This is a genomic window from Metabacillus mangrovi, assembly GCF_009711125.1.
In the GTDB taxonomy this organism is placed as follows: domain Bacteria; phylum Bacillota; class Bacilli; order Bacillales; family Bacillaceae; genus Metabacillus_B; species Metabacillus_B mangrovi.
On sequence record NZ_WMIB01000001.1, the window covers coordinates 451,080 to 676,837 of the forward strand.

Annotated in this window: 244 protein-coding genes, 1 pseudogene, 3 riboswitches and 1 other annotated feature (2 of these 249 cut by a window edge); of the genes and pseudogenes, 51 read left to right on the forward strand and 194 right to left on the reverse strand. The window is 47.5% G+C overall.

The features are described 5' to 3' along the window. The 21 genes from spoVAEA to GKZ89_RS02510 form a co-directional block, all read right to left on the reverse strand. Positions 1–457 carry the 5' portion of a stage V sporulation protein SpoVABEA gene (gene spoVAEA / locus GKZ89_RS02410; RefSeq protein WP_155110765.1) on the reverse strand. It extends 122 nt beyond the left edge of the window, so the window shows 457 of its 579 coding nt (coding positions 1–457); the start codon lies at positions 455–457; the stop codon falls past the left edge of the window. A 6-nt stretch (positions 458–463) separates the two neighbouring features. Beyond that, a complete protein-coding gene (gene spoVAE / locus GKZ89_RS02415; protein ID WP_155110766.1) occupies positions 464–814 on the reverse strand; it encodes a stage V sporulation protein AE in 351 nt (116 codons plus the stop codon). Next, positions 814–1,830: a stage V sporulation protein AD gene (gene spoVAD, locus GKZ89_RS02420; RefSeq protein ID WP_155110767.1), complete on the reverse strand. Its 1,017-nt coding sequence runs from the start codon at positions 1,828–1,830 to the stop codon at positions 814–816. The genes spoVAE and spoVAD overlap by 1 nt, the downstream gene beginning before the upstream one ends. A gap of 12 nt (positions 1,831–1,842) precedes the next feature. Then, a complete protein-coding gene (spoVAC, locus tag GKZ89_RS02425) occupies positions 1,843–2,298 on the reverse strand; it encodes a stage V sporulation protein AC (protein ID WP_155110768.1) in 456 nt (151 codons plus the stop codon). Positions 2,299–2,313: 15 nt separating this feature from the next. After that, positions 2,314–2,736, reverse strand: coding sequence for a stage V sporulation protein AB (locus tag GKZ89_RS02430; RefSeq protein WP_155110769.1), 423 nt, complete (start codon positions 2,734–2,736; stop codon positions 2,314–2,316). Further along, entirely contained in the window at positions 2,726–3,343 is a 618-nt protein-coding gene (locus tag GKZ89_RS02435) for a stage V sporulation protein AA (RefSeq protein WP_155110770.1), read from the reverse strand. The genes GKZ89_RS02430 and GKZ89_RS02435 overlap by 11 nt, the downstream gene beginning before the upstream one ends. Before the next feature lie 139 nt (positions 3,344–3,482). Continuing rightward, entirely contained in the window at positions 3,483–4,241 is a 759-nt protein-coding gene (gene sigF, locus GKZ89_RS02440; RefSeq protein WP_155110771.1) for an RNA polymerase sporulation sigma factor SigF, read from the reverse strand. 11 nt (positions 4,242–4,252) lie between these two features. Further along, complete coding sequence (spoIIAB, locus tag GKZ89_RS02445) at positions 4,253–4,693, reverse strand: anti-sigma F factor (RefSeq protein WP_155110772.1); 441 nt, start codon at positions 4,691–4,693, stop codon at positions 4,253–4,255. Further along, positions 4,693–5,046, reverse strand: a complete 354-nt coding sequence (gene spoIIAA / locus GKZ89_RS02450; protein WP_155110773.1) for an anti-sigma F factor antagonist — start codon at positions 5,044–5,046, stop codon at positions 4,693–4,695. The genes spoIIAB and spoIIAA overlap by 1 nt, the downstream gene beginning before the upstream one ends. 95 nt (positions 5,047–5,141) lie before the next feature. Next, positions 5,142–6,302, reverse strand: a complete 1,161-nt coding sequence (locus GKZ89_RS02455; RefSeq protein ID WP_155110774.1) for a D-alanyl-D-alanine carboxypeptidase family protein — start codon at positions 6,300–6,302, stop codon at positions 5,142–5,144. A gap of 887 nt (positions 6,303–7,189) precedes the next feature. After that, complete coding sequence (locus GKZ89_RS02460) at positions 7,190–7,675, reverse strand: DinB family protein (protein ID WP_155110775.1); 486 nt, start codon at positions 7,673–7,675, stop codon at positions 7,190–7,192. Between the two features lie 147 nt (positions 7,676–7,822). Beyond that, positions 7,823–8,218 carry a DUF1801 domain-containing protein gene (locus tag GKZ89_RS02465; RefSeq protein WP_155110776.1) on the reverse strand — a complete coding sequence of 132 codons (396 nt, stop codon included), beginning with the start codon at positions 8,216–8,218 and terminating at the stop codon, positions 7,823–7,825. A gap of 120 nt (positions 8,219–8,338) precedes the next feature. Next, entirely contained in the window at positions 8,339–9,643 is a 1,305-nt protein-coding gene (locus tag GKZ89_RS02470) for a pyrimidine-nucleoside phosphorylase (RefSeq protein ID WP_155110777.1), read from the reverse strand. After that, on the reverse strand, positions 9,640–10,476 hold the full coding sequence (locus GKZ89_RS02475) for a purine-nucleoside phosphorylase (protein ID WP_155110778.1): 837 nt from the start codon (positions 10,474–10,476) through the stop codon (positions 9,640–9,642). The genes GKZ89_RS02470 and GKZ89_RS02475 overlap by 4 nt, the downstream gene beginning before the upstream one ends. A 7-nt stretch (positions 10,477–10,483) precedes the next feature. After that, positions 10,484–11,677: a phosphopentomutase gene (gene deoB, locus GKZ89_RS02480; protein WP_155110779.1), complete on the reverse strand. Its 1,194-nt coding sequence runs from the start codon at positions 11,675–11,677 to the stop codon at positions 10,484–10,486. Between the two features lie 197 nt (positions 11,678–11,874). Then, entirely contained in the window at positions 11,875–12,765 is an 891-nt protein-coding gene (xerD, locus tag GKZ89_RS02485; RefSeq protein WP_162356380.1) for a site-specific tyrosine recombinase XerD, read from the reverse strand. 6 nt (positions 12,766–12,771) lie between these two features. Further along, positions 12,772–12,999: a YqzK family protein gene (locus GKZ89_RS02490; RefSeq protein WP_155110780.1), complete on the reverse strand. Its 228-nt coding sequence runs from the start codon at positions 12,997–12,999 to the stop codon at positions 12,772–12,774. A 121-nt stretch (positions 13,000–13,120) separates the two neighbouring features. Next, a complete protein-coding gene (fur, locus tag GKZ89_RS02495) occupies positions 13,121–13,582 on the reverse strand; it encodes a ferric iron uptake transcriptional regulator (protein ID WP_155110781.1) in 462 nt (153 codons plus the stop codon). A 112-nt stretch (positions 13,583–13,694) separates the two neighbouring features. Further along, entirely contained in the window at positions 13,695–14,345 is a 651-nt protein-coding gene (spoIIM, locus tag GKZ89_RS02500; protein ID WP_155110782.1) for a stage II sporulation protein M, read from the reverse strand. Between the two features lie 106 nt (positions 14,346–14,451). Then, complete coding sequence (locus tag GKZ89_RS02505; protein WP_155110783.1) at positions 14,452–15,615, reverse strand: endonuclease Q family protein; 1,164 nt, start codon at positions 15,613–15,615, stop codon at positions 14,452–14,454. Next, positions 15,612–16,166, reverse strand: a complete 555-nt coding sequence (locus GKZ89_RS02510) for an NUDIX hydrolase (protein WP_155110784.1) — start codon at positions 16,164–16,166, stop codon at positions 15,612–15,614. Before GKZ89_RS02510 ends, GKZ89_RS02505 begins: the two co-directional genes overlap by 4 nt. A gap of 84 nt (positions 16,167–16,250) precedes the next feature. Here GKZ89_RS02510 and mciZ point away from each other — a divergent pair, with 84 nt between their 5' ends. The 3 genes from mciZ (at position 16,251) to GKZ89_RS02525 (ending at position 18,304) form a co-directional block, all read left to right on the forward strand. Then, positions 16,251–16,373, forward strand: coding sequence for a Z-ring formation inhibitor MciZ (gene mciZ / locus GKZ89_RS02515; protein WP_155110785.1), 123 nt, complete (start codon positions 16,251–16,253; stop codon positions 16,371–16,373). 60 nt (positions 16,374–16,433) lie between these two features. Then, positions 16,434–17,354 carry an aldo/keto reductase gene (locus GKZ89_RS02520; protein WP_155110786.1) on the forward strand — a complete coding sequence of 307 codons (921 nt, stop codon included), beginning with the start codon at positions 16,434–16,436 and terminating at the stop codon, positions 17,352–17,354. 161 nt (positions 17,355–17,515) lie between these two features. Next, positions 17,516–18,304: an SDR family oxidoreductase gene (locus GKZ89_RS02525; RefSeq protein ID WP_155110787.1), complete on the forward strand. Its 789-nt coding sequence runs from the start codon at positions 17,516–17,518 to the stop codon at positions 18,302–18,304. Between the two features lie 24 nt (positions 18,305–18,328). Here the strand turns inward: GKZ89_RS02525 and GKZ89_RS02530 are convergent, their stop codons facing one another. From GKZ89_RS02530 to GKZ89_RS02545, 4 genes are all read right to left on the reverse strand, one after another. Then, complete coding sequence (locus tag GKZ89_RS02530) at positions 18,329–18,721, reverse strand: hypothetical protein (protein WP_155110788.1); 393 nt, start codon at positions 18,719–18,721, stop codon at positions 18,329–18,331. 61 nt (positions 18,722–18,782) lie between these two features. Then, positions 18,783–19,451 (reverse strand): CoA transferase subunit B, encoded by a 669-nt coding sequence (locus tag GKZ89_RS02535; protein WP_155110789.1) that lies wholly within the window; start codon positions 19,449–19,451, stop codon positions 18,783–18,785. 12 nt (positions 19,452–19,463) lie between these two features. Continuing rightward, the gene (locus GKZ89_RS02540; protein WP_155110790.1) at positions 19,464–20,159 is read right to left on the reverse strand and encodes a CoA transferase subunit A; all 696 of its coding nucleotides are present in this window, start codon (positions 20,157–20,159) and stop codon (positions 19,464–19,466) included. Positions 20,160–20,171: 12 nt separating this feature from the next. Next, entirely contained in the window at positions 20,172–21,362 is a 1,191-nt protein-coding gene (locus GKZ89_RS02545; RefSeq protein ID WP_155110791.1) for an acetyl-CoA C-acetyltransferase, read from the reverse strand. A gap of 118 nt (positions 21,363–21,480) precedes the next feature. On the opposite strand from GKZ89_RS02545, the gene GKZ89_RS02550 reads away from it, so the two are divergent. The 5 genes from GKZ89_RS02550 to GKZ89_RS02570 all read left to right on the forward strand — a co-directional run bounded on the left by GKZ89_RS02550 (position 21,481) and on the right by GKZ89_RS02570 (position 26,019). After that, positions 21,481–22,386, forward strand: a complete 906-nt coding sequence (locus GKZ89_RS02550; protein WP_155110792.1) for a hydroxymethylglutaryl-CoA lyase — start codon at positions 21,481–21,483, stop codon at positions 22,384–22,386. Between the two features lie 83 nt (positions 22,387–22,469). Beyond that, complete coding sequence (locus GKZ89_RS02555) at positions 22,470–23,429, forward strand: alpha/beta hydrolase (RefSeq protein ID WP_155110793.1); 960 nt, start codon at positions 22,470–22,472, stop codon at positions 23,427–23,429. A gap of 68 nt (positions 23,430–23,497) precedes the next feature. After that, on the forward strand, positions 23,498–24,436 hold the full coding sequence (locus tag GKZ89_RS02560; protein ID WP_241680098.1) for an alpha/beta hydrolase: 939 nt from the start codon (positions 23,498–23,500) through the stop codon (positions 24,434–24,436). Between the two features lie 111 nt (positions 24,437–24,547). After that, entirely contained in the window at positions 24,548–25,102 is a 555-nt protein-coding gene (locus tag GKZ89_RS21370; RefSeq protein WP_155110794.1) for a peptidoglycan-binding domain-containing protein, read from the forward strand. A gap of 83 nt (positions 25,103–25,185) precedes the next feature. After that, complete coding sequence (locus GKZ89_RS02570; protein ID WP_155110795.1) at positions 25,186–26,019, forward strand: SDR family oxidoreductase; 834 nt, start codon at positions 25,186–25,188, stop codon at positions 26,017–26,019. A gap of 51 nt (positions 26,020–26,070) precedes the next feature. Here GKZ89_RS02570 and GKZ89_RS02575 read toward each other — a convergent pair whose 3' ends face one another. Beyond that, on the reverse strand, positions 26,071–26,490 hold the full coding sequence (locus GKZ89_RS02575) for a DUF4395 domain-containing protein (RefSeq protein WP_155110796.1): 420 nt from the start codon (positions 26,488–26,490) through the stop codon (positions 26,071–26,073). 75 nt (positions 26,491–26,565) lie between these two features. Between GKZ89_RS02575 and GKZ89_RS02580 the strand changes: the two are divergent. Continuing rightward, positions 26,566–26,834: pseudogene (locus tag GKZ89_RS02580) on the forward strand (IS1595 family transposase); the annotation flags it as partial. 17 nt (positions 26,835–26,851) lie between these two features. Further along, positions 26,852–27,310, forward strand: coding sequence for a hypothetical protein (locus GKZ89_RS02585; RefSeq protein WP_155110797.1), 459 nt, complete (start codon positions 26,852–26,854; stop codon positions 27,308–27,310). A gap of 92 nt (positions 27,311–27,402) precedes the next feature. Here GKZ89_RS02585 and GKZ89_RS02590 read toward each other — a convergent pair whose 3' ends face one another. Next, positions 27,403–28,617 carry an MFS transporter gene (locus GKZ89_RS02590; RefSeq protein WP_155110798.1) on the reverse strand — a complete coding sequence of 405 codons (1,215 nt, stop codon included), beginning with the start codon at positions 28,615–28,617 and terminating at the stop codon, positions 27,403–27,405. 3 nt (positions 28,618–28,620) lie between these two features. Beyond that, positions 28,621–29,664 (reverse strand): ArsR/SmtB family transcription factor, encoded by a 1,044-nt coding sequence (locus GKZ89_RS02595; RefSeq protein ID WP_155110799.1) that lies wholly within the window; start codon positions 29,662–29,664, stop codon positions 28,621–28,623. Positions 29,665–29,817: 153 nt separating this feature from the next. Here GKZ89_RS02595 and GKZ89_RS02600 point away from each other — a divergent pair, with 153 nt between their 5' ends. From GKZ89_RS02600 to GKZ89_RS02615, 4 genes are read left to right on the forward strand one after another with little or no spacing between them, the layout of a single operon-like run. Continuing rightward, positions 29,818–30,189: a GntR family transcriptional regulator gene (locus GKZ89_RS02600; protein ID WP_162356444.1), complete on the forward strand. Its 372-nt coding sequence runs from the start codon at positions 29,818–29,820 to the stop codon at positions 30,187–30,189. Next, positions 30,186–31,082, forward strand: coding sequence for an ABC transporter ATP-binding protein (locus GKZ89_RS02605; RefSeq protein WP_155110801.1), 897 nt, complete (start codon positions 30,186–30,188; stop codon positions 31,080–31,082). The genes GKZ89_RS02600 and GKZ89_RS02605 overlap by 4 nt, the downstream gene beginning before the upstream one ends. Then, entirely contained in the window at positions 31,079–31,756 is a 678-nt protein-coding gene (locus GKZ89_RS02610) for a hypothetical protein (RefSeq protein ID WP_155110802.1), read from the forward strand. Before GKZ89_RS02605 ends, GKZ89_RS02610 begins: the two co-directional genes overlap by 4 nt. A 47-nt stretch (positions 31,757–31,803) precedes the next feature. Then, positions 31,804–32,568, forward strand: a complete 765-nt coding sequence (locus tag GKZ89_RS02615; protein ID WP_155110803.1) for an alpha/beta hydrolase — start codon at positions 31,804–31,806, stop codon at positions 32,566–32,568. A gap of 28 nt (positions 32,569–32,596) precedes the next feature. Here GKZ89_RS02615 and GKZ89_RS02620 read toward each other — a convergent pair whose 3' ends face one another. Next, entirely contained in the window at positions 32,597–32,839 is a 243-nt protein-coding gene (locus GKZ89_RS02620) for a DUF2552 family protein (RefSeq protein WP_338324881.1), read from the reverse strand. 10 nt (positions 32,840–32,849) lie between these two features. After that, positions 32,850–33,173, reverse strand: a complete 324-nt coding sequence (locus GKZ89_RS02625; RefSeq protein ID WP_155110804.1) for an iron-sulfur cluster biosynthesis family protein — start codon at positions 33,171–33,173, stop codon at positions 32,850–32,852. Between the two features lie 144 nt (positions 33,174–33,317). On the opposite strand from GKZ89_RS02625, the gene GKZ89_RS02630 reads away from it, so the two are divergent. After that, positions 33,318–33,527 (forward strand): CDGSH iron-sulfur domain-containing protein, encoded by a 210-nt coding sequence (locus tag GKZ89_RS02630; protein ID WP_123917494.1) that lies wholly within the window; start codon positions 33,318–33,320, stop codon positions 33,525–33,527. Between the two features lie 21 nt (positions 33,528–33,548). Continuing rightward, positions 33,549–33,785: an HPr family phosphocarrier protein gene (locus GKZ89_RS02635; protein WP_155110805.1), complete on the forward strand. Its 237-nt coding sequence runs from the start codon at positions 33,549–33,551 to the stop codon at positions 33,783–33,785. Between the two features lie 41 nt (positions 33,786–33,826). Here GKZ89_RS02635 and GKZ89_RS02640 read toward each other — a convergent pair whose 3' ends face one another. Both GKZ89_RS02640 and GKZ89_RS02645 read right to left on the reverse strand, forming a co-directional pair. After that, a complete protein-coding gene (locus GKZ89_RS02640) occupies positions 33,827–34,162 on the reverse strand; it encodes a YolD-like family protein (protein WP_162356382.1) in 336 nt (111 codons plus the stop codon). Positions 34,163–34,179: 17 nt separating this feature from the next. Further along, the gene (locus GKZ89_RS02645; RefSeq protein WP_155110806.1) at positions 34,180–35,436 is read right to left on the reverse strand and encodes a Y-family DNA polymerase; all 1,257 of its coding nucleotides are present in this window, start codon (positions 35,434–35,436) and stop codon (positions 34,180–34,182) included. Between the two features lie 1,304 nt (positions 35,437–36,740). Here GKZ89_RS02645 and GKZ89_RS02650 point away from each other — a divergent pair. Continuing rightward, positions 36,741–37,157: a hypothetical protein gene (locus GKZ89_RS02650; RefSeq protein WP_155110807.1), complete on the forward strand. Its 417-nt coding sequence runs from the start codon at positions 36,741–36,743 to the stop codon at positions 37,155–37,157. Between the two features lie 11 nt (positions 37,158–37,168). Here GKZ89_RS02650 and GKZ89_RS02655 read toward each other — a convergent pair whose 3' ends face one another. The 6 genes from GKZ89_RS02655 to GKZ89_RS02680 all read right to left on the reverse strand — a co-directional run bounded on the left by GKZ89_RS02655 (position 37,169) and on the right by GKZ89_RS02680 (position 46,846). After that, complete coding sequence (locus GKZ89_RS02655; RefSeq protein WP_430696674.1) at positions 37,169–40,300, reverse strand: bifunctional cytochrome P450/NADPH--P450 reductase; 3,132 nt, start codon at positions 40,298–40,300, stop codon at positions 37,169–37,171. 259 nt (positions 40,301–40,559) lie between these two features. Continuing rightward, entirely contained in the window at positions 40,560–41,024 is a 465-nt protein-coding gene (locus GKZ89_RS21025) for a hypothetical protein (RefSeq protein WP_162356385.1), read from the reverse strand. A 118-nt stretch (positions 41,025–41,142) separates the two neighbouring features. After that, complete coding sequence (locus GKZ89_RS02665; RefSeq protein WP_155110808.1) at positions 41,143–44,313, reverse strand: bifunctional cytochrome P450/NADPH--P450 reductase; 3,171 nt, start codon at positions 44,311–44,313, stop codon at positions 41,143–41,145. 21 nt (positions 44,314–44,334) lie between these two features. Beyond that, the gene (locus GKZ89_RS02670) at positions 44,335–44,916 is read right to left on the reverse strand and encodes a TetR/AcrR family transcriptional regulator (protein ID WP_338324882.1); all 582 of its coding nucleotides are present in this window, start codon (positions 44,914–44,916) and stop codon (positions 44,335–44,337) included. A 185-nt stretch (positions 44,917–45,101) separates the two neighbouring features. After that, positions 45,102–45,890 (reverse strand): SDR family NAD(P)-dependent oxidoreductase, encoded by a 789-nt coding sequence (locus tag GKZ89_RS02675; RefSeq protein WP_155110810.1) that lies wholly within the window; start codon positions 45,888–45,890, stop codon positions 45,102–45,104. 11 nt (positions 45,891–45,901) lie between these two features. After that, entirely contained in the window at positions 45,902–46,846 is a 945-nt protein-coding gene (locus GKZ89_RS02680) for an MBL fold metallo-hydrolase (RefSeq protein WP_155110811.1), read from the reverse strand. A gap of 612 nt (positions 46,847–47,458) precedes the next feature. On the opposite strand from GKZ89_RS02680, the gene proC reads away from it, so the two are divergent. After that, entirely contained in the window at positions 47,459–48,295 is an 837-nt protein-coding gene (gene proC, locus GKZ89_RS02685) for a pyrroline-5-carboxylate reductase (RefSeq protein WP_155110812.1), read from the forward strand. Between the two features lie 24 nt (positions 48,296–48,319). Here proC and GKZ89_RS02690 read toward each other — a convergent pair whose 3' ends face one another. Then, positions 48,320–49,297 carry a zinc-binding dehydrogenase gene (locus GKZ89_RS02690; protein WP_162356388.1) on the reverse strand — a complete coding sequence of 326 codons (978 nt, stop codon included), beginning with the start codon at positions 49,295–49,297 and terminating at the stop codon, positions 48,320–48,322. Positions 49,298–49,410: 113 nt separating this feature from the next. Here GKZ89_RS02690 and GKZ89_RS02695 point away from each other — a divergent pair, with 113 nt between their 5' ends. Beyond that, positions 49,411–49,962 carry a hypothetical protein gene (locus tag GKZ89_RS02695; protein ID WP_155110813.1) on the forward strand — a complete coding sequence of 184 codons (552 nt, stop codon included), beginning with the start codon at positions 49,411–49,413 and terminating at the stop codon, positions 49,960–49,962. Here the strand turns inward: GKZ89_RS02695 and GKZ89_RS02700 are convergent. Next, entirely contained in the window at positions 49,937–51,574 is a 1,638-nt protein-coding gene (locus tag GKZ89_RS02700; RefSeq protein WP_241680100.1) for a M20/M25/M40 family metallo-hydrolase, read from the reverse strand. The genes GKZ89_RS02695 and GKZ89_RS02700 overlap by 26 nt on opposite strands. A 149-nt stretch (positions 51,575–51,723) precedes the next feature. Between GKZ89_RS02700 and namA the strand changes: the two genes are divergently transcribed. The 3 genes from namA to GKZ89_RS21055 all read left to right on the forward strand — a co-directional run bounded on the left by namA (position 51,724) and on the right by GKZ89_RS21055 (position 57,416). Then, a complete protein-coding gene (gene namA, locus GKZ89_RS02705; RefSeq protein ID WP_155110815.1) occupies positions 51,724–52,743 on the forward strand; it encodes an NADPH dehydrogenase NamA in 1,020 nt (339 codons plus the stop codon). A 170-nt stretch (positions 52,744–52,913) separates the two neighbouring features. Continuing rightward, on the forward strand, positions 52,914–54,497 hold the full coding sequence (locus GKZ89_RS21375) for a beta-propeller fold lactonase family protein (RefSeq protein WP_155110816.1): 1,584 nt from the start codon (positions 52,914–52,916) through the stop codon (positions 54,495–54,497). 201 nt (positions 54,498–54,698) lie between these two features. Further along, a complete protein-coding gene (locus tag GKZ89_RS21055) occupies positions 54,699–57,416 on the forward strand; it encodes a collagen-like protein (protein WP_194201620.1) in 2,718 nt (905 codons plus the stop codon). Between the two features lie 83 nt (positions 57,417–57,499). On the opposite strand, the gene GKZ89_RS02720 is transcribed toward GKZ89_RS21055, so the two are convergent. The 3 genes from GKZ89_RS02720 to rnz form a co-directional block, all read right to left on the reverse strand. Then, positions 57,500–58,192, reverse strand: coding sequence for a glucosaminidase domain-containing protein (locus GKZ89_RS02720; protein WP_155110817.1), 693 nt, complete (start codon positions 58,190–58,192; stop codon positions 57,500–57,502). Positions 58,193–58,322: 130 nt separating this feature from the next. Then, complete coding sequence (gene rpmG / locus GKZ89_RS02725) at positions 58,323–58,472, reverse strand: 50S ribosomal protein L33 (protein ID WP_155110818.1); 150 nt, start codon at positions 58,470–58,472, stop codon at positions 58,323–58,325. Between the two features lie 54 nt (positions 58,473–58,526). Next, positions 58,527–59,462, reverse strand: a complete 936-nt coding sequence (rnz, locus tag GKZ89_RS02730) for a ribonuclease Z (protein ID WP_162356391.1) — start codon at positions 59,460–59,462, stop codon at positions 58,527–58,529. Between the two features lie 297 nt (positions 59,463–59,759). On the opposite strand from rnz, the gene zwf reads away from it, so the two are divergent. Next, on the forward strand, positions 59,760–61,247 hold the full coding sequence (zwf, locus tag GKZ89_RS02735) for a glucose-6-phosphate dehydrogenase (protein WP_338324883.1): 1,488 nt from the start codon (positions 59,760–59,762) through the stop codon (positions 61,245–61,247). Positions 61,248–61,307: 60 nt separating this feature from the next. Beyond that, positions 61,308–61,931, forward strand: coding sequence for a cyclase family protein (locus tag GKZ89_RS02740; RefSeq protein WP_155110819.1), 624 nt, complete (start codon positions 61,308–61,310; stop codon positions 61,929–61,931). Between the two features lie 94 nt (positions 61,932–62,025). Here the strand turns inward: GKZ89_RS02740 and GKZ89_RS02745 are convergent, their stop codons facing one another. From GKZ89_RS02745 to GKZ89_RS02765, 5 genes are all read right to left on the reverse strand, one after another. Further along, positions 62,026–62,811, reverse strand: coding sequence for a glucose-1-dehydrogenase (locus tag GKZ89_RS02745; RefSeq protein WP_155110820.1), 786 nt, complete (start codon positions 62,809–62,811; stop codon positions 62,026–62,028). A gap of 16 nt (positions 62,812–62,827) precedes the next feature. Then, complete coding sequence (locus GKZ89_RS02750) at positions 62,828–63,685, reverse strand: GRP family sugar transporter (RefSeq protein WP_155110821.1); 858 nt, start codon at positions 63,683–63,685, stop codon at positions 62,828–62,830. A 613-nt stretch (positions 63,686–64,298) separates the two neighbouring features. Further along, positions 64,299–65,711, reverse strand: coding sequence for an NADP-dependent phosphogluconate dehydrogenase (gene gndA, locus GKZ89_RS02755; RefSeq protein WP_155110822.1), 1,413 nt, complete (start codon positions 65,709–65,711; stop codon positions 64,299–64,301). Positions 65,712–65,802: 91 nt separating this feature from the next. Next, positions 65,803–67,053, reverse strand: coding sequence for a DNA polymerase IV (locus tag GKZ89_RS02760; RefSeq protein WP_155110823.1), 1,251 nt, complete (start codon positions 67,051–67,053; stop codon positions 65,803–65,805). Positions 67,054–67,168: 115 nt separating this feature from the next. Then, complete coding sequence (locus tag GKZ89_RS02765; protein ID WP_155110824.1) at positions 67,169–67,651, reverse strand: chemotaxis protein CheW; 483 nt, start codon at positions 67,649–67,651, stop codon at positions 67,169–67,171. Between the two features lie 100 nt (positions 67,652–67,751). Between GKZ89_RS02765 and GKZ89_RS02770 the strand changes: the two genes are divergently transcribed. Then, on the forward strand, positions 67,752–68,486 hold the full coding sequence (locus GKZ89_RS02770; RefSeq protein ID WP_155110825.1) for a nucleotidyltransferase domain-containing protein: 735 nt from the start codon (positions 67,752–67,754) through the stop codon (positions 68,484–68,486). Next, positions 68,483–69,310, forward strand: a complete 828-nt coding sequence (locus tag GKZ89_RS02775) for a GNAT family N-acetyltransferase (RefSeq protein ID WP_155110826.1) — start codon at positions 68,483–68,485, stop codon at positions 69,308–69,310. Before GKZ89_RS02770 ends, GKZ89_RS02775 begins: the two co-directional genes overlap by 4 nt. 234 nt (positions 69,311–69,544) lie before the next feature. Here GKZ89_RS02775 and GKZ89_RS02780 read toward each other — a convergent pair whose 3' ends face one another. The 3 genes from GKZ89_RS02780 to mce are packed head-to-tail and all read right to left on the reverse strand — an operon-like array spanning position 69,545 to position 72,650. After that, positions 69,545–70,663, reverse strand: a complete 1,119-nt coding sequence (locus GKZ89_RS02780) for a M20/M25/M40 family metallo-hydrolase (protein ID WP_155110827.1) — start codon at positions 70,661–70,663, stop codon at positions 69,545–69,547. A 20-nt stretch (positions 70,664–70,683) separates the two neighbouring features. Then, on the reverse strand, positions 70,684–72,231 hold the full coding sequence (locus GKZ89_RS02785; RefSeq protein WP_155111100.1) for an acyl-CoA carboxylase subunit beta: 1,548 nt from the start codon (positions 72,229–72,231) through the stop codon (positions 70,684–70,686). Between the two features lie 2 nt (positions 72,232–72,233). Further along, on the reverse strand, positions 72,234–72,650 hold the full coding sequence (gene mce, locus GKZ89_RS02790; protein ID WP_155110828.1) for a methylmalonyl-CoA epimerase: 417 nt from the start codon (positions 72,648–72,650) through the stop codon (positions 72,234–72,236). A 159-nt stretch (positions 72,651–72,809) separates the two neighbouring features. On the opposite strand from mce, the gene prli42 reads away from it, so the two are divergent. Continuing rightward, positions 72,810–72,908: a stressosome-associated protein Prli42 gene (gene prli42, locus GKZ89_RS02795; protein ID WP_155110829.1), complete on the forward strand. Its 99-nt coding sequence runs from the start codon at positions 72,810–72,812 to the stop codon at positions 72,906–72,908. Positions 72,909–72,988: 80 nt separating this feature from the next. On the opposite strand, the gene GKZ89_RS02800 is transcribed toward prli42, so the two are convergent. From GKZ89_RS02800 to GKZ89_RS02840, 9 genes are all read right to left on the reverse strand, one after another. Further along, entirely contained in the window at positions 72,989–73,534 is a 546-nt protein-coding gene (locus tag GKZ89_RS02800) for a L,D-transpeptidase (protein ID WP_430696573.1), read from the reverse strand. A 53-nt stretch (positions 73,535–73,587) separates the two neighbouring features. Then, entirely contained in the window at positions 73,588–74,544 is a 957-nt protein-coding gene (locus GKZ89_RS02805; RefSeq protein WP_155110831.1) for an aromatic acid exporter family protein, read from the reverse strand. Between the two features lie 97 nt (positions 74,545–74,641). After that, entirely contained in the window at positions 74,642–75,361 is a 720-nt protein-coding gene (locus tag GKZ89_RS02810) for an ATP-binding cassette domain-containing protein (protein ID WP_162356393.1), read from the reverse strand. Beyond that, positions 75,354–76,010: an amino acid ABC transporter permease gene (locus tag GKZ89_RS02815; RefSeq protein ID WP_155110832.1), complete on the reverse strand. Its 657-nt coding sequence runs from the start codon at positions 76,008–76,010 to the stop codon at positions 75,354–75,356. Before GKZ89_RS02815 ends, GKZ89_RS02810 begins: the two co-directional genes overlap by 8 nt. A gap of 64 nt (positions 76,011–76,074) precedes the next feature. Then, positions 76,075–76,866, reverse strand: a complete 792-nt coding sequence (locus GKZ89_RS02820; protein WP_155110833.1) for a transporter substrate-binding domain-containing protein — start codon at positions 76,864–76,866, stop codon at positions 76,075–76,077. A gap of 271 nt (positions 76,867–77,137) precedes the next feature. Then, positions 77,138–77,575, reverse strand: coding sequence for a BrxA/BrxB family bacilliredoxin (locus GKZ89_RS02825; RefSeq protein ID WP_155110834.1), 438 nt, complete (start codon positions 77,573–77,575; stop codon positions 77,138–77,140). 93 nt (positions 77,576–77,668) lie between these two features. Then, positions 77,669–78,679, reverse strand: coding sequence for a methylmalonyl Co-A mutase-associated GTPase MeaB (gene meaB / locus GKZ89_RS02830; RefSeq protein WP_155110835.1), 1,011 nt, complete (start codon positions 78,677–78,679; stop codon positions 77,669–77,671). Then, positions 78,676–80,826 (reverse strand): methylmalonyl-CoA mutase, encoded by a 2,151-nt coding sequence (gene scpA, locus GKZ89_RS02835; protein WP_155110836.1) that lies wholly within the window; start codon positions 80,824–80,826, stop codon positions 78,676–78,678. The genes meaB and scpA overlap by 4 nt, the downstream gene beginning before the upstream one ends. Beyond that, entirely contained in the window at positions 80,826–82,655 is a 1,830-nt protein-coding gene (locus tag GKZ89_RS02840) for a methylmalonyl-CoA mutase family protein (RefSeq protein WP_155110837.1), read from the reverse strand. The genes scpA and GKZ89_RS02840 overlap by 1 nt, the downstream gene beginning before the upstream one ends. A 169-nt stretch (positions 82,656–82,824) precedes the next feature. Here GKZ89_RS02840 and GKZ89_RS02845 point away from each other — a divergent pair, with 169 nt between their 5' ends. Continuing rightward, on the forward strand, positions 82,825–83,721 hold the full coding sequence (locus GKZ89_RS02845; RefSeq protein ID WP_162356447.1) for a YegS/Rv2252/BmrU family lipid kinase: 897 nt from the start codon (positions 82,825–82,827) through the stop codon (positions 83,719–83,721). A 37-nt stretch (positions 83,722–83,758) separates the two neighbouring features. Further along, positions 83,759–83,932 (forward strand): hypothetical protein, encoded by a 174-nt coding sequence (locus tag GKZ89_RS02850; RefSeq protein ID WP_155110839.1) that lies wholly within the window; start codon positions 83,759–83,761, stop codon positions 83,930–83,932. 69 nt (positions 83,933–84,001) lie between these two features. On the opposite strand, the gene GKZ89_RS02855 is transcribed toward GKZ89_RS02850, so the two are convergent. The 8 genes from GKZ89_RS02855 to GKZ89_RS02890 form a co-directional block, all read right to left on the reverse strand. Beyond that, positions 84,002–85,297 (reverse strand): dihydrolipoamide acetyltransferase family protein, encoded by a 1,296-nt coding sequence (locus GKZ89_RS02855; RefSeq protein ID WP_155110840.1) that lies wholly within the window; start codon positions 85,295–85,297, stop codon positions 84,002–84,004. A gap of 30 nt (positions 85,298–85,327) precedes the next feature. Beyond that, a complete protein-coding gene (locus GKZ89_RS02860) occupies positions 85,328–86,311 on the reverse strand; it encodes an alpha-ketoacid dehydrogenase subunit beta (RefSeq protein ID WP_155110841.1) in 984 nt (327 codons plus the stop codon). A 12-nt stretch (positions 86,312–86,323) separates the two neighbouring features. Then, on the reverse strand, positions 86,324–87,316 hold the full coding sequence (locus GKZ89_RS02865; RefSeq protein ID WP_155110842.1) for a thiamine pyrophosphate-dependent dehydrogenase E1 component subunit alpha: 993 nt from the start codon (positions 87,314–87,316) through the stop codon (positions 86,324–86,326). A 19-nt stretch (positions 87,317–87,335) separates the two neighbouring features. Continuing rightward, the gene (gene lpdA, locus GKZ89_RS02870) at positions 87,336–88,757 is read right to left on the reverse strand and encodes a dihydrolipoyl dehydrogenase (RefSeq protein ID WP_155110843.1); all 1,422 of its coding nucleotides are present in this window, start codon (positions 88,755–88,757) and stop codon (positions 87,336–87,338) included. 17 nt (positions 88,758–88,774) lie between these two features. Continuing rightward, a complete protein-coding gene (buk, locus tag GKZ89_RS02875; RefSeq protein WP_155110844.1) occupies positions 88,775–89,884 on the reverse strand; it encodes a butyrate kinase in 1,110 nt (369 codons plus the stop codon). A gap of 42 nt (positions 89,885–89,926) precedes the next feature. Next, the gene (gene bcd / locus GKZ89_RS02880) at positions 89,927–91,021 is read right to left on the reverse strand and encodes a branched-chain amino acid dehydrogenase (protein ID WP_155110845.1); all 1,095 of its coding nucleotides are present in this window, start codon (positions 91,019–91,021) and stop codon (positions 89,927–89,929) included. Between the two features lie 29 nt (positions 91,022–91,050). Continuing rightward, positions 91,051–91,941, reverse strand: coding sequence for a phosphate butyryltransferase (gene yqiS / locus GKZ89_RS02885; RefSeq protein ID WP_155110846.1), 891 nt, complete (start codon positions 91,939–91,941; stop codon positions 91,051–91,053). Between the two features lie 129 nt (positions 91,942–92,070). Continuing rightward, positions 92,071–94,137, reverse strand: coding sequence for a sigma-54 interaction domain-containing protein (locus GKZ89_RS02890; protein ID WP_155110847.1), 2,067 nt, complete (start codon positions 94,135–94,137; stop codon positions 92,071–92,073). A gap of 154 nt (positions 94,138–94,291) precedes the next feature. Between GKZ89_RS02890 and GKZ89_RS02895 the strand changes: the two genes are divergently transcribed. Continuing rightward, positions 94,292–94,528 (forward strand): DUF2627 domain-containing protein, encoded by a 237-nt coding sequence (locus GKZ89_RS02895; protein ID WP_155110848.1) that lies wholly within the window; start codon positions 94,292–94,294, stop codon positions 94,526–94,528. Positions 94,529–94,589: 61 nt separating this feature from the next. Here the strand turns inward: GKZ89_RS02895 and GKZ89_RS02900 are convergent, their stop codons facing one another. The 30 genes from GKZ89_RS02900 to GKZ89_RS03045 all read right to left on the reverse strand — a co-directional run bounded on the left by GKZ89_RS02900 (position 94,590) and on the right by GKZ89_RS03045 (position 120,262). Beyond that, on the reverse strand, positions 94,590–95,324 hold the full coding sequence (locus tag GKZ89_RS02900; RefSeq protein WP_155110849.1) for a glycerophosphodiester phosphodiesterase: 735 nt from the start codon (positions 95,322–95,324) through the stop codon (positions 94,590–94,592). A gap of 337 nt (positions 95,325–95,661) precedes the next feature. Then, positions 95,662–96,453: a sporulation transcription factor Spo0A gene (gene spo0A, locus GKZ89_RS02905; protein WP_162356395.1), complete on the reverse strand. Its 792-nt coding sequence runs from the start codon at positions 96,451–96,453 to the stop codon at positions 95,662–95,664. Positions 96,454–96,845: 392 nt separating this feature from the next. Then, entirely contained in the window at positions 96,846–97,085 is a 240-nt protein-coding gene (locus GKZ89_RS02910; protein ID WP_155110851.1) for a hypothetical protein, read from the reverse strand. Further along, positions 97,082–97,666 carry a hypothetical protein gene (locus GKZ89_RS02915; RefSeq protein WP_155110852.1) on the reverse strand — a complete coding sequence of 195 codons (585 nt, stop codon included), beginning with the start codon at positions 97,664–97,666 and terminating at the stop codon, positions 97,082–97,084. Before GKZ89_RS02915 ends, GKZ89_RS02910 begins: the two co-directional genes overlap by 4 nt. Before the next feature lie 275 nt (positions 97,667–97,941). Then, the gene (gene spoIVB / locus GKZ89_RS02920) at positions 97,942–99,234 is read right to left on the reverse strand and encodes a SpoIVB peptidase (protein WP_162356397.1); all 1,293 of its coding nucleotides are present in this window, start codon (positions 99,232–99,234) and stop codon (positions 97,942–97,944) included. Positions 99,235–99,702: 468 nt separating this feature from the next. Next, a complete protein-coding gene (recN, locus tag GKZ89_RS02925) occupies positions 99,703–101,424 on the reverse strand; it encodes a DNA repair protein RecN (protein ID WP_155110854.1) in 1,722 nt (573 codons plus the stop codon). A gap of 33 nt (positions 101,425–101,457) precedes the next feature. Beyond that, positions 101,458–101,907: a transcriptional regulator AhrC/ArgR gene (gene ahrC, locus GKZ89_RS02930; protein WP_155110855.1), complete on the reverse strand. Its 450-nt coding sequence runs from the start codon at positions 101,905–101,907 to the stop codon at positions 101,458–101,460. A 121-nt stretch (positions 101,908–102,028) separates the two neighbouring features. Beyond that, on the reverse strand, positions 102,029–102,871 hold the full coding sequence (locus GKZ89_RS02935) for a TlyA family RNA methyltransferase (RefSeq protein ID WP_155110856.1): 843 nt from the start codon (positions 102,869–102,871) through the stop codon (positions 102,029–102,031). 3 nt (positions 102,872–102,874) lie between these two features. Beyond that, positions 102,875–104,767 (reverse strand): 1-deoxy-D-xylulose-5-phosphate synthase, encoded by a 1,893-nt coding sequence (gene dxs, locus GKZ89_RS02940; protein ID WP_155110857.1) that lies wholly within the window; start codon positions 104,765–104,767, stop codon positions 102,875–102,877. Positions 104,768–105,099: 332 nt separating this feature from the next. Continuing rightward, a complete protein-coding gene (locus GKZ89_RS02945; protein ID WP_430696585.1) occupies positions 105,100–105,984 on the reverse strand; it encodes a polyprenyl synthetase family protein in 885 nt (294 codons plus the stop codon). A 1-nt stretch (position 105,985) separates the two neighbouring features. Next, positions 105,986–106,231 (reverse strand): exodeoxyribonuclease VII small subunit, encoded by a 246-nt coding sequence (locus tag GKZ89_RS02950; RefSeq protein WP_155110858.1) that lies wholly within the window; start codon positions 106,229–106,231, stop codon positions 105,986–105,988. Further along, a complete protein-coding gene (xseA, locus tag GKZ89_RS02955; RefSeq protein ID WP_155110859.1) occupies positions 106,221–107,573 on the reverse strand; it encodes an exodeoxyribonuclease VII large subunit in 1,353 nt (450 codons plus the stop codon). The genes GKZ89_RS02950 and xseA overlap by 11 nt, the downstream gene beginning before the upstream one ends. 20 nt (positions 107,574–107,593) lie before the next feature. Further along, positions 107,594–108,463 carry a bifunctional methylenetetrahydrofolate dehydrogenase/methenyltetrahydrofolate cyclohydrolase FolD gene (gene folD, locus GKZ89_RS02960; protein WP_162356399.1) on the reverse strand — a complete coding sequence of 290 codons (870 nt, stop codon included), beginning with the start codon at positions 108,461–108,463 and terminating at the stop codon, positions 107,594–107,596. A 20-nt stretch (positions 108,464–108,483) separates the two neighbouring features. Continuing rightward, positions 108,484–108,879 carry a transcription antitermination factor NusB gene (gene nusB / locus GKZ89_RS02965; RefSeq protein WP_155110861.1) on the reverse strand — a complete coding sequence of 132 codons (396 nt, stop codon included), beginning with the start codon at positions 108,877–108,879 and terminating at the stop codon, positions 108,484–108,486. 347 nt (positions 108,880–109,226) lie between these two features. Further along, positions 109,227–109,634, reverse strand: coding sequence for an Asp23/Gls24 family envelope stress response protein (locus GKZ89_RS02970; RefSeq protein ID WP_155110862.1), 408 nt, complete (start codon positions 109,632–109,634; stop codon positions 109,227–109,229). Between the two features lie 21 nt (positions 109,635–109,655). Next, complete coding sequence (gene accC, locus GKZ89_RS02975) at positions 109,656–111,008, reverse strand: acetyl-CoA carboxylase biotin carboxylase subunit (RefSeq protein ID WP_155110863.1); 1,353 nt, start codon at positions 111,006–111,008, stop codon at positions 109,656–109,658. Between the two features lie 13 nt (positions 111,009–111,021). Next, positions 111,022–111,522, reverse strand: coding sequence for an acetyl-CoA carboxylase biotin carboxyl carrier protein (accB, locus tag GKZ89_RS02980; protein ID WP_155110864.1), 501 nt, complete (start codon positions 111,520–111,522; stop codon positions 111,022–111,024). A 268-nt stretch (positions 111,523–111,790) separates the two neighbouring features. Further along, on the reverse strand, positions 111,791–112,390 hold the full coding sequence (locus tag GKZ89_RS02985) for a SpoIIIAH-like family protein (RefSeq protein WP_155111103.1): 600 nt from the start codon (positions 112,388–112,390) through the stop codon (positions 111,791–111,793). Positions 112,391–112,394: 4 nt separating this feature from the next. Further along, a complete protein-coding gene (spoIIIAG, locus tag GKZ89_RS02990; protein WP_155110865.1) occupies positions 112,395–113,054 on the reverse strand; it encodes a stage III sporulation protein AG in 660 nt (219 codons plus the stop codon). Continuing rightward, positions 113,051–113,704, reverse strand: a complete 654-nt coding sequence (gene spoIIIAF / locus GKZ89_RS02995; RefSeq protein ID WP_155110866.1) for a stage III sporulation protein AF — start codon at positions 113,702–113,704, stop codon at positions 113,051–113,053. The genes spoIIIAG and spoIIIAF overlap by 4 nt, the downstream gene beginning before the upstream one ends. 10 nt (positions 113,705–113,714) lie before the next feature. Then, positions 113,715–114,950: a stage III sporulation protein AE gene (gene spoIIIAE, locus GKZ89_RS03000; RefSeq protein ID WP_155110867.1), complete on the reverse strand. Its 1,236-nt coding sequence runs from the start codon at positions 114,948–114,950 to the stop codon at positions 113,715–113,717. A gap of 17 nt (positions 114,951–114,967) precedes the next feature. Further along, positions 114,968–115,360 (reverse strand): stage III sporulation protein AD, encoded by a 393-nt coding sequence (gene spoIIIAD / locus GKZ89_RS03005; RefSeq protein WP_155110868.1) that lies wholly within the window; start codon positions 115,358–115,360, stop codon positions 114,968–114,970. A 5-nt stretch (positions 115,361–115,365) separates the two neighbouring features. After that, entirely contained in the window at positions 115,366–115,572 is a 207-nt protein-coding gene (gene spoIIIAC / locus GKZ89_RS03010) for a stage III sporulation protein AC (RefSeq protein WP_035404031.1), read from the reverse strand. Positions 115,573–115,592: 20 nt separating this feature from the next. Continuing rightward, positions 115,593–116,108, reverse strand: coding sequence for a stage III sporulation protein SpoIIIAB (gene spoIIIAB, locus GKZ89_RS03015; RefSeq protein ID WP_155110869.1), 516 nt, complete (start codon positions 116,106–116,108; stop codon positions 115,593–115,595). Next, positions 116,096–117,016, reverse strand: coding sequence for a stage III sporulation protein AA (gene spoIIIAA / locus GKZ89_RS03020; protein ID WP_338324884.1), 921 nt, complete (start codon positions 117,014–117,016; stop codon positions 116,096–116,098). The genes spoIIIAB and spoIIIAA overlap by 13 nt, the downstream gene beginning before the upstream one ends. Before the next feature lie 67 nt (positions 117,017–117,083). Continuing rightward, positions 117,084–117,365, reverse strand: a complete 282-nt coding sequence (locus GKZ89_RS03025) for a YqhV family protein (protein ID WP_430696592.1) — start codon at positions 117,363–117,365, stop codon at positions 117,084–117,086. Between the two features lie 140 nt (positions 117,366–117,505). Then, a complete protein-coding gene (efp, locus tag GKZ89_RS03030; RefSeq protein WP_155110870.1) occupies positions 117,506–118,063 on the reverse strand; it encodes an elongation factor P in 558 nt (185 codons plus the stop codon). 124 nt (positions 118,064–118,187) lie between these two features. After that, complete coding sequence (locus GKZ89_RS03035; protein ID WP_155110871.1) at positions 118,188–119,246, reverse strand: M24 family metallopeptidase; 1,059 nt, start codon at positions 119,244–119,246, stop codon at positions 118,188–118,190. Then, positions 119,239–119,688: a type II 3-dehydroquinate dehydratase gene (gene aroQ / locus GKZ89_RS03040; RefSeq protein ID WP_155110872.1), complete on the reverse strand. Its 450-nt coding sequence runs from the start codon at positions 119,686–119,688 to the stop codon at positions 119,239–119,241. The genes GKZ89_RS03035 and aroQ overlap by 8 nt, the downstream gene beginning before the upstream one ends. A 52-nt stretch (positions 119,689–119,740) precedes the next feature. Continuing rightward, a complete protein-coding gene (locus GKZ89_RS03045; protein WP_155110873.1) occupies positions 119,741–120,262 on the reverse strand; it encodes a YqhR family membrane protein in 522 nt (173 codons plus the stop codon). Between the two features lie 239 nt (positions 120,263–120,501). Between GKZ89_RS03045 and GKZ89_RS03050 the strand changes: the two genes are divergently transcribed. Continuing rightward, positions 120,502–121,443, forward strand: coding sequence for a DUF1385 domain-containing protein (locus tag GKZ89_RS03050; RefSeq protein ID WP_155110874.1), 942 nt, complete (start codon positions 120,502–120,504; stop codon positions 121,441–121,443). A 29-nt stretch (positions 121,444–121,472) separates the two neighbouring features. Beyond that, complete coding sequence (locus GKZ89_RS03055; protein WP_155110875.1) at positions 121,473–121,847, forward strand: SA1362 family protein; 375 nt, start codon at positions 121,473–121,475, stop codon at positions 121,845–121,847. On the opposite strand, the gene GKZ89_RS03060 is transcribed toward GKZ89_RS03055, so the two are convergent. The 4 genes from GKZ89_RS03060 to GKZ89_RS03075 form a co-directional block, all read right to left on the reverse strand. Beyond that, a complete protein-coding gene (locus GKZ89_RS03060; protein WP_162356401.1) occupies positions 121,844–122,725 on the reverse strand; it encodes a patatin-like phospholipase family protein in 882 nt (293 codons plus the stop codon). The genes GKZ89_RS03055 and GKZ89_RS03060 overlap by 4 nt on opposite strands. A gap of 328 nt (positions 122,726–123,053) precedes the next feature. Continuing rightward, positions 123,054–123,482 carry a transcriptional regulator MntR gene (mntR, locus tag GKZ89_RS03065; RefSeq protein WP_155110876.1) on the reverse strand — a complete coding sequence of 143 codons (429 nt, stop codon included), beginning with the start codon at positions 123,480–123,482 and terminating at the stop codon, positions 123,054–123,056. A 300-nt stretch (positions 123,483–123,782) separates the two neighbouring features. Further along, positions 123,783–126,338 carry a vitamin B12-dependent ribonucleotide reductase gene (locus tag GKZ89_RS03070; protein WP_155111107.1) on the reverse strand — a complete coding sequence of 852 codons (2,556 nt, stop codon included), beginning with the start codon at positions 126,336–126,338 and terminating at the stop codon, positions 123,783–123,785. A 390-nt stretch (positions 126,339–126,728) separates the two neighbouring features. Further along, a complete protein-coding gene (locus GKZ89_RS03075) occupies positions 126,729–127,565 on the reverse strand; it encodes a lipoate--protein ligase family protein (RefSeq protein WP_155110877.1) in 837 nt (278 codons plus the stop codon). Between the two features lie 171 nt (positions 127,566–127,736). On the opposite strand from GKZ89_RS03075, the gene GKZ89_RS03080 reads away from it, so the two are divergent. Together GKZ89_RS03080 and GKZ89_RS03085 are read left to right on the forward strand one after the other, a co-directional pair. Further along, positions 127,737–128,114 carry a rhodanese-like domain-containing protein gene (locus tag GKZ89_RS03080; RefSeq protein ID WP_430696598.1) on the forward strand — a complete coding sequence of 126 codons (378 nt, stop codon included), beginning with the start codon at positions 127,737–127,739 and terminating at the stop codon, positions 128,112–128,114. A gap of 92 nt (positions 128,115–128,206) precedes the next feature. Beyond that, a complete protein-coding gene (locus GKZ89_RS03085) occupies positions 128,207–128,653 on the forward strand; it encodes a DUF4385 domain-containing protein (RefSeq protein ID WP_155110879.1) in 447 nt (148 codons plus the stop codon). 371 nt (positions 128,654–129,024) lie between these two features. Here GKZ89_RS03085 and gcvPB read toward each other — a convergent pair whose 3' ends face one another. From gcvPB to gcvT, 3 genes are read right to left on the reverse strand one after another with little or no spacing between them, the layout of a single operon-like run. After that, positions 129,025–130,500, reverse strand: a complete 1,476-nt coding sequence (gene gcvPB / locus GKZ89_RS03090) for an aminomethyl-transferring glycine dehydrogenase subunit GcvPB (RefSeq protein ID WP_155110880.1) — start codon at positions 130,498–130,500, stop codon at positions 129,025–129,027. Beyond that, a complete protein-coding gene (gene gcvPA, locus GKZ89_RS03095) occupies positions 130,493–131,839 on the reverse strand; it encodes an aminomethyl-transferring glycine dehydrogenase subunit GcvPA (RefSeq protein WP_155110881.1) in 1,347 nt (448 codons plus the stop codon). Before gcvPA ends, gcvPB begins: the two co-directional genes overlap by 8 nt. An 18-nt stretch (positions 131,840–131,857) precedes the next feature. Beyond that, positions 131,858–132,961 (reverse strand): glycine cleavage system aminomethyltransferase GcvT, encoded by a 1,104-nt coding sequence (gene gcvT / locus GKZ89_RS03100; protein ID WP_155110882.1) that lies wholly within the window; start codon positions 132,959–132,961, stop codon positions 131,858–131,860. A 59-nt stretch (positions 132,962–133,020) separates the two neighbouring features. Beyond that, a riboswitch (glycine riboswitch) is annotated at positions 133,021–133,106 on the reverse strand. 3 nt (positions 133,107–133,109) lie between these two features. Further along, positions 133,110–133,207, reverse strand: a riboswitch (glycine riboswitch). Positions 133,208–133,522: 315 nt separating this feature from the next. Here gcvT and GKZ89_RS03105 point away from each other — a divergent pair. The 4 genes from GKZ89_RS03105 (at position 133,523) to GKZ89_RS03120 (ending at position 136,844) form a co-directional block, all read left to right on the forward strand. After that, positions 133,523–135,196 carry an SNF2-related protein gene (locus GKZ89_RS03105; protein WP_162356449.1) on the forward strand — a complete coding sequence of 558 codons (1,674 nt, stop codon included), beginning with the start codon at positions 133,523–133,525 and terminating at the stop codon, positions 135,194–135,196. Between the two features lie 12 nt (positions 135,197–135,208). After that, positions 135,209–136,009, forward strand: a complete 801-nt coding sequence (locus GKZ89_RS03110; protein WP_155110884.1) for a YqhG family protein — start codon at positions 135,209–135,211, stop codon at positions 136,007–136,009. Between the two features lie 156 nt (positions 136,010–136,165). Beyond that, positions 136,166–136,256: riboswitch (cyclic di-GMP riboswitch) on the forward strand. A 30-nt stretch (positions 136,257–136,286) separates the two neighbouring features. Beyond that, positions 136,287–136,415 carry an anti-repressor SinI family protein gene (locus tag GKZ89_RS03115; protein ID WP_155110885.1) on the forward strand — a complete coding sequence of 43 codons (129 nt, stop codon included), beginning with the start codon at positions 136,287–136,289 and terminating at the stop codon, positions 136,413–136,415. Between the two features lie 93 nt (positions 136,416–136,508). Then, positions 136,509–136,844 carry a helix-turn-helix domain-containing protein gene (locus GKZ89_RS03120; protein WP_155110886.1) on the forward strand — a complete coding sequence of 112 codons (336 nt, stop codon included), beginning with the start codon at positions 136,509–136,511 and terminating at the stop codon, positions 136,842–136,844. A gap of 44 nt (positions 136,845–136,888) precedes the next feature. Here GKZ89_RS03120 and sipW (GKZ89_RS03125) read toward each other — a convergent pair whose 3' ends face one another. The 9 genes from sipW (GKZ89_RS03125) to GKZ89_RS03165 all read right to left on the reverse strand — a co-directional run bounded on the left by sipW (GKZ89_RS03125) (position 136,889) and on the right by GKZ89_RS03165 (position 142,242). Then, positions 136,889–137,449 carry a signal peptidase I SipW gene (gene sipW, locus GKZ89_RS03125; RefSeq protein WP_155110887.1) on the reverse strand — a complete coding sequence of 187 codons (561 nt, stop codon included), beginning with the start codon at positions 137,447–137,449 and terminating at the stop codon, positions 136,889–136,891. Then, a complete protein-coding gene (locus tag GKZ89_RS03130; protein WP_155110888.1) occupies positions 137,446–138,141 on the reverse strand; it encodes a hypothetical protein in 696 nt (231 codons plus the stop codon). The genes sipW (GKZ89_RS03125) and GKZ89_RS03130 overlap by 4 nt, the downstream gene beginning before the upstream one ends. A gap of 84 nt (positions 138,142–138,225) precedes the next feature. Beyond that, positions 138,226–138,822: a CalY family protein gene (locus tag GKZ89_RS03135; protein WP_155110889.1), complete on the reverse strand. Its 597-nt coding sequence runs from the start codon at positions 138,820–138,822 to the stop codon at positions 138,226–138,228. Between the two features lie 387 nt (positions 138,823–139,209). Then, positions 139,210–139,413 (reverse strand): hypothetical protein, encoded by a 204-nt coding sequence (locus GKZ89_RS03140; protein WP_155110890.1) that lies wholly within the window; start codon positions 139,411–139,413, stop codon positions 139,210–139,212. Positions 139,414–139,424: 11 nt separating this feature from the next. Beyond that, positions 139,425–139,724 (reverse strand): DUF5658 family protein, encoded by a 300-nt coding sequence (locus GKZ89_RS03145; protein ID WP_155110891.1) that lies wholly within the window; start codon positions 139,722–139,724, stop codon positions 139,425–139,427. A gap of 29 nt (positions 139,725–139,753) precedes the next feature. Continuing rightward, entirely contained in the window at positions 139,754–140,314 is a 561-nt protein-coding gene (gene sipW, locus GKZ89_RS03150) for a signal peptidase I SipW (protein WP_338324886.1), read from the reverse strand. A 1-nt stretch (position 140,315) separates the two neighbouring features. Beyond that, positions 140,316–140,978, reverse strand: a complete 663-nt coding sequence (tapA, locus tag GKZ89_RS03155) for an amyloid fiber anchoring/assembly protein TapA (RefSeq protein WP_155110893.1) — start codon at positions 140,976–140,978, stop codon at positions 140,316–140,318. A 75-nt stretch (positions 140,979–141,053) separates the two neighbouring features. Further along, positions 141,054–141,644, reverse strand: a complete 591-nt coding sequence (locus tag GKZ89_RS03160) for a TasA family protein (RefSeq protein ID WP_155110894.1) — start codon at positions 141,642–141,644, stop codon at positions 141,054–141,056. Positions 141,645–141,738: 94 nt separating this feature from the next. Then, a complete protein-coding gene (locus GKZ89_RS03165; RefSeq protein ID WP_155110895.1) occupies positions 141,739–142,242 on the reverse strand; it encodes a signal peptidase I in 504 nt (167 codons plus the stop codon). Between the two features lie 227 nt (positions 142,243–142,469). Between GKZ89_RS03165 and GKZ89_RS03170 the strand changes: the two genes are divergently transcribed. Further along, entirely contained in the window at positions 142,470–142,820 is a 351-nt protein-coding gene (locus GKZ89_RS03170; RefSeq protein WP_155110896.1) for a helix-turn-helix domain-containing protein, read from the forward strand. Next, positions 142,813–142,941: an anti-repressor SinI family protein gene (locus tag GKZ89_RS03175; RefSeq protein ID WP_155110897.1), complete on the forward strand. Its 129-nt coding sequence runs from the start codon at positions 142,813–142,815 to the stop codon at positions 142,939–142,941. Before GKZ89_RS03170 ends, GKZ89_RS03175 begins: the two co-directional genes overlap by 8 nt. A gap of 90 nt (positions 142,942–143,031) precedes the next feature. Here GKZ89_RS03175 and GKZ89_RS03180 read toward each other — a convergent pair whose 3' ends face one another. The 11 genes from GKZ89_RS03180 to GKZ89_RS03225 form a co-directional block, all read right to left on the reverse strand. Beyond that, on the reverse strand, positions 143,032–143,217 hold the full coding sequence (locus GKZ89_RS03180) for a YqzE family protein (RefSeq protein WP_155110898.1): 186 nt from the start codon (positions 143,215–143,217) through the stop codon (positions 143,032–143,034). A 43-nt stretch (positions 143,218–143,260) separates the two neighbouring features. Next, positions 143,261–143,755 (reverse strand): shikimate kinase, encoded by a 495-nt coding sequence (locus tag GKZ89_RS03185; RefSeq protein WP_155110899.1) that lies wholly within the window; start codon positions 143,753–143,755, stop codon positions 143,261–143,263. 56 nt (positions 143,756–143,811) lie between these two features. Beyond that, on the reverse strand, positions 143,812–144,183 hold the full coding sequence (gene comGG / locus GKZ89_RS03190) for a competence type IV pilus minor pilin ComGG (RefSeq protein WP_155110900.1): 372 nt from the start codon (positions 144,181–144,183) through the stop codon (positions 143,812–143,814). Continuing rightward, positions 144,173–144,679: a competence type IV pilus minor pilin ComGF gene (gene comGF / locus GKZ89_RS03195; RefSeq protein WP_155110901.1), complete on the reverse strand. Its 507-nt coding sequence runs from the start codon at positions 144,677–144,679 to the stop codon at positions 144,173–144,175. The genes comGG and comGF overlap by 11 nt, the downstream gene beginning before the upstream one ends. After that, positions 144,591–144,908 carry a competence type IV pilus minor pilin ComGE gene (comGE, locus tag GKZ89_RS20875; RefSeq protein WP_162356406.1) on the reverse strand — a complete coding sequence of 106 codons (318 nt, stop codon included), beginning with the start codon at positions 144,906–144,908 and terminating at the stop codon, positions 144,591–144,593. Before comGE ends, comGF begins: the two co-directional genes overlap by 89 nt. Beyond that, complete coding sequence (comGD, locus tag GKZ89_RS03200) at positions 144,892–145,365, reverse strand: competence type IV pilus minor pilin ComGD (RefSeq protein WP_155110902.1); 474 nt, start codon at positions 145,363–145,365, stop codon at positions 144,892–144,894. The genes comGE and comGD overlap by 17 nt, the downstream gene beginning before the upstream one ends. After that, positions 145,362–145,637 (reverse strand): competence type IV pilus major pilin ComGC, encoded by a 276-nt coding sequence (gene comGC / locus GKZ89_RS03205; protein ID WP_155110903.1) that lies wholly within the window; start codon positions 145,635–145,637, stop codon positions 145,362–145,364. The genes comGD and comGC overlap by 4 nt, the downstream gene beginning before the upstream one ends. Positions 145,638–145,649: 12 nt before the next feature. Continuing rightward, positions 145,650–146,675 carry a competence type IV pilus assembly protein ComGB gene (gene comGB, locus GKZ89_RS03210; protein ID WP_155110904.1) on the reverse strand — a complete coding sequence of 342 codons (1,026 nt, stop codon included), beginning with the start codon at positions 146,673–146,675 and terminating at the stop codon, positions 145,650–145,652. Further along, a complete protein-coding gene (comGA, locus tag GKZ89_RS03215) occupies positions 146,665–147,732 on the reverse strand; it encodes a competence type IV pilus ATPase ComGA (RefSeq protein WP_155110905.1) in 1,068 nt (355 codons plus the stop codon). The genes comGB and comGA overlap by 11 nt, the downstream gene beginning before the upstream one ends. Before the next feature lie 160 nt (positions 147,733–147,892). Beyond that, positions 147,893–148,135, reverse strand: a complete 243-nt coding sequence (locus tag GKZ89_RS03220; protein WP_155110906.1) for a hypothetical protein — start codon at positions 148,133–148,135, stop codon at positions 147,893–147,895. A gap of 162 nt (positions 148,136–148,297) precedes the next feature. After that, positions 148,298–148,678 (reverse strand): Spx/MgsR family RNA polymerase-binding regulatory protein, encoded by a 381-nt coding sequence (locus tag GKZ89_RS03225; protein WP_155110907.1) that lies wholly within the window; start codon positions 148,676–148,678, stop codon positions 148,298–148,300. A 245-nt stretch (positions 148,679–148,923) separates the two neighbouring features. Here GKZ89_RS03225 and GKZ89_RS03230 point away from each other — a divergent pair, with 245 nt between their 5' ends. After that, complete coding sequence (locus GKZ89_RS03230) at positions 148,924–149,169, forward strand: DUF2626 domain-containing protein (protein ID WP_155110908.1); 246 nt, start codon at positions 148,924–148,926, stop codon at positions 149,167–149,169. A gap of 29 nt (positions 149,170–149,198) precedes the next feature. Here GKZ89_RS03230 and GKZ89_RS03235 read toward each other — a convergent pair whose 3' ends face one another. Then, on the reverse strand, positions 149,199–150,242 hold the full coding sequence (locus GKZ89_RS03235) for an SAM-dependent methyltransferase (RefSeq protein ID WP_155110909.1): 1,044 nt from the start codon (positions 150,240–150,242) through the stop codon (positions 149,199–149,201). A 3-nt stretch (positions 150,243–150,245) separates the two neighbouring features. Next, positions 150,246–150,878, reverse strand: coding sequence for an MBL fold metallo-hydrolase (locus tag GKZ89_RS03240; protein WP_155110910.1), 633 nt, complete (start codon positions 150,876–150,878; stop codon positions 150,246–150,248). A gap of 177 nt (positions 150,879–151,055) precedes the next feature. Between GKZ89_RS03240 and GKZ89_RS03245 the strand changes: the two genes are divergently transcribed. After that, positions 151,056–151,232, forward strand: coding sequence for a DUF2759 domain-containing protein (locus tag GKZ89_RS03245; RefSeq protein ID WP_155110911.1), 177 nt, complete (start codon positions 151,056–151,058; stop codon positions 151,230–151,232). 32 nt (positions 151,233–151,264) lie between these two features. Here the strand turns inward: GKZ89_RS03245 and GKZ89_RS03250 are convergent, their stop codons facing one another. The 14 genes from GKZ89_RS03250 to GKZ89_RS03310 form a co-directional block, all read right to left on the reverse strand. Then, positions 151,265–151,579, reverse strand: coding sequence for an MTH1187 family thiamine-binding protein (locus GKZ89_RS03250; RefSeq protein WP_155110912.1), 315 nt, complete (start codon positions 151,577–151,579; stop codon positions 151,265–151,267). A 36-nt stretch (positions 151,580–151,615) separates the two neighbouring features. Continuing rightward, a complete protein-coding gene (locus GKZ89_RS03255; RefSeq protein ID WP_155110913.1) occupies positions 151,616–152,683 on the reverse strand; it encodes a YqgU-like beta propeller domain-containing protein in 1,068 nt (355 codons plus the stop codon). Positions 152,684–152,719: 36 nt separating this feature from the next. Further along, a complete protein-coding gene (locus GKZ89_RS03260; protein WP_155110914.1) occupies positions 152,720–153,844 on the reverse strand; it encodes a M14 family metallopeptidase in 1,125 nt (374 codons plus the stop codon). Positions 153,845–153,954: 110 nt separating this feature from the next. After that, positions 153,955–155,844 carry an LTA synthase family protein gene (locus GKZ89_RS03265; protein ID WP_155110915.1) on the reverse strand — a complete coding sequence of 630 codons (1,890 nt, stop codon included), beginning with the start codon at positions 155,842–155,844 and terminating at the stop codon, positions 153,955–153,957. A 396-nt stretch (positions 155,845–156,240) separates the two neighbouring features. After that, on the reverse strand, positions 156,241–157,209 hold the full coding sequence (locus GKZ89_RS03270) for an ROK family glucokinase (RefSeq protein ID WP_155110916.1): 969 nt from the start codon (positions 157,207–157,209) through the stop codon (positions 156,241–156,243). Between the two features lie 62 nt (positions 157,210–157,271). Continuing rightward, complete coding sequence (locus tag GKZ89_RS03275; protein ID WP_155110917.1) at positions 157,272–157,472, reverse strand: YqgQ family protein; 201 nt, start codon at positions 157,470–157,472, stop codon at positions 157,272–157,274. 104 nt (positions 157,473–157,576) lie between these two features. Next, the gene (locus tag GKZ89_RS03280) at positions 157,577–158,743 is read right to left on the reverse strand and encodes a rhomboid family intramembrane serine protease (protein ID WP_155110918.1); all 1,167 of its coding nucleotides are present in this window, start codon (positions 158,741–158,743) and stop codon (positions 157,577–157,579) included. 242 nt (positions 158,744–158,985) lie between these two features. Next, a complete protein-coding gene (locus GKZ89_RS20965; protein ID WP_164502874.1) occupies positions 158,986–159,162 on the reverse strand; it encodes a hypothetical protein in 177 nt (58 codons plus the stop codon). 70 nt (positions 159,163–159,232) lie between these two features. Beyond that, positions 159,233–160,024, reverse strand: coding sequence for a DUF92 domain-containing protein (locus GKZ89_RS03285; RefSeq protein ID WP_162356409.1), 792 nt, complete (start codon positions 160,022–160,024; stop codon positions 159,233–159,235). Continuing rightward, positions 160,017–160,583 carry a 5-formyltetrahydrofolate cyclo-ligase gene (locus tag GKZ89_RS03290; protein ID WP_155110920.1) on the reverse strand — a complete coding sequence of 189 codons (567 nt, stop codon included), beginning with the start codon at positions 160,581–160,583 and terminating at the stop codon, positions 160,017–160,019. Before GKZ89_RS03290 ends, GKZ89_RS03285 begins: the two co-directional genes overlap by 8 nt. Before the next feature lie 106 nt (positions 160,584–160,689). Beyond that, entirely contained in the window at positions 160,690–160,839 is a 150-nt protein-coding gene (rpmG, locus tag GKZ89_RS03295; protein ID WP_155110921.1) for a 50S ribosomal protein L33, read from the reverse strand. A 79-nt stretch (positions 160,840–160,918) separates the two neighbouring features. Then, positions 160,919–163,117, reverse strand: a complete 2,199-nt coding sequence (locus GKZ89_RS03300) for a nucleotidyltransferase family protein (protein ID WP_155110922.1) — start codon at positions 163,115–163,117, stop codon at positions 160,919–160,921. An 18-nt stretch (positions 163,118–163,135) separates the two neighbouring features. Further along, positions 163,136–164,281 (reverse strand): glycosyltransferase family 4 protein, encoded by a 1,146-nt coding sequence (locus tag GKZ89_RS03305; protein WP_155110923.1) that lies wholly within the window; start codon positions 164,279–164,281, stop codon positions 163,136–163,138. Continuing rightward, entirely contained in the window at positions 164,278–164,685 is a 408-nt protein-coding gene (locus GKZ89_RS03310) for a hypothetical protein (protein ID WP_155110924.1), read from the reverse strand. The genes GKZ89_RS03305 and GKZ89_RS03310 overlap by 4 nt, the downstream gene beginning before the upstream one ends. A gap of 181 nt (positions 164,686–164,866) precedes the next feature. Here GKZ89_RS03310 and GKZ89_RS03315 point away from each other — a divergent pair, with 181 nt between their 5' ends. Next, entirely contained in the window at positions 164,867–165,217 is a 351-nt protein-coding gene (locus GKZ89_RS03315; RefSeq protein WP_155110925.1) for a hypothetical protein, read from the forward strand. Then, a complete protein-coding gene (locus tag GKZ89_RS03320) occupies positions 165,214–165,687 on the forward strand; it encodes an MltG/YceG/YrrL family protein (RefSeq protein ID WP_155110926.1) in 474 nt (157 codons plus the stop codon). The genes GKZ89_RS03315 and GKZ89_RS03320 overlap by 4 nt, the downstream gene beginning before the upstream one ends. Before the next feature lie 190 nt (positions 165,688–165,877). Here GKZ89_RS03320 and phoU read toward each other — a convergent pair whose 3' ends face one another. The 10 genes from phoU to GKZ89_RS03370 all read right to left on the reverse strand — a co-directional run bounded on the left by phoU (position 165,878) and on the right by GKZ89_RS03370 (position 177,225). Next, positions 165,878–166,537, reverse strand: coding sequence for a phosphate signaling complex protein PhoU (gene phoU / locus GKZ89_RS03325; RefSeq protein WP_155110927.1), 660 nt, complete (start codon positions 166,535–166,537; stop codon positions 165,878–165,880). Between the two features lie 111 nt (positions 166,538–166,648). Next, complete coding sequence (gene pstB / locus GKZ89_RS03330; RefSeq protein WP_430696679.1) at positions 166,649–167,440, reverse strand: phosphate ABC transporter ATP-binding protein PstB; 792 nt, start codon at positions 167,438–167,440, stop codon at positions 166,649–166,651. Between the two features lie 66 nt (positions 167,441–167,506). Continuing rightward, entirely contained in the window at positions 167,507–168,385 is an 879-nt protein-coding gene (pstA, locus tag GKZ89_RS03335; RefSeq protein ID WP_155110929.1) for a phosphate ABC transporter permease PstA, read from the reverse strand. 1 nt (position 168,386) lies between these two features. Then, on the reverse strand, positions 168,387–169,325 hold the full coding sequence (pstC, locus tag GKZ89_RS03340; RefSeq protein ID WP_155110930.1) for a phosphate ABC transporter permease subunit PstC: 939 nt from the start codon (positions 169,323–169,325) through the stop codon (positions 168,387–168,389). 76 nt (positions 169,326–169,401) lie between these two features. Further along, positions 169,402–170,391 carry a PstS family phosphate ABC transporter substrate-binding protein gene (locus GKZ89_RS03345; RefSeq protein ID WP_155110931.1) on the reverse strand — a complete coding sequence of 330 codons (990 nt, stop codon included), beginning with the start codon at positions 170,389–170,391 and terminating at the stop codon, positions 169,402–169,404. A 214-nt stretch (positions 170,392–170,605) separates the two neighbouring features. Further along, the gene (locus GKZ89_RS03350; protein ID WP_155110932.1) at positions 170,606–172,741 is read right to left on the reverse strand and encodes a peptidoglycan D,D-transpeptidase FtsI family protein; all 2,136 of its coding nucleotides are present in this window, start codon (positions 172,739–172,741) and stop codon (positions 170,606–170,608) included. A gap of 135 nt (positions 172,742–172,876) precedes the next feature. Further along, a complete protein-coding gene (locus tag GKZ89_RS03355) occupies positions 172,877–174,169 on the reverse strand; it encodes an MFS transporter (protein ID WP_155110933.1) in 1,293 nt (430 codons plus the stop codon). A gap of 115 nt (positions 174,170–174,284) precedes the next feature. Further along, positions 174,285–174,893, reverse strand: a complete 609-nt coding sequence (locus tag GKZ89_RS03360) for a superoxide dismutase (protein WP_155110934.1) — start codon at positions 174,891–174,893, stop codon at positions 174,285–174,287. A 140-nt stretch (positions 174,894–175,033) separates the two neighbouring features. Continuing rightward, a complete protein-coding gene (locus tag GKZ89_RS03365; protein WP_155110935.1) occupies positions 175,034–175,516 on the reverse strand; it encodes a DUF456 domain-containing protein in 483 nt (160 codons plus the stop codon). 77 nt (positions 175,517–175,593) lie between these two features. Continuing rightward, the gene (locus GKZ89_RS03370; protein WP_155110936.1) at positions 175,594–177,225 is read right to left on the reverse strand and encodes a Na/Pi cotransporter family protein; all 1,632 of its coding nucleotides are present in this window, start codon (positions 177,223–177,225) and stop codon (positions 175,594–175,596) included. Positions 177,226–177,385: 160 nt separating this feature from the next. On the opposite strand from GKZ89_RS03370, the gene GKZ89_RS03375 reads away from it, so the two are divergent. Beyond that, positions 177,386–178,201: a DUF1189 domain-containing protein gene (locus GKZ89_RS03375; RefSeq protein WP_155110937.1), complete on the forward strand. Its 816-nt coding sequence runs from the start codon at positions 177,386–177,388 to the stop codon at positions 178,199–178,201. 256 nt (positions 178,202–178,457) lie between these two features. Here GKZ89_RS03375 and GKZ89_RS03380 read toward each other — a convergent pair whose 3' ends face one another. Then, positions 178,458–180,209, reverse strand: a complete 1,752-nt coding sequence (locus tag GKZ89_RS03380) for a methyl-accepting chemotaxis protein (protein WP_155110938.1) — start codon at positions 180,207–180,209, stop codon at positions 178,458–178,460. Positions 180,210–180,525: 316 nt separating this feature from the next. Here GKZ89_RS03380 and GKZ89_RS03385 point away from each other — a divergent pair, with 316 nt between their 5' ends. Then, positions 180,526–180,846, forward strand: coding sequence for a hypothetical protein (locus tag GKZ89_RS03385; protein ID WP_155110939.1), 321 nt, complete (start codon positions 180,526–180,528; stop codon positions 180,844–180,846). Positions 180,847–180,962: 116 nt separating this feature from the next. Then, the gene (gene ispG / locus GKZ89_RS03390; protein WP_338324893.1) at positions 180,963–182,081 is read left to right on the forward strand and encodes a flavodoxin-dependent (E)-4-hydroxy-3-methylbut-2-enyl-diphosphate synthase; all 1,119 of its coding nucleotides are present in this window, start codon (positions 180,963–180,965) and stop codon (positions 182,079–182,081) included. Between the two features lie 36 nt (positions 182,082–182,117). Here ispG and GKZ89_RS03395 read toward each other — a convergent pair whose 3' ends face one another. Next, complete coding sequence (locus tag GKZ89_RS03395; RefSeq protein ID WP_430696681.1) at positions 182,118–182,465, reverse strand: DUF4190 domain-containing protein; 348 nt, start codon at positions 182,463–182,465, stop codon at positions 182,118–182,120. Between the two features lie 163 nt (positions 182,466–182,628). On the opposite strand from GKZ89_RS03395, the gene GKZ89_RS03400 reads away from it, so the two are divergent. Next, a complete protein-coding gene (locus GKZ89_RS03400) occupies positions 182,629–183,201 on the forward strand; it encodes a 5' nucleotidase, NT5C type (protein ID WP_155110941.1) in 573 nt (190 codons plus the stop codon). Between the two features lie 36 nt (positions 183,202–183,237). On the opposite strand, the gene zur is transcribed toward GKZ89_RS03400, so the two are convergent. From zur to GKZ89_RS03420, 4 genes are all read right to left on the reverse strand, one after another. Continuing rightward, entirely contained in the window at positions 183,238–183,645 is a 408-nt protein-coding gene (gene zur, locus GKZ89_RS03405; RefSeq protein ID WP_155110942.1) for a zinc uptake transcriptional repressor Zur, read from the reverse strand. Continuing rightward, the gene (locus tag GKZ89_RS03410) at positions 183,642–184,484 is read right to left on the reverse strand and encodes a metal ABC transporter permease (protein ID WP_155110943.1); all 843 of its coding nucleotides are present in this window, start codon (positions 184,482–184,484) and stop codon (positions 183,642–183,644) included. Before GKZ89_RS03410 ends, zur begins: the two co-directional genes overlap by 4 nt. Then, the gene (locus tag GKZ89_RS03415; protein ID WP_155110944.1) at positions 184,477–185,247 is read right to left on the reverse strand and encodes a metal ABC transporter ATP-binding protein; all 771 of its coding nucleotides are present in this window, start codon (positions 185,245–185,247) and stop codon (positions 184,477–184,479) included. The genes GKZ89_RS03410 and GKZ89_RS03415 overlap by 8 nt, the downstream gene beginning before the upstream one ends. A gap of 134 nt (positions 185,248–185,381) precedes the next feature. Continuing rightward, positions 185,382–186,263 carry a YitT family protein gene (locus GKZ89_RS03420; RefSeq protein ID WP_155111108.1) on the reverse strand — a complete coding sequence of 294 codons (882 nt, stop codon included), beginning with the start codon at positions 186,261–186,263 and terminating at the stop codon, positions 185,382–185,384. A 152-nt stretch (positions 186,264–186,415) separates the two neighbouring features. Between GKZ89_RS03420 and GKZ89_RS03425 the strand changes: the two genes are divergently transcribed. Continuing rightward, positions 186,416–186,670, forward strand: coding sequence for a DUF2624 domain-containing protein (locus GKZ89_RS03425; protein ID WP_155110945.1), 255 nt, complete (start codon positions 186,416–186,418; stop codon positions 186,668–186,670). A gap of 135 nt (positions 186,671–186,805) precedes the next feature. On the opposite strand, the gene GKZ89_RS03430 is transcribed toward GKZ89_RS03425, so the two are convergent. Next, positions 186,806–187,708: a deoxyribonuclease IV gene (locus tag GKZ89_RS03430; protein WP_155110946.1), complete on the reverse strand. Its 903-nt coding sequence runs from the start codon at positions 187,706–187,708 to the stop codon at positions 186,806–186,808. Between the two features lie 11 nt (positions 187,709–187,719). Next, a complete protein-coding gene (locus GKZ89_RS03435) occupies positions 187,720–189,024 on the reverse strand; it encodes a DEAD/DEAH box helicase (RefSeq protein WP_155110947.1) in 1,305 nt (434 codons plus the stop codon). A gap of 202 nt (positions 189,025–189,226) precedes the next feature. Here GKZ89_RS03435 and vrrA point away from each other — a divergent pair, with 202 nt between their 5' ends. Continuing rightward, positions 189,227–189,901 (forward strand): VrrA/YqfQ family protein, encoded by a 675-nt coding sequence (gene vrrA, locus GKZ89_RS03440; protein WP_155110948.1) that lies wholly within the window; start codon positions 189,227–189,229, stop codon positions 189,899–189,901. 148 nt (positions 189,902–190,049) lie between these two features. Next, positions 190,050–190,997 (forward strand): 4-hydroxy-3-methylbut-2-enyl diphosphate reductase, encoded by a 948-nt coding sequence (locus tag GKZ89_RS03445; RefSeq protein WP_155110949.1) that lies wholly within the window; start codon positions 190,050–190,052, stop codon positions 190,995–190,997. A gap of 57 nt (positions 190,998–191,054) precedes the next feature. On the opposite strand, the gene GKZ89_RS03450 is transcribed toward GKZ89_RS03445, so the two are convergent. The 35 genes from GKZ89_RS03450 to hrcA all read right to left on the reverse strand — a co-directional run. Further along, positions 191,055–192,176 (reverse strand): Nif3-like dinuclear metal center hexameric protein, encoded by a 1,122-nt coding sequence (locus GKZ89_RS03450; RefSeq protein WP_155110950.1) that lies wholly within the window; start codon positions 192,174–192,176, stop codon positions 191,055–191,057. Then, positions 192,173–192,883: a tRNA (adenine(22)-N(1))-methyltransferase gene (locus GKZ89_RS03455; protein WP_155110951.1), complete on the reverse strand. Its 711-nt coding sequence runs from the start codon at positions 192,881–192,883 to the stop codon at positions 192,173–192,175. The genes GKZ89_RS03450 and GKZ89_RS03455 overlap by 4 nt, the downstream gene beginning before the upstream one ends. Before the next feature lie 227 nt (positions 192,884–193,110). Next, a complete protein-coding gene (cccA, locus tag GKZ89_RS03460) occupies positions 193,111–193,470 on the reverse strand; it encodes a cytochrome c550 (protein WP_155110952.1) in 360 nt (119 codons plus the stop codon). 125 nt (positions 193,471–193,595) lie between these two features. Next, positions 193,596–194,735: an acyl-CoA dehydrogenase family protein gene (locus GKZ89_RS03465; protein WP_155110953.1), complete on the reverse strand. Its 1,140-nt coding sequence runs from the start codon at positions 194,733–194,735 to the stop codon at positions 193,596–193,598. A gap of 91 nt (positions 194,736–194,826) precedes the next feature. After that, a complete protein-coding gene (locus GKZ89_RS03470; RefSeq protein WP_155110954.1) occupies positions 194,827–195,336 on the reverse strand; it encodes a hypothetical protein in 510 nt (169 codons plus the stop codon). Positions 195,337–195,472: 136 nt separating this feature from the next. Next, positions 195,473–196,585: an RNA polymerase sigma factor RpoD gene (gene rpoD, locus GKZ89_RS03475; RefSeq protein WP_155110955.1), complete on the reverse strand. Its 1,113-nt coding sequence runs from the start codon at positions 196,583–196,585 to the stop codon at positions 195,473–195,475. Positions 196,586–196,667: 82 nt separating this feature from the next. Beyond that, the gene (gene dnaG / locus GKZ89_RS03480; protein ID WP_155110956.1) at positions 196,668–198,491 is read right to left on the reverse strand and encodes a DNA primase; all 1,824 of its coding nucleotides are present in this window, start codon (positions 198,489–198,491) and stop codon (positions 196,668–196,670) included. Between the two features lie 32 nt (positions 198,492–198,523). Beyond that, positions 198,524–199,015, reverse strand: a complete 492-nt coding sequence (locus GKZ89_RS03485) for a YaiI/YqxD family protein (RefSeq protein WP_155110957.1) — start codon at positions 199,013–199,015, stop codon at positions 198,524–198,526. 362 nt (positions 199,016–199,377) lie between these two features. Then, positions 199,378–200,184, reverse strand: a complete 807-nt coding sequence (locus tag GKZ89_RS03490) for a pyruvate, water dikinase regulatory protein (protein WP_155110958.1) — start codon at positions 200,182–200,184, stop codon at positions 199,378–199,380. A 22-nt stretch (positions 200,185–200,206) separates the two neighbouring features. Continuing rightward, positions 200,207–200,845: a transcriptional regulator CcpN gene (gene ccpN / locus GKZ89_RS03495; RefSeq protein WP_162356451.1), complete on the reverse strand. Its 639-nt coding sequence runs from the start codon at positions 200,843–200,845 to the stop codon at positions 200,207–200,209. A 142-nt stretch (positions 200,846–200,987) separates the two neighbouring features. Beyond that, positions 200,988–203,054, reverse strand: coding sequence for a glycine--tRNA ligase subunit beta (gene glyS, locus GKZ89_RS03500; protein WP_155110960.1), 2,067 nt, complete (start codon positions 203,052–203,054; stop codon positions 200,988–200,990). After that, positions 203,051–203,938, reverse strand: coding sequence for a glycine--tRNA ligase subunit alpha (glyQ, locus tag GKZ89_RS03505; protein WP_155110961.1), 888 nt, complete (start codon positions 203,936–203,938; stop codon positions 203,051–203,053). Before glyQ ends, glyS begins: the two co-directional genes overlap by 4 nt. Before the next feature lie 75 nt (positions 203,939–204,013). Next, positions 204,014–204,190 (reverse strand) — a binding site (T-box leader). 58 nt (positions 204,191–204,248) lie between these two features. Further along, the gene (recO, locus tag GKZ89_RS03510) at positions 204,249–205,001 is read right to left on the reverse strand and encodes a DNA repair protein RecO (protein WP_162356414.1); all 753 of its coding nucleotides are present in this window, start codon (positions 204,999–205,001) and stop codon (positions 204,249–204,251) included. 33 nt (positions 205,002–205,034) lie between these two features. Continuing rightward, positions 205,035–205,178, reverse strand: coding sequence for a YqzL family protein (locus tag GKZ89_RS03515; RefSeq protein ID WP_155110963.1), 144 nt, complete (start codon positions 205,176–205,178; stop codon positions 205,035–205,037). Between the two features lie 118 nt (positions 205,179–205,296). Next, on the reverse strand, positions 205,297–206,205 hold the full coding sequence (gene era, locus GKZ89_RS03520) for a GTPase Era (RefSeq protein ID WP_155110964.1): 909 nt from the start codon (positions 206,203–206,205) through the stop codon (positions 205,297–205,299). Beyond that, complete coding sequence (locus GKZ89_RS03525) at positions 206,198–206,596, reverse strand: cytidine deaminase (protein WP_155110965.1); 399 nt, start codon at positions 206,594–206,596, stop codon at positions 206,198–206,200. The genes era and GKZ89_RS03525 overlap by 8 nt, the downstream gene beginning before the upstream one ends. A gap of 102 nt (positions 206,597–206,698) precedes the next feature. Continuing rightward, positions 206,699–207,091 carry a diacylglycerol kinase gene (locus GKZ89_RS03530; protein ID WP_155110966.1) on the reverse strand — a complete coding sequence of 131 codons (393 nt, stop codon included), beginning with the start codon at positions 207,089–207,091 and terminating at the stop codon, positions 206,699–206,701. Next, positions 207,063–207,551, reverse strand: coding sequence for an rRNA maturation RNase YbeY (gene ybeY / locus GKZ89_RS03535; RefSeq protein WP_155110967.1), 489 nt, complete (start codon positions 207,549–207,551; stop codon positions 207,063–207,065). Before ybeY ends, GKZ89_RS03530 begins: the two co-directional genes overlap by 29 nt. Next, complete coding sequence (locus GKZ89_RS03540; RefSeq protein ID WP_155110968.1) at positions 207,548–209,737, reverse strand: HD family phosphohydrolase; 2,190 nt, start codon at positions 209,735–209,737, stop codon at positions 207,548–207,550. The genes ybeY and GKZ89_RS03540 overlap by 4 nt, the downstream gene beginning before the upstream one ends. Positions 209,738–209,820: 83 nt before the next feature. Further along, positions 209,821–210,783 (reverse strand): PhoH family protein, encoded by a 963-nt coding sequence (locus GKZ89_RS03545; protein WP_155110969.1) that lies wholly within the window; start codon positions 210,781–210,783, stop codon positions 209,821–209,823. A 3-nt stretch (positions 210,784–210,786) separates the two neighbouring features. Beyond that, positions 210,787–211,974, reverse strand: a complete 1,188-nt coding sequence (yqfD, locus tag GKZ89_RS03550; protein ID WP_155110970.1) for a sporulation protein YqfD — start codon at positions 211,972–211,974, stop codon at positions 210,787–210,789. Positions 211,975–211,988: 14 nt separating this feature from the next. Next, positions 211,989–212,273 carry a sporulation protein YqfC gene (gene yqfC, locus GKZ89_RS03555; RefSeq protein ID WP_155110971.1) on the reverse strand — a complete coding sequence of 95 codons (285 nt, stop codon included), beginning with the start codon at positions 212,271–212,273 and terminating at the stop codon, positions 211,989–211,991. Between the two features lie 60 nt (positions 212,274–212,333). After that, the gene (locus GKZ89_RS03560) at positions 212,334–212,750 is read right to left on the reverse strand and encodes a hypothetical protein (protein WP_155110972.1); all 417 of its coding nucleotides are present in this window, start codon (positions 212,748–212,750) and stop codon (positions 212,334–212,336) included. 12 nt (positions 212,751–212,762) lie between these two features. Further along, on the reverse strand, positions 212,763–213,752 hold the full coding sequence (gene floA / locus GKZ89_RS03565; protein WP_155110973.1) for a flotillin-like protein FloA: 990 nt from the start codon (positions 213,750–213,752) through the stop codon (positions 212,763–212,765). Positions 213,753–213,764: 12 nt separating this feature from the next. Then, positions 213,765–215,081 carry an NfeD family protein gene (locus tag GKZ89_RS03570; protein ID WP_162356456.1) on the reverse strand — a complete coding sequence of 439 codons (1,317 nt, stop codon included), beginning with the start codon at positions 215,079–215,081 and terminating at the stop codon, positions 213,765–213,767. 1,551 nt (positions 215,082–216,632) lie between these two features. Next, on the reverse strand, positions 216,633–217,082 hold the full coding sequence (locus GKZ89_RS03575) for a GatB/YqeY domain-containing protein (RefSeq protein WP_155110974.1): 450 nt from the start codon (positions 217,080–217,082) through the stop codon (positions 216,633–216,635). A gap of 15 nt (positions 217,083–217,097) precedes the next feature. Next, on the reverse strand, positions 217,098–217,271 hold the full coding sequence (gene rpsU, locus GKZ89_RS03580; protein ID WP_009791389.1) for a 30S ribosomal protein S21: 174 nt from the start codon (positions 217,269–217,271) through the stop codon (positions 217,098–217,100). 160 nt (positions 217,272–217,431) lie between these two features. After that, complete coding sequence (deoC, locus tag GKZ89_RS03585; RefSeq protein ID WP_155110975.1) at positions 217,432–218,103, reverse strand: deoxyribose-phosphate aldolase; 672 nt, start codon at positions 218,101–218,103, stop codon at positions 217,432–217,434. A gap of 325 nt (positions 218,104–218,428) precedes the next feature. Then, on the reverse strand, positions 218,429–219,781 hold the full coding sequence (mtaB, locus tag GKZ89_RS03590) for a tRNA (N(6)-L-threonylcarbamoyladenosine(37)-C(2))-methylthiotransferase MtaB (RefSeq protein ID WP_155110976.1): 1,353 nt from the start codon (positions 219,779–219,781) through the stop codon (positions 218,429–218,431). 6 nt (positions 219,782–219,787) lie between these two features. Beyond that, positions 219,788–220,543, reverse strand: coding sequence for a 16S rRNA (uracil(1498)-N(3))-methyltransferase (locus GKZ89_RS03595; RefSeq protein ID WP_155110977.1), 756 nt, complete (start codon positions 220,541–220,543; stop codon positions 219,788–219,790). A 69-nt stretch (positions 220,544–220,612) separates the two neighbouring features. Beyond that, positions 220,613–221,548: a 50S ribosomal protein L11 methyltransferase gene (gene prmA / locus GKZ89_RS03600; RefSeq protein WP_155110978.1), complete on the reverse strand. Its 936-nt coding sequence runs from the start codon at positions 221,546–221,548 to the stop codon at positions 220,613–220,615. A 21-nt stretch (positions 221,549–221,569) separates the two neighbouring features. Continuing rightward, on the reverse strand, positions 221,570–222,694 hold the full coding sequence (gene dnaJ, locus GKZ89_RS03605; protein WP_155110979.1) for a molecular chaperone DnaJ: 1,125 nt from the start codon (positions 222,692–222,694) through the stop codon (positions 221,570–221,572). 204 nt (positions 222,695–222,898) lie between these two features. Continuing rightward, positions 222,899–224,725 carry a molecular chaperone DnaK gene (dnaK, locus tag GKZ89_RS03610; RefSeq protein ID WP_155110980.1) on the reverse strand — a complete coding sequence of 609 codons (1,827 nt, stop codon included), beginning with the start codon at positions 224,723–224,725 and terminating at the stop codon, positions 222,899–222,901. A gap of 28 nt (positions 224,726–224,753) precedes the next feature. Further along, on the reverse strand, positions 224,754–225,326 hold the full coding sequence (grpE, locus tag GKZ89_RS03615; RefSeq protein ID WP_430696633.1) for a nucleotide exchange factor GrpE: 573 nt from the start codon (positions 225,324–225,326) through the stop codon (positions 224,754–224,756). A gap of 81 nt (positions 225,327–225,407) precedes the next feature. After that, on the reverse strand, positions 225,408–225,758 hold the 3' end of the coding sequence (gene hrcA, locus GKZ89_RS03620) for a heat-inducible transcriptional repressor HrcA (RefSeq protein ID WP_155110981.1). 681 nt of this gene lie beyond the right edge of the window; only the last 351 of its 1,032 coding nucleotides appear in the window; its start codon lies off the right edge, out of view — the gene reads right to left on this strand; its stop codon occupies positions 225,408–225,410.

Consider the following 225,758-nt stretch of genomic DNA (forward strand, 5'->3'; position numbering starts at 1 on the left):
TTCCTACGATGACAGGCACGTCCAGCAGATCCAGGCTGTATACCGTATCACCGGTAATTCTTCCATCCTCAAGCTCTTCTACCCCGCCTTTATCGACGCCATGACCGGTCAGCTGCCCTTCACGGTCGATGCAAACGTCAACCTTTGCCCAGTCCGGCTGCTTCGTTTTAGCTGCGACCGCGATAACACCCAGAACTTCAATGGAAGGGTGGCGCGCGACATGAAGCATCGCTTTTTCACCAGGACCTTCACCGGGCATTCCGCAATCATCGAATAAAACAAATACCGGATCATGCGGAGTTTGTAAGATCAGCCGGACAAGCTCCGCTCCGCTCAGCTTTGTCGGATTTCCCTGCGATTGGGAGATCCAGCGTCCGCCGATTTTTTCAGCCGTATACGCCACCGCTTTTGCAGCGTACACATCCCCATCCGTCACCAGTATGACCTTTCTTTTCATTTGCTTTTATCCTTTCGGTTTAAATAGAACTGCGATGATAAAAGCAAACAGGATGGCGGATGAAATACCTGCTGAGGTCAGGTTGAAAATTCCGATCGCAATTCCGATAAAGCCATGCTCGTCTGCCTGCTCCATCGCCCCGTGCAGCAGGGAGTGGCCGAATGAGGTAATCGGCACAGTGGCACCGGCACCCGCAAACTCGATAAATTTATCGTAAATTCCAAAGCCATCCAGAATGGCACCTGTTACGACAAATGAACTCATTACATGGGCAGGGGTGAGTTTAAATACATCCAGCAGAATCTGCCCGATCACACAAATCAGTCCGCCGCATACAAAGGCCAGAATATATTCCATCAGTGCACCCCTCCTGTTCTTTCAAAGACGACACCGTGGGCAATCGTCGGAATGGATTCTTTTTGCTGGATCATGGTCGGGCTCAGCAGCGCTCCCGTCGCGACCACGAGAATCCGGTTTAAGTTCCCGGCTTTCAGTTCATTGAACAGATGGCCGTAAGTGACGACTGCAGAACATCCGCATCCGCTGCCTCCGGCAAAGACCCCCTGGTCCGGCCGGTAAATCAGAAGCCCGCAATCCTGGTGCTGTGAAGCAATATGAATGCCTTCTTCCTTTAAAAGATCGATCAGGATCGGGCTGCCGACACCCGACAAATCTCCGGTTACAATCATGTCATAGTCCTCCGGAGACCGGCCCATATCTTCCAGATGAATCTGAATGGTATCAGCCGCTGCCGGTGCCATTGCAGACCCCATATCGTTGGCATCCTTGATCCCATAGTCCTGAACCTTACCGATTGTCGCTGCTGTAATCCGGATTTCACTCGGCTCATTCGTGATGAGCACAGCGCCTGATCCAGTTACAGTGGATGTAGCCGTACCGGGCTTCTGGCCGCCATATTCAGTCGGATTCCGGAATTGACGTTCAGCTGTTGCATTGTGGCTGCTTGTAGCGGCAATGACCTTGCCGGCGTAGCCGCCATCAACCAGCAGGGAACCGAGGGCGGTTGTTTCCATCGATGTGGAGCAGGCCCCGAACATACAGAGAAACGGGATGCCAAGGTGCCTTGCGGTATAGTTGGATGTAACATTTTGATTAAGCAAATCCCCGGCCAGAAGGAAATCGATCTGGTCTTCCTGCAGCCCTGCTTTGTTTAATGAATGGGCAATGGCTTTTTCCATGAGCTTCCGTTCTGCCAGCTCCCAGTTATCTTCACCGCAATGAAGATCATCGTATTTTTCATCAAAAAGGGGGCCGAGCGGACCTTTTGCCTCTTTTGGCCCAACTGCCGTTCCCGCCGACTTTACATACACATTGTTATGGAACACCCATGTTTGTTTTCCAGTAAGCTTCATTTTTTCCCCTCCTTATGAACCCATCATCATCTTAAAGAAGAAGCGGATCATTCCTACGACGTAAGCGGAAACAGCACCAAAGACGATGACGCTTCCGGCAAGCTTAAACATATTGGTCGCTACACCGAGAACGAGCCCCTCGCTTTTATGTTCCAGAGCAGCGCTGGTCATCGAGTTGGCAAAGCCGGTGACCGGTACAGCAGAACCCGCACCTGCAAATTGCCCGATCCGGTCGTAAATGCCGATTCCGGTAAGAATGGCAGAAATGAGAATCAGTGTGGCTACTGTCGGGTTGCCTGCCGATTCTTTTGTAAAATCAAACACATTGATATAAAAGTTGCTGATCAGCTGGCCGATGACGCAAATCAGGCCGCCGACTGCAAAGGCCTTTAAACAGTTTAAAAAATAATTCGGTTTGGGCTGATAGGCTTTAATCTGATCTGAATACTGATCCTTAAGCTTTGACATCCGTGTTTCCTCCTTTTATAAATGGACGAAGACCAGCCAATGATACAGCGATCCGCATACCTTGCCTAAAACAATGGCCATGAGCATGATAATGATTTGCTCAGCGATTCCGATGCGCTTTGCGAGAATGGGCAGCACGTTAAGCACTTCTGTCAGGGCAGCGGCCAGGAGGCCGATAAACATTCCGTCCATCAGCCCGATCGGTACAGCGGCGATTTTTGGAAGGTGAAGAACGGTGTTCCTCAAACTCATCCAGCCGCCCGCTGCTGCACCGGCCACAACACTCCATTCGTATCCCTGAATGTAGGCCATCGTCTTTGTAAGCTGGCTGAGGCGGGGAATGATGCCAAGCACCGCTAAAAAGGCAACAAACCCTGCCCCGACAGCAAATCCCCATGCCAGACCGAGAAACAGAATGAAAAGGATGCTAATGATCATCCAGTTTTTTCACACTCTCTTTGTTTTCATTCATGGCGGCATACTGATCAAGGTCCATTTGATATTTGAACATTTCAACCTCAAGCGGGCTCGGCTCTTCATTGATCCGCTTTTTAAATACGTGATTGAAAAACAGAATCATCCCCAAGCCAAGCCCAATCGAATAGGGAATCTGCAGCAGGAGCGGATCACTGTCTTTTTTGCCGGTAAGCATATAAAAGAGCTTCTGGTGGACAGCCTGCATGCTGACATCTTCATGAAAGTTGATGATAGCCATGGCGGCACCTATAAACAGAAGAAACCAGACCGCAACCAGGTAGACCAGCTTCCTTTTCTTTCTCTCATACACAATTTCCACTACTGTCTGGGAAGGGCCGATGGTCTGAATCTCTGCACCGGGCATCACCTGCTGAATCCTTCGTATGACCTCCATCACATCAATGACCACTACGGTCCTGTCACTGGCGGTCACGTCATGAATTTTGAGATTCCCTAGATCCGGATGGTTTTCTGCCCCGGCAATCTGGGCAAGATCGGCTAAAACAAGAGATGTTTCCGGGACGGACTGAATTCGGTGCCTCAGCCTTATGTAAACCGTTTTAGACATACATTCACATCCCATTATGAAACTAACGTGTATATGTAGTATGCTAAGGACGTCTTTTAAACATGCAAACGCAGCCGATATACACTTATTACCATTTAAGACAACAGAAAAAGCGAACCCATTTGGATTCGCTTTTTTGTCAGCCGCCCATCAGACTTTTCATCTGACCAAGAATCTTCTTTTCAAGTCTTGACACCTGAACCTGCGAGATGCCAAGCCGTTCGGCAACTTCAGATTGAGTGTGGTCCTTATAATATCTTAAATAGACGATGAGCTTTTCCCTCTCCTCAAGGCCCTCGATCGCTTCCTTCAGCACGATTTTATCAAACCATTTGGAATCGGCATGATCGGCAATCTGGTCGAGCAGGGTAATCGGATCTCCGTCATTTTCATAAACCGTTTCATGTATGGAGGATGGAGCCCTTACGGCTTCCTGCGCTAAAACTACCTCTTCAGGTGAAATGTCTAGGTGGCTGGCAATTTCCGCAACAGTGGGCACTTTCCCGAGGGTTTTGGACAATTCATCTTTAGCCCTTCTGATTTTGTTCCCCAGTTCTTTAAGCGATCTGCTCACCTTCACAGTCCCATCATCCCGGATAAACCGCTGGATCTCTCCGATAATCATGGGTACAGCGTAGGTCGAAAACCGGACATCATAGGATAAATCAAATTTATCCACAGACTTCAGAAGGCCGATGCATCCGATTTGAAACAGATCATCCGGTTCGTAGCCCCGGTTTAAAAACCTTTGGACAACCGACCAGACGAGCCTCATGTTGCGCTGCACAATCGTATCTCTTGCCAGCTGGTCTCCCTGCTGGCTCTTTAAGATCAGCTCTTTCACTTCGTGGTCTTTTAACTGAACGTTCTTTTGGCCGTTCTTAACCTCCACATCCATGGCTCGTCTCCTTAATTAACCAAAGCTTTGCTTTTAGATAAATGCTTTGTCAATTTCACCGCAGTTCCAAGGGAAGGGGCTGATTCAACGTGAATATCATCCATAAAATTCTCCATGATGGTAAAGCCCATCCCGGAACGCTCAAGCTCCGGTTTCGTAGTGAATAGAGGGGTTCTCGCTTCTTCCAGATCATGAATCCCCATGCCTTCATCCCGGATAGTCAAGTAGACAGTATCTTCATCAAGGGTCACTGCGATGTAAACGATGCCATCAGGATCGTTGTTATAACCGTGAATGATCGCGTTCGTGACCGCTTCAGAGACCACTGTTTTAATCTCAGTGAGTTCGTCCAGGGTCGGATCAAGCTGGGCAATAAAAGCGGCAACTGTCACTCTCGCGAAGGATTCGTTCTGACTAAGGGCGGAAAACTGGATTTCCATCTGATTTTTCATCAGGAAGCCACCCCCAAAGTCTGAAGGGCCTCATCTTCGTTTTCTGCAAGACGGACAATTTTAAAGAGACCTGACATATCGAAAAGACGCTGAATGGCCGGGGAAATGGAGCAAACCACCATCTCTCCGCCAAGCTGCTTGATTTGCTTATACCGCCCAAGGATCACACCAAGACCGGAGCTATCCATAAACATCAGATTTCCAAGGTTCAATATAATATGTTTGACCTTGCCTTCTTCCAGGATTTCATTCACTCTTGCCCTTAATTCATCTGTGCTGTGGTGGTCCAGTTCACCGGATAGACGGATGCAAAGGACGGATTCACGTACGGTCAGTTCAACCGATAGACTCATCTGCCATTCCTCCTTGATCATTGCTTGTATGAGTCTTTCGGTTTTCCGGTTCCGTTTTCCTGCACAGTGACAAAACTAGTGGACATTCGGCACAATCAGCCAGCTTTTGTAAAGTCGCTCATGACCCGCTTGAAAAGGGACCACCAGCCCGCGGCCTGAATATCCTTTTCCGCTGCAAGCGGACTTTTCGCAACAACCTCTCCGTCTTTCTTAATGACCAGAATGCCAAGGACCTCGCCCTTTTTCAGAGGCGCGGACAGGTTTTTCTTCGGGATGACTTCTTTCGTCACATTTTTTGTACTCTCGCCTTTTTTGGTTAAAAGGGAAATCGGTTCAGACGTCACAAGGTTCACTTTTTTATCGCTTCCCTTGCTTACCTTTTGATTGCTGATGACCTCGCTTCTCTTATACAATGGGTGCGTTTCATACTGGCTGAATGCATAGTCCAGCATTTTCGTCACCTGATTGTTCCGGTCTTTCGGCGTTTCAGCCCCCATGACTACAGCGATCACCCTCATGTTTCCTTTTTTAGCTGTAGCAGTCAGACAGTATTTTGCTTCATTTGTAAATCCTGTTTTCACGCCATCCACACCCGGATAAAACTTCACAAGCCTGTTCGTGTTTACAAGCCAGAATTTCTTTTCGGTATCCGTTCTCAAATAATCTTCATATTTGCCGGTATACTTCGTGATCCTCTCATACTTCAGAAGCTCTTTCCCCATAACCGCCATATCATGTGCCGTGCTGTAATGGCCTTTCTCAGGAAGTCCGGTCGTGTTTTCAAAATGAGTGTTCTTCAGCCCCAGCTCCTGCGCTTTTTTATTCATCAGCTCTACAAATCCATCCTCAGATCCCCCGAGATGCTCGGCCATCGCCACTGACGCATCATTACCAGAACCAATGGCAATACCACGCAGCATCTCATCAGCCGTCATCTCTTCACCCGGCTCTAGGAAAATCTGCGATCCCCCCATAGAAGCAGCATATTCACTCGTGCGGACCTTATCCGTCAGCTTCAGCTTCCCTTTATCAAAAGCATCCATAATCAAAATCATCGTCATAATTTTTGTCATGCTTGCAGGCGGAAGCTGCTCATCACTGTTCTTTTCATAAAGGATCTTGCCCGTATCCCGCTCAATCAGTACAGCTGACTTCGCATTCGGCGCCAATTCCAAGCGGTTCTCTTTTGCTAAAGCTCCCTGAGCAAACGTGCAAAGAAAGCAAACTGTTAAAAGAATGGAAAAAACTTTTTTCATTTCCAAACCCTCCCAAATAAGATACACTCCAGTTTTTCCAATTCCAGCGGGATTATACATGGGTAGCAGGAGGTGGAATTGGGATGAGTTTGTGCATTGGGAGTTAGAGTCACAATTTGGAGATGCTGATGGGGCTGGGGGGAGTTGAAAAGATTGGGTTTTTGGGAGAAGAAGGAAACGAGGGATGTGAGCGGATTTGGCTTTTTTTGATAGCGGCCGTGGAGACCGGTATTACGGCGATCGGTCTCAGGAGACGCTATTATGGTGATTTTAGGCCGTTTTTGCCGTGTTTGGTCTCAGGAGACGCTATTTGCGGGAAATCCGACGGTTTTGTGCTGCTGAGCGGGAAATAGCTGCATCTGAGACCAAAAGGAACAGTGAGAGCGGTCTTTTAGAAAAATAGCGGCCCTGGAGACTGGTACCCCCGCGATCGGTCTCAGGAGACGCTATTTTGATGATTTTAGGCCGTTTTTGCGATGTTCGGTCTCAGGAGACGTTATTTACAGGAAATCCGATGGTTTTGTGCTCCCGGTCGGAAAATAGCTGCATCTGAGACCGAAACTAACGGTGTAAGCGGTTTCTTTAAAAAACAATAGCCCTGGAGACCGGTATCTCGGCTATCGGTCTCAGGAGACGCTATTTTGTTTTGCGATGTTCGGTCTCAGGAGACGCTATTTGCGGGAAATCGGACGGTTTTGTGCTGCTAATCCGAAAATAGCTGCATTTGAAACCGAAACTAATAATGTAAACGGTTTTTTAGCAAAATAGCGGCCGTGGAGACCGGTATTGCGGCTATCGGTCTCAAACGACGTTATTTCTGTGACTTCAGCACGTCTTTGCGGTGTTCGGTCTTAGAAGACCATATACACAGAATGCAGTGTAGCTCCTCACTCAAAATCGCGCTGCGCCGGCCAGCTTCCTTGCATTTTGCGGATTAGTACAATTTGGCCGGTATGGTAGGCGTCGTGCATCATGATTTCGGGCAGCCGGATGTCCCATTCCCCTTCTGCCACATTTTCCTCGGATAGCTTTTCTATGGTTTCAATGAGGCTGGTCATGAGTTGCTCTGTTTTAGAAACGGCTGACTTCCATTTTTCTTCGTCGTTCACGGAACCGGCGGCACCGAACGTTTCTTCATTTGTGGCAACAGTGTGATCCGGAGTTTTGCCGAGCAGCTTTTCAAGGGTGCGCGCGTTGAAATAGTTGAGGTGGTTTACTGTCTCCCAGATGGTGTTGCCTCCGCCCGGGGGCTTCCAGGCTGCATCGGCAGCGGTTACATTTTCCAGTGCCTGGGACAGGGAGGCGTTCCAGCCGTTTTTCTTCCAGCTGTAATTTCTTAACGTTAACAGGGTTTCTTTCCGGCTATTTTCCATTATCACTTCTCCTCCTTAGTTTGTATCACTGCATGTATTCTTGAAAAACATGCAGAATCCTTCAAGGTGTCCGAAAGGTAATGCATATAGGCGAATTGCGTCAAAATGGTGCCGGTTAATGGATTTATTCAATCCTTCCCCAAGCGTTTAAATAGCTTTGATCCACTTTGCTATGACCACGCTAAGGTTTTCTTCTTTTGCTTTCACGTCATTTAAATCCGTAAATTTCACCATCGCTCTGTCAGCTGTTTTCCACTCTAATATACCGCTTGGATCTTCAATCAGGGGAGCCTTCGTCTTTCGGTCTTTTCCCTTTGCACCACAGTGAAAGATGAGCCGGACCGCTCCTTTTTCGTGAAGGTTGAACGTAATCCGGTCTTCACCTTCATAGCAAAAGCTTGGGGCATTCCACTTAATCTGCTCAGTCATTTTGCTGTCAGCAGTTAAAATAAGTCGAATTTCTTCTATTTCTGCTTTATGCAGGTGTTCAAGGCTGTTCATAAATTCGGTTACCTGTTCGGTGCCATTCCGTTTTTCACCCAATCCACCGCCTCCTGTATTTTTCATTTTCCTTCTGTATTTTACCGGATATGAGTTTTTTCAAACGGCGGTAATTCGGTTCGCTGCATATAAAAAACGGAGCCATTGGGCTCCGTTCTCCACTTACTTCGAAATAATCTCGTATACGTATGGCCGTTTTTCAGGCTGCTGCTCTGCATAAGAGAAAGCGCCGTGCAGGGTATCCATCGCCTGCTTTGTGTCTTCTTTGTTTGTGTGGAGAATGGCGATTACTTCTCCTTCCTCCACTTTGTCTCCTGCCTTTTTCTTTAACGTAACACCGGCGGAGTAGTCAATTTTGTCTTCTTTTGTCTGTCTTCCTGCTCCAAGAAGGAGAGCTGCCACACCAATGTCTTCTGCATCGATGTCGCTTATATAGCCGGATTGTGCTGCTTTTGCTTCAACGTGATATTCCGCCTGCGGAAGCTTGCTGACGTCTTCAATCTGGCTGCCGTCTCCGTTTTGAGTTTGAATGAACTCTTTGAACTTCTCGAGCGCGGCTCCTGATTCAATTGCGCGGTTCAGGCCTTCCCGTGCTTCCTCCTCGGTTTGGTAGATTCCGCCGAGTATGGACATTTGAGTGGCAATCGCCATGGAGATTTCAACAAGGTCCTCAGATCCGTTCCCTTTCAGCACTTCCACTACTTCTTTCATTTCGTTGGCGTTGCCGACTTCATAGCCTAAAGGCTGGTTCATATCGGTGATGACAGCAATCGTGTTCCGGTTTAAGTGGCTGCCGATCTCCACCATTGTAGAAGCGAGGTCTTTCGCGCGATCCAATGTTTTCATAAAGGCTCCGGAGCCCGTTTTTACGTCCAGAACGATGGCATCGGCACCCATTGCGATTTTCTTACTCATAATGCTGCTGGCGATAAGCGGGATGGAATCAACTGTGGCTGTCACATCGCGCAGTGCATAGATTTTCTTATCTGCCGGCACCAGGTCTCCGGACTGGCCGATAATGGAAATGCCATGTTTGTTGACGTTATCGATAAATTGCTGGCCGGTCAACTCAACACTGAAGCCTTCCACGGCTTCAAGCTTGTCGATCGTTCCGCCGGTATGGCCGAGGCCCCGGCCGGACATCTTAGCGACAGGAACGCCGACGGAAGCTACAAGCGGGCCGACGATCAGGCTGATTTTATCGCCCACGCCCCCTGTTGAGTGCTTATCTACTTTCGTGCCTTTGATCCCGGATAAATCAACTGTTTCACCGGAATGGACCATCGCGTCGGTCAGCCATGACACTTCTTCTTTCGTCATCCCTTTGAAAAAGACGCTCATTAAAAAGGAGCTCATTTGATAATCGGGAATGCTGTCATTTTTATAGCCGTTTACCACAAATTCGATTTCTTCCTTTGCGAGCAGTTTACCGTCCCGCTTTTTCTGGATTATGTCTACCATTCTCATGATGCAGCACCCGCCTTCGCTATTTTTGCTATGGTCTCTTTTACAAGACTAAGGAAGCTTGATTTTACCTTCTCCGTCGTCTCAATCACTTCGTCGTGAGAAAGCGGCTGATCGAGGATTCCGGCTGCCATGTTGCTGATGCAGGAGATGCCGAGGACATCCAGTCCGGCGTGTCTCGCGGTTACAACTTCCGGTACAGTGGACATGCCGACAGCGTCTCCGCCCCATGTCCGGAGCATGCGGATTTCAGCCGGTGTTTCATAAACTGGACCGGTGTTCGCCACATAGACGCCTTCCCTGACAGGAACGCCAATTTCAGCGGCTGTTTCGCGGGCAAGCTCTAGCAGCTTGCGGCTGTAGGCCTGGGAAAGATCCGGGAAGCGCACACCGAACTGTTCTTCATTCGGTCCGATCAGCGGATTGGTGCCCATGTTGTTTATATGATCCGTGATGAGCATCAGATCACCCGGCTGGAATTGTTCATTGATTCCGCCGGCGGCATTTGTGACAATCAGTGTTTTGATTCCGATCTGCTGCAGCACCCGTACCGGGAAGACGACCTTCTGCATATCATAGCCTTCATAAAAATGGAACCTGCCCTGCATCGCGATAACGCGGGCTCCTTTCAGCGTTCCGTAAACCAGCTGACCGGCGTGCCCTTCAACCGTTGAAACCGGAAATCCGGGAATTTCTTCATATGGCATCTTAACAGCATTTTCTATTTCATCTGCCAGCACCCCGAGACCGGAGCCAAGAATCAGCCCGATTTCAGGCGCTTCTCCGATCTTATTCTGGATGTACCGGGCTGCCTGGCTGTAGTGATTTTCATTCATTGAAACATCAGCCCTCCTCATTTATATCGTGTAAAAAGCTTGTACCGTACTCCGGCATTTTCACCTTGAAATTGTCTGCGATGGTTGCTCCGACATCTGCGAATGTTTTTCTGACCGGCAGTTCTTTTCCTGTGATCATCCTAGGGCTGAAGGCGATTAAAGGGACATACTCCCGTGTATGATCCGTTCCGTGGTGAATGGGATCATTTCCGTGGTCGGCTGTTATGATCAGCAGATCGTCCGTTCTCAGGTTATTGAGTACTTCCGGGAGTCTTGCATCGAATTCCTGAAGCGCCTGTCCGTATCCCTCTGCGTTGCGGCGGTGTCCGTAAAGCGCATCAAAATCAACCAGGTTTAAGAAGCTGATGCCGTTAAAAGAACGGTCCATTACTTTTACAATCTGGTCCATGCCGTCCATGTTCGATTTCGTACGGATGGAATCGGTAATTCCTTCCCCGTCGTAAATATCAGAAATTTTCCCGATGGCGATCACATCATAGCCGCTGTCCTTCAATTCGTCCATGACGGTCCGGCCGAACGGCTTCAGTGCATAATCATGGCGGTTGGACGTTCTTATCCAATTTCCTGCTTCGCCGGTAAACGGTCTCGCAATGACCCTGCCGAGCTTATACGGCTCAGTCATCGTCATTTTGCGTGCTTTTTCGCAAATGTCATAAAGTTCTTCGATCGGGATAATTTCCTCATGGGCCGCGATCTGCAGAACGGAATCAGCGGATGTATAAACAATGAGCGCACCCGTTTTGATATGCTCTTCTCCAAGCTCTTCTAAAATTTCTGTACCGGAAGCAGGCTTGTTTCCAATTACCTTTCTTCCTGTTTCTTTTTCAAGCTGATCGATGAGTTCCTTTGGAAAGCCTTCGGGGAAAACCTGGAATGGCTCCTGTATATTCAGGCCCATAATCTCCCAATGGCCGGTCATCGTATCTTTACCGCTTGAAGCCTCCTGCATTTTTGTGAAGTACCCTTTAGGAAGCTCGGTCGCGGGGATTCCTTTTATGCTTTTGATATTGCCAAGGCCCAGTTCGGACATGTTCGGCATCATCAGTCCGTTCATTTTTTCAGCAATATGCCCGAGTGTATCTGCCCCTTTGTCGTTAAATTCGGCAGCATCCGGGGCCTCCCCTATGCCGACTGAATCCATAACGATGACAAATATCCTTTTATATGTATGCTCGCTCATTCTAACCCTCCTCATCAATCGGGATTACTTCGTTTGAAGCGATCCTGTCAGAAGTCTGACAACCTCATTATAAACCGGTTACAAACAATCTGCCAGCGAATTTCCCGTACAGTTGAAGTATTCCTCCAAAGGGGGAGCCGGAAACACATTTTCGGCGGATAAAAGATAAGAGGCCGCTCCTCAAGGAACGGCCTCTGCTATGCTCTTGGATGAAATTGCTGATAGACATCCTTCAATCTTGTTTTCGTCACATGGGTATAGATTTGGGTTGTTGAAATGTCGGCATGTCCGAGCATTTCCTGCACGGCGCGCAGATCTGCTCCGTTTTCCAGGAGATGAGTAGCGAAGGAATGCCTTAATGTATGAGGAGTCAGTTCCTTTTGAATTCCGGCTTCCAGGGCAATTTTTTTCAGATTTTTCCAGAATCCCTGCCTTGTGATTCTTTTTCCGTGGTGATTCAGAAATAGGGCGTCTGTCGCTTCTTTTCTGTTATGCAGCCTGGACCTGCCTTTATCCAGGTAATCGGTGATCGCCGCGGCGGCCGTTCTGCCAATCGGGACAATTCTTTCCTTGTTCCCCTTGCCAAGGCAGCGGATAAATCCCATTTCCAAATGGACATCCGGCAAGTTTAATTCTGTCATTTCGCTTACACGGATTCCAGTCGCATAAAGAAGCTCCAGCATCGCTCTGTCACGGTAGCCGAAAGGAGAATTCATCAGCGGTGTTTCCATCAGCTTTTCCACTTCCTGCAGGGAGAGCACTTTAGGCAGGGTCCGTTCGATTTGCGGTGTTTCAATGTGTACAGAAGGGTCCTGGTCAACTGCCTTTTCGCGCAGCAGGAATTGATGAAAGGCTCTTACTGAGGCAACATGGCGGGCTATGGTTTTGCTTGATTTGCTGCTGTCTTTCAGCATTTTCAAAAATTGGATGATGTTCGCTCTGGAAACCTTGTTCAGGCTGTCGAGTTCCTGCTCTTGTAAAAAGCGGATATAATTTTTCAAATCTCTTTCATAAGATACGACCGTGTTTTGTGACAGACCCCGTTCTACAATCATGTAGTGAGTGAAATCTTTCAGCTGATCATTCACATGCCTCTACTCCCCATCTGAATAAAAGAAGATAAGACGGTTCAGCCACTGATCGGGCTCGTTTTCTACCATCTTGGTTACCTTCAGTGCTGACCCTTCAGGAGGATCATACCGATGGTAGTCCTGATACTCTAAGTTAATCCAAATAATAGCATAGTAGAAGAGAATCGTAAATCCGGTAAAGACGACAAATACTTTCATCATATCCAATCCGGTTTGAACATAGCGCTTCATAAGTACCTCCGGGCAATGTCTGGCTTTTAGGCTAGTACATTATATGCCCCTGCTGCTCTGTTTTATACAGGATTCCATCACGAAAAAGACCCTTCATTGGATGAAGGGTCTATGTATGCGCTTATGCCTGCTCCTGGTCTGTTTCTTTCTCCTGGCACTTTGCGCAGATGCCATGGAATGTCAGTCTGTGGTCTTTTATCTTAAACTTCCAGTCTCTCTCGACAATCTCTTCAACGTCTTCGAGCAAATCCTCTTCTATTTCCGCTACTGCACCGCATTCAATACACACTAAGTGATGATGGAAATGGGCTGCACCCTCTTTTCTCAAGTCATAGCGGGATACACCGTCTCCAAAATTTATTTTATCGATTATTTTCAGTTCAGTCAGCAATTCAAGCGTCCTATAGACCGTAGCCAAGCCAATTTCCGGAGATTTTTCCTTAACGAGGAGGTAAACATCTTCGGCACTCAGGTGGTCTTCTTCATGTTCGAGCAAAACCCGAACGGTTGCTTCGCGCTGCGGCGTGAGCTTATAGCTAGAAGAATGGAGCTGCTTTTTAATCCGGTCAATTCGGTTTTCCATGAACGATTTCCTCCCTCGCTCTTCCTTACTCATTATAGCAGAAGAGTTCAAGGGTTCCAACTAAAATCATTATAATTAAATCTTTAGAATTATTATTAAGTAGAATTGATTATCATTTACTGAAAATCGGAACGACCGCCTTCATCAGCTGCGGTGATGCGTACGCCTCCAGGCAGGAAGCAGCGGCGATCAAGATCAATATCCCTGCAAAAATGGCTGCGTACCTTGAAAAAGACTGCAAAGGAGAATCGGAAAGGGTTCTTTTTTTATTGAGAAGATGCATGGCGAGCTTGAGAGAAAACGAGACAGCTGCCGCACTGAGAATGATGAAGGCCGGAATGATCAGAATGTTCTGCGGCAGAACAGAGACGAATGACAGCAAAAATCCGTTCCACTCCATTTGATTGACAAGAAACCCCACCGTAAAGCCTACGACCATTCCTTTTAAAAATAGCATAACCAGGATTGCCGGAAGGCCGATTATGGAAATTCCAAGGATCCAGATCAGACCCAGATATTTTAGATTGTGCATAAAGCTCTGTTGAAACATTTCGCCTGGGTCTGCCGTTTTTCCGTCCGTAATCTGGCCAAAAAACCGGCTGAGATAGAAAAACAGATCCTCTTTCTGTGTAAATGTCATGCTGTTGACAATGATTGCTCCAAAGATCACGCCCATCATAAACAGCACACAAACAAATAAATAAATCGAAGAGTGCTGCTTGATATGATTGGAAATGAACGTTTTCACCGGCTGCTTTTTCATCAGCATGTCCCCCCAGACTCTAATTACTAGATTGTATGCAGATGAAAGAGCGATATGCCAAAAAGAGCCGCATAGGCGGCTCTTTGCTCTGTCTATTCTATTATCCCTATTGATCGATTTTCCCGTAGATGCCTCCCCCGCCGCCCTTCGCAGCAAGCCTGCCGCTTCTCGCCAGACCAATCCGTACTGCGGTCTTTTCCGGGATCACTTTGCTGATTTCTTCTATTGGAACCCGATGCAGAATCGCCATCTCCGTTCCGAAATAATTTTTCAGCTTCAGCAGAGTTTTCGGACCGGCACCAGGGATAAATTCGAGCGGCACCTGATGAATGTACGGAGGTCTTCCTTCAACGATCGGTTTTGAATCAGCTAGCTCTTGAAGCCTGTCGCTTACCCCCTTAATGATTTTCCCGGAACGGCAATGATGGCAGAAAGTGTCCGGCCTTGCCAGGACGGTTCCGCAATCCGCGCACACGGTGTGATGGTATTTGCCGAGCAGCGGGTTCAGCCCGTAATTGGCAGTGATCTCCCTGCCATGTTCTCTCTTCAAAGCCATCACAAGCTCTTTAAATGAAGGCTCCTGTATCCGCAGTTTTTGATATTCCCTTGCAATTTTCGCATTGGAATGAGCATCCGAATTGGTGACAAACGGGATGCCCTCAAGCTCAGAAATGACCGAGGCCATTTCCGTATCTGCACTCAACCCAAGCTCGACGGCATCAATCATAGCCGGATCAAAAACCTCGGAAAGAGATCTCTTTACCCCCCTCCCGTAAAGGCTTTTGAAGGGTGTAAAAATGTGTGCGGGGATAAAGATCCCCCCCAGCTCTTTCACCTTTCTCTGAAAAGCCTTCCCGTCAGTATAAACCCGCTGGGAGCTTAAGGTATTATTTTTCATATACTGCGAGATCCAGTCCGAGAACTCCTTCATCGTTTCCAGAAAAGGAAAATAGGCGAGGACGTGTATCGGTCCCGAGCAGCTGGAATCATAGATTTCAAGCTCTGTTCCGAGGATGAGGACAGTATTTTTAAAACGGATCCCGCCGCCCGGCAGTTCATCGCATTCTCCAGCCTGCATCAGTTCCCGCGCTTCCAGCAGCACCTCCGGAACATGCGCGTCAATGATGCCGATCATGTCCATCCCCTTCTCTTCACTCGATGCCTGGAGGATGGAGGAGAGGGTCATGCTACAGGAGGCGGTGATTTTAACCGGTTTCCCTGATTTGGTGGAACCGATGTGAACATGCAGGTCTGCAAAGCACTCCATCATGTATTTTGAAGGGCTCTCCTCAGCTGAAGATACTGAACGGCATAGGCTGTTTTGGCATCATAAATCTGTCCGTTTGCAAGCATCCCCTCCGCTTCTTCAAGCGTCACTTCCATTAACTCTACAAATTCATCTTCATCCAGGTGGGCTTCTGTTTTCAGCGGTTCCAATTCTTCCGTTATGTACAAATGAACCAACTCATCTGCAAAACCCGGCGATGTATAGAACGATACAAGATGGCTGATACTTTTTGCTGTATAGCCTGTTTCCTCTTCAAGTTCTCTCACTGCTGTCGTTTCGGGCTCTTCTCCCGGTTCAAGCTTGCCTGCCGGAATCTCGGCGAGCGTCCGCTCGAGTGCCTTTCTGAACTGTTCCACGAGCAGCAGCTTCCCATCTTTCGTCAGTGCGATGACAGCAACCGCGCCTGGATGTTTAATCACCTCGCGCATAGAAGTTTTCCCATTTGGGAGTTCGACTTCCTGAACATATAAATCAATGATTTTTCCGGCATATATCTGCTTCGACGAGCGCTCCGTCTCTTTTAAGTGATCCATGGCATCCCAGCTCCTGTCTTAAAAATGTACGTCTCTTCATACATTCTATCATAACCTTCTTCTATCGAAAGGAACGGTGCAGCAATGAAAATTTACAAGCTTGAAAAAGGAATTATACTTACAGGAAAAGCATGGGAGATCCGGATGAAGCTCAAAGAATACGGAAAAAAATATAAAACAGTGAAAGAGTGGATCGACCACTCGTAAAAGTTGCATTTTCTGCAGCTGTATACTACTGTCAGGATAGTTGAACAGGAGGGATAGCTGTTGGAAAAAAGACAGATTGGACGATCCGATTTAGTTGTCAGCAAGATGGGGCTCGGCTGCATGTCGCTCGGGAAAGAAGAAAGTCATGCAAAATCGGTCATTGATGAGGCAATCGAACTTGGCATTAATTATTTTGATACAGCCGATCTCTACGATTTTGGATTAAACGAGGAATTTGTCGGCAGAGCGATAAAAAACCGCCGTCAAGAGCTTATTATTGCCACGAAAGCGGGAAATCGCTGGGAAGATGGGAAGGAAGGCTGGAGCTGGGATCCTTCGAAGGCATATATCCAGGAAGCCGTTAAGAAAAGCCTTCACCGTCTCGGAACGGATTATATTGACCTGTACCAGCTTCACGGCGGCACGATGGAGGATCCTATTGATGAGACGATTGAAGCGTTTGAGGAGCTGAAAAAGCAAGGCTTAATCCGCGAGTATGGCATCTCTTCAATCAGACCGAATGTCATCAAGCAATATCTTGAGAAGTCCTCGATCGTTTCGATTATGATGCAGTATAGTTTAACGGACCGAAGACCGGAGGAATGGTTTCCGCTGATTCAGGAATACGGGGTAAGCGTGATTGCCCGCGGCCCTCTCGCAAAAGGCATCCTGTCTGACCGAGAATTGGATAGGGCGGATTCATCCATTAAAGAAAACGGCTATCTGGACTATTCGTTCGCTGAACTTGCCGAACTCCGCAAAGCAATGAAGCAAGCCGCCCCCGGACACAGCTATACAGAGACCGCTCTGCAATATTGCCTTGCTTCACCGGCAGTGGCAGCGGTCATCCCGGGAGCCAGCAAATCAGCCCAGCTAAAGCAAAATGCAGCTGCGGCAGCAGCAGAACCGCTCACACCAGAAGAGCTCGCACATCTTCAGAGCTCAGCCAGACAAGCAAAGTATGAGCAGCATCGCGAGTAAGTCAACTGAACCTCCGGGAATGCCTTTCAGGCACACCGGGGGTTTTCATCTTTATTAGGATTTAAACAGGAACAGCTGATTTTTATCTTTCGCTGGTTTACGCTTTGCTCCGGTCAGGGTATTCCATAGATAAATCATTCTTTATGGGGGTACATAAAAACATGCCAAACAGTTCAGTTAAAAATCCGAAGGTTGCAGCGATTTCAGGAGGAGGATCCGGTATTGGAAGGGCGGCGGCTCTGAAGTTTGCCAAAGAAGGAATCCGCGTCTGCATATTGGATATGGATAAAGAGCGCGCGGTTGAAGTAAGAGATGAAATCAATCAGTTTGGCGGAGAAGCGATCGCCATAGAAACGGATATGTCAGATGAAGGAATGGTCAAAGAAGCCATCGAAGAAATCCGCCAGCACTGGGGAAACCTGGACGTTATCTTTAACAATGCAGGTGTGAACGGTGTGTTTTCATCACTTGAGGAAATGGAGGTTTCCGATTGGGATCATACGATTAAGACCAATTTGAGAAGCACGTTCCTGTTCGTCAAATACAGCATTCCCCTGCTGAAGGAAAACGGGGGCAGCATCGTGATTACGAGCTCAATCAACGGAAACCGCATTTTTAAAAACTTCGGGATGTCAGCGTACAGTACGACGAAAGCCGCTCAGATCGCCTTCATGAAAATGGCCGCTCTTGAATTGGCACAGTTCAAGATCCGCGTGAATGCCATCTGCCCTGGCGCCATCGATACGAATATCGATGATACGACGAAGAAACAGGAGAACCTTCAGGAAGTGGAAATCCCTGTTGAATACCCGGAAGGAAATCAGCCGCTTGCAGAGGGCTCAGGCCAGCCTGAACAGGTTGCGGACCTTGTTTATTTCCTCGCCTCCGAACAGTCGGCCCACATAACCGGAACCGAAATTTATATCGACGGGGCAGAGTCCCTGCTATAAACCTGTTACAGCGGGGCGGATTTCTTAATCCGCTCTTTTTTCTGCTGTTTTCCCCTCCTCATACTCTCTTATTTTCCTGCGGATTTCGGCAGCGGCTTCTGTCGGCTTCTCCACTTCAATGACAGCAAGAGTATATTTATCGTGGCCCCGGAGCCGGATGTTCAAAAGCGGAATACGATGTGCAAAGGACAGGAAATACCACTCTCCTCTGTATTTGTAGCTTCCTTCTTTTAAATAGCCGATCGAAGTGCCGGGCATCCGCAGCATAAATTGCGGAGGAGTGAAAGGCGTTACGATCACTTCCTCGATCGTTTCATACGGCAGTTCCAGCGAAAATTTCAAGGCGAATAGGCCATTGATCCACGGCAGGCGAATGACAGCCTTATCCTTGTACAGTTCGACTTTTCTTCCTGTCATCGTGACCCTCCTTTACCATAAAAAAGGCAGAACAGCAGCCTGCCGTCCTGCCTTCAGCTAATCAATAAGCATCCAATAAAACATCTTCTGTAATTATCAGATCCGGTTCAGTCGATTCGATGATCTGTTCAACGGTATACCCGCTTGCCACTTCTGCAAGCTTAAGACCAAGCTCAGTCACATCAAGCACTGCCCGGTCTGTAATAATCCGGTTTACGACCCCTTTGCCTGTCAAGGGGAGTGAGCAGTTTTTTAATAGTTTCGGAGAACCATTTTTGCTGACGTGCTCCATAATGACGATGATCCGGCGTGCTCCATGGACAAGGTCCATTGCTCCGCCCATCCCTTTAATCATTTTACCGGGAATCATCCAGTTCGCCAAATCCCCGGTCTCTGAGACCTCCATTCCACCCAGAATGGCGAGGTTTACATGCCCTCCCCGTATCATCGCAAACGACTCGGCACTGTCAAAATACGAAGCGCCTGCAATCGCGGTTACAGTCTCTTTTCCGGCATTGATCAGGTCCGGGTCCACCTCTTCCTCAGACGGGTAAGGTCCGATTCCAAGCAGTCCGTTCTCAGACTGGAGAACGACCTGCTTATTCTCCTGAATATAATTAGCAACAAGGGTCGGCATGCCGATTCCAAGATTCACATAGTAGCCGTCCTGTATTTCCCGTTCTGCTCTTCTGGCAATTTTCTCTCTCACAAGCACCTTGTTTTCAATCATCCCGCTTCCCCCTTATCCTGTTTTTTTTACGGTGAGACGCTCGATTTTCTTTTGCTGTTTCCCCACTGTCAGCCGCTGCACATAGATGCCTGGCGTATGTACCGTGTCAGGTTCCATGCTTCCCGTTTCCAGTAATTCTTCGGTCTCAGCAATGGTAACGCGGCCGGCTGCTGCGATCATCGGATTAAAGTTCCGGGCTGTTTTCCGGTACATCAGGTTTCCCATTTTGTCAGCCTTAAAGGCTCGCACAAGACTGAAATCAGCTGTCAGCGCTTCTTCCAGGACGTACTCTTTCCCGTTAAAGGTTCTCGTTTCTTTTCCTTCTGCCACCTGCGTTCCGTATCCTGCCGGAGTAAAAAATGCCGGGATGCCTGCTCCGCCGGCCCTGATTTTCTCAGCAAGCGTACCCTGCGGAGTCAGCTCGACCTCAAGCTCCCCTGCCAGCACCTGCCGTTCAAATTCTTTGTTTTCCCCTACATAGGAGCTGATCATCTTTTTGATTTGTTTATTTCGCAAAAGCAGCCCAAGACCCCAGTCATCCACTCCGCAGTTATTGGAGATCACGGTCAGGTCCTTTACTCCTGATTCAGCGAGAGCCATAATCAGATTCTCCGGAATGCCGCACAACCCGAAGCCGCCTACCATCAAAACAGCCCCGTCCTGTATATCTTCCACTGCTTTTTCATAAGAACTGTATACCGGTTTCATTTGTCTGCCTCCTTATCTGATATTCTCTACAATGGTCGCAACGCCCTGGCCGCCGCCGATGCACAATGTGGCAAGGCCTTTCTGCGAATCTCTTCTTTTCATTTCATGAATCAGCGTCACCAGAATGCGTGCCCCGCTCGCACCGATCGGATGCCCCAGTGCGATCGCCCCGCCGTTCACATTGAGGATTTCACGGTTAAATGAAAGCTCTTCTCCCACTGCGAGCGTCTGGGCTGCAAAAGCTTCATTCGCCTCGATCAGATCGATATCCGAGAGCTCAAGGTTTGCACGGCTGAGTGCTTTTTGCACTGCTTTAACAGGACCGATCCCCATGATGGACGGGTCTACACCCGCGTTTCCATTCGCTGTGATCTTTACGAGCGGCTTGATGCCAAGCTCCTCTGCCTTCTTCCTGCTCATGACTACTACTGCAGCAGCTCCGTCATTGATGCCTGAAGCGTTTCCGGCTGTTACAGTGCCGTCTTTTTTGAAGGCGGGGCGCAGTTTCCCAAGGGATTCTGCCGTTGTCCCTTCTCTTGGAAATTCATCCGTTTTAAACAGGACTGGATCCCCTTTGCGCTGCGGAACGGAAACCGGAACGATCTCCTCTTGGAATGTCCCTTCTTTTATCGCCCGGATTGCTCTTGACTGGCTTTCCGCTGCGTATTGATCCTGAGCTTCTCTCGAAATGCTGTATTGCTCAGCCAGATTTTCTGCTGTTACGCCCATATGGTAGTTATTGAAAACACAGGTCAGACCATCAGAAGTTAAGCTGTCGACCAGCTTCTGATCGCCCATTCGGAAACCGTCCCTCGCCCCCTTCATCAAATAAGGTGCCTGGCTCATGTTTTCCATCCCGCCGGCTACTACAATATCCGCCTCCCCGGCAGCGATTGCCTGGAACGCCAAATGGACGGCTTTGAGACCGGATCCGCATACTTTGTTGATGGTCATGGACGGGATTTCTGCCGGCAGACCAGCTTTCATTGCCGCCTGCCTCGCCGGATTCTGGCCCACTCCTGCCTGCAGGACATTGCCCATGATCACTTCACCAACCTGCTCAGGCCGAACTCCCGCCCGCTGGAGCACTTCCTTTATCACAATCCCTCCGAGCTCCGGCGCCGAAACGCCCTTCAATGATCCCCCAAAGCTCCCCATTGCGGTTCTGGCCGCGCTTACGATTACGATTTCATTTGCATTCATTCTGACTCCATCCCCTTTGAAAAATTCGTCCACGCTGAATAAAGCGTTTGCATTCCCTTTTATTTTCCTACTAAAATAGCAATATGTAAACCCTTACAATTAGAAAGGCGGAGGTCATATGAATTTCCCGGAAAAAGCAGTGTTAATCGAGGTCGGCCCGAGAGACGGCCTTCAAAACGAGAAGAATGTCCTGCCAACGGATGTGAAACTTGCATTCATTAAAATGCTTGGAGAAGCAGGGTTCACAGAAATGGAGATTGCGTCTTTCGTCTCCCCAAAATGGGTCCCGCAAATGGCTGATGCCGCAGAGGTCGTCCGCCATGCCTCCCCCGCCCTCAGAAACATCGTTCTCACCCCAAATGAAAAGGGACTTTTCAATGCTCTCGATTGCGGATGCGGAGCCGCCGCTTTTTTTGTCGGTGTCAGCACGGCGTTTAACCAGAAAAACATTAACCGGACGACAGAGGAAAGCATGCAGTCCATTCTTCCTCTTGTAACGAAAATGAAGGACAGGGGTCTGTTTGTACGCGTCTGCATCTCGACTGCTTTTTACTGCCCCTATGAAGGAAAAATGGCAGAAGAGGATGTCATGGAAATCTGCAGGCGCTTTGTACTGGCGGGAGCAGATGACTTAAGTGTGGCCGATACAATCGGAATGGCAAATCCGCACGAGGTGTATTCCCTTTTTTCGAAATTGAAGCATACGTTTCCGGAGACACTCATTACCGCTCATTTTCATGACACGAGGGGAATGGGACTTGCTAATGTATTTGCAGCCCTTCAGGCGGGCGTCGACCGGTTTGATACCTCTGCAGGCGGTCTTGGAGGATGCCCGTTTGCTCCCGGCGCGACCGGCAATGTCGCAACGGAGGATGTTTTGTACATGTTGGAGATGATGAAGATTGAAACGGGGCTGTCTCTTGAAAAAGTACTGGAGGCTGTCCGTGATATTGAAACCCATCTTGAAAAGCCCCCGGCGAGCAAGCAATACGCATTGTGGAAAGCAAAAGCGGCACAGTTATAAGCACATCGCATGAGCGGATTATTTTTCTCATTCTTCCTGCACCGGTAGAATATGATTCAACTAGGTGAAGGGAGGAACGGCTTATGAAAAAACGGACGATCGGACTTGGCGCTGTACTTTCCGCTGCAGCAGCAAGCGGCTTTGCATTCAGCCAGTTCCTCATGTACTCCAGGCTGAAAACGGATGAGGAAATCATTGAGAAAGAAACGAAGAACGGCCACTTCAACAAAGAGGAGTTCGAAGCATTGGACAAACGGGAGGTCAGCATCCCTTCCAGGTTCGGATACACTCTTAACGGATTCATCGCATTCTCAGGGAACAACAGGGAGCGGTTTGTGATTGTCTCACACGGTGTCACAATGAACACGTACAGTTCCATTAAATATATGAATCTCTTCCTGGAGCTCGGCTACAATGTACTCGTTTATGACCACCGCCGCCATGGAAAGTCCGGAGGGAAATCAACGAGTTTTGGATACTATGAAAAATATGACTTGCAGTCTGCCGTCCACTGGCTCAAAAGAGAATACGGCCGGGACATTACCTTGGGAATCCACGGTGAATCGCTCGGTGCAGCCTCTATGCTGCTGTATGCAGGTGCCGTTGAAGACGGAGCGGATTTTTACATAGCGGACTGCCCGTTCGAAGACCTGGAAGAGCTGCTCGTCTGGCGCATGAACAATGAAATGAAAAAATTCCCGAGATGGCCGTTCATGCCTATTGCAAGCCTGTTCCTGAAGCTTCGCGGCGGATACTGGATGAAAGAAGTCTCTCCGGTCCGCGCCGTCAGCAAAATAAAAAAACCGGTCCTTTTTATTCACGGCAGACAGGATGAAACGATTCCCTTCTCCTGTTCCGAGAATCTTTATAACCGCAAGAAGGGTTCAAAGCAGATTTACCTGCCCGGTAATACCGGACATGCGATGAGCTATACGGAGAACCGCCGGGAATACACGCAGATCGTTGATTCCTTTTTAGATGAAGCAGCAGCGGGGCACTATCAGAGGAGAAGGATTGAATCAGGCCGTAGACTGTATCTATAGCCTCCTCCCTTTCCTTTCGCTGCAGCGGCATATACAATAGAAACAGAATACGATGGGAGGAATCGCAGTTGAAGAAAATCTGGGTTGGACTTGCCTTAACTTTTTCCTATATTCTTGCGGTCGGCCTCTTTTTCACGAATATGATGATGTACATAAAAAAACGGACCGATGAAGAAATACTGGAGCGCGAAACGCTGGACGGCCATTTTATCCAGAAGGATTTTGATGAACTCGAGAAGCTCGAGGTCACGATTCCGTCCGAATACGGCTATGATGTGAAGGGATATCTTGTTGCTCCTTATGAGAACCGGAAATTTGTGATCATCTGCCACGGCGTCACCGTGAACCGCTACAATTCAGTAAAGTACATGAATCTGTTTTTGAATAGAGGCTTCAACGTCCTGATCTACGATCACCGGCGCCACGGGGAATCCGGAGGCAAAACGACGAGCTACGGCCACTACGAAAAATATGATCTCCGTTCCGCTGTTCATTGGCTGAAGGAAAAATACGGACAGGACATCACCCTTGGCATCCATGGGGAATCCATGGGATCGGTCACGATGCTGCTATATGCAGGAATGCTTGAAGACGGAGCTGATTTTTATGTGGCCGACTGTCCTTTTCACAGCCTGGAAGATCAGCTTCTCTACAGGCTGAAAGTGGACTACCGTCTCCCTGGGTTCTTCGTGATGCCAGTTGCCCGCCCGTTTCTGAAATGGCGTGACGGATACTCATTAAGAGATGTATCTCCGATTGCTGTCGTTGATCAGATCAAAAAGCCTTTACTCTTTATCCACAGCAAAAAGGACGCCTATATTCCTGCTGATTCATCAAGGCAGCTGTTTGAGAAAAAAACGGGCCCGAAAAAAATCTACTTTGCAGAAAACGGCGACCATGCGATGTCCTTTACAGAAAACCGCGCGGAATACGAGCGGGTGCTGGATGAGTTTCTAGAGGAGATCGGACTTGCTGAAAAACAAGAGGCATATAAAGAGAAACGTTAAGGCGGCCAGCTGTTCCGGCCGCCTTTTTTTGTGTTTTTGAATAAAGCTGCAACAAAAAAGGAGGCGGGTGCGTTAAACAAGTGAGACTTGAACAAAGGGGAGAAATTTAAAATGAAAACATGGAAAAAGGTAACAGCATCTGCATTCGCCGCAGCCGTTTTAGCCGGGTATATGCCTCACGGAGAAAGCGCATCAGCAAAGCCGCTATACACATTTGAACTTCCTCCTTCCGGATTCTACAAAGAAGGCGACAGAGGCAAAAATGTAGAGTTTATCCAGCATTCCTTAAACCGGGTAATTGGAGCCAATCTGACAGCAGACGGCATTTATGGGCCTGCTACAAAAAAGTCGGTAATGACCTATCAAAAATCAAAAGGACTGACAGCAGACGGGATTTACGGACCTGTTACTCATAAGACCCTTACGTATGATATCAATATTGTTCTGCCGGACAAAGTGCTGAAGCTTGGAAACAAGGGGAACGATGTAAAAACGGTTCAAGTCGCACTTAATGAATTAGGCGCCTCCCTCTCGGCAGATGGAGTGTACGGACCGAAAACCAAGGCTGCAGTTCTTGCTTTTCAAAAGCGTTTCCCAGAGCTTGCAGATGACGGCATTTACGGACCGAAAACAAGAGACCTGATGGAAAAAGTTCTACATGATTAAGCAGATGGCAAAGGACAGCGTTCAAGCGCTGTCCTTTTCGTTTTTGTGCTATTCTGGACATATTCGTATTTCTGGAGGGCATTATGCAAAAAAAGACCATTCTGATTACAGGTTCATCTAGCGGATTCGGAAAACTGGCAGCGCTGGCGCTCGCGGAAAGAGGACACCGCGTTCTTGCTGCTGTAAGAAACCCCGTCAAAGGAGAAGCGCTCCTGTCTGCTGCCGGGGAAAGCGCCGGGAATATTCAGCTCATCCATCTCGATGTCACCTCCTCCCCTTCTGTTGCTGCGCTTTCGGCCATTCTTACAGAGCATGACCGGATTGATGCATTAATCAACAATGCCGGCTTCGCCTATGGCGGATTTGCTGAAGAAGTGACAGCAGATGGTTTCCGCGAGCAGTTTGAAACCAATTTTTTCGGAGTGCTGGCGGTTACAGATACCGTCCTCCCTTTTATGAGAAAACAAAAAAGCGGCAAAATCCTTAACATGAGCAGCATCAGCGGACTGATCGGTTTCCCCGGCCTCTCCCCTTATGTATCCTCCAAACATGCTCTCGAAGGCTACAGCGAAAGCCTCCGCCTCGAACTGAATCCGTTCGGAATAGACGTCGCCTTGATTGAGCCGGGCTCTTTTTCCACAGGTATATGGACAACCGGCCGCAAGGTATCCTTTCTTGAGGAATCCCCCTACTCGGACTATATGCAAGCGATCGAGAATGAACTGAACCGCAGCAGCCAACAGCATGGTGACCCGCAGGAAGTGGCAAGGCTTCTTGTTCATTTATGTGAAAAAGATAAGCTTCATAAACTCAGGTACCCGATCGGAAGAGGAGTGAAAATGACGGCTGCTTTAAAAAGAGTGCTTCCGTGGCGGGTTTGGGAGCGGATCGTTTTGAAGAAGCTGGGCATGCAGTGAAATAAAGGAGGGCTGCACGATGCTTCTCAGCACATGCAGCCCTTTTTCCATTTAGATCTGTCCGGTATTTCTCCGGTGCTGGTACTGCTGCCATTGAAAACGGATATAGCATCCGATGCAAAATCCGAGGATCGCAATAAACGCAGCCAGAAATACCATGGCAGTAAAGACAAAGTTGAGAATCTGCCATTTCAGTACAAAACCGATGAAGCCCAGAAGCAGGCAGATTACCGCAATTTTCTGGTTAAACTGCTGCTGATCAAAATCTTCAGGCTGATATTGAGAGTAAGGTTTGGATAAAAACAGGCCGGCTATTTTCATGACCGGATTAAATCGGAACAAAAGCCCCGTCATCCCGGCGATGAGAGGAACAAGCAAGATCCATCCCCATCCGGTCAGCCATGAACTCAGCACCGATAGCACGATAACCCATTGGTTCGCTAAAACAAGCGGCTTTGGGATCGACTTCATGTAACCACACCTTATTGATTGGAATACTCTTATTTTACTTTAAGTATCGAGTTCTGACAAAGAAGTTCCCTTCAATCCTTCAAATCAGATAGGAAGGAACGAGTCAAAGGGCTTTAGCCTATCCAAAATTCTAATCACTACCATAGCTGTCTGAAAGGATGAGTAGACCGCTTTAATGGTGTGGCAACAAAAACCTCGACCATTATTTAAGTTGGTTTCATTTCCTGGATGTCATCGGATTCCATAATGATTCTATAACGGTAAGCAAAATGATGATTGATAGCCGTTTGTTCCCGACTGAAGCGGCTTATGATAGCCTTAGATTATCAAGTTATGACCATTAATTAAGGGAGTGGATGGTTTGTCGCAGGATATTTTGATTGAAGTTGATACAGATACATTAGAAAACAGAACAAACATTACTGGAAATATATATTTTATGATTGATTATCATAGGTACTTTCCAGACCAAGATTGGTCGGATTTTATTTTGATAATCCTGTCTTGGTGGATTAAATCGTGTAAAGGGATTATTGTATCTGAAGTTGGCAGAACCTATGAATTTGATTTTATGGACGGTACACCAATTGTCTTAGCCAAAAAGATGAATGAAAGACAAGTAGAACTTTTATTTTTTGAGGATGGCTTACAAAAAGGTAAAGTTCATTTTTCAGGCGTATTTTCTATTCAACAAATTAGGGATTCTTTACTTTCTGTCTCCCAAAAGGTAATCAGGGCGATCGACAGAAAACAGTGGTCTAGTGTGGAAATTGATGAGTTAAAAGTTTTGACGATTTCCTTAGAGAAATACCCATTGTAATAGTTTAGAAGGGACCTCCGCAGTCCCTCCTGATTATAAAATCAACAATAATCTGTAACAGAGTCATTCTAAAACACGGCAAGTCCCCCTTTTTAAACTCCTTTTATTTTCAAGTAAAAAAACGAACCGAGGATTGAAAAACAGCCTCCTGCCATAATGACAGCGGATGTACCGGCCGTTTCCGCCAGGATGCCTGCCATAAACGCCGATGCAGGCATGAGCGCCCAAGTCATCAGCCGGCTCGTCGCCTGCACTCTTCCCATTAGCTCATCCGGCGTGACCTGCTGGCGGATTGCGGCGATACAGGGGTTCATGATGGCTGCGGCCGCTGTTCCTATTGTATTGAGGACCAGCAGCCAAACAAAATCCTCCGCTAAACCAAGCAAAACAATGCTCAGTCCTCCTGTTAAACAGGATCCAAACAGAAGGTTTCGATAGGAAAACCGTTTTTTTAATACACCTGCAAGCAAAGAACCCCCTATAGCCCCTGCTCCTCCGCATGAAAGAATCAAGCCGATTTCCCTTACTGCCAATCCGTTCTCCGCCTTCAAATGAAAAATAAGAATGGTCAGAAACAGAGTCGTTCCTGTCACTGACAGCAGCAGTGCGAGATTCGTATATAAAATAGGCCCGTTCCGAACTACGAAAACAAAGCCTTCTGCAGCGTCCTTCCAAAAAGATTGCTTTTTCCTCGCCGCTGGAATAGAACGGACAGAAATGCTCCATACGGCTAAAAAAGCCAAGAAAAAACTGGCACTGTTGATCAGCAGTCCGGCTGCCGGGGAATACAGACTGATAATTAAGCCTCCTGTTGCAGGTGCCATCAGCGAGGCGGAGTTCATGATCGCCGAATTCACCGAATTGACAGCAGGAAGGTCTTCCTTCCGGACAAGACCCGGGATGTAGGCAAACTGGGCGGTCTGGTAAAGCTGGCTCATACAGCCGGTTAAAAAAGCGCCGAGAAACAGCATCCACAGCTCCAACAGCCCGAACACAGAAAGCACGCCAAGCAGACCTGTCACCGCGGCTCTTCCCAAATCACACAGCAACAGGATCCTCCTGCGCTCGATCCGGTCCGCGAGTACGCCTGCCGCTGGCTGCAGCAGCACCGGAAGCCTTTCAGCGGCCGCGGCCGCTCCCATATACAGCGGAGAGCCGGTGAGCGACAGCACGAGAAGTGGAATTGCGATCACATAGATTTGATCGCCGATAAAAGAAATCGAATTACCGGCCAATATTTTATGGGCAGCCTGGTTTTTCTTAAGTACCGGAAGATCTTTAGCCTCGATTACAGCCCGTTCCCCCATCGATTACAGCCCCCCATCCAAAAAATGCTTCAGCTCTTCCGGAAGCACATCAAGCGCGCCGCGGTTCAAATAATAGTTTGATCCGGTGTTCCCGGCGATTCGTGCAGCCTTCAGTGTTTTTAAATGATGGTGAAGGGTCGTCTTGCCAATGCCGAGCTCCTCTGCCATGTCCTGCAGCGTCCAGTCTTTTGCAGCCAGCATTTTTACAAGCTTCAGCCTGACCTCATCTCCCAGCGCTTTATGCTTTTGGACGAGCGATGCACTCGGCATATACGGATCCTCCGGATGGATGCTGTCATTCGCCGCCGGATAATAAAACACCTTCGTCCCTTCCAGATCGGCTTCTATATTCCACGGCCTGTATGTAAGATGCGGGATGAGCAGCACCGTATGCACACCGGGCTCTGGCTGATAGCGGATGCCGCCGGTCGCCCACTCGATGAACGGCTCGGGCTCCATCTTCGTGCACATGGACTGTTTGGCCGAAGCATCTCTCTTTAAAATAGCTGACAGGCTTTCCTGTTCAGGCTCAATAACAGCCTGATGCCAGCCTGCCATTACAGCAGCCAGATGACTTTTCAGCACTTCCGGGTCTTCTGTACAGATGTGCCTGATATAGTCCGGATAAAAAGGATTCCATCCTGATTTTGCAATCAGCTCGTCCATCGCCGCTTTCTCCCCCGCTGCTGCGGCCCGTCTTTTATTCTGCAGCTCTTCTCCGAGATACGGCAGACTTACATAGAGCAGCTCCTCATCAGGCAGTTCTGTCAGGTACGCTGTAAATTCGTCCAGCGTTTCAGCATTTTTTTCGTGCAGCAGCTGAAGGAGCGCTTTCCATGTATTGTTCTTTTCAATCGTGTCGAGCTCCTTTAACAACCTTTCCGGCATCCCTTTTTTGAGGTGCTTCCAATCCTTTTTCTCAAGCGTGCCGATCAGCCGTGAATTGGTCACAGCTGCAATCCCCAACGCAGCTTCCCATAGCAGGGACTGGCGGATTTGTGCCGTGTACGTCCCTCTTTTTTTTCCAGTTTCCAAAATGTATTCCATATCTCCATCCCCCTTTATCTATATTCTATATTTTCTGAATTTATAATTCAATAATTTTCGAACGCCTATTTTCTTTTTACCCATTGACATTCTTTACCACGAGTCATATAGTTAGTTGCATAAGTAATTAACCAACAAACTAAGGAAGGGGGCATCATTCAATTGATCGATGACAGCCGGCCCATCTATGTACAAATCGCAGAAAGAATCGAAAATGACATCATCGAAGGCGGTCTGCCTGAAGAATCGCAGGTTCCCTCCACCAATCAGTTCGCAGCCTTTTACCAAATCAATCCGGCTACTGCCGGGAAAGGAGTCAATCTTCTGGTCGATCAAGGCATTTTATATAAAAAAAGGGGTGTCGGCATGTTTGTTGCTTCTGGGGCTCTTGAAAAGCTGATGGAAAAAAGAAGAGAACAGTTCTTCGAGCAATATATTAAAACCATGCTTCACGAAGCGGAGAAAATCGGCATCACAGCTGACCAGCTGAATGAAATGATTCAAAAAGGGGCCAATAAACGATGAACCGTATAGCAGAAGTAAACGGGCTTACGAAATCCTATGGAAAGAACACAGCCGTCGCAGGAATCGATTTTTCATTAGAGCCGAATAAAATTTACGGCCTTCTCGGAAGGAACGGGGCCGGTAAAACGACGGTCATGAATATGATCACCTCACGGATCTTCCCTTCAAGCGGAGACGTACGGATCTTCGGGGAGGATCCCTTTGAAAACCGAAGTGTCCTCAGCCAGATCTGTTTTATTAAAGAAAGCCAGAAGTACCCCGATACGTTCAACATCGCTGATTTATTTGATATTTGCTCTTCTGCGTTTCCGAACTGGGATCAGGAATATGCCGACACATTAATTAAAGACTTTAATCTCCCGCTCAACCGCAAGATGAAAAAACTTTCCCGCGGGATGCTTTCTGCCGCCGGCATCATTATCGGCCTTGCCAGCAGAGCGCCGCTGACGATTTTTGATGAACCTTACCTTGGGCTTGATGCAGTAGCGAGAAACATCTTTTATGACCGCCTGATCGAAGACTACAGCAGCCATCCCCGCACGATCATCCTGTCGACACACTTGATTGATGAAGTCAGTAAAATCCTCGAGCACGTCCTTGTCATTGACCAGGGAAAACTGATCATGAACCAAGAGGCAGATGCCATTCGCGGCAAAGCCTTTACGATTGTCGGACCTGCCGCAAAAGCCGCAGCTTTCACACACGGAAGAGAGATCCTGAAGCATGAAGCAATAGGCGGATTTGTTTCCGTAACGGTGATGGGCAGCCTGAGCCTGGAAGAAAAACAGGAAGCAGCCCAAGCTGGACTGGAACTTGCGCCCGTGTCTCTTCAGCAGCTGATCATCCATTTAACGACCGCTTCTGCAGAAACAAAGGAGGAAAACGCGCGATGAACCCCACTGCTGCCGTAATGAAAATTCACCTCAGGTATGTCCTTACTCTGCTGTATCTGCCATGGATTATCACTCTGTCAAGTCTGCTTATCAACCTCTTCGTTGCGTATATCGTCAAAGAGGGGTTTTATACTGGGGGGATCATGACAATCTTTGTATTCATGTTTGTGTCCGGCATCGTCATCCCTGCCCAAACCTTTCCGTTCGCTCTCGACTTGAGCCTGCGCAGAAAAGACTACTTTAAAGGAACCCTTTCCATTTTTCTTCTCACAAGCATATTGACTGCTGTTTTGCTTACTCTCTTTTCCTTTCTGGAAAACATAACAGGAGGATTTGGCGCAGGCATTCACTTCTTCAGCCTTCTTGATGCGTTCAGCCAAAACCCATTCTGGCAATTTTGGATCTTTTTCATTCTATTACTCTTTAACTTTATGTTCGGACTGCTGATCGCGAGCCTATTCCAGCGTTTTGGAAAAAACGGTATGTACGTTTTCTTCTCTGTTCTCGTGCTTCTGCTGACCGTCCTAAGTCTGCTCTTCACTTATTTTCAATGGTGGGTTCCGTTCTTTAGCTACTTGGCAGGCAACCTGAACACCACTGCTGTAGGCATCTTTATCATCAGTCTGCTGCTTCCTGTGTTCTCTTACGGGCTGCTTCGGAGAGCTTCAATCTGATTTGTTCAAATCATCTATTCCCATTTTAAGGAAAGAAGGAAAACTCAATGATCGATCTATTCCCAATGAAGATGTTCGGGCAGAACCGGATGATCCGTGTCTATCTTCCCCCCGCCTATGCCCGTTCTGAAAAATCATATCCGGTTTTATATGTGCACGACGGGCAGAATGTCTTTTCGGATTCTACAGCTGTTGGAGGAGGTGTTTCTTTAAACCTCGAAGAATTCCTTGATCGCAATGAGTATGGATTGATTGTCGCTGCTATTGATTTGAATACGGCAGGAGAAGAACGGATCCATGAGCTTTGTCCATGGAAGTGCGGGCATTTTTGTGCAGAGGTGCTGGGGCAGCCGAGCTCTGCCGGCGGCAAGGGAGAAGCTTATCTCGATTTTATCGTGAATGAACTGAAGCCCGCCTTGGACCGTCTTTACCGGACTGATTCAGAGCGCAGTTACATGGCCGGGATTTCTTTAGGCGGATCATTCACGGTGTATGCAGCTTGCCGTTACCCGGACATTTTCAAGAGAGCTGCCGGCCTGTCTTCCGGATTTTACCGGAATCAGGAGGAGCTTGAGAATCTCATTGAATCGGCAGATTTATCCGGTATGGAACGGCTTTATTTGGACTGCGGAACCAATGAAAACCCCGACATTCGCATCCGTGAAAGCTTTTTGGAATCCAATAAGCGCATTTTTCAAAAACTTGATGGAAAAGTTCAAAATCAGCGCTTCTCCATTATTCCAGACGGCATTCATCATTATTCCAGCTTCAGGTCCCGTTTCCCTGAAGTTCTGGATTATTTGCTGAAATGAAAAAGGAGGCGCCACTGCGCCTCCTTTTTCACAACACGTCCGTTACATCTTCCATGTTCTCCCGCATCCAGCTGATCGCGTCATCGATCGTCGGGAATTCCTGGGCCTGGAACGTCATTTCGTCCTGCAGGAGCCAGACGTTTTTCTGTTCGTCATGGATTCCGCCGATGGACCAGTGCATCAGGCTGTATGGATGATTGTTGTTTAAAAACGATACCCACGTTTTATCCTGGGCAATGTTTTTCATGGATTGAAATTTGTCTTTTTTCACATTCTTGTCCTCACTTAACCGTTAAACTCATACGCGGATTGAGCATCTGTGAAGGGCTTTTCAGCGCGAACGTATTGGCGGATTCCAGGAAATCAACCGTCATCTCTTCATCAAGAAAGACGAGCTTCGTCTTTTCCAGAAGAACCGGCTTATAGTTCGTGTTCACCTCTATGTCATCCTCTTCGGTTTCCCTTACAATCCATAGTGCTGCAACACCGGATACTACACAGCCGCAGCCCTCTGTATCATATTTCAGTTTCAGATGTGCGTCCGGATGTCCGTCAAGCACTGGGGCGATCCGGTCGATGGCCCGTTGGGTAAATGTAAATTTCATACTCTGCACCTTCTTTTGGATGATGTATGGACAGTGTACCATAAACTTTGCCGCGGCGCCTGATTAAAGCCGCAAGGCCGTTGCTTTTTCAGCCCGTTCCGATTACCATTAGAGTATCTTTTTTCCGGGAAAGGAGGACTTGCGATGTCTAAAGTGCAAATTAAAATACTGGATAACGGCCCTTTTCGTGTCACCGGTGATGTAGAGCTGGTCGACGCGGATGGCAATGTGTATCCTGCCAAGCCTGCCTTTTCCCTTTGCCGGTGCGGCCAGTCAAAGAAAATGCCGTATTGCGATGCAACCCATAAGGGAACATTTGATTCGTGCGTACGTGCTGAAAAAGAATTGGACTAATTTGATCAGGGGGATGGGAAAATGAAGGTTCGCGTACTAAAGCCTGTATTTGCGGATTCGGCAAGCCAGCTTGTTCACACAGCCAATCAGTTTGAAGAAAGAATTCTGATCAAAAAAGCGCATTGGGTCATCGATGCGAAAAGCCTGCTTGGCGTTCTCGCACTCTCTCTGCAGCCAGGTGAAGAAGTGGAGATCGACGCAGAAGGAAATGCTTCAGCTGAAGAATCCTTTTTAAATATCGGCCTTTTTGAAAAATAAGGAAAAGACCAATTGGATTCTCTCCAGTTGGTCTTTTTTCGTCAATCCCCGTGCAGTTTGATTTTAACGACCCGGGTGAGCGGAATCATCTTCCGTTTTCCTGCTTCGTCTACAATTCTCAGCGCCTGCTGGATCTGGTCAAAAAAGTGGATCCGCCCTGTGTGAAGAATGAGCTGCTCATGCTCATGCACGGTAAACTGCAGCAGCTGGTTGTCTTCCATCGCCTGGCAGATGATCTCGTTGAACTCCTCCAGCTGCTGGTCATCCACCTCCGGCTTCACCGTATAGCGCTCTTCCTCTTTCCATTGCCGCAGCAGCTTCACATGCTCCGGCAGCATCATCGAGGTCCACTTGATATTGCCGCGGTCGCGTATCACTCCGCTCCCCTCCTTCCTTATGCTTTATGCCCGCCGACGAGTGTCGCCCGGTGCTTCGCCGTTCCCGCTTTTGTATAGGAAACCGCTCTGAGAAGCGAATCAGAGCCATATTTGCTCCGGATCGAATCCATCACATATCCAAGAGTCCGGTGCTTCTCCCGGTCCGGCTGAAACAGATTCAGCTGGCTTTCTGCATCTTCTTCAATATTGGAGAGGGCGATGGAAATCTTCCGGACGGTTCTTCCTTCATAAAACTCCTCAAACAGCTCAAGGCATGTGCGGTAAAGGTCCATCGTAATGTTCGTCGGCTCTTCCATCGTCCGCGACCGGTAAAAGCCGCCGCCAAGCTCATCCTTGCTGTAGCCGACCCCGAAGCTGATCGTCCGTCCGGCCCTGTAGTGGTGGCGCGCCCTTCTCGCCACCTCCTCGCACATTTCCAGGATGACATGCTTCACTTCTTCAGGATCCGTGTAATCACGCATTAAAATCTGGCTTTTGCCAAAGCTGATCTGCCCCTGCATAATCGGTTCGCCGATGTCTGACAGATCGACGCCCCATGCATGGTAGTAAAGCTGGTTGCCCATGATGCCGAATTTTTTCTCCAGCCTCTCAAGCGGATACGCGGCCAGCTGTCCGATACTGAAAATGCCCATCCGGTTCAGGTTCTTTTCCATCCTGCCGCCAATGCCCCACATCTGGCTCAAAGGCTTCAGGCTCCACAGCTTTTCCTCTACATCGTCATACGTCCACTCGGCTACACCTGTCTTCTTCGCATCAATATCAAGGCACACCTTGGACAAAAGCATATTCGGCCCGATTCCAATCGCACACGGCAGCTGAAATTCACGCTCCATCTCATTTTTAATCTTCCAGGCGATTGTATGGGCGTCGCCCCACAGGTGCTCCACTCCATCGACCTGGATAAAACTTTCGTCAACACTGTAAATATGAATGGCTTCTCTTGGCACATAGCGGTGAAACATCTTGGAAAGTTCAGTGGAAATGCGGATAAACAGCGCCATTTTCGGGTTTACCACGTGGATCCGGGGATCATCCGGAATTTCAAATTTTCTTGATCCTGTTTTAATGTTAAAATCCTTTTTTAACCGGGGAGATGCGGCCAGTACCACACTTCCCTGCCGTTCGGTGTCCCCGACGACAGCGAGGTAGCACGTATGTGGATCAAGCCCCATCAGGACCGCCGCACAGCTCGCATAAAAACTTTTCATATCAATACAGAGAATCTTCTTTTTGGGAAGCTGGTCATAATCCATTCCTTACCCCTCCGCTAAGAATATATGTTCGTAGTCCTATTATACCGCTAATCATAATCGAATAAACGTTCGTATTCAATGGTAGTTTTTGGCGAAGTGTGAAAAAATGCATGACAGCAGGCTTCAGGAAATCGTTTCCTCTTTGAAAATTCTTTTTTGGGCATATGGGATTACTTTGAATCGAGGAGAATTGGCCAAGCAGCTCAGCACGGCTCTGGAGCCCGTTATATCTGCGAGACCGATACCTGCCGAAAACCTCCTTTCCAGCACAAATAGCGGCTGTGGAGACCGATCCCGCACGAACCGGTCTCAGGAGACGCTATCTCATATGAGACGGGGTATTTTCCATCGTTTCGGTCTCAGAAGACGCTATTTTTGTAAAATGAGCCTGTTTTCGCCCCAAAACCCACAAATAACGGCTCTGGAGACCGATCCCGTACGAACCGGTATCAGGAGACGCTATCTCATATGAGACGGGGCATTTTCCATCGTTTCGGTCTCAGAAGACGCTATTTTTGTAAAATGATCCTTTTTCGCCCTAAATTCCATAAATAACGGCCCTGGAGACCGATAACTTCCGAAAACCACCTTTCCAGCACAAATAGCGGCTCTGGAGACCGATCACGCACGAACCGGTCTCAGGAGACGCTATCTCATATGAGACGGGGCATTTTCCATCGTTTCGGTCTCAGAAGACGCTATTTTTGTAAAATGAACCTGTTTTCGCCCCAAATTCCATAAATAACGGCTCTGGAGACCGATACCTGCCGAAAACCGCTTTTCCAACACAAATAGCGGCTCTGGAGACCGATCCCGCACAAACCGGTCTCAAAAGACGCTATCTCATATGAGACAGGGCATTTTCCATCGTTTCGGTCTCAGGAGACGCTATCTCATATGAGACGGGGCATTTTCCATCGTTTCGGTCTCAGGAGACGCTATTTTTGTAAAATGATCCTGTTTTCGCCCCAAATTCCATAAATAACGGCCCTGGAGACCGATACTTGCCGAAAACCGCTTTTCCAGCCCAAATAGCGGCTCTGGAGACCGATCCCGTACGAACCGATCTCAGGAGACGCTATGGGCATTCACCACCGTTTCAGCCTCAAAAGCCTTTTATTCATATAAAACGAGGCATTTATCCCTGAAACCGATAACTGCCAGTACCGGCCGCACGTTTTTCCTATCCATCCCGCACAGCAGCCAACCCCGCCCCACCTTCTTAAATAAACACAAGCTGCCCAAAAATCCTGTATGAAAAACGCCACTGGTTGGAATATACTGTTAAAAAGGGGTGGAGTTTGATGAACGTTTGGGTGAGGCAGGGTATTCTTTATTTGGCTTTCCTTTTGCTTGGCATCTGGCTGCTGTTTGAAGGAAGCATGTTTGAGTTGAGGCTGCAGGAGGAGGGAAAGGAAATTTATGATTTACGGACTTTGCTTGCATTTCAGGGTCTTTTTCCAGTAGCTTTGGGTATGCTTTTTGCGGTGCCGGATCTCGTTTTGGATTTTTGGCGGGAGGGACGCTGGAGGATACAGTGGATGAGGTTGATTTTCTTTGGACTGCCTCTTTTGTATGCTTTGTTTGTGAATCTTCAGTTTCTGTCAGGAGGGAATCTCCTGCCGGTTCCGCCTTTCTTTCCGGGTGGTTCGTACGTGGCTTTATATGGGGCAGGCTTTGGTTTTCTGCTCATTTCAAGCATAAGAAAGCAGCCCGTTTAGAGCTGCTTTTTTTATCCCCATACGTCTTTTGAATAGCGGCCCTGGTTTACTAAGGCCTCAAGCCAGGCAGCGGCTTCTTCCGGGGCTGCGCTTTTTACGTTCCGGCAGCTGTCCAAAAGTGCCTGTTCTGCAGCAATGCTCATTCCCCGTCTGCCGCATATATACAGGCAGCTTGCATCCTCGTCGAGCAGACGGATGATTTTAGCGGCATGCTGCTTGAGTACATCCTGAACATAGACCCGGTCTTTGCCTGGCTCGCGGGATAACGCCGGGTACAGGGTGACAAGTCCGTTCCGCTCTGCTTCTTCGAGTTTCTCCTTATAAAGAAATTCCTCTAGGCTCCTGCAGCCGAAAAACAAGTGTGCCTCTCCAAGCTGAACCCCTTTTTTCTGCAGGATGCTTCTTCCCTGCAGAAATCCAAGAAAAGGGGCAATACCTGATCCGCCTGCGACCATGATTAAGGGAAGAGACGGGTCTTCCGGTTTTTGAAAGCCTTGTTCTTTTATGAAGCAGGCGACAGGATCGCCAGGCTGCAGGCCGGCCAGGTAATGGGAGGCAGTCCCTTCATAGAATCCGCTGCCGTTCCACGCCTTTTCCTTTACTACCCTGACTGTCAGACTGATTCTCCCCGGGTCCGCTTCAGGGGAGCTGGCGATGGAATAAAAGCGGGGCTTGAGAGGCGGGAGCATCCGGAAGAACCGTTCGAAAGGCAGCTCGCAAGCGTTATACGCTTCCAGGATTTCCAGAAGGGAAACCCGCTTCTTTACAACTTCTTCCTCATAGTTCTGCAGCTTTTTTTCCAGTTCGATCCGATGGGGAGGACACTCCGTATAGCGGATTGCTGTCAGGAGGTGAGACTTTGCGGCCGGTTCCTGCAATTCAGGATAATCCGCAAGGAGCCTGCGGATTTCAATCGGTTCGTTAAGTGGAAGGTGGCTTGATTTCCCTTTAAAAATTACACGCTCGTTCCCTGTCAGCCGGAAACGGCTCAGAACACGGTCAATCAATTCCGGGCGGTTTTGAGGGAAAATTCCGATGTGACCCCCTTCCCGGAAGGAAACTCCGGGCGGGAGAAGCAGCTCAAGGTGCCGGGTGCTGCGCGGGCTTCCTGCCTGATGCAATTCGCGGTTCACAGCGGTTTCGGCCGGAAATGCCCGGTATTTCTCAGCAAGGCGGCTCAGCGGAGCGGCGGCTGCAAATTCCATCTCCACAGATGCTTCCATCTCTGCCGGCTCCCAATCGAGGGAATAGCTGACGGCCAGGGCGCGCCACATCTCTTCCTCCCATTGCTCAAAGCTGCCCAGCAAATCCTCGTCGGCATCCCCTGCCCCAAGTCTGCAGATTTGCTCGGCCCCTTTTTCGGACATCTTCTTGTCAATCAGAGCCGGAATCCGCTGGAAGGTGGCCGACCAGGTCCGGTCTCCGCATCCGAATACAGCAAATCGAACCCCCTGCAGGCTCTCGTTCGTCTCCTCAAGCCACTTAACAAATGTCTTAGCGTTGTCTGGCGGCGCTCCGTTGTAGGTGGAAGAAAGCAGAAGAACGGCCCCTTCCCGGGGAAGCCCGCCAGAGTATGCGTCGAGTGGCGCTGCTTTTGCGGTATACCCGAGCGCTGATCCCTTTTCGGCAAGGCGCAGCGCCAGCTCTTCGGAGGTACCCATATTGGACCCATATAAGATTAAAAGAGGAGTGTGATGGCCTTTTTCTGCAGCTTCGGCAGGCTCAGGCTGAGCGGTATCAGATTGAGGCGGGACGTCCGGGGAAGCGGTCCATTTCCGCCTTGGTTTCACTTTCATCTTAAATCCGTAAGGCTTCCAGCTGAGCGTTTCCTTGATCTTCAGCTCGTAATCCGGAAAATGCTCAAAATCAAAATACTTGAGCAGCAGACTGAGGGCCATCGCCGCCTCATGGAGGGCAAACTGCTGGCCGATGCAGGCCCGCTGCCCATTGCCAAATGGCTTGAAAGCATGCGGTGGAATAGCCGTCATATCCTCGAAACGCTCAGGGATAAATTCTTCTGCCTTCTCTCCCCACACTGTCCGGTCCCGGTGCAGGTGAGGCAGAAGGACGGTTAATTCCTGCCCTTCCCTGATGGCGTACTCTCCCCCTACTATTTCGCTTTCCTTTGCGTAGAGGGAGATCACCGGCACAGTCGGCCACAGACGGAGTGTCTCAAAAAGAACCATCGGGATGTATTTTAGTTTTTTCACTTCCTGGAAAGACGGAACCCGCGACGTCAGTATACGGTCTGCCTCTTCCCGCGCTGCCTTGAGACTGCGGCGGTTTTTGCAAAGAAGATAAAGAGCGAAGGACAGCATCCCCCCTGTCGTCTCGTGACCGGCTATTAAAAAGGTCATGATTTGATAGCGGATGTTCTCATCATCGAGACGCTCACCTGTTTCAGGGTCCTTACTTTTCAGCATGTGGGAGAGAAGATCATCCGGCCATTCCTTTTGTTCCAGCTGCTTTCGGTCCTGAATCAGCCGGTCCACGAGATTGAACATCGACTGAATGTGCGCACCGAACTCCGCCTCCTGTTCCCTGCTGCCCTTCTCATTTTTACGGGGCCTGACGAGACGGGCCATCGCCTCGGTGAGCACAGCATTCATACTGTCAATAAACGGGTGAAAGCCTGTCCTGTAAAAACTGTTGAAGCGATACCCAAATCCGCATAACCCGATTGTATCCAGAGTCAGTCTTGTCATGTCCTCTGAAACATCAACTGTCTCGCCGGCATTCAGCCTCTCCCACTTCTGAACGAGCTGGCCGGCAATATCACTCATCATGGAATGATAGTTTTTCATAGCTTTTAGACTGAAAGCCGGCAAAAGAATATGATGCGCCTTTTTCCAGTTCGGTTCATGTGTCCAGCTCGTAAAAAGCCCGTCTCCTGAAAATGGCCTTAGATTCTGCAGGGCGGGACTTACACTTTTATCAAACCTGTTTTCATCACAAATCTCGGAAACGAGCCTGTGGCTTGATAGAAAGATGGCCGCATTCCGGGGCCTGTCAAACTGAAAAATCGGACCGGCATGCTTTGACACCTTTAAAAGCGACTGAACCAGACCGTCCGGATTGTTGAGCGGTCCCTGCGCATCCCCGTTTTTCAGCTCTACCCGGGGAATCGGCTTAAGATGGTCCATATGCATTCCCTCTTTCGTATTGAATGTCCTAGTCCCTATTTTATGAAAATACCGGCGGATGGCTTGGACATTCTGCGAAAATCGGAACAGGACCGGAGTTTTATGCAGGCAGTTTTCATCAGGAACAGGCGGACGGCTTACTGGCATTGTTCCGACCTGCATCGCCCGATTCGGAAACTCCCGCTGCACTTGGACGGATGATCTGTCCATCAGGCTGAAAAACCCTCCTAAATGCAATCCGGAGGGTTTTATTAATTTTCTAGGCCTTTATTTTCCTGATTTTAATCGTTGAACAATGGATGATGATTTTCGTTTGTGAGAATAAAAAAATTTCATGCTGTACTTTCTTTTTACTCAACGGCAGAATTTCATCATAGCCCCACTCGTCCAATCCTCTTCTGCCGCCAAAAACAATTTCCTTTGGTTTGTTTGCATAGACATTTCTGGTGATGTCATAATCCATTAAGAATTTACGGACATTGACCCATTGAATTTCATAAATGCCGCCTTCTTGGTATTGCTCAACAACCATATTGATGGAGGTGGGGTCTTTTGTTTTGCCGTTCTCCTGATTGAGAACAGTTAAGGAAATCACCTTGCCATCATGAAAGGAATTTGTTTTTAAAAAAATCGCCGTCTCTTTATTGAATCTTGGTAAAAGTTTTTGCAGCTCTTGTCTGTAACCCGCTGGATCCCACGTGTCATCGTCTATAAAATACTTCACTCAAATGATCTCCTTATCCCTATTAACCTCCTGTTTATTTTAAAATAAAATGTTCTTCCGGACCAACCTATTTTCCACATTTTAGCGAATAAGCCTTCCAGTCAGCTTCTGTCCGCCCCTATTTCCCCGCCCAGACATCCTTTGCGAAGCGGCCCTCTTTCTCAAGGCGGCGGAGCCAAGCGTCTGCTTCCACTGCAGAGGCCTGTTTTTCAGACTGATAGCTTTCTTTAATGGCAGCTTCGACATCCGGTGCCATCTGGCTGCCGTCTCCGCAGATGTACAGGTGTCCGCCCTTTTCAAGGAGAGAAAGCAGCGCGGAGGCATCCTCTCTGATCATATGCTGCACATAGGTTTTGGCCTTGCCCTCTTGTCGTGAAAAAGCGGTGCGGAGTGTAATCAGATCTAGCCGTTCTGCTTCAAGAAGTTCCTCTTCATACAGATAATCATGAAGGCGTTCCCTGCAGCCGAAGTAGAGATACGCTTCACCGAGCTGTGCACCCTCTTCTTTTATAGCTCGGCGTCCTTGCAGGAATCCTCTGAACGGGGCGATCCCGGTCCCCGGGCCTACCATGATGAGCGGGGTTTCCGGATTCTCCGGCCGTTCGAATGCTCCTTGCGGCTCCCCGACAAAGCAGAGAACTTCATCCCCGGGCTTCACCTGTGCAAGATAGCCGGAAGCGACGCCATTGTATTCTCCCGCTCCGCTCCAGGCCGGATCCTTCAGTACACTCACGGTCAGGCTCGCTTTCCGCGGGGATAACAGCGGAGAGCTTGAGATCGAATAATAGCGCGGCTTAAGTGCAGGCAGCAGACTCAGAAAGCGGCTGAAAGAAAGCTCACAAGCCATATACTTTTCCAGCAGCTCAAGCATCGTGATGCGCTTTGGAAGGATTTCATACTGGTATCTTTCAAGCATCGCCTCAAGCTCCATCCTGTGGGGAGGGCAGACGTTGACCTCTGCCAGGACCTTCAGCTGGGCGCGGGTGACTGGCTCCTGCAGCTCAACCGCATCAGAAAGCACGTCAATGACCCTTACCGGCTGCCCCTGTGGCAGATGAGAATGCTTTGAACCTTCACTTTCGAGCACCATTTGTTCATCACCGGACAGCTGAAGACGGCGGAGCACTCTGTTGACGAGCACACGGCTGTTTTTAGGAAACACACCAATGTGGCCGCCTTCTTTATAGCTGGTGCCTTCCGGCAGAAGCAGCTCCACATGGCGCGTACTGCGGCCGCTTGCAGCGGACTGAAGCTCTCTGGAGGCTGCCACCTCTGCCTTGAACGCCTGATGTGCTTTTGCAAGCGGTGCAGCCGGTTCATTTTTAACGATGGTCACTGAAAGGCTGCTTCCTGTCCCGTGTTCTTCTTCGGGAAGTTCTACGTTAAAATGGGAGGCAGCAGCAGGCCAGAATGCCTCGTTCCATGCGTCAAAACTCCCTTCAAAATCGGCGTCGGCATCCCCTTCGCCTCTTCCGACAAAGCGGATTGCACCCTTGGAGTGCATGGTTTCATCGATTACATGCGGAATCCGCTGATACGTGCTTGCCCAGTTCCGGTCCCCGCAGCCAAAAACGGTATAAGATACTCCCGCCAGTTCTTCTGGATCAGCCTGCTCCAGCCAATCGATAAACCCCCGGGCGTTATCAGGCGGATTGCCGTTATAGGAGGAGGAGAAAATCACCACAGCTCCTTCTTGGGGCAATTTCCCCGCATATTCATCAAGCGGTGCAGTTTCCGCTCTAAATCCGAGGCTTATCCCCTCATCGGCAAACTCTTCCGCCAGTCCTTCGGCTGTTCCCATATTGGATCCGTATAAAACAAGAAGCGGTGTCTGATGGGCGTCCTTTTTTGGAGCCCTGGAAGGTGCCGGCTTCTCTTTTCGCACAGCCTCTTCCGGCCGGGCAGCGGATCCCATCCATTTTTTCCGCGATTTCACCTTCATCGTAAACTGATTTGGCTTGAGAGTAAGCGCTTCTTTCACGTCGAGTTCATAATTTGTATGATCCGTAAAATCAAAATGCTTCAGCAGCAGCCCCATGACAAGAATAGCTTCATGAAGGGCGAACTGCTGCCCGATGCACGCACGCTGGCCGTTGCCGAACGGCTTGAAGGCATGAGCGGGGATGCTGCTCATATCCTCAAAGCGCTCCGGCTTGAATTCTTCAGCATCGGCCCCCCATACAGAAGGATCCCGGTGCAAAGCCGGCAGCAGGACGGTTACTTCTTCCCCTTTGCCAATCCTATACCGGCCGCCCAGTACTTCGTCTTGCTTGGCATACAGGGAGAAAGCCGGGGCAGTCGGCCAGAGTCTGAGCGTTTCGTTGAGGATCATCTGAATGTATTTCAGCTTTTTGACCTCTTTATACTCAGGCACCGCATCGGGAAGAACACGGTCTGCCTCTTCCTGCGCTTTTTTTAGGATCTCAGGATTTTTCAGCAAATAATAAAAGGTAAAGGAGAGAAGACCGCTTGTCGTTTCATGCCCGGCAATCAGAAAGGTAATGATCTGGAAGCGGATGTTCTCATCGCTGAGCCCTTCCCCTGTCTCAGGATCCTTGCTCCTCAGCATGTGGGAGAGCAGATCATCGGCCCATTCTTCTTCATGCTGCTCCTTGCGCTCTGCGATAAGCTGGTCAACAAGGCTGAACATATCCTGAATGTTTTTTTGGTACTGCTCCTCTTTTTGCTGCAGAAAGCTTTCGTCTGTTTCGGTTCTCTGAAGCTTGTTCATGGCTTCGCCGAGAGCGCCGGACATGCTTTTGATAAACGGGTGAAAGTTCTCGCGGTAATAGCTGTTAAACCGGAAATTAAATCCGCACAGCCCGATCGTATCAAGGGTTAGCCGCGTCATATCCTCTGACACATCGACAGAATCCCCGGCGTTGAGACGTTCCCATTTCAGAACAAGCTGGGAGGCGATATCCGCCATCATATGGTGGTAGCCCTTCATCGCCTTCTGGCTGAAGCTCGGCAGAAGGATATTGTGCGCTTTCTTCCAGTTCGGCTCATCTGTCCAGCTCGTAAACAGGCCATCTCCCGAAAAGGCCCGGACGTTTTTCAGCGCCTGGCTGATGCTTTTATCAAACCGGGATTCATCTGAAACTTCGGCTGTTAATTCCCTGCAAGAAAGATAAACCGTGGACCGGGAAGGGTTTTCAAGCTTGAATACAGGCCCCATTTCTTTAGCCAATTTCATCAGTGACTGAACGGGCTTTTCCGGACTGAGAAGCGGTAAATATTTCGATTCTCCGTTAAGCTCAGGGCTTGGAATTTTGCTCATCGTCTTCATTCTGTATTCCTTCTTTCCGTTTTAATGATGGATGCGGACTGCATCCCAGCAGCATTCTTCGATTCCTTTAAGCAGCTCCGGTGTTTCTTCAAGCTGGCCGGCACGGATCAGCCTGTGAAGCTCCAGGAAAGCCCCGAACAAAATCGCAATCAAGCCTTCAGAGGGAAGATTCCGGATAAACTTTTCCTTTTTTCCATTCTCAAAAAAATCATAAATACCCGAAAGTGACTTCGTAAATTGGGCATGGCTGTCCTCCGTTAAAAAATGGGCATGGAAATGATTCCGGATGTAGCATAGAGCATGCTCATGGTTGTTTGTAAAGGAAACCATTCCATAGAAAAAATTTCTAAACCGGCCGCGCGGACCATCCTTTTTTTCTGGAGTCTTTTCATGCACAGACTGTTCAAATTGCTCCAGACATTGCTGAAAAAGGACATTTCCAAGCATCTCTTTGTTTTCGAAATAACGGTAGATCGTACCTGAACCTACACCTGCTTTTTCTGCGATGGCAGGAACTGAGGCTGCATCAAATCCCCGCTCTGCAAACAGCGCGAGCGCTGCCTGCAGGATTTGCTTCTTTTTGCCTGTAGCAGCAAACGCCACCCGAATTCCTCCTCGTGCGGAATGAACGTTCATTCCGTTTGTGGTAAAGTCTACTCTTCTCTATATCTTTTATAAATAGAACAGAAGACTGAATTTTCATTGAGGAAAAAAACCCCGTATCCAGCAAATTTCCGGATTTCCGCCTAAAAAAACCCACAAAAAAATCCGGACAGAATCCGGATTTTTCACTTCTTATTAAAGGCATTTCCAGCCAGCTTTTCAATGAGCCCCGGCGCAAGCTGATAAACAGTGCTTCCGGCATTCATCCAGCGGGGCAGGTTGATCTCCCTTTTGTAATGCACGATGGACTGGACAACTTTTTCAGCAACAAATTCCGGGGTAAGCATCCACCGCTCCACATTTTTCGTATACTCCCCGCTCTCGTCCGCTGTATCAAAAAAATCGGTCCGGATCGGGCCTGGGTTGACCGTCGTTACCTGAATCCCGGTCCCCTTGCATTCCATGCGGAGGCTGTTTGAAAAACCCAGCACCGCATGTTTCGTGGCCGAATACAGGCTCGATTTTGGTGTTGCGATTTTCCCAGCCTGGGAGGCAATATTGATCACATGGCCGCTCCCCTGTGCTCTCATCGCCGGCAGCACCGCTTTCGTGCAGCCGATCAAACCGAAAACGTTCACTTTAAACATTTTTTCCATTTCCTTAAGTGCAGAATCCTCGACCGTCTTAAAAACTCCGAATCCAGCATTATTGATCAGAACATCGATCCGTCCTGTTTTTGCGAGCAGCTCCCGGAAGACCGGTTCGATTGCCCCTGTGTCTGACACATCCAGCACCGAATAAAGCGCTTCTGTCCCATACGTGTCCCTTAGTTCTGCTGCCAGCGTTTTCAGCTTTTCCTCCCGCCTCGCAAGCAGCACGACTGAGGCGCCGGCTGCGGCTGTCTTTCTGGCCATCGCTTCGCCGATGCCTCCTGAAGCCCCCGTAATATACACCACTTTATTTTTCAGTTTCATAAGCCACCATCCTAAGCAGAATACATGCGGTTTTCAATAGACCCGTCTGATGTTATTTTACCCAGGTTCTCCAGATAATCCAATTGTGCGATCGTCTCAGACATGGTGAGCATCAATTCTTTATGGAAAACGGTCGGAAAAAGCTCTGAACACACCTGGAAGGCCGTCATATCCTTGCGCTCCAGCATCTTCCGCACCTCTTCAGCCCTGTCCGCCTGCCTCTTCTGTCTGTAGCGGATGAGTTCATGAGGCGAATCGATCATTTCTCCATGGCCGGCAAAAATGCGCGAGAGCGGCAGATTGTGCAGTTTTTCAAAAGTCTGATTGAACTGAAGCTGCGGCTTGGGCCGCTCTGTTCCGGACATCGGCGGCTCCAGGAGAGGGTTGGCAGAGATTTTTTTCAGCAGGACATCGCCCCCAAACAATGACCCTTCTACTTCGTTGTACAACGCAATGTGAGATTGGGCATGGCCCGGGGTATAAAGGACCCGGTAGCCCTCCATTCCCGGAACCGCATCCCCTTCTGTCAGCGTCTGATCGAGTGAGGCTGTACAGGAGTAAACCAGGTTCCGCTCCAGGTTTTTAATGTATTTCAAGAACACCGGATCCACTCCTGTCTCCAGCAAAAGCTTCTGAAAAAACTGTTTCTGTTCTTCAATAAACAGCGGATCGCGTGAAATCCACCGTTCATTATAAGGATGGCCGATCACCCGGGCTCCCTGCAGCTCATCGAGCAGCCCGACGTGGTCCGGATGATGATGGGTGATGATGACCTGTTCAATCTCTTCCAGCTCATAGCCTGTTTCTTTAAGCTGATGTTTCAATGCAGCCAAAGCTTCTTCGGTTTTCGGCCCTGCATCGATTAACGTCAATGACTCTCCTTTATACAAATATACATTTATATCCCCGACCGGAAACGGAGTAGGGATCTGCAGCTGCTGAATGGATGGGTTCATCTTATCGCCTCATTTACTATTTTTCTATAAGTTTGATTGTACTTGACTGCTGATTGCAGCTTGGAGGTATTCTCTTGATTCTTGTGCGGGCAGTGAGCCAGCTTCCCGCTGCACTGCTTTGTTCCGCACCTCTTTAACACCTTTCTACTGCGATCAGCAGGTGTAAAAGATTCGCACGGTGCTTTTACAGAGCATTTCTAAGAAAAATTGTATATGTATAGACCTAGTTTACCTCTCAAGTTTCCGTTTGTCATTATATTCAAATAATTCAGTAAAAGTTTTTTTCTTTGCCTATTGACTTACGCTTGTCCACGCTTGCATAATGGAGTACAAATAATACAAGATATCGGAACCCGGCGATGACCAGGACCAGTACATCCGCTAATGGCAAAAGAGAGCACAGTTCACCGGCTGAAAGACTGTGCAGCCCTCTTGCGGATCGAACCTACCCTGCCAGCCAGTTAGGAAAACCTAAACGCGGCCCGCGTTACAGGCGAGTTGAGCTGGGTGCAGACTGTTTGCGCCAACAAAGGTGGTACCGCGGAAAACCCTTCCGTCCTTACGAATGTAGAGGATGGAAGGGTTTTTTATTTTGAAAAGGAGGAGAAAGGAATGAAAATCGGGGTCATTGGTGCAGGTTCGATGGCAGAAGCGCTGATTTCAGGTTTGATAAACGGGAATGTTGTCCGTCCAGAGCAGATCGCGGTATGCAACAGGAGCGACCGCAGCAAACTGATGTATTTGCAGGAGCACTATCATGTGACAGTCACAGAAGACAAAAAAGAACTGGCAGACCGGTCCGAAATCCTGATTCTAGCCATGAAGCCGAAGGATGTGGAGGAAGCCGTCCTCACACTCCGCCCATATGTAAAAAAACAGCTGATCCTTTCCGTCCTCGCCGGTGTGACGATTGAAACGATCCAGCACCTGCTCGGGAAAAAAGCGCCGGTCATCCGGGCGATGCCCAACACATCAGCCGCAATCCGCATGTCCGCGACCGCCATTTCAGCTAGCGGTGAGGCCACGATGCACCAGGTAAAAATGGCAAAGCATCTGTTTGAGACAATCGGAATGGTGGCCGTGGTGGAAGAGGACCAGCTTGATGCGGTAACCGCCCTGTCCGGAAGCGGACCTGCCTATGTGTATTACTTTATCGAAGCGATGGAAGAAGCTGCCGCTGAAGTCGGCCTTGATCAGGAAATAGCCAAAAGCCTGATTCTGCAGACCCTCGCCGGAGCATCTGAAATGCTGATGCAATCGGAGAAACAAGCCGGACAGCTGCGGAAAGACGTGACAAGCCCCGGCGGTACGACAGAAGCAGGTCTTGAAAAGCTGAAGGATTTCCAGTTCAGCGAAGCCATCATCGCCTGTGTAAAGCGGGCAGCCGAACGATCCAGGGAAATGCAGTCTGGCGGACAGGCGGCTATGGAAAAAGTCCGCAAAGCATAAAAGGCAGGCCGCGGCCTGCCTTTCTCAATGATTTACGTCTAATAAAACTTTTCCGGTACTCATCCGGCTTTCCACCAGATCATGTGCCTCTGCAGCCTGTTCTAAAGGATACCTGCCGCCTATCTCAATGTTCAGCAGACCTTTTTCATACAAAGAAAACACATGCTCCGCGGTTTTCTCCAGCAGATGCGGCCGTTTTTTCCTGGTCGTACCAAAACTGAAGCCAAGAACAGCACGGCAGCTGGAATGCAGATCGGCTGTCTGGAAGCTTCCCGCTTCCCCTCCGGCATTGCCAAAGTGAACGAGCCGGCCGTAAGGAGCGAGACAGGTTAAGCTCTGCTCGGCCACCGCACCGGAAATGGAATCAAGGATCACGTCCGCTCCCTCTCCTTCCGTTGCATCCAGCACAGCAGGAGGAAAATCTTCGCTTTCAAGGCAGATCACGTAATCTGCTCCTGCCCGGTAAGCAGCCGGAATTTTATCCACCTTTCCGACTGTCCCGATCACCTGCCCTGCACCCATTGCTTTTGCAAGCTGGATGGCTGTCGTCCCAATGCCGCCGGCTGCCGCATGAATCAATACAGATTCCCCGGGCTGCACCCGCCCGACATCAGCAAGAAGCTGATACGCGGTAAAAGAAACAACCGGAAATGCAGCAGCCGCACTCCAATCCATATTGTCAGGGATGGCAAAAACGAGCCGCTCATCCGCTACAGCAAATTGTGCATACGAACCCTTAGAAGGAAACGCAACCACCCGCTGGCCCGGAAAAAACTTCGTCACACCCTCGCCGGACCCGATGACCGTTCCGGCCAGGTCCAGTCCGGGAACATACGGCACCTTCCCGCCCTTTTTACCGTATCTCCCTTTAATATCAGCAAAATTCACACTCGTTTTCTCCACCTGAATCAGCACTTCCCCAGGCCCCGGATCCGGTGTCTCCCAATCTATGTACTTCATCTTGTCTGAACCGCCAAACTCCTCCACAACAATCGCCTTCACTAAACAGCACCCCCTCCCTCCATTTTATTTCCTTTTTCTGCAGTTGAATAGAGGAAGTTGCTATTTTTTGGGGATAAAAGCAAAAGGGGAATCGCCAAGGCAATTCCCCTTTTTTGTCCGATGCATCCCTTTTTCTGTCCGTTCTCTCTGTTAATTTGGCCGTCAAATTCTCAATTTTGTCCGTTCCACCCTTTTATTTGGCCGATCCGATTTATCTGGCCGTTGCACCGCTTTTTCTGTCCGTTCTCTCTGTTAACCTGGCCGTCTCGCATTACATTTTGTCCGTCCCGCCCTTTTATTTGGCCGATCCGATTAATCTGGCCATTGCACCGCTTTTTCTGGCCGTTCTCTCTCTTAATTTGGCCGAAACGCGCTGCATTTTGTCCGTTCCGACCTTTTATTTGGCCGTTCCGGTTAATCTGGCCGTTGCACCGCTTTTTCTGGCCGTTCTCTCTCTTAATCTGGCCGTCTCGCGCTCATTTTTGTCCGTTCCACCCTTTTATTTGGCCGATCCGATTCATCTGGCCGTTGCACCGCTATTTCTGGCCGTTCTCTCTGTTAACCTGGCCGTCTCGCGCTACATTTTGTCCGTCCCACCCTTTTATTTGGCCGATCCGAATTATCTGGCCGTTGCACCGCTTATTCCGTCCCGACTCCGTATTTAAAGAATTCTTTGACAGCGGATTCGAGCAATTCCGGGAGCTGCTCAAAGGAGTACGGCAGGAAGAGACGCTCTGTCCACTGATGAGCGTCCCGTCCCATCGGTCCGATATTGATGACCGGCATGTTGAGCTCCTTAATTTCTTTAGCGGGTAGTGAATAGCCCCTGTTGTAGACCGGCATGCTTTCCGTCAGTTTTGCGAGCGATTCTTTTGAATCGTTGAGCTGCAGGAAGCTGAGATCGGACAGTCCTTGAAAGTAAACTTGTCTTTTTAAACTGATTCCGTGCTTGTCCATGGCCAGGCCGGATACGTGATTTGCGATATGGCGGATCAGCGGATCTTCATTTGATGAAACAGCCGGGTAAAAGGGCGGTCCGTAAAACAGGACAATCATCGGAGCCTGTTCTTTGCATAGGCCTGCAAGCTCTGCTGCGATGCGGATGGAATGCTGCCTTCCATCTGTATCCCCTGCAGCCTCCGTTTCGAGATTGGCAATTCTTCGTTCTACTTCCTGTTCTCCTGCTTTTTCCACAGCCAGTTTGAACAGCTCTTCAAAACTCAGTACATTAATGGAAAAAGGCTCGGGAATATAGGGAACTTTTTCCGAAAAAGATTCAGCCCGTTTTATGTAATGATTTTCCGCCTCCTTGGCAGCGGCTTTTGCCGAGTTAAGGAGCAGTTGATGCAGGCTGCTGATCGGGCGCTGCATCGTCAATACGTTAAAGAGCGATACTGAGATATGAGGAATCTGTACAGAGTACTCTTCCTTCAAGTCTTTTTGATACAGACTGGTTGGCGGAGGGGTCACTTCGCCTTCTGCGATTTCACAGAATTCTCCGTTCAGCTCTAGCTGTTCATTCAGTTTGGAAACCATTAAATTGGCGTTGAGTCCGGAGAAAGGCTCGCCGACATGCGTTTCTTTTCCGTAGCAAAGAAACCCTGCAAGAACCTTTCCTATGGACCCCGTATATAAGTAGTAATCCGGATCGTTCGGATACTTTGTAAACATCGGTTCGCAATTTATACACGCCGTGTACTCAAGCCCGTAGCTCTTTTTCAGATCACTGAGGACATGAACAGCGCCAAGCATCCCTTCCGAATTTGCTTCTTCGTCCGGAACGGCAAGCAGCAGGAGGTTTCCGTCAAACGTTTCCTCCATCGCTTTGGAAAGAAGGCCGATTTGTACAGCGAGCCCCGCTTTCATGTCCATCGTTCCCCTGCCGAACAGCCAGTCGCCGCTTTCCAGGTCCTGCTTAGCCTGATCCGGCAGCCATTCTTTCTTCTCCTGCAGCAGATCCGTCAGCTCATGGGGACGGAAGGCAAGATGCCTGAGCTCTCCATAATCTCTGACATCCACCGTGTCAAAATGGCTCAGGAGGACAAGGGTTTTATTTGAATTCCCTTTAACAAAAGCAGTTAAAAAGCGTCTCCCATCACTGATCGGATGAAGAGACAGATACTCAGGATGTTCTTTAAAATAATCTGTCTGGTTCAGTACATACTGTATATATTCGGGAAATGCCGCTTCTCCTGGCGAGCCTGTGATGCTCTCAAATTCCACAAGCTTTGAAAGCAGATCTGTCAGCTCTTTTTTTGTCTGCCAATTTGTATTCAATGATTCCCACCGTCCTTCTGACTCCATTGTATAGAATCGTCAGAAAGTTTCAATATTCCCTGTCAGAAAATCTCCAAATGCAAATGATGTGACGAAGGCAGAACCCGCTGGTATACTACTTTTGAAATTAGTTTCTGGAGGCGAAAATCTTGAATCGAAAGTTATTTGAACCGTATCGCATAAAAGATGTGGAATTAAAAAACCGGATTGTCATGTCTCCCATGTGCATGTATTCCAGCATGGATGAAGATGGAAAGCTGACACCTTTCCATTTTACGCACTATATCAGCCGGGCTGCAGGCCAGACCGGACTGATTATGCTGGAGGCATCCGCTGTAACGCCTCAGGGCCGCATCTCTCCACAGGATCTTGGCATCTGGAGTGATGAGCATACCCCTGAGCTTGCGAGACTTGTAAAAGAAATCAAAAGCTACGGTTCTGCTGCCGCTATCCAGCTCGCCCACGCCGGCCGTAAAGCTGTTCTTGAAGAAGAAATCGCTTCTTCCTCAGCTTTAGCTTTTAACGATAATTCCAAAAGACCAGTCGCGATGACGATTGAAAAAATTCAGGAAACGATTCAGGCTTTCCGGGACGGAGCACGCCGTTCAAGAGAAGCCGGTTTTGACATCATTGAGATTCACGGAGCCCATGGCTATCTCATCAATCAATTTTTGTCCCCGCTCTCCAATCACCGTGATGATGAATACGGCGGGTCTGCTGAAAACAGATACCGTTTCCTGAAAGAAGTAATCGACGCGGTAAAAACAGAATGGTCCGGCCCTCTTTTCGTAAGAGTGTCTGCTACCGACTATCATCCAGAAGGACTCACCCCGGATGACCATGTCCTTTTTGCAAAATGGATGAAGGAACAGGGTGTCGATCTGATCGATGTCAGCTCAGGCGCACTCGTCCCTGCTGATATTCCGGTCTACCCCGGCTATCAGGTTCCTTTCGCAGATAAAATCCGCCGCGAAGCCGGTATTGCCACTGGTGCAGTCGGAATGATCACGCACGGGCTTCAAGCAGAAGAAATTCTGAGAAGTGAACGTGCCGATTTGATCTTTGTCGCCCGCGAACTGCTCCGTGATCCGTACTGGCCGCGGACCGCAGCGAGCCAGCTTGGAACATCCATTGAACCGCCCGTTCAATATGAACGCGGGTGGAAATAAAACGGAAGGCTTCCCTCTGAGGGAGGCCTTTTTTTCGTTTCCTCTTTAAAAGAAGAGCACTTGACCAAGCCTTTTGATGGTTGTCCGAATAGAATATGGTGCATTTTACTTTAAGCTTCAGCAGGTTTTACCTTGAATCTGCTGCTTTTTCATTGAGGAGGGAAAAAAAGATGGCTATTTTAAGAACTGGGCCTATAGAAAATAACCCGGTTAATGGAATCCGCCCCAGTACACTAGTGACCGTAAAGATTGGCAACGAAAGTTCAACTGGTGCTTCCAGTGTTCTAATCGAGGGTTATGCTCTGAATGGAGCACGATCTTTATATGTTCAGGAGCTTCTCTTCATTCATCCAAATACTGTAGTCACAAGAACGTACTTTGCTAACGTTAATGGCTTCGAGTTTGTATTTACTGTAAATGGAGCCGGAGAAAGTCAAACAAACCTCTCTGTCTGGGGGAAAAATTCAGCGGGAGAGCTGGTTACAGCCCATCGTCTCGTATCAGGTGAGTTGGCAGGGACCTTAATTGAAGTCCTTGGCGAGACAGGAGCCACCGGGCCTGCCGGGGCTACCGGACCACCTGGTGTCGGGACAACGGGAGCAACTGGAGCTACCGGCACAACGGGACCGGTCGGATTGACCGGACCAACGGGCTCGGCCGGAACACCTGGGACTACTGGTGCTACTGGACCAACGGGAGCAACTGGTGAAGGAACAACAGGCGCAGCCGGACCTGCCGGGACCACTGGACCGACCGGAGCGACGGGGGCTGGAGCAACCGGATCTACTGGCCCAACCGGTAGTACCGGACAGATCGGGGTGACAGGTGCGACCGGAGCTCCGGGTTCTATATTTCCTCCTTCCCTTAATCGCATCTACACCGCAGACACAGGAAGTAACGATGTAACTGTGATAGATGGAAACAGCGGAAGCATTATTACTCGGATAAGAGTCGGGATAGAGCCGAGATTTATAGCTGTAAATCCCTATACGAATCGCATCTATGTAACCAATACAGGAGACAATTCAGTTGCGGTTATTGATGGAACAGCCAATACGGTTATAAACCGGATTCCAACAGGAGCGAATCCTGAGGGGATAGCAGTTAATACAACGACCAATCTCATTTACGTTGCAAATAGAGGAAGTAACAATGTTACCGTAATTGACGGATCTACAGAAACAGTCAGAACCGTAATCCCGGTCGGTGTTTTACCGGAAGGTGTAGGTGTAAATACCGTAACTAACCGGATTTACGTCGCAAATTCAGGAAGCAACAGTCTCTCCGTAATTAATGGAAATCCCAATACTGTAATCGCGACAATCCCGGTCGGAGCACAGCCAAGAGATGTTGAAGTAAACTTTTTAAACAACCAAGTTTACGTTTCTAATTATGGGGTCAGCACAATAATTAGCACTGTCACTATAATTAGCGGTTTCTCCAACACTGTCAAAACTGTTGTACCAGTGGGGTTTAATCCATTAGGGATTGGTGTGAACAGTTATACAGGCCGAGTATATGTAGCTAATGAAGGCAGCGGAACTGTATCTGTTATTCAAGACGGTTCAGACTCTGTCACTGCTACAATACCAGTCGGGCAATTTCCGACGGGAGTCGGAGTGGACCTTCTTACAAACGGGGTTTATGTCTCAAACTATGTGAGTTCCACTGTTTCAGTAATTGATGGGATCCTTAATACCGTTACAGCAACCATCCCTGTTGGAGGTAAGCCTTCTGGAATAGGCGTGTATTAAATTTTAAAAATAAGGGATGTATAGAGGATTTCAAGGCTTTTTATTTGTAATAGAGAGCCTTTTTTCATTTTTCTTCTGCTTTGCAAAGCAGATGACCAAGCCGTCTCAAACCTGTTGAATATACTATGGTGCATTTTACTCTTTCCTGCAGCAGATATGGAGTTAGAATTTGCTGCTGAAGATTGGAGGAACTTATTAAGTATGGCTATTTTAAGAACCGGGCCCATTGAAAACAGTCCGGTCAATGGCGTACGTCCGAGCACACAGGTAACTGTCAAAATTGCCAACGAAAGTGCAGCGGACGCATCAACGGTATTGGTAGAGGGATATTTTCTGAATGGAGTCAGGACCTTATACGTTCAAGAACTATTATCTCTTAGTCCGAATGAAGTCATTACGAGAACGTATTTTGCCAACCTGGACGGCTTCGAATTCGTATTCACAGTCACTGGACCGGGAGAAGCCACTACGGAGATTTCTGTTTGGGGTAAAAATGCAGCTGGACAGCTGGTCACAGCCCACCGGCTCGTAACTGATGAACTTGTCGGGAATGAAGGCAGCACTGGCGCGACCGGGTCTACCGGTGTTACTGGACCTACCGGACCGGCTGGCGCGACGGGTTCCACTGGACCGACTGGCGCTGGCGAGACTGGGGCAACTGGCCTTACCGGACCAACTGGACCGGCTGGCGCGACGGGTTCCACTGGACCGACTGGCGCTGGAGCCACTGGAGCGACCGGTATTACTGGACCTACCGGACAGGCTGGCGCTACAGGTTCCACTGGACCGACTGGCGCTGGAGCCACTGGAGCGACCGGACAGGCTGGCGCTACAGGTTCCACTGGACCGACTGGCGCTGGCGAGACAGGAGCGACCGGTATTACTGGACCGACCGGACCGGCTGGGGCTACAGGTACTACAGGACCGACTGGCGCTGGCGAGACAGGAGCGACCGGTGTTACGGGACCAGCTGGCGCTACGGGTACAACGGGTACGACCGGTGCTGGCGAAACTGGAGCGACCGGCGTTACTGGACCGACCGGACCGGCTGGGGCTACGGGGACTACTGGACCGACTGGCGCTGGCGAAACTGGAGCGACCGGAATTACTGGACCGACCGGACCAGCTGGGGCTACGGGGACTACTGGACCGACTGGCGCTGGCGAAACTGGAGCCACTGGCGTTACTGGACCGACCGGACCGGCTGGGGCTACGGGTACTACTGGACCTACGGGTGTTGGCATCACAGGACCTACGGGCGGATCCAACATCGCGGAGTACGCCTATATTTACAATACGACCAATCAGCTTGTTCAATCTGCAGAAGCAATCACCTTTAATACGAACGGCACGATCAGGGGCAGCATTGGCCACGGAATTGGTGAAGCCGCCATTTCACTGACGAATCCGGGAGATTATGAAGTCACGTTCTCTGTTTCCGGAGCAGAGGCAAATCAATTCGGCCTGTTCCTGAACGGCACCACTCAGGTGGTTGGCGGAAATTATGGTTCCGGCAGTACAGATCAGCAAAATACAGGGCAGGCTATTGTCAGCATCACAGGACCCACAGATCTGACGATCGAAAACCTGACGGGTACTCCTGTCGCTTTGCAAACCATACCGGATGTGACGGAGAACAGCATTACGGCTTCTGTATATATTGAACTTCTGAATACAAGAACGAGTACAACAGTTACGACAGCAGCTGAGCTAAACACCGCCCTGAACGATAACACATTTGATATTATCAATCTTTCTCCGGGAGTTTATGATATTTCCGGCTTCCCTGCTGCAACCCGTACGAGAGCGGTTACCCTCGTGAGTACAGCACCTGGCGCTCAAATTCAATTCAATTCGAGCCAATCCTTTGAATTTATTACTTTTGGCCAAAATGTTACCCTGATCACGAATACGATTTACAACGAATCACAGAATCAGTTTTTTGCCGATATCCCAACAGCCATAACCGGGGCAAATCCTGGTGATGTGATCATCGTTTTCCCTGGAACCTACAATCAGGTTGCCCAGTTAGTCATCAACAAATCATTGACGATCAAGGGAATCGCCAAGAATACAGCCAACATTGTATTCCCGGATTTAGGTGACGTTCCAAGTGTGGTTATCTCCGCAGATTCCGTTACACTTGATGCATTGAATATCACAGCACCGACTCCGTCAACAGGGAGCAACAATTCTCTGATCAACATTCCGTTGCAGGCTTTTCCAAACGATTTTTATTCAAATATCACCATCAGCAGCTCCTTCCTTCAGGGCGGTCGGCGAAATGCCTTTATCAATGCCGATAATCTATCACTTTTAGACAATACGATTGTTAACCCTGGTTCCACTTTATCTGGATCCCGCAACTCCATTCAATTCCAGGGAGTAAGCGGTCAGACCCTAATCGCCGGGAACACTTTTCAGGGCGGAACGTTTGCCCGCGGCACACTGACATTCGAAGGGACTCCAACCTCCAGCGGCTCTATTATTATCCGGAATAATATTGATACCGGCTTCTCCCAATTTGCTTTATTCAACACACCTTTTAATGACGCATCTATCCTGATTGATTCAAACACTGTTGTAAATCCGGTCAAAGACCTCTCCATCGATTCCAGCTCAATCATCTTCCTGCCAATTGACTTTACTGAGGTTGATTTAATCAAAATCCAAAATAACAAAATCACAAATGAATCGCCGAATAACTTCGCGGTTTATCTCGATTATAATTTCGGCGGAACAAATGTCCCGAGGTTTGAACAGATCAAGTTATTCAACAACCTGCTGAATATCGCCCTTCCATGGGGAGGTGCGGGCGACACGTCCGATCCGAACTATCCTGTCGGCTTCTCGGCGGGCGCCCCAATAGGACTCACCACTGATGTGTTCGAGCTTCTTTTAAATACCGTATTTGTCTGATGGCGCCCTTGTACCTCTTGGTACAGGGGTTTTTTTGTTTCAATAAAAAAACACCAGCAGCGCCAGTGCTTTCTTAACCGATATTATGCTTTAAAAAGCTCACTCCACGTCCTGGGACCTACAACTCCATCCGCAATCAGGCCTTTCATCTGCTGAAACGTCCGGACACTTCTCTCCGTTTTAAGGCCGAAAATTCCGTCTTCAATAAGTTTGAATTTCTGCTTATTCAGCTGCTTCTGCACTTGAAGAACAGGATTCCCTTTAGAGCCCTTTTTGATAAGTGCTCCCGGATAGGGATTGCTTACAGGTGTAACCGGAAAAGGAGGCTCGGTCATTTCGTCGTACTTCTGAAGCCCGTAGCGCTCAATGATGCCAATCAGTTTCTCCGCGTATCTCGGATCTGTTGCATAGCCTGCCCTTTGAAGGGCGTAACAGGCTTCTTTGTAGTCCTCTTGTCCGAAAATAGGTGCATACCTCGTCCCCCGCTTATAAAATTCGACGAGATCCTTGAAGGATTCATACCATGTCGGATACCTTTTAAATGCAGAAGAAACGACGACTTCTTCCCCATCCACGAATTCAATGGTTCTGATGGTAACGGATTGTCCCTTATAAGAGCCTTTTATACCGAATAAATTCAAAGCATTCTTTGCCAGGAAGCTTTCTCCCCAGCCCGTTTCAAGTATGGATTGTGCCAGCAGCATCGAAGCGGGTATGTTTTCTTCCTTTTGCACTTTGACAGCATAAGGTACAGCCAAATCAATAAAATTTTCCACAAACGGCTCTCCTTTCAAACATTTTCATAGGATACTACATCATAAGCACGTTTGCGGATTTGGTATGGATACTTGTACGTAAAAATAAAAAAGAGGCCATGCCCTTGTGCGGGCATGGCCTCTCATCAAATTATTTTGTTTCGCGGTGCAGGGTAACCCGCTTTAAACGCGGACAGTATTTCTTTAATTCAATCCGGTCTGGATTGTTTCTTTTATTCTTTTTCGTGATGTAATTTCGGTCTCCTGTTTCTGTGCAGGCCAATGTAATGTTTACTCGCATCTATAATCCTCCTTGTAAATCGTAACTGTTACGATTTTTAATTATTTTACCGTTTCATTCTTCTTCCGTCAATCCTTCTATTTCAATTCGCAGCAAATCTTCGGCAATCCGCGTGTTTTGGAAAATCCTGCACGCCTCTTCCAGAAGCCTGCCGATCTGCTCCCCCTGATATCGAGCACTGATGTGAGTCAGGACAAGTTGCTTTACATGGCTCTTTTTTGCAAGCAGCGCAGCTTCTTCAGTTGTTGAATGATAATATTCATAAGCCAGCTCCCTGTCCTCCTGCGCGAAGGTGGCTTCATGTATAAGAAGGTCCGCATTCTCAGCCAGCTCCTCAAGAGCCGGGCAGCTCCTTGTATCGCCTGCAATCGCAATGATCTTTCCTTTCTTAGGAGGCCCTATGTAATCCGAGCCTTTAATCATGGTACCGTCTTCCAGAAAGACAGTTCCTCCCTCTTTCAGCTTTTGATAGTCGGGGCCCGGTTTTACCCCTGCAGCTTTGAGCTCTGAGGCCATAAGTGTTCCAGGCTTGTCTTTTTCCACCACTCTGTATCCATAGCTCGGTAGCCCATGTTCGAGCAGCAGCGCTTCGACTCTGAACTGCTCGTCTTCAAAAACCATTCCGCCTTCCCCTTCAACCACATGGATCGGGTATCGCAGATGCGTTTTGCTGCAGGCGAGCGCAGCCTTGATAAAGTCCGCTAATCCTTTTGGGCCGTAGATTGTCAGAGGATCTCCGGCGCCCTGAAAGGAACGGCTCCCCAAAAGACCGGGAAGGCCGAAGATATGATCACCGTGAAGGTGGGTGATAAAAATCTTTTCAATTTTCCCCGGTTTAAGAGTCGTGTGAAGGATTTGATGCTGTGTACCCTCCCCGCAGTCAAACAGCCAAACCGCCCCTCTTTCACTGAGCAGCTCCAGTGCCACGGATGACACATTCCGCTGTTTGGACGGAACACCGGCCCCGGTTCCTAAAAATAATACGTTCACCTTAAAAATCCTCCTGTATGCGATTCTTTTCTATAGAATACCTGAAATGAACGAAAGATGCACCGCCGATCTCAAACATGATCCCGGCTGAACGGATTGGAAATGGATAAATGTTTTTCGATTATACGCTTATACTAAAGAATGGAAATTGGTTCAAATGTTTGCTTTACGCCTGCGGAAGCTTTAAAATTAAGAACCTGTACGGGACCTTTTTTGTTAGAGCATCTCTTACTAAGCTGAAATCAGCAGACAACCAGGGAAATGGCCCTTGATTATATGAAAAGTGAGGTCTTAATTGTGAACACTGAACATCATCCAAAAGCAGTCATTGTTATATTCGGAGCTACCGGGGATTTGGCAAAACGGAAGCTGTACCCCTCTATTTACCAGCTTCTTCAAAATAATCGGATCGGCAGGGAGTTTGCTGTAGTAGGTGTTGGCCGCAGACCATGGACGAATGAAGAATTCCGCCAAAACGTGAATACTTCAATTGAAAATGCTGTACCGGATCATGGGGATACAGAAGAATTCCTTTCTCATTTCCACTATCACCCTTTTGATGTCACCAATCCCGGTTCTTACCAGGAATTGAAAGGCTTGCTTGAAGAGCTTGACCATACATATGAAATCCCGGGCAACCGGATGTTTTACATGGCAATGGCCCCTGAATTTTTCGGGACAATCGCCATCAATCTTAAAAATGAAGGTCTAACCTCTACTGAAGGCTGGAGCAGGCTTGTGATTGAAAAACCATTCGGAACGGATCTTCCGAGTGCACAGAAACTGAATGACGAAATCCGGGCTGCTTTCTCAGAAGATCAAATCTACCGGATTGACCATTATCTCGGCAAAGCGATGGTTCAGAATATCGAAGTCATTCGTTTCGCGAATGCCATTTTCGAACCGCTTTGGAACAACCGCTATATCGCAAATATCCAGATCACTTCTAGCGAGTGGCTTGGTGTGGAAGACCGCGGACGGTATTACGAATCTTCCGGCGCACTAAAGGATATGGTTCAAAATCATATTCTTCAAATGGTTGCGCTGCTGGCTATGGAACCGCCGATTAAACTGACCGATGAGGAGATCCGCAGTGAAAAGGTAAAAGTCCTGCGTGCCTTAAGGCCTCTTAAAGAAAATGAGGTTTCTGACTATTTTGTCCGCGGACAATACGGAAAAGGCAGCATCCGGAACGAAGATGTGGCCGGCTACAGAGAAGAAAACAATGTAGACCCGCAATCCAATACCGAAACGTTCGTGGCCGGAAAACTGACAATTGATAACTTCCGCTGGGCGGGAACTCCTATTTACATCAGAACCGGGAAGCGTATGCCGGCAAAATCAACAAAGATTGTCGTGCAGTTCAAGGACATCCCGATGAACCTTTACTATAATAACGGTCAGAGCATGCATCCGAATCTGCTTGTAATCAACATTCAGCCGGATGAGGGGATCACCCTTCACCTGAATGCGAAGAAAACGAGTGAGCGTTCCTATGCAGCGCCGATCAAGCTGGATTACAACAACAATTGCATTGACGGGATCAACACACCTGAAGCATATGAAAAGCTGATTGATGATTGCCTCCGCGGCGACGCCACGAACTTTACCCATTGGGATGAAGTCGCACTCACTTGGAGCTATGTTGATACGATTGCAAAAGCTTGGTCAAGCGTCCCTGCAGCGTTCCCTAACTATCAGTCCGGCACGATGGGACCTGATGCATCAGATGAGCTTCTTGCAAAGGACGGCTTCCACTGGTGGCCTGTAACAGATACGGAATAAAGACTTAACCAGCGTCCTGCCTTGCAGGGCGCTTTACCAAAATAAGGGGGAAATCCAATTATGAAGATGTATGACGTATCCGCACCGATTTTTGAAGGAATGCCCGTTTACAAAAACAAAGAGGAAAAACAGCCGGTTCTCAATACGTCAACCAATGGCTACGTAACTGAAACAAGGATTGCAATGGACCTCCACACAGGCACACATGTTGACTCCCCTCTCCATATGATCGTGGAGGGAGATACGATGGAAGCGATCGCACTTGACGATCTGGTCGGTGAAGCAAAAGTTTTTGACCTGACAAATGTAGAAGATCGGATCCGGAAGGAAGATATCGAAGGTTTTGATATTCAAAAAGGCGACTTCGTTCTTTTTAAGACAAAGAACTCCCTTGAAGATGCATTCAATTTTGAATTCATTTTTGTAGCGGAATGTGCAGCAAAGCACCTCAGTGAGATTGGAATAAGAGGGGTCGGAATCGACGCTCTTGGAGTAGAAAGAAGCCAGGAAGGTCATCCCACTCATAAAACACTTTTCAAGCACGAAGTCATTATCATTGAAGGGCTGCGCTTGAAAGAAGTGTCAGAAGGCAGCTACTTCATGGTCGCAGCACCTCTTAAGATTCTTGGCAAGGATGCAGCTCCCGCAAGAATTCTTTTGTTTGAAGGTCTGAAGGCTGAATAAACCCTACCCTCTGCGACATCTTTGGAAAAACTTCACTAAACAATAAAAATCGGCCCCGGTTACTGAACCGGAGCCGATTTTTTTATAACAAGTGTCAGCCCTTTCCGGCTTGAAAACTTGGGTAGTTCGTCATACCGCCGTCAATATACAGCGTTGTGCCGGTTACATAGCTTGCTTCCTTAGATGCGAGCCAGACAGCTGCAGCTGCCACTTCTTCAGGTTCACCGATTTTTTTCATCGGAATCATTTTCAGTACTTCTTCTTTCGCTTCGGGATCACTGAATTTTTCTTTGTTGATTGGCGTATTGATTGCACCAGGCGCCAGACAGTTTACGCGGATTCCGTGAGGAGCGTATTCCAATGCAAGGGTTTCACTCAGCATCTTGATGCCGCCCTTAGACGCAGCATAATGGGCAAAATGGGGCCACGGGATAATCTGGTGCACGGAAGACATATTGATAATACTGCCCTTTATATCATGCTCCAGCATGTATTTAATGGCCTCTCTGCTGCCTGTGAAAATACCGGTCAAATTAGTGGAAATCACTTTATTCCACTCCTCGACGGAAAGCTCCTCAGTCGGCACCTCGTTTTGGATGCCGGCATTGTTGACCATCACGTCCAGTGTGCCGAATTCATCGATCGCTGTCTGCACGAGCCTTTTAACATCCTCTTCTTTTGAAACATCACCCTGAACCTTGATCGCTTCTCCGCCGGCCTCTTTAATTTCTTTAATCAGTTCGTCGGATTTGCCTTCGTTTTTATAATAATTCACGACAACCTTCGCCTTTTCTTCTCCAAATCGCTTTGCTATGGCACGGCCGAGACCTGAGCTTGCACCGGTGACGACCACGACTTTCCCTTCAAGGTCTTTAAACATTTCTCATGCACTCCTTTTATCGTTTTGTATATCCAAGCAGGACCCCGCCTGCAATGATTAAAAGACATCCGATGATGACGAAGATAATCTGTTTTTTAGCCGTCTTTTCTTTTAGAAGGAACAATCCTCCCAAAGTTGAAATCACGATTCCTGTCTGAGAAAGCGAAAAGCTGGTTGCCACTCCAATAAGCGGAAGTGACAGCAGCAAACCAAGGTTCCCTGCAGACCACCAGATTCCTGTCAGAGTATTGCGCAGGGCATATTTATTAAACGGCTTGCTTTTCAGGGTCAAAATGAGAGCACCCGCTGCCATCCCGATCCCCTGCGGAAGAATCGCCGACCAGCCATCTATTTCGAAATAACGGATAACGACCACATACCCGATGTATCCAAGCGATGAAACTAACAGGATAAACAGCCCTTTTTTCAGATGTTTTTTATCCTCTTCATCTTTCGCTTTCTGGCCGACCGACGTCAAGATGACTCCAATAATAATGGAAGCAACAGCAATCGAGCCGATCGTAACAGCTGTTCCCGTATCCCACTCTTTAAACAGCAAAACCCCAAACAGAGTCGTGCCCATCAGCTGCAGTCCGGTCGAGATGGGTACCGTTTTCGCGACCCCTATGTATTTAACGCTCGTTAACTGCCCGAACTGTCCGATGGTCCACATTACACCGGAAATGATGCCGATCCCCCATGCCAGAGCTGAAATGGACGGGAGTGTAATGAAATACGTAACTGCTGCAAACAGCAAGGCTCCCATGGTAATGCCAAGGGTCTGGCTTTTCGCGTCTCCGCCGAGCTTCACACTGATTAATACTAAACTTCCCCACGTAACAGCAGGGATTAATGCTAATAAAATTCCTGTCATGATGATCGTCTCCTACTTTAACTGTATCTTTTGATGGATGATGTTTTCTTATACTTCCTCAAATCCCGCTCCTTCAAACATACAGAAAAGTGTAAATATTTCTTTAGAACTCTAAAGCACTTTGAGCATTAAATGAGCCGATGCGGGGAAGTTTTGCGCTATTCTCTTTTACGTGCCAAGGCAGACCGGTTTTGTGCCGATCGAAGGAGTTTTCGTGCCGGCACGCTCCAGTTACGTGCCGAAAATCCATCTTTACGTGCTATTCTGTTTTTACGTGCCAACACAGACCGGTTTCGTGCCGATCCAAGGAGTTTTCGTGCCGCCCTCTCCAGTTACGTGCCGAAACCCCATCTCTTCGTGCCATACTGTTTTTACGTGCCGACACAGACCGGTTTCGTGCCGATCCAAGGAGTTTTCGTGCCGGCCCTCTCCAGTTACGTGCCGAAACCCCATCTCTTCGTGCCATACTGTTTTTACGTGCCAAAACAGATCGGTTTCGTGCCGGCCGAAGGAGTTCTCGTGCCACGCCACTCCCGTTTCGTTCCAAAATCCTCAATATAAAAAACCTGGAATGCCGGGGGGCATTCCAGGTTTATTCTAATTCTTTATAGATTTACTTGCTCATCCATTCTGTATGGAAGATTCCTTCTTTATCAAGACGCTGGTACGTGTGAGCACCGAAGTAATCGCGCTGCGCCTGGATCAGGTTTGCAGGCAGAACTTCAGAGCGGTAGCTATCAAAGTAAGCGAGTGCACTTGAGAAGCCAGGGACTGCAACGCCGCGCTCGATGGCTACAGATAGAATTTTACGAAGTGAAACCTGATATTTCTGAACGATTTCTTTAAAGTAAGGATCGAGCAGAAGGTTTGAAAGGTTTGCATCTCCATCAAAGGCTTCCTTGATTTTTTGAAGGAATGCCGCGCGGATGATGCAGCCTCCTCTGAAAATCATGGCGATTTCGCCATACTTCAGATCCCAGCCGTATTCTTCAGAAGCGGCTTTCATTTGAGCAAAACCTTGTGCATATGAACAGATTTTACTCATATAAAGAGCCTGGCGGACTGCCTCAATCAATTCTTGCTTGTCTCCGGTATAAGCACCGGCATCCGGACCGGACAGAACCTTGCTCGCTTTCACACGCTCGTCCTTCATTGCAGAAATGAAGCGGGAGAAAACGGATTCTGTGATGATTGGAAGCGGTACGCCGAGGTCAAGTGCATTGCTGCTTGTCCATTTGCCTGTACCCTTTTGACCGGCTGTATCCAAAATAACGTCTACTAGCGGTTTGCCGGTGTCGTCATCTTTTTTCGTGAAGATGTCAGCGGTAATCTCGATCAGGTAACTGTCAAGCTCGCCTTTGTTCCAGTCCGCGAACACTTCATGGAATTCTTCTGCAGAGAGTCCGAGGACATTTTTCAAGAGGAAATATGCTTCAGAAATAAGCTGCATGTCCCCGTATTCAATCCCGTTATGAACCATCTTCACGTAATGCCCGGCGCCATCCGGCCCGATGTACGTTGTACATGGCTCTCCGTCAACTTTTGCAGAAATAGCTTCCAGAATCGGTTTAACAAGCTCGTGAGCTTCCTTTTGTCCGCCCGGCATGATGGACGGTCCTTTTAACGCACCCTCTTCTCCGCCGGACACACCTGTGCCGATGAAGTGGATGCCGCTTTCTGCAAGCTCAGAGTTGCGGCGCTGTGTATCCTTGAAAAACGTATTCCCGCCGTCGATCAGGATGTCCCCTTTATCGAGGTAAGGAAGAAGCGTTTCAATTGTTGCGTCTGTAGCTGGACCTGCTTTGACCATTAAAAGAATTTTTCTCGGTGTTTCAAGAGAAGTTACGAATTCTTCAATGCTGTATGTACCTTTTACATTTTTGCCTTCTGATTCAGAAAGAAAATCCTCTGTTTTATCGGAAGAACGGTTATAGACGGACACGGAGTATCCGCGGCTTTCGATATTCATTGCAAGGTTTTTGCCCATTACGGCAAGACCGATAACACCAATTTGCTGTTTTGACATGTCAAAACGTCCTTTCCTGTACGTTTGATTACATTCTTGAAAATATCACATTTGGAGAGCTTGTTTCAAGCGAAGCGGCCTGGCTCACGAGCTATTTGTCCCGGTCCTGCAGAAAATCCTTATTAAAGCTCGTCCCGCTTGAATGATCTTCTTCAGTTTTCCCTTTCAGCCCCCGTCTTACCGTGTGCTTGCCGAATTTCCCGTTCAGCTTGTCCATAACGTTCCAGATCGGCTCTTCTTTTGCATCCTCTTCATAGGAAAACAGATTCAGCTGCTTAACCGCTTCTTCTTTCTCCATTAAATCCAGGCCGGTAATGCCCAGCAGCCTGATAGGATCTCCAGTCCAATGTTTGTAAAAAATTCTTTTTGCCTGCTCTTCTATATCGCCTGCACTGGATACAGGGTTATCGAGCTTGGAAGTCCTCGTATACGTCTGCCGGTTTCCATAGCGGATCATGACCGAAAGCTTGGAAGCGAGCACATTCTTACGGTGCATTCGTCTGCTGACGGACTCCGACAGCTTCTTTATCAGTTTATCCAGCTCTCGCGGATTTGATGAATCCTGCGGAAGAGTCGAAGAGTTCCCGATGCTTTTAAACTCATGAATAGACTCCGGATCAACCGGCCGGTCATCGATGCCTGCTGCCCGCTTCTTTAGCCGTTCCCCATTGATCCCCAACAGCTCTTTCAATTTTCCTTCTTCTGTCAAAATGAGATCATGGATGGTTTGAATGCCGATCGAATGAAGTTTATCTGCGGTCTTCTCTCCGACACCGTGCATTTCTCCAATCGGCAGCGGCCAAAGCGTTCTGTCCAGCTCTCTTTTTCTAAGCACTGTAATCCCCATCGGCTTTTTCATATTAGACGCCATCTTAGCAAGAAATTTATTAGGAGCAATTCCGATGCTTGAGGGCAGCATCAGTTCTTCCATGAGCCTGGACTGGAGAGAGTGTGCCAGTTCAATCGGATTGGCCCCGTTCGTATAATCCGTAATATCCATATATCCTTCATCGATGCTGACAGGCTCCACAAGCGGCGTATAATCCCTCAGCACATCAAACATGGCTCTGGAAGATTCCCGGTATCGGTCGAAATTCGGTGTCCGGACGATCAGATCCGGGCACAGTCTCCTTGCCTGCCAGATTTGCATGGTCGTTTTAACCCCATACTTTCTTGCTTCATAAGAGCAGGTCACAATAATCCCTTTGCGTTCAGCCGCGTTCCCTGCAATCGCGACCGGCTTTCCCTTGAGGCTTGGGTCATACGCCATTTCCACAGAAGCATAAAAGCTGTTCATATCGATATGAAAGATGATCCTGCCTTTCTTCCCTTCTACTTGCATTCCGTTCACTTCCCAGAAGATTCGTTCCTTTTATTATAACATGCGAACGCGCATTCCATTACTTACAGGCTCATGTTCAGGCATGAGGTCCTCCGGTATGGAAAAAAGCACCCGGTTACACGGATGCTTCTTCCTTTTCGTTTTCGATTAACTTTTTCATTTCTTCCTGAATATCTGCTAAGTCATCCAGTGAACCCAGTAACGCCGTTGGGTTCACCATAGTAATGAGCCGGCTGTCCATCATGGCAATGGAAGAAAACCACTTGTCGGCAGCACCCGTTCCTGCCGGAAGCGGTTTTATCTGGTCCTTTTCAATGTCGGCGATTTCCTTTGCATCTTTAACAAGCAGGCCTGCTGCTATCTCCTCTGTCTGGACGGCAATCACTTTTGCCTGCTCCAGATTCAGCTTTTCCTCTCTTCCAAAAAGCTTTGTAACATCCAGGATGGGGATCAGCTCGCCGCGGATGAGCATCACACCCGCTGCGTAATCCGGAGTGTTGGGAATCTGCTTCATCCCTGCAATTTTCTCTATGGATCGCACGTCCTCTATCGGAATCCCGAAGTCTTCTTCCTGTATTTGAAAAATTATGGCTTTCATTGTGCATGCTGCCCCTTCCAATTATCATCATTTTTATCATACTATGGAATAAAAGCTCCGCAAAGTGTTCTTTTGCATACATAAACTAAGGAGGAAATCCATGAAACGACCTGACCCAATCGAAACGTCCATTTCTTTTATTGCCGAACACTACCCTGACTGTGAAGCCGCCTTCCTTGCGGGAAGTGCAGGACGCGGAGCAGCAAAGCCATCCTCTGATTTAGATATCGTCATCATTCATAAGAAAATCAAGAACTCTTTTAGAAAATCTTTTTATTATCAAGGTTGGCCTGTGGAATTGTTCGCCCACGGTCCCCTCTCTTATCAAAAGATTTTCCTTTCAGACAGAAGACGCGCGATACCGAGTATGCAAAGGATGATTTTTGAAGGACGTATCATTAAAGATGAGGGCCTTGCAGGGTCTGTAAAAAAAGCAGCAGAAGAAGATCTGTTAAAAGGTCCTGATGAGTGGGCTGACAAAGAGAAGCAGCTGAAACGGTATTTTATCTCCGACGCATTAGCAGATTTGACAGATTCAGATTCAAAAGAAGAATCACTGTTTATCGTACATACCCTCACCGATCTTCTCTACGAGTTTTACATGAGAACAAACGGCCAGTGGCTTGGTGCAGGCAAGTGGAAATACCGGACTCTTAAAAACTGCGACCCGCACTTCGCTGCTAAACTTTACGAATCTCTGACCTCGTTTAACAAAGACGGGAACGCTGAACAGCTGATCCAGCTCGCCGATCAGATCCTGAAGCCGTTTGGCGGGAGGTATTTTGAAGGGTTTCAGATTGGGAGTGAGGGGATTCAAGGGGAGAAAATCAGATGAATTTCACACCGAGAATGAGGAAAGTCATTACTTTAGCAGCCGAAATGTCACCGATCGTTTATCCTCATCATTTACTGGCAGGCATATTTGATGAGGCAAACAGCGTTTGCGGAGAGATTCATCTATGCCTGCATGTGAAATTTGGAGATCAATTCAAACAGGACCTCTTTGATCATGTACCTGCCTTACAAAACGAATCTGTTATGATAATCGATGGAATAAATTGCTCTAAATCGACCGAATCTGTTTTTAAAGAAGCAGAAAAGCAAATGCAAAAATACAATCAGCAGCTGATTAATGAAGGTCATCTGCTCAGTTGTCTCTTTCAAGAAGAGGCGATAGCTGCTTTTCTTGGCACTGAAACGGTCCGTGAACTGATGAATATCGCCTGTGTTCCAAGGGATTTAATCGTACATTTAGATCGACTGAAGGATTTTCAATACGCACGCACAGACATTAGAAGAGCGATTTATAAGGATGTACCTGCTATAAAGGCGTTCATTTTAAGGGAGTTTGGGGAGCGATGGCTTCGTATTCTTAGCGATTTGGATAAAGAAAATACGAATCTTCCCATTTATATAGCTGAGCATAACGGGACACTAACCGGGTTTGCATGCTACGATATTGTCCGGGGTAGAAAAGGGCTTTTTGGTCCAATGGGTACAGCAGCGGACTCCCGGTTCAAGTCAATCGGAAAGGACATGCTCTATACATGTTTACTTGAAATGAAGCATTTCGGCTATGAATTTGCAGTAATCGGGCAAGCAGGACCGATCGAATTTTATGAAAGGGCCTGCGGAGCCAGGCTTATTCCACAATTTTGAACAAAGCGATAGGCGTGTCGCGCATATATCGGTCAACCCAGCCCACTTATCGGTCGAAACTTCAATATATCGGTCAATCCCGCCCACTTATCGGTCAAAAAATGGATATATCGGTCAAACTTTCTATATATCGATCTTTCGACAAATTTTGCTCGCCTGCCCAATCCCCGCAGGCCCCCCTTCATCCGCAGTAACGAAAAAGACAGTGCACCTCAGGCACTGTCTTCTCAACCATTATTTCGCTGCTTCCTGAATAACAGCTACGACCATTTCGGCTGTTTTCACAAGCTCTTCCACAGGCATTCTCTCATTGGTTGTATGGATTTCTTCGTAGCCAACGGCGAGGTTTACGGTTGGTACTCCGTTGCCCGCGATGACATTGGCGTCACTTCCGCCTCCACTAGTCAGCAGGCGGCTTTCGCGGCCGATGGCAGCAGCTGCCCGCTTTGCCACTTCCACTACGTGATCACCGTCGGAGAATTTAAAGCCAGGGTACATGACTTGAATGTCGACCTCTGCTTTTCCTCCAAGTTCTGCTGCTGCTTCTTCGAATGCAGCCTTCATTTTAGCCGTCTGTGCTTCCATTTTTTCAGGAACGAGAGACCGCGCCTCAGCCAAAATCTCTACGTGGTCGCACACGATGTTCGTCTGTGTGCCTCCTTCAAAACGTCCGATGTTGGCAGTTGTTTCTTTATCCAGGCGGCCGAGCGGCATTTTGGAAATGGCTTTCGCTGCGATTGTGATGGCAGATACACCTTTCTCAGGAGCCACGCCGGCATGCGCTGTTTTGCCTTTGATGATCGCTTTTACTTTCGCCTGAGTCGGAGCGGCAACGATGATATCGCCTACTTTGCCATCGCTGTCCAGGGCATAGCCGTATTTCGCTGTCATGCTTTCCGGGTTGAGCGCTTTCGCTCCGACAAGTCCTGATTCCTCTCCAGCCGTGATGATGAATTCGATTTTTCCGTGTGGGATTTCTTTTTCTTTCAGGATGCGGATGGCTTCGAACATGGCAGCGAGCCCTGCTTTATCATCGGCTCCAAGAATCGTTGTTCCATCCGTAACGATGTAGCCATCCTCAATGGACGGTTTGATCCCTTTTCCGGGAACGACTGTATCCATATGGGAAGTAAAATAGATTGGATCCACGCCATCTTTCGTTGCTTCAAGGGTGCAGATCAGGTTTCCTGCTCCATGACCAGTCGTGCCTGCTGAATCATCTTCCGTCACGCTGACGCCAAGGGACGTGAATTTCCCCTTCAGGACCTTTGCGATTTCTGCTTCGAATTTCGTTTCTGAATCCACTTGAACCAATTCCAAAAATTCTTCTACTAATCTGTCTTGATTAACCATGATGGTCCCTCCAATTTCAATTAAAGCGGGATGTTCCCGTGCTTTTTATATGGGCGCTTTACTTTCTTGCCTGACAGCATATCGAGGGCCTGGATGAGCTTAATCCTTGTTTCCCGCGGGTCGATGACATCATCGACCATGCCCTGGCTTGCTGCTACATAAGGATTGGCAAACTTTTCTCTGTATTCCTCGATTTTTTTTGCTCTCTCGGCTTCCGGATCGCTGCTGTTCTGTATATCTCTTGCAAAAATAATGTTGGCAGCACCTTGAGGACCCATAACCGCAATTTCAGCATTCGGCCAGGCGTACACAAGATCTGCACCGATTGATTTGCTGTTCAGGGCTACGTATGCCCCCCCGTAGGCCTTCCTCAAAATCACTGTGATCTTCGGGACGACCGCTTCCGAATAGGCGTAGAGAATCTTCGCCCCGTGACGGATAATGCCTCCGTGCTCCTGTTTCACTCCCGGAAAGAATCCTGTTACGTCCTCAAACGTGATGATCGGGATGTTGAAGGAATCGCAAAAACGGATGAATCGGGCTGCTTTGTCTGAAGAATCAATATCCAGTCCGCCTGCCATATACTTCGGCTGGTTGCATACGAGGCCGACAGTCTGTCCCTTCATTCTGGCAAAGCCGACTACCATATTTTTAGCAAAGCCCTGATGGACCTCCATAAAAGAGTCCTTGTCCATGATGTTCTCGATCACCGTTCTTACATCGTAAGGCCGTATCGCGTCAAACGGGATCAAGTCGGTCAGATCCGGTCTGTAGTCACTCTCTTCCGGAGCCTCTTTGCCGGGGGGCTTTTCTTCATTATTCTGCGGCAGATAGCTGAGCAGCAGCCGCACCTGCTCAAGTACTTCCTGTTCGGTGCTTCCTGAAAAGTGTGCGTTCCCGCTGACTGTATTATGTACGTGCGCGCCTCCGAGATCCTCGGAGCTGATTTTTTCGCCGGTAACCGTTTCAATCACTTTTGGTCCCGTAATAAACATCTGGCTTGTCTTTTCGACCATGAAAACAAAATCGGTAATCGCCGGGGAGTATACCGCTCCGCCTGCACAAGGTCCAAGGACCACCGATATTTGCGGGATAACGCCTGAATAGATGCTGTTCCGGTAAAAGATATGGCCATAGCCATCTAATGATACCACACCCTCCTGGATCCTCGCACCACCGGAGTCATTCAGCCCGATGAACGGGGTTCCGTTTTCAGCTGCAAGATCCATGACAGCGGCAATTTTTTTTGCATGCATTTCCCCAAGCGCTCCGCCAAAAACTGTAAAATCCTGTGAAAATAAATAGATCGGACGTCCGTGTATTTTCGCATAGCCTGTAACGACCCCATCTCCAGGTCCCTTTTTTCCCTGCAAGCCAAAGTCATTGCAGCGGTGCTCGATAAAAGCGTTCAGCTCAACAAACGAGCCTTCATCCACAAGCAGATCGATCCTCTCTCTCGCTGTCAGCTTGCCTTTCTCATGCTGTTTGTCTATTTTTTCATCTCCTCCGCCGAGTTCGATCTCCCGGCGCCGGTCATAAAGTTCATTGATTTTATCGTAAATATCCATGTTCATCGCTTATCATTCCCCTTTTTTTCACAAAGCTCAGTCAATGTTCCTCCAGTTGATTTCGGATGAAGAAAAGCAATGGAAGCACCGCCGGCCCCGATCCTCGGCACCTCGTCAATCATCGTGATATCCTTTGATTTCAAATCGGCGATCCGTTCTTCCAGATTTTGAACACGATAGGCAATATGATGGATGCCCTCGCCTCTTTTCTCCAAAAACCGGGCAACCGGGCTTTCAGGAGACGATGGCTCCAGCAGCTCAATTTTCTGATTCCCCGCGTCCAGAAAAGCAACCTTGACGAGCTGTGACGGTACATTTTCTTCTCTAATGAGTTCCATTCCCAGCACATCCCTGTAAAAAGGCAGCGACTGGCTGATGGAACGGACCGCGATCCCAATGTGGTCAACTTTGTTAATCATGCTTCATCTCCCCTATGCTGTAAACGGATACACTAACATACATTCTCCAAAATCCGCCCCGTTTCCTTCTTATTCGAGCAAACTCTTCATCCATTTAGGCTTGTACGGGATGATCGTTCAGGTTAAAATAAAGCCATTGAAGCTTCGGGAGTGAATGAAATGTCCAACAAAAAAGTTCAGAAAATTGTCGTCTATGTTATGCTTGGCGTCATGCTGCTGACTACGCTGCTTGCCGGAATTACATTTATAGGTTTTTAACATTCAAATAATGAATATGCAGGCAGATGCTGCCTAAAAGAAAAACCCGGATTGCTCTATTGAGTGATCCGGGTTTCTTACTAGTTATTATAGAGGAACCCATTGGATTTAGCAGGTGTTTGCAGAACAGCGCCTTTTTCTCTGGCAAGTGTCTCAAATGACTGGCTGCTGACGGTGATCCATACTTTTGTGCCAACAGGCACCTTTGAATAAAGCTCAATGACTTCCTCATTATGCATCCTCACACACCCCTGTGTAACGAAACCGCCTATTGAAGATTCTCTGTTTGTCCCGTGTATTCCGTACGTTCTGCCATCTGTTCCTTGTGCATCAAATCCAATCCAGCGCGGACCGAGTGGATTTTCAGGATCTCCCCCCGGTATGTTTTTTTTCCTGTAATACGGATCGACCGCCTTTACAACGATCGAGAACTCCCCTTCCGGTGTCAGGGCAGCAGTGCTTCCGCTGGCCACACGGTAAATGCTCTGAATCGCACCGTCATCAATAAATGCCATTTCATTTGTCTGCTTGTTGATGATCAAATAAGGTTCTCCAGGAACAGCATGTTGCCCGAGCGGCCAGACTGGTGAAATAAACAGCGGGAAAATCAGCAGCCATTTAAGCAAAGGTAAGCACCCCTTTTTACTTTTAGTATGAAGTAAAAAGAGGTGCTTCATCCTTATTTAAGACCTTTAAAATAGCTTTTCAAAACAAGGTACTGCTCAAGCTCCCTCACCAGGTGCAGCAGGGAAGCTCTCGTTTCAAATTCCTCTCTCGTCTGGGGAAGCGGCATATCCTGAAAGGACTCCTTCATCTCATGGAGTCTTCTCAAAAACGTATGGGCGGTGTTTCCCGGGTGAATATGCTCTCTCAGATCCCTGATAAAGTCTGCGATCATTTTGCCTTGATCCAATGTAACAGACAAATTTGAGATCAGCGGAAGCAGGCGCTCAATCAGTTCGAATTGCTTTTCCCTCATTCTGAAATAGTGGTAATACAGGTTTTCATTTCGGAGAAAATGATTTTCTACATCCCGTAAAGCAAGGGTTTTCGCTTCATGCAGCAGGCTTGCGGTCTCAGTGATTTCTTTCCCGTCCCATTCATTGTCTCCCTGAAGCAAATAGTGCTCCATTTGCCTGAAGATCGCAGCGAATTGCTCCTCTATTTTTTTCCGGAACGTTTCGAGCCGCCTGTCAGCACTTGGCATATAAAGATTCATAATAAGCGCAACACCGATCCCGGTCGCGAGTAATGCGAATTCATTTAAAATGAGCGGAATGGTAATATTTCCTGATGCATACAGGTGAAGAATAATAACAGAGCTTGTTACGATTCCTTCGTTCGCCCGTGCCACCACAGCGGACGGAATAAATAAAAGAAGCATAAGTCCGATGACGAGCGGAGTGTAGCCAAGCAACTCAAAGAATACGGTTGAGAAAAGGATGGCAATGGAGCAGGCCAGAAATCGCGACCATGAGCTCTGAAGTGACTTTTTCTTTGTTACCTGAATGCAGAGGATGGCAATAATGCCGGCAGAGGGGAAGTTCTCAAGCCCGAAAAGCTGGGCAAGACTAATAGCGGCCGCTGTACCCAGCGCCGTTTTGATTGTTCTGTATCCGATCCGGAATGGTCTCATGCAAAAACTCCTAATGACTTTGTACCTTTATTTTACCCTAACTCTGCTGAAATCCAAAGGAAAAGCCCGGTCTCATTTAGAAACACGGGCACACTTATTAAAGAACCTTACTCAGGAAATTTCGGGCTCTTTCCGTTTTAGGATCTACAAAAAATTCGGAGGGAGCAGCGTCTTCTACAAGTGAACCTCCATCCAGGAAAAGAACCCTGTCCGCCACCTCTTTCGCAAACCCCATTTCATGGGTCACGATGATCATCGTCATCCCTGTATGCGCGAGGTCCTTCATAACATCCAGCACTTCTTTTACCATTTCAGGATCCAGGGCAGAGGTCGGTTCATCAAACAGCATGACTTGCGGATTCATCGCCAGCGCCCTTGCAATGGCCACCCTCTGCTTCTGTCCGCCGGACAAGCGGCTCGGATATTCATGTGCTTTTTCACTCAAGCCTACTTTCCCGAGAAGTTCCATCGCTTTTTCTTCTGCCTCTTTTTTAGGTATTTTTTTAATGGTCATCGGGGCATACGTCAGATTCTGCAGAACGGTTTTATGAGGGAATAAATGAAAATGCTGAAAGACCATCCCGAGATTCTGGCGGATTTTATTGATGTTTGCTTTTCGATTTACACTCTGGCCGCCGATTTCAATCTCTCCGCTAGTCGGCACCTCAAGGAAATTGAGACATCTTAAGAAAGTGGATTTCCCTGACCCGGAAGGTCCGATGACCGCCACTACGTCCCCCTTCCCAATGGAAACGGAAATATCATGCAGTACTTCATTTTTTCCGAATGATTTATGCAGCTTGTCCACTTTAATCACTTTGTCTCAGTCTCCTTTCAACAAACTTGCCGGCCAATGTAAGAATCATGACCAGGATGTAATAGATCAAACCTGCAACGAGAATCGGTTCGAAAAACCGGTACGTATCGCCTCCCACCTGGTAGGCCCTCCTCATAACATCCTGAAGGGCAATGACCGTAACAATGGCAGATTCTTTCGTCAAAGTAATAAATTCATTCATTAAAGCAGGCAGAATATTCTTGAATGCCTGCGGAAGGATGATGTCTTTCATCATCTGATTGTATGGCACTCCGAGCGCCATGGAAGCTTCCCGCTGTCCTTTATCCACCGCCATGATTCCTGCACGGATGACTTCTGATATGTAAGCCCCTGAATTAAGGGTGAAGGCGGCAACACCGGCCCAATACGGATCGATGGGTCCGATAAACTGCGGCAGGCCATAGTAAATCAGGAGAAGCTGGAGTACGAGCGGGGTTCCCCTGAAAATGGAGGTGTAAAAGTCAGCTAACCAGTTCAGCGGCCTGATCGGGCTTATTTTAAAAAGGGCAAGAATGATCGCCCAGATAAAACCGAGCAGCGCGGACATGGATACGAGTTTTAATGTTACTTCAAGTCCCCCGATGATATAGGGGATCGAACCGGATATTGCCCCGAAGTCAATATTCATAGCGCAGCTCCTTTCTGGATTTCATAAGAAACGTTCAACTAATCACAGTTGAACGTTCCGGATATTATTTTGAAGCCGTTTCTTTTTCAAACCATTTCACAACAAGCTTTTCAAGTTCCCCGTTTTCCTTCATCTCATTCAGTGCTTTGTTAAATTCTTCTGTGTACTTGCTTCCCTTTTGAAACGCGATGGCAGAACCTGCTTCTTCCTCGCTTGTATCCAGAGTGAAGCCTTCAAGCTCCTTATCCTTTTCGAAGTAGCCTTTTGCAACGGTATCTTCAATGATGGCTGCATCGAGACGCTTTGTTTTAAGTTCCTGTACAAGCTCGGGAATCCGGTTGCGGTTTTCAACCGTAACATCTACTTCCTCGGCAATTTTCTCCGCTTCGCCCTCCTGGATGGAACCAAGCTGAACGCCAAGCTTTTTGCCTTTCAGGTCTTCAACGGTTTTGATCCCGCTTCCTTTAGGAGATACAATCATGTGCTTCGCTGTGTAGTAAATGTCTGTAAAATCAACGTTCTTTTTCCGTTCTGCAGTCGGGGTCATGCCTGCCATGACCATGTCTACCTGTTTACCCTGCAGTGCAGCGATCAGTCCATTGAAATCCATGTCCTGTACCTGTACTTCATACCCCAGCTTTTCGCCGAGTGCCTTGGCAAGGTCTACGTCAAAACCAATGATTTCATCACTTTTCGCTGTGTCTTTGTACTCAAACGGCGGATAATCAGCTGATGTTGCCATCTTTAATACTTTTTTTCCGCTTTCTCCGTCTCCGGATGCTTCTTCTGCCGTACCGCAGGCAGCCAGCGCAAAAACCATCATCAAGCTGATCGCGAGCAACAACCATTTTTTCATTTTTTATTTCCCCCTATAATTTTGTAAAGTTAAAAATATTCTAAATTTAATAAAATTATGTCCTATTATTCATAATTTATCAAGAACTTTTTAACTAATAAATATGCGATATCCTGTATTTTAACACAATCTTATATTTATGCAATAAAACTAGTAAAAATAATTTTTGTTAATAATTTATTATTCTTAGAGAATGCTTTACTCAAGGTGTTAAACATAAAAAAAGACCCCCTGCCAGGGAGTCCGTTTGATAATAAATATGCATACTTCCTTATAATTCTTCGCAGTGCTTTTCAAAAGCGTCCTGCAATTTGCTCACAACGGCCATCGGCTCGTGACCTTCAATTTCATGGCGCTCGACCATCGCGGCCAGCTGTCCGTCTTTGATCAGGGCAAAAGATGGGGAGGACGGCGGATAGCCGGTGAAAAATTCACGAGCTCTTGCTGTCGCCTCTTTATCCTGTCCGGCAAATACAGTTACGAGACGGTCAGGACGTTTGTCGTAGTGCACAGAGTGGGCCGCAGCGGGTCTTGCGATGCCGCCTGCACATCCGCAGACGGAATTAACCATTACAAGCGTAGTGCCTTCCTGCTTGAACGTTTCTTCTACCTGTTCAGGTGTTGTAAGCTCCGTATAGCCGGCAGACGTGATCTCCTGCCTCGCCTGGCGAACGACGTCATTCATGAATAAGTTAAAATCTATGTTCATATCATTCTCTCCTTTGACCGGATCGCATCCCGGTATTCAGTGGTGCTATTCTTATTTTACCAATCTTGGCACGGTTTCGGCAAACAGGCCGTTTCAGTTTTTGTTATTAAGAAAGGTGTCGACCAGCTCTTTGACGAGAGCTGAAACCGGCGCTCTTTCTTCAGCTATATCCTGCTCTGCTTTCTTCAGCTGCCGGTCCACCTCCGGATTTTCATAAAACGCATGCAGCAGTTCGGTTTTTATGCTCTCGTGCAGCCATTCCTTGTGCTGGAGGCGTCTCCTTGATTCGAAAAGACCGGATTCTTTCGTGTGATTCCGGAATGCCGCGACGGATGACCAGATTTCTTCGATCCCTGTTTCCTGCAGAGCGCTCGCAGCAGCTGCTTTCGTTGTCCAGCCCTCCGTATAAGGCTTCAGAAAATGAAGCATCGTATTGTATTCCTGCACCGCCTTCCTGGCTGCGGGCAGGTTATCGCCGTCCGCTTTATTCACGACCACTAAATCGGGTAGCTCCATGATCCCCTTTTTCATCGTCTGGAGCTCGTCCCCTGCTCCTGTAAGAACGAGGAGCAGAAAGAAATCCACCATCCCGCGGACGAGAAATTCCCCTTGTCCGACCCCCATCGTTTCGATCAGAATCACATCGAATCCCGCCGCCTCGCATAGCAGCATCGTTTCTCTTGTCTTCCTGCTGACACCGCCGAGTGTACCGCTTGAGGGAGTAGGGCGGATAAAGGCAGAGGGATGAACAGAGAGCCTTTCCATTCTCGTCTTGTCTCCGAGAATGCTGCCTTTGGAAACATGGCTTGTCGGGTCGACAGCGAGAACCGCTACTTTATGGCCCCTGCTGCATAAGAACATGCCAAAGGTGTCGATAAACGTGCTTTTTCCTGCTCCGGGAACACCCGTTATGCCAATTCGGACAGACGGAGTACGCTTAGTAATGACCTTTTCGAGGAGAAGCTGTGCTGCATCAAAATGCCTTTTCGCCCCGCTTTCCACAAGCGTGATCGCCTGGGCGAGCGTCTTCCTGTCCCCGTTGAGGATTCCTGCTGCAAGAAAATCCGCATCGATCGGGACCGGATCTGCTTTCCTCTTCTTCATATCTCTTCCTTCACGTCCTCATATCCGAGAACGTCATAAAGTTTGTCAAGGACCTTCATGGCTGCAGCCGGAATCACCGTGCCGGGCCCGAAAATCGCTGCCGCTCCGTTTTCTTTTAAAAATTCATAGTCTCCGTATGGAATAACGCCCCCGATAATGATCAGGATATCCTCACGTCCAAGCTTGGCAAGCTCCGCTTTAAGCTTGGGAAGAAGCGTCTTATGGCCGGCGGCAAGCGAACTCATCCCGACCACATGCACATCGTTTTCCACAGCCTGTGCCGCTGTTTCGGCAGGAGTCTGGAAAAGCGGGCCGATATCCACGTCAAATCCCAGGTCCGCAAAAGCAGTGGCGATGACTTTGGCTCCGCGGTCATGGCCATCCTGCCCCATCTTGGCGATCAGGATCCGCGGTCTCCGTCCTTCATGCTCCTGAAATTCATCAGCGGCCTTTCTGACTGCTTCAATCTCTTCCGTGCTGGAATATTCAGAGCTGTATACACCGCTTACTGAGCGGATAACAGCCTGATGCCTCTTTGCAACCCGCTCCACCGCATAAGAGATCTCCCCGAGTGTCGCTCTGTTCCGGGCTGCCTCAACAGCGAGCTCCAATAAGTTCCCTTCTCCGGTTTCCGCTGCCGCGGTAATCGCATTCAGTGATTCCTGCAATCGTGTTTCATCCCGGCCTGCTTTTAACCTTTCAAGCCTCTCGATCTGCTTTTTTCGTACTTCTGTATTGTCAATATTGAGGACATCGAGCTCGTCTTCCTTCTCTAGCCTGAACCGGTTCACACCAACGATCGTCTCTTTGCCTGAATCGATCCTCGCCTGCCTTCTTGCCGCCGCTTCCTCGATTCTCATTTTCGGAAGACCGGTTTCGATCGCTTTTGCCATCCCGCCCAGCTCCTCAACCTCTTCAATCAGAGCCCATGCCCGATCCATCAAGTCATTTGTCAGCGACTCGACATAATAGGAGCCTCCCCATGGATCGATCACACGGCAGATGCCCGTTTCCTCTTGAAGGTAGAGCTGAGTATTTCTCGCGATTCTCGCACTGAAATCAGTCGGCAGGGCGATCGCTTCGTCCAGAGCATTCGTGTGCAGGGACTGAGTGTGGCCCATTGCAGCAGCATGGGCTTCGATGCACGTCCGGGCAACATTATTGAATGGATCCTGTTCGGTCAGGCTCCAGCCTGACGTCTGTGAATGTGTTCGGAGAGCGAGTGATTTTGGGTTTTTCGGTTGGAACGGACTCATGAGTTCAGCCCACATTCTTCTCGCTGCCCTCATTTTTGCCACTTCCATAAAATAGTTCATGCCGATTGCCCAGAAAAAGGACAGCCTCGGAGCGAACGCGTCGATATCAAGGCCTGCCTTCAGACCCGCACGCACATATTCAAGCCCATCTGCGAGTGTATAGGCAAGCTCAATATCATTCGGTGCCCCAGCCTCCTGCATATGGTAGCCCGAGATGCTGATGCTGTTAAATTTCGGCATGTGTTCGGATGTAAATGTAAAAATATCACCGATGATTCGCATCGACATTTCAGGAGGATAGATGTAGGTGTTCCTCACCATGTATTCTTTCAAAATATCATTCTGAATCGTTCCGGCAAGCTTCTCTTTCGGAACTCCCTGCTCCTCTGCAGCCACTATATAGAAGGCCATTACTGGAAGCACTGCGCCGTTCATCGTCATGGATACACTCATCTCATCGAGCGGGATCCCGTCGAAAAGAATTTTCATATCGAGGATGGAATCAATGGCCACACCGGCTTTTCCGACATCTCCCTCCACTCTCGGGTGGTCCGAATCGTAGCCGCGGTGGGTAGCCAGGTCAAATGCGATCGAAAGCCCTTTTTGCCCCATCGCCAGATTCCGCCTGTAAAACGCGTTGCTTTCCTCAGCAGTGGAAAAACCGGCATACTGGCGGATTGTCCATGGCCTGTTCACATACATTGTGGCATAAGGTCCTCTTAAAAAAGGAGCGATGCCAGGGTAAGAATCCTGAAGATCTGCTGTGTCATCCTTACTGTACCATTGCTTCAAAGAAATCTTTTCGTTCGTTTGAAATACTTCCTCCGCTGCTGTGCCTGAGGCAGGTGCCTCCTTCTGCAAATGTGCACGTGTCAGTTTCACTCGTTCCATCAGCTCTGCACCCCCATCTTCCGCTGCAGGTTTTCTAAAAAAGTAAACCTGTCCATTCCAGCTGTCAGTTCCTCGGCCGGGAACACATGCTCAGCTGGCTGCCTGCCCGTGACGTACAGACCGCTGCCTGCCCGGCCGGCAAGCTCTCCAATTTGTTCAGCATATGCCCGGTAGCTTTCATCGCTTCCGCATAAAAAGATGGGAGCATGAAAATCGACAGCATCATCCGCTATCACCTTTCCGTCTATACCGCCAGAAGCCAGAAGTCCTGTCAGAAAATCCAGCCGCGGTTTGTACTGCTTTAACAGTCCGTAAGTGATTATTTGGACTTGCGGCACCGACCCGGTCCGGTCCTTGAATGCCTGCGCGAAGCCTCTTAATCTCTCAAATCCTTCCGCAAGTCTGGCCGCATGAAAAAAAGGTTTCCCTTTCTGTCTATATCCTTCAGGCTGTATACCAGCGACCATCTCCTGAAATTCCGATGCCGGCCATTCACCTGGAGCTCGCTTTGGCACCTGATGCTGGATCCGGTCCTCCGGATTGCTGTAAAAATTAACACCAATCATCTTGCCGGTTTGCCGGTTCAGTTCTTTCTGCCTGCTTTCCGCCATTCCGGACAGCTCGTTTTGAAAATATCCATCCTCCAGGGCTGCAGCAAAACCGCCTGCATTTTCGATATCCAGAACTTTATTCCAGGCTGCCTCTGCAAGCTCCTGGGTCAGCTTTTCGATATACCAAGAGCCGCCTCCGGGATCATTCACTTTCGATAAAAGACTCTCTTCACTTAAAAGATAGTGAATGTTTCGGGCGATCCGTTCAGAAAAAGCTGATCCCCCACTTTCCGCATCATGCGGCAGAACCGAAAGCACATCCGCGTTGCCGATCACTGCTGAAAAAGCCTCCGTGGCGGTGCGCAGCAGATTGACATGAGGATCTAACAAAGACTTATTATATGAAGAGGTACTTGTGTGAATCAGACATCTCCCCGCTTCCTTATCCGCTTCGAATGCAGAAGCAACAGAGCTCCAGAGCAGCCTCGCCGCCCTTAGCTTCGCGATTTCCATAAAAAAATCTGAACCTGAAGAGAAACTGAAGGCCGCTTTCTCTGCATGGTCCTGGACCGACCGGCCATTATACTTGATCCAATTCAAGTAATCTGCAGCCTTTGCAAAGGTGAAAGCAAGCTCCTGTACCGCATTAGCCCCTGCCTCATGAAACAGTTCTCCTTTAAAGAGGAGGGATTTCCGGTTTCCGCAAACATCGGCGAAATCAGCTGTCCAATTTAAAACCTGCCGGAAATCATCCGGTTTGATGCTTCCGTGCATAAGTGCATCATAAGGGTCACAGCCTGCAGCTCCTTCCCCAAGTTCTGATGCAGCTTTCGCAAATTCCGGCATCAGGCGGGGGGCAGCTTCAAAATCCATCCAGAAATACAGACCGCTCTCCTTTATGGCTGAAAGGAGGGTTTTGAAGTCTTCCTTCGACTGAACCGCAGTGAAGGACGACAGCGAAAAAGCGTTTAATCCCTCTTCTGCTGCCGAAGAAATGGCATTGGCAAGCTCTTCGGCAGTGGCGCAGCGGTCCAGAGGCTGGGCAGCTTTCCACATCGCAATGGTTTCTTTTGATCCCCTCGTATAAGGGAAGATGCCGGGGTCTGACCGATGTATAGAATCACTTTTTGTATAAAGCGGTTTCAGCTTAATGTTTTCAATTGTTTTTACAGCCAGTGTATCTGCCGTCTTTCCTTTAAGCGCTTTTTCAACAGCACTCAGCCATTCCTCTTCCGTGCTCTCCTGAAACGGCGGCTGTTTCTTTGAATTCCTGCTCATCCCTGTTTAGGCCCCCTTAAAGAATGCGTTTACATTTATGTATAAAAAATAAGTCCCTTCCCCTTCTTTATTGTATTATAACTGATTGCATCCATCAATCCGGGCTGTGGTTTTTGCAGAGAGGACCGGTGGTATACTAAAAGAAGAGTGAATCTGTAGAAAAAGGACGATCGCCATGAAAAAATCATTGCTCATTATTAACGGACATGCAGGACAAAAGAACACAGAAAAAAATCTGCAGATCACGGCACCGGCGCTTGCAGCCGCATATCCTCAGCTTCTCATCCTGCAGACAGAAAAACCGCACGATGCCAAACGGTTCTGCGAGCAATACGGCGAAGAGATGGATGCCGTCTATATTCTTGGCGGAGATGGAACGGTCCATGAATGCATCAATGGTCTGGCAGGCCTTGAACGCAGGCCTGCAGTCGGAATTCTCCCTGGAGGCACATGCAATGATTTTGCCAGAACGCTCGGCATCCCTCTCAATCTAAAAGATGCCGTTCAAGCTCTCTCAAACGGGCAGAAAAGAAAAATTGATGTGCTGAAAACAAATGAACATTACTTCCTCAATTTCTGGGGAATCGGCTTGATTACCGAAACCTCCACAAATATAGTAGACACAGAAAAAGCGATGCTCGGTAAAATCAGCTATTTTTTAAGTGCTTTCAGAACCGTGCAGAAAATGGAACCATTCGACGTACGGATACAGGCTGACAGCAATCATTACGAAGGAAAAGCTGTCATGGTCGTTGCCGCAAACGGAGGGTTTATCGGCACAAACTCCCTCCCTTATACCGGGATTCTGCCGGACGACGGAAAAGCAGACCTGTTTATCTTAAAGGATACAAACCTTGCTGCAATCCGGGAGCTGTTATCAATGAAGGATTCTTCCCAATGGGACAACAGCACTTCAGACCTGCTCCATTACACAGCAAAGCAAATCGAAATCACAACAGACCATCCTATGAAGGCAGACACGGACGGAGAAGTGTACTCAGGTACACCCGAACAGATTACCGTACTCAATCAACATATGGAGTTTTTAGTGCCGGAAAACAAATAAGGATGTTTGGAGAGGTGTACAGCAGGTGTGACAGAGGTTGGATGGAGAATCATTATTTGACATTATAATTGATCAATTCGACAGTGTAAATGTGTTATTCGACATCATAGTTGAGCAATTCGACAGCATAAAAGTGCTATTCGACAATTTAGCGAAGCTATTCGGCACCCAGCTAGTAGAGGGCATCCGGAATGATGCCGCATCAGCCTAATTCATCATCCAAGACAAGAAGTTCTCTCACACAAAAAAGGAAGGCTGCCGTCGGCGCCTTCCTTTTTTCTTAATAAACGGATGTATTCTCTTTTGAGATGTTTTCAAGGATTTCTTTCACGCGTGCAAGGAACCGGCCACAAACGAGCCCGTCGAGTACGCGATGATCGAGGGAAAGACAAAGGTTGACCATGTCTCTGACTGCGATCATGCCGTTGTTCATGACGACCGGACGTTTGACGATAGACTCGACCTGCAGGATGGCTGCCTGCGGGTAATTGATGATGCCCATCGATTGGACCGAACCGAAGGAGCCGGTGTTGTTAACCGTGAATGTTCCACCCTTCATGTCATCTGATCCCAGCTTGCCGCTCCGCACTTTGCCGGCAAGCTCGGTGATTTCCCGGGCGATGCCTTTGATGGTTTTCTCATCCGCCTGCTTGATGACCGGTACGAACAAGGCGTCGTCCGTGGCAACGGCGATGGAAAGGTTGATGTCTTTTTTCTGAATGATCTTGTCTCCCGCCCACATGGAATTCATTTGCGGGAATTCCTTTAAGGCCTGGGAAACAGCTTTTACAAAGAAGGCGAAGAAGGTCAAATTAAAGCCTTCTTTCTTCTTAAACTCATCTTTTATGGACCCCCTGTATTCCACCAGGTTCGTGACATCCACTTCGACCATAGTCCATGCATGCGGCGCTTCGTGCTTGCTTCTCAGCATATTGGCAGCAATGGCTTTCCGCACTCCCGTGAGTGGAATTTCAATATCTCCAGGTGTTGCAGATGGCGCGGCAGCTTGCTGCTTTTTAGGCTCCTGAGCGGCAGGCTGCTCCTGCTTGGCCTGAACCGGTTCCGGCTGTGCTGCCTTTTTGGTCTCTGATCCGGCCTTCGGTGCAGAGCCGCTGTCAATCAGCTGCTGCAGGTCTTTTCTCGTAATTCTGCCGCCGGCTCCCGACCCGTTTACCTGCTCAAGATCAATTCCATTGTCTTGGGCGAGGCGAAGGACGGCTGGCGAGTACCGTTTCTTGGCAGATTGGTCAGAATCAGCTTCTGACGGGTCTGTACCCGCTCCTGCTGCCGGCTCTTCTTGTGAAGGAGGCGTTGCTGTTTCTTGCGCACCGCCGCCATCCACTTCCACCTTGCAGATCACCTGGCCAACTTCCAGTGTGTCACCCTCTTCGGCAGAGAGTTCTTTAATGATGCCTGTAAATGAAGAAGGTACTTCTGCATTTACTTTATCCGTCATCACTTCAGCAATCGGATCGTATTTGTTTACATGATCCCCGACCGATACGAGCCATTTGCTGATGGTCCCTTCTGTTACACTTTCCCCAAGCTGGGGCATGGTCATTTGTTCCATTCCCATTATCGGCACTCCTTTTTTAATCGATTCGCCTTAAAATTCTGCAAGCTTTCTCATGGACGCTTCCACTTTATCCGGATTCACCATAAAATACTTTTCCATCGTAGGAGCGTACGGCATGGCTGGCACATCCGGCCCGGCAAGTCTCATAACAGGCGCATCAAGGTCAAACAGGCAGTTTTCTGCGATAATGGCTGACACTTCACTCATGATGCTGCCCTCTTTGTTATCCTCTGTCAAAAGCAGGACTTTGCCTGTTTTTGAAGCAGCTTCCATAATCGCCTCTTTGTCGAGCGGGTAGACGGTCCGCAAATCGAGAATGTGGACGGAAATGCCGTCCTGGGCAAGCCGCTCAGCGGCCTGCAGGGCAAAATGGACGCACAGTCCGTAAGTGATGACCGTGATATCCTCCCCTTCTCTTTTCACATCCGCCTTGCCGATCGGCAGAACGTAATCATCCGCCGGCACTTCTCCTTTAATCAGACGGTAGGCCCGTTTATGCTCGAAAAAGAGGACCGGATCTTCATCCCGGATGGCTGCTTTTAAGAGACCTTTTACATCGTACGGAGTAGAAGGCATCACAATTTTCAGGCCGGGAGTATTGGCAAAAAGAGCTTCAACGGACTGGGAGTGGTACAGAGCACCGTGAACTCCCCCGCCATATGGTGCACGGATGACAATCGGACAGCTCCAGTCATTGTTCGAACGATACCTGATTTTTGCTGCTTCCGATACGATCTGGTTCACGGCTGGCATGATAAAATCGGCAAACTGCATTTCAGCGATCGGTCTCATCCCGTACATTGCCGCCCCGATTCCAACTCCGGCAATCGCGGATTCGGCAAGCGGTGTGTCAATGACGCGTTCTTCCCCGAACTGATCGTACAAGCCGAAGGTCGCTTTGAATACGCCGCCTTTTTTTCCTACATCTTCCCCTAATACAAAGACCTTCTCATCGCGTTCCATTTCTTCGCGCATTGCCATCGTAACAGCATCTATATAAGATATAACGGCCATTTTGTCTCCTCCTTACTCCGCATATACATGCTTAAGCGCTGACTCCGGATCTGCATAAGCAGCATTCTCGGCATAGTCTGTGGCTTCATTTATTGTCTTCATGATTTCAGCTTGAATCGTCTGGTCGATTTCTTCCGTCAGCACGCCGCAGCCCTTTAAATAATCAGCGAACTTTGCGTTCGGATCGTTTTTCTTCGCTTCCGCCACTTCTTCCTGCTCTCTGTAGCTCCGGTCATCATCATCACTGGAGTGAGGCGTCAGACGGTAGGAGATCGTTTCGATAAGAGTCGGACCCTCGCCGCGGCGGCCGCGGTCTGCCGCTTCTTTTACTGCTTTATACACTTCAAGCGGATCATTGCCATCAATCGTAAAGCCCGGCATGCCGTACCCGATGGCACGGTCAGACACATATTTGGCTGCTACCTGTTTTTCATACGGGACAGAGATGGCATATTTATTGTTTTCACACATAAAGATGACCGGAAGCTTATGTACGCCTGCGAAGTTCGCTCCTTCGTGAAAATCCCCCTGGTTGGAAGAGCCTTCTCCAAAAGTAACAAACGTGACGATGTCTTTTTTCTCCATTCTGCCTGCAAGGGCGATTCCAACTGCATGCGGAACCTGCGTTGTAACAGGAGAGGAGCCGGTAACGATCCGGTTCGATTTCTGTCCGAAATGGCCCGGCATCTGCCTGCCGCCTGAATTCGGGTCTTCCGCTTTGGCAAAACCGGAGAGCATCAAGTCTTTTGCTGTCATTCCAAAGGTGAGGACCACTCCCATATCACGGTAGTATGGAAGGACGTAGTCCTTTTCGCGGTCAAGGGCAAAGGCTGCACCGACTTGGGCGGCCTCCTGTCCCTGACAGGAAATCACGAACGGAATTTTCCCGGAACGGTTCAGCAGCCACATCCGTTCATCAATTTTTCTGGCCATAACCATGGTTTTATACATTTCAAGCACTTGTTCATCAGAGAGCCCAAGTGCGGCATGACGATTTTCAGCCATTGTAATCCCTCCTATTTGTTCAGCTGTGAATGGCATTGCCGTCTACAGCAAGAGCTGCTTCCCCTATTGCTTCAGACAATGTCGGGTGCGGATGAATCGTGCTTCCGACCTCCCATGGGGTTGCATCCAGGACACGGGCAAGTCCCGCTTCGGAAATCATATCCGTCACATGCGGGCCGATCATATGGACACCGAGAATGTCATCGGTGTTTTTGTCGGCTACAATTTTTACAAAACCATCCGACTCCCCAAACACGAGCGCTTTGCCGATCGCCCGGAACGAAAACTTGCCGGTCTTAACTTCATGCCCGTTTTTCTTCGCTTCTTCTTCCGTCAGTCCGACACTTGCTGCTTCCGGAGTGGAATAGATGCATTTGGAAACTAGGGAATAATCGATCGGCTCAGGGTTCAGACCTGTAATGTGCTCCACTGCTTTGATCCCTTCATGGGAAGCAACATGAGCGAGCTGAAGGCCTCCGTTTACATCACCGATCGCATAAATATGGGACTCCTTCGTTTGCATGTGCGCATTAACTTTGATAAAACCTTTTTCAACCACGATATCTGTGTTTTCAAGGCCTATCCCTTCAACGTTTGCCTGGCGCCCGACAGATACGAGCATTTTTTCCGCTTCAAAGGTTTGGCGGGAACCGTTTAGCTCCGCTTCTACTGACAGCCCATTGCCCTTCTGCAGCGTTTCAGGAAGCACCTTTGCACCGGTAATGACTTGAACGCCTTTTTTCTTCATCAGACGCTCCATTTCCTTGGAGATTTCAGCATCCTCCAAAGGGATAATCCGGTCTGCGAATTCCAGTACCGTAACCGCAACTCCAAAATCGGAGAGCATGGATGCCCATTCGATCCCGATCACGCCACCGCCGACGATGATTATCGATTTCGGCAGCTCTTCAAGTTTCAGCGCATGATCAGATGTCAGGACCGCCTCGCCGTCAGGCTCCAATCCCGGAAGCGAGCGTGGCCGTGAGCCTGTAGCGACAATCACATTTTTAGGAATGAGCATTTCATTCTCTGTGCCATCATTCATTTCTACTGAGATGGTTCCAGGCATCGGGGAAAAGATGGAGGGACCCAGAATTCTGCCAAGTCCTTCGTACACATCAATTTTTCCCTGCTTCATCAAATGCCGGACCCCTTTATGCAGCTGATCCACTATCCCCTGTTTGCGCTCCTGCACTTTCGTGAAGTTCAGCTCCACGCCTGAGACAGTAACCCCAAACTCTTCTGATTTTTTAGCCTGGGCATACACTTCCGCACTTCTTAAAAGTGCTTTGCTTGGAATGCAGCCGGCATGAAGGCATGTTCCGCCAAGGTTTCCTTTTTCCACGATGGCTGTTTTCAAGCCAAGCTGAGAGGCACGGATCGCTGCGACATATCCGCCTGTACCCCCTCCGACGATTACGAGGTCATATTCTGTTGCCATGATCTAACTCCCTCCTGCTATCCGAATATCTTAGCGGCTTTTAAGGCACCCGGGTATTCTTTTGCTGTTTCCTCTCCTGTCAGGACGCGGAGCGCCCCTTCAGCCAAAGCCTGCAGTTCATTTTCACCCGGGAAGATCAGCACGTCTGCAATCCAGTCAACATGGCTTGAAATAAGGGAAGTGAATCTTTTGCCGTGTGCGAGTCCTCCGGTCAGGACGATCGCATCGACCTTTCCTTTCAGTACTGCACTGGCGGCTCCAATCTCTTTCCCTACCTGATAAGCCATGGCTTCCATCACCAGTTTCGCCTTTTGATCTCCTGCTTCAATCATTTTTTCTGCTCTAACAGCATCATTTGTCCCGAGATATCCGACCATTCCGCCCTGCCCGACGAGTTTTTTCATGACCTCTTCACGGTAAAAGTCACCGGAGAAGCACATCGCGATTAAATCACCCGCAGGCACGGTTCCGGCACGCTCCGGACTGAATGGGCCGTCACCGTGCAGTCCGTTATTAACGTCCGTAACTTTTCCGTTTTTGTGAACGCCGACTGTGATCCCGCCGCCCATGTGGGTGACGATCAAGTTCATTTCTTCATACTTCTTCCCATGGAGGCCGGCTGCCTTTCTTGCCATTGCTTTTTGATTCAATGCATGAAAGATGCTTTTCCGCTCGATCGAAGGCATTCCGGAAATTTTAGCGATCGGCTCCATTTCATCTACAACGACCGGGTCTACTATAAAGGCCGGAATGTTCAGGCCGGAAGCGATTTCCCTGGCGATGATTCCCCCGAGGTTTGAAGCATGCTGTCCGGCATAACCCCGCTCAAGATCCTTGATCATCGGGCCGTTCACTTCGTACGTTCCGCCCTCGATCGGCCTCAGCAGTCCGCCTCTGCCGCATACGGCAGAGAGCTTGGAGATGTTGACCCCTTCTTCATCCATCGCTTCGAGAATGGTTTTTTTACGAAAAGACTGCTGGCTTATAATGGTGGGAAAGCTGCTTAATTCTCCCGTACTGTGTCTGATTGTTTTTTCAAAAATAGGCCGGCTGGAATCATAAACGCCGATTTTGGTCGAAGTGGATCCTGGGTTGATCACTAATATCCGATATTCTTTGTCTTGCAAAGGAAGATCCTCCGTTTCTGCTTAAACCAGGTTGTAAATTGCTTATCTGCGGCTTAAAATATGGTGTCCATTTTGCAGGAACTGGCTTCTTGAGTTCTTCATGCGGGCGATTCTTTCCTCTGCCAGACGGTCTGCTGCTTTATAAGTCGGGATGCGGTCGCGCTTCGCAATTTCAACGACGCTTTCAATGTTGCTGTAGATCCCTTCCACTTTTTTCAGAGCCCGGTCCCGGTTGTAGCCATACAGCTCATCCGCGACATTGATCACTCCACCTGCATTGATTACGTAATCAGGCGCATACACGATTCCCATTTCATGAATCGTGTCACCATGACGCGTTTCCTTCAGCTGGTTATTGGCTGCGCCGGCAATGACACGTGCCTTCAGCTGCGGAATGGTATCGTCATTGATGGTTGCCCCAAGTGCACATGGCGCATAAATATCACAATCCACACTATAAATTTCGTTTGGATCCACCGCTTTTGCCCCGAATTCTTCCACTGCCCGCTGAACAGCTTCTTTGTTGATATCCGTGACAATCAGCTGGGCGCCTTCTTCATTCAGATAACGGCACAGGTTGAAGGCAACGTTCCCGACTCCCTGTACAGCGATCACTTTCCCTTCAAGTGAGTCTGTTCCGAAAGCTTCTTTGGCTGCGGCCTTCATCCCTCTGTACACACCGAAAGCAGTGACAGGTGACGGATTCCCTGAAGAACCGAAGGCTGGAGATATTCCGGTTACAAAACTCGTTTCCTCATGAATAATATCCATATCGGCAACCGTTGTGCCAACGTCCTCTGCTGTAATGTATCTTCCGTTCAATCCTTGAATGTAACGGCCGAAAGCACGGAACATTTCTTCATTTTTATCTTTTCTCGGGTCTCCGATGATGACTGTTTTACCTCCGCCGAGGTTTAGGCCTGCTGCGGCATTTTTATAGGTCATGCCCCGTGCAAGGCGCAGTGCATCTTCTACTGCAGCTTCTTCTGAATCATAAGTCCACATGCGCGTCCCGCCCAGTGCCGGTCCGAGTGTTGTATCATGAATCGCAATAATCGCTTTTAGTCCGGATTGTTTATCCTGGCAGAATACGACCTGCTCGTAGTCATACATCTCCATATATTTAAAAAGTTCCATTGTGTTATCCTCCCTGGTTTATGTATTAGTTAGGCTGTGCAAATGGCCATGGCAAGCGAATACAGCTTGCTTTCAGCCGAATCTGACCTGCTCGTTAAAACAATTGGAGCGGAAGCCCCTGCAATTATTCCTCCAACCTTGCCCCCTGCAAAATAAATGAGGGATTTATAGAAGACGTTGCCCGCTTCCATATTCGGCATCAGCAGGATATCAGCCTGTCCGGCTACCTCTCCGCCTATCCCTTTATGCCGGGCAGCTTCAGTGGAGACCGCGATATCCAGCGCCATCGGTCCGTCAATCAGGCATCCTTTTATCTGGCCCCTCCGGTTCATCTGGGTGAGGCTTGCCGCATCCACAGTAGCCTGCATAGACGGATTCACCATTTCTACTGCAGCGACCGGAGCGACTTTAGGCAGGTCGACACCGAGCTTACTGGCGGCCCTGACTGCATTCGCCGTGATCTGAACCTTCTGCTGAAGATCAGGATTGATATTCATCGCAACGTCTGTAATAAAAATCAGGCGGTCATAGAGGGGCACTTCAAAAGCTGCTACATGAGACAAAATCTGTCCCGTCCGAAGTCCATACTCTTTATTCAGAACTTCTTTCATCAGGACTGCAGTAGGCAGGCTTCCTTTCATTAACACATCCGCTTCTTTCGCATGGACTGCCTGGACGGCGATCCGTGCGGCATCGGCAGGAGAACCTGCATGAACAATCTCAAGAGAGCTCCCGCTGATTTTTTTCTCCTCCAGAATGCGATAAATTCCGGCTTCGTCTCCAATAAGCAGAAAATCATGGATGCCGTACTCCATTGCCTGCCGGACCATCTCCGCAATTTCATAATCGTCTGCCGAAGCAACGGCTATTCTCTTTCTTTGCAAACCGGCGGCTTTTTCAAGAACTGTTTGTAACTTCATGCTTGATTCACCCTCTTTAGAAAATTCTGCGCCCGTTTTCTTACTAGCAAAAAGCGTGCCAGCACGAAAAGCCGGAGATACCAAGCTTTGTACAAATAAGAACTATGCATTTTTTTGCACACTTGCAATTTATTGCATGCTACTATTTGCAATGTTGTACTTTTCCATTTTATAGTACAAGCTTCTTAAACTGATCCCGAGGAATTTTGCCGTCTGCGTCCGATTATACCCGAAATCGGCAAGCGCCGCTTTGATGACATCCTGTTCCGTTTTCTCCACAGCCTCCGATAACGTCATTCCTGCTGAGGCCGGCTGGTGATCCGCTTCAGGCTTCTGCCGTTTTCGGGCTACAAAATCAGGAAGGTGTTCTTTTTTGATCACCCGCTCAGAAGGATGCATAAAAATCATCGCCCTCCCCAGGATGTTCTCAAATTCCCTGACGTTGCCCGGCCAATCATGCTCATATAAAACTTTCGCGGCCTCAGGGTCTGTTTCATCTATACTTTTTCCGTAATCCTGATTGATCTTGCGGATTAAATGGCTGCAGAGCGGCGCAATGTCCCCTTTTCTCTGCCGAAGCGGCGGAATAGAGATCGGATACCGGTTCAGCCGGTAATACAGATCTTCTCTGAACGTGCCGTCTGACATGGCTTTTTCTATTTTAATGTTAGTGGCTGCGATGACCCTGACATTTATGGACACAGGTTTTGTCCCGCCAACCCGGACGATCTCCTTCTCCTGCAGTACTCTTAGAAGCTTCGCCTGCATATGCGGGGAAAGCTCTCCGATTTCATCCAGAAAGATGCTCCCGTTATTCGCCTCTTCAAAAAACCCTTTTTTTCCGCCCCTTCTTGCACCGGAAAAAGCGCCATCTTCATAGCCGAAAAGCTCGCTCTCCAGCAGATTTTCGGCTATTGCCGCACAGTTCACACGGATAAATTTCCCGTATTTTCGATCGCTTTCATTATGTATAGCATGAGCGAACAGCTCTTTCCCGGTTCCCGACTCCCCCCGGAGCAGCACAGTAGCCGGTGTTCGTGCTCCAAGCTTCGCCTGTTCGATGGCAAGCTTCATTTCCTCGCTCTCTCCTATAATATCCTGAAAGGTATATTTCGCTTCCAGTGTCCGTATGATCTGGCGGGCCCTGTTCAGCTCAGCTGTCAGCGTTTTGATCTCTGATACATCGTGAATGACTCCAACACTTCCTTTGAGTTTGCCGTCTACAATGACAGGAGCAACATTCACGAGCACATCTTTGCTGCTGCTGCCGACCTTCATCCTTACTCCCCGTACAGGACGCCTTGTCTGGAGCACTTTTAAATGCATGCTTTCCCCCTCGGATATATCCGCTGTAGCAGGATGGCCGATAATTTCATTTTCCGCGAGCCCCGTCATCCTCGTATACGCAGGATTGACTAGAATGCCCCGGCCTTTCTCATCGACGACCGTTATCGCTTCATCAGAAGACTGGATAATTGCAGTAAGCATCGTCTGAACTTCCCGCAAGTTCGTCATTTCCTCAGCGAGCTGCTTCGCTTCTGTTATATCTTTAAACAAGGAGAGCGCCCCCCTCAACGTTCCATCCTCGTTCAGGATCGGGATTCTGGTCGCTATAATTTTCAGCCCGTTTTCTAGCAGCTGCTCCTGGTTGAACTCGGGTTCCCGGTTATAGAGCACTTCCGGAAGCCTGGTCGATGGAATCACCTCTCTTATTTTCTTTCCGAGAACGTGATTTCTCATGTAACCTGTCATATTTTCTGCCATTCTATTAAATAAAATAATGCTCTCATTGTCATCAATCACAATCATTCCATCATTGGTTGCATCAAAAATGGTCGTATATTTATTGGTTTGTTCCCGCAGCCTGGTGATCAGCTGTTCTTTTTCAGCGATCAGCCGGGAAATGATGAGAGCAGCCGAAGAAGGGATAAGAATGACCTTTTGCTGTTTGATCCGCACAAGCTCTTCCTGGACATCAGGGTCACCGGTCGCTTCAATGATGACATCAATTTCATCTGTCAGCAGCTGTTTCCAATCTGATCCCGTTTTAATTCCTTTGCTGCGGGCATATTCCATTCCCGGTGCATGCTGATTCAAGTCAGCAACAGCGGCGGCTTCCATTATCTTCGTTTCAACGATCATTTTCAGTAAAGCGGTCCCGCCTTCACCCGCTCCAATCAGCAGCACGTTTTGCATACCCATCCCCTTTTAGCATGAAAATTTTTTCAAGGTACCCAATTGAATTTGCAAAAAATTGCACAAATTCATCATAGCATACATTTTCACCTTGACAAATCTTTTTTAAAAGCAAAAAATATACTTATCCAAAGCGAATGGAAAGGGTTACAAAATGTCCAGAATACTAGCGCTGATCGTCGTTTTAATTCCTGGGGTGATGGCTGCTTACGGCATAAAACTGATGAGAGATCTTTTTTTCGGCATTCTGCAGCCGCCCATCCCTTCTCTACTCCTTCAGTTTCTGATAGGGCTCCTTCTTTTCCTGGGGGGACTCGGATTTGTGGCCGGGTTTATCTTCTACCGCGACAGGAAGCATAACAAGGTGCAGAAAAAATTCGTTAAACGCTGAAAAGCAGGCAATCCCTAAATAAGGAGTGCCTGCTTTTTTCGTCTGTTGACACCGAAAGCTGTCAGGATAAACTTTTTCGGATTTGCACTGCTTTTTCCGGAAAATCTGTAAAGAAAGCAGAGGTTTCCCATTCAATCAGCCTTTTCATATCCTCATCGCTGTTAACAGTAAAGGGTCTGACAGAAACGCTGCTTTCCCTCGATTGGCGGATCAGCTCATCCTTTACTGTCCGCAGCAGGGGATGAATAGCCTTTGCCCCGGCACGGCGCGCGTAATCGTTTGGCTTATAAATCCCATCACTGTATAAAAGCGCCGTCTCAATTCGCGGTTCAATCTTTAAAGCCTGAACCATGCTGCCATGATTGAACGATGAAAGGATGACTCTTTCATCCAGATCGAATTTTTTCACTAAAGCAATAACCTTCTCTTCCAAGCCGCTGTATTCAATAATGTTGTTTTTCAATTCAATATTTACAATAAAACGGGAATCACCGGAAGCAGCCCATTCCAGCACTTCTTCCAGCAGCGGAATCGGCGCCTTGCCCTTAAACTCCGGAAACTCTGCACTGGCATCCAGTAAAACAAGCTCTTCAGCCAGCTGGCTGTTCACATTGCCCGTTCCGCTTGTCGTACGGTCAAGTGTTTCATCATGAATCACGACCGGAATATGATCCTTCGTTAAATGCACATCCAATTCGATTCCATCTGCACCGGCATCTATGGCCTCCTGAAAAGAAATCATCGTGTTCTCCGGCATGGTTCCAGCTGATCCGCGGTGTCCAAATATTAGTGTCATTCCTTCACCTGCTTTCTGGTATTCGTCCTTTTTAGTGTATACCACTTTTAGGGGTAATAAAAACGGGTGTCAAGTCCCCCTTGCAGAATAACAAAATGACAATTCAAATAATGACGCGGCTTTCTGACAGGATGTCTATCGCAAAGATCCGGCACTTCAAAATTTGATTTTGAATTTGTGCAATTTAGGTAATTTATCTTGGGAATATTTTCTCAGTTTCGCAAAAAAGCCTGAGTGCCTTAACGGCAAATCAGGTGCAGCGGCAGCTCACTAAACAAAAAAAAACGGCAGCCTGTCCTTTTAGTGGGACAGGCTACCGTTCACTCTTCTATACCATTCAGCTGGCCATATGCTCCAATCGAAGCTTATCGGCAACCATCGCGATGAATTCGGAGTTGGTCGGCTTCGCTTTCGTCATGCTTACGGTGTAGCCGAACAGGGAAGAGATGGATTCAATGTTTCCGCGGCTCCATGCTACTTCAATCGCATGGCGGATTGCCCGCTCTACACGGCTTGCAGTGGTATTGTATTTTTTGGCGATATCCGGATAAAGAACCTTCGTGATGGAACCTAAAAGTTCGATATCGTTGTAGACCATCGAAATAGCTTCACGCAGGTAAAGGTACCCTTTAATATGAGCAGGTACACCAATCTCATGGATAATGCTAGTAATGTTCGCGTCCAGATTGCGTGTTTTATTTTCAGGTTTTGAGCTGAGGATGGAGTTGGATGAACGCTTCATGACCGGTGCTGCGTTGCCGCTTACCTGGCGGATGTGGCTTGCAAGGTTTTCCATGTCAAACGGCTTAAGGATGAAATAAGACGCGCCTAGATCAACCGCTTTTTTCGTAACGTCTTCCTGGCCGAAAGCAGTCAGCATGATTACATTCGGCTGTTTCTCCAGATTGAGGTCTCTGAGCTTTTCCAAAACGGCAAGCCCGTCCAAGTGCGGCATGATGATGTCAAGAACCAGCACATCCGGCTTCTTTTCTTCCAGCATTTGCAGACATTCCTGGCCATTATAAGCCACACCTTGCACTTCCATGTCATTCTGTCCGGAAATAAACTCTTCCAGAAGTCCTACCAATTCCCGGTTATCATCCACTATACACACTTTGATTTTATTCACCATTATTCCTCCCCAGTCTTCAATTCCCAAAATAGTGATGGTCATCTAAAAGAAGTTTTCGACAATCGTGAATAAAACCCTCTTATTTTTAGAAAAAAAACGGAAATTTAAATATATCTCTGTTTTTCTGCATTTTACTCACAATTTCGACTATATATGCAATTTGACTTTTTAATTTTCAGATAATGATGTCGAAAAATCTTTCTATGGATATTGTAACCAATCCAGACGGATAAATAAAGGGGAAAATCAAATTGTTGTGCCAGCGCCTGTGCAAGTCACCATCGACTGGGATTCGAGCCTTGGAAAAGATGGCATACGGCAACAGTACCTTGCTAAAACAGCATGCTTTGAAGAGATTTCTGTTTAAGGTTCCGGCAGGGTCCCGTTCACTAAAAAAACAGATGACTGTACATCAAATAAGCACCCGCACTGAAAATGACAGCTGCAAAGCCGGATACGACAGTGCGAACTACACTGCCGGTCTTTTTGTACGTGCGAAACGTCTGAATAACGGCATAAACCGATAATACACTCAACAACAGGATCAAATAAATGCCGCCATCCATCACAGTCAGAACAATCAGCGGGATCAATAATCCTGCCGCTATGACATCAGCCACATTGTTCATGTCCCCACTCCTTTTCCACTTTTTGGGCTGCATTCGTTCCTTTCCCATATCCTTTTAATTGGAAACACTGTGATCGCTGCAGTGACTGAATTCCAGGGCATGTTGGTGAAATTAGACCAGGCAACGGCTAAATTAAGAGCCAGCACGGACAAATTATTCGCTGCACCGGCCAAATTACAGGGCCTCACGGACAAATTAGTCCCGGCAACGGCTAAAATAAGTCCATCGGCTAAATTAAGGGCCAACACGGACAAATTATTCGCTGCACCGGCCAAATTACAGGGCCTCACGGACAAATTAGTCCCGGCAACGGCTAAAATAAGTCCATCGGCTAAATTAAAGGCCAACACGGACAAATTATTCGCTTCACCGGCCAAATTACAGGGCCTTACGGACAAATTAGTCCCGGCAACGGACAAAATAAGTCCTTCGGCTAAATTATGGGCCAGCATGGACAAATTAATCGCTGCACCGGCCAAATTACAGGGCCTTACGGACAAATTAGCCCGGGCAACGGCCAATATAAGTCCATCAGCTAAATTAAGGGCCAGCGTGGACAAATTAATCGCTGCACCGGCCAAATTACAGGGCCTCACGGACAAATTAGCCCGGGCAACGGCTAAAATAAGGCTAAATTAAGGGCCAACACGGACAAATTATTCGCTGCAGCGGACAAATTACAGGGACTCATGGCCAAATTAGTCCCGCCAACGGCCAAAATAAATCCATCGGCTAATCTAAGAGCCAGCATGGACAAATTTAGTTCATCGGCTATATTACGGCAGCCGGCACGTAAGATTTGCATGAATCCAAAATAAAAAACCGGAAAGCTTGGATAAGCTTCCCGGCACTCTAATCAGCTTGCGGTCTGTTTCTTTGCTTCGTATAGGTTGATTCCTGCTTCATTCAGCATCCATTCAATGTGCACTCCATAGCCTGATGTTGGATCATTAACGAAAACGTGTGTAACGGCTCCGATGACTTTCCCGTTCTGGATAATCGGACTGCCACTCATGCCCTGCACGATCCCTCCTGTTTTCTCCAGAAGCCGGGGATCCGTGACTTTAATGACTAAGCCTTTCGTAGCGGGGAATTTCTGCGGGATGGTGCTGACCACTTTTACATCGAATTCCTCTACTTTGTCATCTTCCACAACGGTAAGGATTTTAGCCGGTCCTTCTTTGACTTCATGGGATAAAGCGACAGGCAGGGGCTTATCGGCAATTCCGTTGGGCATGTTCTGGTTCAGGCGTCCGAAGATGCCAAACGGGCTGTTTCTCGTGATATCTCCAACGATTACCCTGTCCCTTGAGAACCGGGCAATTTTTTCACCGGGGTTTCCGTTGTTTCCTTTTTCAATCGATGTGACCGTTGATCTCATCACTTCGCCGTCATGAACGACAATCGGTTTTTTCGTATCCATATCCGATATAACGTGCCCGAGGGCTCCGTATTTTTTGGATTGCGGCTCGATAAAGGTCATCGTACCGATGCCTGCTGCAGAATCACGGATATAAAGTCCGATCCGGTACGCCCTGTCATCTGCATCCTTCAGAGGGTAGAGCTTTGTTTTGCGGGATTTATTGTCTCTAAAAAGGACGAGACTAAGCGGCTTGCCCGTCTTTCCTGATGCTTCGATAAACGGTGTAACATCGCTCATTTCTTCAATTTTCTTGCCGTTTATTTCTGTAATGATGTCACCGACTTGAACTCCTGCATTTTCGCCGGGTGACTGCTTGCCTTCTGCTGTATTTACTTGATGATGACCGACTACGAGTACACCGAGTGTATTCAGCTTCACGCCGATGGACTGTCCTCCAGGAATCACTTTTAAATCAGGAAGCACGTTCACTTCTGTCTTTTTGACCGGAATTCCGCCCCATTCAAAAACAAGCTCCGTTTCACCCGCTCGTTTTCCTGAGACTTCCACATCAAAATCGGTCTGTTTAATGGCGAGCGCTTCTTTATGTGAATCCGCTTCATATGCCTGTACAGGAATAGATGAAGCAAGGTTAGCTGTCTGGGATTGAAAAATCGTCACGTTTTTAGGAAGCTGAATGTATTCTTTTACAGGTTTGAGAAAACCTATAGCTAATAAAGATACAAGGAGAATACTGCCAATTATTTTTCTTATTCTTTCCGATGCCACTTCATCACTCTCCTCGCTCCTTCCCCACACCAATGGGAAATGGCTACATTCATTACTTTTGCCTTTAGAGAGCTTGTTTATAACCCGCGGAAAGAGAAAAAGTTGATTAAAATGAGGAATAGATGGGAATTATATTTTTTTAAAAAGCTCTGTTAAACTTGGTTGTTGATTTCCGCTGCAGGCGTTCGCTTTCCGCGGGGCGGGCGGTGAGCCTCCTCGCCGCTGCGCGACTGCGGGGTCTCACCTGTCCCGCTGCTCCCGCAGGAGTCTCTCGCCTTTCGCTCCAATCAACAGGTGTGAAAATTAACACTATCCTTTAACAAAGCCTTTTAAAAAGAAGCTCTTTTCTCCCTCTCTTGATGAGCTGACGGATGTTCCGCTAAAGAGGAGCGATAACTCTCTGGCCCAAAACAAAAAAACAGGAAAACACCTGGCGAGTGTCTTCCTGTTTACAGTTGTTTTATCGGGTTATTTTTTGGATGAGCTCGCAAGGGAAAGGAGTTCTTTCGCATGCTCCTTTGTCAGATCGGTTACTTCAACACCTGCAATCATACGGCCGATCTCCCTAATCTTTTCATCGTCGGATAAGGGTTTGACGCTTGTTTTCGTCCTGCCTTTTTTCGTGTCCTTCGAAATAAAAAGATGGGTATCCGCCATGGCAGCCACCTGCGGGAGATGTGTGATGCAAAGAACCTGCGATCCCACTGAAACGCGGTAGATCTTTTCTGCAATGGACTGTGCGACTCTTCCGCTCACACCCGTATCCACCTCATCAAAAATGATGGAGGTAACTCCCTGATGCCTTGAGAAGATGCTTTTTAAAGCGAGCATAATACGGGACAGCTCTCCGCCCGACGCTGTTCTGGATAGAGGCTTTAAAGGCTCTCCAGGGTTGGTCGAGATGTAAAATTCAATCAGGTCCGCGCCGTCGGATGTGAATTTTACTTTTTCTCCATCAAGTTCCGGATCGTCTTTTGATCCTTGTCTTCTCCCGAAAACAACATCGAACGAGGACTTGTCCATATACAATTCTTTCAGCTCGCGGTGAATATCAGAGGAAAGCTTTTTGGCAGCCTGTTTTCTCACTGCTGTCACGTTTTCAGCTTCAATTTTCATGTCTTTAAACAGGGATGCCAGTTCTGACTTCATATTATGAACATGGCTTTCCCTATTCGTAAGGGTCTCGATCTCTTCTTCAATTTTTGCTGAATACGTGAGGATCTCTTCGACGGTACTGCCATATTTCCTTTTCAGATGGCTGATTTCGTTCAGCCTGCCTTCAATGAAGTTCAGCCGTTCCGGATCGTACTCGAGTTCATCCAGCTGGGATCTGAGCTGAAAGGACAGGTCCTCCAGAATATAAAAGCTGTTCGAGGCATTCTCTGACATCGTCTTCAGGGTCTCGTTTATGGAGGCTACATCCTCGAGGCTGCTCATCGCATGGCCTGTCCAGTCAAGTCCTCTCTGTTCCCCGTTCAAAGCGTTGTAGGCATTCTGCAGCGCTTCAAATATTTTTTCGAAATTAGAGATTTCCTTTCGTTCCTCCTGAAGCTTTAGATCTTCATCAGGCTCAAGTCCGGCCTCTTCAATTTCATTAAGCTGAAACTGAATAAGATCGAGCCTGTGGGCGATCTCCTGTTCATTGTCTGAAAGCTGGCGGATCTTCTTCCGGAGGGCAGAGTACTTCCCATACAGCTCACGGTATGCCTCAAGGGCAGGTACTGTTTTAGAAGCGCCGTACTGATCGAGCAGAAACTGATGATGTTCTTCATCCATAAGCTCCTGATTGTCATGCTGGCCATGAATGTCGATCAGCATTCTTCCCACTTCCCGCAGAACAGCAATCGTCACAAGCTTGCCGTTAACGCGGCAGATGCTTTTTCCATTCGAGGAAATATCCCTCCGCAAAACAACCATCCCGTCGCTCGCGTCAATACCGAACTCTTCGCACCGCTCAAGACAGGGGTGCCGGTTGTTTTCCAAAAGAAAAAGTCCTTCAAGCTCCGCCTTTGATTCCCCATAGCGTACAAATTCAGAGGAACCCCGGCCGCCCGCCAAAAGGTGGATGGCATCAATGATGATTGATTTACCGGCACCGGTTTCACCGGTCAAGACGGTCAGGCCTTTTTCAAAAGATACTGTAATCGCTTCTATAATCGCAAAGTTTTTAATGGATAATTCCGCTAGCAAGACAGAATTCACCTCAGCTTATCAGTTCTGTAGTCAGAGCATTTCAAGAAAGCGGTTTGTAATCTCCTCGGTCACTTCAGGAGATCTGCAGATGATCAAAATCGTGTCGTCTCCGCAGATGGTTCCCAGGATGTCGTCCCAGTCCAGATTATCAATCAGTGCCCCAATCGCATTGGCGTTTCCGGGAAGTGTTTTCATTACAATCATATGTCCTGCAGAATCCACCTTAACGAAAGCATCAATCAGTGCACGCTTTAATTTCGCGAGCGGATTAAAGCGCTGATCCGCCGGAAGGCTGTATTTGTAGCGGCCGTCAATCATCGGGACCTTTACAAGGTGAAGCTCTTTTATGTCCCGGGAGACTGTAGCCTGCGTCACGTTATAGCCGGCGTTTTTGAGCTGATCGACCAGATCATCCTGCGTTTCGATTTCATCCTGTGTAATGATTTCCCTGATTTTAATATGTCTTTGCCCTTTGTTCATGCGGCACCCCTTACTGTCTTAATACCCATCATGTTTATACCCTCCATGTTATAGGAAAGCCTTTCAAAAGTACATTTTTTTGTAGCCTGCTATGTAAAAAACGGAATGAACCGCAAAGGTTTCATTCCGTTTCGGTGCGGACTTTGGATTTCAGCGCTGCATGGGCAGTCTTGACTGCTTCCGCTGGCTGAATCGGGAGAAGCAGGCGGCCTGCCTCTTCGCTTCCTGTCCACTGGAGATGAAGAAGAAATTCAATGTTGCCGTCACCGCCCGTGATCGGAGAGAAGGATAGATCTTTGCAGTCAAAGCCTTCTTTTAATGCAAACCCGATCATTTCCTCCAATACGGTTTCATGGACTTTCGGATCGCGCACAATGCCTTTTTTGCCTACCTGGTCTCTCCCCGCTTCAAATTGCGGCTTGACAAGGGCCAGGCAATCACCGCCGGGCACGAGAATTTTTTTCAGCGCCGGAAGGATCAGTTTCAGTGAAATAAAGGAAACATCGATGGTCGCAAGCTCCGGCAGTCCTTCATTAAAGTCCGCAGGCTCTGCATACCGGAAGTTCGTTCGTTCCATTACCACAACTCTTGGATCCTGTCTGAGCTTCCATGCAAGCTGGTTGTAGCCTACATCCACAGCATATGATTTCAACGCGCCGTTCTGCAGGGCGCAGTCGGTAAATCCGCCTGTAGAGGAGCCGATATCAATCATGATTTTGCCTTCAGCTGACACATCGAATTCCTTCAGCGCTTTTTCCAGCTTAAGTCCTCCCCTGCTTACATAGGGGAGGACATTGCCTTTCAGGACAAGCGGGAGATCACGGTCTACCTTCTCGCCGGGCTTATCCAGTCTCATTTCATTTGCATAGACGAGGCCGGCCATTACAGCCCGCTTCGCTTTTTCCCTCGTCTCCACTAACCCTTTTTCAACGAGGAGTACGTCCAATCTTTCTTTTTTGCTCATTTATTATGCCCTTTTTTCTTTTATTGGTGTCATTCGTTTAATAGCGGCAACGGTTTGTTCAACCGTCATGCCGATTTCTTCAAGAAGCTTTGTCACACTGCCATGCTCGATGAAGGTATCAGGTATTCCCATTCTTTCAATCACACTGTGGTGGTATCTGCGGTCGTGCGCAAATTCCATCACTGCACTTCCAAAGCCTCCCTGCAGGACAGCTTCTTCGATGGTCAGGATCGGGATATTCTTCATGAATAGTTCTTCAAGCATGCTCTCATCCATCGGCTTGATAAAGCGGGCATTTACCACCTTAACAGAAATGTTCTGTTTTTCAAGGAGTGCTGCCGCTTCCATGGCCATGCCGATCGTCGTTCCGAAGGTCAGGATAGCTGCGTCGCTGCCTTCCTTCAGCACTTCCCATGAGCCGATCGGGATCTGCTTCAATTCCTCATCCATCTCAACTCCAAGACCGTTTCCGCGCGGATACCGCATGGCAATCGGTCCGCCATCATACTTCAGTGCCGTATTGACCATGTGCTGTCCTTCATTCTCATCCTTCGGCATCATCATCACCATGTTCGGAAGGTGCCTCATGAAGGCGATATCAAATACGCCCTGGTGTGTTTCTCCGTCAGCCCCTACCAGACCTGCACGGTCGATCCCGAAGAAAACATTCAGGTTTTGGCGGCATACATCATGGACGACCTGGTCGTATGCTCTTTGAAGGAAGGTTGAATAGATGGCGAGGAACGGCTTCATATTCTGAGCCGCGAGCCCTGCTGCCATTGTAGTGGCATGCTGTTCGGCGATTCCCACATCAAACATTCTGTCAGGAAATTCTTCTGCAAAACCGAGCAATTTGGAGCCGACAGGCATCGCCGGTGTTACAGCGACGACCCTACTGTCCTCTCTTGCGATTTTGCGGACCGTTTCACTGACAAGTCCGCTCCATGAAGGGGCTGAAATGACCGGCTTCACAAAATCACCTGTATCAATCTTATAAGCCGGAGTCCCGTGCCAGTTGCCTAATTTATCGTCTTCAGCCGGAGAATAGCCTTTTCCTTTTTTCGTGATGACGTGCATGAGAACCGGACCTTTCGTCTTCTTCGCATAGCGGAGATTCTCAAGAAGGTCTTCATAGCTGTGCCCATCGATCGGTCCAAGATAGGTAAACCCAAGCTCTTCGAAAAAGACGCCGGATACAAGCAGATATTTCAGGCTGTCTTTGACCCGTTCTGCTGTTGAGGCCAGTGCGCCTCCTACTGCAGGAATTTTCTTGAGAAGCATCTCCAGTTCGTCTTTCACCCATTGGTATTTGCCTGCAGTACGCAGCCGCCCAAGGACGGAATGAAGGGCTCCGACGTTCGGTGCGATGGACATCTCATTATCATTTAAGATCACGATCATATCTTTTTGTTCATGGCCGATATGATTGAGAGCCTCAAGCGCCATTCCGCCTGTAAGGGCTCCGTCTCCGATGATCGGGATGATGGTCTCATCGGTTTTTTTCAGATCCCTGGCGATCACCATCCCCATCGCACCGGATAGAGAGGTTGAGCTGTGTCCGGTCTCCCACACATCATGCTCACTTTCACTTCTTTTCGGAAAACCGCACAATCCCTTGTATTTTCTGAGTGTGTCAAATTCCCCCGCACGGCCTGTAAGAATCTTGTGAACGTAAGATTGGTGCCCGACATCCCATAAGAACTTATCCTTAGGGCTGTCAAAAACTTTGTGAAGGGCAACCGTTAACTCCACAACCCCGAGGTTTGGACCGATATGCCCGCCGGTCGCTGCCAGTTTTTCGATGAGGAACTTCCGTATATCCGCACTGAGCTGCTCAAGTTCTTTGTTTGAAAGCTTTTTAAGGAACCGTGGATTTTTAATTGTTTCAAGATCCATATGGATCACTCACTTTCGGTAGTTTCTGAATTAGTGTGTATTTTACCCTTTATCCTATATTCTCCATGTTAAACTACTTTTACCGGAATGAAAATGTTTAAGGAGCCTGACTCATTATAACAGGGTCCCGTACTATTTCAATAAAATGCCGGTACTTCTTCAGAAGGACGCCTGCAGCCGGTCATTACACTGCAGCTGATCCGCCGAATAAAGAAAAACCGCTAGCACAAAAGTGTTAACGGCTGTTAAAGAGCATTGTATATCCCTAAACAACCTTTTTTATTTAGGATATTATAGCACAAAAAATTAATTCAGGCTCTTTTTCCTATTCTTCAGGATTCTCTAAGCGCAATCAGGTCGGTCAGGTCATACAGGAAGGAGTGGCTCAGCTGCATCTCCTGAAGCTTTGCTTTAGCCGCTTCAATATGCGAAACAAGCTTATCCTTTGCCCCTTCTGCAGTCAGAAGCGACGGATAGGTTGTTTTTCCGTTGGCCGTATCAGAACCTACAGGCTTTCCGATTTTTTCCTGGTTGCCTTCTATGTCTAAAATATCATCTCTGATCTGGAACGCCAGACCGATATGCTGCCCGAACTCCCTCATGCTGTCAATTGCATCTTCACTGGCTTCCGCTAAAATCGCACCGGCCACCAGGCTGTATGTTAATAGCTTTCCGGTCTTATGTATATGGATGTATTCCAGTTCAGAAAGGGTCAAATCCTTCCCTTCCCCCTCCATGTCAGCAGCCTGTCCGCCAGCCATTCCTTCAGCTCCGGATGCATTCACCAACTCTTCGATCAGGAGGAGCTTTTGCTCAGCTGTAATGGAATTCTGGGACAGAATGGCCTGGAAGCTGTGGGTCAGCAGACCGTCACCGGCAAGGACCGCCATGGCTTCACCGAACACTTTGTGGTTGGTCGGTTTTCCTCTGCGCAAATCATCATCATCCATGCATGGAAGGTCATCATGGATCAGCGAATACGTATGAATCATTTCTACTGCACAAGCAGCCGGCAGACCTAATGCTTCGTCCTTCCCGAATGCCTTCAGGCAAGCCAGCACGAGAATCGGCCTGAGCCGCTTTCCTCCCGCATTGAGTGAGTAGAGCATGGATTCCTTCAGCGCTTCAGGAGCATGAAGGTTTTCGATGCAGCGGGGCAGCTCTGCTTCGACCTGTTTTTTTCTTGAGTTCATAAAATCCTGGAATGTTTCGGTCAACTTATTCTTCCTCCTGAACGGTAAATGGCTCAAGCTCTCCGTTTTCACCCAGGATGTAGTCCATTTGCTTTTCTACTCTCTGCAGCTTATCATGGCAAAGCTTGGAGAGCTTCATGCCTTCCTGGAAAAACCCGATGGCCTGTTCAAGAGGAACATCTCCCTGTTCAAGCTTTCCGACAATCTCGTCAAGCTTTCCCATTGCCTCTTCAAATGTCAATTCATTCTCCGCGGTCTTCTTACTGCTCATGATCCATCTCCACCTTCTCTCTGACTTCGCAAATAAGGGCACCGTCCTGCAGCCGGACCCTCAGTTCGTCTCCTGGAGCTGCGTCGCCGATCGTTTTTACAAGCTCCTCTTCTTTGTACACGAGGCTGTATCCCCGCTCCATGATTTTCAGGGGATTCAAGGCGTTCAGCTTTTCAAGGGAATGGGAAAATTCTCGTTGTTTAACTGACAGAACCTGTCCCATCTCCCGTTTAAGGCTTTTTTGGACCTGTTCGTACCTCTGAACGGCTGCCTTTGCCTGCGCACGAGGATGCACCCGTTCAAGCCGCCTTGCTTTCGTTTGGAAATGTTCTTTCTTTGCTTCAAGGGTCCGTTTCATTTCCTTCCGCAGACTTTCAAGAAGCTGATCAAGCATTTGCTCCTTCTGTTCATAAAGCTGTTTCGGATAACGGAAAGCATATGAACGTTCATACCCTTTAAGCCGTTCTTTATCTTTTGTCAGCTTTTCCTGCATGGAGCGTAAAATACGGCCCTTCCGCTCAGCTGTTTTTTCAAGCAAATCCGCAAAGTGCGGAACGGCAAGCTCCGCGGCCCCGGTCGGTGTAGGCGCTCTGAGATCCGCTGCAAAGTCTGCAATCGTATAGTCTGTTTCATGGCCGACAGCCGATATGACTGGTATATCTGAATCAAAAATAGCCCTCGCGACTGCCTCTTCATTAAAAGCCCAGAGCTCCTCGATTGAACCGCCGCCTCTTCCAACAATCAGTGTGTCTATGGACCCGTGGCTGTTCGCCTTTTTAATGGATGACGCAACAGATTGGCCGGCATTCATCCCCTGAACCAAGGCCGGGAAAATAATGACTTTTGCCAGTGGATATCTGCGCTTTATCGTAATGAGGATATCCCGCACTGCAGCACCTGTCGGGGACGTCACCACCCCGATGGTCTGCGGAAAAGCCGGAACCGGTTTTTTATGACGGTCGTCAAAAAGGCCTTCCTTCTGAAGGTTTTTCTTCAGCTCCTCATAGGCAAGGTAAAGGCTGCCAATTCCATCAGGCTGCATTTCCTTTGCATAAATCTGATACTGGCCGCTTTGTTCATATACACTGATTTCGCCTCTTAAAAGAACCTTCATCCCGTTCTCCGGGCGGAACTTCATCCCTTTATTCTGGGAGGCAAACATGACTCCAAGAATTCTGGACTGCTCATCTTTCAGAGTAAAATAAAGGTGGCCTCTTGAATGCAGTTTGACATTGGACAGCTCACCTTTTACCCAGATGTCAGTAAGATGGGGATCCACGTCAAACTTCCGTTTTATGTACTTTGTCAGTGCTGTGACCGTAACATGTTTAATTTCACTCAAAACCCGCGCTCCTCCTTTCCTTAGCTTTGGGAGCCCGTCTCTAGCAGGGTATTCCTTGCTGCCTCCACTGTGTTCTGCGCAAGCATGGTGATCGTCATAGGCCCTACCCCGCCCGGCACAGGCGTCAGGAAAGAAGCAACCTCCATCGCTTCATCAAAAGCAACATCCCCGCACAGTTTTCCTTGGCTGTTCCGGTTCATGCCTACATCGATTACAACCGCTCCGGGTTTAATATCCTTCCCGGTAATCAGGTTCTCTTTCCCCGCTGCAGCAATGAGAATGTCTGCCTGTTTTGTGATTTCAGATAGGTTCCCGGTCTTAGAATGGCAATACGTGACTGTGGCGTTCTCCCTTAGCAGAAGCTGTCCTGCCGGTTTGCCCACGATGTTGCTGCGTCCGACAACAACTGCATGCTTGCCTGAGGGATCGATTCCTTTGATACGAAGCATTTCCAATATGCCTGCAGGCGTACAAGACAGGAAAGCTTTTTGGCCTGTCAGCATTCTGCCCAGGTTCACCGGATGGAATCCGTCTACATCCTTCTCCGGGGAGATCTTCTCGATGACAGCTGTCTCGCTGATCTGCGCAGGTAAAGGCAGCTGAACAAGAATTCCATGAAAAACCGGATTTTCGTTGTAGGAGCCGATGACTTTCAGCAGTTCTTCCTCTGTCATGGATTCCGGAAAACGTTCCAGCTTAAAATGGACACCGATTTCTTCCGACGCTTTTTGTTTGCCTTTTATGTAGGAGAGGGAAGCAGGGCTGTCCCCGACAAGAATAATGACAAGTCCCGGATGAACCCCTTTTTCTTTCAGTTCTTTTACTTCTTCTGCAAGCCTTGCCCTTGTCTGCTTCGCAATCTCAGTACCGCTTATGATTTCTGCCGTCACAATGCATTCCTCCAAACAGTTTAAATGGTTTCGATGTCTTTCTTGATGTTAGAAAGTACCCCATTTACAAAACGGCTCGAATGGTCGTCCCCGAAAGCCTTTGCAAGCTCAATCGCTTCATCAATCGAAACAGAAACCGGAATCTCTTTTTCGTACTTCATCTCATATGAAGCAAGGCGCAGGATTCCCCGGTCTACATTTGCCAGCCGCTCAAGCTTCCATTTTACTAAGTGAGGCTTGATCAGTTCGTCGATTTCTTCCAGATGATTGATTGTACCTGTTACCAGCCCTCTTGCAAACGAATCCACTTCTTCTTCATCAAAAGCATGCTGCAGCGCATCCTCTGTTTCAATCTGGCTGACATCAATTTGAAATAGGGCCTGCAATGCTTTTTCCCTGGCTGCTCTTCTGTTCATTCTCTCTTACTCCTTTAATTTCCTTTTAGTTTCATTGTATCCATGTCCATGTCTAGCCAAATCATAACATAATTTTGTTCCTTAATCACTCTGAAAATACTCCGCCGCTTTCAATATCCGAATAAAAAAGAAAGAATATTCATTAACATTCGTAATTGGCCTTAAGGCTGCCTTCAAGCAAGCACCATTATACACCCTCTTGTTAAATCTGACCCCAATCCGGGGGCACCGGGTCAGAGACCCAGCTTACGCCTTGAAAACAACAAAACCCGGGAAAGCTCAGGCAGCTTTCCCGGGTTTCCTGCGGCAGCTCTATGGGGGAATCGATTGTGATGCCCCTTTACTGCTTACATTTCCTGATCGATTTCCACTTCAGGCGATTTGATGTCAAATAAAATCCCGACAACATGAACGTTGATTTCAGTAATATCGAGGGCTGTCATCGTTAAAAGAGCCTGGCGGATATTATCCTGGATGGACTGCGCCACACTCGGAATGGACACTCCGAATGCCATCGTGCAGTAGATGTCAATGGAAATTCCATCTTCAGACAAGTCCACTTTGACCCCTTTGCCATGGTTTTTCTTGCCCAGGCGCTCAGCCACTCCGGAAGCGAAGTTCCCTCTCATATTCCCTACTCCGTCAACTTCTGAAGCGGCAATACCGGCGATTACTTCGATTACTTCCGGTGCGATTTCAACTTTTCCAAGTGTACTGTCTTCCTGGTTCATTTCAAGCAATCGGTTTTCCTTCATATACCAGCACCTCCAAGAATTTTAGGATTCCATTACAGGATGCAGCTCCAAGAACTTTGTGTTGAAGCTTCCGCTTTTAAAGGTTTCGTGATCCATCAGCTTCAGATGGAACGGGATGGTCGTGGAAACCCCTTCGATCACAAATTCATTCAAGGCTCTTTTCATCCGGGCGATGGCTTCTTCCCTCGTATCCCCATATGTGATCAGTTTCGCTATCATGGAGTCATAATAGGGTGGAATCGTATAGCCCGGGTAGGCAGCAGAATCGACCCGGACGCCAAGGCCGCCCGGCGGCAGATACATCTCAATTTTCCCGGCAGAAGGCATGAAATTCTTGGCGGGATTTTCTGCGTTGATCCGGCATTCGATCGACCAGCCTTTAAATTCAACTTCCTCCTGTTTCAGGCTTAGCGTTTCCCCTGAAGCAACCTTGATCTGTTCCTTGATGAGGTCGGTCCCGGTTACCATTTCCGTAACCGGATGCTCCACTTGAATCCTTGTGTTCATTTCCATAAAGTAAAACTTCTTCTCGTTATAATCGAAAATGAATTCGACCGTTCCGGCACCCGTATAGCCGACTGCTTCAGCTGCCCGGACCGCGGCCATCCCCATTTTCTCCCGGATATCCGGGTCAAGAGCAGGTGAAGGTGATTCTTCCACGAGTTTTTGCAGCCTTCTTTGAATGGTGCAGTCCCGCTCTCCAAGATGAATGGTATTGCCGTGAGAATCGGCCATTACCTGAATCTCCACGTGGCGGAAATCCTCTATGTACTTCTCAATATAAACACCGGGATTGCCGAAGGCAGTTTCTGCTTCCTGCTGGGTGATGCGGATTCCTTTTTCAAGATCCTGTTCGGTTCTTGCGACCCTGATCCCTTTTCCGCCGCCGCCTGCAGTTGCCTTTATAATTACCGGATACCCGATTTCCTCTGCTAAAGAAACCGCTTCTTCGATATTATTTATGATTCCTTTTGAACCAGGTACGATTGGAACGTTCGCCTCGCGCATCGTTTCCCGTGCAACGTCCTTTGTTCCCATTTTGCTGATTGCCTCCGGGCTCGGCCCGACAAACGTAATGCTGCATTCTCTGCACAGCTCAGCAAAATCGGCATTCTCAGCGAGGAAGCCATACCCAGGGTGGATAGCATCCGTACCTGTTAAATTCGCAACACTGATGATATTGGTGAAATTCAAGTAGCTGTCTTTAGAAGATGTCGGTCCGATGCAATAGGCTTCATCCGCCAGTTGAACGTGCAGGGCTTCCCTGTCAGCTTCAGAAAATACAGCAACAGTTTCAATTTCAAGCTCTTTGCATGCCCGAATGATTCGAACAGCAATTTCTCCCCGGTTCGCAATGAGTAATTTCTTGATCATAACAGTTCGCTCCTTATTCAGGCTTTACGAGGAACAGAGGCTGGCCGTATTCCACAAGCTGACCGTTTTCCGCCAGAATTTCCACGATTTCTCCTTTAGTCTCTGCTTCGATTTCATTAAACAGCTTCATCGCTTCCACAATGCAGACTACTGAATCGTTCTTTACTTTCGATCCGATTTCCACATAGTTTCCTGTTTCAGGTGATGAAGCCGCGTAGAATGTTCCAACCATTGGTGAAGTGATCTTAACCAGGTTTTCGTCCTGCTTTGTTTCACTTTGCTGCACTTCTTCATGCTTAGCCTGGTCCTGCTGAGGCGCACTTGGAGCCTGCGGAGCCTGGGCAGCCGCATGGGAAGGTGCTTCAGCAGCAGCCTGTACACTGTGGCTGATAACTGCTTCAGGCGCAGATTTTTTCAATAAAAGCTTTGCTCCTTCGTTTTCGTATGTAAATTCATCAATTGAAGATTGGTCAATCAGCTTAATCAGTTCCCGAATCTCCTGGATTTTCAACATATAGCGGCACCCCTTATTTAATAGTTGCTTGATCATCAATGTACTGTATTATCATCTAGTACTAATGCTAAGTCTCAGATATATATTACGATACTATGCAAGCTTAATTCAACTCATTATATTACGCCATGCAACTTTTGGATGATTCCTCTTCTTGCTACGTAACTCCTATTATAGACAAAACCGGAGTCTTTGGAAACGCATACAAGCCGGAACCGGCGAAAAAAAACCTGCAGGAGCCAATTGGCTCTTGCAGGCTTAGAGACTGCTATTTAGCTGGTTCAAACGATACGGCTACATCTTCCATGCCGGCAATTTCACTCCTGACCAGCATGATGATATCATTGGCATTTGCCGCACTGTGCTCTTTCGCTTTAACCGTAATCAATACTTTATTATCTTCCACCCGGACAAGGGCATCATCATAGTCTTCCGATTTGATCAGCGTTTCAAGAATTGCTTCCTTTCCTGCTGTATCTGCAAGCTCTTTCATCTGCTCATACGCTTTGCTTTTTTCTTCCGCAGAAGCTTCCTGGCTTGCTACAATTCCCTGAAGCTGGCTTTTCATTTCGCTCCGCTGATCTTCAAGTTCCATCCTGAGTGAGGTGAACAGTTCATCACTTTCAACCGTGTTGACCACAGTTCCGTCTTCACCGGAGGCTGATTTCGCTTCCTTGCCCTCTTTTTTGGCCGCCTCTTCCTCTGTCCCGTCACTCACTTTAGCTGTTTCCTTTGCCTTTTCTTCCTGTTTTTGATCTGCCGCCATCTCATTCCCTGTTCCGCCCTCAGGCGAAGTAATGTAATAGACGGAAAGTACGACTACCAAGCTCAGCATGGTAAGCAGCCAGACAGTTTGTTTTTTCAGCATCATTTTATGAAGCCTCCTTTATTTTTTTCGGAGCTACTGCAACTTTAAAGCTTTCAACTCCAAGCACTCTTGTTACAGAGTCCACGATTATTTTCTTTATTTGAACGTTGTCCGCCCCTTTGGCTACAACGAGAACACCCCTGATTGCCGGCTTCGTATATTGAAGGACGATCGGTGTTTCCTTATCGCCTTGTTTAATGATGACAACCTGCTCATCGTTCGTCACATCGTCCACTTTCCGTTCCCCGCCGTCCCGGTCTGTTTCATTCGTTGTCTGGCTTTGGCTATTCCGGTTTTTCTCCAGGATTTTCATGGAGGTTGCATCCACGTTCACCACAACAGAAACATCATCAATTCCGCTGATCACCTCCAGCGCTTCTTTCAGCTGGCTCTCATACTCCTGCTCATATGCTGCGATCACATCTTTTTCGTTTTCCGCTGAAGGCTTGAAAACTTCTGCCCCCTCCGGTTTCACAGCGTCTGAAGCGGTTACTGCCGGCACTGTCCCTTCTTCCGTTCCCGGTCCTGCCAGGTTGCTCAGCAGCATAAAAGCGATACCTGCAGCGAGCAGAAGCAGCAGCGTTTTAGGGTTAAGCTTTGACTGTCCGCTATGCTGCCCAAAGAGCTTCTTCACTTTGTTCAATAGAGTGTTTTTTTCTGTCATGATCCGGAATCCTCCCCTCCTTCCACTGTGATCAGGATTTGAGCCTGATCGAGATCCCATTTCTGAGCAAGCAGCATGGCCAGTCCCCGCTCGCGGATATCCGCTGTATCCCCGTTCCCGGCGGAAGGGGTTTCCTGCGCTGCATCGATTCGGATCGGCTCGATCGCTTCAATCGCTTCTTCCCCCTTCTCTTCTTCCGGATATGCCGGAGTCAGCACGACTTGTACCGACTGGATATCATTGCTGGTTTTAATGGTTTGCCGCTCGTCCGGAATTTGAACATCCAGATCCCGGATTTCAAGCTGATACCGGTTCAGGAGTTCCTCCCCGGCATCCTTTTTCATTTGGACAGCCATTTGTTCTAAAATATATGCACGCTGAGAAGCTTGTATTTCTTTTTTCTGAGATTCGATCATTTTTTTTGTTTCATCATCCCCGGAGCCTGAGGAAAGCTGAAACTGCCGGACCAGCTGATTGATGTCCACGGAAAACAGCTGAAAGACCGGATTCAGAATAATAACGATCAGAATAAGTCCGATCACCATTTTGGCGTACTTTTGCATAGAGGAATTCGGCAGGAGCATATCAATCACGATCGCTAAAAGGATAAACAGCAGGATATTGGCTATCCATCCAGTGAGAAATGACATGGTTTCCCTCCTAACGGACCATCAGAGTCAAATTGCCTGCAGCAATAATCACCGTAAGGCTTAAAAAAAACATAAATGAGACAATCGCCAGGGCGGCAAATATATAAATCACACTTTTGCTGATGATATCCAGACATTTTATAACGATGCCGCCGCCCACGGGCTGGAGGATGGCGGCGGCAAATTTATAAATAAAGGCAAGGGAGAGCACCTTCAGCGCCGGAAATGCAGCAATGGCAAGCAAAATCGCAACACCCGCTATCCCCACCGTATTTTTGAGTAAAACAGACGCGCTGATCACCGTGTCAGTTGCATCCGTAAACATCCGCCCGAGAACGGGAATAAAGTTCCCTGTTAAAAACTTCGCCGTCCGTAAAGTGATCCCGTCAGATACCGCTGCTGTCGCCCCCTGTACGGAAATCACTCCGAGGAAGATGGTCAGAAAGGTCCCAAGCAGGCCGATCCCCGCCTGCCTTAACAGCTGGGCGAGCTGAGTAACCTTGTATTGGTCGGTCAGCGTACTGACAATGCTGAGAAGTGCGGACAGGAACAAAAGAGGCAGGACGATGTGCTGAATCAGAACTCCGCTCGTATTCATGAGGAAAAGGATCACAGGATGGAAAAAAGCGGCGGAGACAAGTCCCCCTGAAGAAGCCATCAGGGCGAGCAGCAGCGGAAGAAGGGCCATGATAAAACCTGTCATGGACTGGATGGCTTCATTTGTATATTGAATCGCTATGTGAAAGCTGTTTAAAGCGAGTATCATCAGAACCATATAAACAAGGGCATAAGCTACTTTACTGACCGTACTCTGCTGGAAGGCGTTTTGAAGGAGCTGGAGCAGCATGCTGAAGATGGTCAGCAGGATCAGCGTGCCTAAAAGCTTTCCGTTCGCGAGGATTTCATGAAATAAATACTTTAACAGGGCCAGCATCCAATCCGTCAGACTGAAATGCTTTTGGCCGGTAATAAAATCATACAGTGTTCCTTTCTGGCTCTCGGGCAAAAATCCGCCATATTGAACGAGAAGCTCGTCCCAAAAGGATTTGACTCTCTCCAGGTCAAGCTTGTCCGCCTGGGTGGAGAGAAGCTCTTCCTGTGAAACAGGAGTCTCCTGATCCGGACTGCCGGCAAGATCCGCCTTCTCCTCCACAGGGGCTTCACTTCCCTCCGGTCCTTCCTGGGCTTGTACACTTTGCGGAAAAAAAATAAGGAAAACGAGAACCAGGGCCGCGAGCCTTCTCATGCGCTCCCCCCTTTCCATTAAAATTCCGGAATCATTCCGATGACTGTTTCAATAATCACAGTCAAGATCGGAATCGCCATGGTCAGAATCAGGATTTTTCCTCCCAGCTCGATTTTGGAAGCAATCGCTCCCTGACCGGCATCCTTTGTAAGCTGTGCGCCAAATTCTGCGATATAGGCAATGCCGATAATTTTCATAATCGTTTCCACATAGATCAGGTTAACCTGTGCATTCAGTGCAATCTTTTCAATCATCCGGATGATCTCATACACTTGATCGACCAGATAGAGGAAAATCACACAGCCTGTGAATACAACTAGCAGAAAAGCAAACGTTGGCTTCTGCTCCTTAACAACGAGGGCAAGAAAGGTGGCAACAAGACCGAGTCCGACAATCTGGATAATCTGCATCGCTCTTACCCTTGAAACAGAAAAACAGCTTTAATCTTTTTAAACAGATCGTCTACTATCGAAGCAACCATGAACAGGATGTAAATGAAGCCAAGCAGCGTGACCCATTGCGCGTATTCTTTTTTCCCCATCTGATCAAGAATGGTATGAAGAAACGCGACAACAATTCCAATCCCTGCAATTTGAAAGATGATGTTAATATCAACGCCCATTCGTAAGCTCCTTCCCCGCTTTACAGCAGTACGATCACAAGCAGCAGACCGCTGAGAAATCCAAGACTTTTAATCATTTTCTCGTAGCGGCTCTGGTTATCCTGAGCCTCTGCTTCTTCCCTTTCCAGATGAACCATCGCAAGCTTGATATGCTTTTGCTGGGAGATGAGATCATGGCGTCCGAGCGTTTCGCCAAATTGCCTCATCACTTCAAGTTCTCCCTTTTTAAGCGTACTGGCTGCAGCGAGCTGCTCCAGACTCTCAGACCAAGCTGCCTTCGTATCCCCGCCGCCGCTTGTCAAAATCGTTGAAAACCGGGAAAAAAAGAGGGACAGCGGTTTACCGAGCTGATTTGACAGGTCGTCTGCTGCTGATTTCAGCGGTTTCTGGCTGAAGACGATCTCAGCCTCAAGTGATTGAAGGGCGACCTTCATTTCTCTGAGCAGCCTTGTCCTGCTGCCAAACCTGCCGGCAATCTCAAAACCGATCCACGTGGATGCAAGTAAAATCATGGCAGCGCCAATCAGCTTGACCAAAGCAATCCCTCCTCGGCAACCGGTTTAAATGACCCGTCCAAAATGCGGAATACCCGCTTACCTCTCTCCCTGTCCAGTTCAATGATCCGCTCAAAAACATGTGAACGGAAAAGAGGTGCGAGCGCTGGACGCCTGGCTGCATCTGCAGCACTGAAGCCATGGACGGAAACCATGATCCGTACCCCCGCATGGATCGCCTCCATAATCGCCCGACAGTCTTCGGCAGAACCGATTTCATCCGCCACCATTACATCAGGGCTCAGCGAACGAATCATCATCATCATCCCTTCCGCCTTCGGACAGGAATCAAGTACATCCAGCCGGTGTCCGAACGTGTGCTGCGGAACTCCGTTAACAGAGCCTGCGATTTCAGATCTTTCGTCCACAATCCCAACTTTCAAGCTGCCCTGATTTTCTGAGCCGCTGCTGATGATCCTTGCCATGTCGCGCAGCATGGTCGTTTTGCCTGACTGAGGCGGCCCTGCCACCAGTGTGTTCAGCCAGCGGTCCGTATACAAAAAAGGGATCAGCTGATCGGCAGCCCCGATTTTCTGCCTGGCAACCCGTATATTAAAGGAGGTCACATCCCGGATCATTTTAACCTTTCCTCCAGCTGTGATGACTTTTCCAGCGAGACCTACTCTGTGACCGCCGGAAATCGTTACATATCCGCGCCGAAGTTCCTCTTCCAAGGCGTAGATGGAAAAACCGCTGATTTCATTCATGAGCACTTGTCCATCTTCGGGGGAAGCAGCATAAGGCAAAAACAGGTGATGGCCGCTGAAAATGACCTCCACCGGCCGAAACAGGCGGATCCGGATTTCTTCCAGCTGCTCCTGCTGACAGAGGTCCAGCTTCTGCAAGTGTGACCGGATTTTCTCTGGCAGGATTCTCATAATTTCTTCCACTGACAGTGCCCCCTTGTTCCTGCTTTCTCTAAAAATGTATGCAGGCTTGGACACTTTAGACCATTCACTATTTGTAGATCCCGACAAGAATGAAAACCACACCCAAAGCGATAAAAACCATTTTCCCGTAAGAGATTTCCCCGGCGATCTGAAAAATACCGATGGTCATTGTTCCGATAAAAATAGCCGGTCCGACAATCGCGAGCACTGAATTTATGGCAATCGCTTTTTTCACATCGTTCATCAGCAGCATGCATATGGCTGCCGTCAGCTCAATGCTCGCAGACAAAAAGCGGAGTCCTGCCATAGCAAGCACCGTCTGATCGAGCCCGTTCCACCAATTCTTCAATTTTATTCCTCCCTTTTCTGGATCCCACTTGTAAAACGTATGCAGCTTGTCTGGAAAATAGAAAAGAAGGAATCTGGAGACTTTCTGATGGAACAAAAAAGAAGCCTCTCCCTAGGGAGAGACTTCTGCCATTAATCTGCTTAAGCTCTTGAAATATAAGCAGATTCACTTGTGTTGATGATGAGAACATCCCCTTCATTAATAAAGAAAGGAACGTTAACTGTAAGGCCTGTTTCAAGAGTAGCCGGCTTTGTGCCTCCTGAAGCTGTATCTCCCTTGATTCCCGGCTCTGTTTCCGTCACTTTAAGCTCAACTGTGTTCGGCAGCTCAACGCCGAGCGTTTCAGTCTGATACATCATAATCTGAACTTCCATATTTTCTTTCAGGAATTTCAGCTCATATTCGATGGATCCTCCCGGAAGTTCGATTTGCTCATACGATTCGTTATCCATGAATACGTGCATATCGCCATTCGCGTACAGGTACTGCATTCTTTTCGTGTCAATCTGTGCTTTAGCAACTTTTTCACCTGCACGAAAGGTTTTCTCCTGGATCGCACCTGTTCGCAGGTTACGCAGCTTCGAGCGGACAAAAGCCGCTCCTTTTCCCGGTTTTACGTGCTGGAAATCAATAACACGCCAGATGCTATTGTCCACCTCTATCGTTAATCCTGTTCTAAAATCGTTTACTGAAATCATGAATGTGTTCCTCCTAAAAATCGTTTGCCTCCGGTTTCTTTCCCGGATAGCTTATGTAAAAAGCGGTTGCGCTTTTTTCAACCAAGCCGGATTTCGGTCTGTCTTTACTGGTTTCCCGTATTTCTTACAGGATAATCAGTTCCTTCGGAGAAGAAGTCAGCGATTCATTGCCGTCTTCTGTGACCACCGTATCATCCTCGATCCTCACTCCGCCGATGCCTGCGAGGTAAATGCCCGGTTCCACTGTCACGACCATCCCAGGCTCAAGAACTGTATCCGAACGGTGGGACAGCGCAGGACCTTCATGCACTTCAAGTCCGAGGCCATGTCCTGTGGAATGTCCAAAATGATCTCCATATCCTTTTTCCGTTATCAAATCGCGGGTCAGTGCATCGGCTTCCCTGCCGGTCATGCCTGCTTTGATTCCATTCATGGCACGAAGCTGCGCTTCAAGGACAATGGAGTAAATCTCTTTCATTTTATCGGAGGGCTCTCCTGCCGCGAACGTTCTCGTAATATCTGAGCAATATCCTTTGTAATACGCTCCGAAATCAAGGGTAATAAAATCCCCGCTCTCAATCACTTTTTCGCTTGCTGTACCATGCGGCAGAGCAGAGCGGTATCCTGAAGCTACAATAATATCGAAGGAAGAGGAGGCAGCGCCGTTTTTGCGCATAAAGAACTCCAGCTCGTTCGCCACATCAATCTCCTTCAGGCCCGGACGGACAAAATGAAGAATGTGGGCATAGGCGGCATCAGCAATCCCTGCCGCTTCCTTTAATATCTTAATCTCTGCCGGAGACTTAATCAAGCGCAATTTTTCAACAGCGCCCGATACCGGAATAAGCTCCGTACCTGCCATCGCCTCTGCATATTGCCTGTGCTGGCTGAATGTCAGATGATCCTGCTCAAACCCAAGCTTCGTTATGCCGAGTTTCTTGACCTGTTCTGCAGCTTCTTTCATAATCGGACCAGAGTGCTGAACGATTTCAAAGCCTCCCGCCTGCTTAGCAGCCTGTTCGGTGTAGCGGAAATCTGTTATAAAGATGGCTTTTGTATCTGAAACGAGCGCAACGCCTGCGGATCCTGTAAAGCCGGTTATGTAGCGGCGGTTGTATTCGCTTGTAATAAGCATCGCCTGAATTCCTGTTTCACTGAAAGAATTTCTTAATTTTTCAAGCATGTTTGCTTCCCCCTGTCTGATTTACCAATGCAAGCAAAGCGAGCCTGTACCCGAAAAATCCCGCTCCGGAAATCTGTCCGGCCGCAACCGGTGCAATAACGGAATGATGGCGGAATTCCTCTCTTGCATAGACATTTGATATATGTACTTCCATAACCGGGATGGAAATTCCTGCAACAGCATCGCGGATCGCATAGCTGTAATGGGTAAAGGCACCCGGGTTCAGCACAATCCCTGCATACTGCTCTTCCGCCTCATGTAGAGCGTCAATCAGGTCTCCTTCATGATTGGACTGAAAACAGGAGACACCGATTTCCGCCTCCTCCCCGAACTGCAGCAGTTCTCTTTCCAGGTCGGTCAGTGTTTTGCTTCCATATATATCCGGTTCACGTTTGCCGAGCCGGTTCAAATTAGGTCCGTTCAGGACCAGGTATTGCTTCATTTTGCTCTCTCCCGTCCGATTCATGGCTAAATGCTTGTTTATTTTACCATAATCAGCTGTTTTCCTCTAATGATTTGGAATTTTTCGATTTTACTTCTTTCATAATTTCCTGGTAATCATACGATATAGAATATCCGATAAATGTTCCATAAAGAATGTACAGGCAAAGAACGGTTACAGTGGTGTCAGAACTCAGTTCCGCAGCACTTTTCAATACAGGGAACAGAGGAACTGCCAGAAAGAAAACCGCAGCCCAAAGTCCGATACCGTAAAGGATCCCCGCCCAGATGGAGTGGAATTTCTTTAACAAAGCATAATACACAAACGCTGCTCCAATGGACAGGAAGCTGATGATAAGCAAGCTGGCCGCACTGCCCCACATTCCATCCTTCCAGCCTCCGGCAGACACCGGCTGCAGGATCATATTCGGGCTGATTTCCGTTAACTTAAAATAAAAAGCAATAAAACCCATGGCCGACCAGAAGAGACCCCCGGCAAACCCGCAAAGTGCGACTCTTCCCAGAATGGAAGCGGGCGCAAGATCCTGTCCTTTTCCCGTGGTTTGATTTTCCATGATTCACTCACCTCGTCCACAGTATGCCCGTTATTCCAACAGGCAATGACAAAGGATAAATGATGTGTAAGAAAAAAATGGATGGGTATACTGTCTTTATAAAGAGGATTCGATAATAATATGCCAAACTTGAAAGAACAGCCTACCAGTTTGCCTATTTTTTAGGTAAAATAGAATCATAACACTTTTCGATGGCTTATCTGTCAAAAGTGACCATGAACAGAACAGGTTGGTGTGCAATGTCTACAGAGAAAAAGCCTGCTTACGGCGGGCAGGCAGTGGTTGAAGGCGTTATGTTCGGGGGCAGGAATCATTACGTGACGGCAGTCCGGCGAACGGACCAGTCCATTGAATTTTTCCATCTTCCCCGCAAAGCAAATCCGGTACTATCCAAGATCAAAAAGATTCCCTTTCTTAGAGGCATTGTAGCGATTCTCGAAGCAAGCGCCAACGGCACAAAGCACTTGAACTTCTCCGCGGACCGTTACGAAACAGATCCAAAGGATGATGAAAAGGCCGCTTCCGAGAAAAAAGAATCACGGCTGACCATGGTGCTTGGAGTTGCTGCAGCAGGCGTGCTTTCTTTCCTGTTCGGCAAATTCATCTTCACACTTATTCCGGTCTTCCTGGCTGAATCGACCCGGTTTATTTTCAAAACGGATCTCGCACAGGTTCTCGTTGAAGGAGCTTTTAAACTGATCCTTCTTCTGGCCTACATTTACTTTATCTCATTAACTCCACTCATCAAACGAGTATTTCAATATCACGGAGCCGAACACAAGGTCATCAACTGCTATGAAAACGGGCTGCCTCTTACTGTAGAAAATGTGCAGAAGCAGTCTAGGCTTCATTACCGGTGCGGAAGCAGCTTTATTCTATTCACGGTCATCGTAGGCGTGTTCGTCTACATGGCGGTTCCGACCGATCCGCTTTGGGCACGGGTTCTGAACCGGATCGCTCTCATACCGGCAGTTCTCGGCATCAGCTTTGAGGTTCTTCAGCTTACAAACGCCCTGAGAAATGTACCGGTCCTTAAAATGCTTGGCATACCGGGGCTGTGGCTGCAGCTGCTGACTACAAAGGAACCGGATGACAGGCAGGCAGAGGTTGCCATTGAGAGCTTTCAGGAACTGCTCAGGATGCAAAAAGAAACCCGGGATACAGAAGAGCAGATCGTTTGACGGCTTTAAAATAACAGGGAGGCGGTTTCATGAAACGCGGATCAAATTGGTTTTTTATTGCTATGGTGGCCTTAGCAGGCTTGTATCTGGTCACGGCCATGATTACGAATCCCGCTGCCCTGCTCCAGCAGGCAGCAGTCATCGCCATTACCATTGCCATTATCTTTCTGGTGTTCCGTTATTTTATGAAAAAACGGATGGGGTCTGATTACAGCTCTTATTCCAAAGCGGTTAAACAAACGAAACGGGCCGCGCAGGAAAAGCCCCAGCCCCGCTCGCCTTCCAAAACGGTTACACCCATCAAAAAGTATGCCAAAACGAAGCCTTTCAAGAAAAAAAGTTCAAGTCACCTGACCGTAATCGAAGGGAAAAAGGGAAAAAAGAAAAACAGGGCCCTATATTAATAGGCCCACTGACGGAGAAACTGTTCCGTCGTCCTTCTGCCTAGCTCAATGAGAGCTAGCTTTTTTTCTTCCGTCAGATCAAACTCCGTCGTGAGGATATGATCTACCGGCAGAAAAACAATGTTTTTTTCATATTTACTCGCAATGTGCCGGGCATCATGTGCATCCTTCATCGTCTCGAACAATGCCCCATACAGTTCAATCGCATTCGTTATCCGGTTTGTCGGTCTCTCCTGCTCATTCGGAGTCAATTTGATCCCCAGCACAGGCCGCACGGGAAAAGGCTCTGAACCATACACCCAAATAGGGAAATTGCTCAGCACCCCGCCGTCCACGATTATGCAGTTTCCCTTATTGGAAGTAAGCTTGACCGGCTCAAAAAAGTACGGAAGACTGCTGCTCATCCGAACTGCCCTGGCTATAGAAAAATGCTCCGGAACAATCCCGTAAGATGGAAGATCATCCGGGAGAACAAGGATTTTTCCATTCGTTAAATCAGACGCGATGATCTTAAGGGTTCCTGGAGGAAGATCTCCAAACGTCGTAATCCCCTTCGCTTTAAGCTTCGCTGCAATCCAGTTTTCGAGCTTCTGCCCCTTGTAAAGTCCAAGACTCCAATAAATCGATATCCATTTAAGGAACCGCAGCGGAAAAAACGAAATCCGCTCATCCATCAGATCCTTCAAATCCAACTCTTCCAGCAAATCAACGATCTCATCACCCGTATACCCCGCTGCAATAAAAGCCGCAACAATCGAACCGGCACTCGTCCCCGCAAGCCGGGCAAAACGAAGGCCCCTTTTTTCAATCGCCTGGCACGCCCCCGCCATCGCAAGCCCCTTGATCCCCCCGCCTGAAAAAACCCCGTCAATATACACAGATCTCCCCCTCTATATGATCTATGGTTTATCCTATTGAACGCTGTCCCCTTTTGAAACTGCCGTGTTTACCATTTAAGCCGGGTTTTTCAGTATATTTCATTTTATGTGCTAAAACCGCGGCGTTATGTGCCGAACCGGGTGGTTTACGTGCCGGTCTTCGGCAGTTTCGTGCCGGAATATAGTGGTTACGTGCCAAACTCTTTTTACGTGCCAAAACAGCGAGGTTACGTGCCGAACCAGATGCCGGAACTCCCCGTCCACACAAACGATCTAAAATAAAATAAGCCGGTTCTTCCTCAAATGGAATCCCCGGCGGTTGCATGGCTTATACTGGATCGGTTTCGTTGCGCTTCTGTACGGTTTTTAATTCTTCAGACCGTTTGCTGTCTTCTTCAAAGTACTGGACAAGATCGCCGATCCGGTCGATGGCGTTCCAGCTGAGATGATGCTCAATTCCTTCTACATCATTGTAGATGATGTCTTCCTCCACGCCAATGATTCTCATGAACTGTTCGAGAAGCTCATGGCGGTAGACGAGCCGCTTGCCGATTTTTTTTCCTTTCGGTGTCAGGATAAGACCTCTGTATTTTTCATAAACAAGATATTCATCTTTATCCAGCTTCTGGACCATTTTTGTTACTGAGGAGGGGTGGACACCCAATGCTTCTGCAATATCTGAAACTCTGGCGTATCCTTTTTCTTCGATCAGGTTATAAATTTGTTCGATGTAATCCTCCATGCTGGGTGTTGGCATATCTATAAGTCCCTCCATTGCGTACCGTTCATTCTTTCAATAAACTAGTTTACACTTTATTGAAGGCTGTGACAAGGTTACTTCCCGTCATGCCAGGGTTTTTAGGTGAATGGTAGTAGATCCCGGCATAAGCTTCCAGCCATGCTGAACGCAGGCCCCCCCTTCTGACCTGCATCCTGCAATGTCCGCAGGCTGATTACTTTATGCTTCATATTGAAATATGTGCTGTTGCCGGACAAAGGCCAGAACAGCAAAAAAAAACTGCCGGATGCAGTATGGATCCGGCAGTTTCCTTCTATATTACAGACCGCACTTCAGCTGTGCACCGCAGCTCGTGCATGTGTTGCAGCCGCCTAGGTCTTCGACTGTGCCTTCACGGCAGACCGGGCATGTGTTGCCGACTTCATTTCCGATGGTCACATCGGTTGAGCGCAATGCGTTGATCGTGTCGACAAGGACGACCTTGCCTTTTTGCTGAGGAATTTCTTCCGCTTCCTCTTCGAAAGTATTTTCTTCGGCTTTAAGCGTAAGGACCTGTGAGTCACGGCTTCCGTCGACATAGACCGTTCCGCCTTTTGCTCCGCCTTTATACAAGCGTTCGTACACTCCCTCTACCTGTTTAACCGTGTAGCCTTTAGGAGCGTTAACTGTTTTACTGATGGAGCTGTCGATCCAGCGCTGAATGACGCATTGCGCATCCGCATGTGCTTCAGGGGACAGTTCCATTGCAGAAATAAACCAGTGAGGCAGGTTTTCCGGATCCGCATCCGGGTTTTGGTCCAGGTACTCCTGAACGATATCTGCTTTCACTTCAATAAATTTGCCGAGCCTTCCGCTTCTGAAGTAGGAGAAGGAGAAATATGGCTCCAGGCCTGTTGAAACTCCCGCCATCGTTCCAGTAGAACCGGTCGGGGCAACCGTCAGCAAGTGTGAGTTGCGGATTCCGTATTTCAGGATATCTTCACGGATGTCTTCCGGCATTTTTTTCATATATCCGGTTTCCGTGAACCTTCTGCGCAGTTCTGCTGTCTCTTCCTCAGTGCCTGTAAGGAACGGGAAGCTTCCTTTTTCTTTAGCAAGCTCCACAGAAGCGCGGTAGGCTGTCGCAGCAATCGTTTCGAATACACGATCCGTCAGTGCGTTTCCTTCTTCTGTTCCGTACTCTGTTTCACAGTAGATCAGCAAGTCGTGAAGGCCCATAACTCCAAGCCCTACACGGCGCTCGCCAAGTGCCTGCTTTTTGTTCTCAGCAAGAAAATACGGTGTTGCATCGATGACGTTATCCTGCATTCTCACACCGGTTTCGACTGTGCGGCGCAGCTTTTCGAAATCAACGGTCTTCGTTGTTTTATCGGCCATTTCCGCCAGATTCACGGCCGCCAGGTTGCAGACAGAGTATGGCGCGAGCGGCTGCTCACCGCACGGATTGGTTGCAACAACCTTCTGTCCGTATGCTTGGGCGTTTGTCATATCGTTCGCATTATCGATGAAGAAAATTCCGGGCTCTGCAGAATACGTTGCACAGACATTAATCAAATTCCAAAGCTCTTTTGCTTTGATTTTGCGGTACGTGCGCACTTTGTAGCCTTTTGCTTCCCACTCACGCACATCACCGGATTTATGCCATTCTTCATTATAAGCTTTCATGTCTTCCTTGCTGTAGCCCTCAACATCCGGGAATCTCAGATCATAATCCAGATCCTGATCCACAGCATTCATAAAATCATCCGTCAGGCAAATAGAGATGTTTGCCCCTGTAAGAAATTCGGAGTTGTGTACACTATAATGCCCGCCTGTTTTCAGCTTCATTTCAGCATCTTTGATGACTTTTTCAGGGAATCCCCCCGTACCCGGGATGGTTTTATAATTGACGATCCCCTGGTACATGTCCTGTTCTGACTGAGTGAAAGGAGTAAACTTCAGCTTTTCCCGAGCAGCCCTTTTAATAGACTCATCGCTGGTATTTTCAATGAGATAGCGCAGGATGCGCGGATTCTGCATCTTGGAAATAATGAATTCCACGATATCCGGATGCCAGTCCGCCAGCATGATCATTTGTGCCCCTCTGCGGGAACCCCCCTGCTCAACCAGGTGTGTCAGCTTCGCGATATCATCAAGCCAGGAGACAGATCCTGAAGATTTTCCGTTTACGCCGCGCGCAAGGGTATTGCGCGGACGCAGCGTGGATCCGTTTGAACCGACACCGCCGCCCCTGCTCATGATCTCCATTACCTGTTTGCGGTGCTCTGAAATCCCTTCTCGGGAGTCCTGAATAAACGGCATGACGTAGCAGTTAAAATAGGTCACATCCGTACCTGCACCTGCTCCATATAAAACGCGGCCTGCCGGAACAAAATTCATCGTCACCAGTTCATGATAAAATCTTTCAAACCATTCCTGGCGCTTTTCTTCCGTCTGTTCTACAGATGCCAGTCCGGTCGCATTTCGTTTCGCGATTTGCTCATAGTACACTTCCAGCGGCTTTTCGATTACGTCAAGCGAACGCACGATCAAGCCGGTCTCGATTTCTTCAGGCTTGTCCAGAGAATGGCGGTATTCTTCGTCAACGAGCACAGCAGCGGTTTTCGTATTCCAGTCAATTTCTTGTATGTACCCTAGTCCGCGGGCAGGAAATTTCGGATCTTCTTTAATTGTAAGCACGACAAAATCGCCGGAGGATAATGTGACTTTTTCCGTATCCTTAAATGTATAGCGGTCCAGCATAACGAGGCGGGATACCCCTTTATGCGTCATATGCATATCCTCTGTTACAGGATGAACCTGAGGAAACAGGGAAATGTCCTTGTTCAGCTTTTCCACGTCCAGCATCATTTTTTCTTTTAGCGAAGCGGGCATCATAACAACTCCTCTTTCAATAGTACTTAGTAAAAATATCATAGATGAGACCTATAAATCAACATATAGGTATTATTTTATTAAGAACAATACTAGATGTTGATTACAGAATCTTTATTCCCCCATTTGTCAAATAGAAAACAATCTAAAAACTTGAGGGAAAGGGAGAAAATAAAAGCTTTCTCTCCATAGCGCATTTAAAACAGATGAATTTGTCAGTTGCAAAAATCGACATAAAAACAACCACTGATAAATTAAGGAAAAAATTCTATTTTTTTCTTTCAAGGCAAATAAATTCTTTTATTTAGTATAGAACTGATGTTCCTTTAAAACATCAGGTAATTTTTACATACAAATTGAAAAAGCGGCTTTCGGCCGCCTTCCGCATCGTCAACGCTTATAATTCCATTCAGGGGTGTCGTATTTGCTTTCGGAAAGAGCCTGGACGTAATCCTCTTCTTCCGGGGTAAGCTCATACGGTACTAAATCAATGTTCAGCCCGGTCTCAAATCCCTGTTTAAAAGCCGTGCGTGCCTCTTCCATCGATACAGGGGCCTCACGCAGAGCATTGGCTGAAACGGCCTTGCTGCTGAAATTCCGCCTCATCCGTTCCTTGACCCGCTCACTCGGATACTTGAACAGATCAAAAAGCTTATCCTCATCTAAATCCAGAAGGATCGATCCATGCTGTAAAATGACTCCCTTTTGCCGGGTCTGGGCACTTCCTGCTACTTTTCTTCCTTCAACGACAAGTTCATACCACGATGGTGCATCAAAGCATACGGAGGAACGCGGGTTTTTCAGCCCCTGCTTTTCCTCTTCCGTTCTCGGAATCGCAAAATAAGCATCCAGACCGAGGTTGCGGAACCCTTCCAGAATCCCTTCTGAAATAACCCTGTATGCCTCGGTGACTGTATTCGGCATCTCGGGATGCTCTTCTGAAACAATCACGCTGTATGTAAGCTCCTGGTCGTGCAGCACACCTCTGCCCCCGGTCGGCCTTCTTACAAAACCGAGCCCGTGCCGACGGACTTCCTCAAAGTCGATCTCTTTTTCTGCTTTCTGAAAATAGCCGATAGACAGAGTGGCAGGATCCCAGCCGTAAAAACGGATGACCGGCGGAATCTTCCCTTCACTGTGCCAGTCCAGTAACGCCTCATCCAACGCCATGTTATAGGAAGGTGAGCAGCTGCCGGAGTCGATAAACCGCCATTTCTCTTTTTCCATACATTTCCCTCTTTCAGCCGTTAAGTCTAAAAAGATACTTTATCAGTCTATCAAATCAGGCAGAAGATGAAAACAAATTAAACCTTATTTCAAGTGACAATCAGGACAGCCTCTTATATAATTAATGGTATCGCTTAAATGTGCTATTACTTTATAAGGAGTCGAGTTTCATTGGAATGGATTTTACTGATCGTGATTCTAGCAGGGATCATCGCCTACACCCTTTTCACGTTTTTCTACCAGCGCAAAATACTAAAAACGCTCACGGAGGAAGAATTCCGCGCAGGCTACCGGAAGGCTCAGCTTATTGATGTCAGAGAGCCGAACGAATTCGACGGCGGACATATATGGGGTGCGCGCAACATCCCCCTTACCCAGCTTCGCCACCGCTACAAAGAAATCCGCCAGGATCAGCCTGTTTATCTATATTGCCAGAACACATCCAGAAGCGGCCGTGCTGCACAGCAGCTGAAAAAGAAAGGCTACACTGAGCTCTATACATTAAAGGGCGGCTTCCGCACCTGGACAGGCAAAATCAAAAAGAAATAAGCCACAACCGTCTGCATTCGCTGCAGACGGTTTTTTGTGTTTACCCTCTCATGGGCTGAGGGAAAAATGCCTGGTAAGGAGGCGGCTTGCAGATGGCATTTGACTATAAAGCAGATTTTGATTCAATCGACTTCAGGAAGAATCCTGAGCAATATAGAGTAGGACGCGGCGAGCAGGGTGTATTAATGGTGGAGCCCTATAAAGGAGAAATCCTGCCGCATTGGAGGTTCAAAACTCCGGAGATAGCAAAGGAGTCATCAGAGAAAATCTACAGCATGTACCTGGAATACAAAGAAAACGGTGACTTTCCGGGGATGGATATGGCGCGGAAATTCCTGCAGATGGGATATACGAGAGCAAGAAGATACGCCAATTACAAAGGCGGCAAAAAATATGGAAAAGACGGAGAAGTAAACGAAAGGAAAATCGACAAGGAAAAGGCAGAATCGGCCTCGATCTTTGAGGAGAAGTGGAAAATTGTCAGAGCAGACGAGGACTACTTAAAGCTTAAAAAGGAGCATCAGCGGAAATATGGATAAATAGGTGATTACAACGACAAACCATTGCTGTTTATACTGATGAACTCATTACAGGCAAGGTTTTAGCATCTAAATAGGCGGTTCAACGGCTTTCTGTACAGCAGCTGACCGCATCTAACAAACTTTATCTTCGAAACTTTCGGTATATCTTCGAAAATAATTATTTATCTTCGATTTTAATCAGATATCTTCGAAATATCTATTTTATCTACGATAATCATTTTATATCGATTATTCGACCCGGTTCGGCAAATTCCGCGACACCCGACTTATAGCCTGACTGTTCTGTTCTGAACTGCACTGCACACGAACAAACCCCCTCATCACACAGCAAAAGGCCGTTCCCGCCAACCGGGAACGGCCTCTTCTGCTTAGTTCGTTACTGGCTCTTTCTTTTCATACCGCAATACCGGTTTTCTCGCAGCGAGTGCCTCATCCAGCCTTTTGATGACTGTTGTATGAGGAGCCTCCTGGACGATTTCCGGGTTGTCTTCCGCCTCTTTTGCAATCTGGATCATTGCATCGATGAAAGCATCCAGTGTTTCCTTCGATTCCGTTTCCGTCGGCTCGATCATGATGCATTCCTCTACATTCAATGGGAAATAGATCGTCGGCGGGTGGTAGCCGAAGTCAAGCAGGCGCTTAGCGATGTCCAGCGTCCGGACGCCGAGCTTCTTCTGGCGCTTTCCGGAAAGAACAAATTCATGCTTGCAGTGCCTGTCAAACGGCAGATCGTAATAAGGGGCAAGCCTTCTCATCATATAGTTGGCGTTCAGCACCGCATATTCCGTCACAGCCTTTAAGCCGTCCGGCCCCATCGTGCGGATATAGGTATAGGCGCGGACGTTGATTCCGAAGTTCCCGTAAAACGGCTTCACCCTGCCGATGGCATCCGGGCGGTTATAATCGAACGTATACCGGTCTCCTTCTTTCACGAGCACCGGTTTTGGCAGGTACTTGATCAGGTCTTTTTTAACACCGACCGGACCTGATCCGGGACCGCCGCCGCCATGAGGGCCGGTAAAGGTTTTGTGCAGGTTCAGGTGGACGACATCAAAGCCCATATCCCCCGGTCTTGCTTTGCTTAATACAGCATTCAAATTAGCTCCGTCATAATAAAGCTTTCCGCCCGCTTCGTGGACAATCGCTGCCATCTCCAGGATATTTTCTTCAAACAGACCGAGCGTATTCGGATTTGTCAGCATCAAGGCAGCGGTATCGCGGCCGACAACTCTTTTTAAATCCTCCAGGTCGACGAGGCCCGTTTCGTCTGATTTGACCGTGACGGTTTCAAAGCCTGCCACTGTAGCGGAAGCGGGATTCGTACCATGGGCGGAATCCGGTACGATGACCTTCGTGCGCTCTGTATCCCCGTTCGCTTCATGGAACGCGCGGATCATCATGAGCCCCGTCCATTCTCCGTGTGCCCCGGCAGCCGGCTGAAGCGTCACTTCCTCCATTCCGGTGATCTCTTTCAAATGCTCCTGAAGATCGAACAATAGCTCCATCGCTCCCTGAACGGTTTCTTCTTCCTGAAGCGGATGGATGTGGGCAAGCCCCGCAAGCCGGGCCACATTTTCGTTAATTTTCGGATTGTATTTCATGGTGCAGGAGCCGAGCGGATAAAAGCCGGAGTCCACCCCGTGATTCCGCTTGGAAAGAGCCGTATAATGGCGCATGATATCGAGCTCGGATACTTCCGGCAGACCGGGTTCCGTTTTCCGGATGTAGCTCTCGGGAAGCAGGTCCTCAAGAGCCGCTTCCGGTACTTCCATATCCGGAAGGCTGTAGCCTGTGCGCCCCGGCTTTGTCAGTTCAAAAATGAGTGCTTGATCCTGATTATTCATGGCGATCCCCCAATTCTTCAACAAGCTGGTCGATTTCCTCTTTCGTCCGAAGCTCCGTGACTGCGACTAGCATGGTATTGGCAAGCTCAGGCTTAACGAGACCCAAATCATACCCGCCGATAATGCCCTTATTGATCAAACGGGCATTCACTTTCTTTACCGGCTCATTCAGCTTCACGGCAAATTCATTAAAAATCGGTCCGGTAAAAGCGATCTCCATTCCCGCCTCCTGGAAACGTCTCTTGGCATAGTTCGCTTTTTGAAGATTTTGCACGGCCATTTCCCTTACCCCGTTCTTCCCGAGCGCGGTCATCGCAACGGAAGCCGCCAGCGCGTTGAGTGCCTGGTTGGAGCAGATGTTGGACGTTGCTTTATCGCGGCGGATATGCTGCTCTCTTGCCTGCAGGGTTAAAACAAAGCCTCTTTTGCCGTTTTCATCGACAGTCTGGCCCACCAGACGGCCCGGCACTTTTCTCATTAATTTATTCGTGACGGCGAAATAGCCGCAGTGCGGTCCGCCAAAAGCAGCCGGAATTCCAAATACCTGGGCATCGCCGGTTACAATATCAGCACCGAATTCGCCTGGAGGCGTTAAGATGCCGAGAGCGAGCGGATTAGAGGATACGATCATCATGCTTTTGCCTGTATGTGCAAGCGGTTCAATCTCTGCGAGCGGCTCCACCTGGCCGTTAAAATTTGGATACTGCACGATAACGGCTGCTACATCGTCTCCCAATTCTTCTTCAAGCGCTTTGAGATCTGTAACCCCAGAAGAAGCAGGAATCTCGACGACTTCAATGTATTGACCCTTCGCATAGGTTTTCAGAACGTCCTTTGATTCAGGATTCACCGCTTCTGAAACGAGGACTTTCTTTCTCTTCGTCTGCCCGGCAGCAAGCATCGCGGCTTCTGCCAGAGCTGTGCCCCCATCATACATGGATGAATTGGCTACATCCATTCCGGTCAGCTCGCAGATCATCGTCTGGAATTCAAATATAGCCTGCAGTTCCCCTTGTGAGATCTCCGGCTGATAAGGCGTGTAGGCGGTATAAAACTCTGACCGGGAAATTACATGGTCCACGATGACCGGCATGTAGTGGTCATAAACGCCAGCGCCGAGGAAGGAAGCGTTCTGGCGCATATCTTTATTTTTTGCAGCGAGGCTGCTGAGTTCTTTTAACAGGCTGGTCTCGGATTTTGCAGGCTTGATGCTGTATTCCCGGTCAAAACGCACCTTCTCAGGTATATCCTGAAAAAGCTCATCGATCGAAGCAGCGCCGATTACGCTCAGCATTTCCTTCTGGTCTTGTTCCGTCATTGGCAGGTAGCGGTGATTCATTTGCTTTTCCCCTCTCTCTTATGCTTTCGGACGTTTATAAAACGGAGTTTGTACGACACGGGCTTTCAGCTGCTTGCCCCTGATCTCCACGGTTACTTCGTTACCCGGCTCACTGTACTCCGTTCCGATCAGCGCAAGGCCGATGTTCTTTTTCAGTGTAGGAGACTGGGTTCCTGTCGTCACTTCGCCGATCCGGATTCCATCCTGATAAACCGGATAGCCGTGTCTCGGGATTCCTTTATCGATCATTTCAAGCCCCGCAAGCTTTCTTGGAGAACCGTTCTCCCTTTGCTGAACGAGCGCTTCTCTCCCATTGAAGGTGCGCTCTGATTTCGTTTTCACGGCAAAGCCGATTCCTGCTTCAATCGGACTGATATCCTTTGATAGCTCCTGCCCATACAGCGGCAGGCACGCTTCAAAGCGAAGCGTATCCCGTGCTCCGAGTCCGCAGGGAAGGATGCCTTCTTCTTTTCCAGCTGACAGAATTGCACTCCACAAGTCCCCTGCATCCTCTGCACGGCAATAGAGCTCAAAGCCATCTTCACCTGTATAGCCGGTTCTGGAAACAAGCACACTCGCACCGGCGATTGTCACGTGGTTCTTGAATTTAAAAAACTTGATTTCATCCAGACTTTCATCGGTCAGCTTCTGAAGAATCTCCTGCGCAAGAGGACCCTGGATGGCAAGCAGCGCGGTTTCTTCCGAAAGATTTTTAATCTCTGTCTCTCCCTGGGCATGCTGCCTCATCCAGTCAAGATCTTTTTCAATATTTGAAGCATTGATCACAGCCATATATTCATTTTCAGCCAGTTTGTAGACAAGCAGATCATCGACTGTACCGCCATCCTCATAGCACATCGCCGTATACTGGGCCGCGCCGTCTTTAAGGGAGGCCGGGTCATTGGTCAGCAGCTTCTGCAGAAACGCAAGGCTGTCTTTTCCTTTTACCGAAACTTCCCCCATATGGGAAACATCGAAAAGGCCGGCTCTTGTCCGAACCGCTTCATGCTCTTCTTTAATAGAAGAAAACTGGACAGGGAGCTCCCATCCGCCGAAATCAATCGTTTTCCCGCCATACTCTTTATAGAGGCTGAAAAGAGGTGTTCGTTTTAGCTCTGACATGTGCATTCCTCCCTGAATTCAATACAAAAAGACAGACTCCACCAAAAATCTTTAGTGGACTCTGTCCTTGGCACCTGAAAGTTTACCCTGTCTGAACAGGGCTTTCCCCTTTGGCGGTTTACGTTCAAGTAAACTCTCTCCAGAGCTGCGTCCTGCAAGAGTCTTTTTGCCTGAGAGATTCACAGTTGTTTGCTCCTTCGGCGCTGCATACGGCTTCGCCGCTGCAGTCTCTCCCCTTGCAATCATCCGCACATATAATTCCAAATCATGGGTAAACTAGTAGTCAGCCTGATTCCCGTGAACGGACATGGACATAGGAGCAGGAATGACAGAATATGAAGCATTTTGTAAACTTTCTAACTACTTTACATCGTACCACCATCACGTTCGTTGAGCAATCCTATTTTTTCTTAATAATCGCTTCCAAAACACATTAATCATTCGTCTTTTACTTGATTATCAATTATTTCATACATAAAAAGAACATTCTCTCTTCTAAAAGTGAACAATATAGAAAGCCGGTGAATTCCATTGAAAAGGTTTGCAAATTTTAATGTTCCCATCACGTATCATCAGGAATGGAATGACGAACTGCTGCAGAGGCTTGATTCAGACGGACCGTGGGCCAACTGGGAGCTTTATAAGCTTTCCTATGAAATTCAGCAGCAGACGGCGATTCCTGATTTTGAAGGACTGCAGGCACCAAAGCACCTGCCGGAATTCCAGCCGCTTCCCCACCAGCTTGAAGTGGCCCGGAATGTCGTGGAAAAAATGAATGGAAAGGCGATTTTAGCAGATGAAGTGGGCCTCGGTAAAACGATCGAAGCAGGATTGATCTTAAAAGAGTACATGATTCGCGGACTTGTAAAAAAAGTACTGATCCTCGTTCCTGCCTCCCTCGTCTCCCAATGGGCCCGTGAACTGAACCAGAAATTTTATATTCCGGCCATCGAACAGCGCAAAAGCTATGTGTGGGAGCAATGTGATGTAGTCGTTTCTTCTATAGATACGGCGAAACGCAGTCCGCACCGGGAAATCGTATTAAATCAGCAATACGACCTGGTGATTATCGATGAAGCTCACAAACTGAAAAACAGCAAAACCAAAAACTACGAATTCGTTTTAAATTTAAAGAAAAAGTACTGTCTGCTGCTCACCGCCACCCCTATTCAAAACAGAATTGAAGAGATCTTTAACCTCGTTTCGCTCTTAAAGCCGGGCCATCTCGGAAATGAAGCGTATTTTACGGAAGTGTTCTCTGCCAAAAACCGGTCCGTTGAATACCACGAGCATTTAAAAGAGCTGATCAACAAAGTGATGCTTCGCAACCGGCGCGGGGATACAGGGATCGACTGGCCGAAGCGGATCGTCGAAACCGTGCCGATTGTATTCTCACCATCGGAGCAGCAGCTGTATGACGGGGTTTCCTCTCTAAAATCAGCCCTGCCCGGAGGTGTCAATACGTTTTCCATCATGACCCTTCAGCGGGAGGCGTGCAGCAGCCGGGAGGCGGTATATATGACCCTTCAAAAGATGCTGAACCGCCCGGAGGAAGAAGGCTCACCGATCCCGGTCCCTGTTATCCGGCAGCTGCTTGCTTCAGTTGACATGGTTGAGCAGAACAGCAAAGCAGAAAAGGTGCTGGAGCTTATACAGGAAATCGATGACAAGGTCATTATTTTTACAGAGTACAGAGCCACTCAGCTCTACCTGCAATGGTTTCTCAAGCAGCACGGGATTTCTTCTGTTCCGTTCAGGGGCGGCTTTAAACGGGGGAAAAAGGATTGGATGAAAGACTTGTTTAAAGGGAGAATTCAGGTTTTAATCGCAACAGAAGCTGGCGGCGAAGGGATTAACCTGCAATTTTGCAACCGGATCATCAACTATGATCTTCCATGGAACCCGATGCGGCTTGAGCAGCGGATCGGACGTATCCACAGACTGGGTCAGGAAAGAGACGTTCACATTTACAATTTGACTGTAAAAAACACGGTCGAGGAGCATATTTTAAAGCTTCTCTATGAAAAAATCGATCTGTTTGAAAAGGTAATCGGCCAGCTCGATGAAATTCTGACAAGGATGGAGATCACCAATTTCGAGGACCACCTGCAGGATATTTTGTTCCACTCCGCATCTGATGGGGAGATGAAGATTAAAATGGAAAACCTTACATCGATTCTTGATTACGGAAAACAGGAAGCAGATGAACAAAAAGCAGCCGGAGATATTCTTTAGGAGGAATGCAGTATGAAACAGCAGGAAATCCATACGCTGCTGCAGCGCTTTTTCCAAGCGAATCAATGCCCTGTCACGAATTCCGCACCAGGGGCCCTTGCCGTGCAGCTGACAATTGATATGGACAAAGAGCTTATGAACCGTCCGTTTTACTGGCACTATCTCGAAAAAACAGGCGGTGTGCCCAATCCGGCAAAGCTGACACTGCTCACGAATAAAGAAGCTGTGACCGATGAGGAGAAACCGGAATTTATCCACTTTGGTTCCCCGAGGCTGCATCAGATTTTTGATTCAGCCCGGAAGCTTGGCTCTTTCGCACGGATGTATGAGATGTCATTCGCTCAGAACGGTGAGGCCCAGCAGCCACTGCACCCTTGGCTTGCACTGAACCTGACTGTTTCCTGCCAATGTGATATGAAAAAGGACACTGTCCATTCAATCGGCCTGCACCTTATAAGCGGAGCAATCGTCGAAAATTTTCAAGGCAGGCTCAACCGGCTCATGCTCTCCCCGAAAATACCCGACATGCGGTTTACCCTCTCCCCCATCATTCTTCCGAAAAGCGGGATGCAGAGGATCCGCCTCTATATAGAAGAGAAAATTTCAGAAGAAGATCACACATGGGCTGAAGAAGCGAGGCAGCGCTGGAATGCCGATCTTATGCTTCTCCAGCATTTTTATGAAGATATGGAGGAAAAGCCCGAGGTTTACGAACTGGAAAAGGAAGCACTAAGAGAATTATACGAACCGTCCATTCATATAAATGTAAATAATGGGGGTCTTTTTTACCTGAATCCAAACAGTATATTTTAATTTTATCGGCAGAAAAATCAATTTATTTAATTTATTTTTGCTATTCGACACAATTCAGCACCATTTATCTAAAATTCATTTTATAATCATAGGGCAAAGGTTGCTCCTCTTTATTATGACTTTAGAATTAGTCGCAAGCAAAAATGGGATGGCTGGAACAGACAAAGGCAAACCTGTCGAAAGGCAGCGGCGCAAAGTTACGGGTCTTAGGCTGCAGGGATGCAGTGATGATCGCCGGACTGCCTGAAATACATAAGTATTTTAGGAGGAGAAAGGGATGGAAAAGCTTTTAGTAAAAGAAGAGATGGATTTGGAATGGAAAGAACTAATTCTTACGGCTCTTGATATGGGGATCAGCACAGAAGACATCCGGCATTTCCTTCAGAACGCAACTACTGAGAACTGATGGCCAGCTGTCGAAAAAAATTTGTCGATTCCGTTCGATTTACCGAAAACACCCCTTCGCTATATGCTATAATAAGCGTGGGAAGGTGATGTTATGATCGGAGAACGCATACGCAAATATCGCAAAGAAAAAAATCTTTCACTATCAGAACTAGCAGACCGGGCAGGCGTTGCAAAATCCTATCTAAGTTCGATCGAACGGAATCTTCAATCCAATCCATCCGTTCAGTTTCTGGAGAAGGTTTCATCCGTTCTTGGCATCTCTGTCAACACCCTGCTTAATGGAAACTCAGAGGAAGCCTACGCAAACCAGCTTGATCAGGACTGGGCTTCACTCGTCAAAGAAGCAATGGATTCAGGCATCACAAAAGATCAATTTAAAGAATTTCTGGAATTTAATAAATGGCGCATCAATCAGCCGAAAAAATAAAAGGCCTGGACACTGTCCAAGCCTTTTTTTCATCTTGATTCACCCTATTCAGCCAGATCCTTCAACGGTTTCTGCTTTTGTTTTTCTTCAATCTTTAAAATGGCCTGCCAGATTGCAGAAATTGAATAAATCAATAAAAAGATGCCTGGCAGAATCGCCGTCAAAGCCCCGCCTTCCTTCGTCCGCGAAAACTGGCTGATGTAGCCTGCGTACGGGACTGTAAACCCGGTATATTGGGCGACTATATTTTCAGCCGATACAGGAGCAGCATCCTCCCATTCATTATTATCGCCTTTTGTCCGGTAGATGGTTTGACCCCCGCTCTCGCTTTTCCCTGTAATTCTATGAGTGGCTAAATCATACTCGTCCATCCAGAACGTAATAACGTCCCCTTTTTCAAAACGGGTCATGTCGCCTCCCAACTTTACAGCAATCACGGAACCCGTCATAATACCAGGCTCCATCGAACCGGAGAGAACCGTTTTCAGCTGATACCCGAAAATTTGAGGCTCTCCCCCTGAAGCTTTAGATGAAAAGACAGCAAGTGCGAGCCCGATCATCAAAATAAATAAAACAACGGTCAGACCCCTGCTTATCAACTTCATCCTTCTTTCTCCACTTCGCCTGAATCTTCTTTATGCTGTTTCTCTGCTTCCACAACCTTGTCCTCCGACGCCTCTTCCGTTAGAGTTTCAGAGGCTCCGTCCGTCTTGTTCTCTGCCTCTCCATTATGATTCTTTGCTTCTTTATCAGCAGCCGGCTCGTTCTCTGCCTCTCTGGAATTCTGTAGTTCTTGATCAGTAGCCGGCGCATTCTCGTGCTGTTCTTCTTCTGGCCCCGGACATTCAGCGATGACCGCTTTTTCGCTCACTGTTTTTACAGGTGTGCTGCTTCCTTCATATCCTGGCCGCTGGTCGGCTTCCGCATGGTACGTTCCCGGTGCTTTTACAGTGATGGAAACCTTTTCTTTTCCATGCTCCGCTATTTTCTCAAGGGTCCCTTTTTCCACCCTTTCCCCATCCTTGAAAACCTGGAACGTGGTCGAATCGATCATCTCGAATCCGCTGTTCTCGATAGGAAAGGTGAGAGTGACCGGATCACAGGAATCTTCTCCATTCTGATTCAGTTCTGTGAAAGCAAGCCTGCTCCCGTCCCACCATGTGCCCATTTGAATACCCATTTCCTGTTCGGCTGTTTTGTTAAAATAGGCTTTTACCGGGGAGAATGTCAGGACCGTACCAAGCAGAACCGCTGCTGTGAAGCCCGTTATGCAAACTCGTGTGTTCGTCAGCTTCATCGTGCTCCGCTCCCTCCTCCAAGTCTGATCAGAAAATCGATATTCAAAAAAAGAGAAGGATGGGAATTTCCCATCCCCTCCCGATTATAGCTCTTGGCCTTTACCCTGGCGGCCATCAAATGTCCACTTCAGCTGCAGAGAATCACCCTGGAATTGATTTTGATCTTCGCCATTATCTACAAATTCAAATTGAACGACCATATCATCTGTAGTCCCTGCTTTTAATCCCTTTTTGTTCTCAAAAAGCGGAGTGAACACGTTGCTTGCCACTGCGTTAGGATCCATATCCTTCAATTCTTCAAGCGTCGTAGAATAGATGACATCATTCAGCTTGTCCGCGTTAAATAAGAAGTTTACTTTTATATGACTGCCAAGATCTTCTGTGTTAACAGGCTCGCCTTCTTTATTCACGACTGTATAGTCCGTTGTCAGCAAGACCTTTTTAATGTCCACCGTGCCATCATTTTGAAGCTTAAAGGTGCGTGTCATCCAGTCGCCCGGCGCCATATCTTTCACATTCACCACTTCAGTTGGAACCGCATTTAAATCAAGTGTACCAGCTGCAAATGAACTGGATGCTTCAGCCTTATCATTGAAATACGCATACGTTCCGCCGCCTACAAGCGATAATCCCAATACTGCCGATCCAATTCCAAGCCCTAATTTTGTCTTGATTCCCATTTTACATTCCTCCTGATTTTCTGTGTATGTGATTTCCCTGCTTACAGAGAAGCTCAACCAATTGTGTAAATATTCCGACAAAAATGCGTAGAAAGGAGGAAACCGGTGTCTGAAATAACTGAATATGTATAAGTTCTTAAAATCTTCCTTCTTGCCTATTTCAGTTTAGCAGTCACCGGGAGGATGCAAAAGGTTCTTTATGCCAATAAATCAGCACCTCCAAAGGAAGCATTTTCAGGTGATCATTCTTTTTCCTGAATATTAAAATAGTGGTAAATCAGGCTTTTCGCAGCTGCATGCCATCAGGCTGTTACTTTCAGTCCGGTTCAATGGACACCCGCATGAACTATGCCAAAATAAATAAAAACCTGGATATCCAGGTTCGGATTAGGCATATATGGAGTAAACGGATTCAACAGCGGATTCATTTCGGTTCTTATATGGATCCAGACGCGTCACTTTCGTCTGGGCACTTTCGAACAGAACACGCTGAAAGGTCAAGTCATTCGAACAGACGGGACAGATCCATTCCCCTGAACGGCAGCTGCTGTAAGAGGATTTGGCACAACGCGGACAAACCTTTTTATACATCATCATCTCTCCTAAAAAGTCACTTGTAATACCCAGGCGGAATGCATAAACAGGACCGCTGTATAGAGAAGACAGGCTGTATAGGTTACTCCTTTTAGAACCTTAGTTGTCTTTAAAGGCAACACCATGACCATGCTCAGCAGGATGATGGAAAACATAAGCTTCACACCGATAAATGCAACGGGACTGTATTCGTAAATTCCCCTCATGAGCGGATTGGCTTCCTTGATCAGCCCAAGCTCCAGCCCGGCAAGCGTAATCAGCATATCCAGGGCATTTACAGCAGCAAGATAGATAAAGGCTGTTTTCATTGAGCAGCAGTCCCTTCGGATGCAGGTAGTTACGCTAAGTCCTTTGCTTCATCCGGTTCCTCAAGCCTTGACAGCGCCCTCCAAATCACAATGCCGGAGTAGGCGATCAGCATCAGACCCGGCACAATAAACAGCAGGGCATTCCCTTCTTTAGACTTAGCATATTCAATACCATAGCCGATATACGGGACTGTAAAACCAGTAAACTGTGCGGTAACATTCTCAGCAAGAACCGGTTCGCTGTCAGCGTTCTTATTGTGATCCCCTTTTGTCGTATAAATTACGGCCTCACCGCTTGTCCTTTTCTCTACAACTCTATGCGTCGCAAGATCGGTTTCATTCATCTTAAAGGTAATCACATCGCCTGGCTCAAAACGTTTCATATTCCCGCCCGTCTTTACCGCAATAATGGATCCTGTTTTGATGCCAGGCTCCATTGATCCGGAAAGGACGGTTTTGAGCTGATAGCCGAAGAACTCCGGTGCCCCGCCTGATGCCTTGGACGAAATCACAAGCACAACCATGGCGAGAAGAAGAATAAACAGCAACAGTGACAAGGTCTGGCTGAGCAGTTTCCATACGATTCTCACTTTACCTCTCCTCCCTCGTTTCATCTGCAGGCTCTTCCTGATCCTGTTCAGATGAGACATCATCCTTTCCCTTTACGGGAATTTCCAGCTCAGTCTCAGCTTCCGGCTCAGAAGGATTTGCTTCCGCTGGTTCCTGCTGATCAGGTACTTCTGTCTTTTCATCCACCGTTTTTTCCGTATTCTCTTTTTCAGCTGGAGGAGGCGGACACTTTGCTACGCTTACATCTTTGCTGCGAATGCTGGTTACAGCTTCGTCCTTCCACCCAAATCCTGGCCGCTGATCAATCTCAGCCGTGTAGATTCCGGGCTCATTTGCCGTAAAGGCAATAGCCGATGACTGATTCTCCCTGACAATTCCAAGAGTCCCTTCTTCAGCAACCGCTCCATCGAGGTAAATGCGGTATGAAGTCGTACCAGCCATGGTAAACCCCTGGTTTTCAATTGGGAATTGAAGCTGAAGCGGATGGCAGTTCGTTAAATCTTTCTGCTCTGGAAAATCGGTAAAAGCTAAACGGCTTTCATCCCACCAGGACCCAGCTTGAATCCCAATGTTCTGATCCTGCTGAACGTTGAAATAGGCCTCTGTAGATGAACTGGAGAAGGATAAAAGAAGCAGAAGTGCATAAAACAGTACAGCTGTTTTCAGTACGATCTTATTTTTCATCTATACTGCGCCCCAATCATCTATTGGTAGAGGCATTAAAGGAAGACAGGAACCCTGTCTTCCTTACAGAGCCATTTATTTTTCTTCGTCTTTTCCTTGGAAGGCTTCGAAAGACCAATTTAATTTTAGCTTGTCTCCTTGAAATTGGTTTTGGTCCTCTCCATTATCAATGAATTCAAACTGAACAATCATATCATCCGTTGTTCCAGCCTTAAGACCTTTTCTTTCCATTAAAGGAGTGAAAACATTCTTCCCTAGTACATTTGGATCCATTTCTTTCATCTTGCTCAATGTAGTGCTGTAAACCACATCATTCAATTTATCAGCATTGAAAAGGAAATTAACGCGGATGTATTCACCTAAATCTTCAGTGTTTGCTGCATCTCCCATATTTTCTACTGAATAATCAGAAAGTAACTTGATTTTCTTGATGTTTATTGAGCCTTTATTAACAAGTTTAAAAGCACGATCCATAGTATCTCCAGGTTTGATATTAGGAACGTCAATCACAGTTTCAGGATTAAGCTCCAGATCAAGTGTTCCAGCGGCAAAAGATGATTCAGACACTTCTTTATCACTGAAATATGCATATGTACCCCCGCCGACAAGTGACAGACCCAGTGCTGCTGATGCAAGACCCAAACCAAGTTTCTTTTTAACGCCCATTTTTGTTGCCCCCTATAATAATAGATTTATATTGAACTTTTCTTTAGGCTGCAGCTTGGAAGCTTGTCCAATTCAGCAGCTGTCAAGATAAGAATCAATCCTGCTTGATGATTTCTTTTTTTGAAAATAAGAGCCGGGAAGAAAGATACAAAAGAAAGAGACCGGGAATGAATAGAATAATAGGCCTGATGCTGGATTGGATGGACATAAAGAGATAACCCGCGAATGGGATGGAAAGACCTGAGTACCTCCCGATGATCTGCTCCTTATTGACAGGCTCAGAATCAGCACCGTTATTTGCATCCCCTTTGGTCAGATACGTTTCACGGTCAAGCAGCTTTTCAATGCGGTGAGTGATTAGGATGTTCTCATCCGCCCTGAATGTGATGACATCTCCTGGTTGAAATTTATCTCTCATGGTGGTTCTTTTGATCAAAATCATGGACCCCGCAGAGAATTCCGGTTCCATTGACCCAGATAGAACATTCTTCAGCTGCAAAGGAAGGAATTGGTGAGTGTTGCCGAGAAGAAGTACATAGAACAAAATGGCTGCTCCCCATAATGGCCGAATCAGATATTTTTTCCAGGATCGTTTCATCAGGTACTGCACCACTCGTTCTCAATAAAGGATATCTTACTTGAATTATATATCAGGCAGAATCCATTGAAAAACCTCGAAAAATGCCTATTTTTTCATTTTAAAGAACAGCATCGTTCGTTTTCTCGAATTATCTCCCGTTTCCTAACAATTATGTCATTTTATTAAGAACGTTTTGTTTTATATAATGAACGTAATTCGTTAGCAGCAGACAAAGGAGCCATTCCATGGGAGAAGTCGGGAAAAGAATACGCGAAATAAGAAGGAGCAAGGGATTTTCACTGAGTGAGCTCGCTGAAATGGCGGGTGTTTCTAAATCCTATTTGAGCTACATAGAACGAAACGTTCAGAAAAATCCCAGCTTGCAGTTTTTGACCAAAATATCCGAAACATTGAAGATTGAAGTCAATGAGCTTCTGCAGCCGGAAGAAGCTGTACAGGACCTTGATGAAGAGTGGAAATCACTCATTGAAAAAGCCTTTCAGGACGGTTTGAGCAAAGAAGAATTTGAAACTTTTCAGGATTACATGAAATTTATTAAATGGAAAGAAGCTCAGGAGGGACGGAAAGATGAGTAATCAAAGCAACGGATCGGCAGAAGAATGGATCCATCTATTATTGGAAGCAAAGGCATTAGGCCTCACTCCTGATGAAGTGAGGGAGTTTCTTACTGAAAATAATAGATCGGTTGTTCTCTAAAATCTTATTAATACGATACCGGCCTAAAGTGAAGGAAATGCTAGATATAGTAATTTTACAAATTAAAAAAACCGCAGATTCCTCTGCGGCTCATTTCTTCCTTTTCTTTCTCATCAAAAGCAGCATCGACACAGGCAGCACTCCGAACCAGCGGCTCCAAAACGGAGTCTTGGCGGACTTTTTCAGTTCCTTTTGCTGCTCTCTCTCCTCTTTAGGAGTGTCCATGTATTTTACGACCTGCTGGGTTAAGTATTTTACATAATCATTGGATGACATGTTCGCCCCTCCTGTCCATGCTAACAGTATGGACAGAAATGCTTCAGCCTAGACTGGAGATGATGCAGTCAGCCACTTCTTCAGGCGTTTTGCCGGACGTATCGATTTCGATGGATCCGTCCCGGTAAAAGGGAATTCTGCTTTCGTATAGCTGTCTGATTTCTTCTTTCGTTTTTTCATAAAGAAGCGGCCGGGTGCTGTCCTCTTTCAGCCTTTCGTAAATTTCATCAAAAGGACAGGACAGAAAGAAAACGGTGCCCGCTCTTTTTAAAAGCTCCCGGTTTTCCGCTCTCATCACAATGCCGCCGCCCGTCGTGATGACTGCTGGTTCTGATGGGAGTCTGCCAAGCAGCTGCGTTTCCATTTCTCTGAAGAGCTGCTCTCCATGTGATTGGAAGATTTCCCTGATGGTAAGTCCGTGCTCATTTTCGATCAGATGATCCGTGTCGTATACGGGCAGCTGCAGTTTTCCCCCGAGCGCTGCACCTGCTGTTGTTTTCCCGGCCCCCATAAAGCCTGTAAGAATTATATTCTTCATCGTAATCACTCCGTCTTTATGCTGGTTTCTATCATACTTGAAGGGGCGGCGTGAGTCTACCATTCGTTCCAGTCCGATGCCTGCCGGAGACGCAGATCGTATTCATAGGATGCATGATATATGGTGCCGTTCCCATATGTGAGCTGCAGAGTGACCCGCTTCCTCTCTTCAGTGAGAGGAGCAATCGTCCACGATATGGTACCGAACCGGTCTTTTAGATGGGAGCCTCCATCCGCTCCTGTGCCAGCCATGGCAAGCGAATGCTTTGCCCCCGTATAGAGCAGATGCTGAAGCAGGTAAAAGCGTTTCGTGTCCTCGTAAAACTTTTTTTCAGCCGCAAGCATGTTCGTGAGGTGAATCGATGTCATCAGCAGCAGCAAAATGATCATGACTGTAAAAGGGTAGATAAATCCTTTTTCATTTTTCATAGATCGACCTTACAGTCAGACTGCGTATTTTTCCTGCTTCACTCATAATGTTCATTGCAATCTTTTCCTGATCAACGATGACCTGAAATTGAGCAGTATTTGTAAGGATGATCTCATGCCCTGTCCGGTTCACCTGCCTGCGTACAAGATTCCCGTATTTCTGATAGGTGACTCTTTGTCCTAAGCGGTCTGTGAAGTCCAGCTTGTCCATAGAGACGGATGGGTTTTCCGCAGCCCTTAATTCAATCATCGCCTGCTCGCTGAAAAATTCCCACTCCAGGCTGCTGATATCCCGCGAGCCTTCGACCGATTTAAAAAAGAACAGGAGAAGCGGGAACAGAGAGGAAACGATTAACGTGAAAATTCCGAGAGAAAAAAGCATATTCAAGAAAGAAAAACCCCTGCTATCAGTGAACCTGAAAGCAGAATTCCTTTTCAGCTCCCTGCTTCGTTTCCCAGTGAATGCAAGATTCGCCTGCAAGATGCCGGATTTCATAACGGATCCCCCCTTCCTCTCCTTTTTCCTTTCTATTCAATCCTTCGTCCTGTGTTCTCTCCTGCACCTTTAGCTGAAGCGTTTTAATGAACTGAATCTCCATTCTGGAATTTTCCCTTTCCTGCAGAATGTGTACGATACCGGGCAGCAGCGTTAAAACAGCCATACACCAGATGGAAAAGGCAGCCACTGATTCAAACACAGAAAAGCCTTTACAGTTTTTTAACAACAAACCGCCCCTTCCCCAAATAAAACCGCACAAGGTACGTATCCTGATTGACGGAAACTTTCAATGTCCCGCTTTCTGAAATATTGCCGTTTGCATGAAACGTCGTTCTCATGCTGAGTGTGCCGTGCATAATCTTCATCCCCATGGGAAGCTTGCGATCAAGAAGGGTGCTGTTTTCTAATGAAGAACGGCCGAGCAGGATCTGATAGCCTGTCTGATCTTCATTTAATGATAGGATACAGGGAATCCTTGAAGCGACCGCGTGCTGCTGGGCATACAGCAGATCTTTTTGAAACTGTTCAAAAAACTGTCCGGCAGCCAGTTCGTCCTGAACAGGCCTGAATTGGATCAGGGCTGTAACGGAAAGTACGGTGAAAATACACAGAACAAGGAGAGTCTCGATCAGTGTAAAACCGTGCTCTTTATTCTTAAGAAGAAGGTTCAAACGGCTGCTCAATCAGTATCCAGCGTTACAGCCGTTCCATCCGGACACGTGCTTTTCGTAATATATTTGGCAGATACCAGCTTTTCAATCGTCGGGGCCTCTCCTGTGTTCATCCGGTATGCTTCCGCCTGTGCAGAAATCATATTCTTCAGCCCTTCGCACCCTTTGTCCTGGATGTTTGAGCTGTGAGCTGCGATATTGGGAATGGTAACGAGCAGGAGTATGGTGATGACGAGCAGGACGATGAGCATTTCAATGAGTGTGAATCCTTTTTCATTATTCAACCTGTATTCCTCCTATATTTGATTGATCATCTGATACATCGGGAGAATCATCGAAAGATAAACGAGCAGGACGATGAGTCCGACCGCACTGAATACAGCAGGCTGAAGGACTGCGGCTGCGGCTGACAGCTTCGCTTCCATCCGGGTCAGTGTGAATTGGCTGTAAGTATACAGTTCCCTGTACAGCATGCCGTTTTTTTGCCCGTAAGAGACGATTTCAGAAAGCTGGCCGTCATAATGAGGCTGACGGAAAAGCTGATCAAAGCGTTCCCCGTTTTTCAGCCTGCCGATCATCCTGTCTGCCTCTTCGCTAAAGAACGGGTGCAGGCTTTGTTCTTTAAAAATAAGAAGGGTTTCATAGTAAGAGAGTCCGGCCTTTAAAAGATTGCTCAGCTGAAGGCTGATATAGTAGCTGTTAAAGAGGGTGCATGTTTCTTTTAACAGAGGAATCTTTACCAGAACTGCCATTTGAGTAGAGGGGTTCTTCTTTCTGAAGCGGAAATAATAGTACAGGAAAAGAAGAGCAGCAGCGCACGGGACAGCTGCTGCACAAAAGGACAGAACGCGAAAGCACTGCAGCAGGATTATATTGAATAAAGAGGGCTCCATATTCATGGATTCATAGACGGATAGAAATTGAGGAGCGATCACCACCTGAACGATGTACAGGACTCCGATCATAATGAGGATCAGGATGGCTGGATAACGGAGCATAGAGCTGATCTTCCTGAACTGTTCCTGCTTACGCTGAAGCAGTTCTGAGCTTTCCTTAAGCGAGAAAGCAAGATCGCCATGCCGTTCGGCAAAAAACAAATAGGATACGGCATCCTTATGGAAACCGAGGTGGTGAAGCACTTGAAATAAAGGTTTGCCATTTTTTAGTTCCTCGAGACAAAAGCGGAGGTCATTCTGCCTGGAACGGCTCTCCTGAAAAGAGAGGAAGCGGATCGCCTCATCCAGTGAATAGCCTTTTTCAATCAGTCCGTTCAGCCTTGAGATAAATTGAAATTGCTGCTTGCCCCCCCATTTATTCTTCATTCAGAAATACCCAGCGGTGATAGGCTGACTGCGGGAGGTACCCAAGTGCTATCCCCTTTTTAATGACATCCTTCAAGGCCGGGTACACAACTGCCTCTTCAGCACCCCTCGCCTCTTCAAATGCTCTGGACAGATTTTTCCCATAAAGAAGTTCAAATACGGCCGCTTTTCTCTCTTTTCTTGTTTTTTTACAGTATGGAGAGCATTTTCCTGTACAGAACGGGCATTTTAGTTCGACAAGTCTCTGGGCGGAAACCGCAATCAGCGTCTGCTCCATCTCAGCCTGTGGAACGCCGAATTCGAGCAGTCTGTAAAGGGCTCCCTTTGCGTTTCTCGTGTGCATCGTGCTAAGGACAAGATGGCCGGTCAGTGAAGCCCGTATCGCAATTTTGGCCGTTTCTGCGTCGCGGATTTCCCCGACCATAATAATATCCGGATCATGCCTCAAAATGGCCCGCAGTCCGGCCGCGTAGGTGATTCCTGCCTTTTCATTCACCTGTACCTGCATCATTTCCTGATTCTTCGTTTCCACCGGATCCTCAAGTGTGATAATGCTCCGGTTGAAGTGCTTTTTCGCATAATCGAGCAGCGCGTATAACGTCGTTGTTTTACCCGATCCCGTCGGTCCTGTAAAAATCATAAGGCCGTGTGAGTGATAAAAAAAGGAAAGCAGTTTTTTGGTCGCAGATGGGAATAAGGAGATGCGGGAGGCTTGCGGCAGTTTCTCGAAGGAGAGAATACGGATGACGAGGCTTTCTTCAAAAATGGTTGGCAATGTGGAGAGACGGATTGGGATTTGTTTATCTTCTATTGAAACTGTGACTGCCCCGCTTTGGGGTTTTCTGCGTTCTCCGATGTCCATGGAAGCTTCAAACTTCAAGTACGAGATCAGCCGGTGAGACTCTTCCTTCGTCAGTCTCTGCTGCTGCAGCAGCTCATCATCAATTCTGTACAGCACCTCTGTATGTGCTTCCTTCGGGACAATGTGGACATCGGATGCATGAAGCTCTATTGCCCGGCTGACCAATTCTGTGCAAAGGACAATTATATCGCGCAGGTGTTCCGCCTCCTTTCATGTATCTGAGAAAAGTATAGTCATTTATTTGCGATCCGTCACTTTGTGATACAGCGGTTTTGAAACCGGGAAAATCCTTTTTTAACAGTCTTTTGCATAAAAAAAACCGTTTTCGCTCAGAAACGGTTTAAAATAGACTATTTCATTCTGTAACAAAATAAATATATGTTTTCTTTTTACGTTTTAAAAGGGCCGTTTTTTCATAATAGATCCGGTAGCCTCTGCTCAGCAGATCATATCCTGCATAATGTAATTTGCTTTCTTTTGCAAATGCCTTTGTGGCATCGATAATACTGGAGGTATTTGTAACGTATACAGGTTCTTCATAATTCACTGGAATGGTTCGTGTATTGATTCCTTCCAGAAAAAACTTATACATCGCCATCGAATCTCCCCCTTTAGTTTAATCGCACAGATATTTCTTTATAAAGAACATACCACGCTTTTCTTAAAACTAAACCAAATTTTTCTAAAAAAAGTGATCCATTCCCTTAAATCTTTCGTTTTCCTTTATACAAAAAAATCACCCTGACCGGGTGATCCTTCTTCAAGAGACGGACATATGAAGGTGGTTATTTTTTGCGAGCTTGCTCAGCGCCTGCGGATTGTAGCCGACGACCAGCTTCTTTCCGTCTGTCAGGATCGGCCTGCGGAGCAGCTTCGGTTCATCTGACAGCAGCTTCAGTAGAGAAGACAAGGTCATTTCTTCTACATCTAAATTTAATTCTTTAAAGGTCTGGCTTCTGGTGGCTAAAATTTCGTCAATGCCCTCTGTTGTAAGCTGAAGAATTTTTTTCAATTCTTCTTCATTGGGAGTTTCACGGAATAAGTGCCTTTCTTCGAAGTCAACTTCATTTGCTTTCAGCCAGTGCTTTGTCTTCCTGCAGGATGTACAGCTTGGATAAGTGAAAAAAGTTAGGTCGCTCATTTTACGTTCCTCCTCAAGTGTTTTCAAAGGCCTATATATAAACTTACCGGGGCTTTTATATCTGTATTTGTATTGTACATTACTTGTACAGGATTTGTACACTAATATGCATCAGGAATTTTCAGTGTAAAAAAAGCCGCAGCAGCTAAAAATCCTGCACAAAATGTAAACGCTTATTTACATAGAAAGGAAACGTCCTTTATAATAAAAGTGGATGGACCAGAGGGGTAAGGGAGGAATCGCATATGGACCGGATGTTTCGTGTGCTCGGCTTTTGGACAGGAATTTTTGCTGTCATGTTTTACTTGGGGGATATGAAGGAAATGTCACTGCTGTTTTTTGCCCAGACGGTATTTTTTGTCTTTTTGTCTTATCTTAAATTATCTGAACGGATGTATATTTATATTTTCGGAGCTTATTTAACCGTCTTTTTCGTCGGATTTACGTATTGGACGACATTTATGATGGTTCCGGGCCAGGGCGGCCACTAACGCTTTCCATACAAAAAAGAGGCTGAACTTCAGCCTCTTTTTTTATGGATCAAAAAATGGAATGAACTGCTGATCCCATCATGTACAAGAAGGGAGCGGACCGCCCGGTTCCTCCGGGCAGCCTTTGAGAATGGATCAGGGCTGGAGTCATCCTGCAGGAGAGTGGGCAACCCATTTTCCCAGAAAAACGGTGTCTGCTTCCCTATAAATCGTTCCACCCATCCGTATTCAGCCGCTGCCTTCCGATACGCCTCGAGCGGAATATCGTACGTGAGGTCCATTTCAAACGGATATGCGAGCGGATCGGCTATGAGCTGATGCTGTCTGAAGCCCCTGATCGTCCCGCTTCTCCGTTCCTGAAGCTGTTCCGGAAACAGCCCGTAATCGGCCGTAACAACGGTTGCTTCCCCGAGCTTATCGTTCAGCTCACTAAGCGTTTGCAGCATCCCGTCCGGTATTTCAGCAGTGCAGCCTTCCTGTACAGCATTTCCTGCCCATGTATAATACTTCTCTGCTTCCCCGCATTTTTTATAAATAAATTCAAGACTGCCATCCTTCTCTCCAACCCAAGCCTCATACAGACTGCCGTCTACTCTTTTTATGAGCCGGACCGGCATGGCATCAAACCACTCATTCGAGAAAAACACTCCCGGGAAACCGTCTGGAAGCTCAGATAGATCTGACAGGAGGGTAACCCCCAAAGGCCGCAGCTTTTCTTGGTGAAAGGGGCTTTTTTCGATGCAATAGACTTTTCCAGAATGGAAAGTTTGCGGCGAACGAGCTTCCCACTCCTTTAAAAAGGCAGCGAGGAAGGCACCTGTCCCGCCGCCGGCTTCGCAGAATAGAGGCTCGGTCTGACGCGATTCGCAAAGGTCAGCAAACCACCTGCCCATGAGAGTCCCGTATACATCAGAGATGGAACTGGCTGTATAAAAATCTCCGTTCCTCCCGATTTTCGGCTTATCCGACATGTAATAGCCGTGCTCCGGATGGTACAGGCTAAGCTCCATATACGCTGAAAACGGTATGCTTCCTCCGTTTCTTCTCAATTCCTGCACAATGAAGTGCTTCATCCTTTAAAAACCGTTCAGGAACGGATTATGGTCCATTTCGTCCTGAATGGTTGTTTCCGGGCCATGACCGGATAGTACCAGCGTGTCCTCAGGAAGTTCCAGCAGATGATCATGGATGCTTTTCAGCAGCAGCTGATGATCTCCGCCCGGGAGATCGGTCCGTCCAATTCCTTCCTTAAACAGGACATCCCCGCTGAATACCGCTCTCGTCTCCTCATGATAAAAGGAGACGCTTCCGGGAGAATGCCCCGGAGTATGGGATACGCGAAGCGTGAACGGTCCGATTGTCAGCGGCTTGCCGGTCTCGATGTATTCATCAGCCGGCCCCGCATGGATCGGTCCGGCCTGGAAGTAGTGAGAGCCGTTCAGTTCAGGGGAAGCCAGCCAGTCTTTTTCTTTTTTATGTACATATACAGGGATGTTCCATCGTTCCCTTACTTCATCAACCGCCCCGATATGGTCAAAATGAGCATGTGTAAGCAGGACTGCAAGCGGCTTTAGTCCCCGTGATTGGATCAGCGCGTTCAGCTTTGCCCCTTCACTGCCCGGATCAAATACAATACATTCCTTCTCTTTGCTGCTCAATACATAGCAATTTGTCTGCAGCGGTCCCAGTGGAATTCTCTCCCATTTCATCGTAACACCTCTTTAGAATAAATACTGTTTTCCTTATTATTAAGCAAAATGGCGGAAGTTTCAATCAGCATGGCTCAATCACAGAATTTTCACTCGACATCGCTTTTGAAAACGTTTAAAATTATGGAGAGATCTTGTTTCATTTTTTTCCAGGAGAGATGGCAAGGGGGATGAACGATGGGATTAGTCATTATTTTTTCTTTGATTTCGATTTTAGCCGTGTATGGCTTACTGCGTGCATTTAAAGAAAAGAGCCTGCTTGGAATCGCTTTTTGTGTGGCAACGATTGGTGTATTTGGATGGTTTACCGTTATGACAATCTGGCATCATGGCTATCCGACGCACCACGTATAAAACAGCTGGCCCATAGAGGCCAGCTGCTTTTTTTATGTATCCAAATGTCTTCTGACACTTTCCAGTTTGCCTTGAAGAGTGGTTTTTTTATCACGGCGGTCATCAATCCTGATATTTGTCGCTACTCTGGATATTCCCTCTTGAAACGGAGCTTCGTGTATCGCCTGAATGACTTCAAACAAATCTTGAAGCTCTCCTTCGATCAGTGTGTTCATCGGTGTCAGCTGATACTCGATTTTCCCTCCGGATCTGTATTCCTCCAGTATCCTTTGAATTCCCGCCACATGGGCACTGACGCTTGGACTTGATGTGCCGATTGGTATAATGGTTACATCCGCTATCGCCATGGTGATCTTCCCTTCTTTTTCTCCCAGTATATCATATCAGAAGACGATCAGGCTTTTGAGACTGCCGGATTGAAGATCGATGATGGTTTCCTGCTGATATCCATATAACACCAGGGAGCCGTCCGGCGAAAACTGAAGAGGGGCATTCTGCACGTCTTCCAATACAGTTCTTTTCTGCCCATCAGTTAACGAATACGAAACGAGATTGCGTGTATCCCTGTATTCGTAGGTCAAGAACGTCTGTCCTGCAGCCTCGGCATAAGGGATTTCAGGGACCCCTTCTTGGTCAGCCAGAGCTGCAGGATAAACAGATTCTTTGCCGTTCAGGGATGCTGAATAGTAATCGCTGCCGTCTTTGGACTTAAGTGTAACAAGGGCGCTCTCTCCAGGAAAGAGCGCGATAACCTGTTCATCTGCAAGCTTTGTTTTTTTAGTACGGATATCATATTCGTAAAGAAGGCTTCCGTCAGGCTGTTGAACCTCTGCGGTATAAAGAAGAGTGTGCTCTCCATTCCATTCTGCAAACGGTGAATCGATCGGTCCGGTCATTTCCCCTCCGCTGAGCGGATAGAACACGGAAGGATGAAATGACCAGTCCTCTTTAAAAGCTGTAACAAATAAACGGTCCGGGTTTTGCCGGTTCCAGGCGAAGGAAAGATCATGTGAGGTGAATTCGTGCTCAAACCTCACTTCACCGCTCACTTCCATCATTAACAGGTCAATGTGGCGGGAAGAAGTACTGCCCTGTAATAGCAGGTATTTCCCGTCAGCTGATGTTTCAAAATGGGTGACAGCCATGTTTACCTTTGCAAGCTCCTTTTTCTCCCCTGTGTAAATGCCGTAGGAGCTGATAACCGTATCTCCGCCGCTGTATTCGGCTAATGCCACTGTATCACCGCTCAGCCACCCTCCTGTCATCTGAAAGGTGGTTTCATCAGCCTTATACGGGATGATCCGTCGCTCCTCAGATTTGGTCTCCTTATCTTTTTCGCCGGCTGGTGCGCTCCCGTCTAAAGGTTTTGGTCCGGAAGGAGAGATACAGCCTGCAGCTGTAGAAATCAGCAGCATGAACAGTGCTGCTGCCAGTAAACGTTTGCTGCCCATTATACCCTTCACCCTTCTTCATTTTTTTCTTTCCACTCACATATAAAGGGCGGCCTGGAAAATTCCTTCTCCTTTTTTCCTGATGCTTTCATATTGATCGAGCGGAAGCGGGTTTTCTCCTATTCCGAGTTCAATTGTAAACCCGGCTTTTTTTTGTGTGTACATGAACCAGTCCCGGTAGCCGGCGTGACTGTCTATGTTGCGAAATTCGGCATAGCCGCTCAGAATGCAGAATTCTTTCACGATCAGTCCGGACTCTTCCGGTTCATTGTTTAAATACCCCCAATAGATTTCTTCTCCCTGGGTATGAAAACATAGGAGACGGTCAAATTGTTTCCGTTCTGCCAGGTCAGCCATTGCAATGGATTCAGGCTCAGATAGCGGGTAGTCACCTGGATAGTCCCTTGGCGCCGGGCATTTCGGAATCTTTCTTTCCTTTTCAATTTCCCAAAGAGCGGGAAACTGATTGTTTAGATCTACACCCAGCAGATTCGCTTTCCATTGAGTAAAATTTAAGGAATCGTGATTGATTTGGAGAATTTTGCTGTGATAGCTGCTGTCATCCGGAAGTCCGTTCAATACGAGGTCTACCCCATCCGGATTGACCATAGGGACGATCGAAAGGGAATTTTCCGTAAAAAGCTTTAGGGGAGAGTGGCCGAAGCGTTCGTTTCCGTGTATGAGATCTGCTGCAAATTGTTCAAGCCAATCCATCAGAAGAGCAGAAGTAATCCACTCATTAGCGTGGAAACTGGCATTCATATGAACTTTTCTTTTTCCGATTCCTGTTGTCAGTTCTATTATAGGCTGATCCATGACGGTTTTTCCAATTATATGCGCATGAATAAATGGGTACTTTTGAATGATTTTTTCTACATCGCGGTAAAATGCCTGTGAGTGATACCGGATTTGACGGGAGTCAATTGTTTCATTTACTTTGCACGCCTCATACTTGGCCCCTTTCCCTTCAATCGTCGGCATGCAAGGGGACTCCGCTGAAGATGCCCCCTCCCTCCACTCATAACCAGGTATTTGGACTTCGGTTCCTTTTTGGTATGGTGCACACAAAGCTGGATTGGACTGCTCAACCAATGCCGCTGGTATGCTGAAATGAGACCCGAGCTCTATTGCCGTCATGGTTTTTGTTAGCATAACTTTCATGTTTCTCCTCCTCTCTGACCACTATTTTATGAATGGTACCCAGATGAAAGAAGGTTTTTCTTCTCTGCAGAAAAAAAGCTCCGGCATGCTGGCCGGAGCTTACTAAGGAATTATTTATTTTCCTGTTTCTCATTCTGATCTTCTTTGTTGTAGAACCTCAGTAAGTCACTGTAAATGATTTTATCTGAGTAATCGAGCTCTTTTTTCGCTTTCGCTATATACGGCTCGCACGCTGTTTTATCTTCGATAGGCTGGCCGGTGCTCTTATCGTAACAAACGTTGCCGGTGTACACATACTTGTCAGTGACAAAGCTTCCATCACGCATAACGGTGAATGGCAGACGGTCTTTAGAGAACAAGTCGTTTCCGAATTCAACCTTGTCTTTTGAGTCTACACCGAGCAGGTTCATAACAGTCGGGCGAATATCGATCTGTCCGCCGACCGTATCGATCTCTTTCGGATTCTTGTCGGTCACACCCGGAATATGAACGATAAACGGTACGCGCTGGAGCTGCTGTGATTCAAATGGCGTCACTTCTTTACCAAGATATTTGGCCATTGCTTCATTATGGTTTTCAGAGATTCCGTAGTGGTCGCCATAGAAGACGATGATGGAATTCTCATACAGTCCTTCTTTTTTCAGGCTTTCAATAAATTGCTTAACTGCGTCATCCTGATACTTTACGGTCGTAAAGTAATTGTTGAGCGTTTTGCTGTTGGAATCAAACTTATCTATCGTCTGGTCGTCTTCACTCAGCTCAAACGGGAAATGATTAGTGAGTGTAATGGATTTGGAATAGAAGGGCTGTGGCAGCTCTTTCATCAGACTTGCCGTCTGTTCAAAGAATTCCTTGTCCTTCAATCCCCATCCAACTGAAGTCTCAGGTGTTACTTTATAGCTGTCTACATCATAGAAATGGTCATAGCCGAATGCATTGTAAACGAGATCACGGTTCCAGAATGATTTATTGTTCGCGTGGAAGACCGCTGATGTATAGCCTTTTTCCTTCAGGATTTCAGGTGTTGCATTAAACTTGTTGTCAGGATTCGTAAAGAATACGGCTCCGCGTCCGAGAGGATACAGGGAATTGTCTGTTAAGAACTCGGCATCGGATGTCTTTCCTTGTCCTGTCTGGTGGTATACATTGGTGAAGTTGTAGCTTTTATCAGCCAAATCATTCAGATAAGGAGAGATTTCCTGGCCGTTCAGCTCTGCCCCGTTCAGGACAAAATTCTGGGTCGACTCCAGAGAAACCATGATGACATTTCTGCCTTCAGCTATTCCCTTCATCTCCTGGTTCGGTTCTTTCTTATTGGCTTTTACGTAATTTTCGATTTCTGTAAGGTTTGTACTGTCCGCCATCGCACGCTGTGCAGATGTTTTGGACTGAATGACTCCATCATAGACATGGAAGTTGTACACACTGATGTTTTTGACGAGCATTTCCCGGTCAAAAGAACGAGTCAAAAGCTGCGGACGTTCTGTTTCAGCGAGCCCAAGGTTAAAGAAGAAAACAGCTGCGACTAACAGATAGTAAGCTGAGCGTTCTTTCCTTGTAGCACGGATGTCCGTGCGGAATGCCGGCTTGCGGAGAAGCCAGAACAGGATGACCAGATCCACGAACAGCAGCACGTCAACCGGCTGAAACAGGGACGAGACACTGCTCCCCAGGTCCCCCATGTTGCTTGACTGGAATAAAACCGGTATCGTCAGGAAATCGTTAAAGAAACGGTAAAATACCATGTTGGCAAGAAGGACTCCTGTCAGCACGATACTTGTAATGAAAACAAACCGGTTCCGGTTTTTCTCTTTCATAAACAATCCGATTCCATAAATAAAGAGCAGGAAGCTTAGCGGATTAATGAACAGGATAAACTCCTGTTTCCAGTTTTCAATTTTAATGTCAAAGCTAGTTTTATAGACAATGTACGTTTTGAGCCACATCAGCAATGTAGCTATGAGTAAAAAAGAAATTTTTGATATTGAGTTTTTACGCATTCCTTTACCTCCTCGTTCGGCAGAACAGCGCATTACTATATGTTTTTCCCATTTTGTGTAAGCAATTTTATTGTAAGCTAAATCATATCTTAATACTTCGTTTACAAAAAATCAATCCTTTTAATACTTGCATTACATTACAATGATAGAATTATATTTTGACTGTAATCCTTACCCCTTATGCCGCAAGGACAAACCAGAGGATTATTACAGGCTGTTAAAAATTTTTTTATTCCATTACAGAATGTGCCGCTGTCTGCCTGTGGATGAAGCGGAACTTTTGTAAACGCTTTATCCATTTTGAGGTGCCACTGGCTCCTATATCCTCTCCTGAACAGCAAAAAAGGAGCCTTGTTTAAGGCTCCTTTTAAGTATGCACAGGTAAACTCGCTCTCATTAATAATCCGTAAGCAGCGTTTTTGCTAACCATGCTCCGCCAATAACTCCGGCGTCGTTCCCCAAAGTGGCGATTTCGATACCTGCAGCTTCGGCTACTCTCGGGAAAGCATACTTTCTGAAATATTTCTCCACATTGACACGCAAGTATTCTCCTGCTTTTGAAACACCGCCGCCAATGACGATTTTTTCCGGATTTAAGCCGTTTGCAACACTGGAAAGAGCAAGACCAAGATGCATGGTCACGAACTCCACCACTTCCTGGGAGATGGCATCGCCTTTTGATGCGGATTCGAATACGTCTTTTGAAGTGATGAAGCCGGAATCAGCCAATATATTCCGAAGGATGCTTTCATCCTTTGAAGCATTCAATTTTTCCATTGCGATGCGCACGATGCCCGTAGCTGACGCAATCGTCTCAATACAGCCCCTTTTGCCGCAGTTGCATGGTGCTCCGCCTTCCGGGATCGAGGTGATATGGCCAATCTCCCCTCCGGCACCGTTAACGCCGTGGATCACTTCACCGTTGGAGATCAGGCCGCCGCCTACTCCGGTTCCGAGTGTGACCAGGATGACATCCTTCGCTCCGTCTCCGGCGCCTTTCCACATTTCTCCGATCGCAGCGATATTGGCATCATTATCAATGACCGCCGGAAGTCCGGTTTCCACTTCAAGATGATCTTTAAGCGGATAGTTTACCCAGCCAAGATTAACCGTTTGGTAAACGAGACCGGAAGCAAGATCAACCGGTCCTGGCGCCCCCATCCCGATTCCTGCAAGCTTAGGCTTAGTTTCCCCGAGCTCTGCAAGCTTCGCATCGATTGCTTTTGCAATGTCGAGGGTGATATTTTTCCCCGTTTTATCTGTTGGTATTTCCCAATTGGCAATGATTTCTCCATAAAGGGAGACGAACGCCATTTTAATTGTTGTACCGCCTAGATCTACGCCAACCAGCCATTTTTCACTCATCTGATTCAGTCCTTTATTCTATGTAGTAGATAAGGAAACCGCTTGCACTTTCCCTTACAGTGTTATCCCTTTTCCTTCTCCAGCTGCATCTCCTGTCTCAAGATCAGGATGGCGAGCTGAAATTCCCTCGCTTCGATCAGCTTCATCTCATATAGCTGACGGACCTCTTCTTCCATGAGTTCCAGATCTGACACCCGGTCTCCTATATATATAATTGTCCCGTACTTCTTTAAAAGCTGACGGACTTCGTAAACCGTTTTCAAACCTTCACCTCATTAATCATGAAACTGCATTCATATATAAGGTATCTGAGAATGTTGCCCCAGTCAAGAAAAAAACAGCCGCTCCTATCAGCAGCTGTTTCCCCTTACTGCCACCTTGTGAAGCCGATTGCTGCCAGCAGAACAGCAAGTCCGATTCCTCCGGCGGCAGCGGCAGCCTGCCACCCTGATTTTGGCCGGGATGGCAGCTGGACGGCAAATGCGGCGGCGGCCCCGCCGATCAGCCCTCCAATATGACCTGCATTATCGATATTCGGAATGGCAAAACCAAGAGCGAGATTGATTCCTATAACGACCAGAATGTTCGGGCCGATCGTTCTGAGGAACAGTTCACGCTGAACAGCCCCAAGGTAGAGAAGAGCGCCGAAACAGCCAAATATGGCTCCAGAAGCGCCTGCAGAAATGGCCGGGCTGAAGGCGAAGCTTGCGAGCGTCCCCATGGCGCCTGCGAAAAAGTAAATCAGGAGAAAGCGGAAAGAGCCGAACATCTTCTCGACTGCTTCTCCGATGAAGTACAGTGCAACAGAATTCATCGCCAGGTGGAGAAATCCGATATGAAGGAACATCGGGGTGATCAGCCTCCACCATTCCCCTTCGATAATAGAGGGATTGTATTTTGCCCCGAAATTAAGAAGGGTCACATTGTTCTGGCTCCCGCCCGCAAGCTCCATCATCAAAAAGACAACAATTTGAACAGTCAGGAAAATTTTAGTTAATTTTGGTTTTCCGTACTCAAATAGTTTCTTTTCCTCGTTCATTTTTGTTTTTTCTTTCTCCATGATTTCTGCCTGATAAGCCTGGAGTTCGTGATAATCCCTGATGGGAGGTGCAGCGCGGTCTAGCCGGACAGACAGCATGTCCTCAGCTGCCTGAAGCTTTTCGGACCGGTTGCCGCCGTGTATCAGTTCATTTTTCAGTACCGTTTTCCCGAATGAATAAGGTTCGGAAAAGATATGCTCCCATTCATCCACCGGCGCTTCTGTACTAAAGTACAGATTCAGTACGCTAAGTGATTTTCTTTCATTATTCCGCCTGATTTCTTCAAAAACAGCGGCTGTCCGTTCAATATCCTGGCCCAGCCTGTTTCCCCAGTCAGCATCCGTTCTGACAAGGCGCACAAGCGGGAAGCTTGCTCTTCCTGCACTCTCAAGCCAAATTTCCTGCTGATCATCTGACATGGTAATCACGCGAAACTTCTGATCAATCAGCTGACCGACTGTATTCCAGAAAAACAGATCCTGTTCTAAACCCATAGCAACCTCTCCAGCCTCTATTCGATATGGCTATTATAGCAAGACCGGAAGGCAAAGAAAAAGCAATGATGCTTGATTTCCCGGAATCCTGACTGGAGCATGGAATGCAGAAGCTCATTCTCTCTGAAACCCTCACCCCTGATCCGGCCTGACCAGCTTCGCCAAACGAAAAAAAGATCCCGGCTGCAGGACCGCGGATCTCTTTTGAATGCCTGTACACTATTCCCTTGATCTGCTTTTTTTCAGAAAAAAGCCTTATGAAGAAATTTGTTCCTGATGAAAGGAACTTTTAATGAGAGCCGGATAAAATAAGATCGAATGGCAGGGCTCCCCAGAATCAGATTCAGCAAACGGTATCTAAATTGATAGAGCAGATACCCGACAAACAGCGCAAGCAGGTAACCGATCAGACGGTTCATTTTCATCCCTCCTGCTCATACTGTTTGCCATTGCCGGGATTTCTATGCCTTGCAGGAAAAATAAGTGCTCTTAAAATAAAATAAACAAGGCAGCTGACAGAGCAGCGGCGATTCCGATTGAAAGGGCATTGACCAGGTCATTATTAAAAAACGAATAACCTTGGACGACGCTTCCTTTCACACCGCAATGGGTTTTCTTCTCGGTTATGCTGCCGCAGACCGGACATTTGTATTTCACCTGCAGAGAGCCTCCGAGAATGGTATCTGCGAGATTTCCCCCAAAGCCGATCAGGCCGATGAGAATTCCCCACAACGGGTCGAGACGGAAAAGCGGGACGGATAAACAGGCGATAAACGCCGCTCCGGCAGCTGCTGCCGCCGTCCCTTGCAGAGATACAGCCCCGGAAGTGCCTCTTGCCGCTTTTTTCATGGTCAAAAGCATCCGTGGAGAACGCTTGCTGAGGGTCCCGATTTCAGACGCCCAGGTGTCTGAATTGGCCGCAGCAATCGATGTGCAAAAAACAGCGGTCCATATATCAGAGCCGGTCAGCCAGAAAAGCAAGCCGGCAACAGAAGAGATTCCCCCGTTCGCCAGCACTTGCACGGAGTCCCTGCGGTCTCCTTTTTCAAGCATTTCATCCAGCACTTTTTTACGGTTCCGTTTGTATTTGCTGAGTAGACTCGAGCTTGCAAAAAAAGCACCAAGCAAAAACAAACCTTTAAAGCCATACCCCATATAGATTAGAATTCCAGTGAAACAGGCTGCTGCTGCACCGCTTAACGTCAGCGATTTAATTCTCCAGCCTGCAATGGCAACCAGGCCGATCAGCAGAAGTCCCAAAAGATGAATCGGATTACTCACGGCACTGAAGCACCTCATTTTCCGTTATAATTCGCCGGACAGGGACATCATATCGTTCAGCCGGGATCAGCGGAAGGATCTGAAAGGAAAATGCCAGCGAGACGGTTTCTCCTTTAAAATCAGATAAATAGCGATCGTAATAGCCTCCGCCATAGCCGATCCGGTATCCTCGCGGATCAAAGCAGATGCCCGGTACGGCCATTACATCGATTGATGATTTCCCTGCCGGCAGTGTCTCACTGATGACCGGTTCTTTCAGACCGCTGTAGACGGTCTCAAGCTGTCCATAGGATGTCAGAAGGCGGAATTCCATGCTCCGGTCTGCCGGATAACATTTCGGAACCGCAACGCCTTTTCCCTGCCTCCACGCTTCTTCAATCAGTCTCTTCGTATCTGCTTCCCTATTTTGCGAGATGGTCAAACCAATCGTACGTGAATTTTTCCAACTATCCGACTGCAAAAACAACTCCTGTATTTCAGCTGTTTCCTTACGAAACTCTGCTTCACTCATTTGCTGAAGCCTGATTTTCATCCTCGCGCGCAATGCTGCTTTATTCATTCTCTTCACCGCTTTTACTTGTACTGCTTCTATTATATATGTAATGTTTACAGTATTCACAGCTAAAAAACATGAAAAAAACAGCAGGAAATGAATTCCCTGCTGCTTACTTTGTTTCGCGGTGCACTGTCATTTTTTTATCTCTGGAGCAATATTTTTTAAGCTCCATACGGTCCGGGTTGTTACGTTTATTCTTTTTAGAGATATAGTTACGCTCACCACAGTCAGTGCAAGCAAGTGTAATATTCACACGCATGTTTATCCCTCCAAACTGTTCAATCATTAAATGTAATCAGACTTTAACATCATACCACTGATATTCTGAAAAAGCCACTCTATTTTTCACTTTTAAAGGTGTTTATTTTATTTGAGTAAACCGTATTCATTTTCTCTGCTACTTCAGGCTGACGGTCTACGGTGATCACGGTAAGCATGGCATCCTCCCGGCTTGCTGCAATCCGTGTCCAGCTGCTTTCCCCGTGCCTGATGTTGACCCCTTCTGCCAGATGGACATTCTCATACTCCTCTTCTAAAATGATCTGTCCGAGCAGCCTTCCTTCAAACCCAGCTTTGCAGGAAATAAATTTGCAGACGGCTTTCGAGTAAAGGTTCAGCTGTTCTGCTGTGTGAGGACATGTCTTCATTTTTTGGAGAAGGGCGTACAAGAGCTGGATCGGTGTATCAGTTCCGGCGTCCACCTGCATGACCTCACGTAAGACTGTACCGGTGAGGGGCAGCATCCCCTGGCTGCCGGCAAGCTCCAGCGTCTGTTCTTTTTCATTCAGCCGGAATGTAAAATCCTGGTCCGTTATGAACTGCTGAGCAGGGGTATGAACAAAAGTGCGAAATCCTGATTTTTCCAGAATTATTTTATGAAACCGGCTCGCAAGCTCATCAAGCTCAATCCCTATATTCAGTCCATTCGCATGGCAGCCGGAAAGCACTGCCGCTAATTCCTTCTCCAGACCGGTAATTTTTGTTTTCGTCCCTGCCGAAGAGGACACAGCCATCGTCGCCTGCTGAAAATGCGTTTCGATTGATCTCTCTATTTCAGAAGAAATGATTTGTCCTGATGCATCGAAGAGGTGAAGGAAGACGGTCTCATTGTCCTGCAGAAAGTATAAGCCCATTTTGTTCAGATTGCAGCAGCCATTGCGGAGGCCAGAAGGAGAGACAGGCGTCTTCTCGATCATGACCGGGCAACCGAACGATCTTAAGCTTTCTGTGAAAATGGCTGCTAACAGACTGGATTGGGTATTTCCATCCGTTCCGCAGAGGATGCCCGTTTTCCCGCAGGCTGCCGCAAACGCCTGCGCGGCCTTAGCAGACTGAACGCTTCCTCCATATGCAGGAGAAAGCTCGATTCTTCCCCTTTTCATAAAGAGGGCTTCTTCTGCAAAATAGCGCCCGCAGAACGAGTCTTCCACTTGAACCGCTTTTCCGATCACTTGACCGGGCCATATCTTAACCTGGTTCTGCACGATATTCTCTCCTTCCAGAATGACGTTTTCACCAAGAACAGATCCCATTTTCAGCTCACTGTACGGATAGATATCACATCTGCTGGCAATGACCGCCCCTTCTATTACGGCACCTGACCGGATTTGCTGGAGGTCCCATAAAATAGAATGGCGGATGACAGCATCCGATTCGATATGAGACCCTGCCCCAATGATGGCATAAGGGCCAATCCTGCTCCCTTTTTCAACCACTGTTCCACTCCCGATCAGGAGCGGGCCTTCGAGTATGGCTCCCTGCTCGATGAAGCAGCCTTCTTCGATACAGACCGGTTTCTCTCCGGTGCCATTCAGAGCCCAGTCAGGTGAAATCAGTTTCACCCCATCCAGCATATCGAACTGGGCAGAACGGTATTCTCCGTGTGACCCGATGTCTGACCAGTAGCCGGCAGCTTGATGCATGTTCACTCCTCTCTTCAGGAGCTTAGGCAGCACGTCCCTGCTGATATCCTGGGGTTCCCGGCTGTCTATGTATTCAAGAATTTCAGGCTCAAACACATATAGTCCTGAATTAATGGATTCGCTGTACACCTCTGTCTTATGAGGCTTCTCCAGGAACTCCATGACTTTACCGGAACCATCTGCGATCAGGGTGCCGTATTCACCGGTCTGGCTCTTGCTTGCTGCAAAAATGGTCGCCATGCATCCGGACTTTTTATGAGCGGCCGTTCCTTCCGCGAGGTCAAAACTGCTTACCGTATCTCCGCTTATTACTAAAAAGGTGTCCTGAAGCAGCGGCTCTGCCGCCTTCAGGCATCCGGCCGTGCCAAGCGGCTCCTTTTCCCGGACATACGAAATCCGTACGCCATACGCGGAGCCGTCTCCAAAATGCCGTTCAATGATGCTGCTCTTCCAGCATAGCGCCAGAATCAGTTCGGTCATGCCATGTCTTTTAAGATGCTCAATGGTGTATTCCAGAACTGGCTTATTAAGCAGCGGAACCATCGGCTTCGGTCTTATCGACGTGAGCGGCTGCAGCCGCGAACCAAAACCGCCGGCCAGAATGACTGCCTTCATATAAAAAACCCCTGCCTTTCACCAAGAGTGCAGTAATCGTTTATATAAATCGGATGTCTTTTGTGCGACCCCCATCCAGCTGAATGCCTCAGAAGCTGCCCGGGCCCCCGTTCCAAGTGCTGCTGCCTTTTTCTGATCATAAGCAAGAGTCAGGATTGCCGAAGCAAGCTGCTCCACTTCCCCTCTTTTATAAATAAGCCCTGTCTTCCCGTCTTCAGCAGCCTCAGGGAGCCCTCCGGCGTCTGAAACGACCATCGGCTTACCTGCTGCCATGAATTCCAGTGCCGCTATCCCGAATGGCTCATATGTGCTTGGCACACAGGTTATCGCTGCATGATGTATATATCTATTCAACGCTTCCCCTTTCATAAAACCGGGAAAGATGACATCATCCTGAATTTTCAAGTCCTCCGCCAGTTTTTGATACAGGGGTTTGCATGGACCTTCGCCTGCTAAAACAAGCTTGTATCCCGGCAATTTGTGTTTCATTCGTGCAAAAGCCTTCAATAGGTCCTGAAACCCTTTTTCCGGTACAAACCTGCCCATCGCCATAAGATAGGGAGCTTGAAGAGCAGGCGCGACGGCACGGCTCAGAAAAGGAGAAACACCGTTGGGGATAACGGTAATTTTCCTGGCTTCTGCTCCAAGCGTGAGCAGCTCCTGCTTCATATAATCACTGCAGACGATCAGACTGTCTGCTTTCTCAATCAATTTCTTCTCCATTGAATGAATCAATTTTTCTGAATGGGTCTTTAATTTTCTTTTCCTGCCGGTTTCGAGTGAATGAATGGTGGCAATGAGAGGAAGTCCGATGCTGTTTTGCACATAAAGAGCGGCTCCCGCTGTAAGCCAGTCATGAGCATGTACAGCCTGAAAGCCGCCTTGCAGGGCAGTTAAATAGCGGATCCAAGCCAAATTCACGTTTATGATCCATTCATATGTGCTGCTGAAATAAGCAGGGTCAGGACTTAGCGGGCGGGCGATCGTAAAACCGGGGGAGCCCTGGCAGTCACCTTCTTTATACGGCAGGGTTAAAACCGTTCCGGTGATACCATGGTGAGCAAGTTCGTTCGTCAGATGAAAAACATGGGTCCCAATCCCTCCCCACACGTGCGGAGGGTATTCGGTTGTCAGCATGAGAATTTTAGATGAGCACTGGTTCATGAGGTTGGTTCGTCTCCATAATCAGTGTAAGCAGCAAAATGACTGAAATAAGCAGGAAGAATTCCTTCATTAAATAGGTTCTGATCGGTTCCGGAAGATTCGGCAACATGCAATTTCATATTGGAAGAGTTAAAGATCAGGAGCTGCAGCTGCAGCGGATCAACACCGCTTTTAATGGGAATGGCCATATCTCCGGAGGAGGAATAAACGGGATAATCCGTTTCAAGCAGTTTCTGTGCACGGCAGCCGAAAGACTTGAACCGAATTATTTTGTAAAGGCTTTCATAATCCTCCTGCATTAAAATGGATGCAGCCTCCTGCGTGATGGAAGATATGTTCCATCGGGCAAGAAGCCTGGAAGAATGACGTTCAACTGTCAGCCAGTCTGCAGTATGCTTTGTCAACGGATGTCCTCAATTCGTTATTTTCCTTTACTATAATTCATATCGGATCAGCCGGCAACCGCAAACTCCATTCTCTTTCTCAATATCATCGTTTTTTGCAGATTTCGATAAAAACCATTAAAAAATTCGACAAACTATGATATAAATGATAAGTGAAAACTTTGATAGAAGGTGAAGACTAATGGAAATTGTCATCGTGGTATTGCTGGCTGCAGCGATCGCCCTGCTGGTCTATTCATTCACGAAAAAGGATAAGGTTCAGGAGATCGAAAAAGACTTGGATCAGCTCCAGCTTTCAGCCATGCAGGAAATTTACAAGCTGAAAAAGAAAGTCAAAGTGCTGGAGGAAGAAATCCTGCAGAATGACATTCAGTCCCTCTCTCATGAGGAGCAGCTCGATTCCTATATTGAAAAGAAGGTTTTGGCAAAATATCAGCACGGGATGACGGTTGATGGGATTGCCAGATCAGAAAATATTACTGAAAAACAGGTACAGGCCATTATTAAACGGAATGAGAGGGTACTGACATGAGCCGGAAAAGCATACAGGCTTTCTCTGCCGGGATCATTTCTGCTACGGCCATTCTATCGATCACTTATTTTCTTACCCCGGATGAAAAGGCGGAATCAGCTGATCTGACCGAAAAGCAAGTGAACACGTATCTTGCAAGCGAAGGGAAAGTGTCCATTCAGCGAAAGGACTATGAATCGCTCATCAAGACAAAAGAAGCCTTCAGCACCCAGAAAAAACCGCAAAATCCAACCCCTTCCAAAGATCAAAATAAAACCCCTGAACAGGAGTTTTACCGGATTTTCATTCATGACGGGATGAGCATTGATGCAATTGCCGACCAATTAGAAGAAGGACAGGTCATTCAATCATCTGAAGACTTTTCTAAATACTTAATTGACGCCGGCCTCCATACTAAAATCCGCCAGGGGAACTTCAAGCTTCCCACAGGGCGTACGAACGAGGAAGCAGCAAAATTGCTCGTTAAATAAAGACCATGAAGCATGCGTCCAACAGCAAAACCCCCGAATCCGATTCGGGGGTTTTGTCTTTATACAATACTTAGAGCCTCTAAAAGCGTTCTGCTGTGATTCTGCCGCAGCAGGTCTCGCACTTGTATTGGAGAACAATGAATTCTTCCTGCATTCTCATCTGCAGGAAACCGGATCGGTTCTGTTCTCTTTAATTATTTAAATCGTAGTGCCTTCCTTTAACCAAGTAGAAAATATTCTCGGATATATTAGTCGCGTGATCCGCAAACCTTTCAAGATAGCGGCTTACAAATAATAGCTGCGTGATTTGAGGCATGGAATCCCTGCTGGTCTGGGTAAGTTCAAGGAGTTCACGGATGGTCTGCCCGTAAAGGTCATCGACCTGGTCATCCATATCCGCTACTTTTTTCGCCAGTACAACATCTTCTTCATTAAATGCTTTAATGGAAAGCGAGAGCATCTCGCTGGCAATCGCGTGCATCCTCTTAATCGTCTCTATAGGCTTTATGAGAGGATCATCTCCGATCCGTATAGCTGACTTTGCGATATTCACGGCGAAATCCGCCATTCTCTCCATCTCATTGGAGATTTTGATGGCTACCATTATTCTTCTTAAGTCCGTTGCAACGGGCTGCTGTTTTGCGATCAGAAGAATCGATAAATCATTGATTTCTTCATCCAGCTGATCAACAGTCTCGTCCTCTTCCATAATTTCCAGTGCTTTTTCAATGTTTTGATTCTCAAGAGCATCTATGGATTTAGAAAGGGCGATTTCAGTCAAGCTCCCCATCTCGATCAGCTTCTGCCTTAAGGTGTTTAAATCAAAGTCAAATTGTTCTCTTACTGCCATGTAAATCCCCTCCTGATTTGTTCACATTTCCTATATTGTACTACTGCTCGCCTGAAAATGCATGAATAAAACGGAATTGGAAAAGCCGTGCTTTGTGCACGGCTCTTTATATCAGCCAAAACGGCCGGTAATGTAATCTTCTGTACGCTTATCATCAGGCGTAGAGAATAGCTTGTTCGTGTTGGAATACTCGATTACTTCTCCGTTTAAGAAGAAAGCGGTGCGGTCAGAAATACGTGCAGCCTGCTGCATATTATGGGTTACGATAACAATGCTGTAATTTTGTTTCAGCTCCTGAACAAGCTCTTCCACCTTAAGTGTGGAAATAGGATCCAGGGCAGAAGTTGGTTCATCCATCAAAATAACATCCGGCTCGATTGCAAGGCAGCGCGCGATGCATAGACGCTGCTGCTGTCCACCTGAAAGTCCGTATGCATTTTCTTTAAGGCGGTCTTTAACTTCATCCCAGATGGCCGCGCCTTTTAAACTTTGCTCTACGATTTGATCGAGCGTCTTCTTGTCACGGATTCCGTGAATTCTCGGTCCGTATGCTACGTTGTCATAGATGGATTTAGGGAATGGGTTTGGTTTTTGGAAAACCATCCCTACCTGTGTTCTAAGTTCTTCTACACGATACGTTTTTTCAAAAATGTTCTGTCCGCGGTAGAGGATTTTACCGGATGTGCGAACGATCGGCACAAGCTCCACCATACGGTTTAGAGTTTTGATGTATGTGGATTTACCGCAGCCTGACGGTCCGATAATCGCAGTCACTTCGTTCTCATACACATCAAGGTCAATGTTTTTTAACGCCTGGTTATTGCCGTACCAGAGATTGAGGTTATCTGTTTTATAAACGATGCTTTTATCTATAGCCGCATCCGCAGGCTTATTGTTTCTCATTGTTTTTTCATCTTTAACGACTGTTTTGACTTCCATGGCGAAATCCTCCTTCATCTTTGAACCAAATTAATATCTTTTTGAAAATTTATTCCGGATCAGGACAGCAATCGAGTTCATAACAATCAGAATGATGAACAGAATGATGATGCCTGCTGCAGCAAGAGTCTGGAAATCTTCCTGTGGACGCGCTGCCCACTGGTAAATTTGAATCGGCATAACGGTAAACGTGCTGAATAGATCATCCGGCAGATAGCGGACAGCTGCAAACGCTCCTACAACAAGAAGTGGAGCAGTCTCTCCCACTGCACGGGAAAATGCGAGGATACTCCCCGTCAAAATTCCGGGCACAGCAGTCGGAAGAACGATCCTGTAGATCGTCTGCCATTTTGTAGCGCCCATACCGAACGATGCTTCTCTAAGCTGTCCCGGGACAGAGCGGATCGCTTCCTGGGAAGCTACGACAATGACAGGCAGGATTAGCAGCGCCATGGTAAATCCTCCGGCAAGGATACTTCTGCCAAGGTCAAAGAACCGGACGAAAATTGTGAGTCCCAACAAGCCGAAAACAATGGAAGGTACGCCGGCAAGATTGGAAATATTCATTTGAATGAACGTAGTGAATCGGTTTTTCTTTGCATATTCCTCCAGGTAAATAGCAGTTCCCACTCCCAAAATGAGGGATACCGGTATCGTTACTGCCATTACCCATATCGTACCAAAGAATGCAGCCTTAATTCCAGCTCTGGAAGCTACATAAGATGTGAAATTCTGCAAAAAATCCCATGAAAGGTAAGCATATCCTTGAGTGAATATCCGGAACATTAGAATTGCTAATACTACCAGTGAAAAGAGGGTCGCAGCCAGATAAATCCCTTTAAAAACCTGATTTTTCGCTAGACGGCCGCCCATTTTCTTAACTACCAGTGACTGGTCGATTAACTTCATATTAATACTCCTCTCTGAAGCGGCGTGAGATGTACTGTGCAAGAACGTTCATGATCAGAGTAAACACAAACAGTGTCATTCCCACAGCATAAATGCTGTAATAAATCGTAGTACCGTACCCTGCATCACCTGTGCTCGCCTGAACGATGTAAGCAGTCATTGTCTGAATCGTTTCAGTCGGGTTAAAGGTGAAGTTCGGGTTGGACCCACCTGCAAGTGTTACGATCATGGTTTCTCCAATCGCACGCGATATGCCAAGAACGAATGAAGCAACAACTCCGGAAACAGCGGCAGGAAGAATAATCTTGATTGCCACTTCGAATTTTGTAGCTCCCATCGCCAGGGCTCCTTCGCGGATGGAATTCGGCACTGAACTCATCGCATCATCTGACAGGGATGCGATCATCGGAATGATCATAATCCCGACTACAATTCCTGGACTTAACGCATTGAAGAAGCTTAATTTCGGAATTGCCTGCTGCAAAAGAGGAGTTACAAATGTTAAAGCGAAAAACCCGTAAACAATTGTTGGAATTCCAGCGAGGATTTCCAGGATGGGCTTTACGATTCTTCTAACCCGGTCGGAAGCATATTCACTCAAATATATGGCTGCTCCAAGGCCGATCGGCACTGCCACGATGACAGCGATAACCGTGACCAGAAGCGTCCCAGCGATCAAAGTTAAAATTCCATAGACTGGATCTCCTGCAAACGGGAGCCATTCAGTCTTCGTGAAAAATTCACCGATCGGGACCTGTGAAAAAAAGATAAATGTTTCCACGATTAACGTGTATAAAATACCCAATGTAGTGAGTACAGAAACAATCGCGGTAAACAAAAGAAAATACGGAACTGCTTTTTCAATAAAATTCCCAGCACTGTTTTTGGATTTTTTCTTTTTTATCAAATCTCTTACAGACTGGCCGTTTGCTAAAGCCATTTTGAAAACCCCTTTCCCTATACATAGGAAGATGAGAAGCAGGGTCTGCTTCTCACCTATTAGATTGTTTCAGCTATTATTTAGTAGCTTCTTCGAATGCTTTCATTGCAGCATCTGTTTCGTCTTGTGGAAGGCTTACATATCCAGCTTCTGGAGCCATTGCACTTGCATTTTCAAGATAGAAGCGAACAAATTCTTTTACTTCTTCTTTTTCTTTCATAGAATCATTTTTCACATAGATATACAATGGGCGGGAAAGCGGGTTGTAAGAACCGTCTTCAACTGTTGCGTCACTTGGCTCAACTGCTTTACCTTCTTCATTTACAACAGGAACAACTTTGAAAGAATCTTTGTTGTTTACGTAGTATGCATATCCGAAGTAGCCGATTGCATTTTTATCGTTTTGAACACCCTTTACAAGAACGTTGTCATCCTCGGAAAGTGTTGCAGCTTTCGTCATTTCGTTTTCTTTATCATTGGCTTCAAGAATTGCTTCTGTGAAGTAATCGTAAGTACCGGAATCAGTTCCAGGGGAATAGAATTTGATTTCTTCTTTCGGCCATGATGGATCAATGTCGGACCACATTTTCGCTCCGCCGTCAGACCACATTTGCTGAAGCTGGTCAACTGTCATTTCTTTAACCCAGTCATTTTCTTTATTAACTACTACAGAAAGACCGTCATTTGCAACTTTAAATTCAGTGAACTCGATGCCTGCTTTTTCAAGAGCTTCTTTCTCTTCGTCTTTGATTGGACGAGATGCTTGTGAAATGTCAGTCTCACCAGCTGCGAAACGCTCGAAACCGCCGCCTGTACCGGAAACACCGATAGGAGCTTGTACATCAGGGTGTTCTGCATTAAATTCTTCAGCTACTACTTCACCGATAGGACCTACTGTAGAAGATCCATCGATCATGATTTCGCCGGAAAGTTTCTTTTCGCCTTGCTCTTCCGTTTTAGGCTCACTGTTGTTGTTTCCGTTGGAGTTTTCTCCGCCGCCGCAAGCAGCAAGTGCAAGGAATGAAGATGCCATGATGGACACGGCTGCAAATTTCAAGCTTTTCATTATTTCTTTTCCCCCTATATGTGGTGTTTTTGTCCTACGTGAATAAGAATACCGTTAGACTATTAACTTGGTTTTAACCAATTGTTAAGGTTTTGTAAATACGTGATGCTTTTTGTCGTTTTTTAGAAGGTAAACTCCAATTTTTCTCAAAAAAAGAGCACTCTCGATGGAGTGCTTTTATTATGCCGAAAGTGCCTGATGATTATGCAGAAAATTATCCTGCTTCAGCAGATACTGCTTTTTCCTCAATTTTTTCGATATTCTTTTCCTCAAGGTTCTCTTTTTCATGTTTGGATTTTAGTTCAAAGTACTTATCCATAATTCTCCTGCTGATCACCTTGTTGATCGAATTGGCATTTGAGCTCTTATCATACGCCCATGGAACAACAACTGAAAAGGCTACCTCGGGCTGATCGTGCGGTGCATACCCCACCATTGTCAGGTTATAGGTCGGAGATAGAAACTTATTTTTATCCGGTCCATCGTAAAAAGCCTGTGCTGTCCCGGTTTTTCCCGCCGGGCTGTAGTCGGCTCCCATGAAGTACGAATAACCGGTACCTCCTTTTTCCTGCATAACCTGCCTGAAGCCTTCCTGCACTCTTTCAATATTGCCCTGGTTCATCGTAAGCTTATTCAAAATCTGCGGCTCAGAAGACTTCGTTACCGGTCCGAGTCCTTCTCCCGGTGCCGGCTCCCTGATCTCCCTCACCATCTGCGGCTTCATCCTGTAGCCCCCGTTCGCAATCGTGGAAACATACTGGGCGAGCTGCAGCGGGGTATACGTATCATATTGGCCGATGGACAGGTCTAAAAGAAGCCCGGGCGTGACAGAGGTGCCTTTATAGCCTGCAGCTTCGTTCGGAAGATCAATTCCTGTAGGCACTCCGAGGCCAAATTGGCTGTAATAGTTGCGCATCACACTGAACGTTCCGGTATCCAATGGAAGAGCACCGTTTTTCTTATACTTCCCGCCGGCCATTTCAATTGCCGTTTTAAACATGTACACATTGGAGGAGCGCTTCAGTGCTTCGGTATCATTAATGGAACCCATTGTCTGATAGGACTTTTTCGGATTGGAACCGGCGATATATAATGGTTCATCCAAAAGCACCGTTCCAGGTTTAATGGCACCTGACTCATAACCGGCCAGAACGGTTGCGCCCTTAACAGCAGATCCCATCGTATAGGAGGATGTCATGGCACCGAGTGAAAAATCCTTCATCTTACGGGCACCGCTGCCCTCTTTAATGATCTGTTTTCCCGCCATTGATAGAACTTCCCCATTACTCGGGTCCATCATCACGACGAACGCCCGGTCGAGCATCGCTGTTCCTGATTCCTGTTTCGCAGCCTTCAGCTCTTCCTCGATGATTTTTTCGACTTCCTTCTGCAGCTCAATATCCACAGTCAAAATTAAGTCCTTCCCGCTTTTCCCTTCGGAAATGACTTCTGTATCAAGAATGTTTCCTTCACGGTCCGTAATATTCTTTGCTCTCGCTTTTTCTCCTTGAAGGACTTCCTCGTACTCCATCTCCAGGTAGCTCGTGCCGACGCGGTCATTAAGGCTGTATCCCTTTGCAAGGAATGTATCACGCAATTCCCTTGGGATCCCCTGCTCCGGAGAAGAGATATTGCCAATCATCGTCCTGAGCATCGTGCCGTATGGGTACTTACGGTCCCAGTCAGCCGTGATGTCGACGCCGGGAAGATCCTCCAGATGCTCACTGACTACGGCTACTTCCTTCGGTGTGACCTCTTTGTTTTTAATAATCTGCGGGGTCATCGTATACCCGGCATCCATTTGTCTTTTGATTGCGAGGATCTCCAGCTCTTCTTTTGATATAGAAGAAAGGTCTTCTTTCGTAATGCGGCTGAGCTGAAGATCATACAGCTGCCCCTCTGGAATTTCTCCATCCTGGACCTTTTGCCTGTCCTGATCTGTTATTTTCTTTTCAGCTTCCTCAGGCCGGGTAATCAGCCAGTAATCCTTCATATCCCGCTCTGTCACTTTATCCGTTTTTTGCTCAATCATGCCGGCAAGCTTCTTTGCGATCTCAAGTCTGTCTTCATGGCTTGCAGCGGATGATCTCGTATATGTAATAGCATTAAGCGGTTCATTATCTACTAGGGCACTGTAATTGCGGTCATATATTTTCCCGCGCGGAACAGTTGAACTGATATCCGTTTCCTCTTTCCGGTCCAGTTCCTTTTGATAATCCTGGCCATATACAATCTGGACAATTCCAAGTCTGAGAACGATTCCGCAGAAAATGAGAAATACAACTAAAAACAACGCATTCAATCTGAACGGGAGGTATTTTTTTCGTCTTCTCCTGTTTCCGTTAGTCATTGGATCCCACCTTTTTTGCACCTTTTTCATAAAATAGAAGAGCACCCATCAAGGAGGGTGCTCATTTATTGTATTCCTTTTTTACGGACATTTCTAGTCGCGCACTTTTTTGTTACAAAATTGTAAGGATTGCGGTTAAGTCCCATTTTCCCCGTCTTTCAGTGAAGGGTCAGCCTGCAAAGTATGGCTGTTCTCTTCCAGGTTGGCCTGCACATGGTCAGGAAGCTCCATTTTCCGGACAAAAAGATAGATGACGGTATGTCCAGCTCCGATAACGGCTAGAAATACAGGCAATGCCGTTTCCATGTTCATCTTCGTGACCACGATGATAAACCCGAGGATGGATACCACCCTGCCGGCATTAAGGAACAATTCTTTAACAACCATATACTCAACTCGGGCTTTTGCCGCATTCCATGCCCTGCCAATTACATCATACGTTATGGACGCATAAGGGACGAGAAGCATCGGGTAGGCTATGGCAATGCAGACCGCATACAGGAGCAAATTCTGATAAGTAAGTTTGATCAGGATAAGGAAAAGCGAGGAATACAGCAGGAGCCCGCCATATAATATGGCTCTTTTCCTGATTTTTTTTGTGATGATCCGTGACGCAGCGTAATAGGCAATAAATGCAACTGCGGAGTTCACCATCCCAAAGGTGCCGAGGGCAAGCTCACTTCCGGTTGCGATGAAGACAAATACACCAATTACAAATATGAAGGTCCCTTCTCTTAAGCCCTGAAAAAAATGCGCTCCGGTGATTAGCTTCCAGTTTTGGTTATTCCGGCGCTCTAAAAAGATCTCCCGGATTAAATACTGCCCGTGTGACGGTCTTCTTTTCAGAAGAAGACTCATTGCAACCGCACAGGCAAACAGGATGAGAGAGATGGTGAACACTACCCGGTACCCGCTGTTTCCTGCCAAAAAAGAAATAACAAGCCCAGCCGCTATCGGACCAATCATTCCGGCTGCGGAAGTCAGAATACCAAGAAACCCGTTAAAAAAATCTCTCGTTTCCGGTTCGGTTATCTCAAAGGTCAATACATTGAAGGCGAGCCAGTAAAAGCCGTAGCCAATCCCAAGCAGGACCCCCATCAGGATCAGGTAGCGGTTCGCCTGATCCCCGATAACAAGCACGAGAATATAAAACAAGGCCAGGAACATGACCCCTAATCGCAGCACGATGACCCGGTCCACCTTTTTAGCCCATCTTCCTGCCAGGATAAAGGTTAGAGGCTGCATAACAGCGATTGCTAAATTATACATTCCGAGGTCAGCAAAATCTCCGGTCTGCTTCCACAAAAAAACATTAACGAAGGAGTTGGAAAGCGCAATGCTTAAGGAGTAAAGACCGCCGATTGTAAGCAGCAAAAGAAGATCTTTGTTCATTTCGACGCCGCCAATCAGCTTTTGCAGTTTAGGCATGGCAAAACTTCCTTTCTGTCTCGTACTAGTGTGGCACGAGCGAAAGGAGATATGTATGAAAGGAAGGAAAAAACAAAAAAGAAGCAGGGATCTGCGCCCCTGCTTCCCAAGCATCTTATTTTGCTGCTTCGTACCGTTTGGAAACCTCATCCCAGTTTACAACGTTCCAGAAAGAACTGATGTAGTCAGGACGGCGGTTTTGGTAGTTCAGGTAGTAGGCATGCTCCCATACGTCAAGGCCAAGAACAGGTGTCTTGCCTTCCATAAGAGGGGAATCCTGGTTCGGAGTGCTTGTTACTTCAAGCTCACCATTGTTAACGACAAGCCATGCCCAGCCGGAGCCAAAACGCGTTGTAGCAGCTTTAGCAAATTCTTCTTTAAAGGCATCCAGGCTGCCGAATTTGCTGCTGATTGCATCTGCAAGTGCTCCTGCAGGCTCCCCGCTGCCATTTGGTGTAAGGATCTGCCAGAAAAGGGAATGGTTCGCATGGCCTCCGCCATTATTGCGCACCGCTGTTCTTTTTTCTTCAGGAACGGCATCAAGGTTGGAGATCAGATCTTCAATGCTTTTTCCTGCAAGATCTTCATGTCCTTCAAGTGCTGCATTTACGTTTGTTACATACGTATTGTGATGTTTCGTGTGGTGAATGTTCATTGTTTCCTTATCGATATGAGGCTCCAGTGCATCATAAGCATAAGGCAGCTGCGGAAGTTCGTAAGCCATTTTCAAATCTCCTCCTTAAATAGGTATGTATCCCAAGCATCAGGCTCAAGCCTTCTGCTTTCTGGATTCAGCGTACCAAATTAAGCTGAATGTTTCAACGAATATGATTGGGCTTTGATACCGTTGCCATTACCGGCCTGTCAAAGAACTGCGTATAAAAAGTATCCAATCATGATCAGCTGGATGATGCTTTTTGCAAAAACCCCTGAGATAAAGCCGATTAGAGAGCCGAGCCCTACCTTTACGGATGTTTTAAGGTCCTTTTTATGGACGATCAGTTCCGCAATAACAGCTCCGATAAACGGGCCGATCAGAATTCCCGCAATCGGTATAGCAAACGGTCCTACGAGCAGGCCGATCGTGCTTCCCCATATAGCCGCTCTGCTTCCGCCTACCCTTTTAATACCCATTAAGTTCGTTACATAGTCGGCTGCAAACAATACCGCGACGAAAATCCCTTCTATCATCCAGAAGGTATAGCCAAAAGAGCCGAAGCCGTAGAAAAAGCCGTAAAGCAGAAATCCTCCTACGATAAAAACGACACTTGGGATAACCGGATAGATCAGCCCGGCAAAAGCGATGATAAAAGCTGCAATAATGAGCGTCCAATATAAGAAGTCCATTTCATTCCTCCATTGCCAGATCAGCTTTTTTGGCTTGCGTTTATTAGGTAGTATAGCTAAAGATACCGGTTCGTAATCTACTTCCTGTATCCGAGAACGGCTTCGGCCACATTTACACAGTGGTCGCCGATCCTTTCTAAGTTGCTGATGATGTCAACAAAGACCATTCCAGCCTGTGCATTGCATTCGCCGCTGTTCATTCTGAGAACATGCTGTTTTCTCAAAGCTCTCTCCATCCGGTCAATTTTCTCCTCTGCTTCCAGTACACGGTTGGCAAGGCCAATATCCCTGTCATCCAGCGACTGTACGGCATTTTCAAGAGTGGTTAAAGTAAGTGTAAACATTTCTTCTAAGTCAGTCAGGGCTTCCTCTGATATCTTCACTTTATTCGTCAGCTTATAATCAACAAGCTCGATGATGTTCTCGAAATGATCCCCTACTCTTTCTATATCCCTAACTGTATCAATTAAAACAGAATGCTCAGCTGACTCCCCTTCGTTTAACTCGTTCCTGGATATAAGGATGAGGTAATCCGTTATTTTTCTGTCGAGATTGTTTAAAGCTTCTTCAATCTGTAAAGCATTGCTTGCATTTTTCTGCTGGTTCGTCTTTAAATATAGATCCGCTTCCTTCAACCCCTGTACAGAAAAGCGGCCCATTCTCAATACTTCCTCCTTCGCCTGTCCGAGGGCGATGGAAACCGATTGTTCAATAAACATCGGATCAAGCCGTTTTGTCCGGTATTCGACCCCTGACTCTTCCCCAGGAATGATCTTGCTTGCAGCCCAGGCAAGCGCTCCGATAAATGGAAGCTGAATAAGTGCGTTGGTAATATTAAACGATCCGTGGGCGAAAGCAATCGTCATTGCCGGATTCAGGCTGAGATTGGATTCCAAAGATTGAATGAAAACTGTAAAGAGCGGCAGGACAACGAGAAAGATCGACGTTCCAGCCAGATTGAAAATCACATGTGCCAAAGCGGTTCTCCGTGCTGTTAAGGAAGCTCCAATCGAGGCGAGTACCGCCGTAATCGTTGTCCCGATATTATCTCCGAACATAATTGGCAGAGCCGCCTGAAGATTGACAAGGTTTTGACCGTACAATTCCTGCAAAATGCCGATTGTGGCGCTTGAGCTCTGGACGAGGCCGGTCAGCAGAGTACCTGCAAGAACACCGAGCAGCGGATTGGCGCTGAAGCTTAAGGTAAGTTCCTGGAAAAATTCAAGCTCCCCTAGCGGACGGATTCCTTTTCCCATTAATTCGAGTCCAAAAAATAAAGCACCAAAACCGAAAACGACCTGTCCGGTATGATGAATGGTTTTGTTTTTCACAAAAAACAGAAGGAGCGACCCGGCTGCCAAAATCGGAAGCGAGTATTCAGAGACAGGGATACCGATCACGAATGCGGTGACCGTTGTGCCTATGTTGGCACCCATTACGACACCGATTGCCTGCTTCAGCTGCAGAAAGCCGGCGCTGACCAGACCAACAGCGATGACGGTTGTTCCGCTGCTGGACTGGATAAGAACAGCTACTGCCGTACCCGTTAAAACAGCGAGAAAAGGATTGCTTGTAAAGCGGTCGAGCATATCTCTGAGCCTGCTCCCTGCAGCACGCTGAAGTCCTTCACCCATGTATTTGATTGCAAATAAAAAAATCCCCAAGCCTCCAAGAAACTCAAATATTACCTGCTGGAGATTAAAATCCATGCTTTCTTTCCCTCCACCCATCATTCTTTAATGCGTTAACCAAGTCAATTATTAAGCAATTGTATATTTCATGTAAAGGATTTTCTTCGTATTATTAATTTTTTTACATTGCCCCCACAGAAAGCCTCCACTTGTTTCCCGCCCGCCATGCAGGTAAAATATGAGTTGGATTGAACATATAAGGGAAGTGAAAAGCTTGAATCTATTCAAACAGTTTATAAAAAGTCTATACTCACCAAGAGATATTGCATCCTTCCGGTTTCAGGGAATCGGAAAATCCATCTTGTATGTCTTTCTGCTTTGCCTTCTTTCCATTGTTCCTGCCTCTGTCTATGGCTCCATCGTTATTTCCGGCGGAATTGCAGCGGCAGAAAAGGCAAGCACCAGCCTTCCTGATTTTACGATTCAAAACGGACAGCTGACGGCAGAAACAGATAAGCCTGTTGAAATGAAACAAGGTGATATCATCTTAGTCCTCGACCCTACCGGTACATTCACCCGGAATGAGATCGAGCAAAAACAAAATGCAATCGGAATTTTAAAGGATGAATTTGTGTTTGCTACAAACGGGATTTCACAGGTTCTTCCGTACAGCGGAGCAGGAGACATTGCTGTGAATAAGGATCAGCTCGTAAGCCTCGCTCAGCAGGCTGGTGACCTGCAGGCAGCATTTATTGGCGGATTTGTCTTTATTCTCTATCTGATTTCCTCTTTTTCAAAATTTGTGGAGGTCACGGTTCTTGCTCTGCTTGGCTTGATTATCCGCAATATGCTGAGAAAGAAAATATCCTTTAAGCAATCATGGGTTATGGCCGCGTATGCCGTAACGCTTGCGACCATATTTTTCACGGTGATGAGTGCCCTCCAGGCATCCGTTCCCAGTCAGGGCCTTGTGTTATGGTTTGTACACGTCGTGATCCTCTATCTTGCTGTAAAGGAAGTCCCCTCAAAAAAAGAGCCGGAAGTGATCGTTTAAAAAATGGCTTTGTTAAAGCATAATGTTGATTTTTCACACCTGTTGATTGGAGCGAAAGGCGTGAGACTCCGAGCTGAGAGCAGCGGGACAGGTGAGACCCCGCAGTCGCGCAGCGGCGAGGAGGCTCACCGCCCGCCCCTGGATGAGCGAACGCCTGCCAGCTGCAATCAACAACCAAGTTTAATAGATCTTAAAAAATAGAAAAGGAAAAGCCGGAGCGGAAGCCGCCCCGGCTTTTTCGTTCATGATTGTTCGATCAGCTTGCTGTGTGAAATCTTCTTGATAAATCGGAAAGTTCACCGGAAAGAATGGTCAGCTTGCTGCCGATTTCATGCGTGTGATTGATCTGAATCATCTGTTCTTCTGAAGATGCAAGCATCTGCTCTGCGCTCGCAAGTGTTTCCTGAGAAACAGATACGAAGTTTTCTGCAGACTGCTCCATCCCCGGCAGACTCTCATGCAGGGCTCGCATATTTTCTTTCATTTCCTTCAGTTTCCCATTAACCCCTGTCATTTCTTGCATTAAATGATCAAAGGAGAATCTGGATTCTTCTGCTGCACTTAAATGAGATTTAAGGCTGCCATGAAGATTGCTGAACTCGTCTGCAGCTTTGTTCGAAATATTTTCCATCATTAAGATGGTGCCTCTTATTTCCTCTGCAGCTTTTGATGACTGATCTGCAAGTTTTCGCACTTCATCAGCCACAACAGCAAAACCCTTGCCTGCCTCTCCGGCTCTCGCCGCTTCAATCGCTGCGTTCAGCGCAAGAAGTTTTGTCTGTTCTGAAATCATCTGGATCAAAGCGACAACATTAGTAATCGTACCGGAATGGTTTTTCACACTGCGGATTGTTTCGTTCATTTTTTCAAACTCCGACCCGAAAGCATGTATTTCCTTGATAAGCCCGGATATTTTGCTCTCGCCTTTACCGGCTGAGCTGTTCATACCATCAGCGCTTTTGAACAAATATTCCATGCTCGTAAGTGCCGTATTTATTTCGCTTTTCATCTGATTAAAGGCTGACACATTCGTTTCAGACGTTTTAGCAGTCTGTTCTGCACCCAGTTTTACGACCTTGATCGCTTCAACGAGCTGCTTGTTTTGCTCCAGCACATCAGCAGAAGAAGCTGTCAGCTCCGTTCCGGTCTCAGATAAATTGACTGTAGTGGAATTCATATTGCTCAGCATAAGCCGCATTTGTGCAATCATTTGATTAAAGCTTGTGATCAGAGATTTGATCTCCGGGATTTCGGTTTTGATCTCGCGCCCTGCTGAAAGGTTTCCTTCTCTGACTTCTTTCATTACAGTTCTCAGCTCAGATAAAGGGTTTGTAAGCCCTCTTACAAAGAAAACAATAATCAGCGTCGCTGCCGCTATACTGATCGCTACCGTCCATGCAGTGAAAACAGCAAGTGAATAAATTGGCTCGAGATAGCTCTCTGTTTCTACAGCGATCATTAGGATGCCCTTCAATTCCTGGATTTCCATAATGGAAAATGTATAATCTGTACCGGCAACCTTTTCATGGATGACAGTTTGCTTTTCTTTCGATGCAAGCTTCTGCAGCTCTTCAAATTTGAGAGGCTCTCCGGTACCTTCGAGCATTTCTGCACTGCTGTCGGTGAGGAGGTAGAAATCTGCATTCAGCCCATCCTGTACGAGCTGGCTTGACTGTTTCGGAAGAACACTCTTTTCAAAACGTTTTAAAAATCCCTCTTCATCCCCAACGTAAGCGAACATTAAATTCGAAGCGATTTCATTTGTCGTATTTACCTCGCGCTCCAGCCTGTTTTCAATAATCGAAATGGTTGTGTGCTTCGCTTTCTGATAAGAGGTGATCCCGACTGATAATACGGAAGTAACTAATATAAAAAGAACAAGTGCAATAATCCTGAACCGGAGGCTGAGTCCATTTCCTTTAAACGGAACTTTTTTGAGGGGCGCCAGAATGGTTTCCTTTGAAGGCAGGGAAAAAGCAGATATGTGCTTAAGCAGCGCTTTCTTCATGAGGGAATATTTCTCCTTTTGCAATCTATTTTAGAACTATACTTAAATTATCCCAGAAAAATGTTAAGATAATGTAAATTATCCATTAATTTTTGCTGAACTCTGTCGAAACTAAAGACTTTTTACTCATATTTCTATCTTCCCCTCGCTTTCCACTCAGCCTTTCAGCCCTTATAAGCTCTTTTTCACCTGTGCCTCAGTTCCCGGATGCCGCACCTTTTTAGAGCAAGCCTCTGTCTGAATCCCGTAAAACCGGTATAAGTCAAGATGGACAAGCATATCTTTTAGCAAATACCGCTAAAGGGATGAGAACACGTTGAAAAGACTTATTCTGCTTTGCTCGATCGCATTGATCTCCTATATCATTTATTACGATCTGAGTGCAGGCACGCTGCCTGCTCCTGCCCGTGACGCTGTATATGCCAGTGCCCCCGGCCCTGAGGAGACTGAAAAGACCTATAAAGAATTGACAGTTCAAAGCGGGGAATCTGTACTGATGCTGATCAACCGGGTGAACCAGCATTCCATTCCAGTGCCGCTTGAAGAAGCAGCAGAAGATTTTGAACGTCTGAATCCCGGTGCCGAGGCAAGCAGCATCCGGATAGGACAAACCTATAAATTTCCTTTATATGAGTAGCCGGCTGTTCGATTTCCTTGTCAATTCCTCTGAATCACTGATACAATGTGATAGGAAAAGACATTCCACCGGATATAAAACCTATATGAATAAGGAGCGATCCACTCGTGGGAGAAATCACACATCGTACAAAGACTCGTCCCGTTAAAGTCGGCAATTTAACAATTGGCGGAAGCAACGAGCTGATTATACAAAGCATGACAACAACTAAAACACATGACGTAGAAGCAACGGTTGCAGAGATAAACCGTCTTGAAGAAGCAGGCTGCCAGGTTGTACGGGTAGCATGTCCTGATGAGCGCGCAGCGGATGCCATCGCAGAAATTAAGAAGCGGATCAACATCCCTCTTGTCGTTGATATTCATTTTGATTATAAACTCGCCCTCAAAGCGATTGAAGGCGGAGCAGATAAAATACGGATTAACCCTGGCAACATCGGGCGCAAGGAAAAGGTCGAGGCGGTCGTGAATGCTGCCAAGGCAAAAGGCATCCCGATCCGGATTGGCGTCAACGCAGGTTCACTTGAAAAAAGAATTCTCGAAAAGTATGGATATCCTACAGCTGATGGGATGGTGGAAAGCGCCCTTCATCACATTAAAATTCTTGAGGATCTCGATTTTCACGATATTATCGTATCCATGAAGGCATCTGATGTAAATCTTGCCATTGAAGCCTATGAGAAAGCGGCTAAGGCATTTGATTACCCGCTCCATCTCGGCATCACTGAGTCAGGCACCCTTTTCGCCGGTACGGTTAAAAGTGCAGCAGGACTCGGCGCAATCCTTCATAAAGGAATCGGGAACACACTGCGTATTTCTTTGAGTGCCGATCCGGTAGAAGAAATCAAAGTGGCAAGAGAGCTCCTGAAATCATACGGGCTCGCTTCCAATGCCGCTACACTGATCTCCTGCCCTACTTGCGGACGGATTGAAATCGATTTGATCAGCATCGCAAACGAGGTCGAGGAATACATCTCCACCATCAAAGCTCCGATTAAAGTGGCGGTGCTCGGATGCGCGGTAAACGGTCCGGGTGAAGCAAGGGAAGCGGACATCGGGATTGCAGGAGCCAGAAAAGAAGGCCTGCTGTTCATGAAAGGGCAAATTGTGCGCAAAGTGCCTGAGGCCACCATGGTCGAAGAACTGAAAAAGGAAATCGACAAGCTGGCTGAAGCACATTATGCGAAAGAAGCCGCTGAAAAAGAAGAAGCTGAAAAAAACAAAATACAGGCATAAAAAAACCGGGCACATTAGATGTGCCCGGTTTTTCAATTAAAAGAACGGAGTTACAAACAGGCCAAGGATCAGCGATACTGCTCCAATCCCGATTGCCCATGATCCAAGCGTTTTAGCGCCTTTTCTTCTTGCGACAAAGCCCACGATCAAACCTGCCGCTCCGAGAATAACCGGAAGCAGGAACAGGGAGATTACAGATAGAGCAATCGCAATGTAACCCGTTGTTCTGCCTTCAGCAGCCCCATCGCGGTCTCCATCTTCGTACCGTTCTTCTTCACGGTATGATTGTACGGGAGGTGCGATTTCAGTTGCTGATTCTTCCTTATATTCACGGTCCAATTCACTGCGGTTATTTAAACCATTCACCTGATCGGAATTGGTCATATATCCGTGATCTTCAAATCGTCTTTCATCTGCCATTCCTTTCCCCTCACTTTCAAGTATAAGGAGCATTCTTTAGTATGCAGTGTCCGCCGGCAATTATTCATTGCAGTTTATGAAGGGGATTGTGATAAACTGGGGAAAGAATTAAAAAGGAGTGTCTGCAATGCTGCGTTTAGGAATTGATATCGACGGGACGATTACCCCGCCGGAAACGTTTGTGCCTTATCTGAATAAGTCGTTTAAAAAACAAATCACCCTTGATGATATTAAGGACTATGATCTGACAAAAGCCCTTGAAGTAAGCTATGAGGAGCTGGACCGGTGGATGGATGAATTTGAACCGGTCATCTATGGCGAAGCCCCCGTTACAAAAGGAGCAAAAGAAATCCTCGGCAGATGGAAGGAGAAGCACCAGCTGATTTTTATCAGTGCACGAGGCCTCCACCTTTACGATACAACGCTGAGCTGGTTCAAAAAGAATGAAGTGTCCTATCACAGCATCGAGCTGGTCGGTTCCCACGACAAACTTGAAGCCGTCCGGAAACATCAGGTGGACGTCTTTTTTGAAGATAAACATGATAACGCCTGCATCATCAGTGAAACATTCCAGATTCCGGTGATTCTGTTTAATACACCGTATAACCAGGATCCTGTCCCTTCGCGTGTAGTCAGGGTCAACAGCTGGTATGAGGCCGAGGAATGGATCAGACGCAGTGAAATCGAGAAGAACGGATAAAAAGAGCTGCCGGTGCACCGGCAGCTCTTTCTGTTTTCAGCATTCTGGACATTTCCCGTAAATTTCAAACTTATGGCCGCTCACATCATACCCTGCGAGATCATCCTTCAGCTTTTCCATCGGACAAGAATGAAGCTCTTTTGTTTTCCCGCATTCCATACAGATGAAATGGTGATGGTGATGCGAATGGTTGCATGTAAACCTGAACTGCTTCTCACCGGATAGTTCCGTCGTTTCCAATATCCCCAGCTCTGCAAACAAAGACAGATTCCGGTAGATCGTATCAAAGCTGAGACCCGGATAATCAGGCTTCATACTTTCGAGTACATCTTTGGCGGTCTGATATTTATTGCTTTTCTCAAAGAACGAGAGCATTTCCTCCCGCTTGTTTGTATATTTGTATCCTGATTCCTTTAGCATTTGAAGTGCCTGCTCTAACTTCATTGTACATATCCCCTTTTAAACCTGCCTGCCAGGATCGCAAGTGCCAGTGTGAGTATGTTGAGCACCACTATCGTTCCTCCCGGAGCAAGATCTAAATGATAAGCAAGAATTAACCCTATCATAACAGACAATTCCCCAAAAATCACGGCTAAAAGGATGGCCTGCTTAAAGCCCCTGGCAAGCTTTATGCTTGCCGCCACAGGCAAGGTCATGAGAGAAGACACGAGCAAAATGCCGACAATCCTCATTGAAGCTGCAATGACTAAGGCCACTGTCAGAATAAAAATCAAATGAATCCATTTTGCACGGATGCCGGAAGCTTTCGCATGCTCTTCATCAAAAGAAAGCACGAACAGCTCTTTATAAAGCACCGTGACGACCAAGATGACAAACGCGGAAATGCCCGCTACCAGGTAGAAGTCTGAACGGGTAACAACCGATACGCTGCCGAACAGGTAGTCAAGCAAGTCCTTGTTGAACCCATCCGCAAGTGAAATGAAAATGGCCCCGATCCCGATGCCTCCGGACAAAATGATCGGGATGGCCAACTCCTGGTAATGCTTGTAGAGACTGCGTAGCCGTTCGATCATCAAGGATCCGGTAACCGAAAAAGCCATCCCCATATAAAGCGGGTTAACGCCTGCAAAAATCCCCATTTTTTTTTCGAGGAACAGGCTCGCGGCAATCCCTGCGAGGGTCACGTGACTCAACGCATCAGCGATGAGCGACAGCCTGCGGACTACGATATAGACTCCAAGCAGCGGAGCGATCAAGCCGATGAGCAGACCTGAAAATAAAGCGTTCTGTAAAAATTCGTATTCGAAAAAAGGACTAATCATGATGATGTGCCTCCCCGTGATGGTCGTGGGTCAGTACATGCACTGGATGCCCGTAGAATTCAGAAAGGTTGTCCAATTCATCAAAAGCAGCAGGAGAACCGTGGAAGTGCAGGGTTTTGTTCAGGCAGGCCACCTCGGTGACTGTATCTGAAACGGTTCCGATATCATGGGTGACCAGAATCAGGGTGATGCCAAGCCTTGTATTCAGGTCCTTAAGCATCCGGTAAAAACTTTCCACTGATGCTGAATCCACACCTACTGTCGGCTCATCCAAGATCAGCAGTTTCGGATCACTGACAAGCGCGCGGGCGATAAAGGTACGCTGCTGCTGGCCCCCGGAAAGCCCCCCGATATTCCTTCCGGATAAATCGCTTAAACCGACTGCCTCGATTGCCTTTTCCACCTTCAGGCGGTCTTCCCCGTTCATCCGTTTAAAAAGACCGAGCTTACTTGTCAGTCCGCTGGCGACAACTTCAAAAACAGATGCCGGAAAACCGGTATTAAAGCTGTTCGCTTTTTGGGAAACAAACCCGATTTCATGGCGGTTCTTGAACTTGGCCGCCTCTTTTCCAAACAGCTTGATTGAGCCGCTCTGGGGTTTCAGCAGGCCCAGAATGCACTTCAAAAGAGTGGTTTTTCCCGAACCGTTCGGGCCTACGAGCCCGATAAAGGCTCCCTCGCGGACGGTCAGGTTGATTTGATCAAGCACTGGTGTGCGTTCATATGAATACGAAAGGTTTTCTATTTCAATAATTGGTTTCATTGCCTTTCACCTCTTGTAAAAAAGTCAAGGGTAAGAATCATTCCGATTTGCATAACAAAAATAAAATGGCTGTCAGTCTACAGCCATTTTAGATAACGTTGAAATTATACAAGGGTTCTTTGTAAATGTAAAGCTTAATGAATAGCGGATTTAAATCTCGCGCCCTGTGTTTCCTGGGTGTTCATAATGGTGATAAAGGCCGTTTCATCGATTTCCTGGATGATGGATTTCAGCTTGGTGACTTCGAGCCTGGTCACAACCGCATAAATGACCTCGGTCTCTGCATCTGAATATCCGCCCTTCCCCTTGAGCTTTGTTGTACCGCGGCCCAGACGGTGAAGAATGGCATCCGATACCTCTTCATAATGGTCGGTTACGATGATCACGGCCTTCGTTTCGTCCAGTCCCTGAATGACTGTGTCGATTGTTTTGAACGCGATGTAGTAAGCCATTACTGAATACATGGCCTGTTCCGGACCAAATACGAAGGCTGCCCACGCGAAAATGAAAATGTTGATGAACATGACAAACTCTCCAACCGAGAACGGAAGCCGCTTCGTCATCAGAATGCCGAGAATTTCCGTTCCGTCAAGCGTTCCTCCATTACGGATAACCAGTCCGACCCCAAGGCCGAGCAGGAGACCGCCAAAAACAGCGGCCAGAATCGGCTCGGAGGTAAACGGTTTAACATGATGAAGCGACTCCTCAATCACTGCAAGAGCCACTACCCCGAAGATGGAAGAAATCATAAAGGTTTTTCCTATATGCTTGTATCCTGAATACAAAAAAGGAAGATTCAATACGACAACGAGTGTACCAAACCTGATCAGAGCAATTTCGGGCGGTGCCAGGTGGTCAAGAATCAGTGATATGCCGATAATCCCGCCATCAATGATACTATTTGGTATCAAAAACAGTTCGATTGCGGAAGCTGCAAGTCCAGCTCCTATTAAAATCATGATAAAACGGTAAATGGTCCTTCCGATTCGTTCTTTCCTGTGCTGTCTTTTTCCCATTGTCCTCTCCTTCAGCAGTTGATTTTTAATCATGAAATGCTCCAAAACCCATATGTATATGGTATCCCTTGTCAAAAACAGCGGTGCTGCTTCCTGAACCGCGCACCATTTGGGCTGTAAGCCATACATTGAGGTGAGAGGAGGATTGACGCATGATTTTATTTCAAAAAATTATTAACCAAAAAGTGAATTCCATTTCAGCTGATGACCTGCTAAAGCTTGCGAAGCAAAACCAGCTTGCGATTAACCCGGCACAGGCCTCACAGATTGTTTCGCTTATGAAAGGCAAAAACGTCAATATCTTTGATGAAGCGGAAAGAAGAAGACTGCTTGCTTCCATCGCAGCCATTACTTCACCCGCTACAGCCCAGCAGGTGGACCAGCTCTTTAAACAGTTTGTTAAATAGCATATGATGCCGGACCTCACTCTATAACAGGTCCTTGCTCATTTATGTAAAGTTTGGGGTATGCTGAACCGTTTATTTGAACAAAACGATTGAAACCCCCGGCATGCCTGCCAGGCATTCGGGGGCTTTTCATTTTTACAGGTTCTGCTGGTTAACGATTTTGTTAAGAACATCCTCATCAAATTGCTTGGAACGAATCATTTCGATTTCAAATTTATACGGAGGTTTTTTGTTCTTTTTATCTTCTCCGACATAAGGAGTCTCAAGAATTTTCGGCACATTTTCCAGAGCCGGGTGGTGAACGATGGATAATAAGGCATCAAACCCGATATGGCCGAAGCCGAAATTTTCGTGTCGGTCTTTCCTTGCACCGATTGGATTTTTGCTGTCGTTCATGTGGAGCACCTTCAGCCTGTCAAGTCCGACAATCCGATCGAACTCCTCGAGGACACCGTCAAAATTATTAATCAAATCGTAGCCGGCGTCATGAGTATGGCATGTGTCGAAGCAGACGGATAGATGCTCGCTGTACTTGACTCCTTCGATAATACGCGCCAGCTCCTCAAAGTTTGAACCGATTTCCGATCCCTTTCCTGCCATCGTTTCCAGTGCAATTTGAACCGGCTGATCTTTTTCCAGCACTTCATTCAGACCTTCAACGATTTTCCTGATTCCCTCATCCGTCCCTGCCCCTACATGAGCGCCTGGATGAAGGACAATCTGTTTTGCACCAAGGGCAGCTGTTCTCTCGATCTCAGACCTGAGAAAAGTAACCCCCAGCTCAAACGTGTTCGGGTTGACGGAGTTTCCGATGTTAATAATATACGGTGCATGGACGATAATATTTTCGATTCCGTTTTCCTGCATATGTGCAAGTCCCGCTTCTATATTCAGATCCTCTATGCTTTTGCGCCGCGTGTTCTGAGGAGCGCCTGTATACACCATAAAGGTATTAGCTCCATATGAAGCCGCTTCCTGGCTGGCTGCCAAAAGCATATGCTTCCCGCTCATCGATACATGGGAACCGATTCTAAGCATAAAACCCTCTCCTACTTCTCTCTCCGCTTAATGCGGCGCTGTTTCTTTTTCACTTTATCCATTTCCCACTTCATTTTTCTCTTATACCCAGGCTTGACCTTTTTCGGCTTGCGGATTCCTGCTTTGGCCCGCTCTTCTGCCTCACGATCTGTTTTCTGTCTGTTCTTTCTGCGGTGACGGTCCTCCGCTTCCTTCCATTCTGTTCCGGAAAGATCTTTGTTGACAAAAGTGATCCCCATTTTTTCAAGCTTAGCAAGAGCATCCTCATCAGAAGCCTCATATACGGTTGCCGCAATGCCGGAGTAGCCTGCTCGTGCAGTTCGTCCAACCCGGTGGATATAGAAATCCAGATCCTGCGGAAGTTCATAGTTGATGATATGGCTTACACCCTCAATATCGATGCCGCGCGCAGCCAGATCTGTGGCCACGACGTACTGGAACTCAAGGTCATTAATCTGCTTCATCACTTTTTTCCGTTCACGCGGCGGCAAGCCTCCATGGATTCTTCCTACTTTTAATCCCTGTTCAGAGAGAGAATCGGCTACTTCATCTGCCATTTTTTTCGTGTTCGCAAAAACGATGGCCAGATACGGGTTATAGGAAAGAAGCATATCATGGATCAGCTTCTTTTTATTGCGGTGTTTGACCGGTACGAGCACATGCTGAATCTTCTCCGCTGCAGCCTGCTTCGGAGCAACATGCGTGAATTTCGGATTTGCCATATATTTCTTCAGGAACGGCTTCAGTTTTTCAGGGATCGTCGCGGAGAAGACGAGCATTTGAAGCTTCTCAGGCATCCCGCCGGCAATCCGGTCTACATCTTCAAGGAATCCCATGTCAAGAATCATATCCGCTTCATCTACAACGAATGATTTGGTCTGATGAACGAAAAGGGCATTTTCCTTAAGAAGGTCATGAATTCTTCCCGGTGTGCCAATAACGATTTGAGGCTGCTGCTTCAGCTTGTCGATCGAACGCTGCTTGTCCGTTCCCCCTGTAAAGCATCTCGCCTGTATTTCCTGATCATGATGACTGATCAGTTTAAGTGCTTCTTTATAAATCTGATTGGCAAGCTCTCTGGTAGGCGATGTGATCACTACCTGAACATTTTGCGAATCAGGATCGATGCTGTTGAGAAGCGGCAGCAGGTAAGCATGCGTTTTTCCTGTACCTGTCTGCGATTGTCCGATTACACTCTCACCTTTGAGAACGGACGGGATAATTCTTTCCTGTATTTCAGTCGGGTTTTTAAACCCAAGCTCTTTCACAGCTTCTATAAGAAACGGTTTCAGCTCCAGTTTTTCAAATCTTTCCATTTTATCTAAAACTCCCTTAATAATCTGCCTTCCTCTCCTGGACCAGGACAGGTTTAACCATTATCACATTATATACGAAAACACCTTAAAACACCAACAGCCCTAAAAGGAGGCATCCTGCAGATGTCTGCCTAAATTGAAAACCTTTTTTCCGCTTTTGCATAACCTGTAAGAGGCAGATATGACAGAAAGGGGTACAGACATGTTTCCACAAGGACCATTGCCGCCAGGCGGCATACAGGGCAGAGGCTTCTCTCAGGGACCGTTTTCCGGCGGCAGACAGCTTCCGGCAAGAGCTCCTTTTGCAGGCGGCCAGCCTTTTAACGGACAGGGAGCCGGCGGCAGAGGACTGTTTTCAGGCGGAAGTTTTCCAGGTCAGGGAGGCTTTAACGGCGCTCCCGGTTTCGGGGGTCAGTTTGCAGGCGCACAGGGAGCCGGCGGAGGGATTAAAGGACTGCTGGCGAGGTTTCTTCCCTCTTCAGGCGGTGCAGGGAACATAGCCGGTGCAGCACAGCAGGGAATCCAGGGGCTGGCCACCCCTGCCAATATCACCGGAATGCTCGGCAACGTACAAAAGGTTTTGGGCGTAGCCCAGCAGGTAACCCCAGTGGTTCAGCAGTATGGACCTCTCGTAAGGAACCTTCCGGCCATGATTAAACTATTCAGCCAGATGAATTCAAGCGATGAGGACGGAGAAGAATCAGCGGACGAATCCGGAACGGCTGAACCTGCAGAGGAGACCGCTTCCGCTCCTCAGAACCGCCCTTCCCGCAGATCCTCCCCTGTTGAAGACAATGACAGCGAGCAGGAAACGGAGACAGCCGGGACACGTCCGGCCTACAGCTCAGGAGCATCCAGACCGAGATTATACATTTAGCCGGCAATTGCAGAAAACAGCACCTGCTATAAATAAGAGTTTTGTATTCTTCCTCCTGTTTCGCTATAATGATAGAAGGTTAGGAGAGAAAGGCCGGCTGCCGGCTTTTTTCATTTTTACGCCTGATCATCCTTTAGGAGGAAGATACATGGATGTTATTAAAATTGCTCCGCGCGGCTATTGCTATGGTGTAGTCGATGCAATGGTCATAGCAAAAAACGCCGCCATGGATAAAACACTGCCAAGACCGATCTATATACTGGGAATGATCGTTCATAATAAACATGTAACCGATGCTTTTGAAGAAGAAGGAATCATCACCCTGGACGGGACGAACCGTCTGGAAATCATGGAGAAAGTCAATGAAGGAACCGTTATTTTCACCGCCCACGGCGTCTCTCCTGAAGTAAGAAGGATCGCCGAGGAAAAAGGGCTTGTCAGCATAGATGCTACGTGTCCTGATGTAACAAGAACCCATGACTTGATCCGTGACATGAAGGCAAAAGACTACCAGGTAATCTACATCGGAAAAAAAGGGCATCCAGAACCAGAAGGTGCCGTCGGTGTAGCGCCTGATATCGTTCATCTAATTGAAACGGTTGAAGACGCTGACGCACTGGACATCCAATCCGACAAAATCATAGTGACCAACCAGACGACAATGAGCCAGTGGGATGTCTATGACATTATGGAAAAAGTGAAAGAGAAGTTCCCGCATGTGGAATTTCATCAGGAAATCTGTCTCGCTACACAAGTCCGCCAGGAAGCGGTAGCCGAGCAGGCAAAAGATGCCGATCTTACGATTGTTGTCGGAGACCCTAAGAGCAACAATTCCAACAGACTGGCACAAGTATCCGAGCAGATTGCCGGAACACCGGCTTACCGGATTTCCAACCTTTCCGAGCTCAAGCTTGAGTGGCTCAAGGGAGTCAAACGGGTGGCTATTACTGCAGGCGCTTCTACCCCTACTCCGATTACGAAGGAAGTCATTCAATTCCTGGAAAAATACGAGGATGACGAAAGCAAAGTATGGGAAGTCATCCATGCGGTCCCTTTAAACAAGATTCTTCCGAAGGTCCGCACTGCGAAAAAATAAAAGGCTGCAAAAAAACCGGGATGCTTGTATAAAAGCACTCCGGTTTTTCTTTTACCCCTACATAAACGTAAATGGATCTGTATCGATCACGGAAGGCACAATGCTCACTTCAAACTTCTTTTCCTCGCAAAGGGAGAGCAGCAGATCTGTAACCCCCTGCTTCATGACTTTTTCAATGTTATGGCCGGGGTCAATCATGTGAAGTCCCGCCATCATGGCATCATGTGCGGTATGGTAATAGATATCGCCGGTTACAAAGACATCCGCACCGCTGAATTTGGCATCCATCCAATACTTGTTTCCATCTCCGCCAAGCACGGCGCATGTCTTTACTTTGGCATGAAGATCCCCTACCACCCTTACAGAATCAACATCAAATGCTTTTTTCACTACATCGCTGAATTCTCCGAGAGTCATTTCCCTCTCGAGGCTGCCAATCCTTCCAAGGCCCATTTCAAGCCCCTTCTGGTCAAGCTCATATACATCATACGCTGCCTCTTCATAAGGATGGGCTTTCAGCATTGCAGTGAGGACCTTCTTCTCAATCGAAGCGGGGAACACCGTTTCCAGCTTTACCTCTTCAGCCCTTTCCAGCCTGCCTGGATCTCCGATAAACGGGGATGATCCTTCCAGCGGGAGAAACGTACCCCTTCCCTCGGAAGAGAAAGAGCAGTGGCTGTACTTTCCGATCTTGCCGGCCCCTGCACCACCAACCGCTTCCCTCACTGCTTCTGCGTGCTCTGCCGGCACATATACGGCGAGCTTCTTCAGTTTTTCTTCATAGGTTGGAGAAAGCACTTTTGTGTTCTGAAGGTTTAAAGCCCTTGCCAGCAAATCATTGACTCCGCCTTCTGCAACATCAAGGTTTGTATGGGCTGCATATATGGCTATATCGTTCTTGATGCATTTTTCAAGGAGTCTTCCTGCCGGCTGGTCTGTTCTGAGCGCTTTTAAAGGCCTGAAGATTGGCGGATGGTGGGCGATGATCAGATCGGCGTTCATAGCAATGGCTTCTTCCACTACTGCATCTGTTACATCCAGGGCAGTCATCACAACCTCAACCTGTTTATTCAAGGTGCCGATCTGCAGTCCGACTTTATCCCCTTCCACTGCGTATTTTCTTGGCGAAAAGCTTTCAAAAAGTTCGATTACCTCAAACCCATTCGGTATTTTGCTCATGAAAGTACCTCCTCAGCCCTTTTGATCTGTGCAAGCATGTCCGCTTTTCTGGCAGCTGTTTCTTCTGTCTGGATTCCGCGGCTGATTTGTGCGGCTATCCGCTCCCAATGTTCTTTTTCGTGTTCCCACTTTTGTATAAAAACGTCATTCTTTTCTTTCATCAGGAAAGGGCCGAACAAGATGCCGGCATCCTTGTCAGCTCCATCATAGGGTTTCAGGGGCTCCCCTTTTTCTGCTGTCAGAATTTCGTATATTTTCCGGTCTTCTTCGAGGATCTCTTCAGCTTTCAATTCCCAGCCGTTATTGATCAGCCAGATTCTAATCAGATCCGCATTGACATTCGGCTGCAGGATGAGCCTCCGGGCAGCACCGAGCTTATCTTTGCCGTTCTCGAGGATCTTGGCGATGAGGCCTCCCCCCATGCCCGCTATCGTAATACAGGTAGCCTCGTCAGTCTCCAGGACAGCCAGGCCGTCCCCTTTACGGACAGCAATCCGGTCATCAAGACCCGATCTTTTCACCTGAGACAATGCAGACCGGTATGGCCCTTCCACAACCTCCCCGGCAATTGCGTTCTTTGCCTTGCCTTTAATGACAGCATAGCAAGGCAGATAGGCATGGTCTGATCCTATATCAGCCAGGATGGATCCTTCCGGTATGTATTCGGCAACCTTGCTCAATCGTTTAGATAATTTCAATTCATTCATGACGTCACTCCAACTTTTCTGTAGTTCTTCCCCTATTTTAGTTGAACCGTATAGTCATGTCCAATTGTGAATCAAGATTTAAATTCTGTTCTTTTAACCTGGTATTCCAGCACCCGTATGGAATCTCCTGTTATCCAACCCGCTTGCTCAATAGCGGGACTTGAGGAAAAAGAAAACCCCCGGATGCGAGGAGCATGCATTCCGGGGGATTTATTCAGCAGGTCCTGTTACTTCAGCTCAGAGACCCATTTCGCCATTTCTTCGAGCTTTTTTTCGTCCGGTACAAGATTAGCAGGCATTCCGCCGCCGCCGTTCTTGATTTTTTCTTTGATTTCGTCCACGCTCAAGGATGTGCCTGCGAGCTTCGGTCCTGCACCGCCTTCATAATTTTCCCCGTGGCAGGAAATGCATTTCCCTTTATAGATCTCTTCAGGGGAAAGTGCCGAGATGTCTTCTGTTTTTGGTTCTTCTTTTCCGCCGCCGGCTAATTCTTTGCCGTCCCCAATCCCTTTTATCGAAAAAAAGAACATGAGTCCAATACCGAAAACAGCGATCAGTGCAAAAGGTATAAGCGGATTCCGTTTCATGTTTTCTCCTCCCAGACTTCTTCTCTGTATGTAGCATATACACGTAAACTGCTTTCATTTTACTTTAAAATGCCGGGAAGGAAAAGCTAATTTACCCATTTTCGTGATAAATTGGAAAACGGCGGTCAGCAGCCGATTTGCCTGGCGATGACCATCCGCTGCACTTCGCTCGTTCCTTCTCCGATTTCCAGCAGCTTTGCATCCCGTAAAAACCGTTCTACGTGATAATCTTTCATATACCCGTAGCCTCCGTGAATCTGTATCGCCTGATTCGTCACCTCTGAACTGATTTCAGAAGCATACAGCTTGCACATAGATGCTTCTTTCGTAAAAGGTTTGCCCTGATCCTTCAGCCAGGCAGCTTTGTATACCATGTTTCGGGCAAGTTCTATTTTCATTGCCATGTCTGCGAGCTTAAATTGAATGGCCTGAAAGGAAGAAAGGCTTTTGCTAAACTGCCTTCTTTCTCTCGCATAGTTCAATGCTTTTTCGTAAGCGGCCTGTGCCACACCGACCGCCATCGCTCCGATGCCGATCCTTCCCCCGTCTAGGGTGATCAGGAACTGTTTAAAGCCTCTGCCCTTTTCACCGAGAAGGTTTTCAGCGGGCACCTCCACATTCTCCAATATCAGTTCGGTTGTATTCGAAGCGTTCAGCCCCATCTTTTCATAATTATCTACAATCGTGAAACCTTTTGCATCTGTCGGAACGATAATCGCACTGATTTCCTTTTGTCCGGCTTCCCGTCCGGTAATCGCCGTCAAAGCAAGAAATTTTGCGTAGGAGGCATTCGTGATAAAGCATTTACTTCCGTTGATTAGGAAGGTCCCGTCTTTTTCAACAGCCTCCGTAGCTGTCCCTCCTGCATCCGAGCCGGCATTCGGCTCTGTCAGGCCAAAGGCGCCAAGCGATTCTCCGGTACATATTTTAGTGAGATACATTTGCTTCTGCTCTTCTGTCCCGAATAAGTGCAGCGGAGCCCCGCCGAGCGAAATATGCGCTGAATACGTAATCCCGGTAGAAGCACATGCCCTGCTCAGCTCTTCCGTTACAATCGCGAAGCTTACTGTATCTGCTCCTGCTCCCCCGTATTCTTCCGGAAACGGCAGCCCGAGCATCCCCATATCTCCAAGCTGTTTGAAAATTTCTTCCGGAAACTCTTTCGTTTTATCCCTTTTTTCTGCTCCCGGTGCTACCTCAGCTTCCGAGAACTCCCTGATCGTCTTAAGGATCATCCTTTGTTCTGCCGTTAAGTCAAAATTCAATCCAATCCCCCCTGAATTTGAACACGCTTACATTCATATTATAAAAGGAAAAAACTGTTTTCACAACATTTTAAAAATGCAGAACCTTTTATTAAAATAAGAAAGAGGCTGCTGCAAGAATGAGACCTGCCACCCCGGCAGCGAGCATAGAGCGTATCTTAAAACGAAGGGAGAAGGCGATCCACACTGCGCTGTGAATCGCGATAGCGGCAGGATAAGCTGCAGTCCCGGGCACCTTACATGCATCGATTCCGGTTAATGTCAGGAGAAGAAGGATCAAAAACAAACTGCCTGCAGGAAGCTGAAACATCCCGTTTTTTCTTGATTTTATGATCACTGGAGCAAGAAAGAGAGCCGCGGCACCCAGCAGAGCCATTTGCAATAGCGGTTTCATTTCAGTAAAATATATGTAGAGGGAAGAAATCAGGATTGCAAGCACGAGCCACATGGTGAGCGGGATGTTCTTTTTTCCGGCAGGGCGGTCCGTATCCCCTCCGGTATAGAGAGCGAGCAAAAAGTTGCAATACGTTTCCGGAAGCAGCTTATTCTCCTTCCAGTGGGTAATCTCATCAATAATGATTTTCTTTTTTTCAGTTCTCATCTGCTGTCTACCTGCCATTCTGTCTGTGTGTTACCTTTATTGTAATAAGACGGGGACTGCCGGTAAACATAAATAAAAAAGTAAGCGCTTTATTCTTTGTCAAAAAAAAGAAAGACGGGGTAGCCGTCTTTCGGGTCTATTCCAGAAAATCCTTGAGCCTTTTGCTTCTGCTCGGATGACGAAGTTTCCTTAAAGCTTTCGCTTCAATCTGACGGATCCGTTCCCGTGTAACACCAAACACTTTTCCTACTTCTTCAAGTGTCCGTGTCCGTCCGTCATCAAGGCCGAATCGCAGGCGCAGAACATTTTCTTCTCGGTCAGTAAGAGTGTCCAGCACGTCTTCCAGCTGTTCCTTAAGCAGCTCATACGCAGCATGCTCGGAAGGAGAAGTAGCGTCCTGATCTTCAATGAAATCTCCAAGATGGGAGTCATCTTCTTCTCCGATTGGAGTTTCCAGTGAAACAGGCTCCTGGGCAATCTTGAGAATCTCCCGTACCTTTTCAGGAGTCAGGTCCATATCCTCAGCGATTTCTTCCGGAGAAGGTTCGCGGCCAAGATCCTGAAGAAGCTGTCTTTGAACACGGATGAGCTTGTTGATCGTTTCCACCATATGAACCGGAATCCGGATGGTTCTGGCCTGATCCGCAATTGCACGGGTAATGGCCTGACGGATCCACCATGTGGCGTACGTACTGAATTTATATCCTTTGCGGTAGTCAAATTTCTCGACGGCCTTCATTAAGCCCATGTTTCCTTCCTGGATCAAGTCCAGGAACAGCATGCCGCGCCCTACATAGCGCTTGGCGATGCTGACAACAAGGCGGAGGTTCGCTTCAGCAAGCCGGCGTTTCGCTTCTTCATCGCCTTCTTCAATCCGTTTGGCCAGCTCGATTTCTTCATTAGCGGAAAGCAAGTCCACGCGGCCGATTTCTTTCAGATACATACGAACCGGATCATTGATCTTAACCCCTGGAGGGACGCTCAAGTCATTAAGGTCGAATTCCTCTTCCTTTGCCAGTTCCTGTATATTAGGGTCTTCCGCTTCACCGTTTTCACCTTGAAGCTCGACGCCCTGTTCACCAAGAAATTCATAATACTCATCCATCTGGTCTGATTCCATTTCAAAGCTTGACATCCGTTCGGCTATTTCCTCGTATGTCAAAGAACCGCGCTTTTTCCCAATCTCCGTAAGCTGATCCTTAACTTGGTCCAGCGTCAGTTCTGTGTCATGGGTTTGTTTGTCAGCCATAGGATCCCCTCCTTCCAAACTCTGGCGGCTATAGTCCGCCTTAACATTCTATAGATGAACTCCATTAGTAATGGATGGTCATTCATTGCGTTTTAAATGAGCGTTTCATCTGTACGATTTCCATACCGATTCGGGCAGCCCGGACGAAGTCCCTCTGCCTTTCCGCTTCATTCTTTTCAGCTTCCTTCTGCTGTAGATCTGCCATTTTTGGATAATTTAAAATCTGCCTGATATAATCCTGAATTTCAGCAGAGGTGGGCTCATCACTCACCTGAAGCATGGCCAGATCGGAAACAGCTGACATCAGCTCTTTTCCGGGAAGCTTCTGAATAAAAGAACTGATCTTCTCTTCAGAGCTTTCTTCATAAAAAGCATAGAGATGCGCAGCGATTACTCTGTGCTCTTCGATGTTAAACTGAAGCCCGAGCACATCCAGCACTTTTTGGGCGGCGTCCCTGCTTTTCAGCATGTGGGCGAGCAGCATCCGCTCTGCATTATGGTAGGCCGGAAGCAGTTTTTTCCGCTTTCTTGCTGCAGGCGCCACTTCTCTTGGGGTCTGAGTCTGCTCTCTCTGCTCTTTCTGAGGCTCCATTGTCCTGGAAAGCTCACTCAGCCTTTCTTTCAGAACGTCGAGGCCAAGAGCATATTCGCGCGCCAGCTGCTTAACATAGATCTCCTGTTCAAGAGAGTTCTTCAGTGCTGCAATCTCTTTAAGGATCTGCTCTATGTACTCCAGCCGGTCTGCTTCATTTTGAAGATTCCTGCCTTTTTTGAAATAGTGCATTTTAAACGTCATGACCGAGACACTTGCCCCTATTACATCATGCTGAAACTTCTCAGCTCCAAAGCGCTGAATGTAGTCATCAGGGTCCAAGCCATCGGGAATCATGGCTACTTTTACTTCTGCACCGGCCTGCGAGAGTGTCTTTGCCGACCTGAGAACAGCATCCATGCCGGCCTTATCCGAATCGTAGCAAAGGATCACCTCTGCACTGTTCCTTTTTAAAACCTTAGCCTGCTCCCCTGTCAGAGCCGTTCCCATTGCGGCCACTGAATGCTGAACCCCTGCCAAAGATGCAGAGATCACATCCGCAAAGCCTTCAAGGAGCACTGCCTGATGATGCTTCCGGATATGCAGCCGGGCTTTTGAAAAGTTGTAGAGAACTTTACTTTTATTAAAAAGCTTTGTTTCCGGGCTGTTTAAATATTTTGGCTGTTCATCAGTCATCACCCGGCCTGAAAAGGCTATGGTGTTTCCATGGTGGTCAAGGATCGGAAACATGATTCTGTTTCTGAAACGGTCAAGAAAATCCGAGCCGTCATTCTTTTTCACAAGCAGACCGGCTTCTTCCATAAGCGGAAGACTGAATCCCCTGTTGGCAAGAAATTTCACTGCAAAATTCCAAGAATTAAGCGAGTACCCGATTTCAAACTGTTCGATCGACTCTTTCGTGAATCCCCGCTTTAACAGATAATCGAGTGCATCCTGGCCTTCTTTTGTGTTCACGAGCAAATGATGATAAAATTTCTTTAATAGCTCGTGGGCCTCAAGCATTGCAGCTGCATCGTCATCTTTTGCTTCATGGCTGCCCTGTGAAGGGGCAGGAAGCTCAGGAAGGGCTATCCCCTCCTTCTCTGAAAGAAGGCGGACCGCCTCTACAAATTCGCAGCCCTCTATCTGCATCAGAAAAGAAAAAACATTGCCACCCGCTTTGCACCCGAAACAGTGAAAAATCTGCTTGTCAGCCGAAACAGAGAAAGACGGTGTGTTTTCACCATGGAAAGGACACAGGCCAAAATAGTTGCGCCCCTGCTTTTTTAACTGGACATATTCTCCAATTACATCGACAATATCGACTGACTGCTGTATTTTTTCTACAGCTTCCTCAGGAATCCGCTGTGCCATTGTAACATCCCCGTATTTGAAGTATTCGAGACTTACCGAGGGAATCCTGCAAGATTCGACAGAATGTTTTCCAGAGATTCCATAAACATTCTCCGGTCATCCTTGGAAAATGCTTTCGGCCCTTTTGAATAGATCCCTTCTCTGCGTCCCTTTGCCGATAAATACCGGTATTGCAATGCCGTCTCAATATTTTCGTCTGTATAGTGTTTACCCCTTGTGGATAAAACGATAACACCTTTTTTGAGAAGAAGGCCGGCTAATCCGATATCCTGGGTAACCACCACATCACCCTTCTTCGAATGGTTGACGATATATAAATCAGCCGATTCTTTATCTGTGTCCACGTATACCCAGGTTTCTCCCCTGGCCGCCGTTGTCATGTGATTGTACGAAGCTACAAACACAGGCTCAGCTCCGAAGGAATCAGCTGCTGACAAAATTTCATCCTTAACGGGACAAGCATCTGCATCGACGAATATTTTCAGCTTATTTTCGGCATTTTTCTCTATTCTCCATCCCTCCATACAATTCCTTCTTTCAAGCAGGAATCAATGTTCAGGAATATTGCTTAGCGCCCGATTATGTTCTGAAACCGCCAGTTCCCAAACCGTTTGTCGAATGATTTACTCCTTGTTCTCTTGACAGATACTAGTAAATAGTTTATTCTACCGCCTAAAAGTCTAAACCTAAAAAGTGTAATTTTATCACAAATTTTTATTATAATACAAAGTCTTTCATTTTTCTACGGTTTTGTTTGTATTCCTGAAAACATTTCACCGTGAATATTCTTCCACAGGAAAGCCCGGCTGATTGATCAGCTGGGCGCTTTTTCGTGTTTATTTTACTACAAGAGGTTCATTTATACAGGCCCGTCTTTAGCCAGGGCTTACTTGCTCATGATGGTCTGAATGATGTTCGCCGTTTCCTCCACTGCTTTGTTGGAAACATCAATCACGCTGCAGCCGATTCGCTCGACCACTTTATCGAAGTATGCAATCTCTTCATTGATCCGGTTGATGTTCGCATAAATGGCCTGATCATTAAGACCGAGAGACTTGAGCCGTTCTCTTCTTATATTGTTCAGCTTTTCTGCGCTGATCCGGAGCCCGATGCACTTTTTCGCCGGGATTTTGAAGAGCTCCTCGGGCGGTTCCACCTCAGGGACAATCGGTACATTTGCCACTTTGAAGCGTTTGTGTGCCAAGTATTGGGATAGAGGCGTTTTGGATGTTCTTGAAACACCGATCAAAATGATATCCGCCTTCAGCAGCCCCCGCGGATCACGGCCATCATCATATTTAACGGCAAACTCGATGGCTTCGACCTTCTTAAAATAATCTTCATCAAGCTTGCGCACCCTGCCAGGTTCATATTTCGCCTGGATTCCATAGGAGGTCTCCATTTTATCGATCAGCGGTCCGATAATGTCATGGACCGGCACTTTCCGGACAGCAGCAAGCTGGATCAGGTAGTTCCTCAGTTCCGGCACCACCAGGGTAAAGCATATAATGGCACCATCCATTTGAGCATAGGAGACAACCTCCTCGAGCGTGGTTTTGTCCTCCACGTAAGGAATGCGCTTGATCATTGTCCCCGCAGCATAGCCATTAAACTGGCTGATGGCCGCTTTGACAACCAGTTCTGCCGTTTCCCCGACTGAATCTGAAACTACGTAAATGACTCGGTTGTTCATGCCGCTCCCCCGTTTCCCTCTGCTATATAATATCGTTTTCTGCAAGCCTCATCAGAATTTTTGTCATATTGGTTTTTGTGATTCTCCCAGTCACTTCAAATCCCTTGTCCGTATCCCTGATAATCGGGAGTGCATCGATTTGTTTTTCGATAAGGGACTTTGCCACGTCCATGATAAAATCTTCATTCCTGCAGACCGTAATATTCGGCATTCTCGTCATGATAATGTTAACCGGGATGGAAGCAAGCTCCTGTTTTCCGATGCTTGCCCTCAATAGATCCTTCCGCGAGAGCACCCCGACCAGGATGGAATCTTTATCCACGACGAATAATGTTCCTACGTCTTCAAGAAACATTGTCACAATTGCATCATAAACCGATACATTTTCATTCACGACTACCGGGATGGATTGGAACTCTTTCACCTGCAGTTTCTTCAGCTTATCGCTGAGCAGCTGGTTTCCGGTTTTGCCCGTATAGAAATAACCGACCCTCGGCCTCGCTTCCAAGTAACCGGACATGGTCAGGATCGCGAGGTCAGGCCTCAAGGTAGCCCGTGTCAAATGGAGCTGATCCGCTATGTTCTCACCCGTAATCGGGCCGTTTTCCTTCACAATTTGAAGGATGGTCTCCTGCCGCTTGTTCAGTTCGATATCACTCACCACCAATTCCGGCAATCTCTTTCAATTATGTACTTGACCTGTCTATCTTCATTATATATGAAACGAAGGGAAAAAAAAGTCTTCCCATATGCCATTATAAAGCTTTGGACCCCGTAGAGCGGGATCCAGAGCGTGTGAAGCTTTATTTAACATTGATGGAGTTCATATCTGCAAAAGACCGGATCACATCTGCAAGCTGTTTCATCTGTGCAAGACGGTTCGCTTTTACGTTCTCGTCATCTGCCATAATCATCGTGTGCTCAAAGTAAGCTGTAATTTCAGGAGTCAGACTTTTCAGCCCCGCGAATGCCGTTTTGTAGTCTGCTTTGTCCGCCGCTTCATAATACTCGCTGATGACCGCCTCCGCTTTTTGATGCAGCTCTCTTTCATGGCTGTTTTCAAAAAGTTCAGGAGACACCTGTGCTGTTTCACCGGCTTTGCCTGCGATATTGAGCACCCTTGAGAGAGCTTCGATGGTTTCTTTGAAGCCGTTGGAAGCGGTCTGCTCTGATAGGATGACGGCACGCTTGATCATGGATGTGATTTCAATCTGTGAGGACCGAAGAACAGCATCCACCAGATCATAGCGGATTTGTTTTTCATCCATTACATATTTCGCTCTCATCTTGAAAAATCCTGTTAAATCTTCTATCCATTTTCCGGTGTCTGCGCCCCGATTTGCAAGTCCGAGCTGAAAAAGCTCAGGAAGCGGTATTTCCCAATCATAAGCCAGAAGAATCTGAACGATGCCGCTCGCCTGCCTTCTCAGTGCATAAGGATCCTGTGAACCGGTAGGGATCATGCCGATTGAAAAGAATGAACAAATGGTATCAAGCTTATCGGCCAGGGCAACGGCCGCTCCTGCTTCGGATGCAGGCACCGGGTCTTCTGAATGCCTCGGGCTGTAATGTTCATTTACAGCGGCTGCGACGGTTTCCCTCTCACCAAGCAATTTTGCATATTTTTCACCCATGACTCCCTGCAGTTCAGGAAACTCGTAAACCATATGTGAAACGAGGTCAAACTTGCTGATTTCAGCTGCTCTTCTCGCATCTTCACGGACTGTACCGCTCAGCTCAAGCCGGGCTGTCAGCGCATCCGTTAAAGCGGTCACTCTGCGGACTTTATCTCCGAGAGAGCCAAGCTCTTCATGAAACACAATCTTCTCCAGCTTCTCCAGTGCTTCCCCGATCTGAAGCTTATGGTCCTCCCGGTAAAAGAACGCGGCGTCGGACAGCCTTGCACGAAGCACTTTCTCGTTACCCCGGGCCACCTGTTCAATGTGGTCGCTGTTGCCGTTCCGTACCGTGATAAACTTTGCAAGAAGCATGCCGTTTTGGTCTTTCACCGGAAAATAGCGCTGATGCTCTTTCATGGTTGTGACTAAAACTTCCTCAGGCAATGTCAGGTATTCCTCTTCATACTGTCCGAAAAGGGCTGTCGGATATTCTACCAGGTTATTGACTTCTTCAAGAAGCGTTTCGTCCACTGGTATGACCCACTCATTTTCCCGAGCGAGATCAGCCAGCTGTTCCCGTATCATCTGTTTCCGTTCCGCTGGATCAGCAATGACAAACTGCTGTCTCAGCAATGTTTTATACAAGTCTGGTTCTTCAACGGTAAAAGACTCGCTTCCGAGGAAACGGTGGCCGCTTGTTGAATTGCCGCTTTGAACTCCTGCAATGCTGAACGGGATGATTTCCGAACCGAAAAGGGCGAGAATTGATTTAACCGGCCTTGCGTACCGGATATCCAGGCTGCCCCATCTCATGTTTTTTGGAAAAGTTAAGCTGAGCAGCACTTTGTCCAGATTTTTTAGCAAATCCATGGCAGGCTGTCCTTTTACATGCTTCATCACATGGACGTATTCGATGCCGTTGATTTCTTTAAAATAGATGTCCTCAGGCGATGCTCCCTGCCCTCTGCAGAATCCGAGAGCTGCTTTGCTCCAATTGCCTTCTCCATCCTGTGCAATCTTTTTTGCAGGTCCTTTTGCTTCTTCAGACACATCTTCCTGCTTTTCAGCCAAATCCGATACAAGAATGGCTAATCTGCGCGGAGTAGAAAACAGCTGTATTTCTCCAAAAGGAATGTTCTGCTCTTTCAGCCATTTATCTGTTTTGTCCCCAAGCTGATTCATGGCATCTGTTACAAACCGGGCCGGGAGTTCTTCCAGTCTAATTTCCAGCAACAAGTCACGCTTGCTCATGCAGAATCACCATCCTGTTCTTTTACCATTGGAAAGCCAAGCTTTTCCCGCTCATCATAGAAGGTTCTGGCTACCTTTCTGGCGAGATTTCTTACCCTTCCGATATACCCTGTCCGTTCTGTGACGGAAATCGCTCCTCTTGCATCAAGGAGATTGAATGTATGGGAGCATTTCAGCACATAATCATACGCCGGATGAACCAGGCCCTGATCCATTTGACGATGCGCTTCTTTTTCATATACAGCAAAAAGATTGAAGAGCATATCCTGGTCTGATGTTTCAAACGTATATTTGGAGTGCTCATATTCCGGCATTCCGAAAATATCTCTTACGGTAAAGCCGTCCGTCCATTCAAGATCGAATACATTTTCTTTGTCCTGGATATAGGAAGCAAGCCTCTCTATCCCGTATGTAATTTCCACTGATACCGGCTTGCACTCCAGTCCGCCTACCTGCTGAAAATACGTGAACTGGGTGATTTCCATTCCATCCAGCCATACCTCCCAGCCAAGTCCCGCACAGCCAAGCGACGGATTTTCCCAGTTATCTTCCACAAAGCGGATATCATGCTTTAACGGGTCGATCCCCAGTGCTTTAAGAGAGTCCAAGTATAGTTCCTGAATATTATCAGGTGAAGGCTTCATGATAACCTGGAACTGATGGTGCTGGTACAAACGGTTCGGGTTCTCCCCGTAACGTCCGTCAGCAGGGCGTCTGGAAGGCTCTACATATGCCACATTCCAAGGCTCAGGACCGATTGCTCTTAAAAAAGTATACGGGCTCATTGTACCCGCTCCTTTTTCCGTATCATAAGCCTGCATAAGGATACACCCTTGATCTGACCAGTGCTTTTGCAGCGTCAAAATCATATTTTGGATATTCATTGTATCTCCTCCATCTGGATAAAGTCCGGCAAGGATACGAAAAAGCTCCCGTTCCTATGCCATATACTGCGATGACATAGGGACGAGAGCTACCCGCGGTTCCACCCTACTTGGGAGTCCCTGTAAGGAATCCCCTCTTTTAAAAAACATGCTCCGGAATGCCTTTCACAGCTGGCTGCGATCCGGCTCCCACCGTCCCGGATTCGCTTTACGCAAACCATTGCTGCTACTTCTTTCCTTCTACGCATGACTACCATTCCATTTTATATACGAATCATAATGAAAAAAAGCGGGGATGTCAACAAACCGATTAAATTTGTCCGCGCAGATGATCCATCTGGTCAAGGAACCGCTTCGACTTTAAATACAGCCCTGAATATTCCTGATAGTAGCTGTCCAGCACAATCTTCAGCTCCTGCTTCGTCGCATCCTTTACCGAAATTTCCCCGAGCCTCTCCAGTTCAAAGAAATAGAGCAGCCGGATGATCCTGACGGCTCCCTGTGAAATGACGAGCCTGTAGGGGTCCATTTCAAAACAGCGGTGACAGAGAAAGCCTGCTTCTCTTACTGAAAAGTGAAAGGTGCCATCTGTGCTGCCGCAATTGGCACAGCCGTTCAAATGCGGTGTCAGGCCAAGCACCGGGAGCATTTTAAGTTCGAACATTCTCAAAAGGATATCCGGGTCACGCCCCTCGTCCAAATGCTGAAAAAGCTGGAGGAAAAGTTCGAACAGGAAAGGATTGCGCTGAAGGTTTTCGGTTCCCTTGTCCAAAAGCTCTGCCATATAGGAAGCGTATGCGGTCTTAAATAAATCTTCGCGGATGGAACGCATCGAAGCGATCGTTTCCGCCTGCTGCAGTCCTCCGAGACCGGAAGACTTATGGAATAAAAAAGTGCCGTAAGTAAAAAGCTGGGTCATAGCGGATAAGCGGCTGTTTGGTTTTTTCGCACCTCTAGCCATGACTCCGACCTTGCCCAGCTCTCTTGTATAAATCGTGACGATTTTATTGGTTTCTCCATAACTGGAGGACCTGATAATAATGCCTTCACATTTTTGGAGCACATCGATTCTCTCCATTCAGAAGGGCCAGAGACCTCACATTACCGGAAAATCAGGACTGGAACGCTCCTCATCAAGCATATCGGGCCCATCTGCATGCTCCTTTTCCATTTCCTTAAAAAGAAGATACGTGTCAATATTACCTGTCTGGTAAAACACTTTCCAGGTAAAATCCTTCATGTTACCCCACCTCTCATCTTTTAAGACATGAAAAGCCTGATCCTGTTTTCTTACCGTTAGGATGACCCTGACCCCTTCTTATCATGTTAAACAAAAATTGCTAATTTGTGCCTGCGGTTTAATACTCATCTTCTCTGAAGCCGTAATCTCTTAACTGGTTCATTTTATTGCGCCAGTCCTTTTGAACCTTCACCCAAAGCTCCAGGAATACCTTGGAACCGAGAAGTGCCTCGATATCCACCCGGGCACGCTGCCCCACTTCCTTGAGCATCTTGCCCTGCTTGCCGATGACGATGCCTTTTTGCGAATCGCGTTCTACGATGACTGTTGCCGCCACATAGACAGATCCATTTTCTTCTCTCCGCTCGATCGCATCGATCACTACGGCAACAGAATGGGGGATCTCCTCACGTGTGAGATGAAGAACCTTTTCTCTGACCAGTTCTGAAATGATAAACCGTTCAGGATGGTCGGTAACCTGGTCCGCCGGATAGTATTGGGGACCCTCAGGAAGATAGCCATTGATCTGCGTGAGGAGTGTTTCCACATTATTGCCCTGCAGCGCGGAAATCGGAACGACTTCTTTAAAAGGATAAAGCTCCTTATACTTCTCGATCAGCGGAAAGAGCTGATCAGGATGCAGCTGGTCAATTTTGTTGATGACAAGGAAAACCGGCGTATTGATTTCTTTCAGCTTTTCAATGATGAACTCATCACCGCGGCCGTAGCCTTCCTCCGCGTTTATCATGAACATAATCAAATCTACTTCACGAAGCGTATTCTGAGCCACTTTCATCATAAAATCCCCGAGCTTGTGCTTAGGCTTATGAATGCCGGGCGTATCAATAAAAATCGTCTGGGAATCATCCGTTGTCAATACACCTTGGATCTTGTTGCGGGTTGTTTGGGGTTTATCGCTCATGATGGCGATTTTCTGCCCGATTACCCTGTTTAAAAATGTTGATTTGCCGACATTCGGCCGGCCAATGATGGAAACAAAACCTGATTTATACTCACTGCTAGTCATTTAAATCCTCCGCTGAAAATGCTCCGGGCAGCAGTTCACGAACTGTAAGTTCTTCTATGCTGCCATTCATGTTTGTTAAAATTACTTTCATATCCTTGCTGCAAAGCTCTGAAATTACCTGGCGGCATGCCCCGCATGGAGGGACAGGCCGTTTTGTATCTGCTACAACAGCGATTGCTGTAAATTCACGTTCACCTTCTGAGTATGCTTTAAATAATGCAGTACGTTCTGCACAGTTGCACATGCTGTATGCAGCATTTTCAATGTTGCATCCGCCATATACTTTGCCTGATTTGGTTAAAAGAGCAGCTCCCACCTTAAATTTCGAGTAAGGTACATATGCTCTTTCCCGGGCTGTTTTTGCTTCGCTGATCAGCATATCTGTGTTCATGCCGCGTGTCATCCTTTCTATTCCTAAAGCCTATCCTGTTTCTTATTTTACCCGAAATCCTCTTGCTTTTCACGCTTTCGTTCACAATTAAAAAATAAATAATCAGAATATTATAAATTTTATTAGTTTAGGCACGAAAATGATCAGGCCGGCAAGGCATGCGCCGGCAGCCGACACGAGCACCGCTCCGGCAGCTGCATCCTTTGCAGCCTTGGCAAGCGGCCGGATTTCTTCTGTGACCAGATCAACCGTACGTTCGATGGCTGTGTTGACAAGTTCGAGTGAGAGGACAAGGCAACTAAACCCGATCACCGTAAACCATTCGACAGGACTGATCCCGAGCACTGCTCCCGCTGCCGCTGCTGCGGCACCCAGGAAGCAGTGGATCTGGAAATTCCGTTCATGTAAAAAAGCGTCTTTAATCCCTTCGCCTGCATGGCCGAAGCTTTTCAGCAGCCTTTTTATTTCAGAGGGTTTCCGGTCGTGTAAGCCCATAGGAATTCAAAATCCCTTTCTGCTTAGTAAACATTTCCTCTTCGTCTACCGCTGTCATGTGGTCATAGCCCAGGAGATGGAGGAACCCATGTACAGCAAGGAATCCCAGCTCTCTTTGGAAACTGTGGCCATAATCGGCAGCCTGTTCTGCCGTCCGTTCGACAGAGATGATAATATCCCCAAGCACCGCAGGCATATCCGCCCCGATAATTTCAATTTCGTCTTCCCCCATCTCTTCCATTGCGAAAGAGATAACGTCTGTAGGCTGGTCTTTATCTCTGTATTCGCGGTTGATTTCCTGAATCCGCGCATTATCTGTAAACGTAACAGAAACTTCGGAACCGGGAAGGCTTTCTTCTGCTTCTGCAGCAAATTGCAGGACCTCTTCAACGAGCTGCATGTCCTCCCTGGACAAAGTTCCTGTTTCATCTGTTAAATCAATAGACAATCGACTGTTCATGCCTGCTTCACCTTCTGTTTCGTTACTTCCGGATACTCAATTCTTGAGTGGAAGATCCCTTTCAGGGATTCGCAAAAAGACTGCGCCACAATATCCAGTTCTTTTAATGTTAAATCACATTCATTCAGCTGTCCATCCTGCAGCCGGTCTGCAATAATTCCCTTCACCAGTTTTTGAATGCGCTCCGGGGTCGGGCTGGACATGGAACGGACTGCTGCCTCCACACTGTCGGCAATGGAAATAACGGCAATTTCCCTTGTCTGCGGCTTCGGTCCGGGGTAGCGGAATTCCTCTTCCAGCATTTCATCTCCGCGCTCCTTCGCTTTGTAATAAAAATATTTCAGCAGACTCGTCCCGTGATGCTGCTCTGCTATATCAACAAATTCCTTTGGCATCTTGTGCTTTCTCAGCATATCCGCCCCGTCAGACGCATGGGCTATTATGACATTTTTGCTCAGCTGCGGAGAGAGCTTATCATGCGGATTATCCATTTTCATCTGATTTTCAATAAAATATTGAGGTCTCTTTGTTTTGCCAATGTCATGATAATACGCTCCGACCCTGGCAAGCAGACCGTTGGCGCCAATGGCTTCACAGGCGCTCTCCGACAGATTCGCTACCATTACGCTATGATGATACGTTCCCGGCGTCTCTGTCAGGATTTTCCTGAGCAGCGGGTGATTCGGATTGGACAGTTCGATCAGCCTCATGGTGGAAAGCAGACCGAACCCTGTCTCGAAGAAAGGCTGGAAGCCCATGGCCAGAACAGACGCCGCTATACCCGAAATGGCAGCCATGATGAAATAACTGCCGATTTCCAGATTGGAATAGTTCCCGTTTTGGATCATCAGCAGCGATGTGATCATCAGAATGTTGACCAGTGCAACGAAAAGGCCGGCCTGAAGAATCCTGGATCTGAGGTTATGTTTATTGAGAAACAGCACTCCAGCAAGACATCCGGCCAGGTAGTAGATCCCCATGTTGAAATTGAAGGTGCCCGTTATTCCCTCATTAAATATGATACTGCCGCAGATGGACAGGATAATGCTTGAGAGAATGGCCTGCCTCTCACTGATCAGGAGCTTAACAAGCATCGGACCCATCGCTGCCGGAACGATTAGACCGATATAGGCAATATCAAGCTGCTGGAACAAACTAATGCCCTTCATAAACATCAGGGAGATAAAGAAAACCAGGAAGAATATCAGCAGGTAAAGATTCCTTTTCTCCAGTGACTGCCTCTGGTTTTCAAAATAATAAATCAGGACGGAAACGGTCAGGAGAACAAAAATGGAGAGACCTAAAAACGGTTTGAACTGCTGGTCGTTATTGATAAGACCCGCAAGCTCAAGCTTATGATACACCTCAGGGGTGATCGTCTGGCCCTCTGCAACGATGATCTCGCCCTGTTTGATCTGGCTTTCATTCACGCTGTCTGCTGCCTGCTGCCTCTTTTCCCTTGTAGAGGCGTCATCATAAATATAATTGGGAATGACCGCGTATTTTCCTATGGCAATGGCAGATTGAAGCAGGCTTGATGAAAGCGGGGTATATTGGAGTTCATTCCCGATCCTGTCTTTTGCCTCGTTCAGCTGACCGGTGGGAATCTCGTCACTCATCACACTGTTTACAGCCGTCACAACGGATTCCTTTGCCACTTTCAGATCATCAGAAGCAGCTTCAAGGAGCGGAAGCAGCGTCTCTTTGGGCAGCTTTTGCTCCAGTCCGCCGTCCAGCTTTTCTATGTAAAGCTCATATTTTTCATCTGAAGTAAGCGGTTTCACTTCTGTGTCCGTGTTCTCAGACGGCTGCCCTTCAGCCGCCCCGTCTTCTGCACCGTTTTCTGTCTCTTCATTGATTTCTATTGCCGAATTAAAAATAAAGTTAACGATTTCCACCCGGCTTTCGGAGTATTCCTCGACAAGCTTGTACTGATCCGGAACCTGCTGGTAGGCTTCCGTCTTTTTCCGCTCCGTCTCTTCCATATCCGCTACGGAAATAGGGGAGTAGATGGTTTGTTCGGAAATGTCCAAAAGCTTGATGCTTAGGTTCTGGGGCTTAACGTTACCGTACAGTGCCGCAAAAAGAATGATCCCGAAAAGGACATATAAAATATAGTGCAGAAAGCGGTATTGATTGATAGTGGCGATTTTCTTGTTAAGGCCTGTCCGCTTCTTTTTCGTCATTATTGGCACCTCCCGCCGCTGTGCAAAGAGCAGGTATAAATTAAAAATAGATAGACAGATGACCCGGAACAGGTCATCTGCATTTACTGCCCGCTTTTTTCGAAAGCTTCAATTATTTTTCTGACGAGAGGATGTCTGACAACATCGGTCTGTTCCAATTCAATAACCGCTATGCCCGGTACACCTTTCAGCATCTCCCTGCTGATGGCAAGTCCTGATTTAACGCCCTTTGGAAGATCCACTTGTGTAATGTCGCCGGTCACGACCATTTTGGAGCCGAAGCCCAGCCGGGTCAGAAACATTTTCATCTGTGCATTCGTCGTATTCTGAGATTCATCCAGAATAACGAATGCATCATCCAATGTCCTTCCTCTCATATAAGCGAGCGGTGCGATTTCGATCGTCCCTCGTTCAATAAGGCGCTCGGTATGCTCGTTGCCCAGAACATCATGCAAGGCATCATATAAAGGTCTCAGGTAAGGATCTACTTTTTCTTTTAAATCACCCGGGAGAAAACCGAGGCTTTCTCCTGCTTCCACAGCCGGTCTTGTCAGCACGATCCGTTTGACAGCTCCGCTTTTCAGAGCATTAACGGCCATTACGACAGCAAGGTAGGTTTTCCCTGTCCCGGCAGGACCTATCCCGAATACCAGGTCCTTCTGTCTGATGGCAGAGATGTAATGCCTTTGGCCAAGGGTTTTTACCCGGATCGGCTTTCCTTTCGCACTGCGGGCAATTTCCTCGGTAAACAGTGCCTGGAATTCATCCAGCTTCTGCTTGCGGCCCATGTTTACGGCATAAATTATATCTCGTTCGGCGATTGGGATGCCCTGGCGGATCACACCGAGCAGCGCCTGCAATATATCATCTGTCAGCTGGACGTTAATGGCTTCACCGGAAACGTACAAGGCTTCGCCTCTCGTTACGATTGTGACGTCCAGTTCATCTTCGAGTCTTTTAAGATGAATATCCTGGTTCCCGAACAGCATTAGTGCTTCATTTGGATTTTCAAGTTTTTGATTCATTGACACTAAGTCTTCTGGCATTCTTTAGTCTCCCTGAACGATTGGCGTAGTTTTCACAATATCTTCAATTACCTGGTAAAGTATTTTCAATTTTACTTTACCATTCTCATTCCTCACGTGCAAAACTTTTTCGCCGGATATCCGGCCGTCTTCCCCGATTTTCCGCAGAAGATCCTGTTTGCCCATCTGAATGCCTGCCTGGACAGCTTCTTTTTGAGTATAGCTTCTTCTTACTTCTTCCTTTTCCCGTTTTGTCTCTTTTATATACGCAAAAGGGGTTTTCCACCCTAAAAAATGAAGCTCTCTCTTATCCGCTTCTTTCACAAACTCTTCCGGGTCCTTCTGCCTGAATCCCCAAACAGGTAATTTCACGCTGCTGATTGAGAGGTAATGTCTTTCAGCCTGATCGCCGCTGTAAACCTGAAAGGTGGAGGCCAGGGGCACTTCTACTTCAGATTCATACCACGTTTCACCGAATATTTTTGCTTTTGCAGGAATTGCCTTTGAGTTTTTCTCCGTACCGATTACCCCTGATACGAGCAGCTGGCCTTTTTGCACATGATCATGAACGGCCGCAACCGGATTGCCCTGTTCAACATACATCCTGGTGATGACCGCTTTCTTTTTGGCAACAATATTCCGCGGACTCGCATACTCCTCCTGGTCTGGAATATTCTTTTCCACTACCTTAAGATGATAGGAAGTGCCCTTAAGCTCTACTCCCACCCACGTCAATGCCGGAATCCGCTCAGTGAGCCGCTTTTGAATACCCGCCGCATCTGCCGTCAGGAATTGAACAGCTCCGGATTTAACGCCGATCTGGTCCAGCTCCTTCACAATCAGATGCTCGGTCTCAGGCTTTGCGCCCTGTACCTCCACAGACCAGATCATGTTGGAGAGCATAAAGAGCGCAGCCAGAAACAGGAGAATCCCTATGACGAAGCCGCTGTTTTTCAGTGCACGCTTTGCCCAAAAAGGCATTCCCTTTCTTTGGCTGAATGTGCAGGAACAATCATGATTCCTCCTTACAGCTCTGAATGCCTGTACATCTTTGAGCCGAATAAAAAAGGAAATCGTATGATCCCCCTCTTTCTTCATATTCCAGAGTGTAATGCCGCTCCTCAGACAATCATTGATCAGCCGTTCATGGCCGGTCCCTTCGGCTCTTACCTGAACATACCCAATCCACTCATTCACCCAGCCGTTTTTCATTGAATTCCGCTCCTTTACTGCTCAAGGTATTGAACGTGCTCAATTTTCCCCTCCAGCATGATTTCCTCCGGAAGAATGGTTCTTATAACAAAGGAATGACCTTTTATTAAAAGCTGCCCCTGCTTGAGTAACAGCCGGATTTCCTGATCTGAGAACGTAAGCAGCCCCCGGTGATTTTCGATATATATGTGAATCTGGCCAATCATGGTGATCCTCGGCAAGTCCATCATGACATCCTGCGGGAGTTCAATGGTTTTCGTGACCCAGTTTGTCAATCGGCTGCTCCATTTTTTTGCCATAAAAAAGAACCCCCCTTCCTCTCATATGTATGAGGGAAGGGCGGTTCTAATACATCAATCTTACGGCCGGATTCTCCGGTGTCTGGTATGGTGCGGGTTCACCGCTCTCGGTTTGCCGATGATTTCAGACCAGACAATTCCCTGAAGTGCCTGTTTTTGTCTGGACGTTTTACGGATACCTCCCATATTCTTACGTTCGCCGATTTTTTCAATCTCCGGCTCCTTAATGCCGCTCCTAATCCGGTTTCCGTACTCCTGCTGAACCCGCTCATAAGCAGACTGCACGGTCTCCTCAGCTTGGCGGACACTTTGCTGCGCTTCTTTTTCCCGCTGCTGCCTGCGTTCCTGCTTTATCTCCGGATTATCTTCCTTGTTTTTAAAAAGCCGGGAAAAAAACACACTTCCGATCCAAATTAAGACTCCCGACAAGATCGGGTTGCTGATCACTGCGTCAATTAAAGATTGTAACCCGTCCATCGCCGAACCTCCTTACTTTCCGTTCCGGTCTTCCTGATCAGATGACTTTCCAAGAAATTCTCTCATGTCTGTATCGGCAGAAAGGTTTTGGATGTTCAAATAGTCCATTACTCCAATGTTGCCGCTTTTCAGAGCGTCCGCCATGGCAAGCGGGACTGTCGCTTCCGCTTCCACTACCTTTGCCCGCATTTCTTCGACTTTTGCGCGCATTTCCTGTTCCTGCGCTACCGCCATTGCTCTTCTTTCTTCTGCCTTCGCCTGAGCGATATTTTTATCGGCCTCGGCCTGGTCGGTCTGAAGAATGGCCCCGATGTTTTTGCCGATGTCAACATCCGCAATATCGATCGAGAGAATTTCGAAGGCAGTACCGGAATCGAGCCCTTTATTTAACACGGTTTGTGAAATCATATCCGGATTTTCAAGTACCTTCTTATGGTTATCGGAGCTACCGATGGTCGAAACGATCCCTTCTCCGACCCTTGCAATAATCGTCTCTTCTCCTGCTCCCCCGACGAGCCGCTCGATATTGGCCCGAACGGTAATTCTGGCTTTCGCTTTCACTTCAATCCCGTCCATTGCCACCCCGGCAATAAACGGGGTTTCGATCACCTTCGGGTTAACACTCATCTGTACAGCTTCCAGAACGTCGCGTCCTGCCAGATCAATGGCCGCACATCGCTCAAAGCTCAGCTCAATATTGGCCCGCTCTGCGGCGATCAAGGCGTTGACAACACGGTCAACATTTCCGCCTGCAAGATAATGGCTTTCCAGCTGGTTTGTGGTCAGCCCGAGGCCCGCCTTATGAGCTTTGATCTGAGGGTTGATGACCCTGCTCGGTGTAACCCTTCTCAGCCTCATTCCCACAAGGGTAAAAATACTGACCTTTACCCCTGCAGCAAGTGCGGAAATCCACAGCATAACAGGTACAAAAGTAAAAAATACAGCCAAAACGATAATTCCTGCAGCAACTAAGCCTAGTGTAAATAAAGTGGACGGATCCATGTTCTTCCTCCTTTAAGCTTCAACTTCTCTTACAACAACCCTCATACCTTCTGTTTTAACGACTCTTACCGTTTTCCCTTTGTCAGTATATGTTCCTTCTGAAACCGCATCGATGCGTTCATCATCGATCAGCACAGTTCCGGATGGCCTTAAGGATGTCAGGCACACGCCGGTCTTTCCAAGCAACTCCGACCGGGCGCGGTTTGAAATATAGCCGCTTTTCGTATCAGTAGAATCGGTCAGTATAAACCTTTTTAGAAATTTCATTTTTTTACCAAGCACCCTTGTCATCAGAATAGAAGCAATGGCACAGGCGGCAAGCGCTATGCCGATGGATGCGGCCATCCATCCAGGATGCGCGGCAGAGATATAAAAGCTCCAGCCAATTGCTCCCGCACCAGCAAGACCCAAGATCCCTCCAGGGAGAAATAGTTCCAGAATGAGCAGGAAAATCCCGGCCAGGAAAAAGAGCACCGCGTCCATTCCTGCGAGTCCCGCAGCGATATGTCCAAAGAAAAACAGAAACAATGCGGTTAATCCGATAAAACCGAATACACCAAAACCAGGGGTATACATCTCAAGAAGGAGCCCAAGACAGGCAAGCGTCAGTAAAATAGGAATAACTGCTGGATGAGTTAAAAAGCGGGCAGCATGATCGGCAAATCCCATTTCTGCAGTCCTTGTTTGCTCTTTGGAAATCTCCAGTGACTGCAGGAGTCCATCCAGGGAGTCTGCCTTTCCTTCGGCATACCCTGCTTCAATAGCCTGGTTCCCTGTAAAGGTCAGAAGCTTCCCTTTTTCTGCATTCCATTCCGGCAAATCAACACTGTCATCCGCCATCGCGAGCGCATATTTCGGATCACGGCCGCTGCTCTCGGCCGTTTCTTTCAGTTCGGCCAGCCAGAAGGATTGCGTCTTTTTATCCGCATCGCTCCCATTGCTGCGTATGACAGCAGCTGCCCCGATCTTCGAGCTTTCTTTTACATAGATTTCATCGGTGCTTAAGGCAATGTAAGCCCCCGCTGACAAAGCCCTGGGGTTAATATAGGATAATGAAGGAATGCCTGTTTCTTTTAACTTTCCGGATATATCCATCGCCGCATCAAGTGCGCCTCCCGGTGTATCAATGTCGAGGATGATCCGGGATGCCCGATCTGCTTCAGCCTGTTCGATCGAACGTTCGATAAATCCGGCCATTACACCATCAATTTGAGACCTGACGGGTATAATGACTGCTTTTTTTTCTGCAGCTGCATTGGTTTCCACAGGGAATACAGCCGATACGGCTGCTGCTGCAAAAAGAAAAACGGCTATGGCTGCCCTTTTAATTTCAACCCCCTCCTTAACGTTCCCGCCATTAAGTACTACGTTTCAGTTTAGAAAAAGATTCAAAATTCTATTCATTAATTTGCAAAGAACTGGAATGCGGGCAAATTATTCCTTGTGGAGGAGCAGTAGTTTTTTGCTTTGCTGATTACGGTTTTTCAGATTCATGTTTTGAGATTGGGAGCTGCCGGGGCAGGCGAGAGGAAATATCGGCATCTGAGGCCGAACGGGGCCAATTTCTGCGATTTGAGCAGAAATAGCGGCTCTGGAGACCGGTTTGGACTTTTTCGGTCTCCACGGCCCTTATTTTGCCCTAAATCAGTGTTTCGGGGAGGTTTCGGTCTGGTGGGACGTTATTTTCCGAAATCAGGCCTTCATTAGGGCTATTTTTTAGAAATAGCTGCATCTGAGACCGAACGGGGCCTATTTCTGCGATTTTTGAGGAAATAGCGGCTCTGGAGACCGGTTTGGTGCTTTTCCGGTCTCCACGGCCCTTATTTTGCCTTAAAGCAGCGTTTTGGGGAGGTTTCGGTCTGGTGGGACGTTATTTTCAAAAATCCGGCCTTCATTAGGGCTATTTTTTAGAAATAGCTGCATCTGAGACCGAACGGGGCCAATTTCTGCGATTTTTGAGGAAATAGCGGCTCTGGAGACCGGTTTGGTGCTTTTCCGGTCTCTACGGCCCTTATTTTGCCTTAAAGCAGCGTTTTGGGGAGGTTTCGGTCTGGTGGGACGTTATTTTCCGAAATCAGGCCTTCATTAGGGCTATTTTTTAGAAATAGCTGCATCTGAGACCGAACGGGGCCAATTTCTGCGATTTTCTGAGGAAATAGCGGCTCTGGAGACCGGTTTGGCACTTTTCCGGTCTCCACGGCCCTTATTTTGCCTTAAAGCAGCTTTTTGGGGAGGTTTCGGTCTGGAGGGACGTTATTTTTCGAAAACTGGCCTTATAGCGGGCCATTTCTCACAAATAGCTGCATTTGAGACCGTTCGAAGCCGATTTCTGCGATTTTTGAGGAAAAAGCGGCTCTGGAGACCGGTTTGGTGCTTTTCCGGTCTCCACGGCCCTTATTTTGCCTTAAAGCAGCGTTTTGGGGAGGTTTCGGTCTGGAGGGACGTTATTTTTCGAAAACTGGCCTTCATTAGGGCTATTTTATAGAAATAGCTGCATCTGAGACCGAAAGGCTCCAATTTCTGCGATTTTTGAGGAAATAGCGGCTCTGGAGACCGGTTTGGCACTTTTTCGGTCTCCACGGCCCTTATTTTGCCCTAAATCAGTGTTTCGGGGAAGTTTCGGTCTGGTGGGACGTTATTTTCCGAAATCCGGCCTCCTAGCGGGCCTTTTCTTACAAATAGCTGCATCTGAGACCGAAAGGCTCCAATTTCTGCGATTTTTGAGGAAATAGCGGCTCTGGAGACCGGTTTGGTGCTTTTCCGGTCTCCACGGCCCTTATCATTTAGCCATCGCACCACACTGGTCCTGCTGCAGCTTCAAACGGCAGCCGTCTTGCAAATAAAAAACACTCTGTCCGGGGACAGAGTGTTTTGCTGATTTTATTTAGACAGCTGCTGCTGTACAAGCTTGTTGACAAGGGAACCGTCTGCTTTGCCTTTTACCTTTGGCATGATCGCAGCCATTACCTTGCCCATTTCAGCTTTGGAAGAGGCCCCGGTTTCATCTATCGCATGATTGATGATGGCGAGCAGTTCTTCCTCTGCGAGCTGTTCAGGCATGTAATCATTCACTATCTTAATTTCAGCTTCAAGTTTATCTACCAAATCAGAACGATCAGCGTTTTTGAATTCCTGGAGGGAGTCCTTGCGTTGTTTAAGTTCACGAGACAGGATGGTAAGTTCCTCGTCTTCAGACAGTTCGGATTTATTGAGCTTGATCGCTTCATTTTGCATAGAAGCCTTCATCATTCGTATAACCGTGAGCCTGTCTTTGTCTTTGTTCCTCATCGCTTGCTTCATGTCCTGATTTAAACGATCAAGAAGACTCATGCATTACACCCTCTTTTAGAATTTGCGCTTTCTCGCTGCCTCTGATTTCTTTTTGCGCTTTACGCTCGGTTTTTCATAAAATTCACGCTTTCTTGCTTCCTGCAACGTGCCTGTTTTAGAAACGGAACGTTTAAAGCGGCGAAGAGCATCTTCAAGCGATTCATTTTTCTTAACTACTGTTTTAGACATGCTATTTCCCTCCCTCCGAATACACCAATCGACGAATGTTTCAAAGTAGCCATGCTTATTTAAACATGTACTTTGCCATTATAATATAATCGGGGAGTATGGTCAACCAAAACCTGCATAATATCAGGCTGTAATGGAAATGTACGGCTGCCGCTCCCGATTAGTAGTCTGAGCCGGAAGTTCCGCCGCTGACAATGCTGATTCCGGCACTTGCTCCAATTCTGGTAGCACCTGCATTGATCATCTTTTCAGCACCTTCACGGTCACGAACTCCGCCAGACGCTTTGACGCCAAGTCCAGGTCCGACTGTTTTTCTCATCAGAAGGATGTCTTCTACTGTGGCACCGCCTGTTGAGAAGCCAGTGGATGTTTTGACAAAATCCGCTCCGGCTTTTACGGAAAGTTCGCAAGCCCGGACTTTTTCTTCATCCGTAAGAAGGCAGGTTTCAATAATGACTTTCGTCAATGCTTTCCCTTTCGCAGCCTCTGTTACCGCGCGAATGTCTCTTTCCACCAGCTCGTTGCTGCCGTCTTTCAAGGCGCTGATGTTGATTACCATGTCCACTTCTGTGGCTCCTTTTTCAATGGCGTCCTTTGTTTCGAATGCTTTCGTTTCAGGTGTGGATGCACCTAGAGGGAAGCCGATGACTGTACATACTTTTACGTCTGTCCCTTCCAATAGCGCTGCACATGTTTCAACCCATGCCGGGTTCACACATACGGAAGCAAAATGGTATTCTTTTGCCTCTGCGCAAAGCTTCTCAATCTGGTCTTTTGTCGTGTCCGCTTTTAAAGCTGTATGATCTATCATTTTAGCCATATTTTCAGTCATTCGTATCTTCCTCCTGATTAAGTGGTCTGACATCATGCCTCTTCTATTATACATAGACAAGTTCATTCCGTCATATACAAAAAAGCGGAAACAGTATTTTCGCAGGACAGAAAACATTTGGAAAATTCGCCTTTTGACCGCAGCCGGCAGGCGTTCGCGGCAGTGATTTTCTTAGCCGTTGAGCCCCTTCGGAATCTTACTGCTCTCAAGCTCAAAGTCTCAAGCATGCCGCTTTGATTTGTGAAAAATCAAATCCTTAACCTAAAAAAACAAGGAAATGCGTGTCTGCATTCCCTTGTTCTATCCCGGCAAGCAGGAATCTGCGTTAGGAGCTTAGACGAATCGATTCAGATCCTTCATCCATCACTCTTACGAACTGTCCTTCGCTGAATGGGTAGCCCGCTTTTTCAATTTTGACGCGGACAATCTGGCCGACCATTTCTTCAGAAGCTTTGAAGACCACTTTCAGGTAATTGTCTGTATAGCCCGCATACAATCCGCTTCCGGGTGCGTCCTTAAACTCTTCTTCAGGAATGACTTCAAGAACTTCTCCTTCAAATGTGGAAGCATATTCTTTTGCCAGTTGATCTGAAAGTTCGATTAGACGGTGAACCCGCTCGTTTTTGACTTCTTCATCCACCTGGTCTTCCATTCTTGCAGCAGGTGTGCCTGTCCGCTTGGAATATGGGAAGACGTGAAGTTCAGAGAATTGATGCTCTTTAATAAAATTGTACGTTTCCATAAATTCTTCTTCGGTTTCTCCTGGGAACCCTACAATAACATCCGATGTCACAGCAAGGCCGGGCAGTGCTTTTTTGAGACGGACTAGACGCTCGGCGAAAAACTCCATCGTGTATTTCCTTCTCATCCGCTTCAGAACGGTGTTGGAAGCAGATTGTATCGGAATATGAAGATGGCGTACGATTTTATCAGACTTGTCCAGGACTTCAATCACTTCGTCCGTGATCTGGCTTGCCTCGATGGAAGAAATACGGATTCTCTTCAGTCCTTTAACCTGTTCATCCAGGTCGCGAAGCAGGGCTGCGAAATTATAATCCTTCATATCTTCACCGTAGCCGCCGGTATGGATGCCTGTCAGGACAATTTCTTTGTAGCCTGCATCCACAAGCTGCTGGGCCTGCCTGATGACTTCCTGCGGATCTCTTGAGCGCATGAGACCGCGGGCCCATGGAATGATGCAGAAGGTGCAGAAATTATTACAGCCTTCCTGAATTTTCAGGGATGCCCTCGTCCGGTCTGTAAAGGCAGGAACATCGAGCTCCTCGTATGTTCTTGCTTTCATGATGTTGCTTACTCCGTTGATCGGCTGTCTTTCTTCACGGAACTGATCGATGTAATCAAGCATTTTCACACGGTCCTGTGTGCCGACTACAATATCGACACCCGGAATAGCCATGATCTCTGCCGGAGACGTTTGTGCATAACAGCCTGTAACACAGATGACGGCATCCGGATTCTGGCGGATGGCCCGGCGGATGACCTGCCTGCTCTTCTTGTCTCCTGTATTGGTAACCGTGCACGTATTGATTACGTAAACGTCACTTGAACTCTCATATTCTTTTCTCTCATAGCCGGCCTCTTTAAAGAGCTGCCAGATGGCTTCGGTTTCATAATGGTTTACTTTGCAGCCTAGTGTATGAAACGCAACAGATGCCATAGTTCTTCACCTCATTAATTCAAAATGGTAGGAAACGGCCGCCAGCGCATAAAGCGGGGCTGTTTCCGCCCTTAATATCCGCGGGCCGAAGCCTGCGGGGATAAATCCGTTTTCCTGAAGGGTCTTCATCTCTTCCGCGGTAAACCCGCCTTCAGGACCGGTCGCAACAAGCAGTGTCTGTCCGGGAGAAAGTGCGTCAAGAGCCTTTGAAAATGCACTCTTTTCACCCTGTTTGGCTAATTCTTCATAAGCGGCAATCTTCACATCATAATCCTTTGAAGTTAGCAGTAATTCTTTAAGCGAAACGGGATCATGGACTTGAGGGATGACGTTCCGATACGATTGCTCCGCTGCTTCCTTCGCAATTTTCTGCCAGCGCTCAGTCTTCTTCCTGGATTTTTTGTCATCCAATTTTACTACAGAACGAGCCGCATTAAAAGGGATAAACCTGGCAGCGCCAAGCTCTGTCCCTTTTTGGATAATCAGATCCAGCTTATCCCCTTTAGGCAGCCCGCATGCAAGTACCGTTTGAACCGGCAGTTCTTTATCGGCAGTAATCCACTCTTTAACCGTACATCTGGCTTCCCCATCTGTTGCTTCAGCCAGCGTGCACAATGCTTCTTCCCCATCCGAAGTCACCCAGACAGCTGCATCGCCCTCGCGCATCCGCATGACCTTAATCATATGATGCAGGTCATCCCCTTTTACAGTAAAGGAATCCCTCAATTCTTTTCTTGAAGCCTCAATAAAATAGCGCTGCATGGCATTCCCTCCAGCCTGTGTTTAAAAAAATGGGAAGGGGCGGCTGAAGAAGCCTGCCCCCGCCTTCGTTTATTTTTTTGCCAGAAAAGCGACCCAGTCTTCCATGACGACTGTTTCAGCGATCTCAAATCCTGCTTCTACAAGTGCATCACGGACCTCATTTTTCCGGTTCAGGATAATGCCTGACGTGATAAACCAGCCTCCATCCTTCACCAGCCGGTAGGCGTCATCTGTGAATTTAAGGATGATTTCAGCTAAAATGTTCGCCACAATGACATCAGCCGGAGCTTCTATCCCGCGCAGGAGATCATTCTGGAACACTTCAGCTTTGTCCTGAACCTTGTTCAGAGTGACGTTCTCCTTTGCGCTCTCCACCGCCACCGGGTCAAGATCCATCGCGCGTACCGTTTCAGCACCGAGCATGGCAGATGCAATGCTCAGCACTCCCGATCCGGTTCCAACATCGATTACATGGCTGCCTTTTTTCACGGTCCGCTCCAATGCCTGAATGCACAGCACCGTTGTAGGATGAGTACCTGTCCCGAAAGCCATGCCCGGGTCCAGCTCGATGATCAGCTCATCCGAATGGACGGGCTCGTACTCCTCCCAGGTGGGGACAATCGTGAACTTCTCAGAAATTTTGACTGGATGATAGTATTTCTTCCAGGCTGTTGCCCAGTCTTCCTCGCTGACTTCGCTCGTTGTGATTTCCTTTGATCCGGCATTAATGCCATATTGGACTAAATTCTCAATTGAATGGGCGATTCCTTCAACTGTCTCAGCAAGGAAACTGTTCATCGGCAGATAAGCTTTGACAATTACCCCTTCTGAAGGGTAATCGTGCGGATCAAGGTGGTAGATTTCTCCATACACACTCTCTCTATCCTTGAGCAAGTCCGCCCGGTCTTCAATTACAACCCCGCTGGCTCCTGCTTCATGCAAGATGTTAGAGATGGGTTCTACTGCTTCTTGTGTTGTATGGATACTGATTTCCGACCATTTCATCCTCTGCCAACTCCTTTGTATTTAGTCGCCTTTAATGGCCCGCTTGACTTTGTCAAAAAAGCTCTCTTCGTTTTCGTCCGGACGGTTGCCGGTCGTCTCTGCAAATTGACGCATCAGGTCTTTCTGCTTCTCTGTCAGGTTTGTCGGAGTCACGACTCGAACCACAATGTGCTGGTCTCCCTGGCCGTATCCGCGTACATTTGCGATCCCCTTGCCTTTCAGACGGAATTTGGTTCCTGCCTGAGTGCCGGCCGGCACCTTCAATTTTACTTTCCCATGAAGGGTCGGAATCTCAATTTCATCTCCGAGCGCTGCCTGGACAAAAGTGAGCGGCATCTCACAGTACACATCATCGCCGTCACGCTCAAAGAAATCATGTTTTCTAATCTGGAATACAACATATAGGTCGCCTGCAGGACCTCCGTTTACACCCGGTTCGCCCTGTCCGGAAACACGGAGCTGCTGGCCGTCGTCTACACCGGCTGGAATGTTCACTTTGATTTTCTTCCTGCGCTGGACGGTTCCGTCTCCGCCGCAGGTAGAACATTTATGCTTGATCATTTTTCCGGTTCCGCTGCAGTAATGGCAGACTCTGCGGTTTACTATGCGGCCAAACGGAGTGTTTTGTTCCACGTTCAGCTGGCCTGATCCTCCGCAATGGGAGCACGTCTCCGGTGAAGTACCCGGTTTTGCGCCTGATCCATGGCACGTGTCGCACGATTCATCCCGGGGAATTTCAATTTCTTTTTCCAGACCGAATGCGGCTTCCTCAAATTTAAGCGTCATCGTGTATTGCAGATCGGCTCCTTGACGCGGAGCATTCGGATCTCTTCGTCGTCCGCCGCCGCCTCCGAAAATAGAGCTGAAAATATCATCAAACCCGAAGCCTCCGCCAAAGTCTCCACCCTGTCCGCCGAATCCCTGATTCGGATCTGTATGGCCAAACTGGTCGTAATGGCTCCGTTTCTGGTCATCACTTAATGTTTCATAGGCTTCTTTAACTTCTTTAAATTTCTGATCGGCATCAGCCTCTTTGTTGATATCAGGGTGATACTGTTTCGAAAGTTTGCGGTAGGCGCGCTTGACCTCCTCTTTCGAAGCACCTTTGCCGATGCCGAGCACATCATAGTAGTCTCGCTTACTCATAATCCTCTCACTCCCGATTTCTCACATAAAGTAAATTGTATCATTTTAGCGGTGCCTGAAGCAATGAAATTCAGAATCCCTTTGGCCAGGATACCAGCTGATTTTTCACGGCTTCCATATTCTATTCTTCATGCCCAGCCCTGTTCAGTAAAAAAAGCCAAAGTCAAGGCAAGCCTGACTTTGACTTTTCTGGGTCAAAAACTCTTATTTTTTGTCGTTGTCGTCTACTTCTTCGTAATCGGCGTCCACAACGTTGTCGTCCTGGTTCTGAGAAGCGCCTTCCTGGCCTTGCTGAGCCTGCTGTGCCTGCTCATAAAGCTTCACGGAAAGCTGCTGGACAATTTCCTGCAGTTCGTCTTTCTTTGCTTTGATTTCCTCAAGCTCATTTTTCTCGATTGCGGCTTTGAGGGCGTCTTTCGCGTCATTCGCTTTTTTCACTTCTGCTTCGTCCACTTTGCCTTCAAGGTCTTTCAGTGTTTTTTCAGCAGTGAATACAAGCTGGTCCGCTTCATTGCGTGTTTCTACTTCTTCTTTACGCTGTTTGTCAGCATCTGCGTTAACTTCTGCTTCTTTTACCATGCGTTCGATCTCGTCATCGCTGAGACCGGTAGAAGATTTGATCGTGATGGTTTGTTCTTTGTTCGTGCCAAGGTCCTTCGCACGTACATTCACAATCCCGTTTTTATCGATATCAAAGTTCACTTCGATCTGCGGAACTCCTCTAGGTGCCGGAGGAATATCCGTGAGCTGGAAGCGGCCGAGTGTTTTGTTGTCCGCTGACATCGGGCGCTCTCCTTGAAGAACGTGGATATCTACAGCAGTCTGGCTGTCAGCAGCTGTTGAGAACACCTGTGATTTGCTTGTAGGAATCGTTGTATTCCGCTCAATCAGCTTCGTGAACACTCCGCCCATTGTCTCAATACCAAGGGACAGTGGAGTTACGTCAAGCAGAACCACATCTTTAACATCTCCAGTGATTACTCCGCCCTGGATGGATGCACCAAGTGCCACGACTTCGTCCGGGTTAACTCCTTTATGAGGATCTTTTCCGGTTTCTTTCTTGATCGCTTCCTGTACAGCCGGAATCCGTGTAGAACCGCCGACGAGGATGACTTTATCAAGCTCAGACTTGGAAATCCCTGCATCCTGAAGCGCTTGTCTTACAGGAGACATTGTTCTTTCAACAAGGTCTGACGAAATTTCATCAAACTTCGCTCTTGTCAGGTTCAGTTCAAGGTGAAGAGGTCCTGCCTCTCCAGCTGTGATGAACGGAAGAGAGATTTGAGTGGACGTTACTCCTGAAAGGTCTTTCTTCGCTTTTTCAGCAGCATCCTTCAAACGCTGAAGCGCCATTTTATCTTTAGAAAGGTCGATGCCGTTCTCTTTTTTGAATTCAGCAACAAGATGATCGATGATCACCTGGTCAAAGTCGTCTCCGCCGAGACGGTTGTCACCGGCTGTTGAACGGACTTCAAACACGCCGTCGCCAAGCTCAAGAACAGACACGTCAAATGTACCGCCGCCAAGGTCGTATACGAGGATTGTCTGATCCTCATCCTGCTTGTCAAGACCATAGGCAAGTGCTGCAGCCGTCGGCTCATTGATGATCCGCTCTACTTCAAGACCTGCGATGCGTCCGGCATCTTTAGTAGCCTGGCGCTCTGCATCGTTGAAGTAAGCAGGAACTGTGATAACGGCTTTTGTAACCGTTTCGCCCAGGTAGCTTTCCGCGTAGGATTTCAAGTGCTGAAGAATAACAGCTGAAATTTCCTGAGGTGTGAAGTTCTTGCCCTCGGCTTCTACTTTATAGTCCGTTCCCATGTGGCGTTTGATGGACATGATCGTGTTTGGATTCGTGATTGCCTGGCGCTTTGCCACTTCCCCTACCTGACGCTCTCCGTTCTTAAAAGAAACAACCGAAGGAGTCGTACGGTTTCCTTCCGGATTAGGGATCACTTTCGGTTCTCCGCCTTCAAGAACCGCAACACAAGAGTTTGTCGTACCTAAATCGATACCAATAATTTTGCTCATACTGCTACCTCCTCAAGAATATGTATATTTATTGGCTTACTTTAACCATGGAAGGGCGGATTACCCTGTCCTTCAGCTTATAGCCTTTTTGGAATTCTTCAATTACAGTGTTCGGCTCATAGCCTTCTTCTTCAGCCTGCATGACAGCCTGATGGAACTGAGGATCGAATGGTTTTCCGACGGTCTCGATTTCCTCGACTCCTTCAGCTTTCAGAGCGGAAACCAATTGGCGGTGAACCATTTCCATCCCTTGAAGCAGGGATTTCGTCTGTTCATCAGCAGCCTCTACTTTCAAGGCTCTTTCAAAGTTATCAAGTGCCGGCAATATTTCTGATACAAGGCTTTGGGCACGGTACTTCTGAGCAGCCTCAGCGTCCATTCTCGCCCTGCGCTTGTAGTTTTCAAAATCCGCCTGAACTCTCAGCAGCTTGGTCTCGTACTCTTCTGCTTTCGCTTCCAGAGATGCGATTTTTCCAAGGGCTTCTTCCAGTTCACTGCTTTCGTTCTTCTCTGAAGGAGCATCATGCTGCTCAGATGTTTCCTCCTCTGAAAGAGCGGACTGTTCAGTTTCTAAATCTTTCAGGTCTTTTTCGTTTTCCACAATCTTTCACCTCCCTTAAATGCATGGGAAAGGGGATGGGCCGGGCCTAGTCCCCCATCCTTGTTCTTCAAGCGGGTCCTGTCAGCCATGGTATTGATCCGAGACCGCTTTTGATAATCCGCGGGCCACGTTCTGAAGCAGGCTGACCACCCTTGAGTATTCCATCCTCGTAGGGCCGAGAATCGCAATCGTGCCGATGGTTTTATTATCGAGCGAATAAGCTGCAGTAATGAGACTGCAGTATTCCATCGCAGAAATCTGATTTTCCCTTCCGATGGAAATGGATAGTCCAGCATCCCTGCCGCTCAGCAATTTATAGAACAGCCTTTCTTCATCGATCATTCTCAAGAGGGTTTTCACCTTATCGAGATCACTGAATTCGGGCTGGTTCAGCATATTGGTTTTGCCGCCGAAGAAAAGCTTCTCCTGATG

Bases quoted from the DNA above. Each gene is read 5' to 3' on its own strand.
- floA (WP_155110973.1), bottom strand. From the start codon at position 213,752: ATGGATCCGTCCACTTTATTTACACTAGGCTTAGTTGCTGCAGGAATT.
- GKZ89_RS03270 (WP_155110916.1), bottom strand. From the start codon at position 157,209: ATGAGTGAAAAATGGCTGGTTGGCGTAGATCTAGGCGGTACAACAATT.
- GKZ89_RS03075 (WP_155110877.1), bottom strand. From the start codon at position 127,565: ATGGAAAAAGAGAAATGGCGGTTTATCGACTCCGGCAGCTGCTCACCT.
- gcvT (WP_155110882.1), bottom strand. From the start codon at position 132,961: ATGTCAGAGCTAAAACGAACACCTCTTTTCAGCCTCTATAAAGAGTAT.
- GKZ89_RS03455 (WP_155110951.1), bottom strand. From the start codon at position 192,883: ATGAATGAATTGAAATTATCTAAACGATTGAGCAAGGTTGCCGAATAC.
- GKZ89_RS03355 (WP_155110933.1), bottom strand. From the start codon at position 174,169: ATGCCTAAACTGCAAAAGCTGATTGGCGGCGTCGAAATGAACAAAGAT.
- GKZ89_RS02785 (WP_155111100.1), bottom strand. From the start codon at position 72,231: ATGGATATTTACGATAAAATCAATGAACTTTATGACCGGCGCCGGGAG.
- yqiS (WP_155110846.1), bottom strand. From the start codon at position 91,941: ATGAAGTTACAAACAGTTCTTGAAAAAGCCGCCGGTTTGCAAAGAAAG.
- GKZ89_RS03260 (WP_155110914.1), bottom strand. From the start codon at position 153,844: ATGAAAGTTATGCTAACAAAAACCATGACGGCAATAGAGCTCGGGTCT.
- GKZ89_RS02855 (WP_155110840.1), bottom strand. From the start codon at position 85,297: ATGGGAATGGAACAAATGACCATGCCCCAGCTTGGGGAAAGTGTAACA.
- spoIIIAG (WP_155110865.1), bottom strand. From the start codon at position 113,054: ATGACAGAAAAAAACACTCTATTGAACAAAGTGAAGAAGCTCTTTGGG.
- GKZ89_RS03415 (WP_155110944.1), bottom strand. From the start codon at position 185,247: ATGAAACCAATTATTGAAATAGAAAACCTTTCGTATTCATATGAACGC.
- GKZ89_RS21370 (WP_155110794.1), top strand. From the start codon at position 24,548: ATGAAAACATGGAAAAAGGTAACAGCATCTGCATTCGCCGCAGCCGTT.
- GKZ89_RS02750 (WP_155110821.1), bottom strand. From the start codon at position 63,685: ATGACAGGAATTTTATTAGCATTAATCCCTGCTGTTACGTGGGGAAGT.
- GKZ89_RS02895 (WP_155110848.1), top strand. From the start codon at position 94,292: ATGTCCAGAATACTAGCGCTGATCGTCGTTTTAATTCCTGGGGTGATG.
- yqfC (WP_155110971.1), bottom strand. From the start codon at position 212,273: ATGGCAAAAAAATGGAGCAGCCGATTGACAAACTGGGTCACGAAAACC.
- sigF (WP_155110771.1), bottom strand. From the start codon at position 4,241: ATGGATGTGGAGGTTAAGAACGGCCAAAAGAACGTTCAGTTAAAAGAC.
- GKZ89_RS03300 (WP_155110922.1), bottom strand. From the start codon at position 163,117: ATGAAGGCAGTCATTCTGGCCGGCGGTTTTGGTTCGCGGCTGCAGCCG.
- GKZ89_RS03540 (WP_155110968.1), bottom strand. From the start codon at position 209,737: ATGACGAAAAAGAAGCGGACAGGCCTTAACAAGAAAATCGCCACTATC.
- GKZ89_RS02430 (WP_155110769.1), bottom strand. From the start codon at position 2,736: ATGATCATTAGCATCCTTTTCATTCTGTTTCTCGGTCTGGCATGGGGA.
- GKZ89_RS02740 (WP_155110819.1), top strand. From the start codon at position 61,308: ATGAAGATGTATGACGTATCCGCACCGATTTTTGAAGGAATGCCCGTT.
- GKZ89_RS02970 (WP_155110862.1), bottom strand. From the start codon at position 109,634: ATGAAGGAAAACCGATTGCTTGAAATGAACCAGGAAGACAGTACACTT.
- GKZ89_RS03265 (WP_155110915.1), bottom strand. From the start codon at position 155,844: ATGCGTAAAAACTCAATATCAAAAATTTCTTTTTTACTCATAGCTACA.
- dnaJ (WP_155110979.1), bottom strand. From the start codon at position 222,694: ATGAGTAAGCGAGACTACTATGATGTGCTCGGCATCGGCAAAGGTGCT.
- GKZ89_RS03165 (WP_155110895.1), bottom strand. From the start codon at position 142,242: ATGAAACGATCCTGGAAAAAATATCTGATTCGGCCATTATGGGGAGCA.
- GKZ89_RS02910 (WP_155110851.1), bottom strand. From the start codon at position 97,085: ATGAACAATGTGGCTGATGTCATAGCGGCAGGATTATTGATCCCGCTG.
- cccA (WP_155110952.1), bottom strand. From the start codon at position 193,470: ATGAAACGGAATCCGCTTATACCTTTTGCACTGATCGCTGTTTTCGGT.
- GKZ89_RS03230 (WP_155110908.1), top strand. From the start codon at position 148,924: ATGGACCGGATGTTTCGTGTGCTCGGCTTTTGGACAGGAATTTTTGCT.
- gndA (WP_155110822.1), bottom strand. From the start codon at position 65,711: ATGTCAAAACAGCAAATTGGTGTTATCGGTCTTGCCGTAATGGGCAAA.
- spoIIIAE (WP_155110867.1), bottom strand. From the start codon at position 114,950: ATGAGAAGGCTCGCGGCCCTGGTTCTCGTTTTCCTTATTTTTTTTCCG.
- proC (WP_155110812.1), top strand. From the start codon at position 47,459: ATGAAAATCGGGGTCATTGGTGCAGGTTCGATGGCAGAAGCGCTGATT.
- GKZ89_RS02570 (WP_155110795.1), top strand. From the start codon at position 25,186: ATGCAAAAAAAGACCATTCTGATTACAGGTTCATCTAGCGGATTCGGA.
- GKZ89_RS03515 (WP_155110963.1), bottom strand. From the start codon at position 205,178: ATGAAGGATTTTACCTGGAAAGTGTTTTACCAGACAGGTAATATTGAC.
- GKZ89_RS03350 (WP_155110932.1), bottom strand. From the start codon at position 172,741: ATGACTAACGGAAACAGGAGAAGACGAAAAAAATACCTCCCGTTCAGA.
- GKZ89_RS02595 (WP_155110799.1), bottom strand. From the start codon at position 29,664: ATGGAATACATTTTGGAAACTGGAAAAAAAAGAGGGACGTACACGGCA.
- GKZ89_RS02530 (WP_155110788.1), bottom strand. From the start codon at position 18,721: ATGACAGGAAGAAAAGTCGAACTGTACAAGGATAAGGCTGTCATTCGC.
- spoIIIAF (WP_155110866.1), bottom strand. From the start codon at position 113,704: ATGTCATTTCTCACTGGATGGATAGCCAATATCCTGCTGTTTATCCTT.
- GKZ89_RS03375 (WP_155110937.1), top strand. From the start codon at position 177,386: ATGAGTTGGATTGAACATATAAGGGAAGTGAAAAGCTTGAATCTATTC.
- GKZ89_RS03425 (WP_155110945.1), top strand. From the start codon at position 186,416: ATGATTTTATTTCAAAAAATTATTAACCAAAAAGTGAATTCCATTTCA.
- GKZ89_RS02645 (WP_155110806.1), bottom strand. From the start codon at position 35,436: ATGGATTATGACCAGCTTCCCAAAAAGAAGATTCTCTGTATTGATATG.
- GKZ89_RS03380 (WP_155110938.1), bottom strand. From the start codon at position 180,209: ATGAAGAAAGCGCTGCTTAAGCACATATCTGCTTTTTCCCTGCCTTCA.
- spoIIIAC (WP_035404031.1), bottom strand. From the start codon at position 115,572: ATGGGCGTTGATATTAACATCATCTTTCAAATTGCAGGGATTGGAATT.
- GKZ89_RS03470 (WP_155110954.1), bottom strand. From the start codon at position 195,336: ATGAGAACTGAAAAAAAGAAAATCATTATTGATGAGATTACCCACTGG.
- GKZ89_RS02575 (WP_155110796.1), bottom strand. From the start codon at position 26,490: ATGAAGTCGATCCCAAAGCCGCTTGTTTTAGCGAACCAATGGGTTATC.
- GKZ89_RS02475 (WP_155110778.1), bottom strand. From the start codon at position 10,476: ATGAATGAAAATCACTACAGCCAGGCAGCCCGGTACATCCAGAATAAG.
- GKZ89_RS03250 (WP_155110912.1), bottom strand. From the start codon at position 151,579: ATGGCGATAGCGGATGTAACCATTATACCAATCGGCACATCAAGTCCA.
- GKZ89_RS02535 (WP_155110789.1), bottom strand. From the start codon at position 19,451: ATGATTGAAAACAAGGTGCTTGTGAGAGAGAAAATTGCCAGAAGAGCA.
- GKZ89_RS02650 (WP_155110807.1), top strand. From the start codon at position 36,741: ATGAACGTTTGGGTGAGGCAGGGTATTCTTTATTTGGCTTTCCTTTTG.
- nusB (WP_155110861.1), bottom strand. From the start codon at position 108,879: ATGAACAGAAGAGCAGCCAGGGAAAAAGCATTGCAGGCCCTATTTCAA.
- comGG (WP_155110900.1), bottom strand. From the start codon at position 144,183: ATGAAAAATGAAAAAGGATTTATCTACCCTTTTACAGTCATGATCATT.
- rpmG (WP_155110818.1), bottom strand. From the start codon at position 58,472: ATGCGAGTAAACATTACATTGGCCTGCACAGAAACAGGAGACCGAAAT.
- GKZ89_RS02635 (WP_155110805.1), top strand. From the start codon at position 33,549: ATGAAGGTTCGCGTACTAAAGCCTGTATTTGCGGATTCGGCAAGCCAG.
- deoB (WP_155110779.1), bottom strand. From the start codon at position 11,677: ATGAGCGAGCATACATATAAAAGGATATTTGTCATCGTTATGGATTCA.
- GKZ89_RS02490 (WP_155110780.1), bottom strand. From the start codon at position 12,999: ATGAAGCGCTATGTTCAAACCGGATTGGATATGATGAAAGTATTTGTC.
- sipW (WP_155110887.1), bottom strand. From the start codon at position 137,449: ATGAAGTTGATAAGCAGGGGTCTGACCGTTGTTTTATTTATTTTGATG.
- GKZ89_RS03280 (WP_155110918.1), bottom strand. From the start codon at position 158,743: ATGGGTTTAGAACAGGATCTGTTTTTCTGGAATACAGTCGGTCAGCTG.
- GKZ89_RS02825 (WP_155110834.1), bottom strand. From the start codon at position 77,575: ATGAACATAGATTTTAACTTATTCATGAATGACGTCGTTCGCCAGGCG.
- pstC (WP_155110930.1), bottom strand. From the start codon at position 169,325: ATGGCTTTAGCAAACGGCCAGTCTGTAAGAGATTTGATAAAAAAGAAA.
- GKZ89_RS02590 (WP_155110798.1), bottom strand. From the start codon at position 28,617: ATGGGGGAACGGGCTGTAATCGAGGCTAAAGATCTTCCGGTACTTAAG.
- GKZ89_RS02455 (WP_155110774.1), bottom strand. From the start codon at position 6,302: ATGAAAAAAGTTTTTTCCATTCTTTTAACAGTTTGCTTTCTTTGCACG.
- GKZ89_RS03450 (WP_155110950.1), bottom strand. From the start codon at position 192,176: ATGAGCAAAATACCGAATGGGTTTGAGGTAATCGAACTTTTTGAAAGC.
- GKZ89_RS02550 (WP_155110792.1), top strand. From the start codon at position 21,481: ATGAATTTCCCGGAAAAAGCAGTGTTAATCGAGGTCGGCCCGAGAGAC.
- GKZ89_RS03085 (WP_155110879.1), top strand. From the start codon at position 128,207: ATGGCATTTGACTATAAAGCAGATTTTGATTCAATCGACTTCAGGAAG.
- GKZ89_RS03120 (WP_155110886.1), top strand. From the start codon at position 136,509: ATGATCGGAGAACGCATACGCAAATATCGCAAAGAAAAAAATCTTTCA.
- phoU (WP_155110927.1), bottom strand. From the start codon at position 166,537: ATGGCAGTAAGAGAACAATTTGACTTTGATTTAAACACCTTAAGGCAG.
- spoIIAB (WP_155110772.1), bottom strand. From the start codon at position 4,693: ATGAAAAATCAGATGGAAATCCAGTTTTCCGCCCTTAGTCAGAACGAA.
- GKZ89_RS03235 (WP_155110909.1), bottom strand. From the start codon at position 150,242: ATGAAGCACTTCATTGTGCAGGAATTGAGAAGAAACGGAGGAAGCATA.
- ybeY (WP_155110967.1), bottom strand. From the start codon at position 207,551: ATGAACAGTCGATTGTCTATTGATTTAACAGATGAAACAGGAACTTTG.
- GKZ89_RS02890 (WP_155110847.1), bottom strand. From the start codon at position 94,137: ATGCAAAACGTGCTGCTGATTGGAGCGGGTGAAGGCGGGACCGCTTTA.
- GKZ89_RS02950 (WP_155110858.1), bottom strand. From the start codon at position 106,231: ATGAGCAGTAAGAAGACCGCGGAGAATGAATTGACATTTGAAGAGGCA.
- GKZ89_RS02505 (WP_155110783.1), bottom strand. From the start codon at position 15,615: ATGATGGAGTGCTTTGCAGACCTGCATGTTCACATCGGTTCCACCAAA.
- GKZ89_RS03420 (WP_155111108.1), bottom strand. From the start codon at position 186,263: ATGGGAAAAAGACAGCACAGGAAAGAACGAATCGGAAGGACCATTTAC.
- accB (WP_155110864.1), bottom strand. From the start codon at position 111,522: ATGTTGAAAATCCAGGAGATTCGGGAACTGATTAAGCTGATTGACCAA.
- GKZ89_RS02680 (WP_155110811.1), bottom strand. From the start codon at position 46,846: ATGAACCCATCCATTCAGCAGCTGCAGATCCCTACTCCGTTTCCGGTC.
- GKZ89_RS02610 (WP_155110802.1), top strand. From the start codon at position 31,079: ATGAACCCCACTGCTGCCGTAATGAAAATTCACCTCAGGTATGTCCTT.
- prmA (WP_155110978.1), bottom strand. From the start codon at position 221,548: ATGAAATGGTCGGAAATCAGTATCCATACAACACAAGAAGCAGTAGAA.
- GKZ89_RS03445 (WP_155110949.1), top strand. From the start codon at position 190,050: ATGGATGTTATTAAAATTGCTCCGCGCGGCTATTGCTATGGTGTAGTC.
- GKZ89_RS02985 (WP_155111103.1), bottom strand. From the start codon at position 112,390: ATGCTGAAAAAACAAACTGTCTGGCTGCTTACCATGCTGAGCTTGGTA.
- spoVAE (WP_155110766.1), bottom strand. From the start codon at position 814: ATGGAATATATTCTGGCCTTTGTATGCGGCGGACTGATTTGTGTGATC.
- spoIIM (WP_155110782.1), bottom strand. From the start codon at position 14,345: ATGAAAAAGCAGCCGGTGAAAACGTTCATTTCCAATCATATCAAGCAG.
- rpmG (WP_155110921.1), bottom strand. From the start codon at position 160,839: ATGCGTGTGAATATTACACTTGCTTGCACTGACTGTGGTGAGCGTAAC.
- GKZ89_RS02605 (WP_155110801.1), top strand. From the start codon at position 30,186: ATGAACCGTATAGCAGAAGTAAACGGGCTTACGAAATCCTATGGAAAG.
- GKZ89_RS03530 (WP_155110966.1), bottom strand. From the start codon at position 207,091: ATGGGCTTACACGACCGGAAACCCTCTGAAATAAAAAGGCTGCTGAAA.
- GKZ89_RS03315 (WP_155110925.1), top strand. From the start codon at position 164,867: ATGGAAATTGTCATCGTGGTATTGCTGGCTGCAGCGATCGCCCTGCTG.
- GKZ89_RS02745 (WP_155110820.1), bottom strand. From the start codon at position 62,811: ATGTTTAAAGACCTTGAAGGGAAAGTCGTGGTCGTCACCGGTGCAAGC.
- rpsU (WP_009791389.1), bottom strand. From the start codon at position 217,271: ATGTCTAAAACAGTAGTTAAGAAAAATGAATCGCTTGAAGATGCTCTT.
- accC (WP_155110863.1), bottom strand. From the start codon at position 111,008: ATGATCAAGAAATTACTCATTGCGAACCGGGGAGAAATTGCTGTTCGA.
- GKZ89_RS03245 (WP_155110911.1), top strand. From the start codon at position 151,056: ATGGGATTAGTCATTATTTTTTCTTTGATTTCGATTTTAGCCGTGTAT.
- GKZ89_RS02555 (WP_155110793.1), top strand. From the start codon at position 22,470: ATGAAAAAACGGACGATCGGACTTGGCGCTGTACTTTCCGCTGCAGCA.
- GKZ89_RS02805 (WP_155110831.1), bottom strand. From the start codon at position 74,544: ATGAGACCATTCCGGATCGGATACAGAACAATCAAAACGGCGCTGGGT.
- GKZ89_RS03055 (WP_155110875.1), top strand. From the start codon at position 121,473: ATGAAACGCGGATCAAATTGGTTTTTTATTGCTATGGTGGCCTTAGCA.
- GKZ89_RS02900 (WP_155110849.1), bottom strand. From the start codon at position 95,324: ATGACACTAATATTTGGACACCGCGGATCAGCTGGAACCATGCCGGAG.
- pstA (WP_155110929.1), bottom strand. From the start codon at position 168,385: ATGAAGTTAATCGACCAGTCACTGGTAGTTAAGAAAATGGGCGGCCGT.
- GKZ89_RS02655 (WP_430696674.1), bottom strand. From the start codon at position 40,300: ATGGACCATCTTAAGCCGATTCCCCGGGTAGAGCTGAAAAACGGGGAT.
- GKZ89_RS02815 (WP_155110832.1), bottom strand. From the start codon at position 76,010: ATGAATATTGACTTCGGGGCAATATCCGGTTCGATCCCCTATATCATC.
- mciZ (WP_155110785.1), top strand. From the start codon at position 16,251: ATGAAAATTTACAAGCTTGAAAAAGGAATTATACTTACAGGAAAAGCA.
- GKZ89_RS03145 (WP_155110891.1), bottom strand. From the start codon at position 139,724: ATGAAAACAGCCTTTATCTATCTTGCTGCTGTAAATGCCCTGGATATG.
- dxs (WP_155110857.1), bottom strand. From the start codon at position 104,767: ATGGATCTTGAAACAATTAAAAATCCACGGTTCCTTAAAAAGCTTTCA.
- aroQ (WP_155110872.1), bottom strand. From the start codon at position 119,688: ATGAAGCAATACCTGGTCCTGAACGGACCTAATTTGAACCGGCTCGGC.
- GKZ89_RS03140 (WP_155110890.1), bottom strand. From the start codon at position 139,413: ATGTATAAAAAGGTTTGTCCGCGTTGTGCCAAATCCTCTTACAGCAGC.
- meaB (WP_155110835.1), bottom strand. From the start codon at position 78,679: ATGAAGAAGAGGAAAGCAGATCCGGTCCCGATCGATGCGGATTTTCTT.
- GKZ89_RS03035 (WP_155110871.1), bottom strand. From the start codon at position 119,246: ATGCTTGAAAAATTAAGAAATTCTTTCAGTGAAACAGGAATTCAGGCG.
- yqfD (WP_155110970.1), bottom strand. From the start codon at position 211,974: ATGAAAAACGGCTGGGTGAATGAGTGGATTGGGTATGTTCAGGTAAGA.
- bcd (WP_155110845.1), bottom strand. From the start codon at position 91,021: ATGGAACTTTTTAAATATATGGAGATGTATGACTACGAGCAGGTCGTA.
- GKZ89_RS03225 (WP_155110907.1), bottom strand. From the start codon at position 148,678: ATGAGCGACCTAACTTTTTTCACTTATCCAAGCTGTACATCCTGCAGG.
- GKZ89_RS02510 (WP_155110784.1), bottom strand. From the start codon at position 16,166: ATGGATCACTTAAAAGAGACGGAGCGCTCGTCGAAGCAGATATATGCC.
- GKZ89_RS03435 (WP_155110947.1), bottom strand. From the start codon at position 189,024: ATGGAAAGATTTGAAAAACTGGAGCTGAAACCGTTTCTTATAGAAGCT.
- spoVAC (WP_155110768.1), bottom strand. From the start codon at position 2,298: ATGTCAAAGCTTAAGGATCAGTATTCAGATCAGATTAAAGCCTATCAG.
- GKZ89_RS03400 (WP_155110941.1), top strand. From the start codon at position 182,629: ATGCTGCGTTTAGGAATTGATATCGACGGGACGATTACCCCGCCGGAA.
- GKZ89_RS02540 (WP_155110790.1), bottom strand. From the start codon at position 20,159: ATGAAACCGGTATACAGTTCTTATGAAAAAGCAGTGGAAGATATACAG.
- GKZ89_RS02820 (WP_155110833.1), bottom strand. From the start codon at position 76,866: ATGAAAAAATGGTTGTTGCTCGCGATCAGCTTGATGATGGTTTTTGCG.
- GKZ89_RS03045 (WP_155110873.1), bottom strand. From the start codon at position 120,262: ATGGAAAATCAAACCACGGGAAAAGGACAGGATCTTGCGCCCGCTTCC.
- GKZ89_RS03595 (WP_155110977.1), bottom strand. From the start codon at position 220,543: ATGCAGCGCTATTTTATTGAGGCTTCAAGAAAAGAATTGAGGGATTCC.
- GKZ89_RS02615 (WP_155110803.1), top strand. From the start codon at position 31,804: ATGATCGATCTATTCCCAATGAAGATGTTCGGGCAGAACCGGATGATC.
- era (WP_155110964.1), bottom strand. From the start codon at position 206,205: ATGACTAGCAGTGAGTATAAATCAGGTTTTGTTTCCATCATTGGCCGG.
- GKZ89_RS02775 (WP_155110826.1), top strand. From the start codon at position 68,483: ATGAATTTCACACCGAGAATGAGGAAAGTCATTACTTTAGCAGCCGAA.
- GKZ89_RS03170 (WP_155110896.1), top strand. From the start codon at position 142,470: ATGGGAGAAGTCGGGAAAAGAATACGCGAAATAAGAAGGAGCAAGGGA.
- GKZ89_RS02525 (WP_155110787.1), top strand. From the start codon at position 17,516: ATGCCAAACAGTTCAGTTAAAAATCCGAAGGTTGCAGCGATTTCAGGA.
- scpA (WP_155110836.1), bottom strand. From the start codon at position 80,826: ATGGAACGAGTGAAACTGACACGTGCACATTTGCAGAAGGAGGCACCT.
- lpdA (WP_155110843.1), bottom strand. From the start codon at position 88,757: ATGGCAACAGAATATGACCTCGTAATCGTCGGAGGGGGTACAGGCGGA.
- GKZ89_RS03185 (WP_155110899.1), bottom strand. From the start codon at position 143,755: ATGAAGAATATAATTCTTACAGGCTTTATGGGGGCCGGGAAAACAACA.
- spoIIAA (WP_155110773.1), bottom strand. From the start codon at position 5,046: ATGAGTCTATCGGTTGAACTGACCGTACGTGAATCCGTCCTTTGCATC.
- zur (WP_155110942.1), bottom strand. From the start codon at position 183,645: ATGAAGTTAGAGCAGGCACTTCAAATGCTAAAGGAATCAGGATACAAA.
- GKZ89_RS02675 (WP_155110810.1), bottom strand. From the start codon at position 45,890: ATGAAACTGAAAAATAAAGTGGTGTATATTACGGGGGCTTCAGGAGGC.
- mtaB (WP_155110976.1), bottom strand. From the start codon at position 219,781: ATGGCATCTGTTGCGTTTCATACACTAGGCTGCAAAGTAAACCATTAT.
- glyS (WP_155110960.1), bottom strand. From the start codon at position 203,054: ATGAGCAAGCGTGACTTGTTGCTGGAAATTAGACTGGAAGAACTCCCG.
- GKZ89_RS02435 (WP_155110770.1), bottom strand. From the start codon at position 3,343: ATGTCTAAAACGGTTTACATAAGGCTGAGGCACCGAATTCAGTCCGTC.
- GKZ89_RS03115 (WP_155110885.1), top strand. From the start codon at position 136,287: ATGGAAAAGCTTTTAGTAAAAGAAGAGATGGATTTGGAATGGAAAGAA.
- GKZ89_RS21375 (WP_155110816.1), top strand. From the start codon at position 52,914: ATGGCTATTTTAAGAACTGGGCCTATAGAAAATAACCCGGTTAATGGA.
- GKZ89_RS03050 (WP_155110874.1), top strand. From the start codon at position 120,502: ATGTCTACAGAGAAAAAGCCTGCTTACGGCGGGCAGGCAGTGGTTGAA.
- GKZ89_RS03290 (WP_155110920.1), bottom strand. From the start codon at position 160,583: ATGAATAAAGCAGCATTGCGCGCGAGGATGAAAATCAGGCTTCAGCAA.
- GKZ89_RS02665 (WP_155110808.1), bottom strand. From the start codon at position 44,313: ATGAAGACGATGAGCAAAATTCCAAGCCCTGAGCTTAACGGAGAATCG.
- GKZ89_RS03410 (WP_155110943.1), bottom strand. From the start codon at position 184,484: ATGATTAGTCCTTTTTTCGAATACGAATTTTTACAGAACGCTTTATTT.
- comGF (WP_155110901.1), bottom strand. From the start codon at position 144,679: ATGAAATCCGGCATCTTGCAGGCGAATCTTGCATTCACTGGGAAACGA.
- efp (WP_155110870.1), bottom strand. From the start codon at position 118,063: ATGATTTCAGTAAACGATTTTAGAACAGGATTAACGATAGAGGTGGAC.
- GKZ89_RS03305 (WP_155110923.1), bottom strand. From the start codon at position 164,281: ATGAACCAGTGCTCATCTAAAATTCTCATGCTGACAACCGAATACCCT.
- dnaK (WP_155110980.1), bottom strand. From the start codon at position 224,725: ATGAGCAAAATTATTGGTATCGATTTAGGTACGACAAACTCTTGTGTT.
- GKZ89_RS02780 (WP_155110827.1), bottom strand. From the start codon at position 70,663: ATGGTTAATCAAGACAGATTAGTAGAAGAATTTTTGGAATTGGTTCAA.
- GKZ89_RS03575 (WP_155110974.1), bottom strand. From the start codon at position 217,082: ATGAGTCTTCTTGATCGTTTAAATCAGGACATGAAGCAAGCGATGAGG.
- mce (WP_155110828.1), bottom strand. From the start codon at position 72,650: ATGATTAACAAAGTTGACCACATTGGGATCGCGGTCCGTTCCATCAGC.
- rpoD (WP_155110955.1), bottom strand. From the start codon at position 196,585: ATGGCTGACAAACAAACCCATGACACAGAACTGACGCTGGACCAAGTT.
- GKZ89_RS03175 (WP_155110897.1), top strand. From the start codon at position 142,813: ATGAGTAATCAAAGCAACGGATCGGCAGAAGAATGGATCCATCTATTA.
- GKZ89_RS03240 (WP_155110910.1), bottom strand. From the start codon at position 150,878: ATGAAATGGGAGAGAATTCCACTGGGACCGCTGCAGACAAATTGCTAT.
- GKZ89_RS03345 (WP_155110931.1), bottom strand. From the start codon at position 170,391: ATGAAAAGCTTGAAATTTGCAGCCGTGTCCATCATGGCATCTTCATTC.
- GKZ89_RS02765 (WP_155110824.1), bottom strand. From the start codon at position 67,651: ATGAAAGCCATAATTTTTCAAATACAGGAAGAAGACTTCGGGATTCCG.
- spoVAD (WP_155110767.1), bottom strand. From the start codon at position 1,830: ATGAAGCTTACTGGAAAACAAACATGGGTGTTCCATAACAATGTGTAT.
- GKZ89_RS21055 (WP_194201620.1), top strand. From the start codon at position 54,699: ATGGCTATTTTAAGAACCGGGCCCATTGAAAACAGTCCGGTCAATGGC.
- GKZ89_RS03560 (WP_155110972.1), bottom strand. From the start codon at position 212,750: ATGGACGGGTTACAATCTTTAATTGACGCAGTGATCAGCAACCCGATC.
- GKZ89_RS03545 (WP_155110969.1), bottom strand. From the start codon at position 210,783: ATGCCAGAAGACTTAGTGTCAATGAATCAAAAACTTGAAAATCCAAAT.
- GKZ89_RS03430 (WP_155110946.1), bottom strand. From the start codon at position 187,708: ATGCTTAGAATCGGTTCCCATGTATCGATGAGCGGGAAGCATATGCTT.
- spoIIIAD (WP_155110868.1), bottom strand. From the start codon at position 115,360: ATGCAGATTATCCAGATTGTCGGACTCGGTCTTGTTGCCACCTTTCTT.
- tapA (WP_155110893.1), bottom strand. From the start codon at position 140,978: ATGAAAAATAAGATCGTACTGAAAACAGCTGTACTGTTTTATGCACTT.
- ahrC (WP_155110855.1), bottom strand. From the start codon at position 101,907: ATGAACAAAGGGCAAAGACATATTAAAATCAGGGAAATCATTACACAG.
- GKZ89_RS03370 (WP_155110936.1), bottom strand. From the start codon at position 177,225: ATGGATTTTAATCTCCAGCAGGTAATATTTGAGTTTCTTGGAGGCTTG.
- GKZ89_RS03160 (WP_155110894.1), bottom strand. From the start codon at position 141,644: ATGGGCGTTAAAAAGAAACTTGGTTTGGGTCTTGCATCAGCAGCACTG.
- GKZ89_RS03525 (WP_155110965.1), bottom strand. From the start codon at position 206,596: ATGAACACAGATATGCTGATCAGCGAAGCAAAAACAGCCCGGGAAAGA.
- GKZ89_RS20965 (WP_164502874.1), bottom strand. From the start codon at position 159,162: ATGAACCGTCTGATCGGTTACCTGCTTGCGCTGTTTGTCGGGTATCTG.
- GKZ89_RS02625 (WP_155110804.1), bottom strand. From the start codon at position 33,173: ATGAAATTTACATTTACCCAACGGGCCATCGACCGGATCGCCCCAGTG.
- GKZ89_RS03360 (WP_155110934.1), bottom strand. From the start codon at position 174,893: ATGGCTTACGAACTTCCGCAGCTGCCTTATGCTTATGATGCACTGGAG.
- GKZ89_RS03255 (WP_155110913.1), bottom strand. From the start codon at position 152,683: ATGGGCAGCAAACGTTTACTGGCAGCAGCACTGTTCATGCTGCTGATT.
- GKZ89_RS02935 (WP_155110856.1), bottom strand. From the start codon at position 102,871: ATGAGCAAAAAAGAAAGATTGGACGTACTCCTCGTTGAAAAAGGGTTA.
- GKZ89_RS03485 (WP_155110957.1), bottom strand. From the start codon at position 199,015: ATGGAGGGATGGAGAATAGAGAAAAATGCCGAAAATAAGCTGAAAATA.
- GKZ89_RS02770 (WP_155110825.1), top strand. From the start codon at position 67,752: ATGAAACGACCTGACCCAATCGAAACGTCCATTTCTTTTATTGCCGAA.
- comGB (WP_155110904.1), bottom strand. From the start codon at position 146,675: ATGAAGAATAAATGGGGGGGCAAGCAGCAATTTCAATTTATCTCAAGG.
- pstB (WP_430696679.1), bottom strand. From the start codon at position 167,440: ATGAGAAACAATAAGCCTGCGGATGCGGCTATAGATAAAAGCATCGTT.
- gcvPA (WP_155110881.1), bottom strand. From the start codon at position 131,839: ATGAATCACCGCTACCTGCCAATGACGGAACAAGACCAGAAGGAAATG.
- GKZ89_RS02545 (WP_155110791.1), bottom strand. From the start codon at position 21,362: ATGAATGCAAATGAAATCGTAATCGTAAGCGCGGCCAGAACCGCAATG.
- GKZ89_RS03395 (WP_430696681.1), bottom strand. From the start codon at position 182,465: ATGACCAATTCCGATCAGGTGAATGGTTTAAATAACCGCAGTGAATTG.
- fur (WP_155110781.1), bottom strand. From the start codon at position 13,582: ATGGAAAACCGAATTGACCGGATTAAAAAGCAGCTCCATTCTTCTAGC.
- prli42 (WP_155110829.1), top strand. From the start codon at position 72,810: ATGTCCAACAAAAAAGTTCAGAAAATTGTCGTCTATGTTATGCTTGGC.
- GKZ89_RS03320 (WP_155110926.1), top strand. From the start codon at position 165,214: ATGAGCCGGAAAAGCATACAGGCTTTCTCTGCCGGGATCATTTCTGCT.
- GKZ89_RS02860 (WP_155110841.1), bottom strand. From the start codon at position 86,311: ATGGCCGTTATATCTTATATAGATGCTGTTACGATGGCAATGCGCGAA.
- GKZ89_RS03135 (WP_155110889.1), bottom strand. From the start codon at position 138,822: ATGGGAATCAAGACAAAATTAGGGCTTGGAATTGGATCGGCAGTATTG.
- dnaG (WP_155110956.1), bottom strand. From the start codon at position 198,491: ATGGCACAGCGGATTCCTGAGGAAGCTGTAGAAAAAATACAGCAGTCA.
- GKZ89_RS03180 (WP_155110898.1), bottom strand. From the start codon at position 143,217: ATGTCATCCAATGATTATGTAAAATACTTAACCCAGCAGGTCGTAAAA.
- gcvPB (WP_155110880.1), bottom strand. From the start codon at position 130,500: ATGAATAATCAGGATCAAGCACTCATTTTTGAACTGACAAAGCCGGGG.
- GKZ89_RS02865 (WP_155110842.1), bottom strand. From the start codon at position 87,316: ATGGCTGAAAATCGTCATGCCGCACTTGGGCTCTCTGATGAACAAGTG.
- GKZ89_RS03110 (WP_155110884.1), top strand. From the start codon at position 135,209: ATGAAACAGCAGGAAATCCATACGCTGCTGCAGCGCTTTTTCCAAGCG.
- GKZ89_RS03220 (WP_155110906.1), bottom strand. From the start codon at position 148,135: ATGGCGATGTATAAGTTTTTTCTGGAAGGAATCAATACACGAACCATT.
- GKZ89_RS02760 (WP_155110823.1), bottom strand. From the start codon at position 67,053: ATGCAAGTAGAAGGGAAGAAAGGCAGGATCATCTTTCATATCGATATG.
- GKZ89_RS03490 (WP_155110958.1), bottom strand. From the start codon at position 200,184: ATGAACAACCGAGTCATTTACGTAGTTTCAGATTCAGTCGGGGAAACG.
- GKZ89_RS03365 (WP_155110935.1), bottom strand. From the start codon at position 175,516: ATGGACTTCTTATATTGGACGCTCATTATTGCAGCTTTTATCATCGCT.
- GKZ89_RS03070 (WP_155111107.1), bottom strand. From the start codon at position 126,338: ATGCCCGCTTCGCTAAAAGAAAAAATGATGCTGGACGTGGAAAAGCTG.
- glyQ (WP_155110961.1), bottom strand. From the start codon at position 203,938: ATGAATATCCAAAATATGATTTTGACGCTGCAAAAGCACTGGTCAGAT.
- vrrA (WP_155110948.1), top strand. From the start codon at position 189,227: ATGTTTCCACAAGGACCATTGCCGCCAGGCGGCATACAGGGCAGAGGC.
- mntR (WP_155110876.1), bottom strand. From the start codon at position 123,482: ATGCCAACACCCAGCATGGAGGATTACATCGAACAAATTTATAACCTG.
- GKZ89_RS02470 (WP_155110777.1), bottom strand. From the start codon at position 9,643: ATGAGAATGGTAGACATAATCCAGAAAAAGCGGGACGGTAAACTGCTC.
- GKZ89_RS02460 (WP_155110775.1), bottom strand. From the start codon at position 7,675: ATGGAAAATAGCCGGAAAGAAACCCTGTTAACGTTAAGAAATTACAGC.
- GKZ89_RS02840 (WP_155110837.1), bottom strand. From the start codon at position 82,655: ATGAGCAGGAATTCAAAGAAACAGCCGCCGTTTCAGGAGAGCACGGAA.
- GKZ89_RS03130 (WP_155110888.1), bottom strand. From the start codon at position 138,141: ATGAAGCTGACGAACACACGAGTTTGCATAACGGGCTTCACAGCAGCG.
- GKZ89_RS02630 (WP_123917494.1), top strand. From the start codon at position 33,318: ATGTCTAAAGTGCAAATTAAAATACTGGATAACGGCCCTTTTCGTGTC.
- deoC (WP_155110975.1), bottom strand. From the start codon at position 218,103: ATGACTGAAAATATGGCTAAAATGATAGATCATACAGCTTTAAAAGCG.